Annotated in this window: 149 protein-coding genes and 3 pseudogenes (1 of these 152 only partly in view); 84 read left to right on the forward strand and 68 right to left on the reverse strand. The window is 71.9% G+C overall.

Features of this window, described 5'->3' with window-relative positions; genetic code table 11:
• Positions 1-96 carry the start of a BREX system ATP-binding domain-containing protein gene (locus tag ACLJWH_RS24430; protein WP_411143875.1) on the reverse strand. It extends 2,691 nt beyond the left edge of the window, so the window shows 96 of its 2,787 coding nt (coding positions 1-96); it begins with the start codon at positions 94-96; its stop codon lies beyond the left edge, outside the window.
• A 362-nt stretch (positions 97-458) separates the two neighbouring features.
• Between ACLJWH_RS24430 and ACLJWH_RS24435 the strand changes: the two genes are divergently transcribed.
• The 8 genes and pseudogenes from ACLJWH_RS24435 to ACLJWH_RS24470 all read left to right on the forward strand — a co-directional run bounded on the left by ACLJWH_RS24435 (position 459) and on the right by ACLJWH_RS24470 (position 5,381).
• The gene (locus ACLJWH_RS24435; RefSeq protein ID WP_411143876.1) at positions 459-674 is read left to right on the forward strand and encodes a helix-turn-helix domain-containing protein; all 216 of its coding nucleotides are present in this window, start codon (positions 459-461) and stop codon (positions 672-674) included.
• Between the two features lie 76 nt (positions 675-750).
• Entirely contained in the window at positions 751-981 is a 231-nt protein-coding gene (locus ACLJWH_RS24440; protein WP_411143877.1) for a transposase, read from the forward strand.
• Positions 982-1,007: 26 nt separating this feature from the next.
• Complete coding sequence (locus ACLJWH_RS24445; RefSeq protein WP_411143878.1) at positions 1,008-1,163, forward strand: hypothetical protein; 156 nt, start codon at positions 1,008-1,010, stop codon at positions 1,161-1,163.
• Positions 1,164-1,243: 80 nt separating this feature from the next.
• Positions 1,244-1,651, forward strand: coding sequence for an ATP-binding cassette domain-containing protein (locus tag ACLJWH_RS24450; RefSeq protein ID WP_411143879.1), 408 nt, complete (start codon positions 1,244-1,246; stop codon positions 1,649-1,651).
• Positions 1,652-2,315: 664 nt separating this feature from the next.
• Positions 2,316-3,743, forward strand: coding sequence for a glycosyltransferase family 39 protein (locus ACLJWH_RS24455; RefSeq protein WP_411143880.1), 1,428 nt, complete (start codon positions 2,316-2,318; stop codon positions 3,741-3,743).
• A gap of 153 nt (positions 3,744-3,896) precedes the next feature.
• Positions 3,897-4,283 (forward strand): annotated as a pseudogene (locus tag ACLJWH_RS24460) (amidase family protein); the annotation flags it as partial.
• Positions 4,282-4,548 (forward strand): hypothetical protein, encoded by a 267-nt coding sequence (locus ACLJWH_RS24465; RefSeq protein WP_411144025.1) that lies wholly within the window; start codon positions 4,282-4,284, stop codon positions 4,546-4,548. The pseudogene ACLJWH_RS24460 and the gene ACLJWH_RS24465, both read left to right, overlap by 2 nt.
• Positions 4,545-5,381 carry a GNAT family N-acetyltransferase gene (locus ACLJWH_RS24470; RefSeq protein ID WP_411144009.1) on the forward strand — a complete coding sequence of 279 codons (837 nt, stop codon included), beginning with the start codon at positions 4,545-4,547 and terminating at the stop codon, positions 5,379-5,381. The genes ACLJWH_RS24465 and ACLJWH_RS24470 overlap by 4 nt, the downstream gene beginning before the upstream one ends.
• A 415-nt stretch (positions 5,382-5,796) precedes the next feature.
• Here the strand turns inward: ACLJWH_RS24470 and ACLJWH_RS24475 are convergent, their stop codons facing one another.
• Positions 5,797-6,498 (reverse strand): TetR/AcrR family transcriptional regulator, encoded by a 702-nt coding sequence (locus ACLJWH_RS24475; protein ID WP_411144010.1) that lies wholly within the window; start codon positions 6,496-6,498, stop codon positions 5,797-5,799.
• 189 nt (positions 6,499-6,687) lie between these two features.
• On the opposite strand from ACLJWH_RS24475, the gene ACLJWH_RS24480 reads away from it, so the two are divergent.
• The 3 genes from ACLJWH_RS24480 (at position 6,688) to ACLJWH_RS24490 (ending at position 10,010) form a co-directional block, all read left to right on the forward strand.
• On the forward strand, positions 6,688-8,313 hold the full coding sequence (locus tag ACLJWH_RS24480; protein WP_411144011.1) for a CocE/NonD family hydrolase: 1,626 nt from the start codon (positions 6,688-6,690) through the stop codon (positions 8,311-8,313).
• Between the two features lie 105 nt (positions 8,314-8,418).
• On the forward strand, positions 8,419-8,709 hold the full coding sequence (locus tag ACLJWH_RS24485) for a hypothetical protein (RefSeq protein ID WP_411143881.1): 291 nt from the start codon (positions 8,419-8,421) through the stop codon (positions 8,707-8,709).
• Positions 8,710-8,957: 248 nt separating this feature from the next.
• On the forward strand, positions 8,958-10,010 hold the full coding sequence (locus ACLJWH_RS24490; protein WP_411143882.1) for a serine/threonine dehydratase: 1,053 nt from the start codon (positions 8,958-8,960) through the stop codon (positions 10,008-10,010).
• A 576-nt stretch (positions 10,011-10,586) separates the two neighbouring features.
• On the opposite strand, the gene ACLJWH_RS24495 is transcribed toward ACLJWH_RS24490, so the two are convergent.
• Together ACLJWH_RS24495 and ACLJWH_RS24500 are read right to left on the reverse strand one after the other, a co-directional pair.
• Positions 10,587-11,093: an SRPBCC family protein gene (locus tag ACLJWH_RS24495; RefSeq protein WP_411143883.1), complete on the reverse strand. Its 507-nt coding sequence runs from the start codon at positions 11,091-11,093 to the stop codon at positions 10,587-10,589.
• Positions 11,081-11,977 carry an RNA polymerase sigma-70 factor gene (locus ACLJWH_RS24500; protein ID WP_411143884.1) on the reverse strand — a complete coding sequence of 299 codons (897 nt, stop codon included), beginning with the start codon at positions 11,975-11,977 and terminating at the stop codon, positions 11,081-11,083. The genes ACLJWH_RS24495 and ACLJWH_RS24500 overlap by 13 nt, the downstream gene beginning before the upstream one ends.
• A gap of 569 nt (positions 11,978-12,546) precedes the next feature.
• Between ACLJWH_RS24500 and ACLJWH_RS24505 the strand changes: the two genes are divergently transcribed.
• On the forward strand, positions 12,547-13,620 hold the full coding sequence (locus ACLJWH_RS24505) for a DUF2637 domain-containing protein (protein WP_411143885.1): 1,074 nt from the start codon (positions 12,547-12,549) through the stop codon (positions 13,618-13,620).
• Positions 13,621-13,681: 61 nt separating this feature from the next.
• Here the strand turns inward: ACLJWH_RS24505 and ACLJWH_RS24510 are convergent, their stop codons facing one another.
• From ACLJWH_RS24510 to ACLJWH_RS24525, 4 genes are all read right to left on the reverse strand, one after another.
• Positions 13,682-14,059, reverse strand: coding sequence for an ATP-binding protein (locus ACLJWH_RS24510; RefSeq protein WP_411144013.1), 378 nt, complete (start codon positions 14,057-14,059; stop codon positions 13,682-13,684).
• A 386-nt stretch (positions 14,060-14,445) separates the two neighbouring features.
• Entirely contained in the window at positions 14,446-16,188 is a 1,743-nt protein-coding gene (locus ACLJWH_RS24515; protein WP_411143886.1) for a pyruvate dehydrogenase, read from the reverse strand.
• 278 nt (positions 16,189-16,466) lie between these two features.
• The gene (locus ACLJWH_RS24520) at positions 16,467-18,179 is read right to left on the reverse strand and encodes a protein phosphatase 2C domain-containing protein (protein ID WP_411143887.1); all 1,713 of its coding nucleotides are present in this window, start codon (positions 18,177-18,179) and stop codon (positions 16,467-16,469) included.
• A gap of 102 nt (positions 18,180-18,281) precedes the next feature.
• A complete protein-coding gene (locus ACLJWH_RS24525) occupies positions 18,282-21,776 on the reverse strand; it encodes a S8 family serine peptidase (protein ID WP_411143888.1) in 3,495 nt (1,164 codons plus the stop codon).
• A 235-nt stretch (positions 21,777-22,011) separates the two neighbouring features.
• Here ACLJWH_RS24525 and ACLJWH_RS24530 point away from each other — a divergent pair, with 235 nt between their 5' ends.
• Together ACLJWH_RS24530 and ACLJWH_RS24535 are read left to right on the forward strand one after the other, a co-directional pair.
• The gene (locus tag ACLJWH_RS24530; RefSeq protein WP_411143889.1) at positions 22,012-23,034 is read left to right on the forward strand and encodes a helix-turn-helix domain-containing protein; all 1,023 of its coding nucleotides are present in this window, start codon (positions 22,012-22,014) and stop codon (positions 23,032-23,034) included.
• Between the two features lie 257 nt (positions 23,035-23,291).
• Positions 23,292-23,774, forward strand: a complete 483-nt coding sequence (locus ACLJWH_RS24535; protein ID WP_411143890.1) for a DUF456 domain-containing protein — start codon at positions 23,292-23,294, stop codon at positions 23,772-23,774.
• A 305-nt stretch (positions 23,775-24,079) separates the two neighbouring features.
• Here the strand turns inward: ACLJWH_RS24535 and rsgA are convergent, their stop codons facing one another.
• The 4 genes from rsgA to ACLJWH_RS24555 form a co-directional block, all read right to left on the reverse strand.
• Positions 24,080-25,234 carry a ribosome small subunit-dependent GTPase A gene (gene rsgA, locus ACLJWH_RS24540; RefSeq protein ID WP_411144014.1) on the reverse strand — a complete coding sequence of 385 codons (1,155 nt, stop codon included), beginning with the start codon at positions 25,232-25,234 and terminating at the stop codon, positions 24,080-24,082.
• Positions 25,235-25,643: 409 nt separating this feature from the next.
• Positions 25,644-26,396 carry a Clp protease N-terminal domain-containing protein gene (locus ACLJWH_RS24545; protein WP_411143891.1) on the reverse strand — a complete coding sequence of 251 codons (753 nt, stop codon included), beginning with the start codon at positions 26,394-26,396 and terminating at the stop codon, positions 25,644-25,646.
• A gap of 443 nt (positions 26,397-26,839) precedes the next feature.
• The gene (locus ACLJWH_RS24550) at positions 26,840-27,166 is read right to left on the reverse strand and encodes a histone-like nucleoid-structuring protein Lsr2 (protein WP_411143892.1); all 327 of its coding nucleotides are present in this window, start codon (positions 27,164-27,166) and stop codon (positions 26,840-26,842) included.
• Between the two features lie 367 nt (positions 27,167-27,533).
• Positions 27,534-28,862, reverse strand: a complete 1,329-nt coding sequence (locus ACLJWH_RS24555) for a streptophobe family protein (protein WP_411143893.1) — start codon at positions 28,860-28,862, stop codon at positions 27,534-27,536.
• Positions 28,863-29,168: 306 nt separating this feature from the next.
• Here ACLJWH_RS24555 and ACLJWH_RS24560 point away from each other — a divergent pair, with 306 nt between their 5' ends.
• Positions 29,169-30,347: a L,D-transpeptidase family protein gene (locus ACLJWH_RS24560; protein WP_411143894.1), complete on the forward strand. Its 1,179-nt coding sequence runs from the start codon at positions 29,169-29,171 to the stop codon at positions 30,345-30,347.
• Between the two features lie 366 nt (positions 30,348-30,713).
• On the opposite strand, the gene ACLJWH_RS24565 is transcribed toward ACLJWH_RS24560, so the two are convergent.
• Entirely contained in the window at positions 30,714-31,388 is a 675-nt protein-coding gene (locus ACLJWH_RS24565) for a formylglycine-generating enzyme family protein (RefSeq protein ID WP_411143895.1), read from the reverse strand.
• Positions 31,389-31,833: 445 nt separating this feature from the next.
• On the opposite strand from ACLJWH_RS24565, the gene ACLJWH_RS24570 reads away from it, so the two are divergent.
• Positions 31,834-32,439: a GNAT family N-acetyltransferase gene (locus tag ACLJWH_RS24570; RefSeq protein ID WP_411143896.1), complete on the forward strand. Its 606-nt coding sequence runs from the start codon at positions 31,834-31,836 to the stop codon at positions 32,437-32,439.
• 798 nt (positions 32,440-33,237) lie between these two features.
• On the forward strand, positions 33,238-33,897 hold the full coding sequence (locus tag ACLJWH_RS24575) for a pentapeptide repeat-containing protein (RefSeq protein ID WP_411143897.1): 660 nt from the start codon (positions 33,238-33,240) through the stop codon (positions 33,895-33,897).
• Positions 33,898-34,583: 686 nt separating this feature from the next.
• Here the strand turns inward: ACLJWH_RS24575 and ACLJWH_RS24580 are convergent.
• Positions 34,584-36,641, reverse strand: a complete 2,058-nt coding sequence (locus tag ACLJWH_RS24580; RefSeq protein ID WP_411143898.1) for a phosphocholine-specific phospholipase C — start codon at positions 36,639-36,641, stop codon at positions 34,584-34,586.
• Between the two features lie 516 nt (positions 36,642-37,157).
• Positions 37,158-37,670 carry an ATP-binding protein gene (locus ACLJWH_RS24585; RefSeq protein ID WP_411143899.1) on the reverse strand — a complete coding sequence of 171 codons (513 nt, stop codon included), beginning with the start codon at positions 37,668-37,670 and terminating at the stop codon, positions 37,158-37,160.
• Between the two features lie 766 nt (positions 37,671-38,436).
• On the opposite strand from ACLJWH_RS24585, the gene ACLJWH_RS24590 reads away from it, so the two are divergent.
• A complete protein-coding gene (locus tag ACLJWH_RS24590; protein ID WP_411143900.1) occupies positions 38,437-39,174 on the forward strand; it encodes a helix-turn-helix domain-containing protein in 738 nt (245 codons plus the stop codon).
• Positions 39,175-39,243: 69 nt separating this feature from the next.
• Positions 39,244-40,677 carry a CoA transferase gene (locus tag ACLJWH_RS24595; protein ID WP_411143901.1) on the forward strand — a complete coding sequence of 478 codons (1,434 nt, stop codon included), beginning with the start codon at positions 39,244-39,246 and terminating at the stop codon, positions 40,675-40,677.
• A gap of 334 nt (positions 40,678-41,011) precedes the next feature.
• Here ACLJWH_RS24595 and ACLJWH_RS24600 read toward each other — a convergent pair.
• Positions 41,012-41,226: pseudogene (locus tag ACLJWH_RS24600) on the reverse strand (IS5/IS1182 family transposase); the annotation flags it as partial.
• A 428-nt stretch (positions 41,227-41,654) separates the two neighbouring features.
• Here ACLJWH_RS24600 and ACLJWH_RS24605 point away from each other — a divergent pair.
• On the forward strand, positions 41,655-41,795 hold the full coding sequence (locus tag ACLJWH_RS24605; RefSeq protein ID WP_411143902.1) for a hypothetical protein: 141 nt from the start codon (positions 41,655-41,657) through the stop codon (positions 41,793-41,795).
• Positions 41,796-41,912: 117 nt separating this feature from the next.
• On the opposite strand, the gene ACLJWH_RS24610 is transcribed toward ACLJWH_RS24605, so the two are convergent.
• Positions 41,913-42,956 (reverse strand): hypothetical protein, encoded by a 1,044-nt coding sequence (locus tag ACLJWH_RS24610; RefSeq protein WP_411143903.1) that lies wholly within the window; start codon positions 42,954-42,956, stop codon positions 41,913-41,915.
• Positions 42,957-43,460: 504 nt separating this feature from the next.
• Between ACLJWH_RS24610 and ACLJWH_RS24615 the strand changes: the two genes are divergently transcribed.
• Positions 43,461-43,652 (forward strand): hypothetical protein, encoded by a 192-nt coding sequence (locus ACLJWH_RS24615; RefSeq protein ID WP_411143904.1) that lies wholly within the window; start codon positions 43,461-43,463, stop codon positions 43,650-43,652.
• A gap of 924 nt (positions 43,653-44,576) precedes the next feature.
• Here the strand turns inward: ACLJWH_RS24615 and ACLJWH_RS24620 are convergent.
• Positions 44,577-44,942, reverse strand: coding sequence for a transposase (locus ACLJWH_RS24620; protein WP_411144015.1), 366 nt, complete (start codon positions 44,940-44,942; stop codon positions 44,577-44,579).
• On the opposite strand from ACLJWH_RS24620, the gene ACLJWH_RS24625 reads away from it, so the two are divergent.
• Positions 44,851-45,054: a hypothetical protein gene (locus tag ACLJWH_RS24625; RefSeq protein WP_411144026.1), complete on the forward strand. Its 204-nt coding sequence runs from the start codon at positions 44,851-44,853 to the stop codon at positions 45,052-45,054. The two genes, ACLJWH_RS24620 and ACLJWH_RS24625, sit on opposite strands and share 92 nt — an antisense overlap.
• Before the next feature lie 19 nt (positions 45,055-45,073).
• On the opposite strand, the gene ACLJWH_RS24630 is transcribed toward ACLJWH_RS24625, so the two are convergent.
• From ACLJWH_RS24630 to ACLJWH_RS24655, 6 genes are all read right to left on the reverse strand, one after another.
• Positions 45,074-47,245 (reverse strand): xanthine dehydrogenase family protein molybdopterin-binding subunit, encoded by a 2,172-nt coding sequence (locus tag ACLJWH_RS24630; RefSeq protein ID WP_411143905.1) that lies wholly within the window; start codon positions 47,243-47,245, stop codon positions 45,074-45,076.
• A 79-nt stretch (positions 47,246-47,324) separates the two neighbouring features.
• Positions 47,325-48,311 carry an FAD binding domain-containing protein gene (locus ACLJWH_RS24635; protein WP_411143906.1) on the reverse strand — a complete coding sequence of 329 codons (987 nt, stop codon included), beginning with the start codon at positions 48,309-48,311 and terminating at the stop codon, positions 47,325-47,327.
• A complete protein-coding gene (locus ACLJWH_RS24640) occupies positions 48,308-48,922 on the reverse strand; it encodes a 2Fe-2S iron-sulfur cluster-binding protein (protein WP_411143907.1) in 615 nt (204 codons plus the stop codon). The genes ACLJWH_RS24635 and ACLJWH_RS24640 overlap by 4 nt, the downstream gene beginning before the upstream one ends.
• A gap of 363 nt (positions 48,923-49,285) precedes the next feature.
• Entirely contained in the window at positions 49,286-49,672 is a 387-nt protein-coding gene (locus tag ACLJWH_RS24645; protein WP_411143908.1) for a hypothetical protein, read from the reverse strand.
• A gap of 189 nt (positions 49,673-49,861) precedes the next feature.
• Entirely contained in the window at positions 49,862-50,521 is a 660-nt protein-coding gene (locus tag ACLJWH_RS24650; protein WP_411143909.1) for an isochorismatase family protein, read from the reverse strand.
• Positions 50,522-50,882: 361 nt separating this feature from the next.
• Positions 50,883-51,422: a MarR family winged helix-turn-helix transcriptional regulator gene (locus ACLJWH_RS24655; RefSeq protein ID WP_411143910.1), complete on the reverse strand. Its 540-nt coding sequence runs from the start codon at positions 51,420-51,422 to the stop codon at positions 50,883-50,885.
• Positions 51,423-51,625: 203 nt separating this feature from the next.
• On the opposite strand from ACLJWH_RS24655, the gene ACLJWH_RS24660 reads away from it, so the two are divergent.
• The 3 genes from ACLJWH_RS24660 to ACLJWH_RS24670 all read left to right on the forward strand — a co-directional run bounded on the left by ACLJWH_RS24660 (position 51,626) and on the right by ACLJWH_RS24670 (position 54,696).
• A complete protein-coding gene (locus ACLJWH_RS24660) occupies positions 51,626-51,877 on the forward strand; it encodes a hypothetical protein (RefSeq protein ID WP_411143911.1) in 252 nt (83 codons plus the stop codon).
• 728 nt (positions 51,878-52,605) lie between these two features.
• Positions 52,606-53,625, forward strand: a complete 1,020-nt coding sequence (locus tag ACLJWH_RS24665) for a PP2C family protein-serine/threonine phosphatase (RefSeq protein ID WP_411144016.1) — start codon at positions 52,606-52,608, stop codon at positions 53,623-53,625.
• A 339-nt stretch (positions 53,626-53,964) separates the two neighbouring features.
• Positions 53,965-54,696: a DUF4097 family beta strand repeat-containing protein gene (locus tag ACLJWH_RS24670; RefSeq protein WP_411143912.1), complete on the forward strand. Its 732-nt coding sequence runs from the start codon at positions 53,965-53,967 to the stop codon at positions 54,694-54,696.
• Between the two features lie 365 nt (positions 54,697-55,061).
• Here ACLJWH_RS24670 and ACLJWH_RS24675 read toward each other — a convergent pair whose 3' ends face one another.
• Together ACLJWH_RS24675 and ACLJWH_RS24680 are read right to left on the reverse strand one after the other, a co-directional pair.
• Positions 55,062-55,556 (reverse strand): DUF3995 domain-containing protein, encoded by a 495-nt coding sequence (locus ACLJWH_RS24675; RefSeq protein WP_411143913.1) that lies wholly within the window; start codon positions 55,554-55,556, stop codon positions 55,062-55,064.
• A 262-nt stretch (positions 55,557-55,818) separates the two neighbouring features.
• Positions 55,819-56,949: an FAD-dependent monooxygenase gene (locus ACLJWH_RS24680; protein ID WP_411143914.1), complete on the reverse strand. Its 1,131-nt coding sequence runs from the start codon at positions 56,947-56,949 to the stop codon at positions 55,819-55,821.
• 95 nt (positions 56,950-57,044) lie between these two features.
• Between ACLJWH_RS24680 and ACLJWH_RS24685 the strand changes: the two genes are divergently transcribed.
• Complete coding sequence (locus tag ACLJWH_RS24685) at positions 57,045-57,227, forward strand: hypothetical protein (protein ID WP_411143915.1); 183 nt, start codon at positions 57,045-57,047, stop codon at positions 57,225-57,227.
• A gap of 106 nt (positions 57,228-57,333) precedes the next feature.
• Here ACLJWH_RS24685 and ACLJWH_RS24690 read toward each other — a convergent pair whose 3' ends face one another.
• A complete protein-coding gene (locus ACLJWH_RS24690; RefSeq protein ID WP_411143916.1) occupies positions 57,334-57,582 on the reverse strand; it encodes a hypothetical protein in 249 nt (82 codons plus the stop codon).
• Between the two features lie 649 nt (positions 57,583-58,231).
• On the opposite strand from ACLJWH_RS24690, the gene ACLJWH_RS24695 reads away from it, so the two are divergent.
• Positions 58,232-59,224: a hypothetical protein gene (locus ACLJWH_RS24695; RefSeq protein WP_411143917.1), complete on the forward strand. Its 993-nt coding sequence runs from the start codon at positions 58,232-58,234 to the stop codon at positions 59,222-59,224.
• An 87-nt stretch (positions 59,225-59,311) separates the two neighbouring features.
• Positions 59,312-60,241 (forward strand): RimK family alpha-L-glutamate ligase, encoded by a 930-nt coding sequence (locus tag ACLJWH_RS24700; protein WP_411143918.1) that lies wholly within the window; start codon positions 59,312-59,314, stop codon positions 60,239-60,241.
• A gap of 104 nt (positions 60,242-60,345) precedes the next feature.
• On the opposite strand, the gene ACLJWH_RS24705 is transcribed toward ACLJWH_RS24700, so the two are convergent.
• Positions 60,346-61,902: an AMP-binding protein gene (locus ACLJWH_RS24705; RefSeq protein ID WP_411143919.1), complete on the reverse strand. Its 1,557-nt coding sequence runs from the start codon at positions 61,900-61,902 to the stop codon at positions 60,346-60,348.
• A 313-nt stretch (positions 61,903-62,215) separates the two neighbouring features.
• Here ACLJWH_RS24705 and ACLJWH_RS24710 point away from each other — a divergent pair, with 313 nt between their 5' ends.
• On the forward strand, positions 62,216-63,877 hold the full coding sequence (locus ACLJWH_RS24710) for an FAD-binding oxidoreductase (RefSeq protein ID WP_411143920.1): 1,662 nt from the start codon (positions 62,216-62,218) through the stop codon (positions 63,875-63,877).
• Between the two features lie 222 nt (positions 63,878-64,099).
• On the opposite strand, the gene pcaG is transcribed toward ACLJWH_RS24710, so the two are convergent.
• From pcaG to ACLJWH_RS24725, 3 genes are all read right to left on the reverse strand, one after another.
• Complete coding sequence (pcaG, locus tag ACLJWH_RS24715; protein WP_411143921.1) at positions 64,100-64,747, reverse strand: protocatechuate 3,4-dioxygenase subunit alpha; 648 nt, start codon at positions 64,745-64,747, stop codon at positions 64,100-64,102.
• A 368-nt stretch (positions 64,748-65,115) separates the two neighbouring features.
• Positions 65,116-65,982: a protocatechuate 3,4-dioxygenase subunit beta gene (gene pcaH / locus ACLJWH_RS24720; RefSeq protein ID WP_411143922.1), complete on the reverse strand. Its 867-nt coding sequence runs from the start codon at positions 65,980-65,982 to the stop codon at positions 65,116-65,118.
• Between the two features lie 617 nt (positions 65,983-66,599).
• Positions 66,600-67,907, reverse strand: coding sequence for a YihY/virulence factor BrkB family protein (locus ACLJWH_RS24725; RefSeq protein ID WP_411143923.1), 1,308 nt, complete (start codon positions 67,905-67,907; stop codon positions 66,600-66,602).
• A gap of 18 nt (positions 67,908-67,925) precedes the next feature.
• On the opposite strand from ACLJWH_RS24725, the gene ACLJWH_RS24730 reads away from it, so the two are divergent.
• The 15 genes from ACLJWH_RS24730 to ACLJWH_RS24800 all read left to right on the forward strand — a co-directional run bounded on the left by ACLJWH_RS24730 (position 67,926) and on the right by ACLJWH_RS24800 (position 82,520).
• On the forward strand, positions 67,926-69,569 hold the full coding sequence (locus tag ACLJWH_RS24730) for an acyl-CoA dehydrogenase family protein (RefSeq protein ID WP_411143924.1): 1,644 nt from the start codon (positions 67,926-67,928) through the stop codon (positions 69,567-69,569).
• 286 nt (positions 69,570-69,855) lie between these two features.
• A complete protein-coding gene (locus ACLJWH_RS24735) occupies positions 69,856-71,133 on the forward strand; it encodes a GAF domain-containing protein (protein WP_411143925.1) in 1,278 nt (425 codons plus the stop codon).
• 259 nt (positions 71,134-71,392) lie between these two features.
• On the forward strand, positions 71,393-72,058 hold the full coding sequence (locus ACLJWH_RS24740; protein ID WP_411144017.1) for a class F sortase: 666 nt from the start codon (positions 71,393-71,395) through the stop codon (positions 72,056-72,058).
• 72 nt (positions 72,059-72,130) lie between these two features.
• Positions 72,131-72,685, forward strand: a complete 555-nt coding sequence (locus ACLJWH_RS24745) for a GNAT family N-acetyltransferase (RefSeq protein WP_411143926.1) — start codon at positions 72,131-72,133, stop codon at positions 72,683-72,685.
• A gap of 128 nt (positions 72,686-72,813) precedes the next feature.
• Positions 72,814-72,897: a putative leader peptide gene (locus tag ACLJWH_RS24750; protein ID WP_411144018.1), complete on the forward strand. Its 84-nt coding sequence runs from the start codon at positions 72,814-72,816 to the stop codon at positions 72,895-72,897.
• Positions 72,898-73,078: 181 nt separating this feature from the next.
• Positions 73,079-74,803, forward strand: a complete 1,725-nt coding sequence (locus ACLJWH_RS24755; protein ID WP_411143927.1) for a nitrite/sulfite reductase — start codon at positions 73,079-73,081, stop codon at positions 74,801-74,803.
• Positions 74,800-75,000 carry a hypothetical protein gene (locus tag ACLJWH_RS24760; protein ID WP_411143928.1) on the forward strand — a complete coding sequence of 67 codons (201 nt, stop codon included), beginning with the start codon at positions 74,800-74,802 and terminating at the stop codon, positions 74,998-75,000. Before ACLJWH_RS24755 ends, ACLJWH_RS24760 begins: the two co-directional genes overlap by 4 nt.
• Entirely contained in the window at positions 74,997-75,686 is a 690-nt protein-coding gene (locus ACLJWH_RS24765; protein WP_131123218.1) for a phosphoadenylyl-sulfate reductase, read from the forward strand. Before ACLJWH_RS24760 ends, ACLJWH_RS24765 begins: the two co-directional genes overlap by 4 nt.
• A 101-nt stretch (positions 75,687-75,787) precedes the next feature.
• Positions 75,788-76,321 (forward strand): adenylyl-sulfate kinase, encoded by a 534-nt coding sequence (gene cysC / locus ACLJWH_RS24770; protein ID WP_052856639.1) that lies wholly within the window; start codon positions 75,788-75,790, stop codon positions 76,319-76,321.
• On the forward strand, positions 76,318-77,271 hold the full coding sequence (gene cysD / locus ACLJWH_RS24775; protein ID WP_411143929.1) for a sulfate adenylyltransferase subunit CysD: 954 nt from the start codon (positions 76,318-76,320) through the stop codon (positions 77,269-77,271). The genes cysC and cysD overlap by 4 nt, the downstream gene beginning before the upstream one ends.
• Before the next feature lie 2 nt (positions 77,272-77,273).
• On the forward strand, positions 77,274-78,614 hold the full coding sequence (locus tag ACLJWH_RS24780) for a sulfate adenylyltransferase subunit 1 (protein ID WP_411143930.1): 1,341 nt from the start codon (positions 77,274-77,276) through the stop codon (positions 78,612-78,614).
• A 224-nt stretch (positions 78,615-78,838) separates the two neighbouring features.
• Entirely contained in the window at positions 78,839-79,948 is a 1,110-nt protein-coding gene (locus ACLJWH_RS24785; protein WP_411143931.1) for an aliphatic sulfonate ABC transporter substrate-binding protein, read from the forward strand.
• 40 nt (positions 79,949-79,988) lie between these two features.
• Positions 79,989-80,792 (forward strand): ABC transporter ATP-binding protein, encoded by an 804-nt coding sequence (locus tag ACLJWH_RS24790; protein ID WP_411143932.1) that lies wholly within the window; start codon positions 79,989-79,991, stop codon positions 80,790-80,792.
• Positions 80,779-81,753: an ABC transporter permease gene (locus tag ACLJWH_RS24795; RefSeq protein ID WP_411143933.1), complete on the forward strand. Its 975-nt coding sequence runs from the start codon at positions 80,779-80,781 to the stop codon at positions 81,751-81,753. The genes ACLJWH_RS24790 and ACLJWH_RS24795 overlap by 14 nt, the downstream gene beginning before the upstream one ends.
• Positions 81,754-81,755: 2 nt before the next feature.
• A complete protein-coding gene (locus ACLJWH_RS24800; RefSeq protein ID WP_411143934.1) occupies positions 81,756-82,520 on the forward strand; it encodes a sirohydrochlorin chelatase in 765 nt (254 codons plus the stop codon).
• A 278-nt stretch (positions 82,521-82,798) separates the two neighbouring features.
• Here the strand turns inward: ACLJWH_RS24800 and ACLJWH_RS24805 are convergent, their stop codons facing one another.
• The 3 genes from ACLJWH_RS24805 to ACLJWH_RS24815 form a co-directional block, all read right to left on the reverse strand.
• Entirely contained in the window at positions 82,799-83,080 is a 282-nt protein-coding gene (locus ACLJWH_RS24805) for a FeoC-like transcriptional regulator (protein ID WP_411143935.1), read from the reverse strand.
• Between the two features lie 89 nt (positions 83,081-83,169).
• Entirely contained in the window at positions 83,170-85,476 is a 2,307-nt protein-coding gene (gene feoB, locus ACLJWH_RS24810) for a ferrous iron transport protein B (RefSeq protein ID WP_411143936.1), read from the reverse strand.
• Complete coding sequence (locus tag ACLJWH_RS24815) at positions 85,469-85,822, reverse strand: ferrous iron transport protein A (RefSeq protein WP_411143937.1); 354 nt, start codon at positions 85,820-85,822, stop codon at positions 85,469-85,471. Before ACLJWH_RS24815 ends, feoB begins: the two co-directional genes overlap by 8 nt.
• A 388-nt stretch (positions 85,823-86,210) precedes the next feature.
• Between ACLJWH_RS24815 and ACLJWH_RS24820 the strand changes: the two genes are divergently transcribed.
• The gene (locus ACLJWH_RS24820; protein WP_411144019.1) at positions 86,211-86,918 is read left to right on the forward strand and encodes a Tn3 family transposase; all 708 of its coding nucleotides are present in this window, start codon (positions 86,211-86,213) and stop codon (positions 86,916-86,918) included.
• Here ACLJWH_RS24820 and ACLJWH_RS24825 read toward each other — a convergent pair.
• Positions 86,806-87,753, reverse strand: coding sequence for an alpha/beta hydrolase family protein (locus ACLJWH_RS24825; RefSeq protein ID WP_411143938.1), 948 nt, complete (start codon positions 87,751-87,753; stop codon positions 86,806-86,808). The two genes, ACLJWH_RS24820 and ACLJWH_RS24825, sit on opposite strands and share 113 nt — an antisense overlap.
• Before the next feature lie 164 nt (positions 87,754-87,917).
• On the opposite strand from ACLJWH_RS24825, the gene ACLJWH_RS24830 reads away from it, so the two are divergent.
• Both ACLJWH_RS24830 and ACLJWH_RS24835 read left to right on the forward strand, forming a co-directional pair.
• Entirely contained in the window at positions 87,918-88,289 is a 372-nt protein-coding gene (locus ACLJWH_RS24830) for a MerR family transcriptional regulator (protein WP_411143939.1), read from the forward strand.
• Between the two features lie 250 nt (positions 88,290-88,539).
• Complete coding sequence (locus ACLJWH_RS24835; protein ID WP_411143940.1) at positions 88,540-89,430, forward strand: aminoglycoside phosphotransferase family protein; 891 nt, start codon at positions 88,540-88,542, stop codon at positions 89,428-89,430.
• A 45-nt stretch (positions 89,431-89,475) separates the two neighbouring features.
• Here the strand turns inward: ACLJWH_RS24835 and ACLJWH_RS24840 are convergent, their stop codons facing one another.
• Positions 89,476-90,189, reverse strand: coding sequence for a 3'-5' exonuclease (locus tag ACLJWH_RS24840; RefSeq protein ID WP_411143941.1), 714 nt, complete (start codon positions 90,187-90,189; stop codon positions 89,476-89,478).
• Between the two features lie 207 nt (positions 90,190-90,396).
• On the opposite strand from ACLJWH_RS24840, the gene ACLJWH_RS24845 reads away from it, so the two are divergent.
• The gene (locus tag ACLJWH_RS24845; protein ID WP_411143942.1) at positions 90,397-91,317 is read left to right on the forward strand and encodes an SDR family NAD(P)-dependent oxidoreductase; all 921 of its coding nucleotides are present in this window, start codon (positions 90,397-90,399) and stop codon (positions 91,315-91,317) included.
• A gap of 75 nt (positions 91,318-91,392) precedes the next feature.
• Here ACLJWH_RS24845 and ACLJWH_RS24850 read toward each other — a convergent pair whose 3' ends face one another.
• On the reverse strand, positions 91,393-92,643 hold the full coding sequence (locus tag ACLJWH_RS24850) for an SAV2148 family HEPN domain-containing protein (RefSeq protein WP_411143943.1): 1,251 nt from the start codon (positions 92,641-92,643) through the stop codon (positions 91,393-91,395).
• A 554-nt stretch (positions 92,644-93,197) separates the two neighbouring features.
• Between ACLJWH_RS24850 and glgX the strand changes: the two genes are divergently transcribed.
• From glgX to ACLJWH_RS24885, 7 genes are all read left to right on the forward strand, one after another.
• Entirely contained in the window at positions 93,198-95,408 is a 2,211-nt protein-coding gene (gene glgX / locus ACLJWH_RS24855; RefSeq protein ID WP_411143944.1) for a glycogen debranching protein GlgX, read from the forward strand.
• A 100-nt stretch (positions 95,409-95,508) separates the two neighbouring features.
• Complete coding sequence (gene treY / locus ACLJWH_RS24860; RefSeq protein WP_411143945.1) at positions 95,509-97,968, forward strand: malto-oligosyltrehalose synthase; 2,460 nt, start codon at positions 95,509-95,511, stop codon at positions 97,966-97,968.
• A gap of 411 nt (positions 97,969-98,379) precedes the next feature.
• Positions 98,380-100,446 carry a tetracycline resistance ribosomal protection protein Otr(A) gene (gene otr(A), locus ACLJWH_RS24865; RefSeq protein ID WP_411143946.1) on the forward strand — a complete coding sequence of 689 codons (2,067 nt, stop codon included), beginning with the start codon at positions 98,380-98,382 and terminating at the stop codon, positions 100,444-100,446.
• Between the two features lie 511 nt (positions 100,447-100,957).
• Entirely contained in the window at positions 100,958-102,772 is a 1,815-nt protein-coding gene (treZ, locus tag ACLJWH_RS24870; RefSeq protein WP_411143947.1) for a malto-oligosyltrehalose trehalohydrolase, read from the forward strand.
• Positions 102,773-102,897: 125 nt separating this feature from the next.
• Positions 102,898-104,535, forward strand: coding sequence for a PucR family transcriptional regulator (locus ACLJWH_RS24875; protein ID WP_411143948.1), 1,638 nt, complete (start codon positions 102,898-102,900; stop codon positions 104,533-104,535).
• A gap of 116 nt (positions 104,536-104,651) precedes the next feature.
• Positions 104,652-105,623 carry a metallophosphoesterase family protein gene (locus ACLJWH_RS24880; RefSeq protein ID WP_411143949.1) on the forward strand — a complete coding sequence of 324 codons (972 nt, stop codon included), beginning with the start codon at positions 104,652-104,654 and terminating at the stop codon, positions 105,621-105,623.
• Complete coding sequence (locus ACLJWH_RS24885; protein ID WP_411143950.1) at positions 105,620-106,282, forward strand: 4'-phosphopantetheinyl transferase family protein; 663 nt, start codon at positions 105,620-105,622, stop codon at positions 106,280-106,282. The genes ACLJWH_RS24880 and ACLJWH_RS24885 overlap by 4 nt, the downstream gene beginning before the upstream one ends.
• 111 nt (positions 106,283-106,393) lie before the next feature.
• Here ACLJWH_RS24885 and msrB read toward each other — a convergent pair whose 3' ends face one another.
• The 4 genes from msrB to ACLJWH_RS24905 all read right to left on the reverse strand — a co-directional run bounded on the left by msrB (position 106,394) and on the right by ACLJWH_RS24905 (position 110,227).
• A complete protein-coding gene (gene msrB / locus ACLJWH_RS24890) occupies positions 106,394-106,798 on the reverse strand; it encodes a peptide-methionine (R)-S-oxide reductase MsrB (RefSeq protein WP_411143951.1) in 405 nt (134 codons plus the stop codon).
• Positions 106,799-106,809: 11 nt separating this feature from the next.
• A complete protein-coding gene (gene murC, locus ACLJWH_RS24895; protein WP_411143952.1) occupies positions 106,810-108,210 on the reverse strand; it encodes a UDP-N-acetylmuramate--L-alanine ligase in 1,401 nt (466 codons plus the stop codon).
• A gap of 62 nt (positions 108,211-108,272) precedes the next feature.
• Entirely contained in the window at positions 108,273-108,908 is a 636-nt protein-coding gene (locus ACLJWH_RS24900; protein WP_411143953.1) for a response regulator, read from the reverse strand.
• Entirely contained in the window at positions 108,905-110,227 is a 1,323-nt protein-coding gene (locus ACLJWH_RS24905; protein WP_411143954.1) for a sensor histidine kinase, read from the reverse strand. The genes ACLJWH_RS24900 and ACLJWH_RS24905 overlap by 4 nt, the downstream gene beginning before the upstream one ends.
• Positions 110,228-110,409: 182 nt before the next feature.
• Here ACLJWH_RS24905 and ACLJWH_RS24910 point away from each other — a divergent pair, with 182 nt between their 5' ends.
• Positions 110,410-111,480: an ABC transporter permease gene (locus tag ACLJWH_RS24910; protein ID WP_411144020.1), complete on the forward strand. Its 1,071-nt coding sequence runs from the start codon at positions 110,410-110,412 to the stop codon at positions 111,478-111,480.
• Positions 111,477-112,190: an ABC transporter ATP-binding protein gene (locus ACLJWH_RS24915; protein WP_411143955.1), complete on the forward strand. Its 714-nt coding sequence runs from the start codon at positions 111,477-111,479 to the stop codon at positions 112,188-112,190. Before ACLJWH_RS24910 ends, ACLJWH_RS24915 begins: the two co-directional genes overlap by 4 nt.
• Here the strand turns inward: ACLJWH_RS24915 and ACLJWH_RS24920 are convergent.
• Together ACLJWH_RS24920 and ACLJWH_RS24925 are read right to left on the reverse strand one after the other, a co-directional pair.
• Positions 112,135-112,614 (reverse strand): indole-3-glycerol phosphate synthase, encoded by a 480-nt coding sequence (locus ACLJWH_RS24920; RefSeq protein ID WP_411143956.1) that lies wholly within the window; start codon positions 112,612-112,614, stop codon positions 112,135-112,137. The genes ACLJWH_RS24915 and ACLJWH_RS24920 overlap by 56 nt on opposite strands.
• Positions 112,615-112,774: 160 nt before the next feature.
• Positions 112,775-113,617 carry a pyrimidine reductase family protein gene (locus ACLJWH_RS24925; RefSeq protein ID WP_411143957.1) on the reverse strand — a complete coding sequence of 281 codons (843 nt, stop codon included), beginning with the start codon at positions 113,615-113,617 and terminating at the stop codon, positions 112,775-112,777.
• Positions 113,618-113,683: 66 nt separating this feature from the next.
• Between ACLJWH_RS24925 and zapE the strand changes: the two genes are divergently transcribed.
• Complete coding sequence (gene zapE, locus ACLJWH_RS24930) at positions 113,684-114,802, forward strand: cell division protein ZapE (protein ID WP_411143958.1); 1,119 nt, start codon at positions 113,684-113,686, stop codon at positions 114,800-114,802.
• Positions 114,803-114,886: 84 nt separating this feature from the next.
• On the opposite strand, the gene ACLJWH_RS24935 is transcribed toward zapE, so the two are convergent.
• The 4 genes from ACLJWH_RS24935 to ACLJWH_RS24950 form a co-directional block, all read right to left on the reverse strand.
• A complete protein-coding gene (locus tag ACLJWH_RS24935) occupies positions 114,887-117,142 on the reverse strand; it encodes a HelD family protein (RefSeq protein ID WP_411144021.1) in 2,256 nt (751 codons plus the stop codon).
• 441 nt (positions 117,143-117,583) lie between these two features.
• Positions 117,584-117,808: a hypothetical protein gene (locus tag ACLJWH_RS24940; RefSeq protein WP_411143959.1), complete on the reverse strand. Its 225-nt coding sequence runs from the start codon at positions 117,806-117,808 to the stop codon at positions 117,584-117,586.
• Positions 117,809-117,836: 28 nt separating this feature from the next.
• Positions 117,837-118,505, reverse strand: coding sequence for an ABC transporter (locus ACLJWH_RS24945; RefSeq protein ID WP_411143960.1), 669 nt, complete (start codon positions 118,503-118,505; stop codon positions 117,837-117,839).
• Positions 118,502-119,482 carry an ATP-binding cassette domain-containing protein gene (locus ACLJWH_RS24950; protein WP_411143961.1) on the reverse strand — a complete coding sequence of 327 codons (981 nt, stop codon included), beginning with the start codon at positions 119,480-119,482 and terminating at the stop codon, positions 118,502-118,504. The genes ACLJWH_RS24945 and ACLJWH_RS24950 overlap by 4 nt, the downstream gene beginning before the upstream one ends.
• Positions 119,483-119,620: 138 nt before the next feature.
• Here ACLJWH_RS24950 and ACLJWH_RS24955 point away from each other — a divergent pair, with 138 nt between their 5' ends.
• The 7 genes and pseudogenes from ACLJWH_RS24955 to ACLJWH_RS24985 all read left to right on the forward strand — a co-directional run bounded on the left by ACLJWH_RS24955 (position 119,621) and on the right by ACLJWH_RS24985 (position 128,581).
• Complete coding sequence (locus ACLJWH_RS24955) at positions 119,621-120,415, forward strand: peptidyl-tRNA hydrolase (protein WP_411143962.1); 795 nt, start codon at positions 119,621-119,623, stop codon at positions 120,413-120,415.
• Between the two features lie 643 nt (positions 120,416-121,058).
• Positions 121,059-122,126, forward strand: a complete 1,068-nt coding sequence (locus tag ACLJWH_RS24960; protein WP_411143963.1) for a serine hydrolase domain-containing protein — start codon at positions 121,059-121,061, stop codon at positions 122,124-122,126.
• A 200-nt stretch (positions 122,127-122,326) separates the two neighbouring features.
• On the forward strand, positions 122,327-123,166 hold the full coding sequence (locus ACLJWH_RS24965; protein ID WP_411143964.1) for an arginase family protein: 840 nt from the start codon (positions 122,327-122,329) through the stop codon (positions 123,164-123,166).
• A gap of 232 nt (positions 123,167-123,398) precedes the next feature.
• Complete coding sequence (locus ACLJWH_RS24970) at positions 123,399-124,052, forward strand: LysE family translocator (RefSeq protein WP_411143965.1); 654 nt, start codon at positions 123,399-123,401, stop codon at positions 124,050-124,052.
• A gap of 149 nt (positions 124,053-124,201) precedes the next feature.
• Positions 124,202-125,585 (forward strand): annotated as a pseudogene (locus tag ACLJWH_RS24975) (DUF692 domain-containing protein).
• Between the two features lie 4 nt (positions 125,586-125,589).
• Positions 125,590-126,633 (forward strand): TIGR04222 domain-containing membrane protein, encoded by a 1,044-nt coding sequence (locus ACLJWH_RS24980; protein WP_411143966.1) that lies wholly within the window; start codon positions 125,590-125,592, stop codon positions 126,631-126,633.
• Positions 126,634-126,871: 238 nt separating this feature from the next.
• Entirely contained in the window at positions 126,872-128,581 is a 1,710-nt protein-coding gene (locus tag ACLJWH_RS24985; protein WP_411143967.1) for an alpha/beta hydrolase, read from the forward strand.
• 96 nt (positions 128,582-128,677) lie between these two features.
• Here the strand turns inward: ACLJWH_RS24985 and hemQ are convergent, their stop codons facing one another.
• The gene (hemQ, locus tag ACLJWH_RS24990; protein WP_411143968.1) at positions 128,678-129,406 is read right to left on the reverse strand and encodes a hydrogen peroxide-dependent heme synthase; all 729 of its coding nucleotides are present in this window, start codon (positions 129,404-129,406) and stop codon (positions 128,678-128,680) included.
• Between the two features lie 11 nt (positions 129,407-129,417).
• Positions 129,418-130,872, reverse strand: coding sequence for a protoporphyrinogen oxidase (hemG, locus tag ACLJWH_RS24995; protein ID WP_411143969.1), 1,455 nt, complete (start codon positions 130,870-130,872; stop codon positions 129,418-129,420).
• Between the two features lie 171 nt (positions 130,873-131,043).
• Between hemG and ACLJWH_RS25000 the strand changes: the two genes are divergently transcribed.
• Positions 131,044-132,240 carry a thiolase family protein gene (locus tag ACLJWH_RS25000; RefSeq protein WP_411143970.1) on the forward strand — a complete coding sequence of 399 codons (1,197 nt, stop codon included), beginning with the start codon at positions 131,044-131,046 and terminating at the stop codon, positions 132,238-132,240.
• A 610-nt stretch (positions 132,241-132,850) separates the two neighbouring features.
• The gene (locus ACLJWH_RS25005) at positions 132,851-134,305 is read left to right on the forward strand and encodes an aldehyde dehydrogenase family protein (RefSeq protein ID WP_411143971.1); all 1,455 of its coding nucleotides are present in this window, start codon (positions 132,851-132,853) and stop codon (positions 134,303-134,305) included.
• A 75-nt stretch (positions 134,306-134,380) separates the two neighbouring features.
• Here the strand turns inward: ACLJWH_RS25005 and rph are convergent, their stop codons facing one another.
• Positions 134,381-136,978 (reverse strand): rifamycin-inactivating phosphotransferase, encoded by a 2,598-nt coding sequence (gene rph / locus ACLJWH_RS25010; RefSeq protein ID WP_411143972.1) that lies wholly within the window; start codon positions 136,976-136,978, stop codon positions 134,381-134,383.
• A 910-nt stretch (positions 136,979-137,888) separates the two neighbouring features.
• On the opposite strand from rph, the gene ACLJWH_RS25015 reads away from it, so the two are divergent.
• From ACLJWH_RS25015 to ACLJWH_RS25025, 3 genes are all read left to right on the forward strand, one after another.
• Complete coding sequence (locus tag ACLJWH_RS25015; RefSeq protein ID WP_411143973.1) at positions 137,889-138,647, forward strand: class I SAM-dependent methyltransferase; 759 nt, start codon at positions 137,889-137,891, stop codon at positions 138,645-138,647.
• Positions 138,648-138,917: 270 nt separating this feature from the next.
• On the forward strand, positions 138,918-139,547 hold the full coding sequence (locus tag ACLJWH_RS25020) for a chloramphenicol phosphotransferase CPT family protein (protein ID WP_411143974.1): 630 nt from the start codon (positions 138,918-138,920) through the stop codon (positions 139,545-139,547).
• Between the two features lie 97 nt (positions 139,548-139,644).
• Positions 139,645-141,024 (forward strand): FAD-dependent oxidoreductase, encoded by a 1,380-nt coding sequence (locus ACLJWH_RS25025; protein WP_411143975.1) that lies wholly within the window; start codon positions 139,645-139,647, stop codon positions 141,022-141,024.
• A gap of 34 nt (positions 141,025-141,058) precedes the next feature.
• Here the strand turns inward: ACLJWH_RS25025 and hemE are convergent, their stop codons facing one another.
• Entirely contained in the window at positions 141,059-142,105 is a 1,047-nt protein-coding gene (gene hemE, locus ACLJWH_RS25030; protein WP_411143976.1) for a uroporphyrinogen decarboxylase, read from the reverse strand.
• A gap of 162 nt (positions 142,106-142,267) precedes the next feature.
• Here hemE and ACLJWH_RS25035 point away from each other — a divergent pair, with 162 nt between their 5' ends.
• The 6 genes from ACLJWH_RS25035 (at position 142,268) to ACLJWH_RS25060 (ending at position 149,525) form a co-directional block, all read left to right on the forward strand.
• On the forward strand, positions 142,268-142,924 hold the full coding sequence (locus ACLJWH_RS25035) for a DUF3000 domain-containing protein (protein ID WP_411143977.1): 657 nt from the start codon (positions 142,268-142,270) through the stop codon (positions 142,922-142,924).
• A gap of 319 nt (positions 142,925-143,243) precedes the next feature.
• Complete coding sequence (locus ACLJWH_RS25040; RefSeq protein WP_411143978.1) at positions 143,244-143,906, forward strand: LuxR C-terminal-related transcriptional regulator; 663 nt, start codon at positions 143,244-143,246, stop codon at positions 143,904-143,906.
• 78 nt (positions 143,907-143,984) lie between these two features.
• A complete protein-coding gene (locus ACLJWH_RS25045; protein WP_411143979.1) occupies positions 143,985-145,262 on the forward strand; it encodes an HRDC domain-containing protein in 1,278 nt (425 codons plus the stop codon).
• A 228-nt stretch (positions 145,263-145,490) separates the two neighbouring features.
• Positions 145,491-146,711 (forward strand): thiolase family protein, encoded by a 1,221-nt coding sequence (locus ACLJWH_RS25050; RefSeq protein WP_411143980.1) that lies wholly within the window; start codon positions 145,491-145,493, stop codon positions 146,709-146,711.
• Positions 146,708-148,837, forward strand: coding sequence for a 3-hydroxyacyl-CoA dehydrogenase NAD-binding domain-containing protein (locus ACLJWH_RS25055; protein WP_411143981.1), 2,130 nt, complete (start codon positions 146,708-146,710; stop codon positions 148,835-148,837). Before ACLJWH_RS25050 ends, ACLJWH_RS25055 begins: the two co-directional genes overlap by 4 nt.
• Positions 148,838-149,135: 298 nt before the next feature.
• Positions 149,136-149,525 (forward strand): NTP pyrophosphohydrolase, encoded by a 390-nt coding sequence (locus ACLJWH_RS25060; protein ID WP_411143982.1) that lies wholly within the window; start codon positions 149,136-149,138, stop codon positions 149,523-149,525.
• 256 nt (positions 149,526-149,781) lie between these two features.
• On the opposite strand, the gene ACLJWH_RS25065 is transcribed toward ACLJWH_RS25060, so the two are convergent.
• The 9 genes from ACLJWH_RS25065 to ngcE all read right to left on the reverse strand — a co-directional run bounded on the left by ACLJWH_RS25065 (position 149,782) and on the right by ngcE (position 162,095).
• The gene (locus tag ACLJWH_RS25065; RefSeq protein ID WP_411143983.1) at positions 149,782-151,314 is read right to left on the reverse strand and encodes an amino acid permease; all 1,533 of its coding nucleotides are present in this window, start codon (positions 151,312-151,314) and stop codon (positions 149,782-149,784) included.
• Positions 151,315-151,509: 195 nt separating this feature from the next.
• Positions 151,510-153,486 (reverse strand): 1-deoxy-D-xylulose-5-phosphate synthase, encoded by a 1,977-nt coding sequence (dxs, locus tag ACLJWH_RS25070; protein ID WP_411144022.1) that lies wholly within the window; start codon positions 153,484-153,486, stop codon positions 151,510-151,512.
• A 264-nt stretch (positions 153,487-153,750) separates the two neighbouring features.
• On the reverse strand, positions 153,751-155,061 hold the full coding sequence (locus ACLJWH_RS25075; protein ID WP_411143984.1) for a sugar ABC transporter permease: 1,311 nt from the start codon (positions 155,059-155,061) through the stop codon (positions 153,751-153,753).
• The gene (locus ACLJWH_RS25080; protein WP_411143985.1) at positions 155,058-155,858 is read right to left on the reverse strand and encodes an ATP-binding cassette domain-containing protein; all 801 of its coding nucleotides are present in this window, start codon (positions 155,856-155,858) and stop codon (positions 155,058-155,060) included. Before ACLJWH_RS25080 ends, ACLJWH_RS25075 begins: the two co-directional genes overlap by 4 nt.
• Before the next feature lie 160 nt (positions 155,859-156,018).
• Positions 156,019-157,128 (reverse strand): sugar ABC transporter substrate-binding protein, encoded by a 1,110-nt coding sequence (locus tag ACLJWH_RS25085; protein ID WP_411143986.1) that lies wholly within the window; start codon positions 157,126-157,128, stop codon positions 156,019-156,021.
• 140 nt (positions 157,129-157,268) lie between these two features.
• On the reverse strand, positions 157,269-158,468 hold the full coding sequence (locus tag ACLJWH_RS25090) for an ROK family protein (protein ID WP_411143987.1): 1,200 nt from the start codon (positions 158,466-158,468) through the stop codon (positions 157,269-157,271).
• Between the two features lie 286 nt (positions 158,469-158,754).
• Positions 158,755-159,684 (reverse strand): carbohydrate ABC transporter permease, encoded by a 930-nt coding sequence (locus tag ACLJWH_RS25095; RefSeq protein WP_411143988.1) that lies wholly within the window; start codon positions 159,682-159,684, stop codon positions 158,755-158,757.
• A 12-nt stretch (positions 159,685-159,696) separates the two neighbouring features.
• Positions 159,697-160,620, reverse strand: a complete 924-nt coding sequence (locus tag ACLJWH_RS25100; RefSeq protein ID WP_052856704.1) for a carbohydrate ABC transporter permease — start codon at positions 160,618-160,620, stop codon at positions 159,697-159,699.
• A 38-nt stretch (positions 160,621-160,658) separates the two neighbouring features.
• Positions 160,659-162,095, reverse strand: coding sequence for an N-acetylglucosamine/diacetylchitobiose ABC transporter substrate-binding protein (ngcE, locus tag ACLJWH_RS25105; RefSeq protein WP_411143989.1), 1,437 nt, complete (start codon positions 162,093-162,095; stop codon positions 160,659-160,661).
• Between the two features lie 503 nt (positions 162,096-162,598).
• On the opposite strand from ngcE, the gene ACLJWH_RS25110 reads away from it, so the two are divergent.
• On the forward strand, positions 162,599-165,979 hold the full coding sequence (locus ACLJWH_RS25110; RefSeq protein ID WP_411143990.1) for a GH92 family glycosyl hydrolase: 3,381 nt from the start codon (positions 162,599-162,601) through the stop codon (positions 165,977-165,979).
• A gap of 152 nt (positions 165,980-166,131) precedes the next feature.
• Here ACLJWH_RS25110 and acnA read toward each other — a convergent pair whose 3' ends face one another.
• A complete protein-coding gene (gene acnA, locus ACLJWH_RS25115; RefSeq protein ID WP_411143991.1) occupies positions 166,132-168,858 on the reverse strand; it encodes an aconitate hydratase AcnA in 2,727 nt (908 codons plus the stop codon).
• A gap of 305 nt (positions 168,859-169,163) precedes the next feature.
• On the opposite strand from acnA, the gene ACLJWH_RS25120 reads away from it, so the two are divergent.
• Positions 169,164-169,943 carry a class I SAM-dependent methyltransferase gene (locus ACLJWH_RS25120; RefSeq protein WP_411143992.1) on the forward strand — a complete coding sequence of 260 codons (780 nt, stop codon included), beginning with the start codon at positions 169,164-169,166 and terminating at the stop codon, positions 169,941-169,943.
• A 371-nt stretch (positions 169,944-170,314) separates the two neighbouring features.
• Positions 170,315-170,662, forward strand: a complete 348-nt coding sequence (locus ACLJWH_RS25125) for a hypothetical protein (RefSeq protein ID WP_411143993.1) — start codon at positions 170,315-170,317, stop codon at positions 170,660-170,662.
• Positions 170,663-170,883: 221 nt separating this feature from the next.
• On the opposite strand, the gene ACLJWH_RS25130 is transcribed toward ACLJWH_RS25125, so the two are convergent.
• Positions 170,884-172,227 carry an erythromycin esterase family protein gene (locus tag ACLJWH_RS25130; protein WP_411143994.1) on the reverse strand — a complete coding sequence of 448 codons (1,344 nt, stop codon included), beginning with the start codon at positions 172,225-172,227 and terminating at the stop codon, positions 170,884-170,886.
• Positions 172,228-172,358: 131 nt separating this feature from the next.
• The gene (locus ACLJWH_RS25135) at positions 172,359-173,642 is read right to left on the reverse strand and encodes an MFS transporter (RefSeq protein WP_411143995.1); all 1,284 of its coding nucleotides are present in this window, start codon (positions 173,640-173,642) and stop codon (positions 172,359-172,361) included.
• Between the two features lie 46 nt (positions 173,643-173,688).
• On the opposite strand from ACLJWH_RS25135, the gene ACLJWH_RS25140 reads away from it, so the two are divergent.
• The gene (locus tag ACLJWH_RS25140) at positions 173,689-174,087 is read left to right on the forward strand and encodes a MerR family transcriptional regulator (RefSeq protein WP_411143996.1); all 399 of its coding nucleotides are present in this window, start codon (positions 173,689-173,691) and stop codon (positions 174,085-174,087) included.
• 156 nt (positions 174,088-174,243) lie between these two features.
• On the opposite strand, the gene ACLJWH_RS25145 is transcribed toward ACLJWH_RS25140, so the two are convergent.
• Positions 174,244-175,281: a nitroreductase/quinone reductase family protein gene (locus ACLJWH_RS25145; protein WP_411143997.1), complete on the reverse strand. Its 1,038-nt coding sequence runs from the start codon at positions 175,279-175,281 to the stop codon at positions 174,244-174,246.
• A 760-nt stretch (positions 175,282-176,041) separates the two neighbouring features.
• Entirely contained in the window at positions 176,042-176,917 is an 876-nt protein-coding gene (locus ACLJWH_RS25150; protein WP_411143998.1) for a nucleotidyltransferase, read from the reverse strand.
• Between the two features lie 298 nt (positions 176,918-177,215).
• On the opposite strand from ACLJWH_RS25150, the gene ACLJWH_RS25155 reads away from it, so the two are divergent.
• Together ACLJWH_RS25155 and ACLJWH_RS25160 are read left to right on the forward strand one after the other, a co-directional pair.
• The gene (locus tag ACLJWH_RS25155) at positions 177,216-178,541 is read left to right on the forward strand and encodes an MFS transporter (protein WP_411143999.1); all 1,326 of its coding nucleotides are present in this window, start codon (positions 177,216-177,218) and stop codon (positions 178,539-178,541) included.
• 349 nt (positions 178,542-178,890) lie between these two features.
• A complete protein-coding gene (locus ACLJWH_RS25160; RefSeq protein ID WP_411144000.1) occupies positions 178,891-179,484 on the forward strand; it encodes a sugar O-acetyltransferase in 594 nt (197 codons plus the stop codon).
• Between the two features lie 69 nt (positions 179,485-179,553).
• Here the strand turns inward: ACLJWH_RS25160 and ACLJWH_RS25165 are convergent, their stop codons facing one another.
• The gene (locus ACLJWH_RS25165; RefSeq protein WP_411144001.1) at positions 179,554-179,913 is read right to left on the reverse strand and encodes a GntR family transcriptional regulator; all 360 of its coding nucleotides are present in this window, start codon (positions 179,911-179,913) and stop codon (positions 179,554-179,556) included.
• A gap of 10 nt (positions 179,914-179,923) precedes the next feature.
• Positions 179,924-180,901 (reverse strand): DUF1648 domain-containing protein, encoded by a 978-nt coding sequence (locus tag ACLJWH_RS25170; RefSeq protein WP_411144002.1) that lies wholly within the window; start codon positions 180,899-180,901, stop codon positions 179,924-179,926.
• Between the two features lie 79 nt (positions 180,902-180,980).
• Here ACLJWH_RS25170 and ACLJWH_RS25175 point away from each other — a divergent pair, with 79 nt between their 5' ends.
• Entirely contained in the window at positions 180,981-182,510 is a 1,530-nt protein-coding gene (locus ACLJWH_RS25175; protein ID WP_411144003.1) for a helix-turn-helix domain-containing protein, read from the forward strand.
• Positions 182,511-182,821: 311 nt separating this feature from the next.
• On the opposite strand, the gene hemA is transcribed toward ACLJWH_RS25175, so the two are convergent.
• The gene (gene hemA, locus ACLJWH_RS25180) at positions 182,822-184,066 is read right to left on the reverse strand and encodes a 5-aminolevulinate synthase (RefSeq protein ID WP_411144004.1); all 1,245 of its coding nucleotides are present in this window, start codon (positions 184,064-184,066) and stop codon (positions 182,822-182,824) included.
• 360 nt (positions 184,067-184,426) lie between these two features.
• Here hemA and ACLJWH_RS25185 point away from each other — a divergent pair, with 360 nt between their 5' ends.
• Positions 184,427-185,983 carry a class I adenylate-forming enzyme family protein gene (locus tag ACLJWH_RS25185; protein WP_411144005.1) on the forward strand — a complete coding sequence of 519 codons (1,557 nt, stop codon included), beginning with the start codon at positions 184,427-184,429 and terminating at the stop codon, positions 185,981-185,983.
• The last annotated feature ends 85 nt before the right edge of the window (positions 185,984-186,068 follow it).

Below are 186,068 nucleotides of genomic sequence, written 5' to 3' on the forward strand. Positions count from 1 at the left end.
GCTCGCGCCGTCCTCCGCCTGGACCAGGGCCGCGGTGAGCACCTCCGTCTCCCGCTGCCGACCGACCAGGACCGGAGCCTGTCTGTCTTCCGCCACTCTTCGTTCCCCCTGGGTCGACCGGCCCGCTCCCCCGGGCGCTCCAGGCTATCGCCCGTCAGGCCGCGTGACTCCACGGTGTGTACGGCTGCGGACGCGCACCGTGCCTGGGAGTCCGGAGCGCGGCGACCGTCGGTGCGCCACGAGGGGACGGCGGATGCGCGCAAGGTCCACCGCACCGTTCCAGGCGGATCGGCTCCGGTGCGCCGGCGGTGGGCGCCTACCCCCTTGCGTTCTGCACCTCCATGCGCCTGGCCGGGGTCGCCGCCGGGACCGTGGTGGCTCGGCCCCGCTCGCCTCCGCCGTGATCGAACGCGTCGTGGACGGACGCCGCCTACAGCGTCTCGGGAGCCACCCGGTTGATGCGCCGTCTCGGCTTCACCCCGCAGGTTCCCGCCCGAAGGGCTGCGGAACGCGACGAGCAGGCCGTGGCTTCCTGGAGGGAGGCGACCTGGGCACAGGTAGAACCACCCGGGCGGCCTGCCAGGGATGGATCTGTTTCGAGGACGAGGCCGGATTCACCCACAGGCCGCCGGCCGGACGCACCCGGGGACGACGCGGCACGACCCCGGTCGTGAAGGCGAACGGTCGCCGCTCCGGGAGGGTCTCCGCCGCTGGGCTGATCGCGATGCGTCCTGACCCACGGACCCGACTGTGTCACCGCCTACAGCTGCGCACAGGGCGCAAGGGCGAGCGCCGCGCCGCAGCCTGTCCGAGCACGACTGCATCGAGCTGATCGACGGGATCCGCCATCTGGTCCGGGCACCGATCGTGCTCGTCCGGGACCGGCTGAACACCCACGTCTCCCACGCCATGCGTAACCTGATCGATACGCGCGACTGGATTACCGTGTTCATCCTTCCCGCGTATGCACCAGAGAGTTGAACGCAGTCGAGTATCTATGGGCCCACGTGAAACACAGCCTCGCGACCCTCACCAACGTTGCCCTCGACCGCCTCGCCACATTCGTGCGCAACAGACGCAAACGGCTGCAATACCGCCCCGACGCCCTCGACGGCTTCGTCGCCGGGACCGGACTCGCCATCGACCCACCACCATCACCTTGAAGCGCCGAAGTCAGTATCGGTCGCGTGCCAGGGCTGATTCGGCCATCGCAAGGGCGGGCGCGGGGCGGGATGCCGTTCGGATGCGGCGGCACGCTCTGGAACGGCGTCGGAACCGCTACAGCGGTGTCGTCTGCCAGCTCGGCGAGCTTCTGCCGGGGCTGATTCCGGTGGAAAACGTGGTACTTGCAGCCCCGCTGTCAGGGGCGCCGGCCGCGCAAGCCTACGAGCGCACGGAATCCCTCCTCCGCGGCCTCCGGGTGGCTTACGGCCAGATTCCGGCCGGTCAGCTTTCGAGTGGTGAGTGGGAACGCACCGCTGCGGCCGAAGCGTTGATCAATCAGCCGGCCGTTCCACTGGCGGACGAGCCGATCGGCGCGCTGGACCGCACCACCCGGGACGCCGTGGCAGAGCCGCTGATCGACGTCCCGCGACGCGTGCGGCCTGGGCGTTCCTCGTGCCGCCGTTGGCGTCGATCGCTACCGGCGTGATAGCCGCGAGCCGGCCGACGGCTCCCCAGGAGAGACCGGCCGACGGTGCTGAGCTGCCGGACTACGTCCTCACCACCATGTCCGGCACGCCCGTTGTCCCGGCCCTCCGTACCTGGTGGTGGGGGCCGCGAGCAGCTGTCCGGCAGGCGAGCGAGTGGCGCCGTTCCGGGGAACGGCATACCGCTGTCGCCGGGACCGCCGGACGGCAACCGGATCCGGATCACGGAAGAACGACTGCCTCCAGGTCCCGCGCCATCGCGCTGCGCCGAATTTTCCGGTGCCTCGGGAACCACGCCTCGGCAGGGTGCGGGCCTGGTGCGTAGCGCTGGCGGCCGCCCGGCACCGCAGGTGTTCCGGCAGGCCCTTCTCCCATCAGGCCCGCCCTTCTCGCATCAGGCCCATCTCGCAATCAGGTCCATCTCGCCATCAGGTCCATGTGGTCTCGAAGGCGTCATCTCCATGGTCCGGCGGGGCCGCGCGGACCAGGGTGCCGCTGCCGAGGCGTTCGGTCAGGCGGACTGGACCGTACCTGACCCGCCCCTGAAAACATCAGCAAATTGGAGGCCCAGTGCGGCGCGTTCGCATATCCACACGCATATCCACATGCATATCCATCTGCACCGGCCCGGCCGTCCTGGCGCTCGTTCTCGGGCTGTGGGGCATCATGCGCGACCACAGCATGTGGCGGGATGAGGCGGCGACCTGGCAGGTAGCTCATCGGTCGGTGGCCGAGATAGGACACCTGGTCGGTCAGGTCGACATCGTCCATGGCCTGTACTACGTGGTGATGCACGGAGTGTTCGCCCTCTTCGGCGACAGTCTGGTCACCCTGCGGCTGCCCTCGGTGCTAGCCACCGCCGCCGCATGCGGACTGACCGCGCTGCTCGGCGCCCGGCTGTCACATCGCCGGGCCGGGAGGGGTGCGGGGTTCGCCCTGGCGGTCACTCCAGCGGTCCAGGAGTACGCCCAGGAGGGGCGGTCGTACGCGCTCGTCCTCGCCTTCGTGGTGCTCGCGACCTGGCTTCTCGTAGGCGCCCTTGAGCGGCCGGAAGCCTGGCGGTGGGCCTGGTATGCGGGGGCCGTACTGATCGCCGCGCTGCTCAACTGGTTCTCGCTGCTCGCGCTCGTCGCGCATGGCGTCACCGTGCTGTGCCTGCGCCTCGACCGAACCCGCCTTGCCGGCTGGGCTCTTGCCGCCTGTGGGGCTGTTGCCGGGGCCCTGCCGGTGATCCTGGCCAGCCGGAGCCAAGCCTCGCAGGTCGCCTGGATACGGCCGCTCGGCTGGTCGACGGTGCTCGGTGTGCTGATCACCGTAACGATCGCCGCGCTCTGCGCGCGCCTGCCGCACGCACGCGTGTCGAACAGCGTGCGCAAGGGTGTGCCGCATGCGCGCATGAGCCTCGCGGCGGTCGCGCTTCCGCTCTGTGCGGTGCCGCAGTGTGGCCTGGTTTTGATCTCCCTCGTCCAACCCCTCTACATCACCCGTTACGTGCTGTTCGCCTACGCAGGTCTCGCGCTCCTCATCGGCGCCCTGCTGGCCACGATCGCCGCGCGCCTCAGGACACACGCCCGCGTGCTGCTCCCGGTCGCCGTCGCCCTGGCCCTCGTGGCGCTTCTCCCGACCGAGCTCGGCCTGCGCTCCGTGACGAGCCGCGTCGACGATGTGCTCACCGCGGCGACCATGGTCGACCACGTCCGCGACTCCGCCGACGGCGTGCTCTACATTCCCGCCGCGCGCCGCGATACCGCCCTCGTCTCACCCCACGCGTTCACAGGTCTACGGGATCTGGCCCTGGCCCAGGGGCCCGTGAAGTCAGGCACTTTGGCGGGCACAGAGGCCGGACCGCGCGCCGTGGAGCGGGCCATGCTGGGCGCACGGCGCATAGTGCTCGTCACCGATCCCGGGCCCCGCCTCGCCGACTCGGCACGCGACCGCGCCAAGCAGCGTGTCCTGGACGAACACTTCGTGCGCCGCTCGGACAGTGTCGAACGGGGGCGCCGGGTGAGCGTCTACGAACGACGCGAGCCGGGACGGCCGGCCGTCCAAGGCCATCTCTCCACGGTGACGGGGCCTCCTTCGTTCAAGGGCTGAACGGCTTCCCTCCCCGCCAGGCCGTAGTCATCCGTGCCGCAGAGCCCGTCAGGCGGCGCCTTTCTGGTCGTCCGACGGCAACGCGGGGAGGGGGACGAGGCACTGCGAGGGCTCAGCTGGTACGCGGTCCAAGGCCGCTCACGGCAACCGTGGATGCGCCGGCAAGCGCCCCCTACGCAGGCAGGGGGCCGGCCAGGCGTTGGGCCTTCAGGGTGTGGAGGGTGGTCCGCGAGGTGGCCGGCCCGACGTACACCGCTCGACGCCGAGGGTGCGACGGCCGCGGCGGAGGCAGCCGAGCGCCGGGTCGCGGCCGACGGCCAGGGGACCGACGAGTTGCCGCCCCTCTGGGGCGTTCCGGTTTCGGTGAAGGACACCTGGCCCGTCGCCGGGCCGCGCTTCACCGCCGGTTCGGCCGCCTTCGCCGGCCGCGTCGCCCCGCAGGACGCCGCATCGGTCGCCGCGCCGCGGGCGAGCGGCGCTGGCATCCTGGGCATGACCACGGCGGCGGAACTGGGCTGCTCGTCCTACACGGAGACGCATGCGGGCAACGCCGTCACCCCGTACGACCCGACGCGCGGCGCGGGCGGCTCCAGTGGCGGTGGAGTCGGCGGTGATCGCCGGCGCCTACGGCTTCATCTGCTGCCGCCCGCCGCGCTGCGCCTGCGCGATGCACGCCGGAATGCCGGGCGCGCGGCTGTGGGAGCTGCGCGAGAACGGGCGCTTCGGGCACCTGGGGGCGGCAGACGAGTTCGCCGCCACCGCGCTGGGCTCCGTACACGACCGAGAGATGGGGTACCGGGGATGACGACTACCGTGCCGCCCGGCCTGGCTGAGCAGACCGAGATCGGAGCGTACGCCGGCTTCGTGACCGGCGCACCGCCGTCGGTGCGGGAAGCCCTGGGCAGCGGCTCGCTGCGGGCCGGCTCGGCGCTGGCGCTGGCGGTCCGCGAGGACCCGAGCTGCTTCTTCAACCGGGCGGGCGGATTCGGCGCCGGCGCGCCGATCACCGCGGACGTCCTGGAGCAGGTGTGCGGCTTCTACCGCGACCAGGGCGTGCCCCAGGGCTCGCTCGCGATCGCACCGCCGCTGTTGCCGCCGGACTGGGCTTCGACCGCCGCACAGCTGAACCTCACCGAGGGCAGCCGTTTCGTCAAGCTGGGGTGCGACACCGAGACCGCGCTGTCCGCGGCCGACGGCATTGCGGCGCTCGACCCCGGACTGCGCGTCGGCCTGGCCGAGCCACACCAGGCGAACGAGTGGGCCACGGTCATGATGACCACCTTCGGGTTCACCACATCGGCCATGACCGACATGGCCGCGTCCTGCGTGGGCAAGCCGAACTGGCGGCAGTACGCCGTCCGGGACGGCGACCGGATCATCGCTGTCGGGAGCATCTTCATGAACGGGGAGTGCGCCAACATGTTCGGCGGAGCGACGCTCCCGGAAGAACGCGGCCGCGGCGCCCAGTCGGCACTGCTCACCGCCCGCATCCGGGCTGCCCGAGCCGCGGGCTGCCGATGGCTCGTCGCCGAGACCGAAGCGGAAGGCCCCGGCGACCACAACACATCCCTCCACAACATGCTCCGCGCCGGTTTCGAGCCGCTGTACGAGCGGGTCACCTGGCTCTGGCGCGCATAGCCGGGCCCGGGTGGGAACAGACCGGGACCCGGTGTTGCCATCAGAAGTCCACAACGCGATTGCCTTGGTTCACAAGGTGGTTGTCTTCTTCACCCGGGCAGATTCGCTGACTTTCGCGAGTTCGCATCCGATGCGATTGGCGGCGGTTGGAGTCCCGGAACGGAAATCGGCGGTAGCGGAGCGATCCTGATTCCGGTTCTGATTCCGGTTCCGGTCTGGTTCCGGTTCCGGTTCTGGTTGGTGGCGGCCCGACACGCTCGATCGACCGTACGAGGCCATCGCCGGGATCCGATTCGGGGCGGGCAGGCTCCGTCGCCGGAAATCCTTCATCTGCGCAAATCCGGAATCTACCGCGACACGGCCCGGCGGCGGTCCGGTCGTCCTGCCGATCACACAGCGACCTGCCGGCCGAGGGTCACACTCCTGCCATGAGCCCGTTGATCATGCGGTCCAGGAGACGGTCGAAAACGGCTTGGGGGCCGGGGTCCTTGCTCGTCGACGTCAGGGTTTGAGCGAATTTGGGGTATCTGCCGCTGGCGGCGACGGCCTGGAGGTAGCGGGCCTGCGCATCGTGGAGTTCGCCGGAGGTGCGGTCGGCGGCCCCGGTCGCCTGTTCCTGGGCGAGTTCGTACGAGACGTGGCTGGCCACGAAACCGGTGAGCAGGCTGAAGGTCTCCGCCCGCGCCTGGACATCCAGGCCGGCGGATTCGAGTACGGCGAGCGCGTATTCCAGGACAGCGAGCGTGTGGGGGCCGAGCGTCTGCTGTGCGGACAGCGCCGCGGGCAGCCATGGGTGGCGCCGCATGATCGCGCGTTGCTCGTGGGCGAGTTGCCGTAGGTCGGCGCGCCAGTCACCGGAGGGTTCGGGCGGGAGCCGGTGGTCGCCGCTCACCTGGTCGATCATGAGCTCCAGCAGCGTCTCCTTGTTGGGGACGTAGCTGTAGAGGGACATCGTTCCGGCCCCGATCCGGGACGCGATGGCGCGCATCGTCACGGCGGCGAGCCCTTCGGCGTCGGCGATGGCCACTGCCTCGGCGGTGATCGCGGCGCGGCTGTGCACCGGCGGCCGCCCCCGTCGCGGGCGTTCGGCCGACGACCAGAGCAGCTCCGGATCCACACCGGCCCTGCGGCCGGATGAGCCTGTACGGGCCACGGCGCCCCTCCCCTCTCCTGTCGTCCATCCAACCATCCACTATTCTCGTACAACGTACGAGAAGTACGACGGATCCCGCCCAGGAATCGAGGCACCGTGACGACTGCGACGCCCAACTCGTCCGCGAAGAAGCCGCCCCTGCACGCCCGGGTCATGAGGCGCTCCCTGCGGGGCATGCCTCCGAAGCGCCACGACATCGCCTACGAACCGGACCTCGTCGTACCCGCCGCCGACGGCAGCGCACTGCTGACCGACCACTACTTCCCCCTGGCCGACGGAGACTTCCCCACGCTCCTGGTCCGCTCGCCGTACGGCCGGGGCTTCCCCTGGGCGCCGATGTACGGCGTGCTCCTGGCCGAGCAGGGCTTCCACGTCGTCCTTCAGAGCTGCCGCGGGACCGGTGGATCCGGCGGCGAGTTCGACCTGTGGCACAACGAGGCCGCCGACGGCCAGGCCACCGTCGCCTGGCTGCGCCGGCAGTCCTGGTTCTCCGGCACGCTGGGGACGGTCGGCCCCAGCTACCTCGGATACACCCAGTGGGCGCTCGCGCTCGACCCGCCTCCGGAGCTGCGCGCGATGGTGGTCCAGGTCGGCCTCCACGACCCGCACGGCTTCTTCCACCCCGCGGGCGCCTTCTCCTTCGAGAACGCCCTGGCCGTCGCCCTGGGCATGACGCATCAGCACCGAGGAGTCCCGCGCCTTCTGCGGGCCACCCTGCGGCTGCTACGCCACCTCCGGAAGATCACACGGAGCCTTCCCCTCGGGGAGGCGTACCTGCCCGGCCTGAACGGACGGGTGCCGTTCCTGGACGAGGCGATGGCCCACCCCGAGGCGGACGACGCGCACTGGCAAGGGGCGGACGTCGGAGCCGCGGCCGAACGCCTGTCCGTGCCGACGAGCCTGATCACCGGCTGGCACGACGTGTACCTCGACCAGACCTTGCAGCAGTACGACAGGCTGCGGCGCGCCGACTGCGACACCGCCCTGCTCGTGGGCCCCTGGACCCACAACTCCGCACTTCAGCAAGGCTGGCCCGAGGTCTTCGCCGAAAGCCTCGGCTGGCTGCGGGCCCATCTGTGCGACGACCCCTCCGGCCTGCGGACGACGAGGGTGCGGGTCCACCTGGGCGGCCGGCAGACCTGGCACGACCTCCCCGACTGGCCCCCGCCCCGCACCGGCCGGCGCTGGTACCTCGACAGCGACGGCACACTGAGCCCCCATGCCACCGAGGACACCTCGGCGCCGATGTCCTTCCGCTACGACCCCGCTGATCCGACTCCCTCGATCGGCGGGCCCCTGCTGTCCCACAAGGCCGGGTGCCGGGACAACACCGCCTTGGAAGCGAGGGACGACGTGCTGACCTTCACCACCGCCCCGCTCACCGCGCCGGTCCACGTCCTCGGGCCGGTCAGCGCGGAACTACAGGTCGGCGTGGACACCGGCCACGCCGACGTCTTCGCCCGGCTCTGCGATGTCGACGCTCAAGGCCGCTCGACGAACATCTGCGACGGGGTGCGACGGCTGCGACCCGCCGAAGCCACCCCGGCCGCCGTCACGGTGGCGATGAGTTCCACCGCCCACCACTTCCCCGCCGGACACCGGATCCGCCTCCAGATCAGCGGCGGCGCCCACCCACGCTTCGCCCGCAACACCGGCACCGGCGAACCCCTGGCGACGGCCACCCGACTCATACCGGCCGAAGTCTCGCTCCACCACCCGTCCGCGCTCGTTCTCCCCGTCGCCGGCACGGAGCCCGCAGACCGGGACGCCCCCCACTGACGGGACCACGGGCGATCATCCGACGGGATCACGGGCGATCATCGCGATCACCCCGGAGTCATCTGCCGGAACAACCAACCGGCCGGCGGCCGGGGCGATTCGGGCGTGACGGCACACCCTTCCCTGACGGCCCTCCTCCCGCACGGGCGGCGGGCCGTCCCCGTCGCGGCCACCGCACAGGAACTCACCCGGGCAACGCCTGGTGTGCGGCCGTTGCCCCCGGCCGCCACCGACGGCCGGGCGGTCGTCGGCGATATCCTGCACGAGATCGACGCCGGGGCCTTGGTCCACCACGACAGCCGCAACCGCGAGTTCCCCACCGGCCTGTTCGTCCAGGAGACCGTCGCCCGGCTCGCGTGCAACGTCCGGGGTCCGTCCTGGCCACCGGCGGGGTGACCGCTGTGCGGCGCCACCGCTGGGAGCCGGCCGGGCGAGATGCACCGCGAGGCGTACGGCCACCGGCCCGAGGCCGTCGCAGACTGCCGGCGGGTGAGTCGGACGCCCGAGCGCGGCGACGCGTCGCTGGTCGACCCGGCCGGCGTCGGACCCGGACGGACACCGGATCGCGTTCACGGTCCTTCCGGCACCCACCACCACCGGCCGGTCATCGCCCGGCCGTGACCGACTCATGCAGGAGCAACGAAGTGCACCAGCTCACCTACGGCGACATCGAGGCCGCCACCGAGCGGGTCTCGGGGCACATCCGCCCGGTCACCCTCGTCCCGGTCGACCCGGGCACGGTCCCCACGTACCGCGACCCCCTGGACGGCCGGGAACCCGAGCCCTGTGAGGTGTGGCTGGCGCTCGAATACATGCAGCACACCGGCTCCTTCAAGGCTCGCGGCGCGCAGAACTTCATCCAGGCCCACCGCGACGCCGGCACCCTCCCCGACGCCGGGGTGACCATCGCCTCCGGCGGCAACGCCGGCCTCGCCTGCGCCTGGGCCGCCCAGCAGCAGGGCAGCACCGCCACCGTGTTCCTCCCCACGACCGCCCCGGCGGTGAAGGTGGCCAAGCTCCGCGGCTACGGCGCCGATGTGCGCCTGGTCGGCGCGGAGTACGCCGAAGCCCTCGCGGCCTGCGCGGACTTCGCCGCGGAGTCCGGCGCGCTCGCCTCGCACGCCTACGACCATCCGCTCATCGCGGCCGGGGCCGGCACCCTGCTGGAGGAGATCCACCGGCAGATCCCCGGCCTGGACACCGTGGTGGTCGCGGTCGGCGGCGGTGGTCTGTTCACCGGAGTGGCCACCGCCGCCCGGCACCACGGCATCCGCACCGTCGCGGTCGAGCCGGAGAACTGCCGCGCGCTCAACGCCGCCATCGAGGCGGGCCACCTGGTCGACGTGGCCGTCGACTCCATCGCGGCGGACTCGCTCGGCGCCCGCCGCACCTCGCAGATGGCCCTGCACGCCGCCCAGCAGGACGGGGTGCACTCGGTGCTCGTGACGGACACCGAGATCGTCCGCGCCCGCCAGGCGCTGTGGGACCACCGCAAGGTGGTCGTGGAACACGGCACCGCCGCCGCCCTCGCCGCGCTCACCTCGCCGGCCGGCCAGGTCCCCGACCGGGACCTGCCGCCCCGCCCGGCCGCACCGAGCCACGGCTACCGGCCCGGAGACGGCGAGAAGGTCGCCGTGGTCCTCTGCGGCGCCAACACCGACCCCGGTGACCTGGTCCACCGGCCCGGCGAGCACTGACCGGGCAGCCCGGACGGCGCGGCGACTGTGTGCCGGTGTGCCGGTCGAGGCGGTACCAGAGCAGCACACGGGGGTGCCGGGTTCGTGGTGGGCCGGTACCGGGAGTCACGGTGGTCGTGCCAGGTGAAGCCTGAGCTTGCGCCCTCGCCCGTACGCCCCTGGTAACCGTGCGGAGGGACCAGCGGCCGGGAACGACGTCGGGCCGAGAACAGTGTCCGAGCCGGTGGCAGACCACGCCTGCCGCTGTCCGCCACCGCCCGCCACCGTCCGTCACCGAGACGCGGCCGCCGGGGCTCCCGGCCGGATGACCGGCGGCCACGCCGGGGCCCGGCCCACCTCGGCCGCCGCGTCGTCCCGTTCGATCGCGCGGTGGGCCGGGCCCCGGCAGGACCGGCCACCGCGCCGCAACAGCTTCCCCACCCCCGCCCACCGAGGACGCGACGCAGACGAGGACGCGGACGTGGACGCGGACGCGGCCGAGACAGGGACTGTCGACCTACGACCGACGCTGAGTACGAGCTGAACGGCCGGTCACGCCGGGAGTGGTCAGGAAGGGGCAGGAAGGGTCGGCGTTGGCTATTGGGGCTCGGCCCCGTTCGCCGGGGCGTGCCCGGTCGTCATGCCCGGCTTCGGCCTGGCGCGTTGGGTCAGCACGGTGTTGGCCGTGTCGAGGATGTTGCGGAAGGTACGGGTGATGATCGGCCGCGCGACGTGCCGGGTGAGGAAGGGGCCGAGCAACGGGACGGGGATCTCGGCCCGGGTGGTCCAGCACACCTGGGTGCCGCCGTCGACCTCGGTGAACGTCATCCGGCCGAGTTCATGCCGGGACGGCGGCAGGCTGCGTTCGACGACGTACTCGGTGGCGTACGGCGGGTCGTACCGGGTGATCCGTTCCCGGAACCAGCCGATCAGCCAGAGGTGGCTGCGGATGGCCCCGACGCCGTAGGGCGCGGCCTCGCCGTGCCGGGTCAGCCGGCAGCGCAGGATCAGGGGCGAGTTCGTGTAGTTGGTGGTCGTGGTGAGCCAGGCGAAGACCTCCTGGATCGGTGCGGCGATGACGCGTTCAACAGTCATGGTTTCCACGGCTGATGACCTCCTCTGTCGAGTGGGAGCACCGTCTCGGCGCGGTGCAGCTTGTCCGGGTTGCGAACGCCGTAGAGGCCGGTGATCCGTCCGTCGTGGATCTCGAACGCGACCAGCCAGTCGAGTTCGCCGTCGGTGACGAACCGTGCCGCGGGCATACCGTTGTACGTGGCGTGCTCGACGCGGGTCGCCGCGGTGGTGTTCCGGACCACCCCGAGGACGAACCGGGCGACGTCGTCGCGGCCGTTGATCGGGCGGCGGGCGGCGACAACCTTCCCGCCACCGTCGGAGAACTGGACGACATCGGGCGCCAGCAGATCCATCAGCTCCTGGACCTCACCGGTCGCCACCGCGAGCAGGAACCGCTGGACGATCGCCCGGCCGGTATCGGAGTCGGGCTCGAAACGCCGCCGCCGCGCGTGCACGTGCCGGCGTGCGCGGTGGGCGATCTGCCGGACGGTGACCTCGGTCTTGCCGACCGAGGCGGCGATCTCGCCGTGGGTGTAGCCGAACACGTCGTGCAGCACGAACACCGCGCGCTCGGTGGGGTTCAGCGTCTCCAGGACGAGCATCATGGCCATCGACACCGACTCGGCCAGGATCGCGTCCTCACTCACGTCGGGCGCGGTGCGGATCGGCTCGGGCAGCCACGTACCGACGTACTCCTCGCGCCGCGCTTTGACCGCGCGCAAGTGGTTGAGGGCCTGCCGGGTCACCGTGCGGACCAGGTAGGCGCGCGGGTGCTCGACCGTGGCCGGATCGACCGTGCGCCACCGCAGGTAGCTCTCTTGCAGCACGTCCTCGGCGTCGGTGGCGCTGCCCAGCATCTCGTAGGCGATGGTGAACAGCAGCGGACGGTGCTCGGTGAAGGCGTCCTCAGCCACAGCCTGCCCCCATCACGAGCATGCGTTGGTACCTCGGCATCACACTCGGCTCCTCTCCTCGGACGCCCATCGAGACACCCCGCACCGGCAAACCGTGACAGCCCGCCGCTGTGATTCACTTCACAACGCCCGGGATCTGCGGAAACGCTCAGGAACCGCGGGATCGAGTGGAGGCGAGCGGGGGCGAGCGGAACCGCCCACGGCCACGACCGGACGGAGACGACCGGCGTGGGTGGGATCGGCATCAGGTCTCCTGAAAGGTGACTCCCGGTGGCCGGACACGGGAGGTTCGGTCGCCTTCGACGGGACTGCCCGGCGGCACGGTGTGCGGCCGCTGTTCGCGGGCGCCGGCGGCCCGGTGGCGTGCCGCGCCCATCCATGCCACCCGTCTGAGTGGTCATCTTCGAACTCAACACCGCACGCGAATACGGGAGTTCGACATCCAGGTGGTGAAATCGCGTTCACCGGCACCCCTTGGCGTTCTCTTGTTCCGAGTTCCCCGGTGACGGTGGCGGCTTCCGCCAGGATGGCGCGCGACAGTGCGTATCGCGAGGCAAGGAAGCTCCAGAATGAGAATGACGGATATATCGCTGGATTGGCTGGTTCCGGCAGTCCTGCTGCTCGCCGGCGTCCTGGCGGCCGCGGCGCTGGTCCTGCGCGGCAGGCGCGCGGCCGCCCGGTCCACCGGCGATGACTCCTGGGAGCGCAGCGAGGAACGGCGCCGCCGCAAGGAGGCCCTGTTCGCCTCGGCCTCGTATCTGCTGCTGTTCTGCTGTGCGGCGGTCGCCGCCGCGCTGTCCTTCCACGGCCTGGTCGGCTTCGGCGTGCAGAACCTCAACCTCACGGGAGGCTGGGAGTACTTGGTGCCCTTCGGGCTCGACGGTGCGGCGATGTTCTGCTCCGTGCTCGCCGTGCGCGAGGCCAGCCACGGTGACGCGGCGCTCGGTTCGCGCATGCTGGTGTGGACGTTCGCGGGCGCGGCGGCCTGGTTCAACTGGGTGCACGCGCCCCGCGGTATGGACCACGCGGGTGCGCCGCAGTTCTTCGCCGGGATGTCGCTGTCGGCCGCGGTGCTCTTCGACCGGGCGCTGAAGCAGACCCGCCGGGCGGCGCTGCGCGAGCAGGGCCTGGTGCCCCGCCCGCTGCCGCAGATCCGGATCGTGCGCTGGCTGCGCGCTCCCCGGGAGACCTTCGCGGCCTGGTCGCTGATGCTGCTGGAGGGTGTGCGGACGCTGGACGAGGCCGTCGAGGAGGTCCGGGAGGACCGCCGTGAGAAGGAGCGGAACCGGCACCGCAGGCGTGAGCAGGGCAAGTTCGACCGGGCCCGGATCAAGGCCATCAACCGGCAGCACCGCTCCTGGGGCCTCGGCCGGAGCGGGCGGCGGCTGGCCGTGCCGCAGGGCTCCGCGGCCGCCGCGGAAATGGCCGGCCCGGACCCCGTCATAACCGGCGATCCGGAACCGCTGCCCTCGGGAGAGCCGCCGGTGCGCTCCCGCCCGGCCCTGAAAGCGGTGTCGGACGCCGAGCGCACCGCCCCCCGCCGGGCGGCCGTGGACCTCACTGCCGAGGACGACACCCAGACCATCCCCCGACTGGACTCACTGGAGGAAAAACTGGCCGAGATCGAACGGCATTTCGGCTGACCGGCGGCGGATCGCACTGGCGCCCCCGACGCTCCGCCAGGCCGGTCCGCCGCCCAGCCCGTCAGCCCGAGCCGCCGCCCAGCTCGAACCAGACGCATTTGCCGGCCGCGTGGGTCCGCACCCCCCAGGCGTCCGCGAGCGAGCGCACCAGCATCAGCCCTCTGCCGGAGGTGCCGTCGGCGCCCGGCGCGCGCGGTTCGGGGCGCCGGGGTGCGAAGTCCCGTACCTCCACCCGCAGCCGGTCGGCGACCGTGGCGGTGACGACCGCGCCGCCCTTCGTGTGGACCAGGGCGTTGGTGACCAACTCGCTGGTGAGCAGCGCCGCGACCTCTATGAGGCCGTCGTCCGCCGACGGTGGCCAGCGGCTCAGCAGCTGCCGTAACTCGGCACGCACCTCGGCCACCGCAGCGAGGTCCGCGGGCCGTACCTTCCGCTCCAGCAGCCGCGGCGCCCGCGCGACGGCCGCTCCGCCCCCGTCCCCCTCGGCCGCATCCCCCCGGCCGTCCCGCTTCTGCTGCCGCACAGGCTGACGCATCTCTCCCCCGCCCCCCAACGAACCGTAGGCCCGCTCCCTCGAACAGCCTCACGGTCAGCATGCCCATCCGATCAGGCGCCATGCTTGGGCCCGCGGCGGCCGCGCGGCGACCGGCGCACCGGCGGGGCGTACGTGTCGCGGACGCACGGCGCCCGGAAGCGCCGCGCTCGGGCGCGTACGGTCCGGGCGTGCGATGCGGGAGGCGCTCCCTCTCGCGTGTTCACCTCCGCCGCGGGCCCGTACGCCACGTCCACGGGATGTGGGGCAGGTGCCGCACCACATCCGCCGTGTCACATCCGTGGGATGTTCCGCAGGTTGGAGCGGGCCATCTGGAGCATCCGGCCGACGCCGCCGTCCAGCACGATCTTGCCGGCCGACAGTGCGAAGCCGGACACCATCTCCGCGCTGATCTTCGGGGGGATGGACAGGGCGTTGGGGTCGGTGACGATGTCGACCAGTGCGGGGCCCTTGTGCCTGAAGGCGTCGTGCAGCGCGCCGCGCAGCTGGCGGGGCTTCTCCACCCGTACGCCGTGCGCGCCGGCCGCGCGGGCGATGGCCGCGAAGTCCGGGTTGCGGTTGGTGGTGCCGTACGAGGGCAGTCCGGCGACCAGCATCTCCAACTCGACCATGCCCAGGGAGGAGTTGTTGAAGAGCACCACCTTCACCGGCAGGTCGTACTGGACCAGGGTGAGGAAGTCGCCCATCAGCATGGTGAATCCGCCGTCGCCCGACATGGAGACGACCTGCCGGCCGCGGTCGATGAACTGGGCGCCGATCGCCTGCGGCAGCGCGTTCGCCATCGAACCGTGGCTGAACGAACCGATCACCCGGCGGCGGCCGTTGGGGGTGAGGTAGCGGGCGGCCCAGACGTTGCACATGCCCGTGTCGACCGTGAAGACCGCGTCGTCGGCGGCCTCCTCGTCGAGGACGGAAGCGACGTACTCGGGGTGGATCGGGACGTGTTTCTCGACCTTGCGGGTGTAGGCGCTGACGACGCCTTCCAGCGCGTCGGCGTGCTTCTTCAGCATCCGGTCCAGGAACCTGCGGTCGTTCTTGACCTGCACCCTGGGCGTCAGACAGCGCAGTGTCTCGCGGACGTCGCCCCATACGGCGAGGTCGAGTTTGGAGCGGCGTCCGAGGTGTTCGGGCCGGACATCGACCTGGACGATCTTGACGTCGTCGGGCAGGAACGCGTTGTACGGGAAGTCCGTGCCGAGCATGATCAGCAGATCGCACCCGTGGGTGGCCTCGTACGCCGCGCCGTATCCGAGCAGCCCGCTCATGCCGACGTCGTACGGGTTGTCGTACTGGATCCATTCCTTGCCGCGCAGCGCGTGCCCGACCGGGGACTTCACGCGCTCGGCGAACTCCATCACCTCGGCGTGCGCGCCAGCCGTCCCGCTGCCGCAGAACAGCGTGATCTTGTCGGCCTCGTCGATCATCCGGGCCAGCCGGTCGATCTCGGCGTCACCGGGGCGCACCGACGGGCGCGCGGTGACCAGGGCGTGCTCGATGGCACGATCGGGTGCCTGCTCGGCGGCGATATCGCCGGGCAGCGAGACGACCGAGACGCCGCTCTGCCCGATGGCGTGCTGGATCGCCGTCTGGAGTACCCGCGGCATCTGCCGGGGACTGGAGATCAGCTCGCTGTAATGGCTGCATTCGGCGAACAGCCGGTCGGGGTGGGTCTCCTGGAAATAGCTGGTGCCGATTTCGCTGGAGGGGATGTGTGAGGCGAGGGCGAGTACCGGGGCCATGGAGCGGTGGGCGTCGTACAGGCCGTTGATGAGGTGCAGGTTGCCGGGGCCACAGGAGCCGGCGCAGGCGGCGAGCTTGCCGGTGAGCTGGGCCTCCGCCCCGGCGGCGAAGGCCGCGACCTCTTCGTGCCGGACCTGGATCCAGTCGATCGCGGAGTTCCGGCGGATGGCGTCCACCACCGGGTTGAGGCTGTCGCCGACGACGCCGTAGAGCCGTTGCACCCCGGCGCGCACCAGGATGTCCACGAACTGCTCGGCCACGGTCTGCTTCGCCATGTCGCTTTCGCTCCTCTGACGGGGATCGATGGGGCGCGTGGGCCGGCGGCCCATGGGCGGGCGGACTCACCGGCCGGTGGCCCGTGGACCGGTGGGCCGTGGTCCGACGGCCGTTGCTCCCTCCCATGAACCCACGTGCGGCGCCGGTCCGCCTCCGCTGTCCCGGGCCGCGCGGCCCCTTCCCGGTTGCTCTCCGTCCGTCTCCGTCCGGTCGGCTTCCGCTCCGGTGGCCTTCGCTCCGCTTCGGGTCCGGTCCGGCGGCCGTACCCCCGGTGGTGCTACGTCTCCCAGACCGCCACGGCCGTGCGGTCCCGCGCATGCCCCTTGACCCGCAGGTGCGCGGCGGCGAGGAAGGCGACCAGGCCGGGCGGCTCGGCGCCGGACCACTGGGCGGCCAGCCGGTCCGCGAACTCGGGCTCCTCGGTCAGCGGCTCGGCCAGCCCGGCGCTGCACAGCAGCAGGACGTCGCCCGGACGGGTGGACAGGGCCCGGAAGAGGAACGGTGCCGGCTGCGCTCCGTCCTCGGACGGATCCGGGGCCTGCGGCCGGTCGGGGACGGAGTGGCCCGGGGCCAGGGCGGGAGCGGGTACGGCAAGGCCCGGGGCGGGAGGGGAAGCGGCCGGGCCGGGGGTGGTGAGCTCCGGGAGGGAGGCGTGCCGGGGGGCGGTGGGCGGGCCGTCGGGCCCGTTCCCGGACGGTCCCGCGCCGTGGCCGGGGTCCGGTGCGGTGCGCGGGCCGTCGTCCGTCGCGGCGCGCGGCGCACCGCCCGGTCCGGTGACCGGCTCGTGGCCCGGCCCGGTGACCGCGTCACGGCCCGGCGGGGTGGGCTCCAGGTCCTGCCAGGCGCCGTCGCGCAGCCGGCGGAGGCCGCCCTCGCCGACGCCGAAGAACACCCGGGTGCGGCACTCCGGGTCGGCGGGCAGCAGCAGACAGCGCAGCGCGGCCGTGTACTCCTCCGGTTCGGCACCCAGTTCCGTCGCCCGGCCGCGGAGTCTGCCGTAGGTGCGGGCGGTGAGCCGTTGCAGTCCGGCTCTGAGGGCGCCGCGATTGTCCGTACGGATGTCCTCCGCCAGTCGGGTGTGGCCGCGGCCGACCGCACCGCCGATCCAGGCGCAGGCGTCGCGGGCGGCGAGGTGGGCACGCTCTCCGGCGGGCGCGCCGGTCGCGAGGACGGCCAGGATGAGGGTGTGCCGGCCGGTGCCGAAGCGGGCGGTGAGGAGGGCGTCCCGGCGCGGTTCGCCCCGGTAGCGCGCGGAGTCGCCGCGCAGCGAGGCCGCCCGGAGCGTCAGCGACCCGTACCGGGCGCCCTCCAGTGCGGTATCGGGCACCAGCTCGTCGAGGGCGGCGGGGTCGGCGGCGGGCAGGGCGACCGGCTCGGGGTCGTACGTGGGCGGCCGGTCCCCGACGAAGTCGACGGCAAGGGGTGCGCAGGGCGGGGAGGCAGACGTGGCAGGCGGGGACGGAGGTGAGGAGGACTGGGAAGGCAGGGAGGGCTGAGAGGGGGGTGGGGCGGACGGGAGCGGCGTCGGGCGCGGGTGCGGTGCGGGGCCCGTGGCCCGGAGCGGGATCCCGGCCGAGGACGGGGACGGTACGGGCTCGGGCTCGGACGGTACGGGCCCGGCGGACGGCGGAGCGGTCGGCCCGGCAGACGGCGGCAGCAGCTCCACCGGAGACGCCTCCGGAACCGCCGTCACCGGCCCCGCGGCCTCCGACGGCGCCGCTCTCCCCTCCCCCGGCCCCGCCGCCTCCTCCCGCCGCACCACGGTCGCCGGACCCACCGCCCGCAGTACCGACTCGACCCGGTCGTCGAGCGTGTCCGACGCATCGGCCGGGCCCGCGTCCCGCGCCCCACCGTGCCCCGTACCGGCTTCCCCCGCGCCGCCGCCGGCACGTCTCCCGGCGGCGCCTCCGTCGCGACTGCCGTCGCCGTCGCCGTACAACTGCCGCCACCAGTCGTCCTCGTGGCCGCGTCGTGCCCCCTGCTGGTTCATGGGCGGTATCTTCCATGGCCGGGCGCGCCGGAAACAGGGTGCGGACCCGGGACGCCGGCGGGCGGCCACCCACGAAGGGGGCCGCCCGGCGGAGTTCAGAGGTCAGCGCACGTCATAGGCGCGGACCACGGTCTGGCTGACCGAATTCCCCTTCGTATCGGTCAGTTCGGACTTCAGTGTGACCTGCTCACCGGCGGCTCCGGCGTGGTCGACGGTCGCCGTCCACGTCCCGCCCTCGTGCACCGTCCTGGCGGCCCGCCAGGTCTTCCCGCCGTCGTACGAATAGGACAGCGCCGCCTTGGTGATGGCCCCGGGCGTGTACCCGGCGTGGCCGGATACGGCGAGGGTGATGCGCTGGCCGTCCTTGGCGGGGACGGTGTTCATCCCGTCCACCGGTACCCCGTAGTCGGGGAAGAGGACCGGCAGGCCGCGGGAGTACACATCCGGCTCCAGGTGGGAGCGGAAGGTCCAGGTCGTCGAAGTCGACGCGGAGCGCAGCCAGTTGCGGTCGGCGGAAGGGATCTTCTCCGTGTCGCGCTGGAGTTGGTACGTCGCCTCGTCCGCCGGGACGTCGAACGCCCCGGACGGGTACGCGCTCTCGCCGATCTGCTCCCCGTCGCGGCGCAGCCGGAGGCTGCCGATATCACCGAACGAGCCACCCGGGGACCAGTGTTCGCCCGAGCTGTCGTTCCAGAAGCCGGCGCTGAAGCCGATCTGGTTGCCCTGCCGCTCGGCGACCAGTTGCGGAGTGCCGTCCTCGTTCTGCGGGGCGGTGGGCCGCAGTACGCCGCGGTACCACTCCTCGGTGCGCCGCTCGCCCGCCCGGTAGCTGCGGTTGCGGTCGGTCAGCAGCGCCGCGAACGGCATGGTGGTGAGGGCCGAATGCTGCCAGACGACGCCGCCGGGCGTGTAGTACTCGGTGCGGACGCCGGGCGCGTGGACCGCGTCGAAGGAGCCGACGTCCACATAGTCCTGCGGATTCCAGGACGGCCGGATGGCGAGCAGGTCCAGGTAGTCGGCCTCCTTGCCGACGGCGTGCCAGTCGGCGCGGACGGCGGCCAGGCCCTTGTCGCGCACCCGGTAGGAGCGGTCGGCGCCGACCGGGCCGGCTTCGGGGAAGGCCAGGTTGTAGACGTACGGACCGGAGCCGGCGCCGGACGCGGGACCCGTGCCGTACGCGCGCCAGTTGCTGCTGAACTGGTAGCCGCCGTCGTGCGCCCGGCCCTCGACCGAGGCGTAGATCTGTGCCCCGGGGGTCGCGGTCGTCGCCGTACCCGCCATCAGCCAGGTGTCGTCCCACCAGCGGCCGTAGGTGAGTACGGTGCGCCGCACCTCGGCGTCCCGGTCGGTGCGGACGGTCAGGCGGTGTGCCCGGCGGGCGTCCAGGAGGAGGGTGGTGTCCTTGGTCAGGCGGAATTCGGGGTGCCCGAGATAGCTCAGCGAGTCGTCGCCGGTCGCGACGAACCCGCTGATGAGGTAGGCGCCGGGGCGGACGTGGAAGAGCTGTTCCCTGGCGCCGTCGTTGACCCGGCGCTCCCCGGTGGCGGTGTCGGTGGACACCACGTCGAGGGAGGAACTCCCGGTGGCCGGGGCGCCGGTCCGGTCGGTCATCTTGATCTTCAGGGTGACGGTCTGCGGTTCGACGTAGAGGGAGAACGGCACGGACACCCGCACGCCGCCCGCGCCGGTGCCCAGCACCCGCCCGGTGATGTCGCCGTACTGCCCCTTCGCCAGGTGCGCGTCGGGGGCGAGGGCCAGCGGTACCCGGACGGTGCCCCCGGCCGGTACGGTCACCGTGCGCTTGCCGAGCCGTGCGATCGGCGAGGTCACGGCGGTGCCGTCGTCGCCGCGCACCCCGCTGACCGTGAGGGTCAGCCGCACCTCGTGGGCGGTGGTGTTGATGTAGGGGACGTCGACGCTCGTGCGGTCCGCGGGGCTCTGCGGCCAGCTGAAGTCGCCGCCCTGGACGGCGGGGGCGGCCAGTACCTGCTGGTGGACGGCGGCTGCCACGTCGAGCCGGCCGGCCCCGGTCTCGTCGGCGCCGCCGAAGGCGCCCGCGGCCGCGGTGCCCGCCCCGGTCTGCGCGGAGGCCACCAGCGCGGACTTGACCTGCTGGGCCGTCCAGTCGGGGTGTGCCTGGCGCACGACGGCCGCGGCACCGGCGACATGCGGTGCGGCCATCGACGTACCGGACATCGCGCGGTAGGCGTAGACGCCGCGGCCCCCGGCGGACGCGGCGGAGATCCCGACGCCCGGGGCTGCGATCTCCGGCTTGAGGGTGTGGGTGGTGGGCACCGGGCCGCGGCTGGAGAACCGCGCGGTGCTCTCGTCGCGGTCCACCGCTCCGACGGTCAGCACTCCGGGCGCGCAACCGGGCGAGGAGACGGACGACTTGGCCGGTCCGGCGTTGCCCGCGGCGACGACGAACAGGGTCCTGGTGTTCTTGGACAGTTCCTCGGCCGCCAGCCCCAGCGGGTCCGTGCAGTCCGTGGCCTCGGGCGTGCCGAGGCTCATCGACACCACGTCGGCCCGCTGCTCGACGGCCCACTGCATACCGGCGATGATCCACGACGTGGCCCCGGAGCCGCTGTCGTCGAGGACCTTCCCGATCAGCAGCCCGGTGCCCGGTGCGACGCCCTTCTTCTTACCGCCGCTGGCGGCGCCGCTGCCGCCGACGGTCGAGGCGGTGTGCGTGCCGTGCCCCTGGACGTCCTCGACGCCCGCCGCGTCGGTGAAGTTCTTCGTACCGGCGATCCGGCCCTGGAGGTCCGGGTGTCCGGTGTCGGCGCCGGTGTCCAGGACGGCGACCTCGGTGCCCTTGCCGTCGAAGCCCGCGGCCCACGCCTGCACCGCGTTCACCTGTTTCGTCGACCGGTCCAGTGTCGCCTGCACCTTCCGGTCCAGCCACAGCTTCTTCGGTGCGGCGGCGGCGCGGGACCGGCCGCCGCCGACGTCCTGCCAGAAGTCCCGCGCCTGTTTCTTGTCCGCGGCGAGCGCGACCCCGTCGATGGCGCCGAGGACCGCGCCGCGCCGGGCGCCGCGCGGGGTGACCGGTACGGAACGGGCGACGTCCACCGAGGAGTCGTACGTGGCGATCAGCGGCAGCGTGGCGCTGTGCGCGTCGTCGTAGCCCTGCCGGATCAGCCCGGAGACGTTGAACAGTTCCTCGTCCACCCGTCCGCGGGCCAGCGCACCGGCCGCCGTGTCCGGGTACACGTACAGGTCCTTGCCCAACTGCCGGGTCTGGACGCCGGGTTGGCTGCCGTCCGCCCGCGGCAGCACGGCCGCCGTACTGCGCCCCGCGGCGTCGGTGAGCACCTGCACCCGGTCGCCGGTGACGAGGGTGACCGTCGCGCTCGTCCCGCGCTGGCCGGCCGCCGCCGCGGCGGCGCTGCCCACGATCGGCCGCGCCCCCGGCTCGCCCGCGGAAACCGCGGGCCCCGCGGCCCCCGCCGCCGGCTGCGCCTGGGACGGTACGGCGAGGGCGACGCCCAGCACGGCGGCGAGGGCGGCGCCGAGCCCGGTACGCGCCGTACGTACCGGTCGCGCCGTACGTATCCGGCGGGCCGACGGGCGGGGCGGCTCCGCGCCCGGCACGGCCCTCGTATCCGCCGCCCCTCTCCTGCCGATACGAGGTCTTCGCACCCTTCGTGCACTGCTGCTGTCCGAGCCGGAACGCATCACACACCCCATCTCCACCTGTGCCAACTGGTGCCGCGGTGCCGACACCTTGGCAGAGCACCGGGTGGTGCGGGGATGATGCCGATGGCGGGTTCACGCCGTGGCCCCTTCCCGCCACGGCTCACGGTCCGGCGGCCGGAGGAGAGACGAGATGCTCGGTGCCATAGGTCTGGACGAGGCGCAGGAGGCGGCCTATCGGACGCTGGTCGGCCTGGGCGCCGCCGAAGTCCCTTATCTGGCCAATCAGTTGACGCTGCCCGAGGACGACACCGTACGCGCCCTGCGTCACCTGGAGCGGCAGGGGCTGGCCGCCCGGTCCTCCACCCGGCCCGGCCGCTGGGTCGCCGCCCCGCCCGCGGTCGCGCTCGGCGCGCTGCTCACCCAGCAGCGGCACGAACTCGACCGGGCGGAGATGGCGGCGGCGGTGCTGGCCGAGGAGTTCCGGGGCCGGGCCGCCGAGCCCGCCGTCCACGATCTGGTCGAGGTGGTGACCGGCACCGGCGCCGTCGCGCACCGGTTCCGTCAGCTCCAGCTCGGCGCTGCGGAGGAGGTGTGCGCCCTGGTGACGACCACACCCGCCGCGGTGACCAACGCCGAGAACGAGGCCGAGGACCGGGCCGCCGAGCGCGGTGTCGACTACCGCGTGGTGATCGAGCGGGGGGTGCTGGCCACGCCCGGCGCACTGCTCGGGCTGTCCGAGGCGCTGAGCCGCCGGGAGCGGGTCCGGGTGGTCGACGAGGTGCCCACGAAGCTGGTGATCGCGGACCGGACGCTCGCGCTGGTGCCGCTGAGCGCGCGCGGCGCGGCGGCCACGGAGCCGGCGGCGCTGGTGGTGCACGACAGCGGACTGCTGGAATCCCTGCGGGCCCTGTTCGAGGCCGTCTGGCGGCAGGCCGTACCGCTCCGGCTGGCGGCCGACGGCACCGCGCACGAAACGCGCACGGGCGACCCGGACGGCGCCGACCTCGAAGTGCTCTCGCTGCTGCTGGCGGGCCTGACGGACGCGAGCGTCGCCAAGCAGCTCGGCCTGGGCCTGCGCACCGTCCAGCGCCGGGTCAGCCATCTGATGGCACTGGCCGGTGTGACCACCCGCCTCCAGCTGGGCTGGCGCGCCTACGAACGGGGGTGGGTGGCGCGCGAGGGGCGGGAGAGACACGACGGACAGGGCGGATAGGCGGCCGTGGCCCGGCGGCCCCCGGGCCTGTGGGGCGGAGGAGAGCCGCGCCGGGAAGCGCGTCCGCCCCGCGTCCGGCAGGCTTGGGCCATGAGAGAGCGCGGCGTACGAGTCACCCGCCGGGCCGGGCTGCGCCGGACGCCTCCCCCGTCCGGGCCCGCGGCCGGCCCGTCGGGCGGACCTGCCGTGGGGCTCGTGCCCGAGGGCGGCGGGCGCGCACCCACCGGGCGGAGTGCGGGGCGGAGTGAGGCCGGCGCATGAACGGGTGGCAGCTGGTCGCGGTCGGCCTCGTCATGCTGCTCGGTCTGTTCGGGGTGCTGATTCCCGGCATCCCGGGTCCGCTGATCGTCTGGGCGGGCGTGCTGTGGTGGGCCACGGCCGGCCGGTCCTCGCTCGCCTGGCAGATCCTGATCGGCGCCACCCTCGTCCTGCTGCTCAACCAGGCCCTGAAATGGCTGCTGCCGGCCCGCGACCTCCGCGCGGCCGGTACCCCGTACCGCACTCTGTTCATGGCCGGGGCCGCCGGCATCGTGGGCTTCTTCGTGATCCCGGTCATCGGCTGCCTCCTGGGCGGCGTCGGCGGGCTCTACCTCCTGGAACGGGTCCGGCTGGGCAGCCACGGCGACGCCTGGGCCGCCACCCGCAGGGTGATGCGCGCCATCGGCCTGAGCGTGCTGGTCGAACAGTTCGCCTGCCTGCTGGTAGTCGGCGCCTGGGCCGGGGCCGTCCTCGCCGGCTGAGCCGGTGCGTCGGGGGACCATGGGGCGTCGAGGGACCACGGGGCGTCGCTGGGTCGGGGGCGTCGTCGGGTCGGGGCCGGGGTCAGGGCCGGGGCCGGGGCCGGGGCCGAGGTCAAGGCCGGGGCCGAGGTCAAGGCCAGGGTCAGGGCCGGGGCCAGCGTCGGGGTCAGGGCCGGGGCCGAGGTCAGGGCCGAGGTCAGGGCCGAGGTCGGGGAAGCCCACCCTGGGTGGCGTCGGCCCCGCGCCGGGCTTCACGATCGGCTGCCGCCGCCGCACCCGGCGCACAGCCCGGTGCGGCGGCGTCCTCACCCCCGCGGTCCCCGCTTCCGCTCCATCATGTGCCGCCCCAGCGCCTGCTGCTGCTTCCAGCCCCGCCGGAGCTCCGCGCGCATCCGCGCGTCCGTCTTCGCGGCGATGCGCCGGTTCTCCCGCAGCAGCTTCCGGTAACTGGTGAGCCGCCGCTCGGGCAACTCCCCGTTGTCGATGGCCTCCTGGACCGCGCAGCCGGGCTCCGCCTCGTGGGCACAGTCGTGAAAGCGGCACTCCCCGGCCAGCGTCTCGACGTCCGAGAACGTGCGGGTGAGCCCGGACTCCGCGTCCCACATCCCGACGCCCCGCAGACCGGGCGTGTCGATCAGCCCGCCGCCCCAGGGCAGCGGCAGCAGATTCCGCGTCGTCGTCGTGTGCCGCCCCTTGCCGTCCCGGTCCCGGGCGGCCCGCACACCCTGCACCTGCTCGCCCAGCAGGGCGTTGGCCAGCGTCGACTTCCCCGCGCCGGACTGCCCCAGCAGCACGGACGTACCCCCGGCGAGCACCGCGGCCAGCACTTCCAGCCCGTCCCCCGTTTCCGCGCTGACCGCCAGTACCTGCACACCGGGGGCCGCGCTCTCCACATCCGCGACCAGATACGCCAGCGTGTCCGGATCGCCGACCAGATCCGCCTTGGTCAGCACCACCAACGGCTGCGCGCCGCCCGCCACGGCGGGTGCCGCCCCGTGCAGCAGCGCACCGCCATCGGAACTGGACATGGCGAGCGCGAGGAACCGCTCGATGCGCCCGGGGTCGAGTTCGACCGCGAGCGACACACAGATGACGATCTGGTCGATATTGGTGGCCAGCACCTGGCCCTCGGAACGCTGCGACGACGTCGAGCGTACGAACGCGGTACGGCGCGGCAGCAGCGTCCGCACGTACCGCGGATCACCGGCCGCGTCGACGGCGACCCAGTCCCCGGTGCACACGATCCGCATCGGGTCGCGCGGTACGACGAACTCGGTGTCGGCCCGCACGGTGCCGCCCGCGGTGACGACATCGCACTGGCCGCGATCGACCCGCACCACCCGGCCGGGCAGCAGCCCCTGCTCGGCATACGGAGCGAACTCGGCGGCCCAGCCGTCGTCCCAGCCGTATGCGACGAGGGCGTGCGGGACTTCGGTGGTGAGCTGAGCCTCGGAAGCGATCAGGGCTTCGGAAGCGTAAGGCGCGGTCGGCGCGGAAGACGCGGACGCGGAAACCTCGGAGGACTTCGAGAACGCCGAAGCCGTGTTGCGCGAAGCGTGAATCAAGGGGAACCCTTCGAAGGGTGGCCCCGGCAGCGCGCTGAGCGCGCGGAAGTGGTGTGGGTGTCAGCCGGAGGCCACAGAGGTGAAAGCGATGAACTTCTGCATGCGGGCCGCGCCCGTCGCCATGACCGTCATCAATGCCCCCACCTCCCGCTCTTCTCCGCGGAGAACCACGTACCTCGACGTGCTTCTTCGCACCGCTGCCTGCGTACCTGCACACCCGAGAGCGACACATCGACACATCGATATATGTCGCGGCTCGGAACGGGGGAACCGTAGCCCCCGCTCCGAACCGGACGCCAGCGAATTACGACTGCTCCCGCCCCTGTTCCTGGGCACTGAGGAAGGGCGCCAGGACGCTGGTGACGTGGGCTTCGACGGCCGCCTTGCCGAGACCGAGGCCGGCGAGCACGCCCGTGCCGTTCTCCAGTTCCAGCAGCGCGAGCAGGATGTGTTCCGTCCCGATGTAGTTGTGGCCCATCCGCAGGGCCTCCCGGAAGGTGAGTTCCAGTGCCTTGCGCGCCTGCGCGTCGTACGGGACGAGTTCGGGCACCTCACCGGCCGCCGGCGGCAGCGCCGCGGTGGCGGCCTGCCGGACAGCTTCCAGCGGCACACCCTGCGTGATGATCGCCTTCGCGGCGAGCCCCTCCGGCTCGCGCAGAAGCCCGAGCACCAGGTGGACGGGACCGATCTCACCGTTGCTCGCCGTCCGCGCTTCGTTCTGGGCCGCCACGACGACATTCCTGGCCCGCGGGGTGAACCGGCTGAACCCCTGGTTGGGATCGAGGTCCGACGGCTCGCCCGGATTCTTCGGGACGAAGCGCTTCTGCGCCGCCTGCTTGCTCACCCCCATACTCCGGCCGATGTCCGTCCAGGACGCGCCCGAACGTCGTGCCTGGTCGACGAAGTGGCCGATCAGGTGGTCGGCGATGTCGCCGAGGTGATCCGCGGCCAGGACCGCGTCGGAAAGCTGTTCGAGAGCGTCGGAATGAACCTTCTTGATGGCCTCGATCAGGTCGTCGAGACGGATCGAGTTCGTCACGTGCACCGGTTTCTCCATGCGTCAACCATAGGTTGACGATCGAGAGTCGTCAACCCACGGTTGACGATCTGCCGGCCGCGCCGACACCCGCCTCCGGCCACCGGGCCCGGACCGCCCGCCGCCTCCCCCGCCGCATTTCACTCGCCCCAAAAACCACGCCTTTCGATCACATCACCCCCATATCGGCTCACAAATATTCTCACCGACCGCAATGGTGAAAGTTACGCACCTAACTCAGGGGTCGCACGAAGCCCGTCGGCCCCCACCCTCTTTCCCTCCCCGCCCCACCCCCCTCTCGCCATCCCACTGTCCCCCTGTCCCGCTATCTCACGATCCGCTATCCCATGGTCCGCAATCCCGCCGTCCGTCGCCCCATCGCGTAGCTCACCTCCCCCCGCATTACCACCCCCGCAAACAAAAAGAAGCCCCTCGGAAGCCGAGGGGCTCTCACCGTTCGATTCTTACTTGTTGGCCTTCTCGTAGGCTTCCCGTACAGGGGCCGGAACGCGGCCGCGGTCGTTGACCTCGTATCCGTTCGCCTTCGCCCAGGCCCTGATAGCAGCGGTGTCTCCGCCGCCGGACGCGGCCTTGGACACCTTCCGGGCCTTCCCGGTCTTACGCCCCACCTTGATGAAGGGCCCAACGGCCTCCAGCAGCTGGTCGTAGCTGTCCGGGCCCAAGTCGATCTCATATGTCACACCGTCGAGGGAGAGGGTGTGAGTTGCGGCCTCCGAGGACTCTTCGCCCGTGAGGTCGTCTGTGTAGATGGTGATTACCTTCTGTGCCATACGGTGATTGTACGGCCGATTGGAGGCTTCACAACACCAAAGAACCCTCCTGCGGAAACCGGGGCACGGCATGCGAAAGTATGCCGACGGCAGTCTCCGGGCTCCGCCTCATTCGAGGGGGGGGAACGACTTCTCCACCCGGTTATTGATACAACGCGACCGCGGAAATCCTTCGCCGTACAGGAGGAATCCCGGGACATCCGGGCCCGGCACCCGCCCGCGAAGAAAACAACTCGGCGCTTCGGCTCCTCGGCTCGGGTACGGCGCCCCTGGCCGTCGGCTCCCGCCCACCTCGACAGCGCGGCGCGCGCACCAAGGCGTACCAAGCATCGCTGCCGACCGGTGTGGCCGGCATAAACAGGAACGTTCACCGCCCCGCGCCCCGTACGCCGCGGGGTGGCCGGGCCCCACCGGGTTGCCGTACGCCCCGGGCCGGCAGGCCGCCGAGGAGTCCGGCGGCCAGCCCGCAGACGGCACCCGCACCGGCCAGCCGGAGGAGTTCCGGTCGCAGGACGAACTCTCCGCCCAGGCCGCTGAGGTTCCCGACGCCGATCAGGGCGAGCCCGTAGTGCGCGGAGATCCGGGTGAGCAGTCCGACGACGAGCAGGGTGAGCGCCAGGGACGCGGCCATGGCGAGGGCGTGCCGCCAGAGCGGTGCGGGGGCCGGGCGGCGGACCGCCGCGGCGTACGAGGCGGCGAGCAGGACCACGACCGCCACGGCCGCCAGCAGCCAGGCCCGGCCGTCGTACGCGGTGAGCGCGCCGAGGTCGAGGGTCCGGTCCCCGTCGCGGGTCCGCAGCACCTGGTCGAGCACATGGGGAAGGGGCAGCCCGGGGGCTCCGGTGAGATGGCCGTACCAGGCGCCGCCGGTGCCGGTGCCCAGCGCGATCCAGGCCAGGTTCGGCAGCCCGAGGAGCATCGTGCCGGCGGTCTCGGCCGGCTGCCCCCGGGTGGCGAGCACGACCACGCCGACCACCACGCCGATCGCCACATAGACGAGCAGCACCAGCACCATCGCGTAGGCATACGGCCGGACCGAGCGCTGGACCCGGCGCGGCCCGGCGGCGAGCGGCACCCGGCGCGAGACGAGACAGGCGAGCGCGAGCACGGCCAGCACCCAGAGCAGGCCGGTGCCGAGTGTGGCGGGCAGTTCGGCGCGGAAGGCGACGGTGGGTGTCGCGCCGAGCGCCGCGCCGAGTTCGTCGGCGAGGCCGCTGCCGACGGAGACGCGGAAGCTGTGGCGGGCCGCGAGGGCGAGGAGCAGCAGAAGCACCAGCCAGCACACGGCCGTTCCGGCGGCGCGGGCGAGCAGTCCGCGGCCGGTGGCGGCCGTCCGCCGCCGCAGCGGCAGCAGGAAGACGGCGGCGGTCACCAGGGCTCCGGCCAGCGTCACCGACAGGGGTACGGCGTCGACGGTGGCCGCCGCCCGTGCGAGGTCACCGGCGCTGCCCGAGACCGCGACCGAGCCGCCGGCCGCGATGACGACGACGGCCGCGACCACCCGGAGGAACGCCCCGCCGGGCAGGTCCCCGGCGCCCGCCGCCCACAGACCGAGGGCGGCGACCACGGCCATGGCGATGATGCCCGCCGCGGCCGCGCCGAGGGCTTCGGCGGTGTTCCGGACGACCGCCGCGACACCGCCCGGACGTGCCGGGTTCCGGGGGCCGGTGGGTACGGGGCCTCGCATCTGACTCACGCTGACTCCTGCGGGCAGAGGACCGAGTCGGGGAAATCGGTGCAATTCGCCAGCTATGCCCGTTCTGTTGTGCTCGGCACCGCGGGCGCGGACACTTCAGCCCGCTCAGCGCATTACCGGCCACCAGGGGCGGGGACGAGACAGAGTCCGAGACCGAATCGTGTCATAAGTGTCCAGTTTGCCGGACAACCAAATAAGCGGATGAAGCCTCTGTATATGTGGGGGGCGCGATACGGCCTTGGCGGTTCACGCAGCCGCGGGCCGGGGCCCCGCCGCTGACAGTTGTTCTGCTTTGGAGGGATCCTCGTGCACGCCGGACCACGCCGTCACCCCGCCCGGTTGATACCTGCCCTGATAGCGACGGCCACCGTGCTGACCGCCTGCGGTGGCGGAGGCGGCTCGACGCAGGCGGCCGACAAGCCGGAGACCAAGGTGACCGTCGCCCCGGCCGGGGGCGGCGCGGCGGCGAAGCTCGGTTCCGACATATCCGTGCGGGCCGACGGCGGGAAGCTCACCTCGGTCGAGGTCAAGGACGACAAGGGCGCCAAGGTCGACGGCCGGCTGGCCGGTGACGGCGCGTCATGGAAGTCGGACGGCAAGGTCAAGCCGAAGACCACGTACACCGTGCAGGCGAAGGCCAAGTCGACGGGCGGCAAGGAATCCGCCGCCACCTCGACCTTCACCACGGAAGAGGCCGACAAGGTCAACAAGCTCACCAACCAGCCGGGGAACGGCGACACGGTCGGTACGGGCATGCCGGTCTCGATCCTCTTCGACAACCCCGTGGCCAAGGATCAGCGCGCCGAGATCGAGAAGGCCCTCAAGGTCACCACCCAGCCGAAGGTCGAGGGCGCCTGGGGCTGGGTCAAGGACTGGTCCGGCAAGGACCGGATCGACTGGCGTCCCAAGACCTACTGGCCGTCGGGCACGAAGGTCTCCGTCAAGGGCGGGCTCGCCGGCATCAACTCGGGCAAGGGCGGCTGGTTCGCCCGCGACTACGACTTCGGCTTCACCATCGGCGCGGACCACAAGGCCGTCATAGACGTACCGGCGCACACCCTGACGATGTACGAGAACGGCAAGGTCGTCGGCACCATCACCGGCTCCGCGGGCTCGCCCGCCGACCCCACCCGCGGCGGCATCCACACCGTACGCAGCAAGAACGCCGCGGAGACGATGAAGTCCGAGACCATCGGGTTCGGCAACCAGTGGTCGCTGGACTCGAAGTGGGTCACCCACCTCACCGCCTCGGGCACCTTCCTGCACTCCGCCCCGTGGAACAAGTCCCTCGGTGTGGCGAACAACAGCCACGGCTGCTTCGGCATGACCACCAGCGACGCCAAGAAGATCTACGACTTCCTGCCGATCGGCTCCACCGTCGAGGTCAAGGGCACCACCAGCACGAAGAAGACCGACGTCGGCAACGGCCTGGAGGTCTGGCAGGAGAACTGGCAGCAGTGGCAGCAGCGCAGCGCGCTGAAGTAGTACGGCGGCGCGGCGCGGCACAGCCCGGCTGACGCAACGCGGCACGGAACCCCACGGCGGGACGGTGCGCCACCGGATGATTCCTGTGGCGCACCTGGCGTATCCGGGGCAGATGGCTCACCGTGGCCCGGCCGGCGTATCTGGCGCACTTGGGGGCCCGGCCACGGCGCACGCCCCGTGCACGTAGGGGCCTGCGCCCCGGTCCGGACCAGCTCAGCCCCGCCGCCGGTGCACGGGCCGGCGATCGAAGCGGTCACCACCCGCCGAAGTGATCACCATCCACTGAAGCGGTCACCACCTACCGAAGTGATCACCGCCCATCGAGCAGTCATCACCCGCTGAAATCGTCATCGCCGCAAACGCGGGTCAGCGCGGGACGGAACGCGCGAGGCGGAACCCTACGTCGTCGATCCGGAAGTCCGGGTGGCCACGGCGCCGTACCGAGGCACGGCAGCTCCAGTGCTCGTCGAACCAGCCACCGCCCCGCAGCACCCGATAGGTGCCGTAGACCTCGGCATCGTAGACATCCCAGCACCACTCCCACACATTGCCCAACATGTCGCCCAGGCCCCATGCGTTGGGCTGCTTGCCGCCCACGTCGTGCATCCGCTCGCGCGAGTTGCCGCGATACCAGGCGATCTCGTCGAGCCGCCCGTACCGCGCCCCGGCCGTACCGGCACGGCAGGCGTGCTCCCACTCGGCCTCGGTCGGGAGCCGGTACCCGTCGGCGGAGGCGTCCCACTCGACCTCCCCGGCGTCGGCCCGGCGGCGATAGGCGGGCGTCAGCCCCGCGCACCGGGACAGGGCGTTGCAGAATCGGACCGCGTCCCACCAGGACACGCCCTCGACAGGCAGTTGGTCACCCCGCGCGCTGCTCGGCCACTCACCGGTGACCTGGGCGAAGTGCGCCTGGGTGACCGGGAACACCGCCAGCCGGTACGGCGCGAGATCGACCGGCCAGCTCCGCCGCGTCCGCCGGTCCGACAGTGTCACCCGCCCCGGCGGGACGGCGATCATCCCGTCTCCTGTGTGCACGTCCATGGGCAGCAGAGCGTACTGGCGACGCGACCAGGAGATACCGGGAGAAAACCGCCATGGGGTGATCTTGCGGCTGATCGCCCTGCCCGGACTTCATCCGTTCTTCACACCCGGGCGGGACGAGGTGTCGTCCCCCTGCCCGCTGCGGCCCGTCCCGCCGGACGTCACCGCAGGACATCACCATCGAGCCCGACCTCGATCCGCGGGCCGCCCATCGGTTCACCCTCGCCCGGCGGAAGACCGCCGAGACCGTCACGGCCTCTGGCCACCCGCGCAAGTGCGGCCCGGTGCCCACGGCACTCGCTTCCCCACGCGTCCCGAGCACCGCCCCGGCCGCGTTTCCGCACCCGAGCCCGGCGCCACCAGCGCCACCAGCACCATGCGTGCCATGCGTGCCATGCGTGCCATGCGTGCCATGCGTGCCATCAGCATCCGGCATCATGCTCCGATGACCTCCCCGATACCTCCCGTGGTGCCCGCCGGCCGGATGAGCCGCGACGCACAGCCGGTGTTCCCGGCGGCCGGCGGCCGGCAACTGCGTCCGTGGCGGGCGGCGGACGCCGAGGCGCTCGCCGAATCAACGCGCGATCCGGCCATCCAGCAGTGGAACCGTCCCGGGCAGCTGACGCCTGACGACGCGCGAGCGCGGATCGCGCACTGGCGGGAACGCTGGGCGAGCGAGCAGGCGGCGCTCTGGGCCCTCGCCGGACCCGGCGAGGGCCCGGCCGTGGGCCTGATCGGGGTGGCCGACTTCGATCTCGCGGGCGGCAGCGCCGAGTTGCTCTACTGGCTGCTGCCAGCCGCCCGCGGCACCGGCGCCATGGCCGACGCCGTGCTCCGCGTCAGCCGCTGGGCCCTGGACGATCTGGGCCTGCACCGGCTGCGCCTGACCCACTCCGTGGCGAACCCCGCGTCCTGCCGGGTGGCGGCGAAGGCCGGGTTCACGCTGGAAGGCACCATGCGCAGCGCCCTGCTGCACGCGGACGGCTGGCACGACGAGCATCTGCACGCCCGCATCCGGGGCGACGCCTGGCCCGCGACCACGACGGGGTGAGCGGGGCCGACGCCCGGCCGTGCCCGGTACCGGCCACGACGAAGGGCCAGGTCCTGCCGTTCGGATCACCGGGCGGACCAGAGGAAGGTGCCCACTTCAAGGGACTGGCTCTGTGCACGAGGAATCTCGTGAACAAGGCCAAGGGATCCTGGCGGACGTAAGCAGCCGGGGCCGTCTGCTGTGGGGCTGCTGTACTTCACCGCTGCACTCCACTGCTGTACTTCGCTGCTGTACTTCACTGCTGACTTCACTGCTCTACGGCGACGGTTCCCGGCACTCGCGGTCACGGCGGGAGGCAGCTCCGGCAAAAGCATGACACCGCCTCGCACGGGATTCAGTAGGGCGCGAGCCCAGCACGAGGTTCGTCCAGAACGGACGTCAGCCAATTCGCAGAATCGGGCGATGAGCACGCCGAGCGCAAAATGAATTTCACGGAACTCGTCGCCCGGGACGAGTGATGCTCATCCGCCTCCCGGAGGAAGGCCGAACGACCGCCTGGAGCAGGGGCAATTGGCCGCCGTGTGGTGTTCCGTGGACGCGCACGGCCGTTCCTGCCATCAGGCGCAGGCACACGGAGATCATGAGCTATGCGGCATTTATCACCTTTCATCCTCCCGTCTTCCGTGTGATGCCGCCTCTTCGGGCGGCGGATTCCCGGATCTGGGCAATTGAGCAAAGCGCTGCGAGCCGCGATAGACATAAGGCTCTCTCCTCGCCCGGAGCCATAGCGATGGCGCCTGCGCGAGCCGCTGCCTGCCCTGAGCCGCTGACCCGATCGCTGTCTCCTGGAGAAACCTGATGCGAGCCCGTGTTCCCCGTGAACTCGCCAAGCTTCCGTACGCGCACCGCCTTACGCCGTTCACCGGGGGAATGGAAAGGGAGGGCACCTATGAGTGGCTCCACTTCGACGGCTGCGTTTTCGAGGACGCGGAGGGCGGAAGCTCTGGCTTCACCGAGTCCGCGTTCTCCGCGGTGACGTTCACTCGTGGCCGCTACCGGCGCTCCCAGTTCGACGATGTCTGGCTGCACACCGTGCGCATGGTGGGGACCGACCTCGCGGAGACCACCTGGATGGACAGCGAGTGTGACGAGGTGGTCCTCGCCGGTACAGAACTCTCCGGCTCCCACATGAACCGCGTGACCTTCTACAACTGCAAGTTCGACTCGGTCAACGCCCGCCTGGCCAAGCTGCGGAATGTCTCGTTCGTGGACTGTCTCCTGCGCGATGTCGACTTCGGCGGAGCCGTGCTCGCCAACGTCACCTTCCCCGGCTCGACCCTGGACCGAGCGCACTTCGACAACGCCAAGATGACCAAGGTCGACCTGCGAGGGACGGCGGGGCTGAGTATCGCTTCCGGACTCGAAGCCTTGAGTGGCGCAACGATCAGTACCTATCAGCTCCTGGACATGGCGCCGGCACTGGCCCAAGTCCTGGGCCTCACGGTGAAGGACGCGTAGGCGCGGTCGCGTCGCTCACCTCCCGGCGGCCCCTTCACCGGTCACCCCGCCTCGGTGTCCGGTGCGGGAGCAACGCCTCGGTCCGCGCCCATTGCGCGTCGGTCAACGGCACACTCGGGCCAAGGACCGGCTGATCCAGACGAAACTGGTTAGGCTCGGGCGGGACGGCCTGGCCGGCATACAGGTCTGTTCTTCCCGCAACGGACAAGGTGATCGTGCAGTACGAGGCAATTTCCCAGGGGCGCGAGGTTCCCGCGCCCAGGACGCGCGGAGCGCGCTCGGGCAGCGGCACGGTTCAGGGGTGGCCCCGATGAGTGCGCCCGCGGATGCGACGTGCCGGTGGTGCTCCGGTTCCGGGGTCGTGCAGTGCCCGGCGGCGTACGTTCCGGGCCCCGCACCGTTCTCGGGTGCGGCGGAGACCGTCTTCCGGGCCGGGGCGTGCAAGCACTGCCGGGGAAGCGGTGTGTACGACGCGGCGCAGGACCCCACGCTGGAGCACCTGCGGCGCGGCGCGTCGTAACAGCCCCTCGGCGGGCCGGGCCCCCGGCCGGTGCGGTCAGCCCCTCGGCGGGCCGGGTCCCCCGGTCAGTGCGGTCAGCCCCTCGGCGGGCCAGGTCCCCCGGCCGGTGCGGTCGGCGGCGGGAACGGGGCACCGCGAGCGCGGCGGACCCCGTTCCCGGGCCGCGTCAGCCGGTGATGATCGCCGGATCGCTCACGCCCGGCCGACCGTTCTCGACGTGTCCGGCGAACCGCCGCAGGAAGGCGGGGTCCCTGTCGGACACCACGGTCAGGTCGTACCAGCGCTTGCCCGCGCGCAGGTCCACCGGCTTCCGTATGGTGGCGCCCGCGCGCACCGTGTAGGTGTGGCTCTTGCCCCCGTAGGCGTCGGTGACGGTGAGGCGGCAGGCGGTGCTGCCCCGGTTCGTCAGGGTGAGTTCGACCCGGCCGTCGGTGGCGTCGTGGCGGGCGGTCACCTCGGGGCCCGCGGTGGCGCCGGGGCCCCGGAACGTACGCAGGAAGCCGTTCGGACCATGGACCGTCAGGTCGTAAACGCCCTGGGAGTAGGCCGTGTTCCAGGTGTCGGAGAGCTGCTTACCGGCCTCCGTGGTGTACGTCCACGGGCCGTCGGTGCGGTTCGCGGAGGTGACGGTGAAGCACACCCCGGCCCGGTCACCGCCGCTGAAGGTGAGGGTGAAGCGGCCGGTGGCGGGCGTCGCGGACCCGTCGGCCCACGGTGCGTACGGCAGCGGACGGGTGGGCCGCGAACCGGCTTCCTGCCGCGGCAGCACGGGTTGGGCGGGCGGCTTGGGCAGGTAGCTGTCGTGCCGCTTGCGGTCCGGCGGCCGGAAACCGTCGGTGTCGGGGAGCGCGGCGGGCCCGGTGTTCCTGAGGCCGAAGTCGAAGGCCGAGGTGAGGTCGCCGCAGATGGCGCGCCGCCAGGGCGAGATGTTCGGTTCGTGCACGCCGAAGCGGCGTTCCAGGAAGCGGAGGATGGAGGTGTGGTCGAAGACCTCCGAGCAGACGTAACCGCCGGTGCTCCAGGGGGACACGACGAGCATGGGGACGCGCTGGCCGAGGCCGTAGGGCCCGGCGGCGTAGCGACTGTCGCCGGGGAAGTGGTCGAGTGCCGTGTCGACGGTGGAGGCGCCCCGGTCTGCGGAGGCCGGCGGGAAGGGCGGGGTGAGGTGGTCGAAGTAGCCGTCGTTCTCGTCGTAGGTGAGGAAGAGGGCGGTGCGGCTCCACACCTCGGGGTTGGCGGTGAGCGCGTCCAGCACCTGGGATATGTACCAGGCTCCGTAGTTCGCGGGCCAGTTGGGGTGTTCGGAGAACGCCTCGGGCGCGGCGATCCAGGAGACCTGCGGGAGCCTGCCCGCCTTCACATCGGCCTTGAGGTGATCGAAGTAGCCGTCGCCCTGCTTGACGTTGGTGCCGGTGCGGGCCTTGTCGTAGAGGGGGTCGCCGGGTTTGGCGTTGCGGTAGTTGTTGAAGTAGAGCAGCGAGTTGTCGCCGTAGTTGCCGCGGTACGCGTCGTCGATCCAGCCCCAGTGTCCGGCCGCGTCCAGGCCGTCGCCGGTGTCCTGGTAGATCTTCCAGGACACGCCGGCCTGCTCCAGCCGCTCGGGGTACGTCCTCCAGCCGTAGCCGGCCTCGTCGTTGCCGAGGACGGGTCCGTCGCCCTTGCCGTCGTTGCCCGTGTGGCCGGACCACAGGTAGTAGCGGTTGGGGTCGGTGGCCCCGATGAGAGAGCAGTGGTAGGCGTCGCAGACGGTGAACGCGTCGGCGAGCGCGTAGTGGAACGGGATGTCCTCGCGGGTCAGGTAGGCCATCGTCCGGGCGGACTTGGCGGGGATCCAGCGGTCGTACTTGCCGTCGTGCCACGCCTGGTGGCCGCCTGCCCAGTCGTGGTTGAGGCCCTCGATGAACTGCATACCGAGGTTCTCGGCGTCCGGGTGGTAGGGCAGCACGTCCTTGGTGCCGTCCGACTGGTGCCAGACCGACTTGCCGCTGTCCAGCGTCACCGGGCGCGGGTCGCCGAATCCGCGTACGCCCTTCAGCGCGCCGAAGTAGTGGTCGAAGGAACGGTTCTCCTGCATCAGCACGACGACATGCTCGACGTCCTTGATGGAGCCGGAGCGACGGGCGGCGGGGATGGCCGCGGCGCGGGCGATGCTGTTCGACAGGGCCGAGAAGCCCGCGGTCGCGCCGGCGATCTGGAGGAAGCGCCGCCTATTGAGTTCAGGCATGAGTCTGAGGACCTCGTGGGTGTGGGGGAGTTCGCGGACGGGGAGGTGCGGACGGCTGGACGGGGGTGCTGAACGGACGTGCCTGCTGCCTGCTGCCTGCTGCGTGCTGCGTGCTGCGTGCTGCGTGCTGCGTGCTGCGTGCTGCGTGCTGCGTGCTGCGTGCTGCGTGCTGCGTGCTGCGTGCTGCGTGGATGTAGCGGTCCCCGCCGGTGAAACCCGGGGCCGGCGGAGTGTTCCGAAGAATGTTCCAAGAGGAACGAGCGTCAGGGAAGGGGTGGTGTCGTCAGCGTGACGGAATGCGGTACGCGCGACGAACAGCCCCGGCCGGGGCGGGCGGACCCGTCGGACCGGCCGTCATCGGCGCGGCATACAGCCCGGCATACGGCCCGGCGTACGGCCCGGCGTACGGCCCGGCCGGTCCCGTACCCCGCTGCGGCCCCGTCCCCCACCAGCTCCGCCCCTCCCCGTCCCACTCCCTCCCGCCCCGGCCCTCCCGCTCCGGCCCTCTCCCCCGCGTCAGGCGAGTGTCGTGGCGGCCCGCCCCTCCCCGCCTCCGGCCGACTCCCCCGGTCCGGGAACCGGCCGCGCCTCCGTGCCCGGCACACTGCGCAGCGGCGGACGCGTCACCACGGGCATTCCACCGGCCGCCGCCACCCGCCGGGTGAACCAGATGACCTTGCCGTCCGCGGTGCCGCAGGTCCCCCAGCTGTCGCTGAGCGCCGCCACGACCGACAGTCCCCCACTGCCGGCGGCCGCGCCCAGCAGCCGCGGCAGGCGCGGTCCGTCGTCGGCGACGGAGGCCGTCAGGTGCCGGCCGGTCCAGCGGAGTTCGACCACGCACCGGGCGTCCGGGCCGATATGGCGGTGCACGTTGGTCAGGAGTTCGACCACCCCCCTGCACACGGGCGGGATGTGCCGTTCGAGCCGCCAGTGCCGCAGATGCGCGGCCACTATGCGCCGGATCCGCGGTACGCGCTCCGCCGAGGCGTGCAGTTCGACCGTGTAGCGCCGGTCGCCGGGGAAGGTCATGGTCGTCGCTCCTCACCACGAGGCTCACGTGCGTCACCTCGTGGGACCAACGAACCCCGAACACGAAGAGTGAGTGACGTTCACCTGTCAGTCACACTCATCGTGACCCGGCGGTTCGGGGTCCGCAACAGATCCTGCCGCGCACGCGGGAGCTCGCCGGCGCCGGCGGTTCCGCGATACGTGAGCGGTCACGACGGGCGGACGGGGGTCCTAGGACGTGTTTGAGATGTTGATCAAGGTCGCGTTTCGGTCTTGGAATGGCACGTGGAGATCTGCCGGGCGACCAGTGGCCGTGGCTGGAGCCGGGACGACCAGTGGTTGTGGCTGGAGCCGCTGTCCCCGACCGGGCCGCGGACGCCCACGCGTCTGCCCCGACCGCGGCTAGCGGACCGCGCGTATTCCCCCCGCCCGATCCGCGAGTACCTGCACCGTCAGCAGATCGCTCACACCATCCCGGAGAAGCGCGACCAGGCCGGACACCGTCTACAGCACGGCAGCGCGCGCGGACGGCACACACGGCTGCAGATCCGGGGATACGGCAGGGCGAACCAGCGGCAGACGGCGCTCACGGTTCCGTTGATTATCTAGTGGTGTTGGCTGAACTTGCTGGTGAGGATTCCATGTGCCGGTAAGGCACGTAAGGCAAGTTCAGTCGACTTGCCGGTCGCCGCAGTGGGCCTTGCTCGTCGGGTTGGTGCGGGAGAGGACCGGCGGGCCGTGTCGGTGCGTGCGGCTGGTGGTACACAAGAAGGTCAGGGTGGGCGGGATGGGCGAGCACGGCCGACGGCAGCGGCACCGTACGGTGGACCGGGTCGCGTGGATCCTGGAGTCCGCCGCGCGGGCGCCGGGCGGGGTGACCGTGGCCGAGTTGGCGCGGACGGTCGGGGCGCCGGCGAGTTCGGTGCAGGATCTGGTCAACGGCCTTGTCGCGACCGGTTTTCTGCTGGAACAGCGCCGGCGCTTCAGGCTCGGGCCCGCCCCGCACGTCCTCAACCTCATTGCCGGCAGGGCCATCCCGCGGATCAGTCAGGCCGAGCTCGGCGAACTGAGCCGCGTCGCGGGTACCCCGGTGCTGCTCACGGTGCGGGTCGGGCTCGACGCCGTGTACCTCGCGCGCGGCGGCGAGGACCAGATTCCCCGCCTCGTGCCGCTCGCTGACCAGCACGTGGCCCGGCCGCTGCTGCGCACTGCCGCGGGCCGTCTGCTGCTGGCCTTCACCGACGAGGCGGAGCGCCGTGGGCTGCTCGACGAGCTCGCCCGCCATGACCCCGAGGCGGTCGCCGAGTTCCGCTGCGCTCTCGCGGCGATCCGCGCGTCGCGGATCAGCCGCAGCGATGGTCTGGCCGATCCCGAGGTCAGCGCGCTCGCGATCCCCGTCACCGACGGCCCCGTCGTCACGGGGGCCCTCGCTCTGATACACCGGCGCCGCGGCCGCTCGGAGCGGCTGTGCCTGGACCGGGCGGCGGCCCGGCTCCTCGCGCACATCCAGGAGAGGCAGACGTGACGTTCGCATCGGTTCACGGATATCCGTGAATCCGGGCGTTCGTGCAGTGCTGGGAACGAGTATCCCGGCATGACTTCGAACACGCTCACCGCGACATCGACGCCCACCGGCGAGATCGTCTCCCGACTGCTGCACACCCTCGGCGACCCCGATCCGGCCCGGGGAGCCGAGGACATCACCGTCGTCGGGGCCGATCCCCTGGTGCCCTCGGTGCACCGCCTCGCCGATGCCATGTCCGCCGCGATCGCCGTCTTCGGGCGGCAGACGGCGGCGCTCGGCGAAGAGCGCGGTCACCGGCACCAGAGGGTGGAGGTGCAGGCCGAGGCCGCGATCGACCAGCTCATGGCGACGTATCACACGACGCTGTCGGGGCGCCCGATCGGCACTCTCCTCGACGATCCGGCGCTGCTCGGCAACAACGACTTCTACCGGGCACGCGACGGCCGGTGGATCTTCATCATCACCGCCTACCCGCATCTGCGGGACGCGGTCGGCTCCGTGCTGAGGTGCGGGCTCGACAAGGTGGGGATCGCGCAGGCCGCGGCCGACTGGGACGCCTTCACGCTGGAGGAGGCCATCTGCGCGCGGGGCGGTGTCGCCTGCGTGGTGCGCAGCCGGGACGAGTGGCTCGCGCACCCCGCAGGGCGGTATGTCGCGCAGCGCCCGGTCGTCGAGATCGAACGCGTCGGTGACGGACCGGTCCGGCCTCTGGAGCCGATCGGTGAGGCCGATGAGGCGCTCGCGGGCGTACGGGTGCTCGATCTCACCCATGTCATCGCAGGTCCCGTCGCGACGCGGCTCCTTGCCCAGTTCGGCGCCGACGTGCTGCACCTGTCGCGTCCCGACCGCCCTGACCCGATCCCGATGATCGCGATGACCGGTGGCGGCAAGCGCAACGCCTACTGCGACCTGCGCGACGATCACGACCGCGCGGCCTTCCACGATGTACTCCAGGACGCGGACGTCTTCGTGCACGCCTACCGGGGACTCACCCGGCACGGGGCGTCGACCGAGGAACTCGTCCGGCGCCGCCCCGGACTCATCACCCTCGAATACCATGCCTGGGGCGCCGAAGGCCCCTGGGGCGAACGCGGTGGGTTCGACCAACTCGCCTGCTCGGCAACCGGATTCGCCGTCGAGGAGTGGACCGACCGGCCCTCGCTGCCGCCGACGTACCTGCTCAATGACTACCTCGCCGCCTACCTCGGGGCCGCCGCCGTGGCAACGGTCCTGCGCCGGCGTGCGACGGAGGGCGGCTCATGGCGGATCCGCGTGACCTTGGCCGGGGTGTGTCACTGGGTGCAGGAACTCGGACTGCTGGCACGGGAGGACGTACTCGACCTGCCCCGGCCCGGTCGCGCGCCGCTCGCCGCGCTGTCGACCACAGGGACCGATTTCGGCCCGCTCACCGAACCGGCGACACCATTCGCGTACAGCGGGCGCACGGTTCCCCAGCCCGGCCGGCGTTCCCCGCTCGGGTCTGCTGCGCTCCAGTGGCGTTAAGCGGTTACGGCGAAGTCAGGTGCTGGTCCTTTCCGGTCCCCAAGTCCTCGGCGAGGCCGCACGAAGAGGGAACAGCGGCGCTTCTCCGCGTCCGCTTGGAGGACGATCCCGCTCAGGATGAGGTGTGCTCCTCAGAGCGGTTCGAGGCCGTGGGTGGTGCGGCGAGCCTGCGGTATCCAACGAACGCGAGCATCAGAACGATCGCGCCGGCTACACCGGCGAGGGCAGTGAGGCATCGAGTCCACCATGTAGCGACGTTGTTCGGAGCGAGGGCCCAGAGCACGGCCACGGGGCTGCCGACGAGCAACGGGAGGCGCCTGGGATCCCACCGCTCGGTGGGTCCGAGAAGAGGTGAGTCGTGCCGGTTGGCACTGTCGGAGACGATCCCGAGCGGGACACCGCAGGCGTCGGAGGCGACCGAGCGTTTCAGTCCCTGCTTGCCCCGGCCGACCGGGGAGCGCCCGCCTTGTCACCGCCGGACGGGACCTTGGTGATACAGCCGTCCACCGAGATCTCGCCCGGTCCGAGGTCGATCACCCAGTCGTATGCCCTCCGAGACCGGCCCTCGGCTCCCGGTGCCGACATGAACACGGCCCGTCTTTCGCAGGGGTTCGAACTGGTCACTCCCCTGACCGGCGGACCGGTGTCCGGGCACGGTCCTGGTCAGCTGACGAACTGGACCGATGCCACGTGGTGCCTGGTGTCGAAGTCGGCTCTGCTACGAGCCGGCTGGCGCCCGGGGCGCCGGAGGGGGTGGACGAGTCGACGCTGACGGCCAACGGGTTGTGGGAGGGACCACCTGCGAGCCCAGCTTCCCAGGCGTGACACGAGGGCGCGCAACTCAGCTGCCGCAGCCCGGAGCCGGTAGCTCCCAACTGATCCCTGGCACGCTGGGCCGGAGCTTCAGAATCCCTCCGCCGGGCGGTGTACCGATGCAACCGGTGAAGGCGCACGGGATTCGGCTTCAGGAGGAACCGATGACGTCACGGGTGCTACTCGCCATTGGCGCGGCCGTGCTCTGCACATCAGCAGCAATCACCGCTCAGGAGGCTCCGCACGCCGCACCCCGCAGTGTCGACGTCGCCTACGGGCTCGCCGACCCGGCGCCACAGCCTTGACATGCGGTGTTGCTGATGCCCCGGCGGGACTCGGACGTATCGGCGCGACTGCCATGAGGTGGTGAACATGGCGGCATGCATCTGCCCGGTACGTCCGCGAGACGGTCAGGGCCGGGCTTATGCCTCACTGCCGGTGAAGCTGTCCTTCAATGCGCGGCCGGCCGCCTCCGCCTCCTGCCGCGAAGAGGACCGGACTACGACGAGTACGTCGTCGCCGTTTGCGGAGATCTTCTCCACGCGGAACGCCGAATCGCGGGGGTAGAGGATCTCGGCCTGCCCGGAGGGCGGCGTTCCGAAGGCCCGTTTGAGTTTGGCGCCCATCCCCTCGCCGGGGGCGGCCAGGTTGTGCATCGCCTCCTCCGTCGCGTTGGTGTAAGGGGATCCGCCCGCGATGTTCGCCCCACCGGACCCGATGATGGTGAACTTCACGTACCGGGTTCCCGGCTTCGCGTTATTGACCCCTTCCACCAGCAGGCGGCGGTTCTCGGAGGCGGAGACGAAGGCCAGGTCGGTGATGTAGTCGCCTACGGTGATGGTCGTGCCGTACGGGACTTCGGGGTCGCCTCTTTCGGGCTTGTAGGTCGTGAGGCGGTAGGTGATCCGATTCTTTTCCGTGAGGGCTCTGTCCGCATCGTTGTAGTGGGTGAACACTGAGTCGACCTTGTCCACCTGGGCGTTCGCACCCGGCGTATTCGCCCCGCTTCGCGCGTGCGTGTTGATCGCCGCGGAGTCCTGGGTGTAGCTCTCGATCGCTTTCTTGAGAGAAGTGCGCTGCGGCCCGTCGAACTTGCCGAGGATCTCGGCGAATTCGCGTTCCGTCGAAGCCGTGATCTCTCGCGCGCGCTCCTTCGTCTGGCCCTTCGCCATCTTCGCGGCGAGCGCGTCGAAGTCAGCAGCGGTGGGCTCGACGCCTGCCTCCAGGTTGTCGAGGATCCTGCGCTCGGTGGAACGGGGACCGGTCGTCTTCGCGCGGGCGATGACGGTAGAGGCAGCGGCGTTGCCGGCCGCCCGCTGCAAGGACGCGACCATCCCCGGGGACAGGACCGTCGCCCCGCCCACAGCCATACGGCCCGCCGGCACCGAGCCACGCACCACCGTTCGCTGCCGTGCCTCTTCCTCCGCCGGAATGGCCCTCTCCGGCTGTTTCCTCTGCGCGCGCATGAGTCCCTTCTCCTGTCGTACGACGCCCGGCCTCAGGAGTACGGCATCGGAGGGCGCGAGAAAAGGGCCGGAAGGACAGGAGGAGGGGCACTTTTCGAGGTACGTCCAGCCGGACGAGGCGGGCGCAGCGGCTTCGGCGCGGTCCTGGCCGGGGACCAGCTCGCGACACCGGGCTGGCGGCAGGGCGGATACGACGAGCTGGCCCATACCGGCGGCTTGTCCGCTGGGCTCGTGGCCCTCGCCAAGGACCGGTGAGGGTCAGTGGCCTCACGCACCCAAACGACCGACCACGCCCCCGATGACGCTCACGTTCCCCCTGGCCGCTTGAACCCCGTCCGCACAAAACAGAATCGAGACACATGTGACTGATACCTGGCAGACGATTGCCCGCCTTGCCGGCCGCCTGAGGACTACTCCACGCTCCCTCGCGAGCAGCGCCTCCTTCTGCAACTGCTGAAGATCCAGGAGGAGGCCGGCGAGGTCGCCGAGGCGGTGATCGGGGCCATGGGGCAGAACCCTCGCAAGGGTCACTCGCACACCTGGAAGGACGTCGAGGCCGAGGTCTGCGATGCCATCGTCACCGGTATGGGCGCGTTGACCCGCATGAACCCCGAGGCCGCGACCGTCTTCGAGCGTCACATGGAGGGCATCGTCGCGCGGGACCCGGACCAAGCCGAGGGTGCCGCTGTCCAGTGAACCGGCTCGCACCATTAGGCAAGAGCGATCACAGTTGGGGGCGGATGTAACAGATCACCGCCCCACGACGTTCCGAGCTGTGAGATGGGGTTGGCCTTTGTGCCAACGCCACCAGCGACACAGCGGTGGAATGGGTGACAACTGCTACTGCTCCCCTCTCACTGGCAGTGGGACGGGCATTCTGGCAGGAATCCCTGTTCACGTAATGGCCCACCCCGGTGCCACAGGCCTCGGTGGCGATGGTCGGGTGGGCTCAGCTTGGGGGCGTCAGGGCATTCGCCTACGGCAGAAGAGGAAGATCCCCAAAGGACTGGAACCTCCGCCGGGAAGCATGTCAACGTACAACGTCCCGGAAATCACCTGCGCAGCGAAGGGACCACTCCGGTGCGGGCGGGGGCCGAATATTTCGGAACCCTGCACCCCACCTGACTCTGCCTCGCTGCCGAGGTCCTTTCCTAGGACGTGTTTGAGATGTGGTCACAGGATCTGCCGTATCAGGGTGAGTTGGACGGTGGCCTCGTAGTGGACGGCGAGTTTGTCGTCACGTGTCGCGACGCCATGAGCCTGTTTCGGCAGGCCGATCCGGCATTTGGCCTTGTGCCTGGGTTTGTAGAGTTCGCGGTCGAAGCCATGTGTGCCGTCCGCGCGCGCTGCCGTGCTGTAGACGGTGTCCGGCCTGGTCGTGCTTCTTCGGGATGGTGTGAGCGATCTGCTGACGGTGCAGGTACTCGCGGATCGGGTGGGGGGAGTACGCGCGGTCCGCTAGCCACGGTCGGGGCGGACGTGTGGGCGTCCGCGGCCCGGCCGGGGTGTGCGGATGCGTTCCATGGCCTCGGTGAACACCGGGTATCGTCGCGCTGCCGGCGGTGGCCACGGTCGCCGGGACGTGGGACGAGGCGTTCACGGGCAGGTGCGGTTTCGTGGTCAGGCCGGCGTGCGAGCGTGCGAGGCCGTGGTCGTCCGGCTCGGCTGCCGGCCCGTCCGGGACCGTCCAGCCCGAATCGCAAGCCCTTTTTTCGGGCCCCGGCGGCGTGCTGGGGCCCGGCAGACCGTGGAGTCGACGGACACCTCCCACTCGATGTGTCCAGCGGCATCTGCCGTGACCTGCAACTTCTTGAGGGCCAGAGTCCATGTTCCGTCGATCTGCCGGCGGCGGAACAGCGTGTACGTGCTCTCCCGCGGCCCGTACCGCTCGGGTATGTCCCGCCACGGCGAGCCGGTCCTCGCCCGCCACCGGATCCCGTCGAAGCACCGCCGCCGATCCCGCGGCGGCCTCCCCGTCTTCGGTATCGGTGGCAACAGCGGCTCCAGCCACGACCACTGGTCGTCCCGGCTCCAGCCACGGCCACTGGTCGTCCGGCAGATCTCCACGTGCCATTCCAAGACCGAAACACGACCTTGATCAACATCTCAAACACGTCCTAGGCCAAGCGGGCCAGATGGGGCAGGAGCTTGTCCGGGGTGAGGGGGAGGTCGCGCAGGCGTACGCCGGTGGCGTGCCGTACGGCGTTGGCGATGGCCGCCGCGGTGCCGACGATGCCGATCTCGCCGATGCCCTTGGTGCCCATGGGGTTGAGGTGCGGATCGTCCTCGTCGAGCCAGTACGCCTCGATGGCGGGGACGTCGGCGCAGGCCGGTACGTGGTAGCCGGCCAGGTCGTTCTGGGTGAAGTCGCCGAAGGCGGGGTCCAGGGTGCTGCCCTCCATCAGCGCCATGCCCAGCCCCATGGTCATCCCGCCGATGAACTGGGAGCGCGCGGTGCGGGAGTTGAGGATGTGGCCGGCCGCGAACACGCCCAGCAGCCGGTGCACCCGGACCGTGCCGGTGACGGTGTCGACCCGGACCTCGGCGAACTGGGCGCCGAAGGCGTGCCGGGCGTAGGGGGACGGCTCGGCGTTCTCCTGCCGGGTGTCCGCGGTCTCCGTCACGCCGTCGGCCGGGAGCGGGCCGTCGTGGTCGCGCAGCCGCCCGGCGAGTGCCGTACACGCCTTGTGGACGGCCCAGCCCCAGGAGCCGGTGCCCGCGGAGCCGCCCGCCACGGGAGCGTCCGGCAGGTCGCTGCTGCCGATCGCGACGCGGACCCGGCTCTCGGGCACGCCGAGCGCGGCGGCGGCGATCTGGGCGAGGACGGTGCGGGCCCCGGTGCCGATGTCGGTGGCGTTCACCCGCACGCGGTAGCCGCCGTCGGCGTCGGCGTGTGCCTCGGCGTCGGAGCCGCCGAGGTAGACGGGGTAGGTGGCCGCGGCGACACCGGTCCCCACCAGCAGGTCACCCGCGCGGCGGACGGCCGGGCGCCGGTCGCGGGGCAGCCAGCCGAAGCGGCGGGCGCCGTCCTGGAGGCAGTCGACGAGGTGCCGGCTGCTGAAGGGCCGGCCGCTGTCCGGCTCGGTGCCGGGTTCGTTGCGTACCCGCAGGTCGATGGGGTCGATGTCCAGGAGGACGGCGAGTTCGTCGACGGCGGACTCCAGGGCGTACATCCCGGGGGCCTCCCCCGGTGCGCGCATCCACGACGGGCTCGGCACGTCCAGGGCGACGACGCGGTGCCCGGTACGGCGGTGCGGCGCCGCGTACATCATGCGGGCGGGGACGGCGGCCTGCTCGACGAACTCCTTGACGGTGGAGGTGTGGGTGGCGACCTCGTGCGCCAGGGCGGTGAGGACACCGTCGTGGGTCGCGCCCAGCCGTACCCGCTGAAGGGTGGGCGCGCGGTGGCCGACGACCGCCGCGAGCTGGCGGCGCGGCAGGGCCAGCTTGACGGGGCGCCCGGTGTACCGCGCGGCCATCGCGGCCAGTACGACCTGGGGGCGGGGCGTCCCCTTGGAGCCGAAGCCGCCGCCGACATGCTCGGAGACGACGGTGACCTCGTCCTTCCCGAGCCCGAACAGGGCGGCGAGTTCGTCGCGTACCGCGGTCGCGCCCTGGCTGGAGTCGTGGACGGTCAGGTGGCCGTCCTTCCAACGGGCGGTGGCGGCGTGCGGTTCCATCGGGTGGTTGTGCAGCGGGGACACGGCGTACGTCGCGTCGAGGGTGGCGGGCGCGGCGGCGAACGCCCCGTCGAAGTCGCCGCGTTCGCTGGTGGCGGGGTAGCCGCCGTTGACGGTCTCCGGGGTGTAGAGGTCCGGATGCCCCGCGGTGAGCCGTACGTCGTGCGTCTCGGTCTCGTACGTGACGCGGACGGCCGCGGCGACGGCGCGGGCGGCTTCGAGGGTGTCGGCGACGGCGAGCGCCACGTACCAGCCGTGGTGCGGGACGCGGTCGTTCTGGAGGAGTTCCAGTATCGGATCGTCGGGTGGCGCCAGGCAGGGCGCGTTCTCGTGGGTCAGCACCGTGCACGCGCCGGGCAGGGCGAGCGCCGCCAGGGTGTCGAAGGCGAGGACCCGGCCCCGGCAGATGGTGGCGGGCACCGGCCAGGCGTAGGCGCAGCCCGGCGGGGTGTGTTCGGCCGCGTAGCGGGCGGTGCCGGTGACCTTCTCCCGGCCTTCCCGGCGGGCGAGCGGGGCACCCGGCGGGGCCGCCGGGGAGGCCGGGGCGCTCCGGGTGCCCGGGGTGGCCGTCGGGCCCGGGTTCGCCGACGGGAATGGATCTTGACTCATGGCGGGCGTCCTTGGGTCGTCCTGGGGGTGGTGGCGACGGGGACGTACGGAGGGGGCGTACGTACCGTGCCGCGTCGGGTCAGGTGCGGGCGGCGAGGTCGGTCAGCGCGTCGATGGCGAGGTTGCGGGCGAGGGTGACCTTGAAACCGTTCTCGCGCAGTGGCCGGGCGGCGGCCAGCTCGGCGTCGGCGGCGCGGGCGAAGGTGTCCGCGGTGGCGGGGGCGCCGCGCAGCACCTCTTCCGCGGCGCGGGCCCGCCACGGCCGGTGCGCGAGCCCGCCGAACGCCAGCGCCGCGCGCCGGACCGCGCCGCCCCGCACCTCCAGTACGGCGCCGACGGAGACCAGGGCGAAGGCGGACGAGGCGCGGTCCCGGGCCTTGCGGTAGCGGGAGCGCGCACCGGGGTGGCCCGGTGGCAGCCGGACCGCGGTGATCAGTTCGCCCGGCCGGAGCACGGTGTCCTGTTCGGGGTGCTCACCGGGCAGCCGGTGGAACTCGGTCACCGGCACATCACGTTCCCCGTCGGGGCCGTGCAGGTGAACGGTGGCGTCGAGGACGGCGAGGGCGACGGCCAGGTCCGACGGCTGGGTGGCGACGCAGTGCGCGGAGTGGCCCAGTACGGCGAGATCGTGATGGGCGCCGTCGCGGGCGGGGCAACCGGTGCCCGGTACGCGTTTGTTGCACGGTTTGGAGATGTCCTGGAAGTAGGTGCAGCGGGTCCGCTGCACCAGGTTCCCGCCGGTGGTGGCGGTGTTCCGCAGCTGCCCGGAGGCACCGGCCAGCAATGCCTGCGAGAGGACGGGGTAGCGCTCGCGCACCACGACGGCCGCCGCCAGCTCGCTGTTGCGGACGGTCGCGCCGATCCGCAGCCCGCCGTCCGGCAGCTCCTCGATCCGGTCGAGCGGCAGCCCGCTCACGTCGATGAGCAGCCGCGGCTCCTCCACCCCGAGCTTCATCAGATCGACGAGATTGGTGCCGCCGCCGAGGAACCGGGCCCCGGGCTGCGCGGCACCGGCCCGGACGGCCTCCTCGACGCTCGCGGCCCGCAGATAGCCGAACGGTTTCACGACGCCACGTCCTGACCGGTCCGGGCGCCGCCGTCCCGGACGTCGCCGACCGCATCGACGATGCGGGGATAGGCGCCGCACCGGCAGAGGTTGCCGCTCATCCGCTCCCGGATCTCGTCCGCGGTGAGGCGCACCGGCGCGCCGGGGTCCGCGGTGTCCGGCGTGACGGACGACGGGAAGCCGTCCGCCGCCTCCGTCAGCAGTCCGACGGCCGAGCAGAGCTGCCCCGGGGTGCAGTAACCGCACTGGAAGGCGTCCCGGTCGAGGAAGGCTTCCTGCATCGGATGCAGCCGCTCGCCCTCGGCGAGGCCCTCGACGGTGGTGATCCGACGGCCGTCCTGCGCCACGGCCAGCAACAGGCAGCTGTTGGCCCGCCGGCCGTCGACGAGCACCGTGCAGGCGCCGCACTGGCCGTGGTCGCAGCCCTTCTTGGCGCCGGTGAGATCGAGGTGTTCACGCAGCGCGTCCAGGACCGTCGTCCGATGGTCCAGGGTCAGCGGGTACGGCACGCCGTTGACGTGCAGAACCATCTCGGAGCGCTCGGCGGTCGCCGCGGTCGCTGCGGCGGTGGCCGCTGCGACGGCGGCCGCCGGCTGGGGGGAGGACTCCACTCGCTCGCGCCTTTCGGTTCGGTGTGGGCCGGCTTTCGGTTCAGGCTGGGCCGGCTTTCGGTTCGGGCCGGGCCGGCTTTCGGTTCAGGCTGGGCCGGCTTTCGGTTCGAGCCGGGCCGGCTTTCGGTTCTGGCTGGGCCGGCTTTCGGTTCGAGCCGGGCCGGCTTTGGGTTCGGGCCGGGTCGGCTTTGGGTTCGATGTGGGGCGGCCGCGGTCGGTCGGTGGGGCGGTCCTGTCGGGTCCCTTCGCCCCGACGGCGTCCGGCCGGTCGCGCCGACCGGGGCGATCGGCGCGATAGGGGCGACCGGGGCGATCAGGGTGACCGGGACGATCGACCCGGCTGCCACCTGCCCCGGCTACCGGCTACCGGGTCTCCAGCAGCAGCTGGACCTCCTCCTCCTGGTCGCCGGCGGCCGTGCCGAGCACCCGCACCGCGAACGCCGTCCGGAGGCTCTCGCACAGCCGGTCCACGGCCCAGTAGCCGCCTTGGAGATTGACGGTCAGCGGTGCGGTCAGCGGTCGCGGCTCGGCCGCCGCCCGTACGTCGGTCACGTCGAAGGTCGAGGTCCACACGGTCGCCCGCGGTCCGACCATCTCCTCGGGCACGTCGTCCGCCGCCCGGTCGGAGACGAAGGAGGTGCGCAACGCGCTGAAGACGGCGTGCGCATCCGCCGTCGCGCAGCCGCTGACCTCCACGACGACCTCGGCCGACGCGTGCCGCTCATGTGCCGCCTCTTCCGCGCTGTTCACTGTGGGGCCTTCCTCTCGGAGCCCCACTGCGGGGCCTGCCACTCGGAGCCGGTCGGTTCCAGGCTCGCCCCGCGGCCCGTCGCGTGCGACCCGAGGCCCGGACGAGCGGGGCGAACGGGCGCACCGGAACGGCCCGGCACCGGGCGGCTGCGGCGGGTCAGCCGGGCATCGCGCACCGGGCGGCCCGGGTCAGGCAAATGGCGCAGGAGGGCTCCCGTCCGGCAGACCGGACCCGCGGGACGCGTGGGCGGCGGGTGGCGGCAGCGTCGGCGCGGACTGCTCGGGCGGGGCGCGGAAGGTGACATCGGCGGTCCGGGCCACGATCTCGATCTCGTCGCCGAGGGCCCATTCGGCGGCCCGCGACGACATGGCGGCCGGGACCACCTCGCTGATACCGGGCGCGGCCGGGATGTCGTAGGTGGCGTGCGCGTCGTGCGGCAGGACGACCCGGAAACCGCGTGCCAGAGCGGCGCGGGCGGTCGCGCTGACGCACATCTCGGAGAGCACACCGCAGACGGCGAGCGCCTCGACGCGGGCCCCGGTCAGCAGGTCGCCCAGCGGTGTGTCCACGAAGCCGTCGTCGTCCGTCTTGCGGACCACCTTCTCCCGGGTGCCGGGCGCGACGGGCAGCCGGAGTTCCCAGCCGGGCGTCCCCGGCTCGTCGACGGCTCCGGGCGCGCCGTCGTTCTGGAGGTGGACGACCAGGGCACCGGCGGCACGGGCCCGGTCGAGCAGATCGCGGCTCCGGTCGAGCACCCGCACCGCGTCGGGCACCGCCTCGTCACCGGAGACGAAGGCCACCTGGACATCGACGACGAGGAGAGCTTCGACGGGACGGACCGGATCCACCGGACCGATGGGATTCACTGAACCAGTCGGAGTCCCAGGGCTGATCGGATTCCCAGGGCTGATCGTTTTCTCGGGGCGGATCGATTTCTCGGTCATGCCCACCATTCTGCGTACGAGATCTTGCTACGAGACTTTTCCGTACGAGACCTTCCGTACGAGCGCCCGCTGATCACCGCCCGCGCCGGATTCCGGCCACGGGGGACGGGCCCGGGGGACGGGAGACGGGCCTGGGGGACGGGCCTGGAGGACGGGCCTGGGGGGCGGGCGCGAGGTGCGGGTCACCGGTACGAAGCGCAGCGGGACAGGAACCGTCACAGGGGACGATCCCGACTGCCGCCGCTGCGCCGCTACGGTGCGGTCTTCACGGTGCGGTCTTCTCGGGCGGCGGTGGCGGGCTCGGGCCGACGGTGGGTTCACCCGCGGCGTCGGTGAGCGCGCGGAGCGAGGCGACGAGTCCGGCGCGCTGTTCGACCGGCAGCCGGGCCACGACCTCGGCGATCTCGGCGTGCCGGTGGTCGAGCACCTTGTCGACGAGACGGCGGCCCTTCGCCGTCAGACGCAGGACGACCTCCCGGCGGTTGTCGGGGTTGGCCTGCCGGTCGACGCTGCCGGCCGCCTCCAGCCGGTCGACCATCCGCATCGCGGTGGACGGGTTGACGCCCAACGCCGTGGCCAGCGCGACGAGTTTGACCGGCCCCTGGCTCTCCAGCACGACGAGGGCCCGGAGTTGGGGCAGCGTGAGGGTGGGATCGCTGTCGGCGAGGGCGCGGGCGGATATGGCGACCAGCAGCCGGGAGGCGGTCAGCACCGCGGCGATGACCTCCTCTACGTCGTGGTCGAGATCCTCGCCGGGGACGACCGTCCCGGACGGCCGCGGACGGCGGTTCGCGTCGTGCCCCATGCCGCCCTTTATACCTGCCGGCCGTATTACGCCTGGTGGCGGGCCCGGCCGTACGGGATCACCGCTGCCGTCCGACGCCGCGCACCCCGTACTTCGCGCCCGCGCACCACCGGCCGTATCGATGGTGCGGTGGGATACTGGAAGTGCGGCACGGATCTGGTCCCGGCGCGGATACGTCGGGCCCTGGTGGAGAGCTGGTGACCATGAACAGGGACACCGAGACCGTTCACGAGGCGTATGCGTTCGTCTGCCTGCACTGCGGGCACGGGTGGGAAGAGGAGTACGAGATCCGCCACTCCACGGATCTGTCGGGGCACCGGAAGGCCGATTACTACGCCCACGGTGTCCGGGTCGCCTCCCCGCTGACCCGTGCCGATTGCCCCGCCTGCAACCGCGGCCCGATCCGCATTCTGCGCCCCGGCCGGGTAAATGTGGCCCACTCCCATCTCCCCTGACCCACCGGGTCTCCTCTGGCCCACCGGGTCTCGCCTGACCCACCGGGTCTCCTCTGACCCACCGGTCTTTCCCGGCCTACCGGCTCTCTTCTGCTCCGTCGGTTCTGCTCTGCTCCGTCGGTTCTGTTCTGCTCCGTCGGCCCTCTTGTGCTCCGTCGGTCCCCCGTCCTGCCACGCGGGCGGTGCCCCGTGTGCTCCGGCGCCGAGACGACCGTTCCGGCGCCGCGACGGCCGGCGGTCCGACGCATCCGGCACCGTCGGTGAGCCGTACGCAGGCGGACAACCGGTGACGTAGCCGGATACCGGACCGCGTTCCGGACGGCGTTCCGGACGGCGTTCCGGACGGCGCCTCGGCCGCCGTGTCATGGGTCCGCGGAGATCAGCGGCGAGAGCCGCGGCCTGCCGCACCCCGCTGCGATTCGGTAACAAGGGTGCAATCGAGGTAATTCGACCCGTCGGCTGTTGCCTATGCTCGGACCAAGGCCGACGGCGGGCGCGCACCGACAGCCGACGGCCCCGTTACCCGCCAGCCCGCCCGACCACCCCTCGGCCGACCGCCGCCCCGTCCGACCGCCGCCTCACCGGCCCCCGCTCCGTCTGTCCGCCCGCCCGCCCGCCCCCGAATTGCCCGATCACCCCTCGCGACACCGTCGGAGTACACCTTGGCCGTGGAGAACGGGGAGCGGCGTACCGGCTCCCGTGTGCTGTCCGCGTTTCCGTACACGGTCATGGCCGTGGTCAGCGCCGTGGACCTGACCGCCGGACCGGGTGTCGGCTTTCTGCCCCTGGTGTCCCTGGGGCCCGCGTTCGCCGGGCTGGTCGGCGGCTGGCGGCGTACGGCCATGATCGGGCTGGCCGCGTGCCTGCTCTGCGTCGGCCTGGGGGTGTACAACGACCTGTTCGAGAGCCGCCGCGGGCTGACCGCCCTGCTGTCGGTGGCCGGGGTCACCGTGGCCGGTGTGGCGGCCGCGGTGATGCGGCAGCGCCGCGAGGCGGAGCTGGCCAGCGTCCGGTCCATCGCCGAGGTCGCCCAGCGTGTGCTGCTGCGCCCGGTGCCACGCGGTATGGGCCCGCTGCGGATCGCGGTCTCGTACACCTCCGCGGTGGCCGAGGCCCGGATCGGCGGTGATCTGTACGAGGTGGTGACCTCGCCCAGCGGGGTACGGATCATCGTCGGGGACGTCCAGGGCAAGGGCCTGGAGGCGGTGGAGAGCGCGGCGGTGGTACTGGGTGCCTTCCGGGAGGCGGCGCACGACGAGCCGGATCTGTCGGCGGTCGGCGAGCGGGTGGAGCGGGCGCTGAGCCGGCATCTGTCCGGGGAGCGGTTCGTGACGGCCGTACTCGCCGAGATCGGGGACGGCCCGTTCGCGACGATGCTGAACTTCGGCCATCCGGCGCCCCTGATCGTCCGGCCCACCGGTGTGGTCGGCTTCGCGGCCCCGCCCGACCGTTCGCTGCCGCTCGGCCTCACCGTCCACGGCACCGAGCCGCCCCTCCCCTACAAGGTCCCGTTCGCCCACGGCGACCAGCTGCTCTTCTACACCGACGGCGTCACCGAGACGCGCGACGCGGCGGGCCGCTTCTATCCACTCGACGAGCGCGCGGGCCTGCTCAAGGACCCCGACCCGGAGTCCGCACTGCGCTCGGTGCGCGAAGACCTGGTCGAGCATGCCGACGGGCCGCTGCACGACGACGCGGCGATGCTGCTGGTCCGCTACCGGACGGTGTACGGGAGAGCGCGCCGCTGACCCCCTGGCCTGGCCTGGCTTCGGCCCCGGTGGGGCGGTGGGCGGCCGGTGGGGCGGCGAGTGGGTGGGTGGGGCAGTGGGTGGGGCAGTGGGTGGGTCGGCCGGTCAGTCGGTTGGTTGGTCGGTCGGTCGGTCGGTCGGTCGGTCGGCTCAGGGACCCACCGGGTGGCACCCCAAGGGGAACGGGGGTTTTCCCTATGGCCTCGCCGAAGCCGCTTGTCATAGCCTCGTCACCGCATCGCCGTCACCTCGTCACCGTCACCGCATCACCGTCGGGCGCCGGTTCCCGAGGTGAGGGGACCCACCGCAGTCACCGCAGCATCCATCGGGGGGACATCCATGCACAGGCATCTCCGGCTTGTCGGGGCCATGGCGCTGGCCGTGGCCGGTGCGAGCGGGCTCACCGCATGCGGCCCGTGGACGGAGGCTGTCGTCAAGGACGACACCGTGGTGTCCCAGAAGATCACGTCGGTACGGCTGGACACCGGCTCCGGCGGCCTCACGCTGCGCGGCGGCAAGGACGTCACCAAGGTGTCCGTACACCGCGAGGTCACCTACCACGGCGACCGGCCGGAAGGAGCGACGCAGCACGTCGACGACGGCGTCCTGGTACTCGACGGCTGCGGCCGGAACTGTTCGGTGACCTACACGATCGACCTGCCTGCGGGCGTCCCGGTGACGGGGAAGACCTCCACCGGCGCGGTCAGCCTGTCCCAGGTGGGCGCCGTACACGTGACCACCAGCTCCGGGAGCATCGAGCTGGACGGGGTCTCCGGCACGGTCGACGTCCGGACCTCCAACGGTGAGATCACCGGACGCGGGCTGACGGGCGGGCGCATCCAGGCGCAGACCACCAACGGCGCGATCGCTCTCACCCCGGCCACCCCGCAGGACGTCCGCGCGCAGACCACCAACGGCTCCATCGCCCTCACCATGCCGTCCGGGCGGTACCAGGTATCCGCGAAGTCCGGCCTCGGCCAGAAGGACATCGGCATCCCCCACGACCCGGCCGGCCCCCACCGCCTCGACCTGACCACCGGCAACGGAGGCATCACGGCCAAGTCCGCATGACATCAGGGCAACTGCTGCGACAGGTACGCACATCGGCGCGAGGTACTGCCTCGCGTACCGCACCCATCGCGCCTCGGAGCGGAACCCCAGCAGCACCCGCGCGACCGCGAGCGTGACCGGCTCTACATCGGTACATCGGTGAGCTTCGGTGGCCTGGCCCTCCACCGGCTGGTCTCCGGTTCGTCGCCGATCTCCACGTACAGCGCGGTCAGGCGGTCAAGCGGTCAGACGGCCAGACGGTCCGGCGGTCCGGCGATCCGGCGGTCAGCAGGATGTCCGGCTCGTCGCTCACACCCCGGTCTCAGATCTACCGTTCGCCGCCACCCGTTCCCCCGTTCCCCCGTTCGCCGTTCCCCGACCCGCCGTCAGGCGGCGCCGCCACTCAGGCCCTCCACCCTTCCGGACTTCCATGCGGCCAGACCAAAGACGAGACCACCGATCAGGAACCAGGGATTCCACAGCAGCAGCGTCCACAGCCGCTGTTCCGGGCTGACAGCTATCTCCTGGCCCGCGGTGTCGGTCAGCAGCAGCCCCTCGACAGCGATGCCGCGCACCAGCAGCACGGCACAGACACACCAGCCGAGGACCTTGACCACCCGTCCTGCCAGGCCACGAGGCCGCGGCCCGGCGAGAAGCCATCCCAGCACACCGCCGATCAGGCACAGCAGCCCCACGCCCCACAAGCCCACCGCCACGAACCACTCGGGGCGTTCCTCGGCCAGGGGCCCCGCCGAGACGCTGAGGCCCCAACTGCCGCCCAGCGCCCAGTAAAAATGCAGCCCGGCGAAAGCGACCGCCCAGGCACCCGCGATACGCCCCCACCACCCCGGCGCTGTCCTGTCCCGCCGATCTGCATCCATAGCGAGGAGCATGCCACTGCCGTGGCACACCACCGCCGGCTTCGCCGCGGGACAAGGCACCGCACCGCATCGGACGCCCGTGAGGCCCGACCGGCCTCCGGCACCACGGAGGCCCGTGAGCACAGCCGCACCGTCTACTGGCCACCTCACGTAATCGCCCGTCGCGTATTCCTTGGTGATGGAGGCCCCAGCTGTCACCCCGTGTGGCCTCCGGGGCGGTGGGGCCGAAGGCCGGCCGGGATACGTGCCGTCTGATCCGTCCTCAGCGCAGGGTGCGGGCCTCGGCCTCGACGTCGTAGTCGTACATCCAGGGCATACCGAGGATCGGGGCCTTGCTCGCAGCCATGAGCTCCACGTTGAACCGGGAGCCCTGCTGGAACCGGGCGGCACGATCGCGCCGCAATGTCTGGTAACGGCCCAGGGCATGGGGCACGTCGGCGGTGCTCACCCCCTCCAGCAGCGTGGCCAGCCCCATCGCGTCCTCGATGGCCTGGTTGGCGCCCTGCCCCATGTACGGCAGCATCGGATGGGCCGCGTCGCCGAGCAGCGCCAGCCGCCCTTGCGACCATCTCCGCAGCGTTTCCCGGTCGTAGATGCCCCACCGGAAGGTCGCATCGACCTGCGAGACGACCTCGCGTGCCAGCGCATCCCAGCCGTCGCCGAAAGCGGCGGCCAGCTGCTGTGGGTCACCCGGCGCCGACCAGGACTCACGCATCTGCTCGTCGGCCGCGGTGAAGGCCACGAAGTTCAGCAGCTCACCCCTGCGCACGGGGTAGACCAGCAGATTCTTGGTGCCGTCGTTCCAGAACCGCACGGCGTGGTCGGGCCAGTCGGGCACCCGCTCCGCGGGCATCACGCCACGGTATGCCGCAAGGCCGGAGAAGACCGGGTCGTGAGGCTCCACGACGTACTGCTGTAGCGCCGAATGGATGCCGTCGGCGCCGACCACGACATCGCCCTCGGCGCTCTCCCCGTTCTCGAACGTCACCACGGCACGGTCGTCGTCCTGCGTGAACGCCACACACCGGTGACCTATGTGCAATGCGTCGCCCGGAAGGCTGGAAACCAGCAGGTTCACCATGTCCGCGCGGTGCATACCGAACATGGTGTGCCCGTCGCTTCCGCCGACCGCCAACGAGGACACCGCGGTGCCGTCCGCCTCGCAGACCGTGAACCCGGTGAAGGGCGCCCCGGTCCGGGTGATCTTGTCGTGGAGGCCGAGCCGCTCCAGCACCCGCAGACTGTTGGGCGCGAGCATGAAGCCCGCCCCGACCTCGCCGAGCCGGTGAGCCTGTTCGTACACATCCGCCTGGACGCCCTTGGACCGCAGTGCCACCGCCGCAGCCAGACCTCCGATACCACCGCCGACGATCACCACGCGTACTCCGGCCATCGGGACTCCTTCCACCTTCACCAAGGCATTCGGATACCTGTGAGCACATGCTGAGCGACTGCCGCGCGGCAACCCGCCATTGAGCCTGCGGCAGCATGTCGCCCACCGCAAGACCTTGCCCCGCCACCTTGCTCGGCGCCTCGCGGGAGGGTGGCGGGCGTAGTGAGCGGGCGACGGCCCTACTGACTGCTGGTGCTGCGTACGGCCACCGCGGGGACGCCCTGTTCAACAAAGAGGACTGCGAGTACCTCATGACGACAGTGCTCGACGGCAAGTGAGCCAGGCCGCGCCCCATCACCTTCGCCGTCACGGCAATTTCGCCATCTCGGAACTCCGGTCAGAGCTGCCGCATTGGCCGAACGGGCCCGACGAGGTATTCACGCCTCAGCCCTTCGACGCCAGGAACGGCCGGAGGGGCAGGCGCGGCTCCCAGACCGCGCGACCGTTCCTGGCGTGCGGCGTGCGCGGTTCCCCGTCGTACCGCCGCCCGTCCATCGTGGCCGGCACCCGTGCCCTCACTTTCCCCACGGCGAAGCGGGCTTCCCGCTCGGCCTCATTGGTGGGCGCGGACTGGCCGGCGGCCTGCCCCGGCTTGCGGTAGCCGAGTCCGGTGTCCGCGGAGAACCCAGCCACGGCTGACCGCGCTCAGCGCCAGGAGCGGGCCCCTGTCCTCGGCTCCCGGCATCAGAACGGGCGACCGCCCAGCTCTTACCGGGGGATGGGTGAGAAGAAGGAGGCATCCATGTTGATGCCCGCGTCCACCTGGAATCCGTGGCCAGGGTGGTCGATGCGACTGTTCCGCCGATGGGGTGCCCGGCCGTTTCGATCTTGCGGGAGTCGATCATTCTCGCGTGCTTCCGGGGAGGGGCCAGGGTCCGGTCATCACCGCGGCCGACTGGTCCACGGTTGGTCCCACTCTTGTCCCCTTGCGCTCGCTGTTGTGCTTGTTCTCGCCTCGTGCCTGTTGCACTTGCCCGTGCTCAGTCGCCGCTTCCTTCCGCGGAAGCGCTGAGACCTGACCGCACACCGCCAACCGGGTGAACGCACATACGCAGTCGCGCCGCGTGTGGAATGAGTAGGTATAGTCACATACGTCATACATGCCGGTTGTGTTCCCACTCATAGTTGCCGCCGGGAGATCCGAAAACGGATTTCCCGGCGCCACCGGAATTGCCGACCCGTTGAGTATGGATCGAGTACCGATCGAGTACCGACCTCACCGCGACACTGACTCACCACGCACGTAAAGAAAGCAGTTTGCAGCGTATCGGAGGCTGAGGTTGTGTCGCCTATTGATGGGATTGTTGACTGCACGCTGAGGGAAGGCACCTATGAGATGCGCTTCTCGCGGAGCGAGGTCGAGGTAATTGCGTCCGCCTTGTTCTCGGCCGGAGTCAAACACATTGAAGTCGGAGTGGACAGCGCCCGGGGGTCACGTCTCGGCATCCCCTGTTCTGATTTGATAAAAGCTGCCGCACTGGGGGCACCCAAAGCGGAAGTCGGCATCTTCGCGGAGGCGAATTCCGCTACGATCGAATCGATCAAGGACTCGGTTTCCGCGGGCGCTCGGTTCGTGCGAGTGGGAGTTAACGCTACAGAGGTCGAAAAATCTCTTGCCCTGGTTCATCAAGCGAAGAACCTGGACATCACGGTCACGCTTAACGCGATGAAGACGTACGCAGTTCCCGCGACAGACGTGCTCACCATCGCCCAGGCAGCCTGCTCGGCCGGAGCCGACCTTTTCTACGTTGTGGACTCTGCCGGCTGCATGCTCCCCGACGAGGTACACCGTCTGGTCAGCATACTGTCCGACGCGCAGATACCCACCGGTTTCCACGGTCACGATAATTTGTCACTTGCCGTCGCCAATTCGCTTTCCGCACTGAGAGCCGGAGCTGTCGCCGTGGACGGCACGCTGCGTGGCGCCGGCCGTAGCGCGGGAAATGCGCAGATCGAGGTCCTCGTAAAAGTAATGCAGCGAGCAGGTTACCTCAAGGAGGTGGACGGAGACCGACTGGCTGAGACTGCGGAGACTCTGATTGCCGAGAGAAGGAAAAGGGACCGGGGTGTCAGCCATCTGGATCTCGTTCTCGGGGAGAGCAGATGTCACTCCGCGAACGTCAATTTCATCGGTGAGGTCGCCGAACGCTGGAACCTCTCCCTGCACGCTCTCGTACGCGCTGTCTGCCGAAGGGATCTGATCCATGCGTCGCGTGCCGTTGTCGAAGCGGCGGCCACCGAACTTCGGACAGCGAATTCGAAAAGCCGGAAATAATGGTCCGTAATTAATGGTCCGGAAATAACGGTCACACTTGGACCGTGGTCTTATAGGACACCGTCTTAGTAGGGATGGAATGGTGCCATGGAAAGCAGCACCAAGCGCTCCGCCGATGTATGGATGCTTGTCTTCCGCCTGCCGGAAAGCCTTCCGGTCTGGATCGAGCTGCTCCAGAAATCACTACACGATCGTTTCGGCCCGCGCTTCGCGGTATGGCACACCGATGAGCTGCTGTTCGGCGTACGGGGCGGGGAACTCGCGTTGTACGACACGTCGGGCTGCCGTCTGTCACCGCCCAAAGTTGTGTACGTCCGGCACAACACCGCCGATCTGCGCCCCGATCACGAGACGTCCCTTCTTCACCATCTCGAACAGATGGGTGTTGCCGTGTTCAATTCGCTGGCCGCCCATACGCTCTGCGCAAACAAGGTTCTGCACCTACAGCGGCTGGCAGCGGCAGGGATTCCCGTGCCCGACACGATCTCGTATGCCGCCGTACCACTGGGCGACGTGGTGCAGAGTCCACTTCTCCCGGAGCCCTGTATTGTGAAATCGGTGCGCGGCAACTGTGGTCGGGCCGTGTTCCTCGCTCCCCAACTGGAGCTGCTCAGGGAAATACACGGAAATATCGACCAACGGCTCCCGCTTCTGTTTCAGCAATACATTTCTTCTTCCCGGGGAAGAACCCTGCGGGTACTGGTGGTCGACGGCCAACTCATTCAGTCGATCGTGTTCAGCGCAGCAGCGGGAAGGCTGAAGTCGAACGCCTCCCTGGGTGGCAACACCAGCGTCTGCACCGGACGCTATCCGGAGGCCGAGGAAATCGCCATTCGCGCGGCCAAGGCGTTGGGGCTGGTGTTCGGTGCGGTTGACTTTCTCTTCGATGAGGACAGCTTCATCATCTGCGAGGTGAATGCGAACCCCGGCTGGGTAGTCAAAACGGAAGACGCCTTGTCATCCGCCATCGCGGACTACGCCGTGCGTTTGCTGAGCCGAGCCTCCGCTCTCCCCTGAGCAGCGAAACTGCGGGCACGGGCGGGGACGGACGGAGACCGGAGCGGGCATGAGATGGCCGCCGGCCTGCCCGGCTCTTCCGTGAACCTCCTCGGCATGCCTCCTCAGCGACCGGTGGGGCCGGGCTCGCGGTATGCCGTCGAGGCACGTCGTCGCAGCGTTTCCTTGTCCGGCTTTCCCGCACCGGTGAGCGGCAGCGCATCGACATACATGGTGTCGGCCAACTCGTACTGCTGCCCCAGCACATCGTGGATCATGGTCCGGAGTTCCCCGGTCGCGACAGAATACCCCGGCTCCAGGACGACGGCGGCATGAATACGCTCAAGGTTGTCGCGGTCCCAGACGCTGAAGACCGCACTCTGCCTGATATGCGGATGAGCATCGAGAATGCGCTCCGCCTCGACGGCCGAGACCGCGCTCTCGGCCTCGACCGCCTTGATCAGGTCATTGCTGCGTCCTGTGACGGTGAGGTAGCCGTCACTGTCGAGGTATCCGATATCTCCGGTACGGAGCCAGCCGTCCCGCAGTACTTCCGCGGTCAGGTCAGGCCGCTTCCAATAGCCTCGCATGACGAACGGAGACCGTACGCAGATTTCGCCACGCTGCACAGGCGGGAGGTCTCGCCCCTTCGCATCGCGGATCACCACCTCAACTCCGTTCCGTACCTTCCCGGCCGACGCCAGACGCTCGGGGTGTGCCGGATCGTGGTCCTCGGGCGGCAAACTGCTGATCGGTCCTGCTTCGGTCTGACCGTAGAACTGTTCAAGTACCGGCCCGAAACGCACCACCGCCTCCGCGAGCCGAGCGGGAGAAGCTGTGCAGCCCCCGTAGTAGATACACCGCAGGCTGGAAAGGTCCGTACGAGCCAGATCCGGGTGATCCAGAAGCTGGTAGAGCAATGGCGGAATCAGCGACAGATAAGTGATGCGCTCCCGCTCGATTGTGGAGAGTACCGTCGCCGCGTCGAAAGATTCCAGGAGCACCAAGGTGCCGCCGTCACGTAGGACGTGGTCGGCCAGCATGCCGACTCCGTGGGCGAGTGTGGAGCACACGAGCTGAATGTGTGGCTCCTGCTCCCGCGGCAGGAGATCCCGAAAATATGCCGTGTCCGCAAAGGTCCGGAGAACGGCCTTCGAGACACCGGTGGTGCCGCCGGTCTGCCGGATAAGACACACATCATGTGCCTCGGTCAGACCGCCGAAGGCACCGGCGGACTCTCCGGCAGCCAGCTCCAGCAGATCGGTTCCCATACGTGCGGGTCCCAAGGTGAGCGCGACTCTGACCGAGGTCTGGTCCATCACCGCCACAGCCTGATCGGCCCATCGAGGGTCGACGATCAAAGCGCTGGTCTCGATGAATTCGACGATATCTGCCTGGGCTTTTACGGAGAGGGTATTGTCGAGGTGGCTGACACGGCAACCGAGCAGGCCGGCTGCGTAACCCACGGCAACCCCTTCCGGCCCATTGCCACACAGCAGTGTTACCGTCCTCCCCCGCCGCACGTCCTGATCTTGCAATGCACGTGCCAATTTGTAGATCATATTGCGCAGGGTCCCTGCGGTGATGCGACGTTCTCCGTGGACCAGGACGACTCGGTCAGGAGCGGCTCCCCACATATCGAGATTCTCTTCGACATAGTTGGAGATTTTCGACGAGTCCACGACTTTCCTTTCGCGTCCCGATTCCCGATTCTCGATTCCGAGTACTGATTCTCGAACAAGTCGAATCGGCAAAATCGAGCCAACCTAGCTGAACCAGCATCATGCCCGTTCCGCAATCGTGCCATTTTTGAACAGTCGGCCCTGAGATCGCCGTGAGTGCGCACTGCCTTGCCCATCCCAACAGCCCAATCGGCAGCTCTCTCTGATGCCGACGGTGCGACCGAGGATGAACATGGTCGGTAGGGCGTAGGCGAGCTCTGTACCGCCGTGTACCTGACGGCCGACACCGCGCGGGGAAATCTGGAGGCTGCCAGTGAATACACGCGCCCACCTGCCACCGGGCCAGGAGGCTGAATCGGCGCTGCCGGCCGCTCTCGATGAATGGCGGGCGGCGATCGGGGTGGCGCATGTCCGCACGGATCCCGCGCTGTTGGAACAGCTCGGTACGGCAACTTATCCCACCGATCAGAGAGTCGCCGCCGCGATCTGTCCGGGCGACCGACAGCAAGTCCGCGCATGCCTGCGCATCGCGACGCGGCACAAGGTTCCGCTGTACCCGGTAAGTACGGGGAAGAACTGGGGCTATGGATCTGCTTCCCCGGTAGTGGACGGTTGCGTGGTGATGCCGCTGTCCAGAATGAACCGCATTCTGGACTATGACGAAGAGTTTGCCTACGTCACCGTGGAACCCGGTGTGACTCAGCTTCAACTGCACAACTACCTCATCGATCGAGGTGCGCGCTTGTTCGCCGGTTTCACCGGCAGCACTCCCGGCGCCAGCCTGATCGGCAATGTACTGGAGCGTGGTCTGGGTTCCGGGCCCTACAACGACCGGTTCTCCCACGTATGTGGATTCGAGGTGATACTGGCTACCGGCGAAGTCCTCCACACCGGCTTCACCCGGTACCCGGGTGCGGTGACCGGGGAACTGCACCGCTGGGGTCTCGGCCCTTGGCTGGACGGAATCTTCACACAGTCCAATCTCGGCGTGGTGACCCGGATGACCCTCTGGTTGAAGCCGATGCCTGGATACGTCGCCAGGTTCGCCTTCACTCTCGACGAGAGCAGCTCCGGCCTGGACACCACACTCGATGCTCTCCGGCAACTGAGCCTGTCCGGTGTTCTTGGCTCCGGTTTCCTCTTTTTCAATGACCTCCGCATCCTCACGACGCAGCAACGGTATCCATGGGCGGAAGCAGGCGGTCGCGTACCGCTGCCGGATGACCTGCGCAGAGAATTGCGTCACCGCTGGGGTCTGGGGGCCTGGAACGGCCGCGCAACGATTCATGCGGTGGATGCTCGGCACGGAGCCGAACTGCGACGCATAGTGACCGAATCACTTGGCCCCCATGTGGACCGGTTGACGTTCGGTGAAGACGATCAACCTTCGCAAGGCAATGCGTCGTCACCTTCGATCCTTGACTGGTGCGCACCGTCCGAGAGTCAACTGCTCATGGCTTACTGGCGTATCCGAGACACGGAGAAAGCAGACGCAGAAACAGACGCACAAGCAGGCTCACAAGCAGGCGCAGGAGCAGGAGCAGGAGCAGAGCGATCGTGCCATTCGGTACCCATCGACCTTGACCGGGACGGTTGTGGCCTGATCTGGAGCTGCCCGGTGCTGCCGCTGAACGGCAGGCATGTCCGCATCGCGGTCGACACCGTCGAGCGAGTAACCCGGTCGCACGGTTTCGAGGCGAACATCGGGCTCCACGCGGCGGGTGAACGAACTGCGGTCGCCACTGTCATCCTCGCCTACGACCGGTCTGTGGAGGGTGAGGACGACCGCGCCATGGCCTGCTACGACGCATTGGAGCAACAATTCAGCGACCTCGGCTATCCGCCATATCGGATGAGCACGCGTGCGATGCGGTCCTCGCTTCACGCGAATGACGATGTGTCAGCCGTGCTCCGCCGTCTTAAGAACGCTTTGGATCCCGCCGGGATCCTGGCTCCAGGACGCTACGTTCTCTGATCCACCAGGATTTGCCCGCCGGCTCGATGCACACCGGCCGACCCCTGACCGATTACCGACTACCGATTGCTGACTGCTGGTTGCTGATTACCGATTGCTGACTGCTGAGCTCGGAATTCGTCATGTCCGTGGCGGTGACAGCCGCTTCCCACTGTGCTGCACTGCCGCGGTGGTACGTCAGCATGCGGTACGTCAGCATGCAGTACGTCCGCATCCGGTACGTCAGCGGAAGGCGAGGAAGACCGTCTCCCCGTATGTACCGCCCTCGGCTCCCGAGGGCGCGTCGCCCGGAGACTCGTCGCCCCGGGGCTCGGCGCTCTGAAGGTGGATGTCGAAGCGGTACCGGCGGGGGCCGTCCGGGCGGGCCAGCAGCGTATCCGCCCGGTGCGCGGGCAGCTGCGCCAGCAGCGGGTCGGCCGCGTTGGCCGCCGCGTTCTCGGGGAAGTAGACGCGGGTGAACAGGTGGTGCAGCAGCCCGCGGGCGAAGAGGCACACCGCGAGGTACGGCGCGGCGTCCGGACGGCCGACCGGGGCGGTCGCGGGCAGTGTCCGCACGGCGTAGCGGCCGTCCGCGTCGGTGGGGACGCGGCCGAAGCCGGTGAAGTCCACGCTGTTGCGGCCGATGGCCGCGCCGTCGACGGGGTCGCGGCGCAGCGAACCGGGCGCGCCCGTCAGGCCCCCGTCGGGGCCCGCCTGCCAGATCTCCAGCAGCGCGTCCGGCACCGGCGCACCGGCTCCGTCCCGGACACAGCCGTGCACGGTGAGCGTGTCGGGGTGGCCGGTCGGCGCGATCTGCCCGCCGCCGGGGAAGGGGAGGGCGTAGCCGTAGAAGGGGCCGATGGTCTGCGAGGGCGTGGCGGGGAGGGCCACGGATGACGCGATGGGCGTGGGCTGCGCGGAGGACACCGGGTGCGACGTGGGGAAGAGAGGGACCGCGGATCGCCCGGACGGGGCGGCGGGCGACGCGGGGTGGGTGAATGTTACGGAGTGGGCGGATGTTGCAGAGTGGGCGGGCGTTCCCGGTCGGGCAGACGCGGCGGGACGGGCAGACACGTCGGGACGGGCGGACGAGTCAGGTCCGGAGGACGTATCGAGTCGCCTGAGCTCATCAGAGAGCGGGGGCCCATCGGATCGCGGGGGCCCATCAGGTCGAGGGGACGCATCAGATCGCGGGGACGCGTCAGGTTGAGGGGACACATCAGGTCCCGGGGACGCATTGGGTCGGTTGCGGTGGGGCATCAGCGGCCTTCCTCGGTCCAGGTGGCGGACGGGCCGTCCAGGATCACGTCCCAGCGGTAGCCCAGGGACCAGTCGGGGCGGGACAGCTCGGGGTCGTAGGCGGCCACCAGCCGCGTCCTGGCCTCAGGGGCGGTGACCGAGGCCAGGATCGGGTCGTACGCGAGGAGCGGGTCGCCCGGGAAGTACATCTGGGTGACCAGCCGCTGGGTGAAGGCCGATCCGAAGAACGAGAAGTGGATATGCGCCGGACGCCAGGCGTTGTGGTGATTGCCCCAGGGATAGGCGCCGGGCTTGATGGTGGTGAAGGAGTACCGGCCGGTGTCATCGGTGAGGCAGCGGCCGGCACCGGTGAAGTGGGGGTCGAGCGGTGCACGGTGCTGGTCACGGTGGTGGGCGTACCGGCCGGCGGCGTTGGCCTGCCAGATCTCGACGAGCTGGCCGCGTACGGGGCGGCCGGTACGGTCCAGGACGCGGCCGGAGACGGTGATGCGTTCGCCGAGCGGTTCCCCGGCGTGCTGCCGGGTGAGATCGGCGTCCAGGTCGGTGACATCCGTGACGCCGAACACGGGACCGCTCAGCTCGACGGCCTCCGGGTCCGCGAGACCGTCGATCTCGACCAACGGCTGTCGGGGGTGACGCAACCCGTTCCCCCGGTACGGGGCGTAGTCCCGTACGGGATGTCCGGGCATGGCGGCGCCCACGGCCCGTCCCCGCTCGCCGACGGTGTCCGGAGCGGCATCGGAGCCGGGCTCCGGGGCGGCAGCCGCGCCGGGGTCCGGAGCGGCAGCCGGGCCGATGCCAGGTCCCGTGTCAACAGTGGCGTCAGGGGCGGTGAAGCCGCCGAGTGGTGCGGGTGATGGGGTCATGGGTGCCCTCTCCAGGCGGTTCGGTCACGGGGTTCGACGGGGCGGGAGCCAGTACCTTCAGCTCACCTGAACCACCCCTCTCCGCCTCTTGGATCGGTCAACTCACCTCACAGGAAAGCAAGTTGGCGGTGATTCGGCAGCTGGGCGGCGCTGCGCCCCGGCGGGAAGGGTCACAAACCGGCCGACTTGAACCCGCCCTTCCTCCCGCGTCTCTTCCCTGCGCCCGTCCCCCGTCCCCCGTCCCCCGTCCCTCGTCCCCCCGTCTCCTCCCGGTCCCCTCCTCCCCCTCCCCAGCGATGATCTCCACCAGGAGCCGGGCAGAGAGCGCAGAGAGCGGGCGCTATCGGCGCCCTCATCGCCGAGCGTCACCTGGAGACCAGGCCGATGTTCCACATCTACCGGGTCGGCCCGGCCCAGAATCCCGACCCCAGCAGGTGGATCACCGACGTCTGCTTCCCTGTCGTATCGCGTTGAGTGAATGCCGGTTCGGGCCCGACGTCCGTTGCGTACGTCGGGCCCGAACCGGCGCGGCAGGTCGGCACGACCTGTCCGGTCGATCGCGTGCGGGGCACGCGAGGAGGTCTCCGGGCCGGTCAAGGCGCACGCCCAGTACGCCCTCACCGCCCCCGAGCGGCTCGCTGGTCCAGCCCCCCGCGCTTGGGCTGGGCGTGCAGCCGGGAGCGGACATCGTCCGGTGGCAGGAACCGGGCCCACCGTTCGGGGAATTCGGACGGCACCCCGCCGCCGGGGGCCTCGCCGACGTCGTACCCGCCCGCGGCGTCGTACCGGTCACCATCACCGTCGCCATCCCGGTCCCGGTCCCGGCCGCCACCGGTGCCCACTCCCTCGCCGCCCGCCGCCGAGCCCGTTGCGGTGTCCGGATCCGCGGCGTCCGGGTCCGCGGCGTCCGGGTCCGCGGCGTCCGCCCCGGTCTCCGCCCCCGCCGCGGCCGGCTCCGTCCGGGCCCGTGACCGCAGCCGGCGTTGTTTCTCCGCGCGGCCGGCGGCGGTGGCGACCGACGGCCACACCCGGTCGAGAGCGGCGTTCATCGCGGCGCCGACCAGCACCGCGAAAGCGGCCATGCCCATCCACAGCAGGACCGCGACCGGTGCGGCCAGCGATCCGTAGATCGTGGGGCCCTCGACGGTACGGGTGAGATAGATGCGCAGCAGGAAGCTGCCGAGCACCCACATCCCGAGCGCCGCCACCGCCCCCGGAATATCCTCCGGCCAGGGCGAACGGACCGGTACGGACATGTGGTAGAGCGTGGTCAGGAAGGCGACCGACAGGATCAGGACGACGGGCCAGTACAGCGCCCGGATGATGTCCTCGCTGGCCGGCAGCCAGCTCACGACCGTGTCGGGGCCGACGACCATCAGCGGCAGCGCGATGGCGCCGACGACCAGCCCGGCGAGGTAGAGCCCGAACGCCAGCAGCCGGGTCTTGACGACGCCGCGCCGCCCGTCGAGCCCGTACATGATGGTGATGGCGTCGACGAAGACGCTCAGTGCGCGGGAGCCGGACCAGAGGGCGATGGCGAAGCCGAGCGAGACGATGTCGGGGCGACGGCCGGTGAACACGTCGTTTATCAGCGGGCGGGCGATCTCGTTCACGCCGTTGTCGGAGAGCACGGTGGCGGTGCCGTTGAGGATGTTCTGCCGGATGCTGTCGATGGTGGCGTGCCCGATCCAGGGCTCCATATAGCCGAGCACGCCGATGAGTCCGAGGAGCAGCGGCGGCAGCGACAGCAGGCAGAAGAAGGCGGCCTCGGCGGCCAGACCGGTGACGCGGTTCTCCATGCAGGAGTTGACGATGTCCTTGACCAGCAGCCACGCCAGCCGGCGTTTGGAGACGTTGCGGTAGAGGGCGCGGGCCCGTTTCAGGCGGCCCGCGGGACGCTCGGCTGATTCGTTTGCTGGCTGCACCTCCTTACCGTATCCGGCATGACAGCAACGACTCATACGGTGATGAACCAGCCCCCGCCGCTGGCCGGATACGACGTCTTCGCGGCCGATCCGGCCCTCACCGAGGGCGTCGCGCGGTACGTCGCCGACACCCGCCTCGCCGAGGTACGGGAGGAGCTGAGCACACTGGGACAGGCCGCCGGCTCGGCGCAGGCCCAGCGCTGGGGCGAGCAGGCCAACGCCGCTCCGCCCGTCCTGCGCACCCACGACCGCTTCGGCCATCGCATCGACGAGGTGGAGTTCCATCCGGCCTGGCACCGGCTGCTCGGCCACGCGGTCGCCGCCGGCCTCACCGACGCCTGGTCGCGTCCGGACGGTCATGTCCGGCGCACCGCGGGCTTCATCGTCTGGACCCAGGTGGAGGCGGGGCACGGCTGCCCGCTGTCGATGACGCATGCGGCGGTGCCCGCGCTGCGGGCCGAACCGGGGCTCGCGGCCGAGTGGGAACCGCTGCTGACCTCGCGGGTGTACGAACCGGGCCTGCGTCCGGCGGCCGGCAAGCCGGGTGCGCTGGCCGGGATGGCCATGACGGAGAAGCAGGGCGGCAGCGACGTACGGTCCAACACGACGCGCGCCGAACCGCTGGCCGCGCCCGGCGAGTACGCGCTGACCGGGCACAAATGGTTCTGTTCCGCGCCGATGTCGGACGCGTTCCTGGTACTGGCACAGGCGCCGGGCGGGCTCACCTGTTTTCTGCTGCCCCGGGTGCTGCCGGACGGCAGCCGTAACGCCTTCCGTATCCAGCGGCTCAAGGACAAGCTCGGCAACCGGTCGAACGCCTCGGCGGAGATCGAGTTCGACGGGCGGAGCTGGGCGCGCCGGGTGGGTGCGGAGGGGCGCGGCGTCGCCACGATCATCGAGATGGTCGCGGCGACCCGGCTGGACTGCGTCAGCGGGGCGGCGGCGGTGATGCGGCAGGCGGTGGCGCAGGCGCTGCACCACACCGCGTACCGGGAGGCGTTCGGCGGCCGGCTGATCGACAAGCCGCTGATGCGCAATGTGCTGGCGGATCTGGCGCTGGAGTCGGAGGCGGCGACGACGCTGGCGCTGCGGCTGGCGGCGGCGTACGACAGCGGCACCGAGCAGGACCGGGACTTTCTGCGGCTGGCGGTGCCCGCGGCGAAGTACTGGGTGACCAAGCGGTGCACACCGATGGTGGCCGAGGCGCTGGAATGCCTGGGCGGCAACGGCTATGTGGAGGAGTCGGGGATGCCGCGGCTGCTGCGCGAGGCACCGCTCAACTCGATCTGGGAGGGCTCCGGGAACGTCCAGGCGCTGGATGTGCTGCGGGCGTTGCGGCACGAACCGGCCGCGCTGAACGCGTTCCTGACCGAGCTGGGCGGCGTGCGCGGTGCGGACCACCGGCTGGACCGGGCGATCAGGGGGCTGCTGACCGAACTCGCCGATCTGGACGGGATCGAGGCGCGGGCCCGGCGGCTGGTGGAGCGGATGGCGCTGGTGCTCCAGGGTGCGCTGCTGGTGCGCCACGCGCCGTCCGAGGTCGCGGACGCGTTCTGCGCGTCGCGGCTGGGCGGCGACGCGGGCGCGGCGTTCGGGACGCTGCCCCACACGCTGGGGCTGGGGGCGATCGTGGCACGGGCCCGGCCGGTCGTGGAGGGGTGACGGGTTACGGGTGATGGGTGATGGGTTACGGGTTACGGGTTACGGGTGAGACGGGCGGGCGGCGGGTGATCGGCCCGTCACCGTCACCCGCCGCTCCTCATCGCTCGTCACCGCCCCGCGTTGTCCGCCGGCACCCGCCACCGTTTCGGCATCGCCATTCATTTCCTTGCAATTCCCTACAGAACATTGCGGTCCGTGGCGGCGGTTCTGTGCAATGGCTCCTTCGGGACGGCCCGGTGACGGCACCATGGGACGGCTCACGGCCCAGTGCACAACGGAGAGCAGCGTGAACGACACACCGAACGACAGCGTCATCTGGTCGGCCCAGAAGGTGCGCGAGACCGCACGGCGCCTCGCCTCGGTCCGTGAGGCGGCGCTCTGCGGTGACCCGTCGCACGACGCGCCCCGCCCGGTCATCGGCGAATCCTGGCGGCGGGCGCTGGGCTCGGGCGTGGACCCGGACCGGGACCGCCGCCAACCGCAGCTCACGGAGGCGGAGCTGGCGCACCGGCGGCAGACCTCGCCGCTGGCGGCGGTGTTGCCGACGCTCAACGAAGGTCTGCTCCCGGCCGCCGACGCCGCGCAGCAGATCATGGTCGTCACGGATGCCGAGGGGCGGGTGCTGTGGCGGGAGGGCTGCGCGCCGGTCCGGCGGATGGCCGACCGGCACGGCTTCGACCAGGGTGCCGACTGGACGGAGGAGATCGTCGGGACCAATGCGATCGGCACCGCGCTGGTGGCCAGGCGCCCGGTGCTGGTGCACTCCGCCGAGCATTTCGTCCGCACCCACCACCAGTGGACGTGTGCCGCGGCGCCGCTCCACGATCCGCGCGACGGCCGCCTGCTGGGCACCGTGGACGTCAGCGGCCCGGCGCACACCTTCCATCCCACGACCCTCTCGCTGGTCTCCGCGGTCGCCCGGCTCGCGGAGGGCGAGCTGCGCACTCGTCACCACGCCTCCCTGGAACGCCTGCGGTCCAGCGCGGCGCCCGTGCTGGCGCGGATCGGCGGACGGGCGCTGGCCGTCGACCCACACGGCTGGACCGCGGGGGTCACGGGGATGTCCCCACCGGACCGGGTGGTGCTGCCCAAGGCCCCCGAGGCCGGGCCGCGGTGGCTGCCGCGCTACGGCATGTGCACGCTGGAGCCGCTGCCCGGCGGCTGGCTGATCCGCGTCGGCCGGCCGGAACCGGCGCCCGCGCCCGGCCGGGTGCTGCTGGACGTCAGCGGCCGGGACGGTGCGACGGTCACCGTCACCGGCCCGGCCGGCAGCTGGTCGCACGAGCTGACCCCGCGCCATGCCGAGCTGCTCTTCGTCCTCGCCGCACACCCCGAGGGCCGCAGCGCCGCCGAACTCGCCCAGGACCTCTTCGGCGACGGCGGCCGTACGGTCACGGTGCGCGCCGAACTGTCACGGCTGCGCCGCCATCTCACCGGGGTCCTGGCGCACCGCCCGTACCGCTTCGCGGACGGCGTGGACGTCACGCTGTGCCTGCCGCCCCGGCCCTGCGAACTGCTGCCGCAGTCCTCGGCACCCGCGGTGGCGGCGGCCCGGCGGGCGTGAGGGACGGGCCGGGCGCGGCGGCCGGGTCGGACGAGGCGGACGAGGCGGAGGAAGCTGAGGGAGCAGAGGACGTTGCGGGAGCGGAGGGGGAGGCCACCGGCGACCCGGCCCGCCACCCGCCCGGCCCGCCACCCGCTCGGCCGTCCGCCCGTTCGGCCGTCTGCTGTCGCCGTCGCCCCGGCGGGCGCCTAGCGTGCCGACTGCGGGCCGTGCGCGCGGGGGCGCGCGGCCACGCCGCGGGAGGAGGGCGATGAGGCCGATGGGCGGGCCGGAGCTGTGGCGGGTGGAGCCGGCCGCGCCGCGGCGCCCGCCGTGGGGCGTGCTGGCGCTGCTCGGTCTGACCGGTTTCGCCATGGTGCGCAGCGGGCTGTCGGACGAGGCCGGCGGGCCGCCGCAGCCGGACGCCGGGACCACCGCGGTCTCCCCCGCCGACCGCCGCCCCGGCCCGTCCGCACCGCCGCCGCTGCCCCGCTCCGCCGCCACCCGGGTGACCATCCCGTCGATCAAGGTGTCCGCGCCGGTGGTACCGGTGGGTCTGGACAAGGACGGCCGGATCGAGGCCCCGCCGCCCGCGGACCCCAATCTGGCGGGCTGGTACGCGGACGCCCCGGCGCCGGGCGAGAACGGCACCGCCGTCGTCGTCGGCCATGTCGACAACTTCAGCGGCCCGGCCGTCTTCTACGGCCTGGGCGCCCTGAAGAAGGGCAGCGCGGTCCGGTTGACCCGCGCGGACGGACGGACCGCGGTCTTCGAGGTCTACGGCGTCCAGGTCTTCGGCAAGAAGTCCTTCCCCGCCGAGCGGGTCTACGGCGCCACCGGCCGCCCCGAGCTGCGCCTCCTGACCTGCGGTGGCGGCTACTCCGCGGGCGCCGGTTACGCGGGGAACCTGGTGGTCTTCGCGCGGCTGGCGAGGACCACCGGCTGACGGGCCCGCCGCCGCCCGCCCCGCCCCAGGGCCGGACGCCGCGCCGGGGTACCCGTGTGATGTGCTGGCGGTATGAGCCACACGGTCACCACCTGGTTTCTCGAACAGACCTCGCCCGGCGATCTGACCCCCGCCGCGGGCCCGCCCGCCGAGCAGGGCGTCCGTATCGTCCGGGCCGAGGTGCCGTCGCCCGAATTCAGCCGCTTCCTCTACACGGCGGTCGGCGGCGACATCCTGTGGACCGACCGGCTGGAGTGGCCGCACGCGCAGTGGGCGGAGTATCTCGGGCGGCCGGGGGTGGAGACCTGGGTGGCGTACGAGCGGGGCACACCCGCGGGGTTCATCGAGCTGGCGGCCCAGGAGGAAGGCGCCGTGGAGATCGTCTACTTCGGGCTCCTCCCCGCGTTCCGGGGGCGCCGGACAGGCGGGGAGCTGCTCTCCTACGGGACCGCGCGGGCCTGGGACCTGGCCGGGCGGTGGCCGGGGCGGGCGGAGACGAAGCGGGTGTGGCTGCACACCTGTAGCGACGACGGCCCGCACGCGATGGACAACTACCGGCGGCGCGGCTTCCGGCTGTTCGACACCACGACGGCCACGGCGCCCTCGTCGCCGGCTCCGGGCCCCTGACCAGGGGCGGCGGACGCCACCCCGGGCGGCGAGTGACCCGCGACACACTGTCTCGGTATGCGGGACAGTGGTGTCTGAATTCTGGATGACGGTGGACTGGCCGGAGAACGGCGTGACACGCTTCCGGCATGTCCACAGCTGGAATTGCCTTGGTGAGTCGGCGACACGTCGATCTCGGCCGCATGTCCAGCGCCATGTGTCCAGCGAGCTGAACAGTCTCAGCACCGCCGTTCCTACGCCGTCCCCGTCGTCGCGGACGCGCTGACACCCCGACCTCGCACACCACCCGCCGACGCGTTGCGACGCGCCGATTTCCGGTGCGTCCGCCCAGGTCGCAGTGGGTGCATCCTGCAAAGTCCGGACCCCTTGAGCCGCCCCGAAGGACGTACTCCCATGGCCGCCACCCCAGATGTGCCCCCGCCCCCGGCCGGGGGTGCTCCCGCCGCAGCATCGACGACCCGCCGCAGGACCGGACGACACCGCGGCGAAGGCCAGTGGGCCGTCGGCCACTTCACGCCGCTCAACGCCAATGAGCAGTTCAAGAAGGATGACGACGGTCTCAATGTACGGACACGTATTGAGACGATCTACGCCAAGTCCGGTTTCGACTCGATCGACCCCAGTGACCTGCGCGGACGCATGCGCTGGTGGGGTCTGTACACCCAGCGCAAGCCCGGGATCGACGGCGGCAAGACCGCGATCCTGGAGCCGGAGGAACTGGACGACTCGTACTTCATGCTGCGGGTCCGCATCGACGGCGGCCGGCTGACCACGGAGCAGTTGCGGGTGATCGGCGAGATCTCGCAGGAGTTCGCCCGCGGCACCGCGGACCTCACCGACCGGCAGAACGTGCAGTTCCACTGGATCCGCATCGAGGACATGCCGGAGATCTGGCGGCGGCTGGAGGGCATCGGCCTGTCCACCACCGAGGCGTGCGGCGACACCCCGCGCACCATCCTCGGCTCGCCGGTCGCCGGGATCGCCGAGAACGAGATCATCGACGGCACCCCGGTCATCGAGGAGATCCAGCGCCGGATCATCGGCAACCCGGACTTCTCCAACCTGCCGCGCAAGTTCAAGACCGCCGTCTCCGGTTCGCCGCTGCTGGACGTCGCGCACGAGATCAACGACATCTCGCTGGTCGGCGTGGTCCACCCGGAGCACGGGCCGGGCTTCGACATCTGGGTCGGCGGCGGACTGTCCACCAACCCCAAGCTCGGGGTGCGGCTGGGTGCCTGGGTGAGCGCCGAGGAGGCCGCCGATGTCCACGAGGGCGTCATCTCGATCTTCCGCGACTACGGCTACCGCCGGCTGCGCACCCGCGCCCGGCTGAAGTTCCTGGTCGCCGACTGGGGCCCGGAGAAGTTCCGCCGGGTACTGGAGGACGAGTACCTGGGGCGCAAGCTGACCGACGGTCCCGCGCCCGCGGAGCCCGACGGACGCTGGCGCGACCACGTCGGCGTGCACCGGCAGCGGGACGGCCGCTACTACGTGGGCTTCGCACCGCGCGTCGGCCGGGTGGACGGCACCACCCTGACCAAGATCGCCGAGCTGGCCGCGGCCCACGGCTCGGGCCGGCTGCGGAACACCACCGAACAGAAGATGATCGTGCTGGACATCGACGAGGCGCAGGTCGACTCGCTGGTGTCCGGGCTGGAGGCGCTGGACCTGCGGGTGACGCCGTCCCCGTTCCGGCGCGGCACGATGGCCTGCACCGGCATCGAGTTCTGCAAGCTGGCGATCGTCGAGACCAAGGGCCGCGGCGCCTCGCTGATCGACGAACTGGAGCGCCGGCTGCCGGAGTTCGACGAGCCGCTCACCATCAACATCAACGGCTGCCCGAACGCCTGCGCCCGGATCCAGGTCGCGGACATCGGCCTCAAGGGCCAGTTGGTGCTGGACGACGACGGCAACCAGGTCGAGGGCTACCAGGTGCATCTGGGCGGCGCGCTGGGCCTGGAGGCCGGTCTCGGGCGCAAGGTCCGCGGGCTGAAGGTCACCGCCGCCGGGCTCCCCGACTACGTCGAGCGGGTGCTGCGCACGTTCCTGGCGCAGCGCGCCGACGGCGAGCGGTTCGCCCAGTGGGCGGCCCGTGCGGAAGAAGGTGCGCTGAAGTGAGCGAGCGCGCCGCCCCGTTCCACTGTCCGTACTGCGGTGACGAGGACCTGCGGCCCTCCGCGGAGGGTTCGGTCCGCGGTGAGGGCGCCGCCTGGGAGTGCCGTGCGTGCAGCCGCGCGTTCCGGCTGAAGTTCCTGGGCCTGCTCTCCCGGGGACCCGCCGCCGGGACGTCCCCGTCCGATGGAGGTGCGTCGTGACCCATGCCACCGATCTGCCCCGGCTCGCCGAGCGCGCGGGCCGCGACCTGGAGGACGCGGATCCGCTCGACATCCTCAGCTGGGCGGCCGAGACCTTCGGTCCGCGCTTCTGCGTCACCTCCTCAATGGAGGACGCGGTCGTCGCGCACCTCGCCTCGCGGGTGATCCCCGGCGTGGACGTGGTGTTCCTCGACACCGGCTACCACTTCCCCGAGACGATCGGGACGCGGGACGCGGTGGCGGCGGTGCTGGACGTCAACGTCATCACCCTGACGCCCCGTCAGACGGTGGCGGAGCAGGACGCCGAGTACGGGCCGAAACTGCACGACCGCGACCCGGACCTGTGCTGCGCGCTGCGCAAGGTCAAGCCGCTCGAAGAGGGCCTGACCGCATACGACGCCTGGGCGACCGGGCTGCGCCGGGACGAGTCCCCGACCCGCGCGGGCACCCCGGTCGTCGGCTGGGACGCCCGGCGCCGCAAGGTCAAGGTCTCGCCGATCGCCCGCTGGACGCAGGACGACGTGGACACGTACATCACCGAACACGCCGTGCTCACCAACCCGCTGCTGATGGACGGCTACACGTCGGTCGGCTGCGCGCCCTGCACCCGGCGGGTGCTGGCCGGTGAGGACGCGCGGGCCGGCCGCTGGGCCGGCTTCGGCAAGACCGAGTGCGGGCTGCACTGATGCGGACCGCACCGAGAACGGGCCCGCCGGGGCCCCACGGCCCGCAGGGCCGTCAGCGCACAGAGGATGTTCAGGACGTTGCGGATGTTCAGGAGATACCGATGACGGGCGCCACGGTGTGGCTGACCGGACTGCCGAGCGCGGGCAAGACCACGATCGCCCGCGCGCTCGCCGAGCGGCTGCGCGCCGAGGGCCGCCGGGTCGAGGTCCTGGACGGCGACGAGATCCGCGAGTTCCTCTCCGCCGGTCTGGGCTTCAGTCGCGCGGACCGGCACACCAACGTCCAGCGGATCGGTTTCGTCGCCGAACTGCTGGCGCGCCACGGGGTGATCGCGCTGGTGCCGGTGATCGCGCCGTACGCGGACTCCCGCGAGGCGGTCCGCAAGCGTCACCAGTCCACGGGCAGCGGGTATCTGGAGGTGCATGTGGCCACCCCGGTCGCGGTGTGCTCCGAACGCGACGTCAAGGGGCTGTACGCGAAGCAGGCAGCCGGCGAGATATCCGGGCTGACCGGCGTGGACGACCCGTACGAAGAGCCCGAATCGCCCGATCTGCGCATCGCGTCGCACACCCAGACCGTGCCGGAGTCCGCCGCCGCGCTGCACGCGCTGCTCGTCGAAAGGGGACTGGCGTGACCACCGCGACCGCCCGGACCGGGACCGGCGGCGACTCCGGGGGCGACGGGAGCCCCTACGCGCTGTCGCACCTGGACGTCCTGGAGTCCGAGGGCGTGCACATCTTCCGCGAGGTGGCGGGCGAGTTCGAACGGCCGGTGATCCTCTTCTCCGGCGGCAAGGACTCCATCGTGATGCTGCACCTCGCGCTGAAGGCGTTCGCGCCGGCCGCGGTGCCCTTCGCGCTGCTGCACGTCGACACCGGGCACAACTTCCCCGAGGTCCTCGACTACCGCGACCGCACCGTCGCCCGGCACGGGCTGCGGCTGCACGTCGCCGCCGTCCAGGACTTCATCGACCGCGGCGAACTGCGCGAACGCCCGGACGGGACGCGTAACCCGCTCCAGACCGTCCCGTTGCTGGACGCGATCGAGCAGAACCGTTTCGACGCGGTCTTCGGCGGCGGCCGCCGGGACGAGGAGAAGGCGCGCGCCAAGGAGCGGATCTTCTCGCTGCGCGACGAGTTCGGCGGCTGGGATCCGCGCCGCCAGCGCCCCGAGCTGTGGCAGCTCTACAACGGCCGGCACGCGCCCGGCGAACACGTCCGGGTCTTCCCGCTGTCCAACTGGACCGAGCTGGACGTGTGGCAGTACATCGCCCGCGAGCGGATCGAACTGCCCGCCATCTACTACGCCCACGAGCGCGAGGTCTTCGCCCGCGGCGGTATGTGGCTGGCCCCCGGCGGCTGGGGCGGCCCCAAGGACGGCGAGCCGCTGGAGACCCGGCAGGTGCGGTACCGCACGGTCGGCGATATGTCCTGCACCGGTGCCGTCGACTCCGACGCCGCCACCATCGAGGCCGTCATCGCGGAGATCGCCGCGTCCCGGCTCACCGAGCGGGGCGCGACGAGGGCCGACGACAAGCTGTCCGAGGCCGCCATGGAGGACCGTAAGCGCGAGGGGTACTTCTGATCATGAGCTCCACCATCACCGCCCACACGGGCGCCACCTCGCTGCTGCGGTTCGCCACCGCCGGCTCGGTCGACGACGGTAAGTCGACGCTGGTCGGCCGGCTGCTGCACGACTCCAAGTCGGTCCTCGCCGACCAGCTGGAGGCCGTCGAGCACGCCTCCCGCAACCGCGGGCAGGAGGCGCCCGACCTGGCGCTGCTGACCGACGGGCTGCGCGCCGAACGCGAGCAGGGCATCACCATCGACGTCGCGTACCGCTACTTCGCCACTCCCCGGCGCCGGTTCATCCTGGCCGACACCCCCGGGCATGTGCAGTACACCCGCAACATGGTCACCGGTGCCTCCACCGCCGAACTGGCCGTGGTGCTGGTGGACGCCCGCAACGGTGTGGTCGAGCAGACCCGCCGGCACGCCGCGGTCGCCGCCCTGCTGCGGGTCCCGCAGGTCGTGCTGGCCGTCAACAAGATGGACCTGGCCGGCTACGCCGAGCCCGTCTTCGCCGCCATCGCCGAGGAGTTCACGACGTACGCGGCCTCCCTGGGCATCTCCGAGGTCACCGCCATCCCGATCTCGGCGCTGGCCGGCGACAACGTCGTGGCGCCGTCCGCCACCATGGACTGGTACGGCGGCCCGACGGTGCTGGAGCATCTGGAGACCGTCCCCGTCATCGCCGACCCGTCCGCCGATCCGGGCCGCTTCCCGGTCCAGTACGTCATCCGTCCGCAGACCCCGGAGCACCCCGACTACCGCGGCTACGCGGGCCAGATCGCCTCCGGTGTGCTGCGCGTCGGCGACGCCGTCACTGTCCTGCCCTCGGGCCGGACGAGCACCATCGAGGGGATCGACGCGCTGGGCCGGGCCGTGGACACGGCCTGGGCGCCGCAGTCGGTGACCGTGCGGCTCGCCGACGACCTCGACATCTCGCGCGGTGATCTGATCGCCCCGACCGCCACCGTGCCGGCCGCCTCCCAGGACATCGAGGCGACCATCTGCCATGTGGCGGACCGTCCGCTGCGGGCCGGCGACCGGGTGCTGCTCAAGCACACCACCCGTACGGTCAAGGCGATCGTCAAGGACATCCCGTCCCGGCTGACGCTGGACGATCTCTCCCAGCATCCGGCGCCCGGTGAACTGGTCGCCAACGACATCGGACGGATCACCGTCCGCACCGCCGAGCCGCTGGCGCTGGACGCCTACGCCGACTCCCGGCGCACCGGCTCCTTCCTGCTGATCGACCCGGCCGACGGGACGACGCTGACCGCGGGCATGGCGGGCACCGCCTTCGCGGCGGCCGCCGAAGCCGCACCGGCCGCCGTGGCGGACGACGAGGGATGGGACTTCTGATCATGCCCCAGGACATGTTCTCGACGTTCGCGAAGGAGGGCGGCCGCATCGGCAGCGGCGCCCGCGGCAGCGGCCAGGGCGGAGTCGGCCGATGTGTGCGCTGACGATGCCCCGCTCGCTGTCCCCCGCGTATCCCGCACCCCGCCTCCGAAGATCCACCGATCTGCCGGGCGCGCCCTGACAGGCGCGCGCTGAACCGGCACCCTCCGAGAGGAACACCTCCCGTGTCTGCCGTTCGTCACCGTCTGCTGGCGGCCGCCGCCGCCGTCCCGCTGCTGACCCTCGCGCTGGGTGCCTGCGGCTACGGTTCCCAGGCCAGAAAGGACACCGCGTCCGAGGTCGTCCCGCAGGGCGCGAAGACCGACGGGCTGGACGAGGTGAAGATCGGGTTCTTCGGCAACACCACGCACGCCACTCCCCTGGTGGGCATCCGCAAGGGCCTGTTCCAGAAGGAGCTGGGCGGCACACGGGTGAAGTCGTCGGTCTTCAACGCGGGACCCGCGGAGATCGAGGCCCTCAACTCGGGCGCCATCGACATCGGCTGGATCGGCCCCTCCCCGGCGATCAACGGCTACACCAAGTCGCACGGCAAGAGCCTGAAGATCATCGCGGGTTCGGCCTCCGGCGGCGTCTCGCTGGTGGTCGATCCCAAGAAGATCAAGAGTCTGGCGGACCTCAAGGGCAAGACGATCGCGACCCCACAGCTGGGCAACACCCAGGACGTCGCGCTGCTCAACTTCCTGGCCCAGCGCGGCTACACGGTCGACGCCACCACCGGGAAGGGCGAGGTCACCGTCCAGCGCACCGAGAACAAGGTGACGCCGACCGCCTTCCAGCAGGGCGGTATCGACGGCGCCTGGGTGCCGGAACCCACCGCGGCCAAGCTCGTCAGCGTGGGCGGTACGCGGCTGCTGGACGAGAAGTCGCTGTGGCCGAACGGCAAGTTCGTCATCACGAACGTGATCGTCTCGCAGAAGTTCCTCAAGGAGCACCCCAAGGCCGTGGAGGCGGTGCTGCGCGGCTCGGTCCGGACCAATGCCTGGATCCGGTCCCACCCCGCCGAGGCGGCGCAGGCGCTCAACGACCAGCTCGCCGATCCGCAGATCGCCGGAAAGGCACTGCCGGCGGACATCATCGGCCCGGCGTTCAAGAACACCGATGTCATCGATGACCCGCTGGCCGCCACTCTCCGGCAGGAGGCGGACCACGCCGTCAAGGCCGGTCTGCTGAAGCAGCCCGACCTCAAGGGCATCTACGACCTCACGCTGCTGAACAAGGTGCTCAGTGCCGAGGGCAGGGCGCCGGTCGACGACGCCGGTCTCGGCAGCGAGTAGTCCCGCCCCAGCAGCACCGCATCCCCAGGAGGTGACACCGATGACGACCACCACGCTCACCCAGCAGCCCGCTGCGGCGGATACCGGCACCGCGGCCCCGTACGCCGTTCGCATCGACCATGTCTCGAAGACGTTCGGCCGCCCCGGCGCGCAACAGCATGTCCTGGACGACATCAGCATCGATGTCGCGCCGGGCGAGTTCGTCTGCCTCCTGGGGGCCTCGGGCTGCGGCAAGTCCACCCTCCTCAACCTCGTGGCCGGGCTCGACGCGCCGTCCGCCGGCGGCATCGAGACGCCCGGTGGGCGGCCGGCCCTGATGTTCCAGGAGCACGCGCTGTTCCCCTGGCTGACCGCGGGCCGCAACATCGAGCTCGCGCTGCGGCTGCGCGGGCTGCCGCGCGCCGAGCGCCGTACCGAGGCGGAGCGGCTGCTCGAACTCGTCCGGCTCTCGGGCGCGTACGGCAAGCGGGTGCACGAGCTGTCGGGCGGTATGCGCCAGCGCGTCGCGATGGCCCGCGCGCTCGCCCAGGACAGCCGGCTGCTGCTGATGGACGAGCCGTTCGCCGCGCTCGACGCCATCACCCGGGACGTCCTGCACGACGAACTGACCCGTATCTGGCGGGAGACCGGTCTGTCGGTCCTCTTCGTCACCCACAACGTCCGCGAGGCGGTGCGGCTCGCCGAGCGGGTGGTGCTGCTGTCCTCCCGGCCCGGCCGGATCGCCCATGAGTGGCGGGTGGACATCCCGCAGCCGCGGCGCATCGAGGACGCCGCGGTCGCCGACCTGTCCGTCGAGATCACCGAACAGCTCCGTGGGGAGATCCGCCGCCATGGCCAGCACTGAGACCGAGGCCCAGTCCGCTGCCGGGAGCGGTGGCGGCACCGGCGCCGGGCAGAGCGCCGCCACGGCGTCGGCCGGTCCGGCCGGTGCCGCACCCGGCGGGCCGCCCGGGGACCTCGCCGGTCTGGAGGCCGGCCTGGACGCCCTGGACGCCGCGGTCGCCCACCGGCAGCCCTGGCTGCGTACCGTCGCCACGAAGGCGTTCCCGCCCGTCGTCGCCGTCGTCATCGTGCTCGGCCTGTGGCAGCTCGCCTACCACTTCGCGCTCAAACCGCACTACCTGCTGCCGAGCCCCGTCGACGTGGGCCGGTCGTTGCAGGAGAAGTGGCTCGAAGGCACCCTGCTGAGCTTTGTGTGGACCAGCGTCTCGCGCGGCGCCCTCGGCTTCCTGGCCTCGGTCGTCCTCGGTACGGCGCTCGGGCTGGTCGTCGCCCGGGTCAAGGTCGTGCGGGCCGCGATCGGGCCGATCCTGAGCGGGTTGCAGTCCCTGCCGTCGGTGGCCTGGGTGCCCGCGGCGATCATCTGGTTCGGGCTGAGCGACGCCACGATCTACGCCGTGGTCCTGCTCGGCGCCGTCCCCTCCATCGCCAACGGGCTGGTCGCCGGGGTCGACCAGATCTCCCCGCTCTACCTGCGGGCGGGCCGCACCCTCGGCGCGACCGGGCTCGCCGGGGTGCGGCACGTCCTGCTGCCGGCCGCGCTGCCGGGCTATCTCGCCGGGCTCAAACAGGGCTGGGCCTTCTCCTGGCGCTCCCTGATGGCCGCCGAACTCATCGTCAACGCGCCCGATCTGGGCACCGGACTGGGCCAGCTCCTGGAGCAGGGACGGGAGTTGCAGGACATGTCCTGGGTACTGGCCGCGATCCTGCTGATCCTGATCGTCGGTATCGGCATCGAGTTGCTGATCTTCGCCCCGATGGAACGGCATGTGCTGCGCAGCCGCGGCCTCCTCGTGAAGGGCTGATCATGTACGCGCCGCCCCCGCTCCTCGTCATCGCCCACGGCAGCCGCGACCCGCGGCACGCGGCGACCGTCACCGCGCTCTGCGCACGGGTACGGGCACTGCGGCCGGGGCTGCGGACCGAGGTCGGCTATCTCGACTTCACCACGCCCGCCGTGCCGCACGTGCTGGAGCGGCTGGCGGCCGAGGGCGTACGGGAGGTCGTGGCGCTGCCGCTCCTCCTCACCCGCGCCTTCCACGCGAAGTCCGACATCCCGGCGGTGCTGCGGGCGGCCACGGCGCGGCTGCCCCTGCTGACCGTGCACCGGGCCGAAGTCCTCGGCCCGTCCCCCCTCCTGACGGCCGCGCTGGAGCGCCGGCTGGAGGAGGCCGGGCTGCGGCCCGGCGACCGCCGCTCGACCGGGGTCGTGCTGGCCTCGGCGGGCTCCAGTGACCCGGAGGCGATCGCAGTGATCGCTGAAACCGCGCGGGAGTGGCGGCGCACTGCTGGTTGGTGTGCCGTGCGGCCTGCGTTCGCCTCCGCTTCCCTCCCCCGCACGGCGGACGCCGTACGGGCCCTGCGGGCGGCGGGCGTCGGGCGCGTCGCCGTCGCCCCGTACGTCATCGCCCCCGGTTTCCTCCCGGACCGCATCGCGGCCGGGGCCCGGGAGGCGGGCGCCGATCTCCTCGCGCCCGTGCTCGGCCCGGCCCCCGAACTGGCCCGCCTCCTGCTGCGGCGCTACGACCAATCGGTCCGCACCCGCCGGGGCGCGCCCGCGCTGACGGCCTGAGGGTCCGTGCCCGGCACGGCGCCGGCCGCCGCGCTCCGTGGGGGTGAGCGCGGTGGCCGGCGTGCGGTGTGGGTGTTTCACCGCGGCCCGGACGGACGTGAGGTGTACCGCCGGGGCTGGCTCAGAACCCTGACGGATTGACGGGTCCAATTCAAGGTTCGCCAGGGCGTGTGCGGGGACGTGTGAGATAAACAACAACATTACATAAATACAAATGCCCCACAGTCGGGCAAACAGCCCCACCGGATGGAACCTGAGGGACTCAACTCCGTTTACTTTTACGTAACAGGGGGTGACACCGCGCGAATCGTGTGCAGGACGGTGCCGCCCGCCCGGCCGTCCCGCGCCCCGCAGGACGTCCACCCGGCGCAGCCGCCGCAGCCGCTCTCCGGACAGCCCCCGCTCACCGCTTCCCGGGTCAGCAGACCGCGGCCCACCCAGTACTCGACCATCGACGCCACTTCGTCGGGCCCGACGCCGACCCGCGCCGCGATGTCCTCCAGCCGTGCGCCACCGCGCGCCCGGCGCATTTCGACCAGAACGCGGCGGAGCGGACTCACGGCCCCGCCGGGCGCGACGCCCCGGCCGGCCCCGCCGCTCCCGGCCCCCTCCTCGGTCCGGTCCCCGGCCCGCCGCCGACCATGGAGACTCACCACCACAGCCGTCCCACCTGGAAGACACCCACCGCCAGGAGCCAGGCGACGGCGAGTTGCAGCCCGTTGGAGAGCAGCGTCATCCGGCGCCCCAGCTCCTGCCACTGGGTGGCGATGGTCGTCATGCACGGCGTGTACGCCAGGAGGAAGACCAGGAACGCGAGGACGGCGGGCAGCGGATGGCCACCGGACGAAGCGGTGAACGTCGCCCGCAGCCGCGTCCCCAGCTCGCCACCGTCGCCCGGGTGCCCGGTATCGTCCGGCTGCCGCGCGCCGTACGTCTGGGCGACGGTCGCCACCACCGCCTCCTTCGCGACGAAGCCGGTGCCCAGCGCGGCCGCGGCGTGCCAGTCGCCGAAACCCGCCGGGCCGAAGACCGGTGCGACAGCGCGCGAGGTGGCGCCGAAGACGCTCCGCTCGATCGGCGCCGCACCGAAACCCGTGCCGGGGGCGGCGCCCGCCGGGATCGCGGAGAGCAGCCAGACGGCCGTGACGGTCGCCACGATGATGCCGCTCGCGGTCCGCAGGAACCCGGTGAGCTTGAGCCAGGTCTGGGTGCCGACGACCCGGAAGGTCGGCAGCCGGTACGGCGGCAGTTCCAGCACCAGCGCCTCACCGCGCAGTTCACGGAAGAGGGTGCGGCGCAGCAGCAGGCCGATGGCGAGGACGAGCAGGATCGAGACGACGTACATCGCGAAGACGACCGTGCCGGCCGCGCTGCCGAAGAAGACACCGGCCAGGAGGACGTAGACGGTCAGCCGGGCGCTGCACGACACATACGGGATGATCATGCCGACTAGCAGCCGCTGCCTCGGGTTGCCGAGGATGCGCAGCCCCGCGAGCGCCGGGACGTTGCAGCCGAAGCCGACGATGATCGGGAGAAAGGCGCGCCCCGGCAGGCCCAGCCGGCGCATCGCGCGGTCCACGACGAAGGCCGCGCGTGCCATGTAGCCGGAGTCCTCCAGGACGGCCAGCAGCACGAACATGATGACCATCAGGGGCACGAAGGTGAGCAGTTGCCCCACACCGCCGATGACCCCGCCGACGAGCAGCCCGCGCAGCCAGGCCGGGGCGCCGAGCGCGTCGAGTCCGGCGGACGCGGCGCCCGCGACCGGCCCGTCGAAGAACGCGCCCAGCCCGTCCTGGAGCGGTTTCGCGAGGGTCGTGGTCGCGGTGAACACCAGCCACATGACGCCGAGGAAGAGCGGTATGCCGAACCACCGGGACGTCAGGACCCGGTCGACGCGGTCGGAGAGCGTGCGCCCGTGGCCCGCACCGCCGTGCCGCTGGGTCCGTACGGCCGCCAGCACCTCGTGCACCCAGGCGTAACGGGCTTCGGCGCGCAGCAGACCGGCGTCGGAGTCCTCGTGCGGTGACCGGTCGTCGCCGTCCTGCCGGGGCGGCTCGGCGGTGCGGTCCGGGTCCGGCACACCGGCTTCCCGGTCCGGGTGCGGCGGCGCGGTGCCGGCCGGGCCGGCGGGCGCGGCGGCCGGCCCGCCGGGCTCGGCGCCCGGCCGGAGGGCGAAGGGACGTGGCGGGCCGTCGGCGGACAGTTCCCGCCGTACGGCCGCGGCGAGGCCGGCCAGGCCCTGCCGTCTGCGCGGGACGACCGGCACCACCGATACGCCCAACTCCGCCGCCAGCGCCGCCACATCGATGACGATCCCGCGCGCCGCCGCGACATCCGTCATGGTGAGCGCCACCACACAGCGCACACCCGTCTCACGCACCTCCGCGATCAGATAGAGGTTCCGGGCGAGGTTGGCCGCGTCAGCGGCGATGACGACCAGATCGGGCCGCGCCTCGGCGGGCCGGCCCGCGTCGGACGGCCGGTCGTCGGGGTGTCGGGCGTCGGGGTGTCGGGCGTCGAGGTGCCCGGTCAGCAGATCGCGGGTGAGTTCCTCGTCCGGGGAGCGCGGTACGAGGCTGTAGGTGCCCGGGAGGTCCACCAGTTCCACGGCGCCGCCCGGCCGGTCCGCGGCCGCCGGGCCGGCCGCCGCGTCCGGGTCGTCCGCCGCGTCCGGGCCGTCCGGGTCGTCCGGCCGCCAGGTGCCGCGGGCGACCCGGACCGTCTTGCCGGGCCAGTTCCCGACGTGCTGACGCGCCCCGGTCAGGGCGTTGAACAGCGTCGACTTACCGACATTGGGGTTCCCGACGAGGGCGACCACGGGCGCGGTACGGATACCCGGCCCCCGGCGCACGCCCAGTCCCGCGGCGCGCCCCTCGCCGCCGTCCGCACCGCGTCGCTTCCCGGGGTGCGCATCGTCCGTGCCACAGCAGGACTTGACCGCCCGCTCAGGCATGAACGGCCGTCCCGGGAACCACAGCAGTCGCCGAGCCTGCCGGGGAGGGAGCAGCCGCAGAGCTTGCCGGGGCTCCAGGGGTCGCAGTGCCGGCAGCGGGCCCAGCAGTGGCCGGGTTCGCGGGCAGCGGGGGCAGTACGCGCACCCCGGCCGCGGTCGCGCCGTCCAGGGCCACCCGCGCGTCGCCGAGGGCGACGAGAAGTCCGCCCGCGGTGCCGCGCCCCACGACCCGTATCTCGGCGCCGCGCACAAAGCCCAGCTCGGCGAGCCGCAGCCGGTCCGCCACCGGGACGCGGACCTCGGCCACCCGTACCCGGGTCCCGGGCCCGCAGCCTCGCAGGGTCATCGCTCCACTCCTCCCTGGAGCCCGCCCGGATCGCCTCCGGAGCAAGGCTTGGTTAGTGCACCCTAAGTGCCGGATTTCGATGATGCGCCGGGAATTTGGCGGAACCTCACCAGGGCGGCGATTCGAGGTCTTTCGTCACCAGGGAAGTGACCTTGGCCCCGCGACTTTCTTGAGTTCAGCATCTTCGAGGGTTCTCCGGCTCGAACTTGAGGCTGCTACCGGCCGTCGTGTGCGGTGGGTGAAGCCCCGCGAGGACGATCGACGGTCGTGGCCCGCACCCCGTTGGACCTGGATGAACTGGTCGAGCACTGGACGCTGCTGAAGGACGAGCCCGTCAGAAATCGGCTTTGGCATCACCAGGCTGCTGAACTTCGATCCGCTGCCGAGGATCAAGCGGTTCAACAGGGTCAGGCTGCACCGCCCCGCGGCCGACGAACCGGACGTCCGTCCACAGCTCACCCCGGCCCTGACCCGCCCGATCCGCTGGAATCTCATCACCCAGCAGCACGACCAGATGATCAAGTACGCCACGGCGATCCGTACGCGGCCCGCGTCCGCGTCCGACCGGCGCGACGAGCAGGAGATGTTCGTGCTCTGTCGCAGAATCTTGCAGTCGGCCCTGGTCCACGTGAACACCCTGATGCTCCAGGACGTCCTGGACGAGCCGGAGTGGGCAGACCCGCTCACCCCCGCCGACCGGTGCGGCCTGACCCCGCTGTTCTGGTCCCATGTACGCCCGTACGGGGAGGTCAGCCTGGACATGGACGCCCGCCTCGACCTTGCCGCGGTCAGACTTCCGAGCCCCGAGTACCGACGGACGCCGTCGGCTTGCAGGCATCTGTGCGTGCGTAGGCGTGGTCGGCCGGATCGGTCCCCACGAAGTATCGCCGCGCTCGTACACCCGTGTGCGAGACGCCGTCGTCGAAGGGCTGACGCCGTGCCAAGGACTGCGACCGCCCCGGAGGTGGTCGCTTCTCAGCGCTTCACTTGGATTCGATCCGCCCCATGGGGGCGGCGCTCTCCGACAGAGCCTTCTGCACCGCCGTCCAGTTGGTGTCCTCGATGCCGAGTGCGTGGCGAAGGTAGGCCCAGGTGACCCGTTGGATCAGGGCCACGCGCTCGGGGTTCTCGTCCGTCGTCTCCCGGACTTCGTAGCCGGCGATTCCGCCGAGGGAGTGCTCCGCCCCGAACAGAGTGAGCAGGCTCTTGCGCTCCGGGCTCAGGTGGTACGGGTCGGCGAGCCACTTCGGCCCTCTGACGGAGAGCGGTAGCTCATCCCTGTCCCCCGCGACCACGAGGGCCGGCGTGGTCATGTGCGCGAAATCCGGTCCCTTCAACCACGGGAGGTTCTCCGCCGCGAAGGGGGTCAGGTCGGCTCCGCCCCTGCCGGCAGTGGCAAGCAGCACGCCCGCCTTGATCCGCGAGTCGGACAGGTCTTCCGCACTCTTGCTCACCGGATCGAGGACGCGCAGGCCCAGCAGAGTGCCCGCCGTCTGGCCGCCGAAGGAGTGTCCGGCCGCGGCGATGCGGCTTCGGTCCAGGCGCCCGCTGAGACCGGGAACGGCGGCCTCCAGCAGATCGAGCTGGTCGAGGATGCGCTTCATGTCCTGGACGCGGAAGCGCCAGAGCCGCGGTGTGCGGGGATCGTCCTGGGGAACACCCACGGTCCTGGAGTCGAGATGGGTGGGCTGGATCACCACGAAACCGTGAGCGGCCCAGAAGTCGGTCAGAGGACCGTAGCCGTTCAACGACGACCCGAAGCCGTGCGAGAAGACGATGACCGGCAGTTCACTCCCGGTTGTCGGCGCGGAAATCCTCACCCACAGGCTCTCACCACGGCCCGGCGCTTCCAGCACCACCGGCTTCACCGAGACGATGGGGGCGGGGGCGGTGACGGCCACGTCCGTGGCCGCCGCGTCTGATGCGGTCATGGGCAGATCTTCCTTCGCGTTTCCGATGGGGAAGCTGTCGAACAAGCTGGTCACGGTCTCGTCCTTCGCCTTGGCGGAGGGGGTGAGCCGTCGCGGGATACGCTAAAACCTGACGCTGACGTCAGAGGCAAGAAGTGTTGTCCGGCTCACATCGGAGAGACATGATGCGTATCGGCGAGCTCGCCACCAGGACGGGCGTCAGCGTTCGGGCGCTGCGCTACTACGAGGAACAGAACCTGCTCGCCTCGGAACGCAGCCCCAGCGGCCAGCGGCAGTACCCGGACGGCGCGGTCGACCGTGTCCAGCTGATCCAGCAGTTGTACGCCGCCGGGCTGCCGAGCAAGTCGATCGCGGATCTGCTGCCGTGTGTCGTGGACGGTGAGGCCACGCCGGAGCTGCTCGACCGGCTTTCGGCGGAACGGGATCGCATCGACAGCCGGATCGGCGATCTGGTGGACGCCCGGGACAGGCTGGGCACCGTCATCGCCGCCGCCACCGCGAACTGGCGAACAGGCCAGCGCTGCCGACCCCAGTAACCAGATCCGTAAGTACGGGTTCGCGGCTCGATCGACGCCGCATCTTGCCCGTGAAACGGTGTCGAAGAGTCGGTGGCGGCTCGCGCCCCACCCCGCTGCCCGCGCGTGGAGACCCCCACCCCACCGGTCCGCACCCCGATCTCCCCACCGGGGTCTTCCCACCGAGGTCTCCCCACCCCGGTCTCCCCACCGGGGCGGAATCGCGTACCTGAGACACTGGTCGCGTCCACGCACCGCAGGAGGCAGCACGATGACCGAACCGAGCTACGGCGCCTTTACGGAGGCGCGCGCCCGGGACGTCCTGGCCGCGGCCGGGCATCTTGGGGCGGCGGCGGACGCCGAGCTGCTCTCGCTCGGCGAGAACGCCGTTTTCGCCCTCGGCGACCACGGGCCGGTCGTACGGGTGGGCCGCAGCCCCGAGCTGCTGGCGCGCGCCGAGCGGGAGCTGGGCGTGGCCCACTGGCTGGCCGCCGAGGGCGTGTCGGCGGTACGGGCCGCGGAGCCGGTGGCCACCCTGGTCGACGGGCATCCCGTGACGTACTGGCAGCGGCTGCCCGAGCCCGTCCGCCCCGCGGGGCCGGGCGATCTCGCCGCGCTGCTGAAGCTCGTGCACGCCCTGCCGGAACCGCCGTTCGCACTCCCCCGGCGCGAGCTGCTCGACGGCGTCGAGCGCTGGCTGCGGCTGGCCGGCGACGCCGTGTCGGCGCAGGACGCGGAGTATCTGCGCGGGCGGCGGGACGCCTTCGCACTGGCCGCGACCGCGCTGGAGCCGCATCTGACCCGCGGTCCCATCCACGGCGACGCGCTGACCCGTAACGTCCATATCGGCCCCGACGGGCCGGTGCTGGTCGATCTGGAGACCTTCTCCTCCGATCTGCGCGAACACGACCTCGTCGTGATGGCTCTGAGCCGGGACCGCTACGGACTGCCGGCGGACGCGTACGACACCTTCGTGTCGGTCTACGGCTGGGACGTACGGGACTGGGAGGGCTGCGCGGTGCTGCGCGGCTCCCGGGAGACGGCCAGTTGCGCCTGGGTCTCCCAGCACGCCCCCGGAAATCCGGCGGCCCTCAAGGAGTTCCGGCGCCGGATCGCCTCACTGCGCGAGAAGGACGCGACGGTGCGGTGGTACCCGTTCTGAACGGCGGCCCCTGAACCCCTCCCCCACCCCTGTGTCCGCCGCGGCTCAGGGCTGGTACGGGATCAGCGGCCAGGCCCCCTCGACGCTCGCCCGCGGATCACCGGAGCGCCGCAAATACGCCTGGAACGAGGCGGCTTGGCCGGCCGCCGCCGTCTCCTGAAGGGCGTGCAGCGCGCGGGGTGCGGGCAGCGCGACGGCCGGGTACTTCTCCCCGATGCGCCGGGCCACCCCGGCCGCGGCCGCCGCGTCCGCGCCCGCTTCGTGCGCGGCGTCGAGCGGCACGCCGTAGTGCTCGCAGAGGGCCTGCAACGCGCGCTTCCCCTTGCGGTAGCGGTCCACGTGTTTGTCGAGGACCAGGGGATCGACGACCGGCGCCGGGGTGTGCCCGAGCCGCTCGGACAGCGTCCGCAGGCCATGGCGCCGGCATTCGCGGTCCAGCAGCGAGAGGTCGTACCGCGCGTTCATCACCACCAGCGGGATGTCCGCGCGCAGGGCCTCGGCGAGCGCCTCGGTGATCTCCTCTATCGCGGTCACCGGCGAACTGCCGTGTTCTCGGACATATGAGGTCGATATGCCATGAATGGCCGCTGCCTCTTCGGGAATCGGCACGCCCGGATCGAGGAGCCAGGACCGCTTGTCCACCGCCCGGCCGTCCCCCTCCAGCCGGAGCAGCGCGGCGGTGACGATACGGTCCCGCTCTATGTCGGTGCCCGTGGTCTCCAGGTCGAAGCTGACCAGCAGCTCCTGATGCCAGCTCATGGCGGCCTCCTTCGGTGGTGCGTCCCCCGTTGCTCGCCCACTCTCCCACGCGCCACTGACAATCCACCGGCCCGGCCCCGCAGACCCCGTACCGCCCCGTCCCGGCACCGTCCGGTCAGGCCCGTCCCCACCGGCCCGGCCGACGCGAACCGGTCACCGTCGCCGCGCCCCCGCCCCGCTCCGCCGAGCGCCCCTACGCTGGCCGCCATGGACCTACGGCTGGCAGGACACGGTGCGCTGGTGACGGGCAGCAGTTCGGGGATCGGGACGGCGATCGCCGAGACGCTGGCGGGCGAGGGGTGCGACATCCTCGTCCACGGGCGGAACGCCGCGGCCGCGGCCGCCGTCGCCGAGCGGGTCACGCTCCGCGGCGTCCGCTCGGAGGTGGTGCTGGGCGATCTGACCGAGCCGGGCGTCGCCGAACAGGTCGCGCTCACCGCACGGGACTTCGGAGCGCGCATTCTGGTCAACAACGCCGGTCCGTTCGCCGAGCACGACTGGGACAGCGCCCGGCCGGCCGACTGGCGGGCCGCGTTCGAGGGGAACGTCCTGCCGACGGTACGGGTCACCCAGACCCTGCTGCCGTCGCTCCGCGCGCACGGCTGGGGCCGGGTGATCACCATCGGCAGCCGGGCCGTACGGACCCCGCTGCCCCATATGGTCACGTACTCGGCGGCGAAGGCGGCCGTGGTGAACATGACCACGAGCCTGGCCCGGCACCTCGCCGGGACCGGGGTGACCGCGAACTGTGTGAGCCCAGGCGTGATCAGCACGCCGTCGCTGCACCGGATGTTCGAGGAGCGGGCGGCAGCGGCGCACGGCCCTGCGGACGAGGCGGATGAGACGGACGAGCTGGGCGAGATGGGCGAGATGGGTATGGCGGACGCGAGGGACGTGGCGGAGAGCGGTGGCGGGCGTGGACCGGTGACCGGGTCCGGTACGCCGGTCCGGTCCGGGCCCGGACCGGTGGCAGCGGAGCTCGTCGCGGAGTACGCGCCGATCCCGGCCGGGCGGCTGGGGCGCCCGCAGGACATCGCGGCCGCGGTCGCCTATCTGGCCAGCCCGCTCGCCGACTACGTCAACGGCATCGAGCTGCGGGTCGACGGCGGTATCACCGGTACGTCGTAACCGGCGCGCACCGAGCGGCCGGCCGGGACGGTGCGGCGCTGTCCCGCCCGGCGCCGCACCGCGGGGCGCCCGCCGCTACGACACCGGCCGCGAGTCGGCCCACTCGCTCTCGAATTCCTCGCGATACGTCTCGAAGAGGCCGTGCTCGCCGTCGCGCCCCGTATGGCCGTCCTGCCGGACCACCGCCCGGCCGCTGCCGCGCAGGACGAGGACCGGGGCCTCCATGCCACGGCTCTTGCGGAGGTAGGACTGGACGACGGCCAGGCCGTCGGGACCGTCGCCGTCGACGAGGTAGGCCGTGAAGCGCGGCGTCTCGTCGAAGACCTGGATCTCGAAGGCGCCCGGGTCGCGCAGCTGGGCCCGCACCCGCCGCATGTGCAGGATGTTCATCTCGATGGAGCGGCTCATCTCGCCCTTCTTCAGGCCGATTTCGCGCTCCCGGCGGCGGACCGCGCTGCTGGCGGGGTTGAGGAAGAGCAGCCGGACGCGGCAGCCGGACTCGGCGAGCCGTACCAGGCGGCGGCCGGAGTAGTTCTGGACGAGGAGGTTCAGCCCTATGCCCACGGCGTCGAGGCGGCGGGCGCCGCCGAAGAGGTCCTCCGCGGGGAGCTGGCGCTGGAGCCGCACCCGGTCGGAGTGGACGCCGACGACATCGGCGTAGCGGTCGCCGACGAGGTCCTCCACGGCGTCGATGGGGAGCCGGCCGGAGGTGCGGGTGCCGGTGCCGGAGCCCAATATGTCCAGCAGCCGGGCCGAGGCGCGCTCCGCCTGGGCCAGGACCGTTTCGGACAGCGCCCGGTTGCGGGAGACGATGTTGCGGGCGACCTCCAGCTCGTCCAGGGCCAGTTCGACATCGCGGCGGTCGTCGAAGTACGGCTCGAAGCAGGGCCAGTGCTGCACCATCAGCTCACGCAGCTGGGGCAGGGTCAGGAAGCTGACGATGTTGTCGTCGGCGGGGTCGAGGAGGTAACCCTTGCGGCGGCTGACCTCGCGGACGGCGACCGCGCGCTGCACCCACTCCTGGCCGGCGGGACCGGCCGCGGCGATGACCCATTCGTCGCCGTGCACCGGTTCGTAGACGGGGCGCAGGACGGCCGAGACGACGGCCCGCAGCCGCTGCTCGACGAGATTCAGCCAAATGTAGGCGCGGCCGGCCCGCCGGGCCCGAGTGCGGACCTCGGTCCAGGCGTCGGCACCCCAGTCGAGTTCGGCGCCGATCTCCAGGGGGCGCGCCACCGACACCGCGCCGGGCGGTGCGTCGGCGGAGCCGCCCTCATGGCCCTCGTGACCCTCGCCACCAGGGGGCAACTCCAGCCCGCCGCTCACCCGCCACCGCCTTCCGAACCCCCGTGCCAACGATCAAGGCAGACTACTGCGGCGCGGCAGGCGGTGCAGCAGGATGGATCGAGTCGGCTGCCAACTCCCCTTGCCCGTGGTGCCGGTTGCGCCCGGACCGTGCGGGCGGAGTGAGCGGATTCATAGCGGTGCCGCCACGCGGCACCCGCCGGGGGCCCCGCCGGTGGTCCGGCACCGGTTTCCGGCCCGCGCCGGCGGCCGGTGCGGGTGACGGACGGCACCCCACGCGAGGGGGTGGTCCACAGGCCCGCCGTTGACCCGGGTGCGGGCGCCCGCACCGGCGCCGGTCCGCGGCTGGCCGGATTGTCACTGGTGACCGGCTCGTATGTGCTGTAGGTGGGGATGGCCTTCGCCCGATCCCCCGGTAGGACGATCCGACATGGCGACAGATTGCCCACCTTTCAGCGAATATCTCGCGAAGGTCCCACTGTGTTCGAGAGGTTGGGGAAAGATTCCGATTCGGTCCGCGGACGCGTGTCGTGGAGTCGCCGCAGCCCCCGCCGAGAGAGTGGAAGAGTCTACGCATGCAGGTCTGGCCGGGACAGACGTATCCGCTGGGTGCCACCTATGACGGGGCGGGCACAAATTTCGCGGTGTTCTCCGAAGCCGCGAGACGTATCGAGCTGAGTCTGCTGCACGACGACGGTTCGGAGACCGCCGTCGAGCTGCGCGAGACCGACGCCTTCGTACGGCACGCCTATCTGCCGGGGGTGATGCCGGGGCAGCGCTACGGCTTCCGGGTGCACGGGCCGTACGAGCCGGAGCGCGGGCAGCGCTGCAATTCCGCGAAGCTGCTGCTGGACCCCTACGCGCGGGCGATGAGCGGCCGGATCGACTGGGACGAGGCGGTCTACGGCTACCACTTCGGCCGGCCGGAGACGCGCAACGACCTGGACTCGGCGCCGCACACCATGGCCTCGGTCGTCGTCAATCCGTACTTCGACTGGGGCGACGACCGCCCGCCGCGCACCGCGTACCACGAGACGGTGCTCTACGAGGCCCATGTGAAGGGCCTGACGATGTGCCATCCCGAGCTGCCGGAGGAGCTGCGCGGCACCTACGCGGCGCTGGCGCACCCCGCGATCCTCGACCATCTGACGAAGCTGGGGGTCACGGCCCTGGAGCTGATGCCGGTGCACCAGTTCGTCCAGGACCACCGACTGGTGGACGCGGGGCTGACGAACTACTGGGGCTACAACACCATCGGCTTCTTCGCCCCGCACAACGCCTACGCGTCCTGGGGCGACCGCGGGCAGCAGGTGCTGGAGTTCAAGACGGCGGTGCGGGCGCTGCACCGGGCCGGTATCGAGGTGATTCTCGATGTGGTCTACAACCACACCGCCGAGGGCAGCCATCTGGGTCCGACGCTGTCCTTCCGGGGCCTGGACAACGCCTCGTACTACCGGCTGTCGGACGACCGGCGCTACTACACGGACACCACCGGCACCGGGAACTCCCTGCTGATGCGCAGCCCACAGGTGCTGCAACTGGTGATGGACTCGCTGCGCTACTGGGTGCAGGAGATGCGGGTGGACGGCTTCCGGTTCGATCTGGCGGCGACGCTGGCCCGGCAGTTCCACGAGGTGGACCGGCTGTCGTCGTTCTTCGATCTGGTGCACCAGGATCCGGTCGTCAGTCAGGTGAAGCTGATCGCCGAGCCGTGGGACCTCGGGGAGGGCGGTTACCAGGTGGGGAACTTCCCGCCGCTGTGGACCGAGTGGAACGGGAAGTACCGGGACACCGTGCGGGACCTGTGGCGGGGCGAACCGCGCACCCTGGCGGAGTTCGGGTCGCGGCTGACCGGCTCCTCGGACCTCTACCAGGCCGACGGGCGGCGGCCGATCGCCTCGGTGAACTTCGTGACCTGCCACGACGGCTTCACGCTGCACGATCTGGTCGCGTACAACGAGAAGCACAACGAGGCCAACGGCGAGGACAACCGGGACGGCGAACGCTTCAACCGGTCGTGGAACTGCGGGACGGAGGGGCCGACCGACGACCCGTCGGTGCGGCGGCTGCGGGCCCGGCAGATGCGGAACTTCATCGCCACGCTGCTGTTGTCGCAGGGCGTGCCGATGCTCAGCCACGGCGACGAGTTCGGGCGCAGCCAGCGCGGCAACAACAACGCGTACTGCCAGGACAACGAGGTGTCCTGGGTGCGCTGGCCGGACCGGGCCACCGAAACGGCCGGTACCGATGAGGGCGAGGGAACCGACGGGACCGAAGAAGCCGACGGGGCCGGTGCGGCGGTGGCGGCGGACGAGGAGCAGGAGCTGCTGGAGTTCGTCCGGCAGCTGGTGTGGCTGCGCCGCGACCATCCGGTCTTCCGGCGCCGGCGGTTCTTCCAGGGCCATCCGGCGGAGGGCGCCTGTGACGAGCTGTCGGACATCGCGTGGTTCACCGCCGGCGGTGCGGAGATGGGGCCGCGCGACTGGCAGTCCGTGCACGCCAAATCGCTGACGGTCTTCCTCAACGGCAGTTCGATCTCCGAGCCGGGGCCGCGCGGCGAGCCGATCACCGACGACTCCTTCCTGCTGATGTTCAACGCGCACGAGCAGGAGGAGGAGTTCACGGTTCCGGCGCGGCACGGCCGGCAGTGGCAGGTCGTGGTGGACACCGACCGGCCGCGGGCCGCGGCGCGCGGCGGCGGTGCCAAGGTCAAGGCCGGTGACCGGCTGACGCTCTGCGGACGCAGCCTGCTGGTGCTCCAGCGGCCCTCCCCGCGGCCCGCGTAGTGGCCACGGCCAGGGCCCGCCGCGCGCACCGCCGCGGCGGCCCGGAGGAAACACCAACTCGAATGAAGCAACCAGCCGCCAGCGGGGTACGGGTGTTCCCATGACGCAGCCATCGAGTCCGTCACCGACCGCCACCTACCGGCTGCAACTCCAGCCGGACTTCCCGTTCTCCGCCGCCGCGGGGACCGTCCCGCATCTCGCCGCGCTGGGCGTCTCGCATCTGCATCTCTCCCCCGTGCTGGAGGCGGTCCCCCGCTCCCCGCACGGCTACGACGTGGTGGACCACGCGGCGGTACGGGCCGAACTGGGCGGCGAACGGGGACTGCGGGCCCTGGCCGCGACGGCCAAGGCGCACGGGCTCGGCCTGATCGTCGACATCGTGCCGAACCACATGGCCGTACCGGCGCCCATGTCGCTCAACGGGCCGCTGTGGGACGTACTGCAGAACGGCCCGGCGTCCCCGTACGCCCGGTGGTTCGACATCGACTGGGACGCCGGGCACGGCGGCCGGCTGCTGCTGCCGGTGCTCGGCGGGCGGCTCGGCGACGAGACGCGGCACTTCCGCGTCGCGGACGGGGTGCTGCGCTACCACGAGCACGCCTTCCCGCTGCGGCCCGGTACGGAGCGGCTGCCGCTGTCGCGGCTGCTGAACGCCCAGTGGTACCGCCTCGCCTGGTGGCGGCTGGCCCGCAGCGAGCTCAACTACCGCCGCTTCTTCACCGTTTCGGAGCTGATCGGCCTGCGCGTCGAGGACCCCGCGGTGTTCGAGGCGACGCACGGCACGGTGCTGCGGCTGGTCCGGGAGGGCGTCATCGACGGGCTGCGCGTCGACCATCCGGACGGCCTGGTGGACCCGGGCGGCTATCTGACCCGGCTGCGCGCGGCCACCGGCAACCGCTGGACGGTCGTGGAGAAGATCCTGACCGGCGACGAGCGGCTGCCGGCCGGCTGGGCCTGCGCGGGCACCACCGGCTACGACGCGCTGCGCCACATCGACGGGTTGTTCGTCTGCCCGCAGGGCGCCGGCCGGCTCTTCTCCCACTACCGCGACTTCGTCACCCCGCTGGCCGACGAGGGCGGCGACTGGGAGGAGACGGTGCGCCGGGCCGCGTACGAGGTCGTCACGGACCAGCTGGCCGCGGAGGTGGAGCGGCTGGTGCGGACCGCGGCACGGATCAGCGAACGCGTTCCGCACCCCGGCGACCACGCCCCCTGGGCACTGCGCCACGCGATCCGCGAACTCCTGGTGCGGCTGCCGGTCTACCGCCCGTACGCCGCGGAGCCGGACGTGGACCGGGCGGAGCAGGACGCGGCGATGCTCGGCGAGGCCGCGGTGCGGGCGCGTACCGCGTTCCGGGTGGCCGAGGAGGCGCACGCGGTGGATCTGGTCCGGGACCTGGCGCTCGGCCTGTTCGGGGACGGGCCGGACTGCGCCGAGTTCGCCGCGCGGTTCGCGCAGACCGCTTCCGCGCTGCACGCCAAGTCCGTGGAGGACACCGCCTTCTACCGCTATCCGGTGCTGCTGCCGGCCTGCGAGGTCGGCGGCGATCCCGGGGAGCCCGCGCTCGGCCCGGAGGCGTTCCACGCGTTCTGCGCCCGGACGCAGCGGGACTGGCCGACGACCGGGACGGTGCTCACCACGCACGACACCAAGCGCAGCGCCGATGTGCGGGCCCGGCTCGCGGTGCTGTCGGAGTGCCCGGACCGGTGGCGGGACGTGCTGGGCCAGGTGGCGGGCGGCGGCGGGACCGGGGCGGACGGTGCGGTCCCGGTGGACGCGATGGTGTCCTGGCTGGCCTGGCAGACCGCGTTCGGGCTGGGCCCGGCGGACGGCGGCCCGCCCGGGTCCGCCCGCGGCGCGGCGGCCACCGAGCGGGTGGCGGCCGCCGTCCTCAAGTCCGTACGGGAGGCCGGGCTGCGCACCTCCTGGACCGAGCGGAACGCGGCATACGAGGACGCCGTGGTGGAGTTCGTCCGCGGCGGCCCGTGCGGCCCGGCGGCCGGGCCGCTCACCGCGCTGGACGACGAACTCGCCCCGTTCGTCCGCGCCAATGTGCTGGGCGCGACGCTGTTGCACCTCACCATGCCGGGGGTGCCGGACGTCTACCAGGGCAGCGAACGGGAGTACACCGCGCTCGTCGACCCGGACAACCGGCGGCCCGCGCGGCTGCGGCCCGGACTCCTCGCGGAGCTGGACGGCGGGGCCGCGCCGCGCGATCTGTCCGGCGAGAAGCTGCGCCTGACGGCCGCGGCGCTGCGGCTGCGCCGGATGCACCCGCAGTGGTTCGGCGCCGACGCGTCCTACGCACCGCTGCACGCGGAGGGCCCGGCGGCCGAGCACTGCGTGGCCTTCTGCCGCAGCGGCCGGGCGGTGACGGTGGCGACCCGGCTGTCGCTGCGCCTGGTGGAGACCGGCGGCTGGTGGGACACGGCGCTGCGGCTGCCACCCGGCGGCCCGTGGCGCGATCTGCTGACCGGCCGCGAGGTGGCGGGCGGCGCGGTGGTGGGGGTGCGCGAGCTGCTGGAGCTGTCACCGGTGGCGCTGTTCGTGGCGGAGTGAGCGGCGCTCAGCCGACGGGCGGCGGGCCCCGTTCGTCACCCGCCGCGCGCGGCAGCCCGGTGAACGCGGCCGCCGCCCCGGTCGGTTCGACGCGGCAGAAGACGGTGATGTCGCGGTGCCGGGGCGGTTCGACGGGGACGGGACGCAGTCCAGGCCGGTGAGTTCACGGGCCGCGGTCAGGAGCACGCCGACACCCGCCGCGGCCATCCGTACGGCGGTGCGCCGAGGGGCCGCGGGCGGCAACCGGCGGCACGCGGGGACCGTCCGGCGGTAAATCGGTTGCGTCCCCGTGACCGCCTGACACCATGCCCGGGTACGTATCACCGTGACCTCAGGAGCACCGCATGCGCCGAAACCTCCGAATTACTCAGCGCCCCTTCCGGACGACAGTATTCGAGGTCTCGACCGCCCATGCAGCCCCGTCACACCACCCCGCGCGCCGCCGATCACCGCGCTGACGCCCCCGCCCGGCCGCACACCCCCGGCACGGGCACCCGCCACGACACCCGCGACGCGGGCGGCGCCCGCCGCGTCCGGCACACCCTGAACATCGGGATTCTCGCCCACGTCGACGCGGGCAAGACCAGCCTCACCGAACGGCTGCTCTTCGACACCGGCGCCATCGACCGTCTCGGCAGTGTGGACGGCGGTGACACCCGTACGGACACCGGCGAGCTGGAGCGGCGGCGCGGCATCACGATCCGCTCGGCCGTCGCCTCCTTCACCGTCGGCGACAGCCAGGTCAATCTCATCGACACCCCCGGGCACTCCGACTTCATCGCCGAGGTCGAACGCGCCCTGGGCGTGCTCGACGGCGCCGTGCTGCTGCTGTCCGCGGTGGAGGGCGTGCAGGCCAGGACGCGAGTGCTGATGAAGACGTTGCGGCGGCTGCGGCTGCCGACGCTGCTCTTCGTCAACAAGGTCGACCGGATGGGGGCCCGGAGCGACGCGCTGCTGGCGGACATCCGCCGCACCCTCGCCCCGGTCGCCGTCCCGATGACGGACGTCGCGGACCTCGGCACGCCACGGGCGCGGGTGACGGTCCGCGCACTGGACGATCCGGCGGTCCGCGACCGGCTCGCCGAGACGGTCGCGGAGGCGGACGAGACGGTCCTGGCACGCCTGGTCGACGGGCCGCCGCCGACCGCGGAGCTGCTGCGCACCGCGCTGGCCGCCCGGACCGCCGACGCCACCGTGTACCCGGTGTACTTCGGCTCGGCCCTCGGCGGGCAGGGCGTCGGCGCGCTCGTCGAGGGCATGGTCCGGCTGATCCCGCCCGCCGCGGTGGGCACCGGCAGCGCACCGTACGGCACGGTGTTCGCCGTCCAGCAGCCGCCGAACGGTGAGCGAACGGCCCATGTCCGGCTGTTCCAGGGGCAGTTGCGGGCCCGGCAGCAGATCGCGCTGCACCGCCGCACGGCGGACGGCGCGCACACCGCGCTGACCGGCCGGATCACCTCGCTCGACGTCATCGGCCGGGAGCCCGGCACCGACGGGCCGCTCACCGCGGGCAATATCGCGGTGCTGCGCGGGGTGCCCGGTATCCGTACCGGCGACCGCCTGGGGCCGGTGGGGGACGGCGCGCCCACCGGCCCGGCCGCCCACGGGCCCGCCGGGGCGGCCCTGTTCCCCGCCCCCACCCTGGAGAGTCTCGTCCGCGCCCGGCACCCCGCGCGCGCCGCCGCCCTGCGCGCGGCGCTGCTGGCGCTGGCCGACCAGGACCCGCTGCTGCACGTCCGCCCCACGCCCGACGGCGCGACCTCGGTGCTGCTGCACGGCGAGGTCCAGAAGCAGATCATCGCCGCCACCCTCGCCGACGAGTACGGCGTCGAGGCCGACTTCGCGCCGAGCCGGGTGGTGTGTGTGGAGCGCCCGGCCGGGGTCGGCGAGGCGTGCCACGAGATCGCCAGGAGGAACCACACCGGGCCGTGGGCCACGGTCGGCCTGCGCGTCGAGCCGGGGCCGCGCGACTCGGGGCCGGTCTTCGCCTACGAGACCGAACTGGGCGCGCTCCCGCACGGCTTCCACCAGGCCGTCGAGGAGACCGTCCTGGCGACGCTGCGGGACGGGCCGCACGGCCGGGCGGTGACCGACTGCCGTGTCGTACTGACCCGTTCCGGCTTCGTCGGGCCGGTCAGCACGGCCGGGCACTTCCGTACGGTGACCGCCGACGTGCTGCGGCGGGCGCTGCACCGGGCCGGGACCCGGGTCCACGAGCCGTATCACGCCTTCGAGGCCGAGCTGCCGCTCGACGCGCTCGCCCCGGTCACCGCCCGGCTCGCCGCGCTGGGCGCGGAGCTCGGCGAGGCGTCCGGCGGGCGGCACTCCTGGCTGCTCAGCGGCGCGCTCGCGGCCCGTCATGTCCCGGAGATCGAGGGGCTGTTGCCCGGACTGACGCACGGCGAAGGGGTGTGGACGTCCCACCCTTCGGGCGACCGCCCGCTGCGCGGGAGGGCCGCGGCGGACCTGGCGCGCTGAGCACCCTGCGGGGCGTCCCCCGGGGCGCCCGCCCTCGGCCCGCCGGCCGTCCACATTCGCCGCGGCAAGGGCGAGTCGGGTGTGCGGATGAGTTCCGTCCGCCGCGGGAAGGCGGTCCGGGACGGCCGCCCCGGTGCCGCGCCGTCGTGCGGCGGGCCGGGGCGCGTTCCCGGCGGGCATGCGACGGGCGCGCCGCTCACGCGGGGAGCTCCGGCGAGGTCGTATCGGTGAGTTCCCGGGCCCCGCGAGCCGGTGTCCACCACGGCCGGTCCAGGGGCAGGGGGGCGGGCGCGCCCGAGGGCCCGCGGCGCGGTCCCGCCGGGACCGCTCGGCGGGCCGGTCCGGCACCGGCCGCCGCGTCGGGCTGTCCGGCGGCGCGGCGGCGTGCTTTCTTCGGGGGACGGGTAACAGGGGCCACGGGCCGGGCGGCGGACCCGGCACCGGGAGCGGACCGAGGACGAAGACCGAAGACGAAGACCGAAGACGGAACCGAGGACGAAGGAGGACAGCCGTGCTGTTCGAGGTGTGGGCGCCGGACGCCCTGCGGGTCGGACTCCAGTGGGCGGGCGGCCGGTCGGGCGAACCGGTGGTCCCGATGGAGCGGGATGCCGCCCGCGCGGGCTGGTGGCGCGCCGAGGTGCCGGCCCGCGACGGCGACCGCTACGCGTTCCGGCTCGACGGCGGACCGCCGCTGCCCGATCCGCGCGCCGCCCGTCTGCCGGACGGGCCCGGCGGTCCGGGCGCGGTCGTCGACCACGGCCGCTTCACCTGGCGGCATCCGTGGCCCGGCCGCCCGCTGCCCGGTGCGGTCCTCTACGAACTGCACATCGGTACGTTCACCCCAGAGGGCACCTTCGACGCCGCCGCCGAGCGGCTGGCGCACCTCGCCGCGCTGGGGATCACCCATGTCTCCCTGATGCCGGTCTGCCCGTTCCCCGGCACCCACGGCTGGGGGTACGACGGCGTCGCGCCGTGGGCGGTGCACGAGCCGTACGGCGGGCCCGACGGGCTGAAGCGGTTCGTGGACGCCGCGCACGGCCACGGTCTGGGGGTCGTGCTCGACGTGGTGCACAACCACCTCGGCCCGTCCGGCAACTGCCTCCCGGCGTTCGGGCCGTACTTCACCGACACGCACCGCACGCCGTGGGGCGCGGCCGTCAACCTGGATGCCCCCGGCTCGGACGAGGTGCGCGGCTATCTCGTCGGCAGCGCGCTCGGCTGGCTGCGCCACTACCGGCTGGACGGGCTGCGGCTGGACGCCGTCCACGCGCTGCACGACGGCCGGGCGCGGCACTTCCTGGCGGAGCTGTCCGCGGCCGTGGACGCGCTCGCCGGGCAGCTGGGACGCCCGCTCTTCCTGATCGGCGAGTCCGACCGCAACGACCCGCGCACCACCGCGCCCCGCGCACACGGCGGGCACGGTCTGCACGCGCAGTGGAACGACGACGTCCACCACGCCCTGCACACCGCGCTCACCGGCGAATCCCACGGCTATTACGCCGATTTCGCCCGCGCTCCGCTGGCCGCCGTCGCCAAGACGCTGACCGGCGGCTTCTTCCACGACGGTACGTACTCCAGCTTCCGCGGCCGCACCCACGGCGACCGGCTCGACCTGCGGACCACGCCCGCGCACAGGCTGCTGGCCTACGCCCAGACCCATGACCAGATCGGCAACCGGGCGCGCGGCGACCGGCTCGCCGCCGGGCTCTCCCCCGGGCTGCTGGCCTGCGCCGCCGCGCTGGTGCTGGGCTCGCCGTTCACCCCGATGCTGTTCATGGGCGAGGAGTGGGGGGCCCGGACGCCGTGGCAGTACTTCACCGACCACCCGGATCCCGAGCTGGCCGAGGCGGTGCGGTCCGGCCGGCGCCGCGAGTTCGCCGCCCACGAACGCGCGGTGCGGGGCGCGAGCGGTGGCGGGGCGGCGGGTGACGACCCGCCGGGTGACCCGTCGGACGGCTGGCCCGATCCCCAGGACCCGGCCACCCGCGACCGCTCCGTCCTGGACTGGGCCGAGCCTGCCACCGAACCCCATACCGCGCTGCTGGCCTGGCACCGGACCCTGCTCGCACTGCGTCACACGACCCCCGCGCTGACCGATCCTGACCCGTCCGCCACCCGGGTCACCTACGACGAGCGGGCCCGCTGGCTGCTGTTGCGGCGCGGTCCGGTCCGGGTGGCGGTCAACCTGGCGTCGCGGGCCACCGCCGCCGTCCCGGTCGGCGCCACGGGCCTGCGCCCACTGGCGGCCTGGCCGGCGCCGTGTCTCCCCGGCGACGACGGGGTGCTGTGGCTGCCCCCGGAGTCGGCGGTCGTGCTCGGACCCTGACGGGAGTCGTGCTCGGACCCCGACGGGAGGGGAAGAGGCATGGAAGGGGACACGGACCTGGGTGCCGTCCCCCGAATCGATCGCCTGATCGTCCACCGGACCGGCAGGTGATGGACACTGTGTCCATGCCGCTGCGTATCTCCGACCTGCTCGTCCGGCCCGACCTCGGCCTGTCGGTCACCTACGACGTGCCGCCCGCCCTGCTGGCCCGCCGGGTCGAGGCGGCGACCGTCTCGGACCTGCCGGCCCCGGGGAAGTGGCTGCAAGGCGGTGAACTCCTGATGACCATCGGCCTGTTGCTGCCGGCGGACGCGGCCGCATGCCGGGCGTACGTACGGGACGTGGCCGCGGGCGGGGCGGCGTGTCTGGCGCTCGGGCTCGGTCAGGGGCTGCCGTACCAGGAGGCGCCCGAGCCGCTGGTGACGGCCGCCCGCGAGGCGGGGCTGCCGCTGCTGACGGTGCCGGACGAGGTGCCGTTCATCGCGGTCACCAAGGCGGTCTTCGACGCGCGGGCGAACGAGCAGCGCGAGGTGCTGCACCGGGCGTTCGCGACCCAGCGGCGGCTGACGGCCGCGGCGACCGGCGACGGGCTGCGGCCGATGCTGGCGGAGTGGACGGCCGCCACCGGGGTCGGCGCGACGGTCCTCGACCCGCTGGGCCGGCTGCTCGCGGCGGGCGACCGGGAGGCTCCCGCGCCGCCCCCGGAGGCCCGCGACCTGATCGAACGGGTGGCCGCGCGCGGGCTGCGCGGCAGCGCGGCCGGCACTACCGCGGGCCGCCGGCTGGAGGTGCAGCCGCTCGGCGCCCGGCGGCTGCGCGGTCTGCTGCTGCTCACCGGCCGCCCGGACGCCGCGGCCCGTTCGGTCGTCCCCGGCCTGGTCTCGCTGCTCTCGCTGGAGCTGGAGCGGCGGCATCTGCGCGACGAACCGGAGCGCCGCCGCCGCTCGGCGCTGCTCTCGGAGCTGCTGGCGGACGACCAGCCGTCGGCGGAGCGGGCCGGCGACCTGCTCGCCTCGGCCGGGCTGACCGCGGAGCGGGTACGGGCCGTCGTGGTGGAGACGGCGTGCGGACCGGGGGGCGCCGCGTGGGCCGGGGCCGGGGAGGGCGCCGCGCAGGAGATGGCCGCCGATCTGGCGCTGGCGATGCCCGGCGGTCTGGTGCGGGTGACGGACGCCGGACTCGTCGAGGCGGTGGTCGGCGAGGACCTGGACATCCGCGAGGTGCTCGGCCGGTTCGCCGCGCGCTGCCCGGCCGGTATCGGCCCGGCCACCGGCCCCGAGACGGTCCGGGTGTCGCTGCGCCAGGCTGCCGGGCTGCTCGCCGTCAGCCGGGCCGGCGGCCGGCCGGCCGAGGCCCGGCAGAGCGAGGCCAGCCGGCTGCTGCTCGACCTGGGCGACCGCCACACCCTGCACGGCTACGCCGACACCGTGCTCGGCCCGCTCGATCTCGCCGAGAACGGCGAGGAGTTGGTGGCCACCCTGGCGGCCTGGCTGGAGAGCGGCGGGGCCTGGGACGCCACCAGCCGACGGCTCGGCGTGCACCGCCACACCGTACGCAACCGCCTCGACAAGGCCATGGACCTCACCGGCCGCCGCCTCGACGACCCCGACGACCGCTTCGACCTCTGGCTCGCCACCCGTATCCGCGGTGGCGGCACCCCCGCGCCAGGCGCCCCCGACACGCCCGCACCGGACGCCCTCGGCGCCCCTGGTAACCCCGGTCACCTGATCGCGCCGCCGCACGGGACACCGCGCGCCCGGTAGAACCGGCGGCCGGGCGCCGGTCCGGGGCTCCCGCTCCCCTCGCCCGGGTCCTCCGCCACGGCCCCGCTCTCCTCCCGCCCTTCACTCTCGCCCCGGCAGCGTCTTTACTTTCGAGCGTGACCTACGAGATCCGCGTACCACCCACCGCCGCCCGCTCCGCCCCGCCCGCCACCGGATCCGCCGCGCCACCGCGCCCGCCACAGAGCCCGCCGCCCGCCGGGGCGCCGCGGCGCGGCAAGCTGGTGGCCGTCAGCGATCTGCACGTCCGGTACGAGGAGAACCGCGAGATCGTCGAGCGGCTGCGGCCGGAGTCCGACGACGACTGGCTGCTGATCGCCGGGGACCTCGGCGAGTACGTCGCCGATATCCGCTGGGCCCTGACCCTGCTCAGCAGCCGCTTCGCCACCGTGGTGTGGGCGCCGGGCAACCATGAGCTGTGGACGCCGAACGGCGATCCCGTGCAGCTGCGCGGCGTCGCCCGGTACGAGCATCTGGTGGCGATCTGCCGGGAGTTGGGGGTGCTCACGCCCGAGGACCCCTACCCGGTGTGGGAGGGCGCGGGCGGCCCGGTCGCCATCGCGCCCCTCTTCCTGCTCTACGACTACACGTTCCGGCCGCCGGGCGTGTACTCCAAGGAGGCGGCGCTCGCCGTTGCCGAGGAGGCCGGGGTGGTGTGCACCGACGAGTTCTTCCTGCACCCGGACCCGTATCCGACGCGGGAGGCGTGGTGCCGCGCCCGGGTGGCCGCCACCGAGGCCAGACTCGCCGCCGTACCGGAGGAGTTGCCCACCGTGCTCGTCAACCACTTCCCGCTGGTGCGCGAACCCACCAGGCCGCTGTGGCACCCGGAGTTCGCGCTGTGGTGCGGGACGACGGCGACCGCCGACTGGCCGCGCCGCTTCCGGGCCGCCACCGTCGTCTACGGCCATCTGCACATCCCCCGGCTGCTGATGTGCGACGGCGTGCCCCATCAGGAGGTGTCGCTGGGCTACCCCAGGGAGTGGCGGCGCCGCTCCGGCACACCGGGCCGGCCGGTCCAGATCCTCCCCGCCACGGACACCCTCGGAACGACCGGGAGCCCCGCATGATCGACCGACTGCTGCCCGCGCCGATCGTGACCGCGGAGGCGTTCCACGACGACCCGCTGTCGGCGATGTTCCCCGAGGAGCGGGAGCTGGTGGCCCGTGCGGTCCCCCAGCGGCAGAAGGAGTTCGGCACCGTGCGCGGCTGTGCGCGCGACGCCCTGGCCCAGCTCGGTTTCGCCCCCGCGCCGATCCTGCCCGGCCCCGGCCGGGCGCCCCGCTGGCCGGCCGGCGTCGTCGGCGCGATGACGCACTGCGACGGCTACCGCGCCGCCGCGGTGGCCCGGTCCACGCAGGTGGTGACGATCGGGCTGGACGCGGAGCCCAACGAGCCGGTGGCCGATCCCGGGGTGGTGGACCTCGTCACCCGGCCCGAGGAGCGCGCGCAGTTCCCCCGGCTGGCCGCCGCGCACCCCGAGGTCTGCTGGGACCGGCTGGTGTTCAGCGCCAAGGAGAGCGTCTACAAGGCGTGGTACCCGCTCACCGGCCGCTGGCTGGACTTCGAGGAGGCGAGCCTCACCCTCGATCCGGCGACCGCCACCTTCACCGCCCGCCTCCTCGTACCGGGCCCCGTCGTGGCGGGCACCCGGCTCACCGAGTTCACCGGCCGCTGGCTGATCGACAAGGGGCTGGTGGTGACGGCGATAGCGGTACCGGCGGAGTGAGACGGGGCACGGGGCGCGGCCGGACGGGTGGTCCGCCCGCGCCCCGCGGCCCCGGCCGCAGGGTCGGTGGCGGTACCGGTGGCCGGGGCGCCGGTGGTCAGCCGTGAACCGTCAGCCGTCGGACGTCAGCCGCAGCGAGATGCTGTTGATGCAGTACCGCTGATCCGTAGGAGTCGGATACCCCTCGCCCTCGAACACATGCCCCAGGTGCGAACCGCACCGAGCACACCGCACCTCGGTGCGGGCCATGCCGTGGGAGCGGTCCTCCAGGAGTTCCACGGCGGCGGAGTCCTTCGGGTCGTAGAAGGACGGCCAGCCGCAGTGGCTCTCGAACTTGGTGTCGGAGCGGAACAGCTCGGCGCCGCAGGCCCGGCAGGAGTAGACGCCTTCGGCCTTGGTGTCGGTGTATTCGCCGGCGTAGGCGGGCTCCGTGCCTGCCTGGCGCAGTACCTGGTACTCCGCCGGGGTCAGCTCGGCGCGCCACTGCTCGTCCGGCTTGTCGATCTCGTACGACATCTGCGGTCTCCTCAGCTCTCCAGGCGCGAGAGGATCGCGGGACCGAGGTCGGTCACATCGCCCGCGCCCATCGTGAGAACAAGGTCGCCGGGCTTCGCCATTCCGGCGATGGCGTCGGGGACGGCGGTCCGGTCGGGCGCGGCGGTGACATCGGCGCCCGCGTCGCGCGCCGCGTCGATGATCAGGGTGCTGGTGATGCCCGGGATCGGGTCCTCGCGGGCGGGGTAGATGTCCAGCACCACGGAGGCGTCGGCGAGGGCGAGTGCCTGGCCCATCTCCGTGCCGAGCTCCTGGGTGCGGGAGAAGAGGTGCGGCTGGAAGACGACCAGGACGCGGGCGTTCTCCCCGGCCGCGCCGCGGATGGCTTCCAGGTCGGCGGTCATCTCGGTGGGGTGGTGCGCGTAGGAGTCGATGACCTGCACTCCGGCCGCCTCGCCGATGAGCTGGAGGCGGCGCTTGACACCGGTGTAGGTGCCGAGCGCGGAGGCGAGGTTGTGCGGCGGCAGGCCGAGGGCGACACCCGCGGCGAGGGCGGCGACGGCGTTGTGGGCGTAGTGCCGGCCGGGGACGGAGACGGTGAAGGTGAGGATCTTGCCGCTGCTGAGGACGACGGTGACGTCGCTGGTCAGGCCGCGCGGGTTGACCTTGAGGATGCGGACGTCGGCGTCCGCGGACTCGCCGTAGGTGACGACCTCGATGTCGTGCCGCCCGGAGATCCTGGCGGTCAGCTCGCGGGCGCCGGCGTGGTCGGCGGCGATGACGAGGGTGCCGCCGGGCCGGATGCGGCCGACGAAGGTCTCGAAGGACGCGTAGATCTCGTCCATCGAGGCGTAGTTGGCGTGGTGGTCCAGTTCGACGTTGAGGACGATGGCGACCTCGGGCGCGTACTTGTGGAAGCTGCGGTCGCTCTCGTCGGCCTCGGCGACGAAGATCTCGCCGGCGCCGTGCTCGGCGTTGGAGCCCGGGGCGTCCAGGTCGCCGCCGATGGCGTACGAGGGCTGGAGGCCGAGCGCGCCGAGGGAGACGGCGAGCATCGAGGTCGTGGTCGTCTTGCCGTGGGTGCCCGCGACCGCGATGGGACGCAGGCCGTCCATCAGGGAGGCGAGCGCGTCGGAGCGGTGCACGACGGGGACGCCGCGCGCGTGGGCGGCGGCCAGCTCCGGGTTGTCGGCGCGGATCGCGGAGGAGACGACGACGCTGGTGGCGTCCTCGGCGAGGTGGGACGCGGCGTGGCCGAGGTGGACCGTGACGCCGAGGGCGCGCAGGGCCTGGGCGGTCGCGGAGTCCTTGGCGTCGCTGCCCGCCACTTGGGCGCCGCGCTGCGCGAGGATCTTCGCGATGCCCGACATGCCGGCGCCGCCGATACCGATGAAGTGCGGCCGGTCCATCGAGGCTGGGATGGCGGGTGCCATGGGCGGTTCTCCCTGATCGTCGCGAGCGGTGGTGCTGCCGACGATTCTCGCACCCGCCACTGTCAGCGGCGGATCAGCCCTTGTGCGGTGGCGGCGGCCACCGCGGACGTGCGGGAATCGACCCCCAGCTTGGCGTAGATGTGCACGAGGTGGGATTTGACGGTGGCCTGGCTGAGGAAGAGCTGTTTGCTGATCCGCGCGTTGGACAGGCCGTCGGCGACGAGTTGCAGGACCTCGGTCTCGCGGCGCGAGAGCGCGGTCGCGGGGGTGCGCAGCCGGTCCATCAGGCGCAGCGCGATGGTGGGCGCGAGCGCGGACTTCCCGGCGGCGGCGGTGCGCACGGCCGCGGCCAGCTCCTCCGGCGGGGCGTCCTTGAGGAGGTAGCCGGTGGCGCCCGCCTCGATGGCGGCGAGGATGTCGGCGTCGGTGTCGTAGGTGGTCAGGACCAGTACCCGGGGGGCGCCGTCGCGGGCGGTGATGGCGGCGGTGGCCTGCGAGCCGAGCATCCGGCCGCCGAACTGGAGGTCCATCAGGACCACGTCCACGTCGAGCCGCGCGGCAAGCTCGACGGCCTGTTCCGCGGTGGGGACATCGGTGACGATCTCGAAGTCCGGTTCGGTCTCCAGGACGGCGCGCAGCCCGGCGCGGACGACGGGATGGTCATCGGCGAGCAGCAGCCGGATGGGGGTGTCGGTCACGTGGCGGACCCCTTGGCGGTGTCGGTGCGGGGGCCGGGAACGCCCGGCGGGGGCCCGGACAGCCGAGCGGGCGGTACGGCGGCACGGCCGGCGGCGTCCGGTGCCCCGGCGCCGTCCGGCGCGGTGGCGGCCGGGCAGGGCAGGGTGACGGCGACGGCGGTGCCCTCGCCGGGGGCGGATTCCACGACGAGGGTGCCGTGCAGCGCGCGGGCGCGGGCGCGCATCGCGGCCAGTCCGAAGCCGGTGCCGGTGACCGCGGCGGAGCCGGGTGCGGGGACCTCCGCGGGGACGAAGCCGGCGCCGTCGTCCACGATGTCGAGGGCGACCTCGGTGTCCATGTAGCTGAGGGTCAGCTCGACGCGGTCCGCGGCGGCGTGCTGGACGGTGTTGGCGAGCGCGGACTGGGCGATCCGCAGCAGGGCGACCTCCTGCGGGGTGGGCAGGGCGGTGGGGACGCCGGAGACCTGGCAGTGCACGGTGAGGCCGGCGGCGCGGGCGGTGGTGGCGCCCAGCCGCTCCAGGGCGGCGGGCAGCGAGCCGGTCTCCAGGTCGGGCGGGCTGAGCGCGCGGACGAACCGCCGGGCCTCGGCGAGGTTGTCGACGGCCGCCCGGCGGGCCTGGCGGACATGGCCGAGGGCGCTCTCGGGCCGCTGCGGAATCGCCCGCTCGGCGGCCCGCAGCAGGAGCTGGATGCTGGACAGACCCTGCGCGAGGGTGTCGTGGATCTCCCGGGCCAGCCGTTCGCGCTCGGCGAGCACCCCGGCGGCGTGTTCGGCGGCGGCCAGTTCGCTGCGGGCGGCGGTCAGCTCCTCGATGAGGCGGCGGCGCTGTTCGCTCTCGCGGTAGAGCGCCTGGTAGCCGAGGACGACGGCGACCGCGACGGCGGCGCCCAGCCCGGGGCCGATGACCGTACCGACGCTGAGGGTGTGGGTGTGCCACCCGAAGCCGGCGACGGCGGTCACGGTGGTGGCCGCGACGGCGGGCAGCGCCCAGCGCAGCGGCAGCAGGTGCAGCTGGACGAAGAAGAGCGGGAACGCCAGCCAGACGCCGTCCTGGGTGAGGGCCAGCAGCACCATCCACAGGAGCGCCACGGCCGACAGCCAGAGGGCCGCGGCGGGGGTGGAGGTGCGCAGCCGGGGCAGTGCGGGGCCGGTGACGTACACGGCGAAGAGGAGGACCGCGGCGGCGATCACGGCCGGTGCGTACGGGGCATCGCCGGCGACCGCCCGGACGGCGGCGAGCGCGAGGAGCGCGGCCACCATCAGGTGCAGGCAGGTACGCAGCACACGCAGGACGGGGGTGAGGGAGTGATCGGTCACGGCTTCTTCAGGCTAAGGGCCGCGCGGGGCCGCGGCATCCATCGAAAGGTGGAGGGCGGGCTCCGCCTTTCGATCCCGGCGGACCACTCCCCGGCGCGATGCCCGCACCCCCGCCCGGAGGCGACGGTGGGAGCAGCCGCCGGGCAGTGGGCCCGGCGCCGGAACCGAGGATGGCAGAGCCTGTGTTCGTCGCCTGGAGAGACCTGGGATTCGCCAAGGGCAGATTCGCCCTGATGGGCAGCGTCATCGTGCTGATCACGGTGCTGGTCGGTCTGCTGTCGGGGCTGACCGCCGGCCTGGGCCGGGAGAACACCTCCGCGATCACCGCGCTCCCCGCCGACCATCTGGTGTTCTCAGCGCCCGCCGAGGGCGGCAAGGTCTCCTTCACCGACTCGCGGCTGCCGGAGGCGACGGTGCGGGACTGGTCGCGGGTGCCGGGAGTACGGAGCGCGGAGCCGCTGGGGATCGCCACGACGAAGGCGGAGGCGGGCCGCCGGACGGCCGCGGTGTCCGCGTTCGGGGTGCGGCCCGGGTCGCCGCTGGCGCCGGCCGGTGCCGCGCTCGGGGACGGCGAGGCGGTGCTGTCCGCGAAGGCCGCCACGTCCCTGGGGGTGGCGGCCGGTGGCTCGCTCTCGCTGGGCGGCCGGACGGTCCGGGTCACGGCGGTGTCGGGCGCGGCGATGTACAGCCATACGCCTGTGGTCTGGGTCTCCCTCGACAGCTGGCGCAAGCTGCCCGGCGGCGCGGGCGGCGCGACCGTGCTCGCCCTGTCCACCACCGGGACGCCCGCCCTGGCGGACGCCGACAAGAAGCTCGGCACCGCGACCGTGACGGCCGACGACGCGCTGACGGCCATCGGCTCGTACAGCGCGGAGCACGGTTCGCTGCAACTGATGCGCGGTTTCCTGTTCGCCATCTCCGCGCTGGTCATCGGCGCGTTCTTCACGGTGTGGACGATCCAGCGCAGCGGCGATGTCGCGGTGCTGAAGGCGCTGGGCGCCTCGACCGGCTATCTGCTGCGCGATGCGCTGGGCCAGGCCGTGGTGCTGCTGGTGATCGGCACCGGCCTGGGGACCGCCGTCGCGGCCGGGGTGGGCGCCGCGGTCGGCGGCACCGTGCCGTTCGTGCTGGACCCGGCCACCGTCCTGATCCCGGCCCTGATCATGATCGCGCTCGGTGCCGTCGGCGCCGCGCTGTCCATCCGCCGCATCACGTCCGTAGACCCGCTGACCGCCCTGGGAAGTGCCCGATGAGCCTGGAACTGACCGATGTCACCCTCACCTACCCCGACGGCGACGCGCGGCTGACCGCGCTGGACGGCGTCTCGCTCACCGTCCCGGCCGGCAGCATGACCGCGGTGATCGGCCCGTCCGGCTCCGGCAAGTCCAGCTTGCTGGCGGTGGCCGCGACGCTGATCACGCCGGACCGCGGCCGGGTGGTGATCGACGGCCGGGACACCGCGGGGCTGGGCCGCGCCGCACTGACGGCGCTGCGCCGCACCACCATCGGCACGGTCTTCCAGCAGCCGAACCTGCTGCCGTCCCTGACGGCCGCCGAGCAGCTCCAGGTCATGGCGCACCTGGACGGCCGGTCGCCCCGCACGGCCCGGCCGCGGGCGCTGGAGCTGCTGGCGGCGGTCGGTCTGGCAGAGCGGGCCGACCGCCGCCCGCACCAGCTGTCGGGCGGTCAGCGGCAGCGGATCAACATCGCGCGGGCGCTGATGAACGAGCCGGCGGTCCTCCTGGTGGACGAGCCGACCAGTGCGCTGGACCACGAGCGCGGCGCGGCCGTGCTGGACCTGCTCACCACGCTCACCCACCAGCGCGCGACCGCGACGGTGCTGGTCACCCACGGCCGTTCCCATCTGGACGCGGTGGACGAGGTCGTGGAGGTGCTGGACGGACGGCTCAGCTCACCGCGGGACCATCCGCCGGTTCGTCGTCCGCGTGCGAGAACAGCTTGAGGACCGGCACGCCGACCTTGTGCCGGGCGCGGGAGGCCCAGTCGCGGTGGAAGAACTCCTCGACGAAGTGCGGGGTGGTCAGCACGATCACCTCGTCCGCGCCCGTCTCGTCGACGACGGACCGCAGCAGGTCGAGCGGGTGGTCCTCGACCACCTGCCCGACGGCTTGCGCGCCCGTGTCGCGCAGCGCCGCCAGAGTGTGCGCCAGCGCGGCTTCGGCGGGGTGCGCCGCCCGTGCGCCCTCCGGCTCCCCGCCCTCCCGTACGGCCTCGTCGAACTCGCCGAGGGCGACGTCGTCGATCGCCCGCAGCAGGATGTCCTGCTTGCCGCGCGGCTGCATGAGGACGACGAAGGAGACCTGGTCGTCGCCGTGCAAAGTGGTCACAAACTCGACGTCGGCGGGCGTCAGAGGCTTCTCGATCATCAATACGCTCGTGAACACGACGGGCGCCCTTCTTCTCTTCTTCTGGACGCCGCGTGGCCCGGCGTCCGACAGAAACCGTCCTGCCCCGTCGCCACACAGGGCCTGTTGGCCTTAAGTGTGCCCAACGGAAGCTAAGCGGAACGAGTTATTCCACTGATTGTCAGGACCGACGGTAGCGGGTGAACAGAAACCCGGCTTCCTCCAGTACGGATACGAGGGCGAACCGCTCCGGAACGGGGAGCGCGGGGCCGCCGGCGATCCGCTGCGCGTCCCCCGCGGCGACGAAGGGGGCCAGCGACAGGCACAGCTCGTCCAGCGCACCGGCCGCCGCGAACTGCCCCAGGAGCGACGGCCCGCCTTCGGTGAGCAGCCGGGTGTGGCCCCGTTCGGCCAGTACCGCGGTCACCCGCGCCGGGTCGACGCCCGTGCCCTCGCCCGCGAACAGCACCTGCGCGCCCGCCTCCCGGGCCGCCCGCACCCGGTCCGGCGGGGCGCCCGTGCCGGTCAGTACGAGGGTCGGGGTGAGCGGCTCGGTGAACAGCGGCAGGGTGAGGTCCAGCTCCAGACCGGCGCTCACCACCGCGATGGCGGGGGCCGGGCCCTGTCCGGCGGCGGCCCGGCGGGCGGCGAACACCGCGCGGGCGCGGGCCGGCCGGTAGCCCTCCTGACGAACCGTTTCGGCACCGACCACCACGGCATCCGCGAGCCCCCGCAGCACGCCGAAGATCCGCATGTCGGCGGCGCCGGAGAGCGGCTGCGAGCGGCCGTCGTGATGGGCCGCGCCGTCCAGTGAGGAGACCATGTTGGCGCGCAGCCAGCCGGTGCGGCCGCCCCGCACCGGATCGTCCGCCGCCGGGTAGGCGTAGGCGTCGGCCAGCTCGTCCGGCGTCCACTCGCGGTCCGCGGCCTCGGCGGCCGCCGGTCCCGGTGCGGGGTGCGCCGGGTGCTCCTCGGCGGCGCGGGCCGGTACGTGCGGGGCGGGAAGGGGGAACAGGCGTCGCATGGCGGCAGTGTGACATGCCTCGCTCACGGATCGGGCGGCCGCGCACAGCGACTAGGCTGGAGAGCTGTGTCGCCTTCCGAACCCTCGTCACCACAGCCCGCCCCGATATCCGGCCCGCCGGCCGACGGGAGCGGCGCGGCCCCCGCCGCGCTCACCGCGCGCGCCCCGCACGTACCGGCCGACCGTCTGGTCGCCGAGATGGTGCCGCCGCCGCGCTTCCAGGGCGCCCGCTTCGACACCTACCTCCCGGACCCGAACCAGGCCAGCCAGGCCGAGGCCGTCCAGGTCCTGAGCGCTTTCGCGGCGGGTATCGACGGCGGGGGCGGCCCGGCCAGGCGGCGCTGGTTCGCGAAGGCCCCCAAGAAGCCCGCGGCGCCCAAGGGCCCGCGCGGTGTCTATCTGGACGGCGGCTACGGCGTCGGCAAGACCCATCTGCTGGCCTCGCTGTGGCACGCCACCCCCGCCCCGCCCGAGCGCAAGGCGTTCGGCACCTTCGTCGAGCTGACGAACCTCGTCGGCGCGCTCGGCTTCCAGCAGACCGTACGGACCCTCGGCGACCACCGGCTGCTGTGCATCGACGAGTTCGAGCTGGACGACCCGGGCGACACGGTCCTGGTCTCCACCCTGCTCGGCAAGCTGGTGGACTCCGGTGTGGCACTGGCCGCGACCTCCAACACGCTGCCCGGCAAGCTCGGCGAGGGCCGGTTCGCCGCCGCCGACTTCCTGCGCGAGATACAGGGCCTGAGCGCCCGCTTCCGGCCGCTGCGCATCGACGGCGAGGACTACCGCCACCGCGGCCTGCCCGAGGCGCCCGCCCCGTACGACACCGAGACCGTCATCCGCACCGCGCACCGCACCCCCGGCGCCTCGCTCGACGACTTCCCCGCCCTGCTCGACCACCTGTCCAAGGTGCACCCCAGCCGGTACGGCGCGATGTGCGACGGCATCCGGGCGGTCTGCCTCACCGACGTCCAGGCGGTGCCCGACCAGTCCACCGCACTGCGCCTGGTGGTCCTCGCCGACCGGCTCTACGACCGGGAGGTGCCGGTGCTGACCTCGGGCAAGGCGTTCGACGAGCTGTTCAGCGACGAGATGCTGGGCGGCGGCTACCGCAAGAAGTACTTCCGCGCGATATCCCGGCTGACGGCCCTGGCCCGCGACGCCGCCCCGCTGGCGGCCGGCTGACCCGCGCCCGGCCACGCCCGGACAGCCGCGCTCCCGGACACGGGCGCGCCGCACGGGGCCGGGCGGCGCACCGGTGTCAGGCGGTCACCGGCCGGGCGCGGCGGCGTCCGCCGACGGCAGCGCCTCCAGTCCCGCCGGCAGCGCCCCCGTGTGGATCACGCCCAGCCGCTGTGTCGCCCGGGTGAGCGCGACGTACAGGTCGCTCGTCCCGAACTCCCCCGGCTCCACCACGATCACCGAGTCGAATTCCAGGCCCTTGGCCTGCCGCGGGTCGATCAGCACCACCGGGCTGGTCAGATCCGGGGAGGCGCCCGCGGAGGCCGCCGGGAGGGCGGCGGAGAGCGCCACGTGGCGGGAGCGCGGGGCGATCACCGCGAGGCGGCCCGCCTCACGGGTCTCCCGCGCGACGGCCCCGGCGACCGCGCCGGCGACATCGTCGGTGCGGAGCGCCCAGGGGCGGGTGCCCGTGGAGCGGATCGAGCGCGGCGGCACGAAGGAGGGGTCCGCGGACCGGGGCACCGCCGCCGCGATCTCCATGATCTCGGTCGGCGTACGGTAGTTGACACCGAGCCGGACGTGGTGCCGGCGGTCGCCGACGTACGGCGCGAGGATCGTCTCCCACGCACCGCAGCCGCCCGGCTCCGAGGTCTGCGCCGGGTCGCCGACCAGGGTCATCGAGCGGGTCGGACAGCGGCGCATCAGCAGCCGCCAGGCCATCGCGGACAGCTCCTGTGCCTCGTCCACGATGATGTGGCCGAAGGCCCAGGTGCGGTCGGCCGCGGCGCGTTCGGCGGCGCTGCGGTGGTCGGCCTCCTCCTGCCGGTCCGCGAGCCGTTCCGCGTCGATCAGGTCGTGCGCGGCCAGCACCTCCGAGTCCTCCTCGTCGAGGTCCTCGAACTCCTGGGTGCGGGAGCCGTAGGAGAGGTCGAGCACGCCCTGCGCGTAGGCGATGCGCTCCTGGCGCTCGGCCTCCGCGGCGGCGCGGGCCGCCGAGTCGTCCGCGCCGAGGAGTTCGGCGGCCTCGTCGAGGAGCGGCACGTCCGCCGGGGTCCATTCGCCGCCGGTCCGCCGGATCGCGTCCGCGTCGGCGTCCGGGAGGTGGACCGGGTCGGCGAGGAAGTCCGCGACCAGCTGCTGCGGGGTGAGGGCGGGCCACAACTCCGCGATGGCGTCGTGCACTTCGGGGCTCGCCGCGATGGCCTTGCCGAGCTGGGCGATGTCGTCGGGGCCGAGGAGGTTCGGCCCGCCGTACGGGTCCGCGCCGATCCGCTCGGCCAGCTGCGCGGTGAGCGCGTCGATGACGCGGAACGCGAAGTGCGGGCGGGCGAGGTTGTGCGGCAGCCCCGTCTCGCGCGCCCGGCGCCGCGCCTCGTACGCCGTGTCCGCGTCCAGCCGCAGTTCGCCGTCCTCGTGGTCGATCACGGTCACGGGGTCGGGCAGGACCTGCCGGTCCCGCACGAAGCGCGCCAGCGCGTCCGCCATCGCCGCACCGCCCTTGACCGCGGCGGCCCCGGCGGTGTCGGTCCCGGTGGGGGTCACGCCCGGGAAGAGCTCGCCGGGCGTGGCGAGCAGGACACCCGTCTCGCCGAGCGCGGGCAGCACCTCCTCGATGTAGCGGAGGAACGCCGGGTTGGGCCCGACGATCAGCACGGCACGGCGGGCCAGCTGCGCACGGTGCGCGTACAGCAGATACGCGGCGCGGTGCAGTGCGACGACGGTCTTGCCGGTGCCGGGGCCGCCCTCCACGACGAGGACGCCGTCGTGCGGGGCGCGGATGATCCGGTCCTGCTCGGCCTGGATGGTCTGCACGATGTCGTGCATACGGCCGGTGCGCGCCGCGTCCAGCGAGGCGAGCAGTACGGCGTCCGCGTCGGCGCCCTCGTGCCCGGTGCGTACGGCGTCGGCGAGGTCCAGGATCTCGTCGTGCAGGGCGGTGACCCGCCGGCCCTCGGTCGTGAGGTGACGCCTGCGGCGCAGCCCCATCGGGGTGTGCCCGGTGGCCAGGTAGAAGGGGCGGGCGACCTCGGCCCGCCAGTCGATGACCAGCGGAGTACGGTCCGCGTCGTCGCGCCGGATTCCGAGCCGGCCGATGTGGTGATCGCGGCCGTCGCGGAATACCAGCCGGCCGAAGCAGAGCCCGTTCTCCCCGGCGTCGAAGGCGGCCAGCAGTCCGGCCTGCTCGGTCACCAGCACATCGCGCTCCAGCCGCGCCTGGGAATTGTTCCCCGGCAGCGGCAGCGCCTCCCGCACCGCCGTCTCGGCCCCGGCCCGCAGTTGGGCGAGGCGCCCGTGGAGCAGATCGAGGAATTCCTGCTCGCGCCGCAATTCCTCGTCCGGCATTCCCTTGTTTGACAACTCAACCCCGCTCGGATAGAATTCGAAATGAAGCTGGATATGCGCCTCAATTTCGTCAGGCACAGAAGCCTTCAATATACGCGGAGAAATACCCCGGCCGTCAATTCGGTCCGGGGTATTTCTTTTCCTGCCCACGGTCGGGGGTGGCGGGACGTACCGCGCCGGGGTGCCTGCCCGGCGCCGCGCACGGCCTCCGACCTTGTTCGAGAACTCCGGGGGGGGCGGCTCGGCCGGGATCCCGGCCGGTGGCATCCCTGCGCCGACGGGGACACCGGGCTCCGGCGCCCTCTCCCCCACGCCCGGAACGGCCCCCGTACGGCCGCCGGGGTCGGTGGAGCCGGTGGAGCCGGTTCATCCCGCTCGTCCCGCGTGTCCCGCCCGTCCGGTTGCCGCCCGCGGAGACCGCTCTCCGGTGGGGGCCGCTCCTCAACCGGAGCAGGCGCCGCGCTGGGCCTCCTGCCACTCGCACACGGGGCACAGGACGACACCGGGCTGTGCGACGCCGTACTCGGTGGGCGCCCCGCACAGGACGCAGTCGGCGAAGGGCGGCCCGGCGGCCGGGGCGGTCCCGGTGCCGGTGGGGTGGTCCGTGGGTAGCGGGTGCCGGGGCGGCGCGTAGCACTCGTCCGTACCGTCCGTGGGGGCTGGCATGCCTCGACCCTACGCCCGGCGTCCGGTGTCAGCCGCGGCGGGAACTGAGCGCGCAGGTGGCCGCGGTGGCGGCGGCCGCGATCAGGGCGGTGGCGGCGAAGGGCAGCCAGGGGACGGTGATCGTGCCGTCCGCGGAGCCGGTGACCAGGCCCGTGACCGCGGCGTTGGCGGGCGAGGCACTCAGCACGAGCAGCAGCAGCGCGGCCACCAGCCCGGCCGGGACGGCCGAGGCGGTGCTGCGCAGCACCGGCCGGTTGCACAGCGCGCCGATCGCGATGCCCAGCAGCACACAGGCCAGCGCGGCGAGCAGCCCGGCACCGGTCGCGGGCAGCACCGGCACGGCGGCCCGGTGGCCGGCGGAGTGCGGATCGGACCGCAGCAGGACGTAGGCCGCACCCCCCAGCGCGAGGAGCAGCGAGGCGCCCGCCGCGGTCAGCACGGCGGCGAGGTGGACGCGGCCGGGCCCGGCGGCGGCCGCGGCGCAGTGGCGGGCGGCCGGCGGCTCGTCGGTGACGCAGATCCGGGTCAGCCACACCGCGACGGGCAGCAGTCCGGCGGCGGCCCAGCCGTACGCGTCGAGGATCGGGGCGCCGGACTGGATACCGAGGGCCAGGAAGGCGGCGTACACCACGACCGGCGGCAGCCAGCGGTGCGAGCCGGCGAACAGGGCCGCCTGGTAACGGAGGAGAGCGATCACGGCAGCGGAACCTCGTCGGGGTCAGGGGCGGGGACGGGGCGGGAGCCGGGACCGGGATGGGGATGGGTCACCGAGCGGATGTGCCACGGTGGGCGGGCGGTGAGCAGGGCGCGCAGCAGCGCGTCGGAGTGGACGGCCGGGACGGTGAGGCGGGTCGTACCGTCCGCGCCCACCGTGGCCTCGGGGTGGCCCGGCAGCTCCGCCGCACCGGGGACCGGGCCCGTCGGCCGGGTGGCCGGTTGGCGCGCGGCGGCGGTCCGTCCGGGCGCCTCGGCGGTCGGCGCCGGTCCGGACCACGGCGCGCTCCCCGGTGGGCCCACCGCCTCGATGACGACCCGGGGGCCCGCCGCGGCCGCCGCCGCACCGCCCGCCGTGGTCAGCAGCCGCCCGTCCGCGATCCGGTAGTGCGCGTCGGCGAGGCCCGCCAGGCGGTGCGGGTCGTGGTCGACGAAGACGACCGTGCCGCCGTCCGCGATCCGCTCGGCGACCGCGCGGTCCAGGACCTCGCGCGCGGCCGGGTCCAGCCCCGTCCAGGCTTCGTCCAGAACCAGGAGCTGGGGCTCGGCGAGCAGCGCCTGGGCGACCGCGACCTTCTGGCTGGTGCCTTTGGAGAGCTTGGCCAGCGGCGTACCGGCGTGCCCGGCCGCCCCGAAGCGGGCGAGCCACTCGGTGGCACGGCGGGTCGCCTCGGGGCCGCGCAGACCGTGGACGCGTCCGAGATGGGTGAGGTAGCCGACGGCGGTGAACGGCAGCGCGGCCGGGAACCGTTCGGGCACGTACGCGGTGCGCGGGCGGCCGGTGATCCGCCCGGTGCTGGGGCTGTCGATCCCGGCCAACAGGCGCAGCAGGGTGGACTTGCCGCTGCCGTTGGTCCCCTCGACGCGCAGCAGCGCGCGGCCCGGTACGTCGAGCCGCACGTTCCGCAGCACCCAGGGCCCGCGCATCCCGTAGCGCTGCCCGACCCCGTCCAGCCTCATACGTCCCCCACTCCCCCGGCTCCCCTGTCTCGCCCGGCTCCCCGCGGCGCCGCGCGGGCGGGCCGTGCCTCCCGCGCCGCCGGCCAACGTACCGGCGCGGCGGCGGCGCTGTCAGTGGTGGCTGGCAGACTTGGCCGGGTGACCAGCACTGAGACCACCGGCCCCGGCGACCCTGCCAGTTCCAGCACCTCCGGCAGCTCCGGCGCCCCGGGTGACCGCCCCGGTCCGACGAGCACCGGCAGCCCGTTCCGCCATGGGGAGACCGACCGGGACGCGGCGCCGCAGTTCGTGCTGCCGCTGGTCGCGCGGATCGAGCGGGCCGAGCCCCCGGCGCGTACGGACGCGCTGGAGACGGCGGCGCGGGCGGTGCTCGTGCTGCTGTCGGACGAGCGGGCGCACGGCACAGGCGAGTGGGCCGAGGCGGTCCGGGACTGGGAGGACGCCCGGATCCGCAAGGTGGTGCGGCGGGCGCGCGGCGCGGAGTGGCGGCGGGCCGCGGCCCTGCCGGGTATCACGGTGACCGGTCGCCATGCCGAGGTGCGGGTCTTCCCGCCGGTGCCGCTGGACGGCTGGCCCAAGGACCTGGCCCGGCTCCAGGTCTCGGGGACGGAGCTGGACGATCCGGAGCCGCCCGCCGCGCCCGCCGCGGACCGGCCGGTGCTGTGGCTCCATCCCGGGCTGGGCATGTCGGCCGGCAAGGAGATGGCGCAGGTCGGGCACGGCGCGCAGCTCGTGTGGTGGGAACTGTCCGACGACGAACGGGCGGCCTGGCGCGCGGCCGGGTTCCCGCTGTCCGTACGGTCCGCGGAGCCGTCGGCGTGGGAGGCGCTGACCCGCAGCGGACTGCCCGTGGTGCACGACGCCGGGTTCACGGAGATCGCGCCCGGGGCCACCGTCGTGGTCGAGTGGCGGTCGCCCGCGGCTCCCGCGTAGGCGCACCGGGCCGGGGCGACCGGGATCGCCCCGGGAAACTCTTGGCCGGAGGCCGGAGGCCGGAGGCCGGAAGCCGGAGGCCGGAAGCCGGAGGCCGGAGGCCGGAAGCCGGAGGCCGGAGGCCGGAAGCCGGAAGCCGGAAGCCGGAAGCCGGAGGCCGGAGGCCGGAAGCCGGAAGCCGGAAGCCGGAAGCCGGAGACCGGAAGCCGGAGACCGGAGGCCGGAGACCGGAAGCCGGAAGCCGGAGACAGGGCGGGGACCCCTCATGCCGGTTCGCTCCCGCGATCACGACGGCAGTGGGGCGGGGCCGGCGGGCCGGTGACGGTCGGGGCCTGCGTCACCGCGTCCGCCGCGTCCGCTCCGCTGACGCCGCCTCCGCGACCAGGGCGTTCCTTCCCGCCGCGGCTCCCCATCGGGCGGGCGCACCGGGGGGTAGCCCTACCCGTCACCGGGCGGGTAGCAGGATCGCCCCGAACGATCACTTACGGAAATGCTGGGTCCGGCACATACCGCTGGTTTCCCCAAGATCCGTAGGAGTTGGCTCGTGCGTGAGCAGGCATGGCAGAGGTTCCGTTCTTCCGGGCGACGGCGGGGTGTTCGGCGCAGAGCCGTGCCGGCCGCGGCCGCGGTGGCCGTCGGTGTCATGGCGATGGGTGCCCTGGCGCCGTCCGCCGCGTCCGCCGCTCCCAAGCCGGACACCGTCCAACAGGGCCTGAACGCGCTGGTGCGCGCCGACGGCATGCCCGCCGCGCTGGCGAGCGTCCAGGACCGCGGAGGCCGCACCCGTACCTACACCGCGGGCGTCGGCGACCTGGCCACCGGCTCGAAGGTGCCCACGGACGGGCAGGTGCGGATCGGCAGCAACACCAAGGTGTTCACCGCGGTGGTCGTGCTGCAACTGGTCGCCGAAGGGAAGATCGGCCTCGACGCCCGGGTCGACACCTATCTGCCGGGCCTCGTCCGCGGGGACGGGATCGACGGCCGCCGCATCACCGTCCGCCAGCTCCTCCAGCAGACCAGCGGACTTCCCAACTACACCGAATACGACCTTCAGCTCCGGCACTACGAACCCCGCGAACTCCTCGGCATCGCGCTCCAGCACAAGGCCCATTTCGCCCCCGGGAAGAAGTGGGAGTACAGCAACACGAACTACGTACTGGCCGGCCTGATCATCGAGAAGGTCACCGAGCGGCCCGTCGCCAAGGAGATCGACCAGCGCATCATCAAACCCGTCGGGCTGCGCCATACCTACTTCCCCGCCCCCGGTGACACGACCATCCGGGAACCCCACCCCAAGGGCTACGACAGGGATTCGGCGGACGCGCCGCTGCGCGACATCACGGAAATGGACCCCTCCTGGGCCTGGGCGGCAGGTCAGATGATCTCCACCAATTCCGACCTCAACCGGTTCTTCACCGAGCTCCTCGGCGGCCGCCTCCTCCCGAAGGCCCAGCTCACCCAGATGCGCACCACCGTGCGCGCCGACTACTTCGGCGACGGCGCCCGCTACGGACTGGGGCTCGTGAGCAAGCCGCTGTCGTGCGGCGGTGTCTACTGGGGCCACGGCGGCAGTTTCCCGGGGTACGAGACCCGGGGCGGAGTCACCGCCAAGGGCCGCGCCGCCAATGTCGCGGTGACCATCCAGCCGACCGACGCGACGGCCATGAAGCGTGTCGAGAAAGTCGTGGACACGGCCCTGTGCCGCCGCTGAACCGCGCCTGGGGGACCGTCCGGCGCGCCGGGAGCGGAGGCGTACGGCGGGCAGCGGTCACGGTGCCGTGGCAGACGTACGCCCTCCCGGCGGCGCGCGGGCCCGCGGCTCGCCCCCGGGAGTCGCCTCCGCGGCGTGACTTGCGGGACGGCTGAGGCGACGGCATAGGCTGCGTCGAAAAGCGTGGAGGGGAGACGTTCGTGTCCGGTCCGATCGTGTTCGAGGTGGCGCAGTGGCAGGGGTCGGGTGCCGCTACCGCCCGTAGGTTGCACAGTGGGGCCGCCTGGCTCGCCGAGCTGGTTCCCGCGAGCCGGCGGCGGACGGTCGCGCTCGACAGCGGCGCCGGCAGCGCGCGGGGCGGCGTGCGGAACGCCGATGTGCTGGAGCGGCATCTGCTGGCGGTGCGCGAGGCGCTGGCCGAGGTTCCGCCGGGCGAGCCGACGGTGACCGTCGGCGGCGACTGCGGGGTCGATCTCGCCCCGGTCGAGGCCGCGCTCGCCGCGTTCGGGGACCGGCTGGCGCTGGTGTGGTTCGACGCCCACGCGGACCTCAACACCCCGGAGTCGTCGCCGTCCGGAGCCTTCCACGGCATGGTGCTGCGCGCGCTCCTCGGCGACGGGCCGGCGGGCCTGCGGCCCGCGCGGAACGTGTCGGCCGACCGCGTGGTGCTGGCGGGCGCGCGGTCACTGGACCCGGGTGAACAGGCCCTTGTCGAGAGCCGTGGCATCCGGCACCTCGGCGTCGGGCAGCTGGCGGAACCGGGGCCGCTCCTGGCCGCGGTGCGCGCCACCGGCGCCGAGGCGGTGTACATCCACATCGACCTCGACGTCCTCGACCCGCGGGTGTTCCCGGCCGTCGGTACCCCCGAACCCGGCGGACTCGGCGTGGCGGAGCTGCTCGCCGCGGTGCGGGCGCTGACGGAAGAGTTCGCCCTCGCCGGCCTCGCGCTCACCGAGTACGAGCGGACCGAGGCCACCGGCCAGGAGGAGGCGGTACTGCGGCGGATCGTCGACGGACTCTTCGGGCCCGACCGACGCTGAGCGGCGTCGGCGCGCCGACGCTCGCCGTCAGGACCGCACTCTCCTGTCCGGCCGTCGCCGCCATCCGGCCCCGCGATGCGCGATGTCGCGTCCGGCACCGTCCGCCGCGCACGGGCGGTGCCGGCGGGGGCGTCCGGCTCCCGCGGTGCGGTGCCGGCCCCGACCCGGCCGCCGGACGCCCGGCCGGGGCCACCTGCGGCCCGCCAGGGTCCTGGACGTACGGTGGTGTCCCGTGCTGACCTCTCTCCTCGGCTTCACTGTGGTGGCCGCGCTGCTGACCATCTCCCCCGGCCCCGATTTCGCGGTGGTCCTGCGGACCGCTCTCCATTCGGGGCGGCGGGCCGCCCTGTGCAGTGCGCTCGGCATAGCGGCCGGGTGCTTCGTCTGGGGGCTGGCCGGTGCCGTCGGGCTGACGGCGATGCTGTCCGCGTCGCAGGTGGCGTACGACGTGCTGCGGGTGGCCGGTGCGCTGTATCTGATGTGGCTCGGGGTGCAGGCGCTGCGCGCTGCCCGGCGGCTGCGGACCGCTCCGGCGGCGGACGGGGCGGTGGCGACGGCGACGGACGCCGACGACGTACGGCAGACGCCGCTGCGGGCGTTCCGGACCGGCGCGCTGACCAATGTGCTCAACCCCAAGGTCGGGGTGGTCTATATGTCGCTGCTGCCGCAGTTCATCCCGCACGGCGCGCCGGTGGTCGCGACGACGCTGCTGCTGGTGGCCGTCCATGCCGCGCTGGGTGTGCTGTGGCTGGGCACCATCGCCGTGGCGGTCCACCGGGCGCGGGCCGTCTTCCAGCGTCCGCGCGTACGGCGGCGGCTGGATCAGGCCACGGGCGGGGTGCTGCTCGCACTGGGCGCGGCGGTGGGATTCGAGGCCGCGCGCTGATCCGGCGCGGAGCCGTACGGCGCTCCGGCGGCGGAGCCGTACGGGGCCGCGGGAAGCTCAGAACAACCTCTGAACCCTGACTGCGCGGGGTTCGGCCCGTCTTGACAGGGTCATGAGTACGTCACAGCACGGAGTGAACGGGGGGAACGATGCAACGTCTGGGTACAGGTATCGGCTGGCGGCCGGAGATCGCCGCGGAGATCGCCGGACTGTCCGGTGTGGACTGGGTCGAGGTGGTGGCCGAGAACATCTGCCCCGGCCATCTCCCGCCCGCCTTGCGGGAGTTGCGTGAGCGGGGCACGACCGTCGTCCCGCACGGCGTCTCGCTCGGCCTCGGCGGCGCCGAACGGCCCGCCGAAGGCCGGCTGACCGCGCTCGCCGAACGCGCCGTGGCGCTGGACGCGCCGCTGGTCACCGAGCACCTCGCGTTCGTCCGCGCGGGCGGGCCGGGCACCGGGTCGCCGCTGCTGGAGGCCGGGCATCTGCTGCCGGTGCCGCGTACCCGCGACGCGCTGGACGTGCTCTGCGAGAACGTCCGGATCGCCCAGGACGCGCTGCCGGTGCCGCTGGCCCTGGAGAACATCGCCGCCCTCCTCTCCTGGCCCGGCGAGGAGCTGACCGAGGGGCAGTTCCTGTCCGAACTCGTCGAGCGGACGGGCGTACGGCTGCTGGTCGATGTCGCCAACCTCCATACGAACCACGTCAACCAGGGTGAGGACCCGGCCGTCGCGCTGGCCGAACTGCCGGTCGAGGCCATCGCCTATGTCCATGTCGCGGGCGGTGTGGAGCGGGACGGGGTGTGGCACGACAGCCATGCCCACCCCGTGACCGGGCCGGTGCTGGACGTGCTCGCCGAGCTGTGCGCCCGGACCACCCCGCCCGGTGTGCTGCTGGAGCGCGACGAGGACTTCCCCGAGGGCGCGGAGCTGGCCGGTGAACTCGACGCGATACGTACCGTGGTGGAGGAGGCGCGCCATGTCCGGCGAGCGGCCTGAGGCGGTCACGGGGGCCGGCGGCGGTCCGGGGGGCAGTGGTCCGGGGGGCGCAGCCGCGGCCGGTCCCGGCGCGCCCGCCCGGACGGGCTCCCGGTCCCCCGTCGGTACCGGCACCGGTACCGACGCTGCGCGGCAGCGGCTGGCGCTCGTCCAGACCGCGCTGCTGTCCGCGCTGGTCGCCGGAACGCCGGCCCCCGAGGGGTTCGACCGCCACCGGCTGCGCGTCCAGAGCCGGGCGCTGGCCGCCAAGCGGGCCGCCGTCGTGGGCAGGATCGCCCCGGAGCTGCCCGGAATCCTCGGCGCGGAGTACCGGCCCGCCTTTCTCGACTACGCCCGCCACCGGCCCCTCCGCGGCGGCCACCGGCAGGACGCGCTGGACTTCGCGGCGCATCTGCTGACCCAGGAGCGTCCCGCGGACCCGGCCGCGCGGCGGCAGTTGACACGGTGGTGGCGGGACCGGGCGGGACCGAAGCCGCCGCCCGCCCGCCCCGCCGCCCGACTCGTGCGAGCCGTGCGGCTCGCCCTGCACCGAAGGTGACACCGTGTCCCCGGCACAATCGATGTACCTGGCAGTCGTCCTCTCCTCGCTGGTGCTCGTCATCGGCACCGTCCGCTCCCGCCGGACACCGCGCATCCGGCTGGTGGACGCCCCCACCCACGACGTGTGGGAGATCGCGTTCCTGGCCGGCGGGCCGGGACGGGTGACGGACGCCGCGATCGCCGGTATGCAGGAGGACGGCCGACTGGCCGTCGGCGGCCCCGGCGCGGTGACCGTACGCCGGGCCGTCGCCCACGACCCCGTCGAGCAGGCCGTACTGGACGCGCTCGCCCGGACGCCCGGCGGGGCGCTGAGCAGGCTGCGCGGCATGGTGATGCGGAGCCCGGCGGTGCAGGAGACCGGCGACCGGCTGGCGGACCGCGGTCTGATGCGGCGCCCGCGGCGGGGCCGGGGCTGGCTCCTGATGGCCCGCGTCCAGGTGGCGGCCTCCGCGGTACTGCTCCTCGGCGGTCTGCTGATGACGGTCACGGGGGCCGCCGGGGACGACGCGTCCACGGTGCCGTTCGTGCTGCGGATCGCGCCCGCGGCCGTCCTGGGCATCGTCGTCGGCTCCCTCTGCAAACTGGCCCACGGCAACCGCCTCACCCCCGCGGGCACCCTCGCGCTCCGGGCCGCGCACGCCACCGACAGCCCCGGTGCCGTCGGCGGCGCCGTCCGGCCCGCCGCGATCGTGGTGGCGCTCGGCGGTGCGGCGCTGGTGGCCGACGCGGTGCTGCGACAGCAGCTGCTCGACGCGCAGTCCGCCATGGCGACCGCCGCCGGCGTGTCCGTCGCGTCGGGCGACACCACCGCCTCGTCCACCACCACGTCCTCGGCCGACTCCGGCTGGGACTTCTCGGACGGTGGACCGGGCGTCTCCTGGTGCGGCTCCGCCGACGGCGGGTCCGGCTGCGGCAGCTCCGGATGCGGGGGCGGGTCGGGGTGCGGCGGATCGTCCTGCGGTGGCGGGTCCAGTGACAGCAGCGGGTCGAGTTGCAGCAGCGGGTCCAGCTGCGGCTCGTCGTGCGGCAGCAGTAGCAGCGACTGACGCCCCGCACCGGTCGCCCGAACGGAGGGCCGCCGAACGGCATTGCGCAGCCCGCGGCCTGACGTGGCGTCCGGGGTTTCGGCCCCGCTCCACTCTTCCGGGGCATAGCGTCCGACACCCGCGACCGGTGCTTTACATCGGCAACCACCGCCCCAACTATCCCTTTTGTATGTCCACCGTGCGGCCAGGCGCCCCGGGCCCCTCGCGGTGCGCCACGCACCATACGAAGGGACGGCTCGTGAGAGCACTCGCGTTGTACGGCACCATCGGGTCGCTGATCCTGACCGCCCTCACCACCGCGCCGGCGGGCGGTGCCACCGCGCCGTCCGCCGCGCCACCCGCCCCCGTCCGCCCCATCGTCTTCGGCCGGTGCGCGGCGGTGGAACACCTGCCGTCCTCCGTCGAGTGCGGCAAGCTCACCGTCCCGCTCGACTACGACCGCCCCGACGGCAAGAAGATCAGCCTGACCGTCAGCCGGTCCCGCGCCACCTCACCCGAGGAGCGGCAGGGCGCCCTGGTCTTCAACCCCGGCGGCCCCGGCGCGAGCAGCATGGACTTCCCGCTCTACGGCGCGCTCGCCAAATGGCGCAGGACGGCCCGCTCCTACGACTTCGTCGGCTACGCGCCGCGCGGCGTGGGCCGTTCGGCGCCGCTCTCCTGCCAGGACCCGAAGAAGTTCGCCAAGAGCCCCACCGACAGCCCGCGGTACCCCAGTGAGGAGTTCAAGCGCGAGAAGCTGGCGGAGGCGGAGGAGTACGCGCGCGGCTGCGCCCGCAACGCCGGCGCCGATCTGCCCTTCTACAACTCGGTCAACAACGCCCGCGACCTGGACATGCTGCGGGCCGGGCTGGGCGAGGAGAAGCTGACGTTCATGGGCGCGTCGTACGGCACGTACTTCGGTGCCCTCTACGCGACGCTCTTCCCGGGCCACGTCCGCCGGATGATCTTCGACAGTGTGGTGAACCCCGACCCCGACCAGGTCTGGTACCGCAACAATCTCGACCAGAGCATCGCCTTCGAGCGGCGCTGGAACGACTGGGCCCGGTGGGTCGCCGCACACCATGCCGTCTACCGCCTCGGCACGACCGTGGCACAGGTGCGGGGCGCGTACGACACGGTCGTCGAGAAGCTCCGGCGGACGCCGCTGAACGGCAAGATCGGCCCCGGCCAGCTTCAGGGGGCGTTCCTCAAGACCGGCTACAACGACGCCTACTGGCCGAGCCGCGCCGCGGCGCTCTCGGCGTATCTGCACGGTGACCCGCAGCCCCTGATCACCCAGGCGTCGCCCCATCCCGAGAACGCCAAGGCCGCGGAGAACGGCAACGCCGTCTACACCGCCGTCGAGTGCAACGACGCGGCCTGGCCGCGGGACTGGCAGACCTGGGACCGGGACAACACCGAGGCCGCGCGGCTGGCGCCGTTCGAGACCTGGGACAACGTCTGGATGAACCTGCCGTGCGCCTTCTGGCCCGACCGGTCGGAGTCGGCCGCGGCCGGCATCGGCGCCGCGGCCGGCGAGGCGGCGGACCGCGCCGCCGCGCACGACGGGCACGACGAGGGCACGGCGGCCACCGGGGAGAAGCTGGCCGCCGCCGCCGGCCATGCCACCGCGACCGGTATCGACAGCGCGCTCAACCCGCGCCGCCCGCTCGACGTCCGTACCGCGCCCGGCGCGCTGCCCCCGGTGCTGCTGCTGGCCGCCGAGCGGGACGCGGCGACGCCGTACCGGGGTGCGCTGGAGCTCCAGCGGCGGCTGCCCGGCGCCTCCCTGGTCACCGAGAACGGCGCGGGCACGCACGGCGTCGCGCTCGGCGACAACGACTGCGTGAACAAGTACACCGAGGCGTATCTGCTGGACGGCAAGGTCCCCGGGGAGCGCGTGTACTGCGCGGCCCGCCCGGAGCCGGTGGCGGACGCGCACGCGCAGCGGAAACCGCAGAAGAAGTAGCGAGCCGGGGCCGCCGGTGCGGCGGCGGACCGGGGCAGGGGCCGTTCCCCGGGGACACCGCTGGTGTTCCCGGGGACGGCCCCTGCCGCGTCCGCGTCAGGCCAGACCGGCGACCAGCTCGGCGACCGGCTTGCGGCGGCCGGTGTAGAAGGGGATCTCCTCGCGGACGTGCAGACGCGCCTCGGAGGCGCGCAGATGACGCATCAGGTCGACGATGCGGTGCAGCTCATCGGCCTCGAACGCGAGGATCCACTCGTAGTCGCCGAGCGAGAACGCCGGCACGGTGTTGGCGCGCACGTCCGGGAAGCCGCGGGCCATCTTGCCGTGGTCGGCGAGCATCCGGCGGCGGTCCTCGTCGGGCAGCAGGTACCAGTCGTAGGAGCGCACGAAGGGGTAGACGCTCACATAGGCGCGGGGGTTCTCGTCGGCCAGGAAGGCCGGGATGTGCGACTTGTTGAACTCGGCGGGGCGGTGCAGCGCCATGTTCGACCACACCGGCGCGAGGGCGCGGCCCAGGCGGGTGCGGCGGAAGAGGTTGTACGCCTCCTGAAGGGCGTCCGCGGTCTCCGCGTGCCACCAGATCATCAGGTCGGCGTCGGCGCGCAGGCCGGACACGTCGTAGGTGCCGCGCACCACGACGTCCTTGGCGGCGAGCTGGGCGAACAGCTCCTCCACCTCGTCGGCGTAGCCGCTGCGGTCCTCCGGGAGGACGTCGCGCAGCGTGAACACGGACCAGAGGGTGTAGCGGATGACGTCGTTGAGGTCCTTCGCCTTCTTGCCGGCGTTCGGGATCTTCTCGGGTGCGGGGGCGGAAGCGTCTGTCATGTCGTCCATTCTCACTCGCCGGGGGCGGTGGCCTGCGGCAGGGTGCCGAGGACCTCGTCGGCGGCCCGCTGTGCCGAGCCGATGCAGGCCGGGATGCCGACACCGTCGTAGACCGCGCCGCACACCCGCAGGGCACCCGGCAGCTGCGCCACCGCGGTACGGATCCGGGCGACCCGGTCCAGATGGCCGACGGTGTACTGCGGCAGACCGCCGTCCCAGCGGGTGACCGTGCTCGCCACCGGGCGCGCGGCCAGGCCCACCGCCGCCCCGAGGTCGGCGAGCGAGAGGCCGACCAGTTCGGCGTCGTCGCGCCCGAGGTCGGCGGTGTCGCCGTAGCGCCCGAGGGAGGTGCGCAGCACGAAGAGGTCCGGGCCGGCGTCGGCGAGCCAGCCCCATTTGTGGCTGGCGAACGTCGATGCCTTGATCCGGTGCCCGTCGACGGGCGGTACGAGGAAGCCGCTGCCGCCGGGCACCCGGTCCAGGTCGGCGCGCCGGAAGGCCATCGTGACCAGCGCCATCGAGGCGTACTCAAGGCCCGCCAGCTCGGCGGCGGCGGCCGGGGCGCCGTCGTGCAGGAGCCGGGCCGCGGCGCCCGCGGGGGCGGCCAGCACGACCGCGTCCGCCGCGAGGACGCGGTGGGCGCCCCGCTCCGTCACGCGCACCGCCCAGTGGTCACCGCGCCAGGTCAGCTCGTCCACGGCGGTACGGAGCAGGATCTCGCCGCCGGCGCCGCGCACGGTGTCGGCGACGGCGACCGGCAGCGTCCCGATCCCGCCGTCGAGGCCCATGAAGACCGGCCCGTCGGGCGGCGTCGTGGCGGCGGTGCGCGCCTGGAGGGCCCGTACGCCCTGGAGCAGCGAGCGCTCGGCGCGGGCCGCGTCGAAGAGCTGGGGGACGGCGGCGCGCATCGAGATGCGGTAGGCGTCGCCCGCGTAGACGCCGCCGAGCAGCGGTTCCACCAGCCGGTCGACGACCTCGCGGCCGAGCCGGGCCGCGACGTACTCGCCGACGGCGACGTCCTCGCCGGCCTCGGTCCGCGCCAGCGTCTCGTCCTCGGCGATCCGGGCCAGACCGGCCGGGGAGAGCACGCCGGAGGCGGTGAGCGGGCCGAGATCGCCGGGGACGCCCATCACATGGCCCTTGGGCAGGGGGCGCAGCGCGCCGCGGGTCCACAGGGCGGCGGTGGCCGTGGCGGGCGGCTGCAACCGGTCGGCGAGCCCGACGGCGCGGGCGAGCCCCACCGCCTCCGGCCGCCTGGCCAGCATCGATTCGGCGCCGAGATCGACCGGTACGCCCGCGATATCGCCCGCGTGCAGTTTGCCGCCGACCCGGCCGGACGCCTCCAGCACGGTCACCCGGGCCCCGCCGTCGAGCAGGCGGTGGGCGGCCGCCAGCCCCGAGATGCCCCCACCGATGACGACGACATGACCGGGCGCCCGGCCCGTACTGGTGTGCGCTGCGCTCATGCCCCCACTCTCTCAGAGTCCGCCCACGAGCCCGCCGGTGGCCACGGCCGGAGTCACACCCGTACGTTGCCCGTTGACAGCGCGCGGCGGCGGGCAAAGACTCGGGGCGGGCGGCGGTGATCTTCGGACCGGTCGCCGACCGTCGAGCCGGGACAGCGAGGACACCGCCAGATGACCGACCACCGCGTACGGGATGTCTACATCGTCGATGCCGTGCGGACCCCCGTCGGCAAGTACGGCGGCGCCCTGGCCGGCATCCGGCCCGACGACCTGGCCGCCCATGTGGTCAAGGCCCTGGTCGACCGCACCCCCGAACTGGATCCGGCCCGTATCGACGACGTCTGCTTCGGCGATGCGAACGGCGCGGGCGAGGACAACCGGAATGTCGCGCGGATGGCCGTGCTGCTGGCCGGGCTGCCCGTCACCGTGCCCGGCGTGACCGTCAACCGGCTCTGCGGATCCGGCCTGGAGGCGGTCATCCAGGCCGCCCGCGCCATCGCCCACGGCGACGCGCACATCGCGGTGGCGGGCGGTGTGGAGTCGATGAGCCGCGCGCCCTACGTCCTGCCCAAGCCCGACCGGGCCTTCCCCGCGGGCCATCAGGAGCTCTACTCCTCCACCCTGGGCTGGCGGATGGTCAACCCGCGGATGCGCCCGGAATGGACGGTGGCGCTGGGCGAGGGCGCGGAGCAGATCGCCGACCGGTACGGCATCACCCGTGAACAGCAGGACGTGTTCGCGCTGGCCAGCCACCAGAAGGCGGTACGTGCCTGGCGGGAGGGCGCCTACGCCGCGGAGGTCGTCCCGGTGCCGGGCGTGGAGCTGGAGCGGGACGAGACCATCCGCGAGACCTCCTCGCTGGCGTCGCTGTCCAAGCTGCGGCCGGTCTTCCGTACGGCGGACGGCACCGTCACCGCCGGGAACTCCTCACCGCTCAACGACGGTGCGGCGGCCCTGCTGCTGGTCGACGAGGAGGGCCTGCGGGCCACCGGGCGCGAACCGCTGGCCCGTATCCGGGCGAGCGCGGTGACCGGCGTCGAACCGCAGCTGTTCGGGCTGGGGCCGGTGGCGGCGGTACGGCGCGCGCTGGAGCGGTCCGGGCGGAGCTTCGCCGACCTGGCGACGTTCGAGCTCAACGAGGCGTTCGCGGCGCAGGCGCTGGGCTGCCTCGGCCAGTGGCCCGAGCTCGACCCGTCCGTCGTGAACCCGCACGGCGGCGCCATCGCCATCGGCCACCCCCTGGGCGCGTCCGGCGCCCGCCTCGCGGGCTCGGTGGCCCACCAGCTCGCCGCACGCGGCTCGGGGACGGGCCTCGCGGCGCTCTGCATCGGCGTCGGGCAGGGCCTCGCCCTGGTCCTGGAGCGCTAGTGCCGTGACCGGCGATGTCTGCCCCATGAGGAGCGTCGTCCGGTGCGTGCGGTCGCAAGGCGGCCGGAAGTCCTGGTAGCGGAGCTGCCAGGGCTGTCGGCCGACGCGGCGTGCGTGCGTGCCGGGCGGCGTGCGTGCGTGCCGGGCGGTGCGCGTACGTGCCGGGCGGTGCGCGTACGTGCCGGGCGGTGCGCGTACGTGCCGGGCGGTGCGCGTACGTGCCGGGCGGTGCGCGTACGTGCCGGGCGGTGCGCGTACGTGCCGGGCGGCACTCCGCACGGGGCAGAGCTTGCCGGGAGGGGCACTTGTTCCGGGGCCAGTGGCTTGATCGGCGCGGGGCGAGTACGGCCGCCCCGCGGACGTCCCCGGGGGCGGCGGCCCGGCCCAGGTGTCGGCGCCGCCACCGCCCCGCCGGCCGCGTCCGTCACCGCGTCCACCACCGTGTCCGCGCCCACCTGCGCGCTCCGGCCGGGGCCGGCCCGCCCACGGGGCGCGCCTCGCCGTGAAGTGCCCCCCGCCGTGGCACGACGGCTGCCCGCACGGCAGGATGCGACCGCACCCACCACCCGCTCATCCCTCAACTGATGTCCCTCGACCGGAAGTTGGCGCGATGACCCTGCTCGATCCGGAGAACTGGCGCACCCTGCGCGGCGGCGAGGCCGAGGCGGTCGAACCCGCGACGGGTGAGGTGCTGGGTGTCCTCACACTCGCCGGCCCGTCCGATGTCGAGCGGGCCACGACCCGTGCCGCCCGCGCCCAGCGGGACTGGGCCGGTACGCCGTACCCGGAGCGGGCCGCGGTGCTGCGCCGGGCCGGCGATCTGATCCACCGGCACGCGCCGGAGATCTCCGAGTGGATCGTCCGCGAGGCCGGCAGCATCCCGGGCAAGGCCGAGTTCGAGATCCGCACCGCGGCCGAGGAGTGCTACGAGGCGGCCGCGCTCGCCCACCGCCCGCTGGGCCAGGTCCTGCCGTCCGCCGCGCCCCGCCTCTCGTACACGAGCCGGGTGCCGGCCGGCGTCGTCGGCGTCATCGCGCCGTTCAACGTCCCGCTGGTGCTCGCCGTCCGGTCCGTCGCGCCCGCCCTCGCCCTGGGCAACGCCGTCGTCCTCAAGCCCGACCCGCGCACCGCCGTCTGCGGCGGCCATGTCCTGGCCGCCGTCTTCGCCGCGGCCGGGCTGCCGGCGGGACTGCTGCACGTCCTGCCGGGCGGTGCCGGTACGGGCCGGGCGCTGATCGGGGACCCACGGGTGCGGGTCATCTCGTTCACCGGCTCGACCGCGGCGGGCCGCCGTGTCGGCGCCCAGGCCGCGCGCCATCTCAAGCGCGCCCACCTGGAGTTGGGCGGCAACAGCGCGTTGCTCGTGCTGGCGGACGCCGATCTGGACGCCGCGATGTCCGCCGCCGCCTGGGCGTCGTTCTTCCACCAGGGGCAGGTCTGCATGACGGCGGGCCGGCATCTCGTACACGCCTCGCTCCACGACGAGTACGTGGCACGGCTGGCGGCCAGGGCCGACGCGCTCACCGTCGGGGATCCCTACCGCGCACAGGTCCACCTCGGCCCGGTCATCGACCGCGGGCAGCTCGACCGGATCGACACGCTGGTGCGCGCCGCCGCCGCGGACGGCGTACGGATCGCCGCCGGCGGCACCCACCGCGATCTCTTCTACCGCCCGACCGTGCTCGCCGACGGTGGCACCGGCTCCGGGCCGGGCTCGGTGGGTGCCTCGGCCGCCTACGGCCAGGAGATCTTCGGTCCCGTGGCGCCGGTCCGCGCCTTCCACACCCTCGACGAGGCCGTCGCCCTGGCGGCCGACTCGGCGTACGGCCTCGCCCTGGGCATCGTCACCCGGGACGCGGCCCGCGCCCTGGACCTGGCCGCCCGTATCCCCACCGGCTTGCTGCACATCAACGACCAGACGGTCAACGACGAGCCGGTGGCGGCCTTCGGCGGCCTCGCCGGCTCCGGCACCGGCGCCCGCTTCGGCGGCGACGCCAACCTCGACGCCTTCACCGAGACCCGCTGGACGACGGTCCGCGCGACACCGGCGGCGTATCCCTTCTAGCCCCGGGCTCTCGCGCGGGGCGCGGTCCGGCAGGTGGCCGAGAACGCGGAGAACGCCGCCGCGCCGCGACGTCGGTCACGGCAGGATCTCGACGTACCCGTCGGTTCCGTGCACACGGATCCGCTGCCCGTCGCGGATCAGCCGGGTGGCCCGTTCCACGCCCACGACGGCCGGCAGGCCGTACTCGCGGGCGATCACCGCGCCATGGGTCATCAGGCCGCCCACCTCCGTCACCAGGCCCGCGACGGCGACGAACAGCGGTGACCAGCTGGGGTCCGTGAAGGTCGTGACCAGGATGTCGCCCGCTTCGAGATCGGCCTCCGCCATGTCGAGGATGACGCGCGCCCGCCCCTCGATGGTCCCGGCGGACACCGGCAGGCCGAGCAGGGCGCCGGCCGGCACGTCCTCGCGCCGGTACGCCCCGGTGACGGCCTCGCCGTCCGAGGTGAGCACCCGGGGCGGGGTGAGCGCGTGGTACGAGCGGAACGCGTCCTTGCGCCGCTCGATGAGCCGGTCGTCCACCCGGTGCGAGCGCACGACACCGTGGAGTTCCTGGAACGTGAGGTAGAAGATGTCCTCCTTCTCGGGAAGCACACCGGCCTGCACGAGGCGCTCGGCCTCCGCCAGCAGGGCCTGCTTGTAGACGAAGTAGCGGCTGACGATGCCGTACTTCGGGTACTCCCGGTACCCGATGAAGGTACGGACCCGGTCGATCATCCGCTTGGCCTCGTCGGCCTTCCGGTCCCCGTCCGGCAGGGCCCGCAAGCGTGACAGCACGTCCTGTTCCTTCTTCCGCGCCTTCCGCCGGCCTTGTTCGAAGCGCCGCTCGGCGGCGCCCGGCTCGAAGTTCCTGACGTTGTCGAGGAGCACGGGCACGAGCGTGCCGGGGCGCTCGCGCCACCGCGGCCTCGTGATGTCGATCTCGCCGACGCAGCGCATGCCGTACCGGTCGAGGTAGGTCTCGATGGCGTCGCGCGCTTCGCTCCCGCCCGCGAGCTTCGCCAGCTCGCCCAGGAAGTCCTCGTCCTCGACGCCCGCCAGGAACGCCACCACCTCGGGCCACGGGCGGATCACGTCCGCGACGTCCAGCAGCGCGAGTCCCATCTGCGATGTGACGTTGTCGGGGGCGGACAGCGTCAGCGTGTCCGCCGCGTTCTTCTCGCCCAGCCACTCCCGCAGCTTGTCGTTGAGCCACCACGTGGCCTCCATCCCCGCCATGATCGCCTGAACGTTCAGCGGATCACCGAGGACTCGTCTGTGCTCCTCGAATGCCTCCAGCAGGAAGTCGAACAGCGCCGGTCCGGTCTTCGCCCGGATGTCGCGCCGCAGGACGGCGAGGGACGCCTGGCTGCGCTCGATCAGCTCGGCGACGATGGCCGGATCGGTCTCGATCGGGGCGGACGCGCCGCGGGCCGGCGGCCCGGCGGGACCCCCGTCCGGGAGCGACGGGACGAAATCGCCGCGGTCGAGAACGGTCTCCAGCGCGTCCCTGATCAGCGGATCGCCTCTCCCCATGGCGTCCAGGAGGCCGGCGCGGCTCGCGGGCGAGGCCAGGCGCCGGGTGACGTCGACGAACAGCCGCCCGCCGGCCTCGTGCATCGGCACCATGGCCGTCAGCTGCCACATGGAGAGCCCCAGGGGCTTCATGGGGTCGGTCATCATCTGCCCATGGCCCACGGAGACGTAGACGTGGTTCTCCTGGTCGCCGGTCCCGGGGACGGGGAACAGCGTCGTGATCGGCCGGCTCTGAACGATCCGGAAGCCGTCATCGGCCAGGCACCATTCGATGTCCTGCGGGCGGCCGAAGTGCGCCTCGATCCGCCGCCCGAGCTGCACGAGCCGTACGACCTGCGCATCCGTCAGCGCCGGCTGCTCCTGCCGCTGCGCGTCGATCGCCACTTCCTGCGTACCGCCGGCCGCCAGGGCGTGCACGGCACGCTGTTTGACGGCGATCGCCCTGGCGACGACTTCGCCGTGCCGCACCGTGAAGACGTCCGGGTTCACCAGGCCGGAGACCAGGGCCTCGCCGAGGCCGAAGCCGGCGTCCACGGTGGCGACCGTCCGGTTGCCCGTGACGGGGTCGGCCGTGAACAGGACGCCGGCCGCCTGCGGGAAGACCATCCGCTGCACGACCACGGCCATGTGGACCGTACGGTGGTCGATGCCGTTCCGCCGGCGGTAGGTCACGGCCCGCTCGGTGAACAGCGAGGCCCAGCACCGGCTGATGTGCCGGAGGATCGCCGCCGGCCCCACGACGTTCAGATACGTGTCCTGCTGGCCGGCGAAGGAGGCCGTCGGCAGGTCCTCCGCCGTCGCGCTGGATCGGACGGCGTAGGCGGCCTGCCCGCCGTGCCGGGCGAGCGCGCGGGTGATCGCCGCCGCGAGATCGCCCGGGATGGCGATCCCCTCGATGGTCCGGCGAATCTGCGCACTGAGTGTGCCGATCGCCTCCCGGTCGTCCGGGTTCAGGCGCGACAACTGATCGAGCCGGTCACCGATCGAGGGCGCCGCCGCCACGATCCGCCGGAAGGCGCCCGTCGTCACGCAGAAGCCGCCCGGTACGCGGATGCCCTCGATCCGCGACAGCCCGCCCAGGTGCGCGCCCTTGCCGCCGACGACCGCGACCTGCGTCTCGTCGACCTCTTGCAGATCCCGCACATACTGCTCGGTCATCGCGATACCTCCGCGGCAGCCGTGCGCCCTCGCACCGCGGCGACCGATCGCGTCACCGGCGCCGCCGGCTCGGTCGGACCTCCGGTCGGGCACGTCCTCGGCTCCGGCTGTCCGTCCGCTGACGCGTCGGCCGACCGCTCCGACCGGTCGGGCGGCGCGCACCCCCGTACCGCCGCCCCCGGCACTCGCGACCGCACTGCCGGTCCCACTGCCGGTCCGACGTCACCGCGTCCCCCATCCGTCGCCAACACACGCACGTCGTGCCCTCATTTCCGCAGGTTGTGGCCTCGGCCGACGATTTTGCGCCACCACCCGGGCCTTGCCGCAAGCCCCCCGGTGCGCTATATGTTGAGAGTGGCGAGGAGAGCTTTCTCCTTGCCTTTGCTTTTGGGCGGCCGGCCTCGAACTGCGCCACCGCCGCCGGGAACCCCAACGGCTCCGGTTGTGGCTGTTCTCCGCCGCCGCACCCGCCCGCCCGGCCGAGACCTGACGATCAGTCTTTTCACGGGCTCCAGGATCAACACGCCCCCGAAGGCCGGAATTTGAATTTCCGAGCCATATTCCGACGACCGCTCGGCCCCCCTGCGGCAATTCCGTAATTCTTGCCGTCGCGCACCGACCCACCCTCCGCTCGTCGGCGGAGTTCACACAGCAGCACCACAGGACAGCTGAATCCTCATTTGCAGCACAAGCCTCTGAATCCACACGCCGAGGGGCATCTCGGAGGGCCATCTTCACCGTTTCGAGGAATTCCGCATCCATGCCGCACACGGCAAGATAGGTGAAAATCAGATTTCTCCCCGGTGAGGCCACATGCAGCGATCCGCCCAACTGTGAAGTTGCCCCACGTGGCCCTCCCGACGCCAACTCCAGCCAGAGCTACCAGTGACAGAGGTCCGGGAGAAGGAACATGCTCGACGACAGCTCGAAAATGACCCGCATCGAATTCGATCCCAGCTACGGCGGTGATGCGCTGTACGCCCCCAACTCCCCGCTGCGTGAGATCTGCGGGGACATCATCCCCTGGGACATCGGCGGTCCGCAGCCGGTGCTCATGGAGATCGAGGAATCCGGCGCATTTCACGGCAAGGTACTCGATCTCGGTTGCGGCACGGGCGAAAATTCCCGGTACCTCGCGGGGCGGGGGCATCAGGTCACCGCTGTCGACACCTCGCCCAATGCGATCAGGCGCGCCACCGAACAGACGACGGCGCTCGGTCTCGACGTACGGTTCATCGTCTCCGACGCCATCACCCTGGAGGGGCTCGACGCGGACGCCCGCTTCGACACCGTGATCGACAGCGCCCTCTATCACGGCCTGGAACCGGAGCAGCGGAAACGGTATCTCGCCACGCTGCATCGCGTCAGCACGCCGGGAGCGACGCTGCACGTGATCTGCTTCTCGGACCTGGTGCCCAAGGAAATCGCGGCGCCCAACCGCTGTTCCGAGGAAGAGCTGCGCAGCACCTTCGCCGGTGCGGGCTGGTCGATCAGCGGCCTGAAGCACGCCGCCTACACCGTGTCCCCGAGATTCAGCCGGGACATCCTGCACCGGATCGTGGACGTGCTGCACGTCCCGGGCGGGCGGGAGTTCGTCGACGGATTGTCCGCCGACGAGCAGAACCGGCTGCTCCTGCCGGTATGGTCCGTCACCGCCGACCGGGTCTGAGGCGTGCCCGGATCCCGGGCCGGGCCGGGGCCGTAAAGTCAGCGCTGGTTCCGGAGTTGCCGGGGTTCCGGCGGCGGGCTGCGGGGAGCGGGCGGGACGGCCTCGCGGATCCGCGGTCACCGGCCCGGTCGCAGGCCGCGGTGCGCACAACTCGCCGCTTTCCGTGCCGTGTTGAAGGCTGGGGACAGGGGGACACACTCGACCCCGGCGTAGATCACCGCATCACCCAGGCTCTAGCCTCGTACCCGTTCCAGGAACGGGAGGGCCACCATGCCGACAACGACAGCGCCCGACGGGCGGACCGGTGCGAAGACGGACCCGGAGGAGGCTCCGGCGCCGCCGCGCGGGCTGATCATTTTCCTGAACGGTACGTCGAGTTCGGGGAAGTCGAGCATCGCCGAGGCGCTGCTGCGGACGCTGGACGAGCCGTGCTTCCATCTGCCGGTGGACGCCTTCCACGCCATGCGTTCCCGGGGGGACATCGCGCCGGACGATCTGCCGGGTGTCCTCGAACGCACCTGGCGGGGCTTCCACCGTGCGGTCGCCGGGATGGCGGCGGGGGGCAACACCGTGGTGGTGGACCATGTACTGAGCCAGCCGTGGCGGCTGCTGGACTGCCTCGGCCTGTTCGCGGCCGAGGATGTCGTCCTGGTCGGCGTGCACTGCCCGCTCCCGGAACTGGAACGCCGCGAGCGGGCCCGTGGTGACCGTCCGGTGGGGCTGGCCGCCGGTCAGCTGGCGCACGTCCACGCCCATGGCGTCTACGACATCGAGTGCGACACCGCCGACACCGACCCGCTGGAGTGCGCCCGGCGGATCAAGGAGTTCCTGCCGCGGCGGCCGACGCCCACCGCCTTCCAGCAGCTCCGGCGGAGCCTGGGGGTCACCGGCCCGGCGTGATCTGCGGCGGCCCGCCGGCCCGCCCGCCCGGCCGGCGCCCGCCCGCCGGACTCCGCCCCGTAGCCTTCGCCGTGACACGACGAAAGGGGCGCACAGGATGGCGGAGCGACTGGTGGTCGTCGGGGGTGACGCGGCGGGGATGTCCGCCGCGTCCCAGGCGCGGCGGCAGCGGAAGCCCGGCGAGCTGGAGATCATCGCGTTCGAGCGGAGCCATTTCACCTCCTACTCGGCCTGCGGCATCCCGTACTGGGTCGGCGGCACGGTCGACGGTCCGGAGGCACTGATCGCCCGCAGTCCCGAGGAGCACCGCGCCCGCGGTATCGACCTGCGGATGCGCACCGAGGTCACCGAACTCGACCTGGACCGCGGCCGGGTGCGCGCCCGCGACCTGGACGAGGACGGCCGGGAATCGTGGACCGGCTTCGACAAACTGGTGCTGGCGACCGGCGCCCGTCCGCGGCGCCCCGCGCTGCCCGGTATCGACGCCCCCGGCGTGCACGGTGTGCAGACCCTCGACGACGGGCAGGCGCTGCTGGACACCCTCGCCACCACCGGGGGCCGGCGGGCCGTGGTGGTCGGCGCGGGCTATATCGGCGTCGAGATGGCCGAGGCGCTGATCCACCGGGGCTACACGGTGACCGTCCTGGACCGCCGCGAGCAGCCGATGTCCACCCTCGACCCGGACATGGGCGCGCTGGTCCACACGGCGATGTGCGGGCTGGGCATCGAGACGGTGCGCGGGGCGGCCGTCACCGCCGTGCTGACCGATGAGGCCGGGCGAGCCCGCGCGGTCGCCACCGAGGACACCGAGTACCCGGCGGATGTGGTCGTCCTGGGCATGGGCGTACGTCCCGAGACGACGCTCGCCGCCGCGGCCGGTCTGCCGCTGGGCGAGTCCGGCGGGCTGCTCACCGACCTCGGGATGCGGGTGCGCGACCAGGACGCCGTCTGGGCGGGCGGCGACTGTGTGGAGGTCCTCGACCTGGTCTCCGGGCACACCCGGCACATCGCGCTGGGCACCCACGCCAACAAGCACGGCCAGGTCATCGGCGCCAACGTGGGCGGCGGCTACGCGACGTTCCCCGGTGTCGTCGGCACCGCCGTCAGCAAGGTCTGCGATCTGGAGATCGCCCGCACCGGGCTGCTGGAACGCCATGCGCTCGCCGCCGGTCTGCAATTCGTCACCGCGACCATCGAGTCGACCAACCACGCCGGCTATTACCCCGGCGCCCGCCCGATGCACGTCAAGATGCTCGCGGAGCGCCGTACGGGCCGGTTGCTCGGCACGCAGATCGTGGGCCGCGAGGGCGCGGCCAAGCGGGTGGACATCGCGGCGGTGGCCCTCACCGCCGGGATGACGGTGGAACAGATGACCGCCCTCGACCTCGGCTACGCGCCGCCGTTCTCGCCGGTCTGGGACCCGGTGCTGGTCGCGGCCCGCAAGGCGACGGCGGCGGTACGGGCCGCCGGGGCCTGAGCCGGCCGCGCCCCGGCGGCCGGCGCGGCGGCGCTCAGCGGGCGGTCTGCTCGTGGACGTACTCGACGAGCCGGGTCAGCGCCTGGGGGTCGGTGGTCGGCAGGACGCCGTGGCCGAGGTTGAAGATGTGGCCCTCCAGACCGGCGGCCGCGTCCAGCACCTCGCGGGCCTTGGTCTCGACGGCCGCACGGGGGGCGAACAGGACGGCGGGGTCGATGTTGCCCTGGAGCGCCTTGCCGGGGCCGACGCGGCGGGCCGCCTCGTCCAGCGGGACCCGCCAGTCGACGCCGACGACATCCGCGCCCGCCTCGCCCATGAGGCCGAGGAGTTCGCCGGTGCCGACGCCGAAGTGGATGCGCGGCACGCCGTACCCGGCGACCGCGTCGAAGACCTTGGCGGAGGCGGGCAGGACGGCGCGCCGGTAGTCGGCGGGCGAGAGCGCGCCGACCCAGGAGTCGAAGAGCTGGACGGCGCTCGCGCCCGCCTCGATCTGCACCCTGAGGAAGGCGGCGGTGATGTCGGCGAGGCGGTCCAGCAGGTCGGCCCAGAGCTGCGGGTCGCCGTACATGAGCGCCTTGGTGTGCTCGTGGTTGCGGGACGGGCCGCCCTCGACGAGGTAGCTGGCGAGCGTGAACGGCGCGCCGGCGAAGCCGATGAGGGGCGTGGCGCCCAGTTCGCCGACGAGCATGCCGATCGCCTCGGTGACATACGTCACGTCGCCGGGCTCCAGGGCGCGCAGCCGCGCCAGGTCGGCACGGGTGCGGATCGGGTGCTCGACGACCGGGCCGATACCGGGCTTGATGTCGAGGTCGATGCCGATGGCCTTGAGCGGGACGACGATGTCACTGAAGTAGATGGCGGCGTCGACGCCGTGCCGGCGGACCGGTTGCAGGGTGATCTCGGTGACGAGTTCGGGGCGCATACAGGATTCGAGCATCGCGGTGCCCTCGCGGACCTTGCGGTACTCGGGCAGTGAGCGCCCGGCCTGGCGCATGAACCACACCGGTGTGTGCGGCACCGGCTCGCGGCGGCAGGCCCGGAGGAATGCCGAATCGTGCGTGGCGGTCTGCGGCTGGCCCATGACGGGGGCCTCCCCTGCTCGACCGGAGCGGAGAGTTTCGGGAAGGTTGTTGGCGCTCACGCCCCGAATCTTCGCACGCGCGCGAGGGCGCCTCCGAATGGGCGACGCGCGCACCGGGTGTCCTCCCCGTATGAGGGCCTTCTTCGGCCTAACCTTCCGGGCATGGCTGCGGCTCAAGAACACCTCGCGGACAGCGCGGACGAGACCCCGATCCCCTTCCGTCAGGCGGTCGAGGCGCTCCGCGCGGCACGGCTGAGGCCGGAGATCGAGATCGACCCGACACCCGCCCCGAAACGGCTGGCGCCGTTCGCGTACGCGCTGGAGGCGGCGGTCGTCGAACGGGGCGCGGGGCCCGGCGGGGAGGACGAGGATCTGGCGGACGGGCGGCTGGTGCTGCTCCACAACCCGGCCCGGCAGGAAGCCTGGCAGGGCACCTTCCGCGTGGTGACGCTGACCCGGGCCGAACTGGAGCCGGAGATGGGTACCGATCCGCTGCTGCCCGAAGTGTCGTGGTCCTGGCTCACCGGTGCGCTGGACGCGCGCGGGGTGCGCTACGGCGAGCCGAGCGGCACGGTCACCCGGGCCGGGTCGTACTACTTCGGCGGGCTGGCCGCGCGCGAGCCGAAGACCCAGATCGAGATCCGGGCGTCGTGGACGCCGGCCGAGGGGCCTGGCGGGGTGCCGGACCTGGCGGCGCATCTGGCGGCGTGGGGCGATCTGCTGTGCCAGGTCGCGGGCCTGCCGCCGGCCTGTCCCGAGGCGGCGCAGCGCGGCGGTGTCGTACCGCTGCCGCAGCGCCGCGGTCCGCAGCCCCGCTGATCCCGGTCCGCGCGGCCGGGCGGCGCCGGTCTCCCCGGCCGCGCGCCGCCGGGCCCGCTGATCATCTCCGGACGGCGCCGTGCCGGGTCCGGGCGGCATCGCGCACGCCTCTGATCATCTCGGTGCACACTCGGTGCCCACCTCTGATCGATCACGCATCCGATTTGCCCGAATTGCCCGAATTGCCCCCAACTAAATCGTGATCAAAGTCTAAAGTCCCGCCGGATTGCTGCCGAAGAGTCCAGTGACCCTTCCAGCACGGATCATTCCGGTTCTCCCCCGCCGGATTCCGTCCCCGCCACTCCTCCCAGGAGGCCCGGTGTCTGTTCTCCTCGAGCAACCTTCGAGCCTGGTCGCCTACCGCCCGAACAAGCCGACGGCCATGGTCGTCGTGGCCGACCCTCGCGTCCGCTCCACCGTCACCCGCCACCTGTGGGCCCTCGGGGTACGTGACGTGATCGAGGCGTCGTCCATCGCGGAGGCCCGTCCCCGCGTCGCCAACCCGCGCGACATCTGCGTTGCCGACGTCCACCTGCCCGACGGCTCCGGCCTCACCCTCCTGTCCGAGACCCGGGCCGCCGGCTGGCCCAACGGTCTCGCACTGTCCGCCGCCGACGACATCGGCGCCGTACGCAACGCCCTCGCCGGCGGCGTCAAGGGCTATGTCGTCACCGGCACCCGCACCAACCTGGGCATCCCCGGCCGGCCCGGCGCCGCGCCCATCGGTGCCCACGCGGCCCGTATGCAGCGCCGCCCGCCCGGGGCCCCCGGGCACCCCGGCGGCTACCGCGAACTGTCGGGCCGTGAGGTCGAGGTCCTGCGGCTGGTGGCGGAGGGCCAGTCCAACAAGGCCATCGGCGTCTCGATGGGGCTGTCGGCGCTGACCGTCAAGAGCCATCTCGCCCGCATCGCACGCAAGCTCGGCACCGGTGACCGGGCGGGGATGGTGGCGGTCGCCCTGCGCACCGGCATCATCCACTGACGCCGTCAGCACACCGTCTCGCCCGTCGAGGGAACGTTCCCTCGACGGGCGACGCGCATACACAGATACCCTTGACCGGTGACCGACGCCCAAAAGACCGCAGCAGAGACGACACTGCGAGCAGCCGGAGACTCGCCTCCGGATACCGATCCGGCGCCGGTACCGCTCCTGGAACCCCGCGAAGGCATCCCCCCGGTGACCGCGACCGACGAGGCGCTCGCCGAGGTCGTGGCCGCCTTCGCGGCCGGCACCGGCCCCGTCGCCGTGGACGCCGAACGCGCCTCCGGCTACCGCTACGGCCAGCGCGCCTATCTCGTCCAGCTGCGCCGCGCGGGCGCCGGCAGCGTGCTGATCGACCCGGTCGGCTGCCCCGACCTGTCGGCCCTCGGTGACGCGATCGCGGACGCGGAGTGGGTACTGCACGCCGCCACCCAGGACCTGCCGTGCCTGCGGGACATAGGGATGATCCCCACCCGGATCTTCGACACCGAGCTGGCCGGCCGGCTGGCCGGCTTCGCCCGGGTCGGCCTGGGCGCGATGGTCGAGAACGTCCTCGGCTTCGCGCTGGAGAAGGGCCACTCCGCCGTCGACTGGTCCACCCGCCCGCTGCCCGAGCCGTGGCTGCGCTACGCCGCACTCGACGTCGAGCTGCTGGTGGATCTGCGCGACGAGCTGGAGGAGGAGCTGGCGCGGCAGGGGAAGCTGGAGTGGGCCCGGCAGGAGTTCGCGGCCATCGCGGCCGCTCCCCCGGCGCCGCCGCGCAAGGACCCCTGGCGCCGTACGTCCGGCATGCACAAGGTGCGCAGGCGCCGCCAGATGGCGGTCGTACGGGAGCTGTGGACGGCCCGGGACCAGGTGGCGCAGCGGCGCGATGTCTCGCCCGGCAAGGTGCTCGGTGACGGCGCGATCGTGGAGGCGGCGCTGAATCTGCCGCCGAACACCCACGCACTGGCCGCACTGCCCGGCTTCGGCCACCGCATGGGCCGCCGTCAGCTGGAGCAGTGGCAGGCCGCCGTCGACCGCGCCAGGGCGCTGCCGGACAGTGAGCTGCCGCAGCCCGGCCAGCCGCTCAACGGGCCGCCGCCGCCCCGCTCCTGGGCCGACAAGGACCCGGTCGCCGCAGCCCGGCTGACCGCCGCGCGCGCCGCGGTGACCGCACTGGCCGAGCGCCTCGGCCTCCCGCAGGAGAACCTCATCACGCCGGACACCGTGCGGCGGCTGTGCTGGGAGCCGCCGGCCGAGCCGACTCGGGAGAAGGTCGCCGAGGTGCTCGCCGGGCACGGCGCCCGTGGCTGGCAGATCGAGCAGGTCGCCCCCGTCCTCACCGAGGCACTGGTGCCGCCGGCCGACGGCTGAGCGGCGGCACCCCGCCCGATCGCGTCCTCGGTCGTCCCGCGGGCCGGACATTCCGGCCCGCGGGACGACCGAGGATTTTTCTGTGCCGTCCGCTGGGCGGGTGTGACGTTCGCCGCTCCGGCCGAGGGGGCTGGGCAGCCTGGTTACCCACAAGTAGCATGAGGGGTGTGACGCGCGCCCCGGGCGCGCTCCGCAGCAGTGCCATCCCGCACCTGGAGGAGAGCCAACGTGCCTCGTACCGCTAGGGACGTCGTCTTCGTCGACGGCGTCCGCACCCCGTTCGGCAAGGCGGGCCCGAAGGGCATTTATCACGAGACCCGCGCCGACGACCTGGTCGTCAAGTGCATCCGGGAGCTGCTGCGCCGCAACCCGGACCTCGATCCGGCCAGGATCGACGAGGTCGCGCTCGCGGCGACCACCCAGATCGGCGACCAGGGCCTGACCCTGGGCCGGACCGCCGGCATCCTGGCGGGCCTGCCGCAGTCGGTGCCCGGCTTCTCCATCGACCGGATGTGCGCCGGTGCGATGACCGCCGTGACCAGCGTCGCCGGCGGTGTCGCCTTCGGCGCGTACGACCTCGCGGTGGCCGGCGGTGTCGAGCACATGGGCCGCCACCCCATGGGTGAGGGCGTGGACCCCCACCCGCGCTTCGTGTCGGAGAAGCTGGTCGACGAGTCCGCCCTGTTCATGGGCATGACGGCGGAGAACCTGCACGACCGGCTGCCGCACCTGACCAAGGAGCGCGCCGACGCCTACGCGGTGCGCAGCCAGGAGAAGGCCGCGAAGGCGTACGCCAACGGCCAGATCCAGGCCGACCTGGTGCCGATCTCGGTGCGCCGCACCAACCCGGAGGCCGGCGAGACCGGCTGGGGCCTGGCGACCGCCGACGAGCCGATGCGCCCGGGGACGACGCTGGCGAACCTCGCGGCCCTCAAGACCCCGTTCCGGCCGCACGGCCGGGTGACCGCGGGCAACGCCGCCGGTCTCAACGACGGCGCCACCGCCTCGCTGATCGCCGCCGAGGACGTCGCGCGCGAGCTGGGCCTGCCCGTCAAGATGCGCCTGGTGGCGTACTCCTTCGCCGGTGTCGAGCCCGAGGTGATGGGCATCGGCCCGGTCCCGGCGACCGAGAAGGCGCTGGCCCAGGCCGGTCTGACGATCGATGACATCGGCCTGTTCGAGATCAACGAAGCCTTCGCGGTGCAGGTGCTCTCGCTCCTGGACCACTACGGCATCGCGGACGACGACCCGCGCGTCAACCAGTACGGCGGCGCCATCGCCTTCGGCCACCCGCTGGCCTCCTCCGGTGTCCGCCTGATGACGCAGCTGGCCCGGCAGTTCGAGGAGCAGCCGCAGGTCCGCTACGGCATCACCACCATGTGTGTCGGCTTCGGCATGGGCGGCACGGTCATCTGGGAGAACCCGCACTTCGAGGGAGCAGGCAAGTGAGTACCACCGCTGAGCTGTTGAAGGGCGCGGCCGAGCTGTTCCCCGACGAGGTCGTCACGCAGGCGCACGTGCGCCATCTCGAACTGCCCCGGGGTGCGGGCCGGTTCGCGCTCATCACGCTGGACAACGGCCTGGACCACACGAAGCCCACCACCTTCGGCCCCCAGTCGCTGGCGAACGTCAACGCCGCCATCGACCAGGTGGAGAAGGAGGCGGCGGACGGCTCCGTCGTCGGCGTCGGCATCACCGGCAAGCCGTTCATCTTCGCGGTCGGCGCCGACCTCAAGGGCGTCGAGCTGCTCAAGCAGCACAAGGACGCGCTGGCCATCGGGACGGGCGGGCACGACGTCTTCAAGCGGCTGTCGGGCCTGGCCGTACCGACCTTCGCGTACTACAACGGCGCGGCGATGGGCGGCGGCGTCGAGATCGGGCTGCACTGCACCTACCGCACCGTCTCCAAGGCGCTGCCCGCGTTCTCGCTGCCCGAGGTCTTCCTCGGTCTGGTGCCGGGCTGGGGCGGCTGCGTCCTGCTGCCCAACCTGATCGGCGCGGACCGCGCGGTGCGCGTCATCATCGAGAACTCGCTCAACCAGAACCGCCAGCTCAAGGGCGCGCAGGTCTTCGAACTCGGCATCGCGGACGCGCTCTTCGAGGGCGCGGACTTCCTGGAGCAGTCGCTGGGCTGGACCGCGTCGGTGCTCTCGGGCGACGTCGAGGTCGTCCGCGACGAGATCGACCGCGGTGCGGCCTGGGACGAGGCGGTGGCGCGCGGCCGGGCCGTCGCCGACGGCAAGGTGCACGGCGCGGCCCCGGCCGCCTACCGCGCGCTGGACATCATCGCCGCCGCCAAGAACGGCGACCGCCAGCAGGGCTTCGACGCCGAGGACCGGGCCCTCGCGGACCTGATCATGGGCGGCGAACTGCGCAGCGGCATCTACGCGTTCAACCTGGTGCAGAAGCGCGCCAAGCGCCCCGCCGGCGCCCCGGACAAGCAGCTGGCCCGTCCGGTCACCAAGGTGGGCGTGGTCGGCGCGGGGCTGATGGCCTCGCAGCTGGCGCTGCTGTTCGCGCGCCGGCTGGAGGTGCCGGTCGTCCTCACGGACATCGACCAGGCCCGGATCGACAAGGGCGTGACGTACGTCCACGACGAGATCGACAAGCTGCTGCTCAAGGGCCGGGTGAACCAGGACAAGGCCAACCGCCTCAAGGGCCTGGTCACCGGTCACCTCGACAAGGCGGCCGCCTTCGGTGACGCGGACTTCGTCATCGAGGCCGTCTTCGAGGAGATGGGCGTCAAGCAGCAGGTGTTCGCCGAGGTCGAGGCGGTGGTGCCGGAGCACGCCGTACTGGCCACCAACACCTCCTCGCTGTCGGTCACCGAGATGGCCTCGAAGCTGAAGCACCCCGAGCGGGTCGTGGGCTTCCACTTCTTCAACCCGGTCGCGATCCTGCCGCTGCTGGAGATCGTGCGCGCCGAGCGGACCGATGACGCGTCGCTGGCCACCGCGTTCGCCGTCGCCAAGTCCCTGAAGAAGACCGCGGTGCTGGTGAAGGACGCGCCGGCGTTCGTCGTCAACCGCATCCTGACCCGCTTCATGGGCGAGATCCAGAACGTCATCGACGAGGGCACCCCGGTCGAGGTCGCCGAGCGGGCCGTCGAGCCGCTCGGGCTGCCGATGTCGCCGCTGGTGCTGCTGGAACTGGTCGGCCCGGCGATCGGTCTGCACGTCTCCGAGACGCTGCACGGCGCGTTCCCCGACCGCTTCACCGTCTCGCCGAACCTGGCGGCCGTGGTCAAGGCCGGCAAGCGCGGCTTCTACGTCTACGACTCCGGCAAGCCGGAGCTGGACCCGGAGGTCGCGGCCCTGCTCCAGCAGGGCACGGCGGTGCTCACCGAGGAGCAGGTCCGCGACCGGGTCCTGGACGCCGTCGCGCAGGAGATCGGCCTGATGCTGGACGAGGGCGTCGTCGCCGAGGCGCAGGACATCGACCTGTGCCTGATCACCGGCGCCGGCTGGCCCTTCCACCTGGGCGGCATCACGCCGTACCTGGACCGCGAGGGTGTCTCCGAGCGGGTGACCGGCAAGAAGTTCCTGGCCCCGGGCGTCGCGAGCGTGCCCGCGTAGCCGCGATGACCTGAGCGCGCGACGGCGCGGGCCTGCTGGATGCGGCAGGCCCGCGCCGTCGTGTGTGCGGGCCATGCCTCAGCCGGTGAGCGGGCAGCGGCGTGGGGCGCCGCGCGCCGGCCGGGCCACAGTGCCGAGCCGGGCCGTGGCCGCCGAAGTGCCCTTCCCGCACACCGGGTTCCGCCGGTCGGTACGCGGCGACGGCAGCCGGATCCGGCAGGTGGTGCGGGCACCGGCCGCGCGGGGCGGCGGCGGTGGCCGCGGGGCGGGGCGCGGACCGCCGTGGGAAGGTTGCGGTATGGATTCCTTGGTCATCGTCGACGCCGCGAATGTCGTGGGCTCGGTGCCCGACGGCTGGTGGCGGGACCGGCACGGTGCGGCGGAGCGGCTGCGCGACTCGCTGAGCGGGTACGCCGCCACCGGGCTGCCGGGGCTGGCCGGTCCGCCACTGGAGATCGTCCTCGTCGTGGAGGGCGCGGCGCGCGCGGTGACGTCGGCCGGTGGCGTACGGGTGGAGGCGGCGCCCGGCAGCGGCGACGACCGGATCGTGCAGCTGGTGGCGGACGAGGACGGCGGACGGGACTGCCTGGTGGTCACCGCCGACCGCGAACTGCGACGACGCGTCGAGGCACTGGGCGCCCAGGTCACCGGACCACGCGCCGTCCGGAGCCGGCAGGACGGCACGTAGCCGACGGCGCATAGCACAACGGCGCGACGGCGCGCCGGACCGCGGGCCAGCGGCTACGGACGAGGGCAGCGGACCGCGAGCCAACGGTTACGAACGAGGGCAGCAGACGCAACCGCCTGATGGTCACCGCCGACCGCGAACTACGACGACGCGTCGAGGCACTGGGCGCCCAGGTCACCGGACCACGCGCCGTCCGGAGCGGGCCGGACGACGCGTAGCCGACGGCGCATAGCACGACGGCGCACCGGACCTCGGATCAGCGGCCGCGGCCCGTGCCCCGCAGCCGGCTGCCCAGGCGGCTGTGCGCACGTCCGTACACGAAGTAGATGCCGAAGCCCAGCACCATCCAGACCGCGAACCGCAGCCAGGTCTCGGCGGGCAGGTTGAGCATCAGCCAGAGCGAGGCGAGCACGGACGCGGCCGGGATCAGCGGCACCAGCGGGGTGCGGAAGGCGCGCGGCAGGTCGGGGCGGGAGCGGCGCAGCAGCACCACGCCGATGGCGACCACCACGAACGCGAACAGCGTGCCGATGTTGACCAGTTCGGCGAGTTCGTTGATCGAGGTGAAACCGGCGACGACGGCGACGACGAGGCCCAGCGCGACGGTCGACCGGTAGGGGGTGCCGAAGCGCGGGTGGACCCGGGAGAAGAACTGCGGCAGCAGCCCGTCGCGGCTCATCGCGAAGAAGACCCGGCTCTGGCCGAGCAGCAGGATCATGCAGACCGAGGTCAGGCCGACGGCGGCGCCGAAGCTGATCACCCCGGCGTAGAAGGGGTGCCCGACGGCCTTGAACGCGTCGGCGAGCGGGGCGTCGGTGGTCAGCTCGGTGTACTTGACCATGCCGGTGACGACGATCGAGACGGCGACGTAGAGGAGCGTGCAGATGGCGAGCGACCCCAGGATCCCGCGGGGCACGTCGCGCTGCGGGTTGCGGGTCTCCTCCGCGGCGGTGGCCACGATGTCGAAGCCGATGAAGGCGAAGAAGACCACGGCCGCCGCCGCGAAGATGCCCATCACGCCGAAGTGGGACGGGGTGAAGCCGAACATCAGCTGGGACAGCGGCGCGGTCAGTCCGCCGCCGTGCGCGGTGGGCAGGGCCGGCGGGATGAACGGCCGGTAGTTGGCGGCGGTGATGAACAGGGAGCCGGCGACGATGACCAGCAGGACGACGGTGACCTTGATGCCGACGATCACCGCCGTCACCCGGGAGGAGAGTTTCATCCCGAGCACCAGGACGGCGGTCACCGCCACCACCAGCAGGCAGGCCAGCAGATCGAAGCCGAACCGTCCGTCGTGGGTGCCGGACAGCACTTCGGGCAGGTGCAGCCCCGCGGTGTCCAGCAGCGAGCGCAGATAGCCGGACCAGCCGACGGCGACCACCGCACAGCCCAGCGCCAGCTCCAGGATCAGGTCCCAGCCGATGATCCAGGCCGGCAGTTCGCCGAGCGAGGCGTACGCGAACGTATAGGCCGATCCGGCGACCGGCACCGTGGACGCGAACTCGGCGTAGCAGAGCGCGGCCAGTGCGCAGACCGCGCCCGCGACGACGAAGGCGACGGCGACGGAGGGGCCCGCCTGTTGTTTGGCGATCTTTCCGGTGAGGACGAAGATGCCGGTGCCGATGACGACACCGACCCCGAAGACGGTCAGGTCGAGTGCCGAGAGGGACTTCTTGAGTTCGTGCTCCGGCTCCTCGGTGTCCTGGATCGACTGCTCGACGGTCTTCGTCCGGAACATGCCACGGTCGCGGCGTGTGCCATGGGATGTGCTGCCGTGCTCTGTGCTCATGGGCGAACCTCCGCCTGGACGACCTCGCGACTCCTGAACTGACCGAGTCTCCGCAATCGAGGGAACCGGTCCGGGGACGTCGGGGCTCAGCCGGGCGGGGATTCACCCGATGAGGCGCGGCGGCGGACATACCGATGGGCCGGCCGGTGCACCCGTAGGGGGTGACCGGCCGGCCCATCGGCACCGGTGGTGCGCTCAGTCGCGGGCGGCCTCGGCGGGCTGGGCCTCCCCGCCCACGGCCGCGGCGCCGGCCGGGTCCGCGGTGTCGTCGTAGCGGCCGTCGATCCGGGCGACGAGGCCCGTCACCTGGCGGGCGATGTCCGGTGCGGTCAGTCCGATCTCCGCCATGACCTCCTTGCGGGAGGCGTGGTCGAGGAACCGCTCGGGGATGCCGAAGTCGCGCAGCGGGAGGTCCACCCCGGCGTCCCGCAGCGCCTGCGCGACCGCCGAACCGACACCGCCGGTACGGATGTTGTCCTCGACGGTGACGACCACCCGGTGCCGGGCCGCCAGACCCGGCAGCGCCGCGTCCACCGGCTTGACCCAGCGCGGGTCGACGACCGTGGTGGAGATGCCCTGCTTGTCGAGGAGCGCGGCGATCTCCAGGCACATCGGGGCCAGCGCGCCGACCGAGACGAGCAGGACGTCGGGCGAGGGGACGGTGGCGTCGGGCGCGCGCAGCACGTCCATCCCGCCGACCTTGCCGACCGCCTCGACGGCCGGGCCGACCGCGCCCTTGGAGTAGCGGACCACCGTGGGGGCATCATCGACCTCGACGGCCTCGCGCAGCTGGGCGCGGACCTGGTCCGCGTCGCGCGGTGCGGCGATCCGCAGACCGGGCACGATCTGGAGCAGCGACATGTCCCACATGCCGTTGTGCGACGCGCCGTCGGTGCCGGTGACACCGGAGCGGTCCAGGACGAAGGTGACACCGCACCTGTGCAGCGCGACATCCATCAGGACCTGGTCGAAGGCCCGGTTGAGGAAGGTGGCGTACAGCGCGAAGACGGGGTGCAGACCGCCGGTCGCCAGCCCCGCGGCCGAGACGGCGCCGTGCTGTTCGGCGATGCCCACGTCGTAGACCCGGTCGGGGAACGCCTTGGCGAACTTCTGGAGGCCGACGGGCTGGAGCATCGCGGCGGTGATCGCGACGATGTCCCCGCGCTCGCGGCCGAGCTTGACCATCTCCTCGCCGAAGACGGAGGTCCAGTCGGCACCGGACGCGGCGACCGGCAGGCCGGTGTCCGGGTGGATGACGCCGATGCCGTGGAAGCGGTCCGCCTCGTCCTGCTCGGCCGGCTTGTAGCCGCGGCCCTTCTCGGTGAGGCAGTGCACGATGACCGGGCCGCCGAACCGCTTGGCGCGCTGGAGCGCGGACTCCAGGGCCTCCAGGTCGTGGCCGTCGATCGGACCGACGTACTTCAGGCCGAGGTCCTCGAACATGCCCTGCGGGGCGATGAAGTCCTTGAGGCCCTTCTTGGCGCCGTGCAGCGTCTCGTAGAGCGGCTTGCCGACGACCGGCGTGCGCTCCAGGAGGTCCTTGCCGCGGGCCAGGAACTTCTCGTAGCCGTCGGTGGTGCGCAGGGTGGCGAGGTGGTCGGCGAGGCCGCCGATGGTGGGCGCGTAGGAGCGCTCGTTGTCGTTGACGACGATGACCAGCGGGCGGTCCTTGGCGACGGCGATGTTGTTCAGCGCTTCCCAGGCCATACCGCCGGTCAGTGCGCCGTCGCCGATCACCGCGACGACATGGTCGTCCTTGCCGCGCACCTGGTTGGCCTTGGCCAGGCCGTCGGCCCAGCCCAGCACCGTCGAGGCGTGGCTGTTCTCGATGACGTCGTGCTCGGACTCGGCGCGCGAGGGGTAGCCGGACAGACCGCCCTTGGCCCGCAGGTTCGAGAAGTCCTGCCGGCCGGTGAGCAGCTTGTGGACGTAGGACTGGTGCCCAGTGTCGAAGAGGACCCGGTCCTGTGGGGAGTGGAAGACCCGGTGCAGGGCGATGGTCAGCTCGACCACACCGAGGTTCGGGCCGAGGTGCCCGCCGGTCCGCGAGACCGCCTCGACGAGGAACGTACGGATCTCCCCGGCGAGCTGCTCAAGCTGTTCCGGACCCAGCCGGTCCAGGTCCCGCGGCCCCTTGATACGGGTCAGCACCTCCTCCCCGTCGCCCGCCATCGCCCCGGCCTGGCGCGCTTCGCGCGGCACCTTCTGCACTGTGCCTCCTTGCTGTCGAGCTTCGACTTCGAGCTGGTCGAGCTTGCCGATCAGCCGAGTCTAGTGTTCCGGTCGCGGCGTCGGCGGCCGGGCCTTGCGATGTATGTCACTCGGGTGCGGCGGCCAAACGGACCCCGCCGGCGGCGGGCCCCGCACGCGGCCCGGCCCCCACCGGATCGTGGCTGGTGGGGGCCGGTTTCGCCGGGTGCGGCGGGCGCTCGGCGGTCAGGTGCGTCCGGCCGTCTTCTGGGTGCGGCGGGAGATGGAGTCGATCACCACGGCGGCGAGCAGGACCGCGCCGGTGATCATGTTCTGGATCTCGCTGGCCATGCCGAGCAGGTTCAGGCCCTGCTGGATGGACTGGATGACCAGCATGCCCAGCAGCGCCGACCAGACCTTGCCGCGGCCGCCGAAGAGGCTGGTGCCGCCGATGACGGCCGCCGCGATGACGTTCATCAGGGTGTTCCCGGCGCCCAGGTTCTTGGTGGCGCCGCCGGAGAGGCTGGCGATGAACAGACCGCCGAACGCGGCGAGCATGCCGGAGACGGCGAAGACGCTGATCCGGATCCGGGTCACGTTGATACCGGCGCGGCGGGCCGCCTCGGCGTTGCCGCCGACCGCGAAGATCTGCCGCCCGTAGGTGGTGCGCCGCACCACGTAGTCGGCGATGACCAGGACCGCCAGGAAGAGCACCAGGGCCAGTGGCAGGCCCCGGGCGCCCGCGGGCTCGTTGAGCACGTACGCGACGGCGAAGGCGAGGACGGCGACGACGCCGGTGCGCAGCAGGATCTCGCCGAGCGGCCGGCTGGGCAGGGCCGCGGCGCGCCGGCGCCGGGCGCTCAGCAGCAGCGAGCCGGCGTAGGCGAGGACCGCGACCAGGGCGAGGCCGTAGGCGGCGGCCTTGTCCTCGAAGTAGTAGCCGGTGAGCTTCTCCACCACGCTGCCGCCCGGCGTGTTGATGGAGCCCTCCTTGCCCATCAGCCAGATCTGCAGACCGCTCCAAGCGAGGAAGCCGGCCAGCGTGACGACGAAGGCCGGTACGCCGACCTTGGCGAAGAAGAAGCCGTGCAGGGCGCCGATGCCGATGCCGACGACGACGGCGATCAGCACCGCGAGCCCGTCGCCGACGCCGTGGGTGGTGCTGAGCACGGCCCAGACGGCGGCGCCGACGCCGGCCACCGAGCCGACGGACAGGTCGATCTCGCCGAGCAGCAGCACGAAGACGATGCCGACCGCCATGATGCCCAGGCCGGAGGTGTAGACGCCGATGTTCGCGAGGCTGTCGGCGGACAGGAAGTTGCTGTTCTTGAACTGGAAGACGACGGCGATGACGATCAGCCCGATGATGACCGGCAGCGAGCCCAGCTCACCGCCGCGCACCCGGCGCGCGAAGTCGTCGACGTAGCCGGCGATGCCCTTTTCGCGGACGAGCAGGCGGGGATCGACGGCGGCCGGCTGCGGACCGGGCGCGGCGCCGGGGGCGGCCGGCTCCGTCGCGGAGTCCTCGCCGCCGGAGCGTTCGGTGAGGTCGCTCATCGCACGTCCTCCTTCCTGACCTGGTCCGTACGCGCCTTGCGGCGGGTGACGGCGTTGTCCGAGGCGCCGGTGATGGCGGCGATGATCTCTTCGTGCGAGGTGTCCGCGACGTCGAAGACACCGTTGTTGCGGCCCAGCCGCAGCACCGCGACCCGGTCCGCGACGGCCTGCACATCGGCCATGTTGTGGCTGATGAGGATGGTGGCGAGGTTCCGCTCGCGCAGCCGCTCCACGAGGTCGAGGACCTGGGCGGTCTGCTCGACACCGAGGGCGGCGGTCGGCTCGTCGAGGATGACGACCTTCGGGTCGCCGATCAGCGCGCGGGCGATGGCGACGACCTGCCGCTGGCCGCCGGAGAGCGAGGCGACGGGGATACGGACGCTGGGGATGCGGATGGACAGGGTGTCCAGCAGTTCCTTGGCGCGCTTCTCCATCGCGATCTCGTCCAGGATCCCGGCGGTGCGCAGTTCGTTGCCGAGGTAGAGGTTGGCGACGACGTCGAGGTTGTCGCAGAGCGCCAGATCCTGGTAGACGGTGGCGACGCCGAGGTCCTGGGCGTCGTGCGGCCGGGTGATGCGGACCGGCCGGCCCTCCCATTCGATGGCGCCGTCGTCGACCGGGTGGACGCCCGAGATGGTCTTGACGAGGGTGGACTTACCGGCGCCGTTGTCGCCGACGAGGGCGACCACCTCGCCGGGGTGGATCTCCAGGGTGACGTCCGTGAGCGCCTGGACGGCGCCGAAGCGCTTGGAGATTCCGCGCAACGCCAGCACAGGCGGAGCGGACACGTGAATCATCTCCTTCGCCGCCGTCGCAACGGCGGGGACGGTGGTGCGTGGGGCAGGGGTGTGCACGGTGTGGTCCGGGGCCCGCTCCCGGAGTGGGGCGGGTACGGGACCGGGCACCGGTCCGGGCGGCGGGGCCACGGGAGTACCGCGCGGCCCCGGCCGGCGGGTGTCACTTGATACCGGCTGCCTCGCACGCCGCCTTGACGTCCGGCGTGCAGATGTCGCTCGCCTTGTAGACCTTGTCCTTGACGAGCGTGTCCTTGATGTTGTCCTTGGTCACGACCTGCGCGTCGTACAGCTTGGCGGGGATGCCCTTGACCTCGCCGCTGAGGCTGTCCACCTTGGTGGGGGTCAGGGAGTCGGTCTTCTCGCCCTTGAGGAGCTTGACCGCGATCTCGGCGGTGATGTCGGCCTGCGGCTTGATCTGCTTGTAGATCGTGAACGCCTGGTCGCCCTTGAGGATCCGCTGGAGGCCGGCGAGTTCGGAGTCCTGGCCGCCGACCGGGACCTTGACGCCCTGGTTCTTGAGGGCGGTGATGATGCCGCCCGCCATACCGTCGTTGGCGGAGTAGACGCCCTGGATGGCGCTCTTGCCGAGCGAGTCGATGGCCGCGCTCATCTTCTTGTTGGCCTCGTCCGACGACCAGTCGGGGATGTCCTGCTCGTAGCTGATCTTCTTGACCTGCTTGTCGAGGACGCTGTGGGCGCCCTTCTTGAAGAACGGGGCGTTCGGGTCGGTCGGCGAGCCGTTGATCATGACGACATCGCTCTCCTTGGCCTTGTCGCCGAGCGCCTTGACCAGCGCCTCGCCCTGGAGGCGGCCGATCTTCTCGTTGTCGTAGGAGACGTACGCGGAGATCTGCCCCTCGGCCAGCCGGTCGTACGCGACGACCTTGACGCCCTTCTTGGCGGCCTGGTTCACCCAGGACTTGGTGGCCTTGTAGTCGACGGGGTCCAGAATGATCACCTTGACGCCCTGGGTGATCAGCGCGTCGAACTGCTTCTTCTGGTTCTCGGTGTCCTGCGCCGCGTTGTTGTACATGACCTTGCAGTCGCCGCAGAGTTCCGTGATCTTCGCCGTCATCAGCGGGCGGTCGAAGGTCTCGTAGCGGGTGGTCTTGTTCTCCGGCAGCAGCAGTCCGATGGTTTTGTTGTCGCCACCGCCGCCGCCACCGTCGGCGGCCTTCCCGCCGTCGCCGGCCTTGCCGCAGGCGGCGACGGAGAGCGCCATCGAGACGGCTGCGGTGCCTATGACGACGCGACGCGTCCAAAGGTTCATTGGGGTTGCCTCCCTGACGTGGCCGCGTCGTTGCGGCCGAGGTGGCTGGAAGTCAACTCGGCCGCCAGCCCACCGTCAAGGAGTAAATCCTTAACGAGATGACAACGGTGCCATGCGTTAGCTGTCTGAACTCAGGGCGTCTAGGCGGTAATCGGAGCGCCCGCGGCCCGCACCCCGTCCAGCAGCGTCGCGTCACCCATCTCGCTCTGCACCAGCGCGAGCGCGCCCAGGACCTCCGCGCGGCCGCCGAGGGTACCCGGCACGATCCCCAACTGCCGTGCCGCGCTGGGGATCGCGTACCGCGACACCGATTCGCGGATCGGCCCCAGCACCAGCTCACCGGCCTCCGCGAGATCCCCGCCGAGCACCACCCGGCTCGGGTTGAGCAGATTGCAGAGATTGGCCACCCCGCTGCCGATATGGCGGCCCACGTCCCCGATCACCCGCCGGCAGCCCGGGTCCCCCTCGCGGGCCAGCTGCACCACCCGCACCATGGTCAGCTCGGCGCCGTGGCTCGGCCGCAGCAGGGGGAGCACGTACGGGGCGGCGGTGAAGGTCTCCAGGCAGCCGCGGTTGCCGCAGCGGCACACCGGCCCGGCCTCGTCCAGCGTGATGTGCCCGATCTCGCCCGCCGTACCACCGGGACCCCGGTAGATCTGTCCGCTGATCACCAGCCCCGCGCCGACGCCGCTGGCGACCTTGATGTACGCCAGGTCGGTGGCGCCCCGGCCACTCCCCCACACCAGCTCGCCCAGCGCGCCGAGGTTGGCGTCGTTGTCGACGTACACGGGCATGCCCAGGCGTTCGGAGAGCGCCCGGCTCGGGTTCGTGCCCGACCAGCCCGGCAGGATCGCCGTCGACCCGAGGGTGCCGGATTCGACGTCGATGGGGCCGGGCACGCCCAGGCCGACCCCGATCACCTTGCCCGGTGCGATCCCGGTCGCCTCGATCAGCCTGCTGACCAGCCGTTCCGCCCGGTCGAACCCCTCGGCGGCGGAGGCGTCCACATCGATCGGCTCGGCCTCTTCCGCGAGCACCTGGTGGGCCAGGTTCCCGACCGCCACCCGTAGATGGGAGTGGCCGAAATCGACCCCCACGACGATGCCCGCGTCGCCGGAGAGCGAGACGCTGCGCGCCCGCCGTCCGCCCGCGGAGGTGGGGGTCACCTCGACGGTCCCGCCGTCCTTCAACTCACGAACGATGTTGGAGACCGTGGCCGCGGACAGCCCGGTGCTCCGGGCGATCTCCGCCTGCGTCAGCGAGCCCGCCATGCGCACCGCGCGTACGACCCGCTCCAGATTGGCCCGGTGCAGCGAGGACTGCGACCCCGGAGTCTCCATCGGCTCATCCACTCCCGCCTGGGGCGGACGGCACGACGACCGTCCGCCTGGCCGCACCCACGTCCTCGGGGGGCGGCTTACGATTTCAACATGTGAACCCTAAGCAGAACTCCGGCCGGGAAGTCCCGTCAAGGCGTTGAGCGGAGCATGATCGGGAAGTGGCCCGGCCGCCGGCCGTGGTCCGCGCCGCCGGGCACGCGACGTATGGAACGTACCCGGACATACCGCAGGGCGGCTCCGCCGTGGCGGAGCCGCCCTGGAAGGCACGGGGCGACGGCCCCGGGCGCTACTTGATCGCGCCGGCCGTCAGACCGGCCTGCACCTGCCGCTGGAAGATGAAGTACACGATGAGCACCGGCAGCATCGCGATCATCATGCCGGCCATCAGACCGCCCCAGTCGCCTTCATAGCCCTGCTGCAAGGCGATGTTGGCCAGGCCCTGGGTGAGGACGTACTTGTCCTCGTTCTGGTTGAGGACCATCGGCAGCAGGTACTGGTTCCACTGGCCCAGGAAGTTGAAGATGCCGATGCTGATCAGGCCCGGTTTGGCCATCGGCAGCATCACCTGGAAGAACGTCCGCAGATGCGAGGCGCCGTCGATCATCGCCGCCTCCGCCACCGAGGTCGGCAGCGTACGGAAGAAGGACGTCATGAAGAAGACCGTGAAGGGCAGCGAATAGGCGATATAGACCATGATCAGGCCCTGGTACGTCGCCAGCAGCGGTATCCCGGGAAAGTCCCGCATCACGAAGAACAGCGGGATGACCAGCATGAAGACCGGGAAGGACATACCGGCCACGAACAGGTAGTAGATGAATCTGTTCCCGGGGAACTTGAAGCGCGCCAGGACATAGCCCGCCATGGAGCCGAGCACCATCGTCCCGATGACCGAACCGCCCACCACGATAATGGTGTTGAGGAAGAACTTGCCGATGTTGGCCTTGTTCCAGGCGTTCGCCCAGTTCTCGAAATGCAGACTGTCCGGCAGCGACCACGGCGTGGTGAGAATGTCCCCGCTGCTCTTGAAGGAGCTCCACAGCACCCACAGCAGGGGCAGCCCCACCATCAGCGCCCACACGATCAGCATGCCGTGCGAGAAGACGTTCAGTACGCCGCCCTCGGCGCCCTTGCGGGACTTCTTCCCGCGGGCCGCGCCGCCGGTGCTCGGGCCGGACACTGCCGGCCGCCGGTCCACCGCGTTGGTTTCCGTCGTCATGCGCCCGTACCCCTAGAACTCGATCCGCTCACGCCGCGCGAAGCGCATCGTGAGGACGGCGAACAACAGCGTCACGACGAGCATGGCGACGCCCATGGCCGCGGCGTAGCCGAACTGGCTGTCGCGGAAGGCGGTCTGGTAGAGCCGTAGCGGTACGACGTCCGTCGCGCCGTCCGGGCCGCCCATGTTGACCGACATGATCTGCACCAGCGCGAAGGCGTCCATCGCGATGATGCCCATGTAGACCCAGCCCGTCTGCACGGTGTCCCAGAGCAGCGGAAGCGTGATCCGGAAGAAGGTGTGCAGGCGGTTGGCGCCGTCCAGCAGCGAGGCTTCGTAGATGTCCCGCGGAATGGACGCCATGGCCGCCGAGAACAGCACGACATAGAAGCCGACATTCGCCCAGACCATCACGACCATGATGCAGGCGAGCGCGATGTCCTTCTCGCCCAGCCAGGAACTCTGGAGGGAATCCAGACCCACCGCACCGAGCAGCGAGTTGAGCATGCCGTCGTGCGGATCCGGATTGTAGATGTTGAACCAGATCACCGAGATGATGGTGATCGAGATGACCTGCGGGAAGAAGTAGACGAACTTGTAGAACCCCGCGCCGCGCACGCCGGTGATGACGGCGCCCCGGCGGGACCGGCCACCGACATTGAGCATGAAGGCGAAGAACAGCCCCAGGGCCAGTGTCGCGATCGGCACCAGCACGAGCATGATGACGTTGTGTTTGAGCGCGTTCCAGAATTCGTCGCTGTGCAGCAGCTTGTCGTAGTTGTCCAGACCGATGCTCTTGGCGGCGCCACGGAGTCCGCTCCACTCCGTGGTCGATATCTGGAATGCCTGGACGAATGGTGAGATCACGAAGACCGCGTAAATCACCAGAGGCAGGGCCAGGAACCCCGCGATGAATCGGTACTTGCCGTGTTGCATTGCGCTCCCCGGCCCTCCCTGTCAGCGGTGGTACCCGGTCAGGAACCGCGGTGGAACTTGGTGACGGAATCGTCCTTGGCGAACTCGTCGGAGAACTGCTGCGCCTTCTTGATCCATTCGGCGGCCTTCATGTCACCGGTCAGCAGCTGGCTGGTGAGCCCGCCCAGCTTCTCGTCCGTCAGCTTCGGATACCACTCCTGGAGCTGGACCATCAGCAGGTTCTTGCCACCCGCCTTGACCACCTCGGCGGCGGAGGAGAGCCCCGGCGACAGCTGCATTCCGTCGGTCGCGCCCTGGACGGCGGTGAGCGACTTGACCTTTGTCGCGAAGTTCTGCGCGTGCTTCTTGGAGAGCATGATCCGCAGCAGTTCCATACCGCCGGTCGGGTTCTTGCCGCCCTTGGCCACGATGAACGGCTCACTGGGCTCGGCGCGTACGGTGCCGTGCGGCATCTTGTCGCCGCTGCCGCCGTCGAACAGCACACCGACGGACATTCCGAAATCCTTCGGAGTGGTCGGCGCGGCCTCGTTCTCCACCCAGGAACCGTTGGGTATGAAGGCGGCCTTGCCACGGGTCCAGGCGGTCTGCGACTGGATATGGGTCAGGCCCTGGCTGCCCTCCAGGAAGTAGCCCTTGGCGGCCAGTTCCTCATAGTGCTCGACCACCTGCTTGACCGCGTCGTTCGACGTCCACGCCTTCGGCTCCAGATTGTCGATCGCGATCCACTTGTCCAGGCCGCCGATCTTGGCGATCTGCGCGAAGAGATTGAAGTGGACGTAGTACGGATACTTCCCCGGGTACGTCCAGGGCGCCATGCCCGACTTCTTGATCTCGGCGCAGAGCTTGATCATGTCATCGAATGAGGCGGGGTATTCCCAGCCCTTGTCCTTCAGCAGCTTGCTGGAATACCAGGTGCCGTAGACGGTGAACGCGTAATAGAGGACATCAAAGGCGTCCTTGTGCTTGCCCTTTTCCAGGGTGCTGGGGTAGACGAGGTCCCGGACCTTCTTGTTCGGGTCGTCCAGCGAGGCGGCGTCCAGCAGCGCCGTGAGATCCTGCAACTGGCCCTGCGAGGAAAGGGTGTTCATGTCCAGATGGTCGGAGCCGGAATTATCGATGAGATCCGGCGGATTGCCGCCGGCGAAGCGCGGCTGGAGCTTCGGGCCGACCTGCTGCGTACCGGTGTGCTTGACGGTGACGCCGTACGTCTTGTTGTAGTCGGCCTCGGCGTCCTTGGCGTACTGGTCGCCCAGACCGCCCTTGAAGATGAAGGCTTCGACCGGTGCGCCGTTCTTCACGCCCAGCGGATTCTTCGCCGAGGTCGTGCCCTTGCTCTTCGCACCGTTGTCACTCTCACCACCACCGCCTCCGGTGGCACACGCGGAGAGCATGCCCATGGCCGGAACGGCGACGATTCCCAGGGCCGCGGCTCGTTTTACCAGATCACGCCGGTTGAATTCTGAGGTGGATCCCATGCGCAAGTCCTCGCCTTCTTCAGGACTCAGGCGGTGTACCGGAGCCACCCGGCACCGCGGGTCAGATGAAGCTGAGTTGTACGGGATGTGCACCGGGCGTGCTAGAGATATGCGGGGAAATCTTCGGGTTCCCCACAGATCCCCCCGGATCCACGGCCGCGTTTCACCGGCCGTTCGGACGCCGACAGGTATAGTCCACTTCCGGCCGACTGGGCAAGATCGAATGCAGGGTTCCACAGCAGTCTTTCCCTAGTTGAGACCTCCCCGACATGCGGCGGTCCGACCGCGCCCGGAACCTCCGTTCCGCACCGCGCCCCGCCCGGCCCGCACCAGGCGGAATCCCCGCCCCCGCGCACGTCACGGATCTCACCGGCACCCTTGACACCAAAGCCCGCACCCCCTCTTACTTATGTCTGCGTTACACAACTGACAACGATGTCAATACCGTTGAGAGGGCTCGCGTGCGGCTCAGACACCGGCACACCCGACACCGGATCCGTCCCTTGCGGGGGATCGCCCGCCCCGCCGCCCTCGTGGCGGCCACCCTGCTCGTCCTCACCGCGCACGGCCCGGCCCAGGCCGCGCCGTCCCCACCGCCCGAGGGATCACCGCGGTTCAGCTCCTCCTTCGAGGCCGGCGATCCGCGGCCCGACTGGACCGACACCGTCGAACGGGGCCCGGACGGCAAGCCGCGGGCCGCCGGCGTCAGCCCGCAGACCGGTCCCGCGGCGCCCGGCATGACCACCAGGACCGACACCGGCCCCACCGACTCCCCCACCGCCAAGGCCCACGCCGGCTTCAGCGGCACCCATGCGCTGCGCTACGCCGGCACCCACACCGCGGCGGGCCACGGCTACGCGTACAACAAGATCTTCCAGGTCAACACCCCGGTCACCGCGGCCACTTCGCTCTCGTACAAGATCTTCCCCGAGATGGCCACGCCGGACGCCGCCTACCCGGCGACCCATGTGGCACTCGACCTGGCCTTCACCGACGGCACCTACCTCAGCCAGCTGCGCGCCGTCGACCAGCACGGCGCCCCGCTGACCCAGCAGGGCCAGGCCGCCTCCAAGACGCTCTACGCCAACCAGTGGAACAACAAGGAGTCGCGGATCGGCGCGGTCGCGGCCGGTAAGACCATCGCCCGCGTCCTGGTCGGCTACGACGCGCCCGCGGCGCCGAAGACCGCGCCGGCCTTCCGCGGCTGGATCGACGACGTCACCATCGGGCCCAAGGCCCCGGACAAACCGCTCGCGCACCTCTCCGACTACGCCGTCACCAACCGCGGCACGCTCTCCAGCGGCAGCTTCTCGCGCGGCAACACCTTCCCCGCCACCGCCGTCCCCAATGGCTTCAACTTCTGGACGCCGGTGACGAACGCGGGCTCCGCCGACTGGCTCTACGCGTACGCCAAGGACAACAACGCCGACAACCTGCCCACCCTCCAGGCGTTCAGCGCGAGCCATGAGCCGAGCCCCTGGATGGGCGACCGGCAGACGTTCCAGGTGATGCCGTCCGCCGCGGCCGGCACCCCCGACGCCTCGCGCACCGCCCGCGCGCTGCCCTTCCACCACGCCAACGAGACCGCGCGCCCGCACTACTACGGCGTGACGTTCGACAACGGCCTCCGGACGGAGATCACCCCGACCGACCACGCCGCGATGATGCGCTTCACCTTCCCCGGCGCCGACGCGAACCTGATCTTCGACAATGTCAACAACAAGGGCGGGCTGACCCTCGACACCGAGCGCGGGATCGTCACCGGCTTCTCGGACGTCAAGAGCGGTCTGTCGGCCGGTGCCTCCCGGCTGTTCGTCTACGGCGTCTTCGACGCGCCGGTCACCAAGGGCGGCCGGCTCGACGGCGGCGGGGGCAAGGACGTCACCGGCTATCTGCGCTTCGCGCCGGGCGCCGGCCACACCGTGACGATGCGCATCGCCACCTCGCTGATCGGCGTGGACCAGGCGAAGGCCAACCTGGCCCGCGAGATCCCCGCGGGCACGTCGTTCGACAGCGTCAAGAAGCGTGCGCAGGCGCAGTGGGACGGCATCCTGGGCCGCATCGAGGTGACGGGCGCCGACCGCGACCGGCTGACCACCCTCTACTCCAACCTCTACCGCCTCTACCTCTACCCCAACTCCGGTTCGGAGCAGGTCGGTTCGCGGGTCCGCTACGCCAGCCCGTTCGCGCCGCGGACCGGTCCGGACACCCCGACGCACACCGGTGCGAAGATCGTCGACGGCGAGGTGTACGTCAACAACGGCTTCTGGGACACCTATCGCACCACCTGGCCGGCCTATTCGCTGCTCACCCCGGAGCGGGCCGGGAAAATGGTCGACGGTTTCGTCCAGCAGTACAAGGACGGCGGCTGGATATCCCGTTGGTCCTCCCCCGGTTACGCGGACCTGATGACCGGTACGAGTTCCGATGTGGCCTTCGCCGACGCCTATGCGAAGGGCGTGAAATTCGACGCCGCGGCGGCCTATGAGGCGGCCGTCAAGAACGCCACCGTCGCCCCGCCGAACCCCGGCGTCGGCCGCAAGGGCATGAACACCTCTCCGTTCCTCGGCTATACGAGCACCGACACCCACGAGGGCGCGTCGTGGGCGCTGGAGGGTTATCTCAACGACTTCGGCATCGCCCGTATGGGCAAGGCCCTCTACGAGAAGACCAAGAACCCCCGTTACAAAGAGGAATCGGACTATTTCCTGGGCCGCGCCCAGAACTACGTCAAGCTCTTCGACAACAAGGTCGGCTTCTTCCAGGGCAAGGACGCGAAGGGCAACTGGCGCCTGTCGCCGGACGCGTTCGACCCCCGGGTCTGGGGCAACGACTACACCGAGACCAACGCCTGGACCTACGCCTTCACCGCACCGCAGGACACCCGCGGGCTGGCCAACCTCTACGGCGGCCGGGCCGGTCTGGCCAAGAAGCTGGACGCGTACTTCGCCACCCCGGAGACCGCGTCCAAGGAATTCGCCGGCTCCTACGGCGACGTCATCCACGAAATGACCGAGGCCCGCGACGTCCGGATGGGCATGTACGGGCACAGCAACCAGCCCGCGCACCACATCGCCTACACCTACGATGCGGCCGGACAGCCCTGGAAGACCCAGGAGAAGGTCCGCGAGGTCATGTCCCGGCTCTACCTCGGCAGTGAGATCGGCCAGGGATATCCGGGCGACGAGGACAACGGCGAGATGTCCGCCTGGTACATCTTCAGCTCCCTCGGTTTCTACCCCCTGGTGATGGGCTCCCCCGAATACGCCGTGGGCTCCCCGCTGTTCACCAAGGCCACCGTCCATCTGGAGAACGGCCGCGACCTGGTCATCAAGGCCCCCCGCAACAGCGACCGCAACATCTACGTCCAGAGCCTCCGCGTCAACGGCAAGCCCTGGAACTCCACCGCTCTCCCCCACGATCTGCTCGCCCGGGGCGGCACCCTGGAATTCGCCATGGGAGATCGGCCCTCCGCCTGGGGCACCGGAAAGAACGCCGCCCCCTCCTCCCTCACCCAGGACGACAAGATCCCCACCCCGCCGGCCGATGTGACCGACCCCGTCGCCGGCCCGCTCTTCGACAACACCTCCGACACCTCGGCGCCCTTCACCACCGCCCCCGTCGGCCTGAAGCAGCCGGCCAGGGTCACGTCCTACACCCTGACCTCGGCGGACCACACCGCCGCACCGACGGGCTGGGTCCTGGAGGGCTCGAAGGACGGCCGGCAGTGGCAGGAACTGGACCGGCGCTCCGGTGAACGCTTCCCGTGGGACAAGCAGACCCGGGTGTTCTCCCTCGCGCACCCCGACACCTACCGGCACTACCGGCTGGTGAACGGCGGCGGGACGGCCTCGCTCGCCCAGATCGAACTGCTCGCGCGGTAGCCGGGCGGCTGCCGCGACAGCTCCGGAACGACGCCACGGGCCGCATCACCTCATGGGGAGATGCGGCCCCCCGCACAGGCGAAAGGGCCGCACCCCCGGGAGGGTGCGGCCCTTCGTGCCTCCGCCGGCGCTTGCCGGGCGGCCGGCGCGGCTTACTTACGGATCAGCGAGCGCAGCACGTACTGCATGATGCCGCCGTTGCGGTAGTAGTCCGCCTCGCCGGGGGTGTCGATGCGGACCTTGGCGTCGAACTCCACCGTGGTCCCGCCCGGGGCGGCAGCGGTGACCTTGACGGTCTCCGGGATGCCGCCGTCGTTCAGCGCGGTGACGCCGGTGACGGCGAAGGTCTCCTCGCCGGTCAGGCCGAGCGAACCGGCCGTGGCGCCCTCCGGGAACTGGAGCGGCAGGACGCCCATGCCGATGAGGTTCGAGCGGTGGATGCGCTCGTAGGACTCGGCGACGACGGCCTTGACGCCGAGCAGCGCGGTGCCCTTGGCGGCCCAGTCGCGGGACGAGCCGGAGCCGTACTCCTTGCCCGCCAGGATGACCAGCGGGACGCCGGCGGCCTGGTAGTTCTGCGAGGCGTCGTAGATGAAGCCGACCGGCCCGCCGTCCTGGGTGAAGTCGCGGGTGAAGCCGCCCTCCGTGCCCGGCGCGATCTGGTTGCGCAGGCGGATGTTGGCGAAGGTGCCGCGGATCATGACCTCGTGGTTACCACGGCGCGAGCCGTAGGAGTTGAAGTCGCGACGCTCGACGCCGTGCTCGGTGAGGTACTTGCCGGCCGGCGTGTCGGCCTTGATGGCACCGGCCGGGGAGATGTGGTCGGTGGTGACCGAGTCGCCCAGCTTGGCCAGCACCCGGGCGCCGGCGATGTCCACGACCGGGGTCGTCTCCATCGTCATGCCCTCGAAGTACGGGGGCTTGCGCACGTAGGTGGACTCGGCGTCCCACTCGAAGGTGTTGCCGGTCGGGATCGGCAGCGCCTGCCACTGGGCGTCGCCCGCGAAGACGTCCTGGTAGGAGGAGGTGAACATGTCCTGGCCGATCGCGGAGGCGACGACCTCGTTGACCTCGGCCTCGGACGGCCAGATGTCCTTGAGGTAGACGGGCTTACCGTCCTGGTCCGTGCCGAGCGCGTCCTTGGTGATGTCCACCTTCATCGAACCGGCGAGGGCGTACGCGACGACCAGCGGCGGCGAGGCCAGGTAGTTCATCTTGACGTCGGGGTTGATCCGGCCCTCGAAGTTGCGGTTGCCGGAGAGCACCGAGGTGACGGCCAGGTCGTGCTCGTTGACGGCCTTGGAGACCTCCTCCGGCAGCGGGCCGGAGTTGCCGATGCAGGTGGTGCAGCCGTAGCCGACGAGGTTGAAGCCGACCTTGTCGAGGTACGGGGTCAGGCCCGCACGGTCGAAGTAGTCGGTGACGACCTTGGACCCGGGGGCGAGGGTGGTCTTGACCCACGGCTTGCGGGACAGGCCCTTCTCGACCGCCTTCTTGGCCACCAGCGCGGCGGCGACCATGACGTACGGGTTCGAGGTGTTGGTGCAGGAGGTGATCGCGGCGACGGTGACGGCGCCGTGGTCGATCTCGTACGTCGAGCCGTCGGGGGCGGTGACGGTGGTCGGACGCGACGGCACACCGTCGGTGGAGGCCGGGGAGTCGGAGGCCGGGAAGGACTCCTTGCCCGCCTCGTCGTCGTCCTCGACGTAGTTGCGGACGTCCTGCGCGAACTGCTGCGAGGCGTTGGCGAGGACGATGCGGTCCTGCGGGCGCTTCGGGCCGGCGATCGACGGGACGACCGTCGACAGGTCCAGCTCCAGCTTCTCGGAGAAGTCGGGCTCGGCGGCCGGGTCGAGCCAGAGGCCCTGCTCCTTGGCGTACGCCTCGACGAGCGCGACCTGCTGGTCGCTGCGGCCGGTGAGCCTGAGGTAGTTCAGGGTCTCGTCGTCGATCGGGAAGATCGCGGCGGTGGAGCCGAACTCCGGCGACATGTTGCCGATGGTGGCGCGGTTGGCGAGCGAGGTGGCGGCGACGCCCTCACCGTAGAACTCGACGAACTTGCCGACGACGCCGTGCTTGCGCAGCATCTCGGTGATCGTGAGGACCAGGTCGGTGGCGGTGGTGCCGGGGGTGAGCTCACCGGTCAGCTTGAAGCCGACGACCCGCGGGATGAGCATCGAGACGGGCTGGCCGAGCATCGCGGCCTCGGCCTCGATGCCGCCGACGCCCCAGCCCAGCACGCCGAGGCCGTTGACCATGGTGGTGTGCGAGTCGGTGCCGACGAGGGTGTCGGGGTACGCCTGGCCGTTGCGGACCATGACCGTACGGGCCAGGTGCTCGATGTTCACCTGGTGGACGATGCCGGTGCCCGGGGGGACGACCTTGAACTCGTCGAACGCGGTCTGGCCCCAGCGCAGGAACTGGTAGCGCTCCTTGTTGCGGCCGTACTCCAGCTCCACGTTCTGCGCGAACGCCTCGTGGGTGCCGAACTTGTCGGCGATCACGGAGTGGTCGATGACCAGCTCGGCCGGGGCCAGCGGGTTGATCTTCGCCGGGTCACCCCCGAGCTCCTTGACGGCCTCACGCATGGTGGCGAGGTCCACGACACAGGGCACGCCGGTGAAGTCCTGCATGATCACGCGGGCCGGCGTGAACTGGATCTCCTGGCTGGGCTGGGCCTGGGAGTCCCACCCGCCGAGCGCCCGGATGTGGTCGGCGGTGATGTTCGCGCCGTCCTCGGTGCGGAGCAGGTTCTCCAGCAGCACCTTCAAGCTGTAGGGAAGGCGCGCGGCGCCTTCGACCTTGTCCAGCTTGAAGATCTCGTACGACTCGTCGCCCACGCGCAGCGTGCTGCGGGCGTCGAAGCTGTTCGCCGACACGACAGTCTCCTTCATGCATGAATTCGCGCGTACCACCGCAATCCTGCCGTCACAGGTCACGCCAATCCGCTAAGGTAACCCTAAGTTAGGTATGCCTTACTGGCGCGGCAGCGGTACGCCTCTCGGCAGATATCTCGATGTCGAGATAACTCTAGTACATCGCCGCGTCGAGGTCATGCGCCGGAGGTGCTTGTCCCCTTGCGGCGAAGGCTGAGCGTGGTCAAGGAAGGCCGGTCACCGCCGGGTCTTCCCGCCGCAGGCCGAGTGGTCGTGTACGGCCTGCTGTCCGGGGCGATGATGCGGAAATGGGTCGGGGAGACCGGACACTTCTCAGCTCGTCCTTCGGCGCGGCGGCGGTCGCCTACGCCGAGCACCGTCCGGACTACGCACCGACCGCGGTGCGCTGGGCGCTCAAGTCCGCGCCCGGCCTGCGCGTGCTCGACCTGGGCGCCGGAACCGGCAAACTCACCGCCACCCTGGTCGCGCTGGGCGCGGATGTCGTCGCGGTCGAGCCCGATCCGGCGATGCTGACCGAGCTGCGCCGCGCGCTGCCGTCCGTCCGTGCCCTGCCGGGCAGCGCCGAGGCGATACCGCTGCCGGACGGTGCCGTCGATGCCGGGCCGGCCGGTAATGCCCTGCACTGGTTCGACATGGCCGTCGCGGGACCCGAGACAGCCAGGGTCCTCGCACCAGGCGGCATCCTGGCCGGTTTGTGGAACGTCATGGACGACCGGGTGGAGTGGCTTGCCCAGCTCGCGCGGGTCAGCGGGAGCGCGGCCATCGGCCCACGTGACACGCCCACCGGCCGGCGTGCCGAGACGGCAGGCATGCGCCTTCCCACGACGGGCGCGGCCGCCCTGTTCAGCTCGCCGGAACGGGCCGAGTTCCCGCACGGGCAGCGTCGCACCGCCGACTCCCTCGTCGCGGCCCTCGCCACGAGGGCGGGCACGCTGGTCATGCCGGAACCGGAACGAGAGGCCACGCTGGGCCGGATCCGCGCCTACCTCGCGAGCCGACCGGAGACCGCCGACTGCGAGTTCACCCTTCCGATGCTGACCTGCGTACTGCGCGTCCGGACGTCATGAAAGCCGGCGGCCCGCGCCCCTTCACCGAGCACAGAGCCGCCGCACCGGGGGTGCTGGGTGGCTGTACCGGCCGGGACGGATCCCGCGGGACCCGACGTCGAGCTGTCGTACGTTGATGCCGCAGGCGAGCGTCGGCGGCGTCCGCATCCGGACTGTGTGACGGCCCGGTTCGGGGTCGGCCCCAGGCGTCGCCATCCGTCTCCCCTTGCTGAAGGTGCGCATCGAGGGCCTCTTGGACTGCCGGAAGCATGCTGCCGTGGTGGTCCACAGCACTGGCGACTTTCAGCGGTTTCCGCGCGCCACCCCTCTGCGCTACTTTCACCAGCAAGGTGCTCCATATTGGATTGCATCGATACAAAGGGGTGGAAAGTATGCGCAAGATCGCGTTATCCGCCGCAGGTCTGTCCCTCGCCGTGGGACTCGGACTCGCCACGGCGCCCAGCGCTGGTGCGGCGACGGCCTGCCCGTCCGGCGCAGTCTGCATCCGTGAGACGAACGGCAGCATCCTGAACCAGAACACCTTCTACAGCTACGGCCCCCACAACCTGTCGAACGTCACCGGCGACCGAGTGATGGTCAACAATCAGACCGGCGGCGCGGGCTTCCAGTTCTGCTACGGGTACAACGGCGGTGGTGGCTGCTCCGTCGTGATGCGTGATGTGGGCGAATACCTGCCATACAACATGACGCCGATCAACTCCGTGGTCCTCGTGCGGTAATCAGCACCCGCACCGGCGCTGACCGTCTCTCCTTCCGCGCCGAGGGCAGTGCCCTGTCACTGGCAAGCGGCCGGTGACAGGGCACTGTCGCGTGCCCGCCCCTCGGCGTCACCGCCGAGATACGACCGGACACGGGAGTGGCTGACCCCCACCGTCACCGGCCGGGCCGGCCGGGGCTGCCCGGCCCGTTGGCCGGCGGACGCCCGGTTCGTGCCGGGGCGCTACAGCTTGCCCGCCTCCCGGACGGTGTGGAGGTGGACCAGGACGTCGAAGGCCCTGCCGATGGCGATCTCGGGCGTCTTGGCGTTCGGGTACTGCGTGCCGACGTTGTATGCCGGGCGCGCGATGTCCAGCCAACTGCGGGCGTCTGCCGGGGCCTTGCGCAGGTCGGCGTAGTAGTCGCGGTACCGGACCTGGTCGAGCGTGTACTCGTTCGTGCCCGGACCGGCCGGGCCGACGGTGAACTTCTTCCACTCGCCGCCGAGGGCCTCGTCCTTGGAGAGGAAGGAGCCCTGGTCGAAGGTGGTGCCGATGGAGAGGTAGTCCGCGCCCAGGGTGTCGCGGAGGTACGCGCCCTGGGTCTTCGGGTACGTCGTGGGGTCCGAGGCCGCGTAGCCGGTGTGGTCGTTGTGGGCCGACAGCAGGATCCGGCCGCCGGTGCGCCGCTGCCACCATGCCGTGGTCTCGGCCATCACCTGGTCGCGGTAGCGCTCCATGGCGGTCAACGATTCCTGGTCGTTGGGGTTGACGGCCAAGAAGGTGTAGGTCTGGGCGATGTTGCGGGCGTTCTGGAGAACGAGCTCGACGTCCCCGCCACGCCCCGGCTTCTGCCGTTGTACGAGTTCCAGCACTTGTTGCGCCTTGGCCGCATTCTGCTGCCGCTCGGCGAGCGGCCGCTCCAGGTAGGCGACGGCGTCGTCGAGCGGGCGCAGGCCGGTCAGGAGCGCGTTCAGGCGCGGCAGGGATTCCGGACGGGTCCGCCGGACGTAGTCGGTGACGCTGTCGAAGACCCGCTTGTCGATACTGGGCGCACCGATGTCGTCACCCAGGAAGTGGACCGGGCGGTCGGGGTGCCGGCGGTTGTGGTCGCGCATCCACCGGACGAGGGTCACGAACTCCTCGCGGTCCCAGGGAGTTCCGGCCATCGTCTCGTGCACGACCTGCCGCGCGTCGCGGTCACCGTCGCCGCGCTGGAGGTAGTCGTCGATCCGCAGACCCGCCGACCAGCTCACCTCCAGGGTGAAGGTGGTGAATCCCTTCTGCTCGACGAGGTAGCGGAAGAGCCGGTCCTTCAGGGCGAAGAACTCGTGCGAGCCGTGCGTGGCCTCGCCCACGCCGACCACCTTGGCGTCGCCCACCATCATCCCCAGGGCGCGCAGATCGGCCGTGCCGGTGCCCGGCTCCGCCGACCGCAGCGGATGGGCGATCCGGTCCAGCGCGCGGACGGGGGCCGACGCGACGGCCGACGCGGACGCCGCCGGTGCCGCGTACGCGGCCGCCGCGGGGGCCAGCGTCGCGGCCAGGGCCACAACCACCGCCGCGAGCCGCTTCCCGTTGCCGATCATGTGTGATCACTCCTCAACCTGCCTGGTGCCAAGTACTGCTGAGAAGATCGTCACGCGTGCGGCGGCCCTGGCGCGATGGGGTCGGCCGCACACTTTCCCGGGGGATAACCCCCATGACCCGGGTTTCAGGGTCAGGCGCCCCGGGCCCTGTGGGGACGCGCCCGCCGCCTTCCCCGGAGCCGCACCGCGGTGGCGACGGCGGCAAGGGCGACGATCGCGATCCCCGAAGCGGCCAGCACATACCGGGGCCCCATGGCGGCGGTGAGGGGACCTCCGAGCCCGGTGCCCACCGGTGCGGCGGTGAGCAGGGCGGCGCCCCGGGCGGCCAGGACCGTGGTCAGCCAGGCCGCCGGGGTGCGGTCCTGGAACAGGGTGAAGGACAGTGCCGTGAAAGGTCCGTAGATCACGCCGCCCAGTGCGAAGCACGTTACGGAGACGGGTACCGGCGCGGCCAGGCCGAACGGTACGAGCGTCAGGCCCCAGCCGGCGACGATGCCCAGGGTGACCGGCCAGAGCGGGAGCTTGCGCAACGCACCGGCAGTCAGGCCGCCGAGAACGGCGCCCACCCCGAAGACCGTCCAGTACAGCCCGAGGAGGCTCGCCTGCGCGTGCAGGTCAGCGGTGACATACAGCGGGAGCGCGACCTCCACCGGTCCGTAGAAGAAGTTGAAGAACCATGTCAGTACGAGGATCCCGAGAAGCTCGGGCTGCCCGCGCAAGAAGTGCAGACCGGCCGCCGATCGGCCAGTGTCGACCGGCGCGGCGGACCCGACGGCCCTGGCCGCGCCGCCCAGCCGGCCGACCTGGACGGCGAGGGCGGCGAAGGACACCGCGTCGAGGCCGATGATCCAGGCCGGGCTGACGGCCGTCGCCAGAAATCCGGCGAGTGCCGGGCCGACGATGACGGACGCCGAGGTGGTCGAGCTGACCAGCGCGTTCGCGGCCAGCCGCTGTTCCGCGGGCAGTATCTCGGCGAGCAGGGAGTACTTTCCCGCGCTCCCCCAGGCATGCAGTACCGACGAACCGGCCAGCAGGACGACATACAGAACGGGGTGCAGCACCCCCGCCGCCCAGGCCAACGGCACACCGCCGAGCAGCACCGCGCGGAGCCAACTGTCCGCGGCCATCAGCCGCCGGCCGGGGAGGTGGCGCAGCCAGCGGCCGAAGACCAGCGCCCCGGCGGCTCCGGGAAGGGCGTACGCGGCAACCGCGGCACCGACGACCAGGGTGGACCGGCCGGGAGGCGCGATCAGAACGGCCAGCCACGCCACGGCGACCACGCTCATCCCGTCACCGAGGTCGGAGGCCGCCAGGGCCGGCAGGAGCCGCCGGAACTCGGCATGGGCGAACAGCGGCCGGTACGTGCGCGGCAGCAGGCGAGTTGTCCGTGGCCGGGTTGTCGGTGGGCGAGTCACCCGGTCAGACTCGGGGTTCAAGTGCGCTTGACGTCAAGGGGGATCAGTGCGGGAGCTGGGCATCGGGGACCTCGCGCGGCACGTCAGGATGCGGCCGTCGGCCCTGCGCTACTACGAGAGCATCGGTCTGCTGCCGCCGGCCGGGCGCGTCGCGGGGCGGCGCGTCTATCCGGCCGGCACGGTGCGGCGGATCGCGCTGATCAAAATGGCGCAGCGGGCCCGGTTCACCCTCGCCGAGATCCGCCAGCTGCTGGACACCTCCGCCGACCGGAGCGCCACCCGGCAATGGCGCGCGCTCGCCGAACGCAAACTCCCTGAACTGGACCGGTTCGTCCAGGAGACGCAAGCGTTGCGGAACGCCGTCGCCGACTGCCTCGCCTGCGGGTGCATGAACTTCGACAGCTGCCAGCTGCTCTCCTCCGGCACGGCCGGGGACGACGCCTGAGACGCTGCCCCCGCCGCCGAGGCGCAGGCGGTGGGGGCAACGAGCCCGCCGGAGGGTCTCCGAAGGGCCGGGCGCGGGCCGGGGCACCGGTGGTCCTGGTGACGATGGGAGGCGGTGGCGGGCCGGGCCCGCCGAACCCGTCACCGCCTCCCGTGGTCACCGTCGGACGGCGGTGCTCCCCGCACTGTCAGCCGGGGCGGATTCCGGTTCCGGAGCGGGTGCCGATTCCGGGTTCGGGGCCGGTTCCGGGGCGGGCGCCGATGCCGGATTCGCGGCCGGTTGCGGGGCGGGGGCCGGTGGGGCCGGGGGGAACGGGATCTCGGCCAGGGCCGGGAGGAGCGACTCCTCCTCGTAGTCGAGGTGCGCCGTCAGTTCCTCCGACATCCGGACCAGCTCGCCGCGGAAGTGGTGCGGGTCGGCGGTGCCGATGTCGGCCAGCAGGGCGAGGAGTTCGTCCTTGATACGGGCGACCGTACGGTGTTCGTCGCGGAGCCGGTCGAGGGCTTCGCGCAGATGGGGGTGGTGGTGCGCGAGGGCGGGGAAGACGTGCGCGTCCTCGCCGGTGTGGTGGAACGTGAGCGTCTCGCAGAACGCCAGGCAGTGCTGCCGGATGTGCAGGCCGAGCCCCGGCGCGGGCGGCGCGCCGGGCCCCTGGTGCGCCGCCCGCGCGGCGAGGTGGGTGTCGGCCTCGGCACGTATGTACCGCAACTGCGCGCGCAGCCAGGTGTGGACCTCGATGAGCTTGTCGGCGAGGTTGTTGACCTCGCGCGGGCCCGACGCTTCGGGCTCGGGGCGCTCCAGCACCACGACCGGCAGGGTCCGGGTGGTGCGCGCCTGGTAGTCGGCGTAGCCGGGCGCCACCCGCACCACGTGCCGGAACAGCCTCGCGCGCCGCGCGCCCTCGGCGGGGACCGCTATCGCCTCGTACGCCTCGGTGCCGATCTCCACCCGCACCGCGGGATGGGCGAGCAGATTGTGGTACCAGGCGGGATGGCTGGGCGCGCCGGCGGCGGACGCGACGATCAGTAGCAGCCCGCCCTCGCGCACATAGGCGAGGGGGACGGTGTGCCGCTCCCCCGACTTCGCGCCGGTGGTGGTCAACAGGAGGAGGTCGCCGCCCTCGAAGGGGCCGCCGACCTTTCCTCCGTTGGCGCGGAACTCCTCGATGACCTGCTGGTTGAAGGACTTGGGCATACGGTGTCGGATCTCCGGAGATGTGGTTGCGGACAGGGGTACACGCACGCAGGGGTGCCCTGGTACGCACAGGTACCTGGATGCGCACGGGCCCAGCGGTGCATGGGTGTGTGTGGTGCGGGTGTGTGGTGGTGATGTGGGGTGGGTGCGTGGCGCGCAGGGACCGTACGCGGGACCTCGTCCGGCGACGGACCTCGCTCGCGCCGCGCAGCCGGGTGCGGTCGCCGAGGTGCGGCGGCCATCGGGGAGGCGTGGCGTGGCGAGGTCACACGGGGGTGCGGGGCACCGCTGAGGACAAGGGACGGCGCACGGAGGCGCCTACGTCAAACGCAGGATGCGGAGTATGGACTCAAGGCAGATCCCTTGGTGAAGGTGTTCGCCCGACTACCGGCCTGCCCACTGCTCTCCGGCCGGCGTCACGTGACACGCGGACCATTACAACCACCCGTTTCGCCGCCTGTCAACGCGGCAGTTCGCGCGGGAACGGCGCGCGGAAACGCCGTTCCCCACGTCCGGGACCGCAGCCCCGCCCGGTCGCACCCGCAGCCACCGGACGGTCGGCCATCCCGGCGGAGCGGCGAGCAGCTCCCGCCCCGGACGATCACGGCGACCTCCGCTTCCCAGGAGAGACCACGGTCACCGAAGGAGAGGAGGCCGTGGTCCCTGACGGTCGTGGTCCTTGACGGTTGTGGTCCTTGGCGGCCGTGGTCCTTGACGGTCGTGGTCCTTGAGTCCGCCGGCCGGCGGGGCAGGTGTCCGGTCACTCGGCCCCCTCACCAGGGAAGGCGGTGTCGGCCGGTCCGCCAGGTCCGTACGTTGCCCATGTGCGGTCGATGGCATGGCCGAGGAAGTCCCGGGCCAGGTCGGCGCGCCGGGCGAGCCAGGCGGGGCCGGCGGGGGCGGGGGCCGGGACGTCGTAGCGGCGGGCCCGGATGTCGGCGACGACCTCGGCCGGGGCGTTCAGCTCGGCCAGGACGTGCAGTGCCTCGCCCTTGGTGATCAACCTGCCGTCGCGCAGCGTGACCGTGGCACGGGCCAGGGTCAGCAGACCGAGGTCGACCCAGATGTCCTGGAGCCAGCGGTCGGGCTGGTCCAGGGCGGGCCGCCAGAAACCGCGCAGGGATGCGAGCACGGAAGTGGCGAGCTGTGCGTCGGTGACCGGCGGAAGCAGGGCCGCGGGGTCCGCGCCGTGCAGGACCCGGCCGAACGTGTGGAGTTCGCGCCGGGTGACGGGGGTTACCGGGCGGCGCTTCAGTTCCCGGTGGGCCCAGGTGAGGTGGCTGCGTTCGGGGTCTGTCACCTCGTCGGCGGCGAGATAGCTGCAATGCAGTTTCGCGGCCAGGCGCTCGGTGCTGTCCAGATTCTCGTGCAGCTCGCCGAGCCGGCGCTCCTCCTCCGGCGTGCACCGGCGGTCGGTGATCGCGATCAGGTCGAGATCGCTGCGGCCCTCTTGATAGTCACCTCCGCCGAGCGATCCGTGCGCCCAGAGAGCCAGTAACCGGGGTGCACAAAGCCGTTGTTGGAGTTCCTCTCCGAAACGCTGGAGAAGGGCGGTGGTGGCTGTGCCGGCGAGCGGCTCCGGTGGTGTGGTCCTGGAGGGGAGAGGGGCGGGAGTGGGTCCGGAAGCGGGTTTCATGACGGCAGTCTGGGCCGTACCCGGCGGAGGAGAAAGGACATGTGGCGTTGCGGGAGGGGCGGTTGGAGCGGGCGGCGAGGACGGGCGGGGGCGCGACATGACGACAGACGGGGCACGGGGTGTGGCCACGGGCGGGGCGCCGGGCTCTGGCCGGGAGGTGTGGTCCGGGTGTGTCCTCGGATGTTCGGGATGTGTCCGCGGGGGTGACGTGGGGCGCGACGGTGCGGTCGGCCTCCGCGACGAGGCGGGTGTCCGGAAGCCCGTACCCGGACCGTTGCCGACTCCTACGCTGACCGCCGTGACGATCCCCTCGGCATCCGTGCCCCAACCCCTCTGGCGTGACCGGCGGTTCGCGCTGCTCGTCTCCGCCCGCACCATCTCGGTCCTCGGCAACGCCTTCGCCCGGGTCGCCCTCGCCTTCGCCGTACTGGCGCTGCCGGGGGCGAGCCCCGGCCGGCTCTCGCTGGTGCTGGCCTGTCAGGCGCTGCCGCAGCTGCTGTTCATCCTCGTCGGCGGGGTGATCGCGGACCGGATGTCGCGCTCCCGGCTGATGATCGCCGCCGACCTCGTCGGCGCGGCCGCGTACGCCGGGCTGGCGGCCATGGTGCTGACCGGGCACGCGCCGCTGTCCGCGATGTGCGCGCTGGCGGTGCTGGCCGGTGTGGCCACCGCGCTGTTCGTGCCCGCGATGGACGGCGTCGTACCGCTGATCGTGCCCGCCGAGCGGTTGCAGCACGCGAACGGGATGCTCCGGGTCGGCACGAACAGTTCGATGCTGCTGGGGCTCGCGCTGTCCGGCGTGACCGTCGCGTTCGTCGGCGCCGGCTGGGCGCTGGGCCTGAACGCCGTGTCGTTCCTGGTGAGTGCGGCGCTCATCCGCGGCCTGCGGCTGACCGCGCGGCCGCGTGCGGTGTCCTCCCGGTGGGCCGATCTGCGGGCAGGCTGGCGGGAGTTCACGAGTCGGCAGTGGCTGTGGACCGTCGTCGCGCAGTACTCCCTCGTCGTGGCCTCGCTCAACGCCACCGTCGGGGTCCTGGGACCGCTGCTGGCCGATCGGGACCTGGGCGGGGCACGGTCCTGGTCACTGCTCGTGGCCGCGCAGGCGGTGGGCACCATCGGCGGTGCCGGACTGGCCGCCCGCATCCGGGTGCGCCGCCCGGTGCTGGTCGCCGTACTGGCCACGTTCCCCGCCGCGTTGCCGATCGCCCTGCTCGCCGTCTCCGCGCCGGTGCCGTTGACCGCGCTCGCCATGTTCTGTTCCGGTGTGGCCGGCGACATCTTCGGCGTGCTGTGGGCGACCACCATCCAGCGTGAGGTCCCGGAGGAGGCGCTGTCCCGCGTCAGCTCGTACGACGGGCTCGGCTCACTGGCCTTCGCGCCGCTCGGCCTGCTGATCGCCGGTCCGGTCGCGACGGCCATCGGCGTCGGCCATGCGCTGGCGGGCTGCGCCGCGCTGATCGTGCTGGCGACGGCCGCGGCGCTGTTCTCCCCGCAGGTACGCAGGCTGCGGGCGCCGGGGCCCGGATCGGGGCCGGGGCCGGGGCCGGGGCCGAATGACGGAGCGACCCGGGCAGCCGAGGCGGCGCCCGATACAGCACCCGACACCGGTCAACCATCCTTGTGACACGCACTTTTGCATCGTTGTGACGCGCACGCCTGAGCTTCCGACGGCGGCTACGCACTTCCCGGCACGGCGTCTGCCCCGGGGCCCGCCCCACCCTCGGCGGGAACGGGAAACGGGAGGAGCGCGCAGGAGCGGCACCTGGGAGCGGTGGCCGTCCGTGACGGCATACGTGCGGACGGGGCCTGCGCGACACGGGCGGGTGACGCTCACCGCCGCGACACCAGCGCTTCGGTTGACAACGGCGAGCGACAACGACAAGGGTCGATGACAAGGACCGATGGCCGATGACCAACAACCAGGGTCGGCGACACATGGCACAGACCAGTGACAGCAGCGGCAGGTGACGGCAATGGGTGAGAACAAACAGCGCATGCTCGCCGGCGAGTGGTACCTCCCCGACGATCCCGAGCTCGCCGCGGACACCGAGCGCCGCATCGAGCTCTGCGGGACGTACAACGCGCCCGGGGCGCGCACGGCCGCCGAGCGCACCGGGATCCTGGCGCAGCTGCTCGGCGCGGTGGGCGAGGGGGTGCGGATCCGGCCGCCGTTCCACTGCGACTACGGGCGGTACATCAGTGTCGGGCCCCGTACCTTCGTGAACTTCGGCGCGGTCTTCCTGGACGCGGCGCCCATCACCGTCGGCGCCGACGTACAGATCGGACCGAATGTGCAACTGCTCACACCGCTCCACGAGTTGGACGCGGACCGGCGGCGGGCCGGCTGGGAGAAGGCGGAGCCGGTGACGATCGGCGACAACGTCTGGCTCGGCGGCGGGGTGATCGTCTGTCCCGGGGTGACGATCGGCGAGAACACCGTGGTCGGTGCCGGATCGGTGGTCACCAAGGATCTGCCGCCGGGGGTGCTGGCGGTCGGCAACCCGGCCCAGGTCATCCGCTATCTGGACGCCGGTACGTCCCTGACGGGCCCGCCCGATCCGTTCTGACCGCGCCGTGCCCTCCCTGACCGCACCGCGCCCTCACCACACCGCACCACCGTCACCGGCGCCGCCCCCTCACGGGGTCACCAGTCCCTCCCGCACCAGCGTCACGATCTCCTCGTCCGACAGTCCCAGCCTGCGCGCCTCGGTGATCAGCCGCTCGGCGGCCTCACCGAGGCGGGCGCGGCCTGGGGACGCGGTGCCGGTGATCATCGCGCCGCGTCCGCGGCGGAGTTCGATCAGCCCCTCCTCCTTGAGCCGCTGGTAGCCGCGCAGCACCGTGTGCACGTTCACGCCGAGGGAAGCGGCGAGCGCGCGGGCGGCGGGCAGCCGTTCCCCGGCCTGTACCGAGCCGTCGGCGATGGCGCCACGGATGGAGGCCGCGACCTGGTCCCCGAGGGGCACGGAGGAGGCGGGGTCCACCTGGATCAGCACCTCGGTCTCCCTACTTCGAACGTGCGCGGTCCAGGTACGTGTTGAGCAGTGCGACGGCGGTCGCCGCGTCGTCGACCGTCACCACGAATTCCCTGTCGCTCGTCAGCCGGAGCACGACTCCCTCACCCGAACGGAGCACAAGGCCGCTCCGGCCGGGCTGGACCCGGTAGCCCCACCCGCCGAACTCCGTGGCGATCACGACCTCGCGGCTGGTGGCCGCCACGATGCGGTGCAGGGGTATGCGCCGGAAAGGGTACGGCAGCAGCGTCGGCGCGAGGGCCAGGCCCCGCCGGTCCACCGTCACCCGTACCGAGGCGAGGGCGCCGGTCACGACGGCGGCGGCCAGCAGTACGGCGCCGGGGAGCCGGTTGTCGGTGAAACCCAGGACCAGCCCGGCGCCGCACACCGGGATGCTCACCGCTGCCATCAGTGGTGAGCTGACGGTGTGCGACCAGCTCGCTCGACTCCCGCCGGGGAGGTCGAGCCGGGGCTCGCTGCCGGGCGCCCGGTGCGCGGACCGGGTACCCGGTCCGGCGAGCAGCCGTCCCACCCCGCCGGCCAGCAGGGCGACGGCGAGCGCCACGGCCAGGTGCCAGTACGGAAGGCGGACCGCCGCGGCGTCCGGGACCCCGGCATTGCAGAGCAGCGTCGCACCCGTCAAGTACGCGAGCCCGGCGGCCATGGCGTATCCGACGACGGGCTGCCAGCGGGCCGCCGGGCCGGCGCCGGGCCGGCGGCCGAGCACGGCGAACGCGATGCCGAAGACGGCGAGCGGGGCGATACTCAGGATCAGGTACCCGCCGGGCGATGTGTAGCCGTCGGCCTGGCCGTTGGGACCGAAGTGGGTGGCGAGGTGCTCGGGCAGCCGGCCGGCCACGGCCGCGTAGACGCCGCCGAGCACAACTACCGCGAGGACGAAGGGAAGCACGACAACCCAGGCCCGCGGAGGGCTGGTTGCAGGCCGATCGGCACGCAGGGAAGAGTTCATGACTACCTCCAATTGTTCGCATGGTACTAGAACAATGGGCGATTGCGCATGCATCTCATATCTGAGATACGGTCGCCCCATGGCAGACGACTACCTCGTACGCATCGGCAAGCTCATCCGTGACGCCCGGCAGCACCGGGGCTGGACACAGACGCAGCTCGCCGAGGCGCTCGGCACCAGCCAGAGTGCGGTGAACCGCATCGAACGCGGCAACCAGAACATCAGCCTTGAGATGATTGCCCGTATCGGCGAGGCCCTGGACAGTGAGATCGTCTCGCTCGGCTATGCCGGTCCGATGCATCTGCGCGTGGTCGGCGGCCGCCGGCTCTCCGGCAGCATCGCCGTGAAGACGAGCAAGAACGCCTGCGTCGCGCTGCTGTGCGCCACGCTTCTGAACGCGGGCCGGACAACTCTGCGCCGGGTGGCCCGTATCGAGGAGGTCTACCGCATCCTCGAAGTGCTCGGCAGCATCGGTGTCCGCACCCGGTGGATCAACGACGGCAACGACCTGGAGATCGTCCCGCCGGCCGAGCTGAACCTCGCCGCGATGGACACCGAGGCGGCCCGCCGCACCCGCAGCGTCATCATGTTCCTCGGCCCGCTGCTGCACCGGATGGACCGCTTCAAGCTGCCGTACGCCGGCGGCTGCGACCTCGGCACCCGCACCGTGACCCCGCACATGACGGCGCTGCGCCACTTCGGCCTGGAGGTCACCGCGACCGACGGCACCTATCTCGCCGAGGTCGACCGCGACGTCTCCCCCAAGCGCGCGATCGTCCTGACCGAACGCGGCGACACCGTCACCGAGAACGCCCTGCTGGCCGCGGCCCGGCACGACGGCGTCACGGTCATCCGCAACGCCTCCTCCAACTACATGGTCCAGGATCTCTGCTTCTTCCTGGAGGAGTTGGGCGTCAAGGTCGAGGGCATCGGCACCACCACGCTCACCGTGCACGGCGTCGCGCGCATCGACCGCGATGTGGACTACGCCCCGTCGGAGGATCCGGTCGAGGCGATGAGCCTGCTGGCGGCGGCCGTTGTCACCGAGTCGGAGCTGACGATCCGCCGGGTCCCGGTGGAATTCCTGGAGATCGAGCTCGCGGTCCTGGAGGAAATGGGCCTGGACCACGAGCGCAGCACGGAGTACGCCGCCGACAACGGCCGCACCCGGCTGATCGACCTGACCGTCCGCCCCTCCAAGCTCCAGGCCCCGCTGGACAAGATCCACCCGATGCCGTTCCCGGGCCTGAACATCGACAACGTCCCGTTCTTCGCGGCCATCGCGGCCAGCGCCGAGGGCCAGACCCTCATCCACGACTGGGTCTACGACAACCGCGCCATCTACCTCACCGACCTCAACCGCCTCGGCGCCCAGGTCAAACTCCTCGACCCGCACCGCGTCCTGGTCGACGGCTCGACCCGCTGGCGCTCCGCGGAAATGATGTGCCCCCCGGCCCTGCGCCCGGCCGTCGTCGTCCTGCTCGCGATGATGGCCGCCGAGGGCACGTCCGTCCTGCGCAACGTCTATGTCATCAACCGGGGTTACGAGGACCTGGCGGAGCGCCTCAACTCGATCGGGGCGCAGATCGAGATCTTCCGGGACATCTGAGGGGCGGGCCCGCCGCGCCCCTTCCTGACCTGCCGTGAAGCAGGCCGGGAAGGGGTGCGACGGCATCCGTGGGACGTCTCTGGGACTTTGCGCCTCCGGCGGGCTCCTACAGGCCGCGGCCAGGCGGACTGCCGTCCCGCCGGGGCTACGCGAAGATCGCGTCGATGGCGGCGGTGCCCCGTACACCAGCCCGGTGCGGGAAGTGGGGGTACTTCCGCAACGTGAACCCTCGATCGGAGTGGGCCGGCCGACAATCGCGGCACGAGCCCCTGTGTCCACACTCCGGGGGACGCCTCATTCGGTGACCGGGATCAACGGCTCGGAGCGGCCGGGGTCGCCGGCACGCGGGCGGAGCCCGCTTCCTCCCAGACCTGGTCCAGGGCGTCGACGAATCCGCGTACGTCGTCGGCGGTGTGCACGGCTCCGGGGGCGACCCGCAGGATCTCCTCGCCGACCCGCACGCTCGGCGCGTTGATCGCCTGCACGTAGATCCCGTGCCGGTCGAGCAGCAGCGTGGACATCCGCTTGCACACGGCCTCGTCCCTCACCAGGACGGACACGATATGCGTCTGGTCCGAAATGAAGGGAATGCCACGCTCGTTCAGCAGCCGGTGCATCAACTGCGCGTTCGACCACAGCTGTTCCCGCTCGGCATCGGAGGACCGCAGATGGCGTACGGCGGCCAGGGCGCCGGCGGCCACGGCGGGCGGCAGCGCGGTGGTGAAGATGAAGGAGCGGGAGAACATCCGCACCGCCTCGATGACTTCGGCGGGGCCGGCGATGTAACCGCCGGTGGTGCCGAAGCCCTTGGCCAGGGTGCCCATGATGACGGTGAAGTCGCCGGCGATGCCCTCCCGGGCCGCGATGCCGGCGCCTTCCGGGCCGTACATGCCCACCGCGTGCACCTCGTCGAGGTACGTCATCGCGCCGTGGCGCTTGGCGATGTCGGCGAGTTCGGGCAGCGGGGCGATGTCGCCGTTCATCGAGTACACGGACTCGGCGACGATGAGCTTGGGGGCGTCCGGGTCGGCCGCCGCTATCAGTTCTTCCAGGTGAGCGGTGTCGTTGTGGCGGAAGATCTGCTTCTGGGCGCGGCTGTGGCGCAGGCCGTCGATGAGGGACGCGTGGTTGAGGGCGTCGGAGAAGACGACACACCCCTCCATGCGGCCGGCGATGACGGACAGCGCACCGTCGTTGGCGGTGTAGCCGGAGGTGAACAGCAGGGCGTCGTCCTTGCCGTGGAGCGCGGCGAGCTCCTTCTCCAGCAGCACGTGGTAGTGGTTGGTGCCGCCGATGTTGCGTGAGCCGCCGGCGCCGGCGCCGTACTTGTCGACCGCCTCCTTCATGGCTTCGAGCACCGCGGGATGCTGGCCCATGCCGAGGTAGTCGTTGCTGCACCAGACGCTGATGCTGTCCGGGTCGGCCAGGTGTCCACTGCCGCGCACGCTGGCCGCGGGGAAGCTCCCGGCGAGCCGTCCTATCTCCAGAAACTCCCGCTTTCCCCCGTCGGAGCCTTCGATGAGGCGTGCAAAGAGGTCCAGGTGTTGGATCGTCACGTCTACTCGCTTCGTTTCAGGCCGTCTGAAGCCACGGGCAACTACGTATAACTGGCTGAAACCGCACGACTGCGGCTGGATTCTGCTCGCCCCCGGCGCGAACGCGTCACTGACGGAATCGCGCGGGGAATCACGTGGCTTTGCCGTCCTCGATTCAGAGGAGGGGCGCGGAATTGACATCTGTATACCATCGGCCGCGGTCGGCATCAATACACCCGAGACTGCCGGTCATTCGAAAGCCATCAATGGCAACTCGGTTTGCTCAGCGTCATCTGACTGCCACTCAGAATCCGTTGCCACGCTCTCACGATCATGTAACCCTGCACCGACCGATAAACAGGTCGGCGAAGTGGAGTTCCGATGTCTTCGAACGAGAATTACGCCCGCCGGGTGCTTGAGGCGTTGGCGTCCGATCCCGACCGGATTGCCCTGTGGTGGAAGGGCGAGGAGTTCACCGCGGGCCGGTTCTCCAGGGCGGTTCTCACGGCGGCGGAACTCCTGCGCCGACACTTTACGGAAGACAAGAATCCGGTTGTGGCGGTGCTGACCGTCACCAACAGCCCGGCGACCATCATCCTCCGCTACGCGGCCAACCTCGCCGGGGCCACCCTGGTCCATTTGCACTCCACGAACGCGGTGGATCCCACCGACCAGCTGGCCGCCGCCGCCCGGCAGGAGATCCTCGGCAGGACCGGGGCGGCCTTCCTCGCCGTCGACAAGGAGAACGTCGACGCGGCCCGCGAGCTGTGCGACCGGCTGCCCGAGCCACCGCGGCTCGCCGCGCTCGGCACCCTCGGTCCCGATGTCCTGGACCTCTCGTCGGGCGACCCGGACGCCTTCGACCTCGGCGCCGTCGAGGCCGACCCCGAACAGCCGGCCGTGGTGATCTGCACCAGCGGTACCAGCGGCCGTCCCAAGGGTGTCGCGATGCCGTACCGCGTCCGCAGCCGCTACCTCCAGGTGGGACTCCAGGTGGGCCTCCGGTCCCCGGAACCCACCGTCTACCTGTCGACCCTGCCGGTGAGCAACTCCAGCGGCTCCGTCGTCGACCTCGCGCTCGCCTCCGGCGGAACGGTCGTCCTCCACGACGGGTTCGAGGCGGGCGAAGTACTGCGGGCCGTGGCACAGCACCGTGTCACCGCGCTGACGATCACCCCGCCGCAGCTGTACATGCTGATCGACCACCCCGACACCGCCACCACCGACCGGTCGAGCATCAGGGTCATCACCTACGCCGGCTCCCCCGCGGCCCCCGCCCGACTGGCCGAGGCGGTAGAGGTGTTCGGCCCGGTACTGCTCCAGATCTACGGGACCACGGAGACCAGCCCCATCAGCGTCCTGACCCCGCCGGACCACCTCGACCCGGAACTCCGCCGGACCGTCGGACGCCTGTCCGCGGAGGTACGCATCCGCGACCTGGACGACGACCGTGACGTCCCGCCCGGCGAGATCGGCGAGGTGTGCGTGCGGAGCCCGTTCACCATGCTCGGCTACTGGGGCGAACCGGAGCTGACCGCCGCGACCGTCCACAACGGCTGGGTGCACACCGGCGACCTCGGCTCCGTCGACGAGAACAACTGCCTGCGCCTGCACGGCCGGCTGGGCGAGGTGATGAAGACCAACGGCATCAAGGTCCATCCCACGGATGTGGAGAACACGCTGCTGACCCATCCGGACGTCGCCCAGGCCGCGGTGTACTGCGTGGTCGACGACGACCGCGTGGAGCACATCCACGCCGCCGTCGTGGTGCGGCCGGGCGGCACCGCCGACTCCGGGACGCTGATCGGTCACGTCGCTGCCGAGCTGTCCCCGAAGCATGTACCGGCCGTGGTGACGTTCCGCGACGCGCTGCCCCTCACCGGTGCCGGCAAGCCGGACAAGCGGACGCTGGCCGCACAGCACAGCGGTGCGGCATGACACTGACAGCCGCGTCCGTACTGGCGGAGTCCGCCGAGCGGCGCCCCGACCACCCCGCGCTCGTCCACGGCTCCGAACGGATCAC

It is taken from the genome of Streptomyces sp. x-80 (assembly GCF_046549095.1).
Classification (GTDB): domain Bacteria; phylum Actinomycetota; class Actinomycetes; order Streptomycetales; family Streptomycetaceae; genus Streptomyces; species Streptomyces celluloflavus.

Excerpts from the sequence above, each read along its gene's own strand:
- ACLJWH_RS25120 (WP_411143992.1), top strand. The coding sequence starts at position 169,164 with ATGGGTCGGGGAGACCGGACACTTCTCAGCTCGTCCTTCGGCGCGGCG.
- ACLJWH_RS24470 (WP_411144009.1), top strand. The coding sequence starts at position 4,545 with ATGACGACTACCGTGCCGCCCGGCCTGGCTGAGCAGACCGAGATCGGA.
- treY (WP_411143945.1), top strand. The coding sequence starts at position 95,509 with ATGACGCAGCCATCGAGTCCGTCACCGACCGCCACCTACCGGCTGCAA.
- ACLJWH_RS24625 (WP_411144026.1), top strand. The coding sequence starts at position 44,851 with ATGTCCCGCCACGGCGAGCCGGTCCTCGCCCGCCACCGGATCCCGTCG.
- ACLJWH_RS24960 (WP_411143963.1), top strand. The coding sequence starts at position 121,059 with ATGGCGATGGGTGCCCTGGCGCCGTCCGCCGCGTCCGCCGCTCCCAAG.
- ACLJWH_RS24680 (WP_411143914.1), bottom strand. The coding sequence starts at position 56,949 with ATGGCCGGAGTACGCGTGGTGATCGTCGGCGGTGGTATCGGAGGTCTG.
- ACLJWH_RS24550 (WP_411143892.1), bottom strand. The coding sequence starts at position 27,166 with ATGGCACAGAAGGTAATCACCATCTACACAGACGACCTCACGGGCGAA.
- ACLJWH_RS25175 (WP_411144003.1), top strand. The coding sequence starts at position 180,981 with ATGGCAGACGACTACCTCGTACGCATCGGCAAGCTCATCCGTGACGCC.
- ACLJWH_RS24575 (WP_411143897.1), top strand. The coding sequence starts at position 33,238 with ATGCGAGCCCGTGTTCCCCGTGAACTCGCCAAGCTTCCGTACGCGCAC.
- ACLJWH_RS24515 (WP_411143886.1), bottom strand. The coding sequence starts at position 16,188 with ATGGCGAAGCAGACCGTGGCCGAGCAGTTCGTGGACATCCTGGTGCGC.
- msrB (WP_411143951.1), bottom strand. The coding sequence starts at position 106,798 with ATGTCGTACGAGATCGACAAGCCGGACGAGCAGTGGCGCGCCGAGCTG.
- ACLJWH_RS25075 (WP_411143984.1), bottom strand. The coding sequence starts at position 155,061 with ATGAGCGACCTCACCGAACGCTCCGGCGGCGAGGACTCCGCGACGGAG.
- ACLJWH_RS25080 (WP_411143985.1), bottom strand. The coding sequence starts at position 155,858 with ATGATTCACGTGTCCGCTCCGCCTGTGCTGGCGTTGCGCGGAATCTCC.
- ACLJWH_RS24585 (WP_411143899.1), bottom strand. The coding sequence starts at position 37,670 with ATGACCTTCCCCGGCGACCGGCGCTACACGGTCGAACTGCACGCCTCG.
- ACLJWH_RS25085 (WP_411143986.1), bottom strand. The coding sequence starts at position 157,128 with ATGAACCTTTGGACGCGTCGCGTCGTCATAGGCACCGCAGCCGTCTCG.
- ACLJWH_RS25035 (WP_411143977.1), top strand. The coding sequence starts at position 142,268 with ATGGCTGCGGCTCAAGAACACCTCGCGGACAGCGCGGACGAGACCCCG.
- ACLJWH_RS24435 (WP_411143876.1), top strand. The coding sequence starts at position 459 with ATGCGCCGTCTCGGCTTCACCCCGCAGGTTCCCGCCCGAAGGGCTGCG.
- ngcE (WP_411143989.1), bottom strand. The coding sequence starts at position 162,095 with ATGGGATCCACCTCAGAATTCAACCGGCGTGATCTGGTAAAACGAGCC.
- ACLJWH_RS25060 (WP_411143982.1), top strand. The coding sequence starts at position 149,136 with ATGGATTCCTTGGTCATCGTCGACGCCGCGAATGTCGTGGGCTCGGTG.
- ACLJWH_RS24480 (WP_411144011.1), top strand. The coding sequence starts at position 6,688 with ATGAGGCGCTCCCTGCGGGGCATGCCTCCGAAGCGCCACGACATCGCC.
- ACLJWH_RS24505 (WP_411143885.1), top strand. The coding sequence starts at position 12,547 with ATGAGAATGACGGATATATCGCTGGATTGGCTGGTTCCGGCAGTCCTG.
- ACLJWH_RS24950 (WP_411143961.1), bottom strand. The coding sequence starts at position 119,482 with ATGAGGCTGGACGGGGTCGGGCAGCGCTACGGGATGCGCGGGCCCTGG.
- ACLJWH_RS24755 (WP_411143927.1), top strand. The coding sequence starts at position 73,079 with ATGGCCGCCACCCCAGATGTGCCCCCGCCCCCGGCCGGGGGTGCTCCC.
- ACLJWH_RS24740 (WP_411144017.1), top strand. The coding sequence starts at position 71,393 with ATGGGCGGGCCGGAGCTGTGGCGGGTGGAGCCGGCCGCGCCGCGGCGC.
- ACLJWH_RS24675 (WP_411143913.1), bottom strand. The coding sequence starts at position 55,556 with ATGGATGCAGATCGGCGGGACAGGACAGCGCCGGGGTGGTGGGGGCGT.
- feoB (WP_411143936.1), bottom strand. The coding sequence starts at position 85,476 with ATGCCTGAGCGGGCGGTCAAGTCCTGCTGTGGCACGGACGATGCGCAC.
- ACLJWH_RS25015 (WP_411143973.1), top strand. The coding sequence starts at position 137,889 with ATGCTCGACGACAGCTCGAAAATGACCCGCATCGAATTCGATCCCAGC.
- ACLJWH_RS24665 (WP_411144016.1), top strand. The coding sequence starts at position 52,606 with ATGGCCGTGGTCAGCGCCGTGGACCTGACCGCCGGACCGGGTGTCGGC.
- ACLJWH_RS24465 (WP_411144025.1), top strand. The coding sequence starts at position 4,282 with ATGCGGGCAACGCCGTCACCCCGTACGACCCGACGCGCGGCGCGGGCG.
- ACLJWH_RS25130 (WP_411143994.1), bottom strand. The coding sequence starts at position 172,227 with ATGATCGGCAACGGGAAGCGGCTCGCGGCGGTGGTTGTGGCCCTGGCC.
- ACLJWH_RS24615 (WP_411143904.1), top strand. The coding sequence starts at position 43,461 with ATGGGGCAGAACCCTCGCAAGGGTCACTCGCACACCTGGAAGGACGTC.
- ACLJWH_RS24885 (WP_411143950.1), top strand. The coding sequence starts at position 105,620 with ATGATCGACCGACTGCTGCCCGCGCCGATCGTGACCGCGGAGGCGTTC.
- hemE (WP_411143976.1), bottom strand. The coding sequence starts at position 142,105 with ATGGGCCAGCCGCAGACCGCCACGCACGATTCGGCATTCCTCCGGGCC.
- hemQ (WP_411143968.1), bottom strand. The coding sequence starts at position 129,406 with ATGACAGACGCTTCCGCCCCCGCACCCGAGAAGATCCCGAACGCCGGC.
- ACLJWH_RS24790 (WP_411143932.1), top strand. The coding sequence starts at position 79,989 with ATGACGACCACCACGCTCACCCAGCAGCCCGCTGCGGCGGATACCGGC.
- ACLJWH_RS25170 (WP_411144002.1), bottom strand. The coding sequence starts at position 180,901 with ATGAACTCTTCCCTGCGTGCCGATCGGCCTGCAACCAGCCCTCCGCGG.
- ACLJWH_RS25020 (WP_411143974.1), top strand. The coding sequence starts at position 138,918 with ATGCCGACAACGACAGCGCCCGACGGGCGGACCGGTGCGAAGACGGAC.
- ACLJWH_RS24590 (WP_411143900.1), top strand. The coding sequence starts at position 38,437 with ATGGGCGAGCACGGCCGACGGCAGCGGCACCGTACGGTGGACCGGGTC.
- ACLJWH_RS24800 (WP_411143934.1), top strand. The coding sequence starts at position 81,756 with ATGTACGCGCCGCCCCCGCTCCTCGTCATCGCCCACGGCAGCCGCGAC.
- ACLJWH_RS25100 (WP_052856704.1), bottom strand. The coding sequence starts at position 160,620 with ATGCAACACGGCAAGTACCGATTCATCGCGGGGTTCCTGGCCCTGCCT.
- ACLJWH_RS25000 (WP_411143970.1), top strand. The coding sequence starts at position 131,044 with ATGACCGACCACCGCGTACGGGATGTCTACATCGTCGATGCCGTGCGG.
- ACLJWH_RS24685 (WP_411143915.1), top strand. The coding sequence starts at position 57,045 with ATGTCGCCCACCGCAAGACCTTGCCCCGCCACCTTGCTCGGCGCCTCG.
- ACLJWH_RS24570 (WP_411143896.1), top strand. The coding sequence starts at position 31,834 with ATGACCTCCCCGATACCTCCCGTGGTGCCCGCCGGCCGGATGAGCCGC.
- ACLJWH_RS24660 (WP_411143911.1), top strand. The coding sequence starts at position 51,626 with ATGAACAGGGACACCGAGACCGTTCACGAGGCGTATGCGTTCGTCTGC.
- ACLJWH_RS24610 (WP_411143903.1), bottom strand. The coding sequence starts at position 42,956 with ATGCGCGCGCAGAGGAAACAGCCGGAGAGGGCCATTCCGGCGGAGGAA.
- ACLJWH_RS24700 (WP_411143918.1), top strand. The coding sequence starts at position 59,312 with ATGGAAAGCAGCACCAAGCGCTCCGCCGATGTATGGATGCTTGTCTTC.
- ACLJWH_RS24940 (WP_411143959.1), bottom strand. The coding sequence starts at position 117,808 with ATGCCAGCCCCCACGGACGGTACGGACGAGTGCTACGCGCCGCCCCGG.
- ACLJWH_RS24750 (WP_411144018.1), top strand. The coding sequence starts at position 72,814 with ATGTCCACAGCTGGAATTGCCTTGGTGAGTCGGCGACACGTCGATCTC.
- ACLJWH_RS25065 (WP_411143983.1), bottom strand. The coding sequence starts at position 151,314 with ATGAGCACAGAGCACGGCAGCACATCCCATGGCACACGCCGCGACCGT.
- ACLJWH_RS24795 (WP_411143933.1), top strand. The coding sequence starts at position 80,779 with ATGGCCAGCACTGAGACCGAGGCCCAGTCCGCTGCCGGGAGCGGTGGC.
- ACLJWH_RS25160 (WP_411144000.1), top strand. The coding sequence starts at position 178,891 with ATGGGTGAGAACAAACAGCGCATGCTCGCCGGCGAGTGGTACCTCCCC.
- ACLJWH_RS25125 (WP_411143993.1), top strand. The coding sequence starts at position 170,315 with ATGCGCAAGATCGCGTTATCCGCCGCAGGTCTGTCCCTCGCCGTGGGA.
- ACLJWH_RS25090 (WP_411143987.1), bottom strand. The coding sequence starts at position 158,468 with ATGGAGACTCCGGGGTCGCAGTCCTCGCTGCACCGGGCCAATCTGGAG.
- ACLJWH_RS24630 (WP_411143905.1), bottom strand. The coding sequence starts at position 47,245 with ATGAGTCAAGATCCATTCCCGTCGGCGAACCCGGGCCCGACGGCCACC.
- ACLJWH_RS24780 (WP_411143930.1), top strand. The coding sequence starts at position 77,274 with ATGAGCTCCACCATCACCGCCCACACGGGCGCCACCTCGCTGCTGCGG.
- ACLJWH_RS24530 (WP_411143889.1), top strand. The coding sequence starts at position 22,012 with ATGCTCGGTGCCATAGGTCTGGACGAGGCGCAGGAGGCGGCCTATCGG.
- ACLJWH_RS24670 (WP_411143912.1), top strand. The coding sequence starts at position 53,965 with ATGCACAGGCATCTCCGGCTTGTCGGGGCCATGGCGCTGGCCGTGGCC.
- ACLJWH_RS24520 (WP_411143887.1), bottom strand. The coding sequence starts at position 18,179 with ATGAACCAGCAGGGGGCACGACGCGGCCACGAGGACGACTGGTGGCGG.
- ACLJWH_RS25150 (WP_411143998.1), bottom strand. The coding sequence starts at position 176,917 with ATGAAACCCGCTTCCGGACCCACTCCCGCCCCTCTCCCCTCCAGGACC.
- ACLJWH_RS24815 (WP_411143937.1), bottom strand. The coding sequence starts at position 85,822 with ATGACCCTGCGAGGCTGCGGGCCCGGGACCCGGGTACGGGTGGCCGAG.
- ACLJWH_RS25145 (WP_411143997.1), bottom strand. The coding sequence starts at position 175,281 with ATGCCCAAGTCCTTCAACCAGCAGGTCATCGAGGAGTTCCGCGCCAAC.
- ACLJWH_RS24935 (WP_411144021.1), bottom strand. The coding sequence starts at position 117,142 with ATGCCGGACGAGGAATTGCGGCGCGAGCAGGAATTCCTCGATCTGCTC.
- ACLJWH_RS24840 (WP_411143941.1), bottom strand. The coding sequence starts at position 90,189 with ATGAGCTGGCATCAGGAGCTGCTGGTCAGCTTCGACCTGGAGACCACG.
- ACLJWH_RS24745 (WP_411143926.1), top strand. The coding sequence starts at position 72,131 with ATGAGCCACACGGTCACCACCTGGTTTCTCGAACAGACCTCGCCCGGC.
- ACLJWH_RS24605 (WP_411143902.1), top strand. The coding sequence starts at position 41,655 with ATGACGTCACGGGTGCTACTCGCCATTGGCGCGGCCGTGCTCTGCACA.
- dxs (WP_411144022.1), bottom strand. The coding sequence starts at position 153,486 with ATGGCGGGCGACGGGGAGGAGGTGCTGACCCGTATCAAGGGGCCGCGG.
- ACLJWH_RS24450 (WP_411143879.1), top strand. The coding sequence starts at position 1,244 with ATGCGGCGGCACGCTCTGGAACGGCGTCGGAACCGCTACAGCGGTGTC.
- ACLJWH_RS24875 (WP_411143948.1), top strand. The coding sequence starts at position 102,898 with ATGCCGCTGCGTATCTCCGACCTGCTCGTCCGGCCCGACCTCGGCCTG.
- ACLJWH_RS24535 (WP_411143890.1), top strand. The coding sequence starts at position 23,292 with ATGAACGGGTGGCAGCTGGTCGCGGTCGGCCTCGTCATGCTGCTCGGT.
- ACLJWH_RS24545 (WP_411143891.1), bottom strand. The coding sequence starts at position 26,396 with ATGGAGAAACCGGTGCACGTGACGAACTCGATCCGTCTCGACGACCTG.
- ACLJWH_RS24925 (WP_411143957.1), bottom strand. The coding sequence starts at position 113,617 with ATGCGACGCCTGTTCCCCCTTCCCGCCCCGCACGTACCGGCCCGCGCC.
- hemG (WP_411143969.1), bottom strand. The coding sequence starts at position 130,872 with ATGAGCGCAGCGCACACCAGTACGGGCCGGGCGCCCGGTCATGTCGTC.
- rph (WP_411143972.1), bottom strand. The coding sequence starts at position 136,978 with ATGACCGAGCAGTATGTGCGGGATCTGCAAGAGGTCGACGAGACGCAG.
- ACLJWH_RS24830 (WP_411143939.1), top strand. The coding sequence starts at position 87,918 with ATGCGTATCGGCGAGCTCGCCACCAGGACGGGCGTCAGCGTTCGGGCG.
- cysC (WP_052856639.1), top strand. The coding sequence starts at position 75,788 with ATGACGGGCGCCACGGTGTGGCTGACCGGACTGCCGAGCGCGGGCAAG.
- murC (WP_411143952.1), bottom strand. The coding sequence starts at position 108,210 with ATGGCACCCGCCATCCCAGCCTCGATGGACCGGCCGCACTTCATCGGT.
- ACLJWH_RS24595 (WP_411143901.1), top strand. The coding sequence starts at position 39,244 with ATGACTTCGAACACGCTCACCGCGACATCGACGCCCACCGGCGAGATC.
- ACLJWH_RS24730 (WP_411143924.1), top strand. The coding sequence starts at position 67,926 with ATGACAGCAACGACTCATACGGTGATGAACCAGCCCCCGCCGCTGGCC.
- ACLJWH_RS24845 (WP_411143942.1), top strand. The coding sequence starts at position 90,397 with ATGGACCTACGGCTGGCAGGACACGGTGCGCTGGTGACGGGCAGCAGT.
- ACLJWH_RS24655 (WP_411143910.1), bottom strand. The coding sequence starts at position 51,422 with ATGGGGCACGACGCGAACCGCCGTCCGCGGCCGTCCGGGACGGTCGTC.
- ACLJWH_RS24825 (WP_411143938.1), bottom strand. The coding sequence starts at position 87,753 with ATGACCGCATCAGACGCGGCGGCCACGGACGTGGCCGTCACCGCCCCC.
- ACLJWH_RS24455 (WP_411143880.1), top strand. The coding sequence starts at position 2,316 with ATGCGCGACCACAGCATGTGGCGGGATGAGGCGGCGACCTGGCAGGTA.
- ACLJWH_RS24565 (WP_411143895.1), bottom strand. The coding sequence starts at position 31,388 with ATGGACGTGCACACAGGAGACGGGATGATCGCCGTCCCGCCGGGGCGG.
- pcaH (WP_411143922.1), bottom strand. The coding sequence starts at position 65,982 with ATGACCCCATCACCCGCACCACTCGGCGGCTTCACCGCCCCTGACGCC.
- ACLJWH_RS25185 (WP_411144005.1), top strand. The coding sequence starts at position 184,427 with ATGTCTTCGAACGAGAATTACGCCCGCCGGGTGCTTGAGGCGTTGGCG.
- ACLJWH_RS25005 (WP_411143971.1), top strand. The coding sequence starts at position 132,851 with ATGACCCTGCTCGATCCGGAGAACTGGCGCACCCTGCGCGGCGGCGAG.
- ACLJWH_RS25095 (WP_411143988.1), bottom strand. The coding sequence starts at position 159,684 with ATGACGACGGAAACCAACGCGGTGGACCGGCGGCCGGCAGTGTCCGGC.
- ACLJWH_RS25025 (WP_411143975.1), top strand. The coding sequence starts at position 139,645 with ATGGCGGAGCGACTGGTGGTCGTCGGGGGTGACGCGGCGGGGATGTCC.
- glgX (WP_411143944.1), top strand. The coding sequence starts at position 93,198 with ATGCAGGTCTGGCCGGGACAGACGTATCCGCTGGGTGCCACCTATGAC.
- ACLJWH_RS24915 (WP_411143955.1), top strand. The coding sequence starts at position 111,477 with ATGAGCCTGGAACTGACCGATGTCACCCTCACCTACCCCGACGGCGAC.
- ACLJWH_RS24835 (WP_411143940.1), top strand. The coding sequence starts at position 88,540 with ATGACCGAACCGAGCTACGGCGCCTTTACGGAGGCGCGCGCCCGGGAC.
- ACLJWH_RS24920 (WP_411143956.1), bottom strand. The coding sequence starts at position 112,614 with ATGATCGAGAAGCCTCTGACGCCCGCCGACGTCGAGTTTGTGACCACT.
- ACLJWH_RS24580 (WP_411143898.1), bottom strand. The coding sequence starts at position 36,641 with ATGCCTGAACTCAATAGGCGGCGCTTCCTCCAGATCGCCGGCGCGACC.